Consider the following 230,686-nt stretch of genomic DNA (forward strand, 5'->3'; position numbering starts at 1 on the left):
CTACGGTTCCAAGAAGCCGCCCGCCGCCGCGACGACCGCCGTCGCACGGCTCGCCGCGTGGAAGCTCGGCCTGTACGGCGCGAACCCGAAGGGGAAGACGTATCTGAAGTCGGGCGGTGGCAACCGCTATCCGAAGGGTAAGAAGGTACGACTGAACGTGATCTCCGGCCACCGGGACGGCTTCGCCACGGAGTGCCCCGGACGGCAGCTCTACCGCAAACTCGGATCCACCCGCACAACAGCTGCCCGTCTCCAAGGTCGTTGACGGTCGCTGAGGGCCGAGGAGAGTTCGTACCACCCGTTTCACCGCCGTCGGGGGGCAGGCGCGAATGCCGCACGGCCACCGAAGGTGCCGCACAACGGTCTGCATACACTGGCCGGTCGCAAGACAGTTCGGGCCGGTCCCGGCAGGAAGCGGAGACAACAGGTGACAGAAGCGATCCTCCTGGTCGGCGGCAAGGGCACGAGACTGCGCCCCCTCACGGTCCACACCCCCAAGCCCATGGTCCGCGCGGCAGGCGTCCCCTTCCTCACCCACCAGCTGGCCAGAGCGAGAGCGGCGGGCGTCGACCACATCGTCCTCGCCACGAGCTACCTCGCGGAGGTCTTCGAGCCGCACTTCGGCGACGGCTCCTCCCTGGGGCTTCACCTCGAGTACGTCACCGAGGTGGAGCCCCTCGGCACGGGCGGCGCGATCCGCAACGTGGCCGACCGTCTGCACTCCGCCCCCGACGAGCCGGTCCTGGTCTTCAACGGCGACATCCTGACGGGCCTGGACATCAGGGCGCTGGTGCGCACGCACGAGACGACGGGCGCGGACGTCTCCCTGCATCTCACGAAGGTGACGGACCCGCGGGCCTACGGACTGGTCCCCACGGACGAGACGGGCAGGGTCCTGGCGTTCCTGGAGAAGCCCCAGACCCCGGAGGAGATCGTCACCGACCAGATCAACGCGGGGGCGTACGTCTTCCGCCGCTCGGTCATCGACACGATCCCGCGGGGCCGCCCGGTCTCGGTGGAACGCGAGACCTTCCCCGAACTCCTGTCGGCCGGAGCCCACCTCCAGGGCATGGTGGACTCGAGGTACTGGCTGGACCTCGGCACCCCCGCCGCCTTCGTCCGCGGCTCGGCCGACCTGGTCCTGGGCCGGGCCCCGTCCCCCGCGGTGCCCGGCCGCTGCGGCGACCGCCTGATACTTCCCACGGCCAGGGTCGCCCCGGACGCGAAACTGACCGACGGCACGGTGGTCGGCGAGGGCGCGTACATCGCGGAAGGCGCCAGGGTCTCCGGCTCGACGATCCTTCCGGGCGCGGTGGTGGAACCGGGTGCCGTCATCACCGACTCCCTGATCGGCACCAGGGCCCGCGTGGGCGAACGCTCCATCCTCACCGGCACGGTCATCGGCGACGGCGCGGTCATCGGCGCCGACAACGAACTGCGCGACGGCGCGCGCGTCTGGTGCGACGCGAAGATCCCGGCGGGAGCGGTCCGCTTCTCGTCGGACCGGTGAGGAGAGGTTCCCGCTCAGCCCGTCCGGCGTTCGAGGACACAGGGGGCGGAGCCCCCTGTGCGTGCGGCAGCCCCTGGGGACGGGACGGGTAGGGGCGGCGGGGGAGACAACCGCGACGGCAACCCCACCCGCCGCACCGTCACAACCGCCCGATATCCCCCCGAGTCATCCGCGGCGCCCGCCGCCCCGGAACCCGCCCACTCAACAAAATCAACCGAGCCGCGCGATGCCGCTGCCCCGCATACGGCTCCAGCAGCGACAACATCGCCGCATCATCCGCATCCCGATCCCCCGCCAGCGCGAACCCCACGATCCCCGGCAGATGCAGATCCCCCACGGTCACCGCATCCGCCGCCCCATGACTCCGCTGCACCACCTCCGCGGACGTCCACGGCCCCACCCCCGGCACGACCTCCAACCGAGCCTGCGCCGCCGCCGGAGACATCCCCACCGCCTCCTCCAGCCGCGCAGCCACCCGCACGGCCCGCAGGATCGTCGAGGCCCGCTTGTTGTCCACCCCGGCCCGATGCCACTCCCACGAAGGAATCAACGCCCAGGTCCGGGGCGACGGCATCACCCACAACCGCCCACCCGCCGCAGGCCCGGGCGCCGGCTCCCCGAACTTCCGCACCAGCAACCGCCACGCCCGATACGCCTCATCGGTCGTGACCTTCTGCTCCAGCACGGACGGAATCAGCGACTCCAGCACCAGCCCGGTCCGCGTCAGCCGCAGCGCCGGCCGCCGATGCCAGGAATGAGCCACCACGCGATGCCGGGGCACGAAGACCGAAGGATCGTCCGCGGCCCCGAGCAACTCCGGCAACCGCGAGAGCAGCCACTCCCCCCCGGGCCCCCACGCCTCGCCGCGCACCTCACCGCCGTACACGCACACCCGCAGGGTCCCGGGACCGACAGGCGTACGACTGGCCCGCCACACCGACCCGTCCGGAAGAGCCCGGAACGTGGGGTCCCCGGGCCCCCGCCTGAGCGCCCCGAGCACCAGCCCGAGATCGACGGGCCACCCCGGCGCCCACTTCCGCACCAGCGGAGCCTCGACCCGCGGCGTCTCCCGCCGCGCGGCGGGCACGACGACCTCCCCACCGCGCACGGTCGTACGCGTGGGCCGGGGAGCGAAGCGTCCTGCCACGAATGAAGTCCTGGGATAGGAGAGGAACCGGGACCTGGGGTACGAGAGGAACCGGAAGAAGCCCTACGAGACTAGGCGCAAGCCGAGGCCCACCACCGCACCTCGACGATACGGGCGCACATCACCGCACCTCGATGAAGCTCCCGGCATCCCGATCCGGCCGGGGCCGAGGCTCCTCCGCCGGATGCCCCACCGCGACGGCCCCCATCGGATCCCAGTCCTCCGGCAGCCCCAGCACCTCCCGGACCACATCGCGGCAGAACATGGTGGACGACACCCACGCCGACCCCAGCCGCTCGCCGGCCAGCGCGACGAGGAAGTTCTGCACCCCGGCCCCCGTGGCGACGACGAACATCTCCCGCTCGGCCGCGTCCCGCCGCCCATCGCCGTACGTGTGCGACCCGTCCATCACCAGACAGGGCACGACGAGATACGGCGCGTTCCGCAGCACGTCCCCGCGCCGCACCCGCTTGGCTATCGACTCCTCGGACTTCCCGTCCCGCCGCAGATCGGCGATCCAGGCGTCCCGCATGGCGTCCAGCAGCCCGGTCCGCGAGGCCTCGGACTCCAGCAGCACGAACCGCCACGGCGTCGTGTGGTGCGGTGCGGGCGCGGTGACGGCCGCGGCGACGGCCCGTCGTACGGCTCCGGGGTCGACGGGCTCGTCCGTGAAGGCCCGTACGGTACGGCGCTGGGTGACCGCCTCCCGGACGGCCTCCGAGGTTCCCAGCCGGAACATGTCGTCGCGCGCGTGACGCACCATGGCCCTCGCCCCCTCCCCGTGCTCCTCGGCCACGATGTGCGCCAGCCCGCGCACGACGGCGACGGGGAGACCGGCGGCCTTGCCCTTGACGAGATCACCGGCGGCGGCCAGTTCGTCGGCCGTCGCCACGACGGTCGCGCTGAGCGGATTGCCGTACGCGTCCGTGCCGCCCCGCAGATCGTCCAGCACCCGCACCCCGGCTGCCCCGATCGCGACATCGGTGAGCCCGGCGCGCCAGGGCCGTCCGAAGGTGTCGGTGACGACGATCCCGACGTCGACCCCGAGGGCGTCCCGCAGCCCGTCCCGGATCGCCCGCGCCGACGCGTCCGGGTCCTCGGGCAGCAACAGCACGGTCCCCGAAGGGGTGTTGGAGGCGTCGACCCCGGCGGCGGCCATCACGAGCCCCTGCCGGTTCTCGACGATCCTGAGCGCCCCGCGCCGCGCCACGACCCGTACGGTCTCGGCGTCGATCGCGGCCTCCCGGTCGCTCGCCTCGACGACCCGCCCCTCCGCCTTGGACACGATCTTCGAGGTGACGAGCAGCACGTCCCCGTCGACGAGCCCCGGCTCGGCGCCGGCGATCAGCTTGGCGAGGTCGTCCCCCCGCGCGACCTCGGGCATACCGGAGACGGCCCACACACGGAAACCGTCCCCCGCGATGTCCTTCACGGACTCGTGTCCGGACGACGTCGCCGTGCCATCTGCCGTTGTGTGTCCGAACGGGGCGGTGGCGCCATCTGCCCTTCCCTGTCCGGACGGGCTCGCTGTGCTGCCCGCCGTCCCGTGACTGGACCCGTCCGCTGTGCTGCCCGCCGTCCCGTGACCGGAGGAGTTCGCTGTGCTGCCCGCCGTCCCGTGACCGGACCCGTCCGCCGTGCTGCCCACCGGCCCACGACCGGACCCGGTCACCGCGCCCCCCGCATCCCGGGGCCTGCCGCTCGCGGCCGCGTCGTCGTTCACCGCGCAGCCGCCTGCGGCTTGCGCGTCACCCCGGCTCCCGGCCACCGCTCCCGATGCTTCCGCCGGGCCCCGTGCCTCGTCCGACACCTCGCCGCTCAAGCTCCGCGCACCTCCTCCGCCAGCTCCAGCGCCTCCTGGGCCATCCGCGCGGTCGCGTCCAGGTCGGTCATCATCAGCGGCACGGCCCGGCAGCGGATGCCGGCCGACTCGATCCGCTCGACCGCTCCGACGTCCACGGTGTCGACGAGCCAGCCGTCCAGCAGCCCCGAGCCGTAGTGCTCGGCGACCGCCGCGGCCGTGGACTCGACGCCGACCGCCGCCAGCACCTTGTCGGCCATGCCGCGCACGGGCGCGTCCCCGACGATGGGGGACAGGCCCACCACCGGCACCCCGGCTTCGGCGATCGCCTCGCGGATGCCGGGCACGGCAAGGATCGTGCCGACGGACACCACCGGGTTGGACGGCGGGAACAGCACCACGTCCGCCTCCGCGATCGCCTCCAGCACTCCCGGTGCCGGCTTGGTCTGCTCCGCGCCCACCGGCACGACCGCGTGGGCCGGGACGGACGCCCGCAGCCGCACCCAGTACTCCTGGAAGTGAACGGCCTTGCGCTCGCCGTCGACCTCCACGGCCACATGCGTCTCGACCCGGTCGTCGGTCATCGGGATCAGCCGCACCCCCGGCTTCCACCGGTCGCACAGTGCCTCGGTCACCGCGCTCAGCGGATACCCCGCACCGATCATCTGCGTCCGCACGATGTGCGTGGCGAAGTCCCGGTCGCCGAGCCCGAACCACTCGGGTCCGACGCCGTACGCCGCGAGTTCCTCCTTGAGGTGGAAGGTCTCGTCGGCCCGCCCCCAGCCCTGCTCCTCGTTGATACCGCCGCCGAGCGTGTACATCACCGTGTCGAGGTCCGGGCAGACCTTCAGCCCGAAGAGGTGGATGTCGTCCCCGGTGTTACCGATGACCGTGATGTCCGCGTCCTGCGCGGCCTGCTTCAGACCGCGCAGGAACCGGGCACCGCCGATGCCTCCTGCCAGAACCACAATGCGCATGGGAGCAAGTCTTACAGGCGGGTACGACAACGCGTCATGCGGTTACGACGTCCACCTCGTCGTGAGTCTCGCGGGCGGTGCACGCGGTGTGCATCGGCATCTCGGTCAGCCCCGGGTAGTAGACGTGCAGACTCACCGCCGGCTCCAGCGCGTCGTTGACGACTTCGTGCACGTACCCCGGCGCGAACACCCGCTGTGCCACCGCTCCCAGCGCGCGCGTTCCCCGTTCGGTGCGCTCGGTCAGCGTGCCCTCCAGGACGGTGAGGACCCCGGAGGAGCGGCCGTGGTCGTGCAGCCCGCTGCCCTGACCGGGGACCCAGGACAGCAGCCACACCTCGTAGCCGGGTCCGGTACGCAGCCGGTGGTACCAGCGGCTCGTCGCGTCGTACTGGACGAGGTGCGCCCACTGCGAGCGGTCGGCGGCGATGGAGCGTGCCAGGCCGACGAAGTCGGCGACGGTGGCCGGGTGCTCGCGAGGGGCCTGGAGGAGGTGCGGGACCTCGAGGAGGTCGCCGGCGATCTGGAGGTCGTTGTCGCTGTTCATGGGATGCGATGGGTCCTCGGCGAAGAGTGTGGGGGCTGGCTGGGTGTCGCGTACCGCCCGCCCGGGTCACGGGAAGACAGGAATGCCCGGGTGCGGGCGGGGAACAAGCAGCCGAGTCACGGTGGACTCAGGAGCAGCCGGAGCGCGTTGGGCTCAACAGCTGGAACAGCAACAACAGCTACAGCGAGCGCGGGCAGCACCGTGGGACCCGGCCGTGCGGGTCGAGGTGAGTGCCAAGTTCGCGAGCATGCCCACAAGGACAGCGGGTCACACGTTCACTGTCAACTCGACACCCCGGAAGTGGGACATGTTTCACCTCATCCGGTCCATCTCCCTGATGAAAGGTTTGTTCACACGCCTACCGGGACACATGGCGCACAACCGGGCGCACGGGCCGCGACGTCGCACGACTTCCACGGGTGCACACGGAACGAGTTCGAACTGATGGGCGTCCTTCCCCGTACAGGTCCGAAAGGGCCGGCACGGCTCGGCAGCCCTCTCGGGCCTCGTCTGCTTGTCAAGGTTTATGCCGATTTGAACACTTTCTGCAAGGCCTTGGTTCCGCAGAGTGAATAAGGGGCTCAATAGCAGATCTCGGCTTGACTCGCCCGGAGCAGCACACTTGTAATTTCACTCGTGTCGTTCAGCCGAAATCGGTAACGGCCGTCACACGGGGACGCGAAGACAGACGAGGGGCGCACATGACCGAGCTGGTGCAGCAACTGCTGGTCGACGACGCGGACGAGGAACTCGGCTGGCAGGAGCGCGCGCTGTGCGCCCAGACCGACCCCGAGTCCTTCTTTCCCGAGAAGGGCGGCTCCACCCGCGAGGCCAAGAAGGTCTGCCTCTCCTGCGAGGTCCGCTCCGAGTGCCTGGAATACGCCCTCGCCAACGACGAGCGCTTCGGCATCTGGGGCGGCCTGTCGGAACGCGAACGCCGCAGGCTGAAGAAGGCCGCCGTCTGAAGCGAGGTACGCATCGCCGCACTTTTCGTACGCGACCGAACGGCCCGTCGCACGGGGGTTATCCACAGGCGGCGGGCCGCCGTCTTGCCCAGCCGATAGTGTGGGCGCTCGTCCGAGACGCCTCGCCGCCCCCTCAGGGCACAGGCGCCCACCGCAGTCCACCGAACCGGGGCCCGTACCTCGATGTCCGTGCACAGCCACACGGCAGCCCAAGATCACGCTGCCACTCCTGAGTTCCCGCGTCATGTGGTGACCGCGGTGCTCGTCTCCCACGACGGCGCCCGCTGGCTGCCCGACGCGCTCGCCGGGCTGCTCGGCCAGGAGCGCCCCGTGCAGTTCGCCATGGCCGCCGACACCGGCAGCGCGGACGACTCCGCGCAGCTGGTCACCGACGCCCTCGGGGCAGACCGGGTCCTGCACCTCGCCCGGCGCACCGGCTTCGGCCAGGCCGTCGAGGAGGCCGCCCGCACCGCTCCCGTCCTGACCCCGGACGAGCTGCCGTACCTGAAGCGGCCCAGCGGCTGGGACCCGGTCACGCGCACGTGGCGCGACGACGCCTACGACCTGCCGGAGCTGCCGCACGGCGAGCCGGTCCAGTGGCTCTGGCTGCTGCACGACGACTGCGCCCCCGATCCCGACGCCCTGGCCCAGCTGCTGCGCGTCGTGGAGAACGAACTGGAGCTCGGCCGGGACGACGTCGCCGTCGTGGGCCCCAAGCTCCGCGGCTGGTACGACAAGCGGCAGCTGCTCGAGGTCGGCGTCTCCATCGCCCACTCCGGCCGCCGCTGGACGGGCCTGGACCGCCGCGAACAGGACCAGGGCCAGCACGACCACGTCCGGTCCGTGCTGTCCGTGTCCACCGCGGGCATGCTGATCCGCCGCGACCTCTTCGAGCAGCTCGGCGGCTTCGACCGGCGCCTGCCCCTCATGCGTGACGACGTCGACCTGTGCTGGCGCGCCCAGGCCGCCGGTCACCGCGTCCTCATCGCCCCCGAAGCCGTCGTACGTCATGCCGAGGCGGCCTCCCGGGAGCGCCGTGCCGTCGACTGCGCGGGCCGCACCACCGCGTCCCCGCACAAGGTCGACAAGGCCGGAGCCGTTTACACCCTGCTCGTCAACACGCGTACGGCCGCGCTGCCCTGGGTGCTCGTGCGCCTGGTCCTGGGCACCCTGCTGCGGACCGTCGCCTACCTCGTCGGCAAGGTGCCCGGACAGGCCCTCGACGAGATCCGCGGCCTCCTCGGCACCCTGCTGCGGCCCGAGCGGATCATCGCCGGGCGGAGCAAGCGGGGCACGCCGGTCGTCGACAAGGACGAGCTCAGGCAGCTGTTCCCGCCACCCGGCGCGACCGTCCGGGCCACCGTGGAACAGGTCGCGGGCAATTTCTTCGGCGGCTCAGACGCCGAGGCCTCCGCGGCCGGACGCCATGGCGGCGGCATCGAGTCCGGGCCCGGCGGCGACGACGCGGACTTCCTGGAGATCGAGCAGTTCGCCCGCCTCAAGCGCGTCGCCCGCAAGCCGGGACCGGTGCTCTTCCTGGCGCTGCTGCTCGTCGCCCTGGTCGCCTGCCGCAACCTTCTGGGCGGCGGCGCGCTCGCGGGCGGCGCCCTGCTGCCCGCCCCGGCGGGCGCGAGCGAGCTGTGGTCGCGCTACACGGACGCCTGGCACGCGGTGGGTGCCGGTGGCACCCCGTCCGCGCCGCCGTATCTGGCGGTCATCGCCGCGCTGTCCTCCGTACTGTTCGGCTCGACCGGTCTCGCACTGACGGTCCTGCTGGTCTGCTCGGTGCCGCTGGCCGGCTTCACGGCCTACTTCGCCTCCCGCCCGCTCGTCGAGTCCCGCCTCCTGCGCGCATGGGCGGCCGTCGTCTACGCCTTCCTGCCCGCCGCCACCGGCGCCCTCGCCGGCGGCCGCGTCGGCACCGCCGTCCTCGCCGTCCTGCTGCCGCTCATCGCGCGCGCGGGCGTCGTGGCCGGCGGCCTGACGAACACCACGGGTACGCGCGGCAGTTGGCGCGCCACCTGGGCGTTCGCGCTCCTGCTCACGATCACCACCGCGTTCACGCCGATCATCTGGCCGATCGCGCTGATCCTCGGCATCGGCCTGCTGGTCGTGCGCCGCACCGACATCACCGCCTACGGCCTGCGCTTCCTGGCCCAGTTCGGCACCCCCCTGCTGGTCCTCGCCCCCTGGTCGCTGACGCTGCTCCCGTTCGGCTTCTTCGACCAGGCGGGCCTCGAGTACGGCTCCTCGGCCGCCTCCGCCCTCGACCTGCTCGGCGCGAGCCCCGGCGGCCCCGGCACGGTCGACGGGCTGATGCTCATCGGCGTGGTGCTGGCAGCCCTGGCCGCCCTGCTGCGCACCAACCGGCAGTTCGGCATCTGGACGGCCTGGGCGGTGGCCCTGGTGGGCCTCGTCTTCGCGGTCCTGTCCAACGACTCGACCTGGGCGGGCCCCGCCACCCTCGTCTACGGCCTCGCCCTGCTGGCCGCCGCCGTGATGGGCGCCGACGGGGCACGCGCACGCGTGGCCGAGCAGAGCTTCGGCTGGCGCCAGCCGGTCGCCGCCCTGATCGCCTTCGCCTCCGCCGCGGGCCCGCTGCTCGTCGCCGCGGGCTGGATGATCGGCGGCGCCGACGGACCGCTGGAGCGCCGCGACCCCGTCCAGGTGCCCGCGTTCGTCGCCGAGGAGAGCGGCACCCGCGACCAGGCCCGCACCCTCGTCCTCGACAGCGACTCCGCGGCGCACGTCGGCTACATGCTGGTGCGCGGCTCCGGCGCCCGCCTCGGCGACGCCGAACTCGCCGCGGCCGACGGCGAGAACGACAAGCTGGACAAGGTCGTAGCCAACCTCGTCGCCGGCTCCGGCGCCGACCAGGCGAACCAGCTCGGCGGCTTCGCCGTGCGCTACGTCCTCGTCCACAAGGGCGCGCCCCGCGAGGTCACGCGCGTGCTGGACGCCACGCCCGGCCTGACCCGGCTCAGCCAGCAGGACGGCAGCGGACTGTGGCGGGTCGACCAGGAGGTCGCGCGCGCCACCATCGTCGCCAAGTCCGGATCCGGTACCGCGCAGCCGGTGGCCGCGGGCCCCGTGGACATCCACACCACGGTCCCGTCCGGCGCCGACGGCAGGGTCCTGCGCCTCGCCGACACGGCCGACGAGGGCTGGACCGCCACCCTGGACGGCAGGCCGCTGACCCGCACCACCGTCGACGGCTGGGCCCAGGGCTTCGAACTGCCCGCCTCCGGCGGCGAGCTGGACGTCACCTTCGACGATCCGTTCACCCACACCCTGTGGCTGTGGATCCAGGGCTTCCTCGCCGTCGTCCTCGTGGTCATGGCCCTGCCCGGCCGCCGCCGCGACGTCGACGACGACCTCCCCGAGGAGCCGTCGATCCCCGCCCAGGCCGTGGCGGGCGAGGGCCGTCGCGCCCGTCGCCTGCGCGCCCAGGCCGAGGAGGCCGCGCGCCCGGACGACGTCCCCCCTCCTCCGCAGGAGGCCCCCGCCGCGGTCCCGCAGCAGCAGTCCTACGGCGACTGGGACGCCCAGACCTACGCGAACGCCGAGTACGGCACCTACGGCGGCGAGCAGTACCAGGGCACCGCCCAGCAGTACCCGGCGGGCGGCTACGACCAGCAGCCGTATCAGGCGGACCCCTACCAGGGCGGCCAGTACGACCCGTACGCCTACGGCGGCCAGAACCAGCAGGCGTCGTACGACCAGACGTACGGCGGCCAGTACGAGCAGCAGTACGACCAGGGCTACGACCCCGCGTACGACCCGGCGCAGCAGCACCCGGACGACACCGGCAGTGAGCGCCCCGACGGGAGTCAGCAGTGAACCGCACCACCGTGTCCCTCATCGCCGGCGCCGCCGCGCTCGCCGCCGTCACCGGGTTCGCCACGCTCAGCTCACCGCAGGCCGCCGGCACCGCCAGGACGGCCGCAGAGCTGCCCGTGGAGCGCACCAGCCTGCTGTGCCCGGCGCCCAGCACCTCCGACATCGCGGAGACGTCGTACACGTCCTTCACGCCCGTCACCAAGGACGCGGAAAGCGGCGGCAAGGCCGAACTCCAGGCGGCCGCCGAGGAGTCGGACGGCAAGAGCGCGGGCAAGAAGGCCGGCAAGCCGGTCCTCGAACCCGAGGAGCCCGGCAAGCCCGCCACCGGGGAGACCTCCGGCGGTGACGCGCGGGCCCTCGTCGGCACCGCCGAGGGGAAGTTCGCGCCCGGCTGGACCGTCCAGGAGACCACGAAGGTCGCCGCGGGCTCCGGACGCGGGCTGCAGGGCGTCAACTGCTCCGCGCCCGACACCGAGTTCTGGTTCCCGGGCGCGAGCACGGCCGCCGACCGCACCGACTACGTCCATCTGACCAACCCCGACGACTCCGCCGCCGTCGTCGACATCGAGCTCTACGGCAAGGACGGCGCCCTGGACTCCACGCTGGGGGAGGGCATCACCGTCGCGCCGCACTCCAGCGACCCGATCCTGCTGTCCACGCTCACCGAGGAGAAGCAGGAGAACCTCACCGTCCATGTGAACGTCCGCAGCGGGCGCGTGGGCGCGGCCGTGCAGGCGCTGGACGACAAGCTCGGCGGCGACTGGCTGGCCGCGTCGGCGGACCCGTCCGGCAGCCTGGTGCTGCCCGGTATCCCGAAGGACGCCACCGCCGTGCGCCTGGTCGCCTTCACGCCCGGTGACTCCGACGCCGACCTGAAGGTGCAGCTCGCGTCCCCCTCCGGCCTGATCACCCCCGCCGGGAACGAGACGCTGCACGTGAAGGGCGGCATGACCGCCTCCGCCGACCTCGGAGACGTCACACGCGGAGAGGCCGGTTCGCTGGTCCTGACCCCCACCGACGCATCCGTGCCGGTGGTCGCAGCCCTGCGGGTCGTCCGCGGCAAGGGCGACGACCAGGAGACGGCCTTCATCCCGGCCACGCGTCCGGTCGGCACGCGCGCGACGGTCGCCGACAACAGCGCCAAGGGCACCACGCTCTCGCTGACCGCCCCCACCCGGGCGGCCACCATCAAGGTCACGGCCTCGGCGGGCAGCAAGGGCGGTGAGGCCGTCTCGAAGACGTTCACCCTCAAGGCGGGCACCACCGAGAACGTGGAAGCCCCCACCCCGACCGGCCTCAAGGGCACGTACGCCCTCACGGTCGAGCATGTCTCAGGAGGCCCGGTCTACGGCGCCCGCACCTTGGCGGCCACCGCCGACGGAGTGCCGGGCTTCACCGTCCAGGCCCTCCCGGACGACCGGGGCATGGTGGCGGTGCCGGAGGCGGACCAGGACCTGTCGGTACTGCAGAAGTAGCCCGGGGTGATCCGCGGGCGGTTCAGTCCTCGCCGTACCGCGGATCCACCGTCTCCGGAGTGAGCCCCAGCAGCTCGGCCACCTGCTCCACGACGATCTCGTGCACCAGCGCCGCCCGCTCGTCGCGCCCCTTGGTGCGGATCTCCACCGGCCGCCGGTAGACGACCACGCGCGCGGGGCGTCCCTCACGCGCCGGAATCGTCCCGCCGAGCGGCACCGCCTCGTCGTTCCAGGACTGTCCGTCCAGCCGAGGCACCTCCAGGACCAGGAAGTCGATGTCGGCGAGCTGTGGCCAGCGCCGCTCCAGGCGCTCCACGGAGTCCTGCACCAGGTCCGCGAACGCCTCTGCTCGACTCGCGGCGAGAGGTACCTGCGGCGGGGCGATCGGGCCGCGCATGCCTCGGCCGTGGCGATCACGGCGTCGGGGCCCGGGGCCGGTGGCGCGGGGCGGTACGGGGTTGTCCATCACTGGTGAAGGGTAATCCTCGCCGCACCCCCGCGCCCGCCGCCCACGCGGTACCCCGGACGCGTCCGAAACGACGTACGGCCTGCTCGTACGGCATGTCGGCAGTTGACCATTCCAGCCAAGGTTGGGCTCGATTCCGTATCTCTCCGAGACCGTCGATATCAAGGCAATTGACATGGCTTGTGCCAACTGGTGATCGGTTTCAGGTGTGTTCGGCCCCTCGAAAGCGGGTGTCCGTGCAGGTCATCGCGGTGTGACGAGAGTGCCGTGTGGGGCGTTTCACAGCACGACACGGTGGGGTGACCTGGGGGAGAGTCGTCGCGGCCCGTTCAAGAGTGCGGTACCGTCCAACCTCGTGAGCCCTGTACGTCGCTGTTCGCGCACCGCTTGCGGCCGTCCCGCCGTCGCGACGCTGACGTACGTCTACGCCGACTCGACCGCGGTCCTCGGCCCGCTCGCCACCTACGCCGAACCCCACTGCTACGACCTGTGCGCCGAGCACTCCGAGCGCCTCACCGCCCCGCGCGGCTGGGAGGTCGTCAGGCTCCTCGACGCCTCGGCCCCGGCCCGGCCCAGTGGGGACGACCTGGAAGCGCTTGCCAACGCCGTGCGCGAAGCGGCCCGTCCGCAGGAGCGCGCCGCCGGAGCCGGCGGCGGAGCTCGCGCGGCCGACCCGATGGAGGTCGCGCGCCGCGGCCATCTGCGGGTCCTGCGCTCTCCCGACAACTGACCCGTCGTCTGGGCGTGTTCGGCGCGCATCCCGCTCGGTGACGCACACCCATTGACGTGAACTTGGCGCGGACACGACCATTCCGTAAGTCGAAGTGAGAAATCGCTTTCCGCATGACGGAATCGGGGAGGCGCCCGTGTACGTCCAGGAACTCGAACCCGTCGCCGACTCGCTCGGGCTGTCCGCCCTCGTCGCGGCCCTGCCCCTGGTGATCGTCCTCGTCCTGCTCGGCGGCGTCCGCATGAAAGCGCACCTGGCCGGCCTCACCGGCCTCCTGGCGGCCGCGCTGGTCGCCTGGCTCGCCTACGGCATGCCGCTGGGCCAGACCGTATCCAGCGCCGCACAGGGCGCCGCCTTCGGGCTCTTCCCCATCCTGTGGATCGTCGTCAACGCCCTGTGGGTGTACCGGATGACCGTCCGCACGCGGCACTTCGACATCCTGCGCCGCTCCTTCGGAAGGCTGTCCGACGACCCACGCATCCAGGCCCTCGTCGTCGCCTTCTGCTTCGGCGCGCTTCTGGAAGCCCTCGCCGGGTTCGGCGCACCGGTCGCGATCTGCTCGGTCATGCTCGTCGCCCTCGGCTTCGACCCGGTGCGCGCGGCGGTTGTCGCGCTGGTCGCCAACACCGCCCCGGTGGCCTTCGGCGCGATGGGCACACCGGTCGTGACACTCGCGCAGGTCACCGGGCTGCCGTTGCACGACGTGGCGTCCGTGGTGGGCCGTCAGACGCCTTTGCTGGCCCTCGTGGTGCCCCTGGTGCTGGTCTTCCTGGTCGACGGCAAACGGGGCCTGCGCGAGACCTGGGTGCCCGCACTGGTCTGCGGACTCGCCTTCGCCGTCGCCCAGTTCGCGGCCTCCAACTACGTCTCCGCGCAACTCGCCGACATCGGGGCCGCCTTGGCCGGCGCGGGTGCCCTGGTCGCCGTACCGCACGCGCGCGTACCGGCCGACGAGTCCGTACGCGCGTCCGTGCTGACCGGCGCGCGCAGCGAGGACCTCGACGAGACGGACCCGCGCGGTCAAGTCCTGCGCGCCTACGCCCCGTACGCGCTGATCGTCGTGATCTTCTCCGTCGCGCAGATCCCGGCCGTCAAGGACTGGTCGGCGAAGGTGACCCGGACGTACGACTGGCCCTTCCTCAACGTCGTGAATCCGGACGGGGATCCGGTCGGCGGCAACGTCTTCACCTGGCCGATCGTCTCCACCGGCGGCACCCTCGTGCTGCTCGCGGGGATCCTGACGGCCCTCGTGCTGGGCGTGCACGCGCGCGTGGCGGTCCGCGAATGGGCTGCGACCGTCCATGAGTTGCGGTTCGCGATCCTGACCGTGACGTCCGTGCTGGCGCTCGCGTATGTCATGAACCTCTCCGGACAGGCCGCCACCATCGGCCACTTCGTGGCGGCGGCGGGCGCCGGACTGGCCTTCCTGTCGCCGGTCCTGGGCTGGTTCGGAGTGGCCGTCTCCGGTTCGGACACCTCGGCCAACGCGCTGTTCGGGGCGTTGCAGGTGACCGCCGCGCGGGAGTCCGGGCTCTCCCCGGAGCTGCTGGCCGCCGCCAACAGCTCGGGCGGGGTGCTCGGCAAGATGATCTCGCCACAGAACCTCACCATCGCCTGCGCGGCCGTCGGGCTCGCGGGACGTGAGGGGGACCTGCTGCGCAAGGTGCTGCCCTGGAGCCTCGGACTGCTCCTGGTGATGTGCCTGATCGTGGTCGGGCAGAGCTCACCGGTGCTGGGCTGGATGCTGCCCTGACCTCGTCGAGGCCGTCTGACCTCAGGTAACGGCTCGGAGTCCCCTCAGCTTCCGCACCACCCACTGTCAGTGGCTACGGGTAGTTTGTGGTGACCGACAGGACTTTCAGAAGGGTTGGCCGTGGCTGATCTGTCACAGCTCGTGAAGGCGTACGACGTGCGCGGAGTCGTTCCCGACCAGTGGGACGAGACGCTGGCCGAGCTTTTCGGTGCCGCCTTCGTCCAGGTGACCGGGGCGAGCGCGATCGTGACCGGCCACGACATGCGGCCCACGTCCCCGGGTCTGTCGCGGGCCTTCGCGCGCGGAGCGGCCGCCCGCGGCGTGGACGTCACCGAGATCGGCCTGTGCTCGACCGACCAGCTGTACTACGCCTCCGGCGCACTGAACCTGCCGGGCGCGATGTTCACGGCCTCCCACAACCCCGCCCAGTACAACGGCATCAAGATGTCCCGGGCGGGCGCGGCCCCGGTCGGCCAGGACACCGGCCTCGCCGAGATCCGCGAACTGGTCGAGCGGTGGAGCGAGGCGGGCGCCCCGGAAGCGGCCGCGGAGACCGGCACGATCACGCAGCGGGACACCCTGGACGACTACGCGGCCCACCTGCGCTCCCTCGTCGACCTGACCTCCATCCGCCCCCTGAAGGTCGTCGTGGACGCGGGCAACGGCATGGGCGGCCACACCGTCCCGACGGTGTTCGCGGGCCTGCCCCTGGACGTCGTCCCGATGTACTTCGAACTGGACGGCACGTTCCCGAACCACGAGGCCAACCCCCTCGACCCGGCGAACATCGTCGACCTCCGGAAGCGGGTCCGCGAGGAGGGGGCCGACCTCGGCATAGCCTTCGACGGCGACGCCGACCGCTGCTTCGTCGTCGACGAGCGCGGAAACCCGGTCTCCCCGTCCGCCATCACCGCCCTGGTCGCCTCCCGTGAGCTCGCCAGGCACGGCGGCAAGGGCACGGTCATCCACAACCTGATCACGTCCTGGTCGGTTCCGGAGGTCGTCAAGGAGAACGGCGGCACACCGGTACGCACGCGCGTGGGCCACTCCTTCATCAAGGCCGAGATGGCGAGGACCGGCGCGATCTTCGGCGGCGAGCACTCGGCGCACTACTACTTCAAGGACTTCTGGAACGCGGACACGGGCATGCTGGCGGCCCTCCACGTCCTCGCCGCCCTGGGCGGCCAGGAAGGCACGCTCTCGTCCCTGGTGGCCCAGTACGACCGCTACGTCGGCTCCGGCGAGATCAACTCCACGGTCGCCGACCAGACGGACCGCCTGGCCGCGATCAAGGCGGCCTACGAGGGTCGGGAGGGCGTACAACTCGACGAACTCGACGGCCTCACGGTCACCACCCCCGACTGGTGGTTCAACGTCCGCCCGTCCAACACGGAACCCCTCCTGCGCCTCAACGCGGAGGCGAGGGACGAGGCGACGACGGCGAAGGTACGCGACGAGGTACTGGCGATCATCAGAGCCTGACAGGACGTCGGCTGCTGCGGGTGCAGGGGGCTGAGGCCCTTGGGCGGGGTCGAAGGGGCGGCAGCCCCTGGGGACGGGACGGGTACGGGCGGCGGGGAGGCGAAAACCGCGACGCCAACCCCCACCCGCCGACCTCGCCCCAACCCCGGCGCCCCCCTCTCCCCGGCGGTACCCTGACCAGGCACATCCGCACATGCAGCCGTACCGCCCCCGAAGGGAACCCCCATGCCGCTCGAAGCCGGCCTCCTGGAGATCCTCGCCTGCCCGGCCTGTCACGCCCCCCTCAAGGAGCAGGACACCGAGCTGATCTGCACCGGCCAGGACTGCGGCCTGGCGTACCCGGTCCGCGACGGCATCCCCGTGCTCCTCGTCGACGAGGCCCGCCGCCCCGCGTGAGCGCCCCCGCTCCCGCGATGGGCGAGACAGCGCCCCAACTGCCGTAAGAGCGACAACGACTCAGCGACCACCGGTGTCCCGGACCCGCGCGACCGACGACCCCGGCGAAGAGACAACCCGGCGTCCCCGGAGACCCGGCGATCGGAGGCTGCCGCCCCATGCTCGACGAATCGCTGCTAGACACCCCCGAGGCCCTCTCGGAGGCCGACCGCCGAGGCCTGCTCCGCGGCGCCGCAGAGGCCGGCGCCCGCGTCCGCACGGCAGCCCGGCACGCCGCCGAGGCGGGGGTGAACGACCTCAAGCCCGACGGCCGCCCCCGTGCCGTCCTCATCGCTGGGCCCGGCGCCGCCGCCACCTGCGCCGCCGACCTTCTCGGCACACTCGCCGGCGCCGGCAGCCCCGTCACCCGCCTCGCCCCCACCGGAGTCGCCCCCGCCGCGGGCGCCCTGCGCTGGGAACTCCCCGGCTGGGCGGGCTCGGTCGACCTGCTTCTGATCGCCACACCCGACGGCACCGAACCGGGCCTGTCCCTGCTCGCCGACCAGGCCTACCGCCGCGGCTGCACGGTCGTCGCAGTGGCGCCCGGCCGTACCCCGCTCAGCGAGGCGGTCGAGGGCGCCCACGGCCTGTTCGTGCCCATGGCCACGGCCCCGTACGAGCAGGCCACACCCCTCACCGCATCTGCCCCCGGCGTCCTGTGGGCCCTGCTCACACCTCTCCTCGCGATCCTCGACCGCACCGGCCTGCTCACCGCCCCTCCCGACACGCTCGAGAAGATCGCCGACCGCCTCGACCACATCGCCGAGCGCTGCGGCCCCGCCATCGCGACCTACAGCAACCCGGCCAAGACCCTCGCCGCCGAACTCTTCGACGCGCTCCCGGTGATCTGGACCGAGGGCACCTCCGTAGGGCCCGCGGGCCGCCGTTTCGCCGCCGCCCTGGCCGAGCTCTCCGGCCGCCCCGCCGTGGTCTCCGAACTGCCCGAGGCCCTCGCCGCGCACAGCACGCTGCTCGCCGGGCCGCTGGCCGCCAGCGCCGACCCGGACGACTTCTTCCGCGACCGTGTCGAGGAGGCTCCCGCGCTGCACGCGCGCGTGGTGCTCCTTCGCGACCGTCCGATCGGCGGTCTCAGCGCCGCTCCGGCCGCCCGTGACCTGGCCCTCAACCACGACACGCCGATCAGCGAGCTGGAACCGGAGTCCGGCGGCGAGATCGAGACCCTCGCGGAACTGATCGCCGTCACGGATTTCGCCGCCGTTTACCTGGCGCTCGCCTCGGGGGCCTGACGTTGCCCAGGACGCCCTGATCGCCGTACGTACAGAAAGAGCCTGATGGACCGCCTCGACAACACCATCCGCCCCTACGCCTGGGGTTCCACCACCGCCATCCCCGAACTCCTCGGCGTCCGGCCGACCGGTGAACCACAGGCGGAGATGTGGATGGGCGCCCACCCGGGAGCCCCCTCACGCACCGGCCGGGGCACGCTCGTCGAGGTCATCGCCGCGGATCCGGCGAAGGAGCTCGGCGCCGAGGCCGTCGCCAAGTTCGGCCCCCGGCTGCCCTTCCTGCTCAAGATCCTCGCCGCGGGAGCCCCGCTCTCCCTCCAGGTGCACCCCGACCTCGCCCAGGCGAAAGAGGGGTACGACGACGAGGAGCGCCGCGGCATCCCCGTGGACGCGGGCCACCGCAACTACAAGGACGCCAACCACAAACCCGAACTGATCTGCGCGCTCACCGAGTTCGACGGCCTGTGCGGCTTCCGCGAGCCCGTGCGCGCGGCCGAACTGCTCGACGCGCTCGGCGTCGACTCCCTCAAGCCGTACGTCGACCTCCTGCACGCCCGCCCCGAGGAGGCGGCCCTGCGGGAGGTCCTGACGGCCGTCCTGACCGCGGACCGCGCGGAGATGGCCCACACGGTCACCGAGGCCGCGGCCGCCTGCGCCCGCCTCGGCGGCGATCACGCCCCGTACGCCGACATCGCCCACCACTACCCGGGTGACCCGGGCGTCATCGCCGCGATGCTCCTCAACCACGTCCGACTCCAGCCCGGCGAGGCCCTGTTCCTCGGCGCAGGCATCCCGCACGCCTACCTGAGCGGCCTCGGCGTCGAGATCATGGCCAACTCCGACAATGTCCTGCGCTGCGGCCTGACCCCCAAGCACGTCGACGTCCCCGAACTCCTGCGCATCGTCCGCTTCGAGGCCGCCGACCCGGGCGTCCTGCGCCCCGAGGCGTCCCCCGACGACGAGGAGGTCTACGAGACCCCCATCGACGAGTTCCGGCTCTCCCGCTATGTCCTTCCCGAAGGCGGCGCCACCCACGAGCTGACCCGTCCGACCCCGCAGATCCTGCTCTGCACGGCAGGTTCCGTGCGAGCCGGGGAACACGAACTGAGCCCCGGCCAGTCGGTGTTCGTACCGGCGGGCGAGAAGGCCGAGGTGTCCGGCACGGGCACGGTCTTCCGGGCGACGGTGATCGTGTGACCGTGACGTGTGATCGTATGACCGGGCCTGTGGACGGCTGAGACGACCGTGCCGGGCAAGGCTGCAAGAATGGCCCACCGGCAAAGGACGGGCAAAGGCCTGGACGGGCGTAGAGGCACTTGAGGCGAAGGGACAACGCGAGCAGATGAGCGCGTCAGGCGGAACCAGGGCGATCGTGGCGGCACTCGGCGCCAACCTCGCGATCGCGGCATCGAAGTTCGCGGCGTTCGCGTTCAGCGGCTCCTCGTCGATGCTCGCCGAGGGCGTGCACTCCCTCGCCGACTCCGGAAACCAGTTCCTGCTGCTGGTCGGCGGCAAGAAGGCCCAGCGCGAGGCCACCCCGCAACACCCCTTCGGGTACGGCCGCGAGCGCTACATCTACGCCTTCCTGGTCTCCATCGTCCTCTTCTCGGTCGGCGGCATGTTCGCCGTCTACGAGGGCTACGAGAAGATCAAGCACCCGCACGAGATCGAGCACTGGTACTGGCCGGTGGGCGTCCTCGTCTTCGCGATCATCGCCGAAGGCTTCTCCTTCCGGACGGCCATCAAGGAGTCCAACCCGCTGCGCGGCAACCTCTCCTGGAAGGAGTTCGTGCGTCGCGCCAAGGCACCCGAGCTCCCGGTCGTCCTCCTGGAGGACTTCGGCGCGCTCGTCGGCCTGGTCCTCGCCCTCGGAGGCGTCGGCCTGGCCCTGCTCACCGGCGACGGCGTCTGGGACGGCATCGGCACCCTCTGCATCGGCATCCTGCTCATCCTGATCGCCCTCGTCCTGGCGGCGGAGACCAAGTCCCTGCTGCTCGGCGAGGCCGCAGGCATCGAGGCGGTCCATAAGATCGAGGCAGCGATCGTCGACGGCCACACCGTCACCGGCATCATCCACATGCGCACGCTCCACCTGGGTCCCGAGGAACTGCTCATCGCCGCCAAGATCGCTGTCCAGCACGACGACACGGCCGCCGAGGTCGCCTCCGCGATCAACGCCGCCGAGTCCCGCATCCGCGAGGCCGTCCCGATCGCCCGCGTCATCTACCTCGAGCCGGACATCTACAGCGAGACCGAGGCCGCCAAGGGCGCCGACCGGGAGGCGACCCCCGGGGGACCGGCACAGCAGCCGGCGCCCGGCCACTGAGGTTCTGCCGCGGCACGGCTTTTGCGCTGTACGACGACGCGGCCCGCCGACCTTCTCGGCGGGCCCCGTCGGTTCTCGGTGCTCCGGCAACTACCGGACCTCGCTCAGCACCTCCAGCACCGCCGCCCCGTCCGGCGCCGCGATGAGCCGCTCCCGGAACCCGGGGTCCATCAGCTTGCGCGACAGCAGCGCCAGGATCCGCAGGTGTTCATCCCCCGCGGCCGCCTCCGGCACGGAGATCATGAAGACCAGCCTGGCCTTCGTACCGTCCAGCGAACCCCACTCGACGCCCTCGGCGGACCGCGCGAACCCGACGACGGGCGAGGTCACCGCATCCGTCTTGGCATGCGGAATCGCGATCTCCTCCCCGAGCCCGGTGGTCCCCTGCTCCTCCCGCCGCAAGGCGGTGGCGACCAGTTCGTCCAGGTCCGCCACCTTGCCGGTCCGGGCGAGCAACTCGGCCATCTCCCGGATGGCTGCCTCCTTGTCATGGGCGTCGAGGGCGACCTTCACGGTCTGCTCGGTGAGATAGCCGGAGAGGACGCCGGTATTGGTGTCGGCACCGGCACTCGGCGTCCCGGTCGGTGCCGCCTCCGCGGCGGGCACGCTCGACGAGGCCACGATCCGCTGCGCCACCACGGCACCGGCGGCTCCACCGGCCGCCGCACCGGCACCCACCCCGACCAGCGCGGGCTCGAGCGGCCCGGCCACGCCCAGTCCGGCCACCGGCGCCGCACCCTTGCGCCTCCGCTCGCTGACGTCGACCAACGTGACCGTCGTCAGCGCGGTGACCGCGGTGCCGATCAGCACGGCCACGAAGAACATCGGCACCCCGGTCACCGCGCCCAACACCGCCACGATCGGCCCGCCGTGCGGTACGGCGTCCTCGACCCCGGCGACACCGGCGATCGCGCCGGCCACCGCGCCGCCGAGCATATTGGCCGGAATCACCTGTGCGGGCCGCGCCGCGGCGAACGGGATCGCACCTTCGGAGATGCCGAAGCAGCCCATGAACAGCGCGGCCAGACCGGTCTCCCGTTCCTGCTCGGTGTAGAGGCGCCTCCGTATCAAGGTCGCCAGTCCCTGCCCGAGCGGCATGACCGGGATCGCGGCCGCGCACATGCCCATGACCGTCTGGTTGCCGGTCGCGATCAGCCCCGTGCCGAACAGGAAGGCCGTCTTGTTGACCGGCCCGCCCATGTCGAACGCGATCATGAGCCCCAGAATCGCGCCCAGCAGGATCGCGCTCGTGCCCGTCATTCCGCTGAGCCAGTCGGTGAGGTGCTGGAACACCCAGGAGATCGGCTTCCCGATGACGTAGATGAAGAACAACCCCAGCGCCGTGGTCGCCACGATGGGGATCACGATGATCGGCATGATCGGCTGCACGAACTTCGGGACCTTGACCTTCTTGATCCACAGCACCAGATACCCGGCGAGGAACCCGGTCACGATCGCCCCTATGAACCCGGCGCCCGCCTTCGAGTCGTACAGCTCACCCGTGTTCGCGATCCAGCCACCGATCATGCCCGGCACGAGGGCGGGCCGGTCCCCGATGGCGTACGCGATGTATCCGGACAGGATCGGCACCATCAGCTTGAAACCGATGACGCCGATGTTGTTGATGTCCATCCAGAAGGAGTCCTTCGGGATGACCAAGCCGCCGGACGGGTCGGTGTGCCCGCCGAGCGAGAGCGAGATCGCGATCAGCAGCCCGCCGACCACCACGAATGGGATCATGTAACTGACCCCGTTCATCAGCGCCTTGTACGCGACGCTCCGCTCCTTGCCGCCGCCCGATGCCGATGCTGCCGGGGCGGCGCCCGCCGTGTGCACCGGCGCGGAGCGCACCCGTTCGATCAACTGCTCGGGGTGGTGGATCCCTTCCGCCACCCCCACGGTCAGAACGCGCTTGCCCACGAAACGGCTCAGGTCCACGTCCTTGTCCGCGGCGATGATGACACCGTCCGCGTGGCTGACATCGTTGTCATCCAGGACATTTTCAGCCCCGATCGAGCCCTGGGTCTCCACCTTCATGTCGATGTCACGGCTCGCGGCAGCCTGCGCGAGCTTCTCCGCGGCCATATATGTGTGGGCGATGCCGGTCGGGCACGCGGTCACCGCGAGCAGCTTCAACCGCTGCTGCTCGCTGCCGCCGCCCGTGGGGGGAGGTCCGGCCGGACTGGTCACGTCGATCTCCTCACGCCTTTGTCACGCGGAAACGCCGTCCCGGACGCCCCGCAAGATCGATGAGATCTGCCGATCTCTTCGCATCCTCCTTCACCTGCCCAGACCACCCAAGAAGCAAAAGTGCCCGGATGACCTGGTCTGTTGTCGCCTGTTCAGCAGTTCTCAGGTCCGTTGTCACGGCAGTCACAGCACCCCGTCAGCACGACGGACGGCACCTCGCCGACGTCCCGGACGGCCGCCCGTGATCGGCCTGATGTAGGCGGAGGCGGACTGGGGTGCCCCGGCCGACCGGTGTAGCTTGGGACGGAGCCAGACGTCGCTGCTGATGGCGGTCGGGCGGTTCGCACGCGGACCGGCCGAGGGAGAGAGGGCCTCCGACGGACTGCGCTGCGCGCACCGGGCATGCCTGTGTCCTCTTCGGGCACCCCTGTGTCCGCCGCCGCGCAGACCAGCAGTACTACCGCGCCCCAACCCCGAGGAGCAGCTCGTAATGACGACTGTCGACAACCGACAGGACTTCAAAGTCGCCGACCTCTCCCTGGCCGAGTTCGGCCGCAAGGAGATCACCCTCGCCGAGCACGAGATGCCCGGCCTGATGTCGATCCGCAAGGAGTACGCCGAGACGCAGCCGCTGGCCGGCGCCCGCGTCACCGGCTCCCTGCACATGACCGTGCAGACCGCCGTCCTCATCGAGACCCTCGTCGCCCTGGGCGCCGAGGTCCGCTGGGCGTCCTGCAACATCTTCTCCACCCAGGACCACGCGGCCGCCGCCATCGCCGTCGGCCCGAACGGCACCGTGGACAACCCCCAGGGTGTCCCGGTCTTCGCCTGGAAGGGCGAGACCCTGGAGGAGTACTGGTGGTGCACGGAGCAGGCGCTGACCTGGCCGAACACCCCCACCGGCGGCCCGAACATGATCCTGGACGACGGCGGTGACGCCACCCTCCTCGTCCACAAGGGCGTCGAGTACGAGAAGGCCGGCAAGGTTCCCTCCGTCGACACCGCCGAGTCCGACGAGCACCGCTGCGTCCTCGAACTCCTGCACCGCACCATCACGGACGGCTCGCAGAAGTGGACCCAGCTGGCCTCGGAGATCCGCGGGGTGACCGAGGAGACCACGACCGGCGTCCACCGCCTGTACGAGATGCAGCGCGACGGTGTCCTGCTGTTCCCGGCGATCAATGTGAACGACGCGGTCACCAAGTCGAAGTTCGACAACAAGTACGGCTGCCGCCACTCCCTGATCGACGGCATCAACCGCGCCACCGACGTCCTCATCGGCGGCAAGACCGCGGTCGTCCTGGGCTACGGCGACGTGGGCAAGGGCTGCGCGGAGTCCCTGCGCGGCCAGGGCGCCCGCGTCATCGTCACCGAGATCGACCCGATCTGCGCGCTGCAGGCGGCGATGGACGGCTACCAGGTCACGACGCTGGACGAGGTCGTCGACAAGGCCGACATCTTTGTCACCACGACGGGCAACAAGGACATCATCATGGCCTCGGACATGGCCAGGATGAAGCACCAGGCGATCGTCGGCAACATCGGTCACTTCGACAACGAGATCGACATGGCCGGCCTCGCCAAGATCCCCGGCATCGTCAAGGACGAGGTCAAGCCGCAGGTCCACACCTGGAAGTTCCCCGACGGCAAGGTGCTCATCGTGCTGTCCGAGGGCCGTCTGCTGAATCTGGGCAACGCCACCGGCCACCCGTCGTTCGTGATGTCCAACTCCTTCGCGGACCAGACCCTGGCCCAGATCGAGCTGTTCACCAAGCAGTCGGAGTACCCGACCGACGTCTATGTGCTGCCCAAGCACCTCGACGAGAAGGTCGCCCGCCTCCACCTGGACGCGCTCGGCGTGAAGCTGACCCAGCTGCGCCCGGAGCAGGCCGCGTACATCGGCGTCGAGGTCGAGGGCCCGTACAAGTCGGACCACTACCGCTACTGAGCCGTACGGCACAGCAGCAGACCCTCCGAGGCAGGCCCCCGCACCCCCGTGTCGGGGGCCTGCCCCTTTGGCCTTGTGACCCTCGCCGTGTGACCGTCAGGCCGGAACAGCCCGTCAGAACCCAGGACCCCCATGCCCCGCGGCCGTTATTCGCTCCACGATCCGCACGATCACACCCCCCTCGCAGACGAACACTTTCAGTGCGCCCCCGGCCCGTCCGGCTGGCGCTACGTCTCCCAACTGACCACCCCCGCAGGCGATCACAGCGGCTCGGTCGACCTCACCCTCGACGAACTCGGCCGCCCCATCCGCCTCGAACTGCACGCCGCGAGCTGGCAGGTGCGCGGTGCCGCGCTCGACGGCGTCACCTGGGTCCGTACAGACCCCACCGGGGCCCACGCCACGGAAGGCAATGTCGCCGCCCATGCCTTCACCGGCACATCCCCCGCGTTCCTCGTCGCCACCACCCGTCTCCTGCGCCTCACCCCCTCCTCATCAGCAACCCGCGTACGCCTCGTGGCCTTCACGGACCCCGTCCTCGCCCCGCGCACCGTGGACCAGTCCTGGACCTTGCTGAAAAGAGAAACACACGCCACTGACAACGGCCCGCTGAACGTGGAGGAATACCAGGTCACAGCCCTGGACACGGGCGAACAGCACACCGTGCACATCGCCGGCGACGTGGTCCTCGCGGCCCCCGGGATCGAGCTGGAGGACCTCGAATCACCGCCGTCGACGTTCCCCGCACCACCGCCGGACTGAAGCGGCCTCGGACTTCAGCGGGTGCCCGCTCCCGCACCTGACATCAGCCGCGCCCGGCAACCCGCGGGATCAAGCCGGCGGAACGAACCCCGACGCGGGCCCGCTCTCCGGCGGCACGGCGGGCCGGGGCCCCTCGGAGGACTTCTCGGACGAGACCCCATCCACTGGAACACCAGGACGCGCCACCTCCGGAGCCGCCTCGACGCCGTACGAGAAGGGCGGCCGAGGAGACAACGGAGCAGCGGACTGCGCCCCCGGATACGGGTAATCGCCCTGCACTCCGACCGCAGGACCGGACGGCCTCGACGCCGCAGACAGCCCGGCCTCCGTAGTGCCGCCGCCGTAGGCCCGCCGGGCCTCGCGGGCTTGCCGTTCCTGCACCACCGCCGCCAGATACGCGCCCGGCGGCACATCCTGCGGCGCGGGAGTTCCCGTATGCGCCGCCAGATCGGACGCCAGCCGCTCCGCCATGGCCCAGCCGATCTGCGGGTCGAGTTGGTGCATCCGGGTCAGGTACTGACGGATGGCAAGCCACAGGCCATCGGGAACCGCCGACAGATCGAGCCCGGAGAACCGACCGGCCAGCCAGGGCGGAGGCGGTGGCACGAATCCACTGGGCCCCACCGGAATCCGCTCCCGCACAACCAGCGTCCCCGCGAACACGTCACCGAGCCGACGCCCCCTCGCCGACACGAGCGAGGCGATACAGGCCACGACACCGAACGTCATGAGAATCTCGATCACACCGATCGCACCCCGCACCAGCGCATGCCGGAAGCGGATGGGCCCGCCGTCGTCCCGGACCACGCGAAGCCCCACGGCTAGCTTCCCCAGCGATCGCCCATGGCTGAGCGTCTCGACTGCGATCGGGCCGCCCACCAGTACGAGCAGGAACACGGCGATTGAGAGCGCCACCTGGGCCGCGTCGTCCAAAGAAGCAGAAGCGGCCACCAGCGCGACGGTCACGGCGATGTACACGACCACGGCCACGATCAGATCGATCAGCACGGCCAACGCCCTGCTGGGCAGCCTCGCAGGACGCAGCTCAAGAGCCACCGCCTCGCCCGTCACGAGCTCACTCACGCCTGCTGTCCTTCCCCTGATCCGACTGGTCAACGGCCAGTCTGCCAAGCTGAGGGCGCATCGCGTCGCAGTACGACAAGCTGACCCTCATGACGGACCGCCGACGATCAGCCGAGGAGTGGGCAAACCGATGGACCTCGACGTCTTCGTCACCGCTCACCGAGCCGAATGGGACCGCCTCGACGTCCTGCTCCGGCGCCAGCGCCGCCTCAACGGCGCAGAAGCGGACGAACTCGTCGCCCTCTACCAGCGCACCGCCACCCACCTCTCGCTGATCCAGTCCAGCGCCCCCGACCCGCAGCTCACCGGTCGGCTCAGTCAACTCGTGGCACGCGCGCGTAGTGCCGTCACAGGAACTCGCCGCGCTTCCTGGCGCGATGTCACCCGCTTCCTCGCCTACGGCTTCCCCGCCGCCGTCTACCGATCGCGGCACTGGTGGGTGCCCACCGCGCTGCTGTCCACCGTCGTGGCAGCCCTCCTGGGCTGGTGGATCGGCACCCACCCCGAGGTGCAGTCCTCCATCGCGGCCCCCAGTGAACTGCGCGAGCTCACCCGCCCCGGCGGCCAGTACGAGACGTACTACTCGAGCCATCCCGCGGCATCCTTCGCCGCCCAGGTCTGGACGAACAACGCCCAGGCGGCCGCCTTGTGCCTGGTCCTGGGGATCTTTCTGGGCCTCCCGGTCCTCTGGATCCTGTTCCAGAACATGCTCAACCTCGGCGTCGGCATGGGTCTGATGTCGTCGGTCGGCCGTCTCGACACGTTCCTCGGCCTCGTGCTCCCGCACGGCCTCCTCGAACTCACGGCGGTCTTCGTCGCGGCCGGTACAGGCCTGCGTCTCGGCTGGACCCTGATCGATCCCGGCCCTCGCTCCCGACGCACGGCACTGGCGGAGGAGGGCCGAGCCGCCGTGGGCATGGCGATAGGCCTCGCGCTGGTCCTGTTCGTCTCCGGCGCGATAGAAGGCTTCGTCACCCCCTCGGGCCTGCCCACCTGGGCCCGCATAACCATCGGGGTCGTCGCCGAGTCGGCCTTCCTCGCCTACGTCTTCGTCCTGGGCGGACGAGCGGCGCGCGCGGGTGACACAGGCGACGTCGAGGCTGCCGAACGCAGCGCCACTGTCCCCACCGCCGCCTGATGTGCAGCAGACCCTGCTGAGCTGCTACTGTCTCCTTCGCCCCACAGGAGCCGTTGACACGGAGCATGCGGGGAGGTAGATTCGAACAGTTGCCTGGAGCCGGGTTCATCCCGCTCGGTAGCAGTGAGTGTCTGTCTGCTTCTGGAAATCTCGATTTCAGAGAAGCCCCTTCCCGATGAAATCGGAAACAGATGGCCGGTTAGTCCGGTCTGAAAGTTCTGATAACGTTGGGAACGCCGGAAAGGGAATCGCGAGAGCGGGAACCTGGAAAGCACCGAGGAAATCGGAACCGGAAACGGTCTGATAGAGTCGGAAACGCAAGACCGAAGGGAAAAAGCCCGGAGGAAAGCCCGAGAGGGTGAGTACAAAGGAAGCGTCCGTTCCTTGAGAACTCAACAGCGTGCCAAAAATCAACGCCAGATATGTTGATACCCCGTCTCCAGCATCTGCTGGGGCGAGGTTCCTTTGAAGAAAACACAGCGAGGACGCTGTGAGCGACCGCCTTATTCCGGTGGTCGCTCCGCTCTCGTGATGTGTGCACCCGATTACGGGTAAACATTCACGGAGAGTTTGATCCTGGCTCAGGACGAACGCTGGCGGCGTGCTTAACACATGCAAGTCGAACGATGAACCACTTCGGTGGGGATTAGTGGCGAACGGGTGAGTAACACGTGGGCAATCTGCCCTTCACTCTGGGACAAGCCCTGGAAACGGGGTCTAATACCGGATACCACTACCGCAGGCATCTGTGGTGGTTGAAAGCTCCGGCGGTGAAGGATGAGCCCGCGGCCTATCAGCTTGTTGGTGAGGTAATGGCTCACCAAGGCGACGACGGGTAGCCGGCCTGAGAGGGCGACCGGCCACACTGGGACTGAGACACGGCCCAGACTCCTACGGGAGGCAGCAGTGGGGAATATTGCACAATGGGCGAAAGCCTGATGCAGCGACGCCGCGTGAGGGATGACGGCCTTCGGGTTGTAAACCTCTTTCAGCAGGGAAGAAGCGAAAGTGACGGTACCTGCAGAAGAAGCGCCGGCTAACTACGTGCCAGCAGCCGCGGTAATACGTAGGGCGCAAGCGTTGTCCGGAATTATTGGGCGTAAAGAGCTCGTAGGCGGCTTGTCACGTCGGGTGTGAAAGCCCGGGGCTTAACCCCGGGTCTGCATTCGATACGGGCTAGCTAGAGTGTGGTAGGGGAGATCGGAATTCCTGGTGTAGCGGTGAAATGCGCAGATATCAGGAGGAACACCGGTGGCGAAGGCGGATCTCTGGGCCATTACTGACGCTGAGGAGCGAAAGCGTGGGGAGCGAACAGGATTAGATACCCTGGTAGTCCACGCCGTAAACGGTGGGAACTAGGTGTTGGCGACATTCCACGTCGTCGGTGCCGCAGCTAACGCATTAAGTTCCCCGCCTGGGGAGTACGGCCGCAAGGCTAAAACTCAAAGGAATTGACGGGGGCCCGCACAAGCAGCGGAGCATGTGGCTTAATTCGACGCAACGCGAAGAACCTTACCAAGGCTTGACATACGCCGGAAAGCATCAGAGATGGTGCCCCCCTTGTGGTCGGTGTACAGGTGGTGCATGGCTGTCGTCAGCTCGTGTCGTGAGATGTTGGGTTAAGTCCCGCAACGAGCGCAACCCTTGTTCTGTGTTGCCAGCATGCCCTTCGGGGTGATGGGGACTCACAGGAGACCGCCGGGGTCAACTCGGAGGAAGGTGGGGACGACGTCAAGTCATCATGCCCCTTATGTCTTGGGCTGCACACGTGCTACAATGGCAGGTACAATGAGCTGCGATACCGTGAGGTGGAGCGAATCTCAAAAAGCCTGTCTCAGTTCGGATTGGGGTCTGCAACTCGACCCCATGAAGTCGGAGTTGCTAGTAATCGCAGATCAGCATTGCTGCGGTGAATACGTTCCCGGGCCTTGTACACACCGCCCGTCACGTCACGAAAGTCGGTAACACCCGAAGCCGGTGGCCCAACCCCTTGTGGGAGGGAGCTGTCGAAGGTGGGACTGGCGATTGGGACGAAGTCGTAACAAGGTAGCCGTACCGGAAGGTGCGGCTGGATCACCTCCTTTCTAAGGAGCATCTAGGCCGCCGGGCTTGCCCGGTGGTCCAGGGCCATTACGTCGGCACACGTTCGACGGTGGTTGCTCATGGGTGGAACGTTGATTATTCGGCACTTTCAGTCATCTCGGGCTGCCAGTACTGCTCTTCGGAGCGTGGAAAGCTGATCATGAGTGGCGAGGGTGTCGGGCACGCTGTTGGGTGTCTGAGGGAATGAACCCCCTCGATGCCGGCCCCAGTGAACTCGCCTGTGAGGGCGGGGTGATGGGTGGCTGGTCGTTGTTTGAGAACTGCACAGTGGACGCGAGCATCTGTGGCCAAGTTTTTAAGGGCGCACGGTGGATGCCTTGGCACCAGGAACCGATGAAGGACGTGGGAGGCCACGATAGTCCCCGGGGAGTCGTCAACCAGGCTTTGATCCGGGGGTTTCCGAATGGGGAAACCCGGCAGTCGTCATGGGCTGTCACCCATACCTGAACACATAGGGTATGTGGAGGGAACGCGGGGAAGTGAAACATCTCAGTACCCGCAGGAAGAGAAAACAACCGTGATTCCGGGAGTAGTGGCGAGCGAAACCGGATGAGGCCAAACCGTATGCGTGTGAGACCCGGCAGGGGTTGCGCATTCGGGGTTGTGGGATCTCTCTTCTGTCGTCTGCCGGCGACAGGACGAGTCAGAAACCGTTGATGTAGGCGAAGGACATGCGAAAGGTCCGGCGTAGAGGGTAAGACCCCCGTAGTCGAAACATCAGCGGCTCGTTTGAGAGACACCCAAGTAGCACGGGGCCCGAGAAATCCCGTGTGAATCTGGCGGGACCACCCGCTAAGCCTAAATATTCCCTGGTGACCGATAGCGGATAGTACCGTGAGGGAATGGTGAAAAGTACCGCGGGAGCGGAGTGAAATAGTACCTGAAACCGTGTGCCTACAAGCCGTGGGAGCGTCGGGCAAGCACTTGTGCTTGCCTCGTGACTGCGTGCCTTTTGAAGAATGAGCCTGCGAGTTTGCGGTGTGTTGCGAGGTTAACCCGGGTGGGGTAGCCGTAGCGAAAGCGAGTCCTAATAGGGCGTTTGAGTAGCACGCTCAAGACCCGAAGCGGAGTGATCTAGCCATGGGCAGGTTGAAGCGGAGGTAAGACTTCGTGGAGGACCGAACCCACCAGGGTTGAAAACCTGGGGGATGACCTGTGGTTAGGGGTGAAAGGCCAATCAAACTCCGTGATAGCTGGTTCTCCCCGAAATGCATTTAGGTGCAGCGTCGTGTGTTTCTTGCCGGAGGTAGAGCACTGGATAGGCGATGGGCCCTACCGGGTTACTGACCTTAGCCAAACTCCGAATGCCGGTAAGTGAGAGCACGGCAGTGAGACTGTGGGGGATAAGCTCCATGGTCGAGAGGGAAACAGCCCAGAGCATCGACTAAGGCCCCTAAGCGTACGCTAAGTGGGAAAGGATGTGGAGTCGCAGAGACAACCAGGAGGTTGGCTTAGAAGCAGCCACCCTTGAAAGAGTGCGTAATAGCTCACTGGTCTAGTGATTCCGCGCCGACAATGTAGCGGGGCTCAAGCGTACCGCCGAAGTCGTGTCATTGCGATATATACCCCCAACGGGGATCGTGATGGGTAGGGGAGCGTCGTGTGCCGGGTGAAGCCGCGCCGGAAGGCAGTGGTGGACGGTTCACGAGTGAGAATGCAGGCATGAGTAGCGATACACACGTGGGAAACGTGTGCGCCGATTGACTAAGGGTTCCTGGGTCAAGCTGATCTGCCCAGGGTAAGTCGGGACCTAAGGCGAGGCCGACAGGCGTAGTCGATGGATAACCGGTTGATATTCCGGTACCCGCTGTGAAGCGTCAAACACCGAACCTATTGATGCTAAGGCCGTGAAGCCGTTCCGGACCCTTCGGGGAATGGAAAGTGGTGGAGCCGCCGAACCAAGGTGGTAGTAGGTGAGTGATGGGGTGACGCAGGAAGGTAGTCCAGCCCGGGCGGTGGTTGTCCCGGGGTAAGGGTGTAGGACGTCAGGTAGGTAAATCCGCCTGGCAATAGTCTGAGACCTGATGCCGAGCCGATTGTGGTGAAGTGGATGATCCTATGCTGTCGAGAAAAGCCTCTAGCGAGTTTCATGGCGGCCCGTACCCTAAACCGACTCAGGTGGTCAGGTAGAGAATACCGAGGCGTTCGGGTGAACTATGGTTAAGGAACTCGGCAAAATGCCCCCGTAACTTCGGGAGAAGGGGGCCATCACTGGTGAGAGGACTTGCTCCTCGAGCTGGGGGTGGCCGCAGAGACCAGCGAGAAGCGACTGTTTACTAAAAACACAGGTCCGTGCGAAGCCGTAAGGCGATGTATACGGACTGACGCCTGCCCGGTGCTGGAACGTTAAGGGGACCGGTTAGTCACATTTCGGTGTGGCGAAGCTGAGAACTTAAGCGCCAGTAAACGGCGGTGGTAACTATAACCATCCTAAGGTAGCGAAATTCCTTGTCGGGTAAGTTCCGACCTGCACGAATGGCGTAACGACTTCTCGACTGTCTCAACCATAGGCCCGGTGAAATTGCACTACGAGTAAAGATGCTCGTTTCGCGCAGCAGGACGGAAAGACCCCGGGACCTTTACTACAGTTTGATATTGGTGTTCGGTTCGGCTTGTGTAGGATAGCTGGGAGACTGTGAAGCTTGGACGCCAGTTCAGGTGGAGTCGTCGTTGAAATACCAGTCTGGTCGTGCTGGATGTCTAACCTGGGTCCGTGATCCGGATCAGGGACAGTGTCTGATGGGTAGTTTAACTGGGGCGGTTGCCTCCTAAAGAGTAACGGAGGCGCCCAAAGGTTCCCTCAGCCTGGTTGGCAATCAGGTGTTGAGTGTAAGTGCACAAGGGAGCTTGACTGTGAGACCGACGGGTCGAGCAGGGACGAAAGTCGGGACTAGTGATCCGGCGGTGGCTTGTGGAAGCGCCGTCGCTCAACGGATAAAAGGTACCCCGGGGATAACAGGCTGATCTTCCCCAAGAGTCCATATCGACGGGATGGTTTGGCACCTCGATGTCGGCTCGTCGCATCCTGGGGCTGGAGTCGGTCCCAAGGGTTGGGCTGTTCGCCCATTAAAGCGGTACGCGAGCTGGGTTTAGAACGTCGTGAGACAGTTCGGTCCCTATCCGCTGCGCGCGCAGGAATATTGAGAAGGGCTGTCCCTAGTACGAGAGGACCGGGACGGACGAACCTCTGGTGTGCCAGTTGTTCTGCCAAGGGCATGGCTGGTTGGCTACGTTCGGGAGGGATAACCGCTGAAAGCATCTAAGCGGGAAGCCTGCTTCGAGATGAGTATTCCCACCCCCTTGAGGGGTTAAGGCTCCCAGTAGACGACTGGGTTGATAGGCCGGATCTGGAAGCCCAGTAATGGGTGGAGGTGACCGGTACTAATAGGCCGAGGGCTTGTCCATATTTGCTCGCGTCCACTGTGTTAGTTCTGAGGCAACGACCGTGTCGTTTTTCCGGTCTAACTTCATAGTGTTTCGGTGGTCATAGCGTGAGGGAAACGCCCGGTTACATTCCGAACCCGGAAGCTAAGCCTTACAGCGCCGATGGTACTGCAGGGGGGACCCTGTGGGAGAGTAGGACACCGCCGAACTCCTTTTAGATGGAGAGGCCCACACCTTATGGTGTGGGCCTTTCTGCATTTAAGGTTCGGTTTCCTCAAAAAAGGGGGGCGCTTCGCGCCCCCCCTTTTTTCGTTTACAGGCGCCCTGCCGCCTTCAATGCCAGATAGGCATCGGCCAGCGCTGGAGCCAGATCGTCCGGTGTCGCGTCGACGACAGTCACTCCGTGGCGGCGGAGTTGTTCCGCCGTGCGATGGCGCTCCATCCGCGCCTGGGCAGCCGCTGCGGCCTCATAGACCGCATCGGTGTTTCCGCGGGCCGTCGCCATGCGGGCGATATGAGGATCCGCCACTGAGGCCAGAAGGACCGCGTGCCGTTGGGTGAGTTGAGGAAGGACGGGCAGCAGGCCCTCCTCGATCGGTGCGGCGTCGAGGCTGGTGAGCAGCACGATCAGGGAGCGGCGAGGAGCCGTACGCAGGGCTGTGGCTGTGAGGCCCCGAGCGTTCGTCTCGACTAGTTCGGGTTCAAGGGGGGCCATCGCGTTGACCAGGGAGGAGAGCAGGTCCTTGGCCGTTCGGCCTTGGACCAGGGCGCGTACTCGGCGGTCGTATGCGAGGAGATCCACGCGATCGCCGGCGCGGGAGGCAAGGGCGGCCAAGAGCAGAGCCGCGTCCATGGAGGCGTCAAGACGGGGTGCGTCGCCCACGCGGCCTGCCGATGTGCGGCCGGTGTCGAGGACCACGAGGATGTGGCGGTCGCGTTCGGGGCGCCAGGTGCGTACGGCGACGGACGTCTGTCGGGCGGTGGCTCGCCAGTCGATGGAACGGGTGTCGTCACCCGGGACGTACTCGCGCAGGCTGTCGAATTCCGTGCCCTCACCGCGGGTGAGAACGCTGGTGCGGCCGTCGAGTTCGCGCAGGCGGGCGAGCTTTGATGGGAGGTGCTTGCGGCTGGTGAACGGGGGCAGGACGCGGACCGTCCACGGGGCCTTGTGGGTGCCCTGGCGGGAGAAGAGGCGGAGGGGGCCGTAGGAGCGAATCGTCACTCGGTCGGCATGGCGGTCGCCTCGGCGGGTGGGGCGCAGGCGAGTGGTGAGGCGTCGGCGTTCGCCCGCTGGGACGGTCAGTTGGTGGCGGGAGGCTTCCACTTCGGTGCCGGGCTGCCAGCTGCTGGGGGGCCAGGCGTCGCGCACGTGGGCTCGGAGGGGGCGGCCGGACGGGTTGGTGACCGTGAGGGTGACGTCGGCGGCCTCGCCCAGGCGGACGGAGGTATCGCCGGAGCGAGCCAGGCCGAGCCGTCGTACGGGTGCCGCCAAGGCGAAGTCGCAGGCGCAGGCCACCGCCAGGGGGGCGTTGACGGCGAGGATGCCGGTCCAGCTGGGTTCCCAGATGCCGACAGGGAGAGAACCCAGGGCGGCGAGGAGTGCGGCGCGTCCGGTGAGGGCCATCAGCGGGGGACCGGGACGTGGGCCAGGATCGCGTTGATGACGGAGTCGGCCGTCACGCCCTCCATCTCGGCCTCCGGGCGCAGTTGTACGCGGTGACGAAGGGTGGGGAGGGCCAGGGCCTTCACGTCGTCGGGGATCACGTAGTCGCGGCCGGTCAGCCACGCCCATGCGCGCGAGGTGGCCAGGAGGGCCGTGGCGCCGCGCGGGGACACGCCCAGGGTGAGGGAAGGGGACTCGCGTGTGGCGCGGCAGATGTCGACGACATAGGCGGTGATCTCGGGGGAGATCGTGGTCTTGGCGACTGCGGCGCGTGCGGCTTCGAGGTCGGCGGGGCCTGCCACGGGGCGTACGCCGGCGGCGCGCAGGTCGCGGGGGTTGAATCCCTCGGCGTGGCGGGTGAGGACGTCGATCTCGTCCTGGCGGGAGGGGAGCGGGATCGTCAGTTTGAGGAGGAAACGGTCCAGCTGGGCTTCGGGAAGGGGGTAAGTGCCCTCGTATTCGACCGGGTTCTGGGTCGCGGCGACCAGGAACGGGTCGGGGAGGAGGCGCGGGGTGCCGTCGACAGTCACCTGGCGTTCCTCCATGGCCTCCAGGAGGGACGACTGGGTCTTGGGTGGGGTGCGGTTGATCTCGTCCGCGAGGAGGAGGTTGGTGAAGACCGGGCCGGCCTGGAAGGAGAACTCGGCGGAGCGGGTGTCATAGACCAGGGAGCCCGTCACATCGCTCGGCATCAGGTCGGGGGTGAACTGGACGCGCTTGGTGTCGAGTTCGAGTGCGGATGCGAGGGCGCGGACGAGCAACGTTTTGGCGACCCCAGGGACTCCTTCCAGTAGTACGTGTCCGCGGCAGAGGAGGGCGACGACGAGACCGGTCACGGCGGGGTCCTGGCCGACCACGGCTTTGGCGATCTCGGCGCGCAGGGCTTCCAGGGAGGCCCTGGCGGAGCCCGGGTCCCCGGTGGTCCCGGCGTTGTCAGTGGTCGGGTCCATCATGAACGGCGTACCTCTCTTTCGAGGGCGTCGAGTTGGTCGGCTAGGGAGATGAGGGCTGCGTCGTCGCCGGGCGGCGGGCCGAAGAGGAGGGACTGCAGGGACTGTCCGTCTCCGTCTCTGTGGAGATGGGCGGACAGGGCGGGGAGCAGTGCTTCGGGCGCGTGCGCCTGGGTGACGGGGACGCCTACGAGGGGGGCGAGGCGGGTGCGGGTGGTGGAGCGAAGAGCGGTGGCCGCGCGGTCGCGGGCGTTGGCTTTGCGGTAGAGGCGGGCGCGGCCTTCGACGGTTTCGGAGGCGCGGATCGCCACGGGGAGTTTCTCGGGCACGAGCGGGCCCAGTCGGCGTGCCCTCCACAGGGCGGCGAGTGCTGCCGCGAAGAAGAGCTGCAGTGTGCCCCACAGCCAGCCCGAGGGGAGCAGGTCGAGGAAGTCCTTTTCCTCGTCCGGGCCGGTGGCCGAGGGGTCGGAGAGCGAGGGGAGGTACCAGACCAGATGGGGGCGGGAGCCGAGGAGTTGGAGGGCGAGCGAGGCGTTGCCCTGCTCGTCGAGGGTGTCGTTGTAGAGGATGTCGGGGGCGCCGAGCACGACGGTGTCGCCGTCTCCGGAGGCCGCCGGGACGCGCACCAGGGTGGGCAGGCGCTCGCTGGGGTAGCACTCGTCGTAGCCGGGCTGTGTGACGGTGTAGCGGATGCCGCCGGTGTCGGCGGTGCCCGCGCGCTGGGCCGCCGGCAGGGCGCAGTGGGGGGAGAGCGTCGAGTCGAGGCTGGTGGCGGGGTCCGCGACGACGCCGGGGGCCAGCCGTTCCACGGACCAGCTGCCGGGGGCGACGAGGAGGGTGCGGCCGTCGGAGTCGGCGGTCGCGGAGCGCAGTTGGCTCTGCTGACGATGCGTCAGGAGGTCGGGTACGGCGATCAGGAGCGTGGTGTCGGGGCCGGCAGCGGCGCGGGCTTCGTCGAGGGTGGTGACCACTCGGGTGTCGATGCCTCGGTCGGCGAGGAGTTCGGCGACGGCGCGGCTGCCGTAGGGGTCGGCGGAGCGCGGGTCGAGGCCGCCGTGGCGTTCGGTGGAGCGGATCGCCGCGATCGCCACGGCCGCGACGAGGAGAAGAACGAGGGCGAGCACGATGCCTCGCGCGCGGGTCCACACCTGGCGGGCGGTGGGCGAGGCCGAGGTGGACGGGAGCGTGGCCTCGGTGGTCATTCGGCGGCTCCCTGGCGGGCGTTGTGGGCCGCGCTGTGGCTGCTCGCGCCGGCCGCGAGCACCGGCTTGGTGCGTTCCAGGTCGCGGTCGAGTTCGGCGATGCGGTGGTACGACTGCTCGGTCGCGGCCCGGCCGCCGTACGTGACGTCGTCGAAGTCCCGGGCCGCGGAACGCAGCCGGTCCGTGTGGGAGGGCAGGGCGCGGCCTGCTTCCGCGGCGGCCTCGTCCGCGGTGCGGCCGGGGCGGATGTCGAGGAGGGCGCGTTCCTCCAGGGAGCGGACGATGGCGCGCATGCGTTCTTGGACGGCCTGGTTCCAGTGGCCCTGCGCGGCGTGTGCCTCGGCGGCCGCGCGATGGTCGGTGGCGCTGCGTGGGCGGTCGTCGAACAGGGCGGCGGAGGAGGCCGGCCCGCGGCGCGGAGTGCCCAGGCGCCACCACAGCGCGCCGACGATCAGGAGGATGGCGGCGATGACGACGACGAGGCCGAGTGATCCCCCTGGTGTCGCGGACGAGGCGGCGTTGAACAGCTTGTCGACCCAGTCCCAGAACGCGTTGAGGGCGCGCTGGAACCAGCTGGGGTCGTTCTCGTGGTACATGCGCTTGGACAGCTCGCGACGGGCCGCCTCTCGCGCGGGGTCGCGCGGGGTCGTCAGTGGCGGTTCGTCGGCGGACCGTGCCAGTGACAGCACGGATGTATCGCCGGCGCGCAGCATGGTGAGCACTCCCCCCGGCAGGTTCACCGCATCAGCTCCCGGGAGTGGGGCCGGTGCCGTAGCCCTGGACGCCGGCTGCCCGGGCCAGTTCGAGGTCGAGGCCCTCGCGGCGGATGCGCTGGTCGATGTAGAGGAGCACGGTGACGCCCGCCGTGATCGGGAAGGTGATCATCGAGCCGATCACCGAGCCGATGCCGCTGATGATGAGGAACGTCCAGCCGAGGTCGCCGGTGCCGTTGACGAACCCGCCGACACCCTCGCCGCTGAGCGCCGCGGCGAGGAAGGTGAAGGGGATGACGACGATCGCCGCGACGATGTTGGCGATGATCCCGGCCAGCAGCTGAATGCCGAGGACCCGCCACCAGGAACCGCGGACCAGCTTCGTGGAGCGGCTCATCGACTTCACGATGCTCTGCTTCTCCAGCATCAGCGCGGGCGAGGCCAGGGAGAAGCGGATCATCAGCCACAGCGCGACGACGCCGGCGCCGAGGACGCCCAGGACGACGAGGGCGATGCCGCCGCCGTTGGAGCCCGCGGCCGCCACGAGGATGCCGGGCAGCGCCCCGACGGCAAGCACACCGAAGGTGATGAGCAGCAGGAGGAAGATCAGGCCGAACAGCCTGGGTACCTGCGGGCGGGCGTCGCGCCAGGCCTCACCGGTGGTGACCGGCCTGCCGAGTACGGCCCGGCTGGTGACCGCTGTCAGCAGGGCGGTCGCGGCGACCGTGCCGATCAGGGAGATCAGGAAGACGATGGTGCTGCCGAGCATGGTCTCGCCCAGGGCGCGGGTCAGCTCGTCGACGCTGGCGCTGGGGTCGTTGAGGGCCTCGGTCCCTGCGCTGTCGTTCAGGACGAAGCCCTGGAGCAGGATGACGAGGACCTCGGTCACGACCGCGACGGTCAGCGAGATACCGAGGACCGTGCGCCAGTAGGTGCGCATGGTGGAGACCGCGCCGTCGAGGATCTCGCCCACGCCGAGCGGGCGCAGGGGGATCACGCCGGGCTTGGCTGCGGGCGGGGGGCCGCCCCAGCCGCCGTAGCCGCCGCCCCAGCCCGGGGGGGGAACGTAGCCTCCGGGCGGGCCGGCGGGGGGCTGGGATCCCCAGCCCGGGCCGGGCGGCGGGGGTGGGGGCGTCTGACCGGGAGCGGCGGGGCCTGTGGGGGCGGACCACTGACCGGGGGGCGGCTGTTCCTGGGACCACTTCGAGTCGGCGTCCTGCGGGCTGTCCTGCGGCTCTTTCGCGGGGTTCGCCGTCTCGGGCCGGTCGGCGGGCTCGGCGGGATCGGACGTGCCGGGCTTGTGTCCGTCGGGCGGGGCGGATCCGGGCGAGGCCCAGCCCGGAGTGTCGTTCATCGTCGCTCCTTCACGGTGCCCGTCCGCGGTCGCGGCGGCAGGTTGGCAGCCATCGTGCCATGGGGTGGTCGGCGAAGGACCAGCCGCGGTATGGGCTGCGCACCTTCAATACTCCGGCGCACAAGGGGCAGACTGACGACATGGCTGATCAGTACGCGCAATCCGGCGAGGACAGCAAGCCCACCGAGATTCCGGCAATCCGCTGGGAGGAGCCACCCGAAGGCCCCGTCCTGGTGCTTCTTGACCAGACGAGGCTGCCGGCCGAGGAGGTCGAACTGGTCTGTACGGACGCGTCCGCGCTGGTGGAGGCGATCCGTTCGCTCGCCGTGCGCGGGGCGCCGTTGCTTGGCATCGCGGGGGCGTACGGGGTCGCGCTCGCCGCCGCGCGCGGGTTCGACGTGGACGAGGCGGCGGCTGTGCTGGCGGGCGCGCGTCCGACCGCGGTGAATCTCGCCGTCGGGGTGCGCAGAGCCGAGGCCGCGTACCGGGCCGAGCTCGCCAAGAGCGGTGACCAGGAGCTGGCCGCCGGGGCTGCGCTGGCGGCGGCGCGCAGGCTGCACCGGGAGGACGCGGCGGCCAGTGCCGCGATGGCCGAGCGTGGGCTGGCACTGCTGGACGAACTGCTGCCGGGCGGCGGGCACCGGATCCTGACGCACTGCAACACCGGTTCGCTGGTGTCGGGCGGCGAGGGGACGGCGTTCGCGGTGGCGCTCGCGGCTCACCGGGCGGGGCGGCTGCGGCGGCTGTGGGTGGACGAGACGCGTCCGCTGCTCCAGGGTGCCCGGCTGACGGCCTACGAGGCGGCGCGCAGCGGGATGGCGTACACCTTGCTGACCGACAACGCGGCCGGCTCGCTGTTCGCGGCCGGGGAGGTCGACGCGGTGCTGATCGGGGCCGACCGGATCGCCGCCGACGGGTCGGTGGCGAACAAGGTGGGGAGCTATCCGCTCGCGGTGCTCGCGCGCTACCACCATGTGCCGTTCATCGTGGTGGCGCCGGTGACCACGGTCGATCCGGACACGCCGGACGGGGCGTCGATCGAGGTGGAGCAGCGGGCCGGGCACGAGGTGACCGAGATCGCGGCGCCCCAGGTCCCGGTGGTGGGAGTCGAGGCGGGCGGTGGGATTCCGGTGGCGCCGCTGGGGACCCAGGCCTACAACCCCGCCTTCGACGTGACGCCGCCCGAGCTGGTGACGGCGATCGTCACGGAGGAGGGCGTGGTGTCTCCGGTGACGGCCGAGGCGCTCGCTGAGTTGTGTGCAACGTCCCGGGAGGTGACGATCAGCTGATCCGGATGTGGTGGCCACGTATTCCGCCTGAATCCACGGCGGACCCTCGCCGGGGCGGCCGAGGCAGACAGTGACGGTCCAGTACGACTAAGGTCACTGGTCGGTGAGCTGTCTCACCACTGCCTTCACCACTGTTATGAGAATGGGATGATGTCTTTATGAAGGGACGAGTCCTTGTCGTCGACGACGACACCGCACTTGCCGAGATGCTGGGCATTGTGCTGCGTGGTGAAGGTTTTGAGCCGTCTTTCGTAGCCGACGGTGACAAGGCGCTGGCCGCGTTCCGTGAGGCCAAGCCGGATCTGGTGCTGCTGGATCTGATGCTGCCCGGGCGGGACGGTATCGAGGTGTGCCGCCTGATCAGGGCGGAGTCCGGGGTGCCGATCGTGATGCTCACGGCGAAGAGCGACACCGTCGATGTGGTCGTGGGCCTGGAGTCCGGTGCCGACGACTACATCGTGAAGCCGTTCAAGCCGAAGGAGCTCGTGGCCCGGATCCGGGCGCGGCTTCGGAGGTCGGAGGAGCCGGCTCCCGAGCAGCTCGCCATCGGTGACCTGGTCATCGACGTGGCCGGGCACTCCGTGAAGCGGGAGGGGCAGTCGATCGCGTTGACGCCGCTGGAGTTCGATCTGCTGGTCGCACTCGCGCGCAAGCCGTGGCAGGTGTTCACGCGTGAGGTGCTCCTCGAGCAGGTGTGGGGCTACCGGCACGCCGCCGACACCCGGCTCGTCAATGTCCATGTGCAGCGGCTGCGCTCCAAGGTCGAGAAGGACCCGGAGCGGCCGGAGATCGTGGTGACCGTCCGTGGTGTGGGGTACAAGGCAGGGCCCAGCTGACATGTCCGGAGACAGTGCTGCTTCGTCGCCCGGACGGACCGGGGCGGCTGCGGGGCAGCCTGTCGGGCGGAAGTCGGCGGGTTCCCGCTGGGGACGTTTCGTCGAGGGCGGGCTGCTTCAGGGCGGAGTCCAGGGCAGCCCGGTCCTCAGGCTCTTCATGCGCTGGGTGCGTCGGCCGCTGCTGCCCGTGATGCGGCTGTGGCGGCGCAACATCCAGCTCAAGGTCGTCGCCACGACCCTGCTGATGTCGCTCGGTGTGGTGCTTCTGCTGGGCTTCGTCGTCATCGGACAGGTGCGCAACGGGCTCCTCGACGCCAAGGTCAAGGCGTCGCAGAGCCAGGCCACCGGTGGGTTCGCGGTGGCCAAGCAGAAGGCGGACGAGGCCGGTGCCGGGACCGACGAGGCGGCCCCGGCGGAGGGTCAGTCCGACCAGTTCGTCATCGAGTGGATGAGCAACCTTGTCTATTCGCTCTCCAGCGGCGGTCAGGGCGCCTTCGACGTGGTGACCCTGCCCGTGGGCGGCGACAGCGGGAGCGGGCGCGGACCGCGTGCCTCGGGCGACGTCGACCCGACGGCCAGCGTCCCCGAGGCTCTGCGCGAGAAGATCGACGAGAGCACCACGGCCGCCCAGAGCTACACCCGCATCGTCTACGACCCCTACCAGGATCCCCAGCCGGCCCTGGTCATCGGCAAGCAGGTCAACGACCCCAACGGCGACCCGTACCAGCTGTACTACCTCTTCCCGCTCACGCAGGAGGAGAAGTCGCTCAGCCTGGTCAAGGGCACCCTGGCGACCGCCGGGCTCTTCGTCGTCGTACTCCTCGGCGCGATCGCCTGGCTGGTGGTGCGGCAGGTCGTCACGCCGGTGCGGATGGCCGCCGGGATCGCGGAGCGGCTGTCCGCCGGGCGGCTCCAGGAACGCATGAAGGTCACCGGTGAGGACGACATCGCGCGGCTCGGTGAGGCCTTCAACAAGATGGCGCAGAACCTTCAGCTGAAGATCCAGCAGCTGGAGGACCTGTCGCGGATGCAGCGGCGGTTCGTGTCGGACGTGTCGCACGAGCTGCGGACGCCGCTGACGACCGTACGGATGGCCGCCGATGTCATCCATGACGCGCGCGAGGACTTCGATCCGATGACCGCGCGGTCGGCCGAGCTGCTCGCCGACCAGCTGGACCGCTTCGAGACGCTGCTCGCGGACCTGCTGGAGATCAGCCGCTTCGATGCGGGCGCGGCGGCGCTGGAGGCGGAGCCGATAGACCTCCGGGAGGTCGTACGGCGAGTGGTCGGCGGGGCCGCGCCTCTTGCCGAGCGCAAGGGCACCACGGTCCGGATCGTGGGCGACCAGCAGCCCGTCGTCGCCGAGGCCGACGCCCGGCGCGTGGAGCGGGTGCTGCGCAATCTCGTCGTCAACGCCGTTGAGCACGGTGAGGGCAAGGACGTCGTGGTCAAGCTGGCTTCGGCGGGCGGGGCGGTCGCGATCGCGGTGCGCGACTACGGCGTCGGGCTCAAGCCCGGTGAGGCCACGCGCGTGTTCAGCCGTTTCTGGCGGGCCGACCCGGCACGCGCGCGTACCACCGGCGGTACGGGACTGGGGCTGTCCATCGCCCTGGAGGACGCGCGGCTGCACGGCGGCTGGCTGCAGGCGTGGGGCGAGCCGGGTGGCGGTTCGCAGTTCCGGCTGACGTTGCCGAGGACGGCCGACGAGCCGCTGCGGGGCTCGCCGATACCCCTGGAGCCCAAGGACTCGCGCCGCAATCGTGGACTCAATGACGCCGGTCTGCCGCGTGGGGGCGGCGACAAGGCGGCGACCGTACCGGTTCAGCCGACGGGTGACCAGGTGACCTCGCGGGACCCGATAGCGCCCAGGTCGTCCTCTGTGGCACCCACGGCGGATCCGACGGCGCTGCCCGGCAACGGCGCGCGCGTGGTGCCCCGGCCAACGTCCGGTGCGCCACGGCCGGACAGCACTTCCGTCGGGGACAGGCCCGGCGGTGAGACCGTGAGCCGCCCGGACGCCGGGTCGCAGGAGTCGTACGAACAGCAGGGGGAGGCATTCCGTGGACGCTGACCGCGAGGGGGGCGGCCGGCGCACGCCGAGGCGGGCTATGGCGTACGTCGCCTGTGGCGTCGTACTGCTGGCGGGATGTGCCTCCATGCCGGACAGCGGGGATCTGCGCGGGGTCGACGCCACCCCGCGGCAGGACACCCAGGTGCGGGTCTACGCGATGCCGCCGCAGGAGGACGCCGAGCCCCTGGACATCGTGCAGGGCTTTCTGGAGGCGCTGACCAGCGACGATCCGGACTACGAGACGGCCCGCAAGTACCTGACCCGGAACGCGGCGAAGCAGTGGCAGCCGGGGCTGTCCACCACGGTGCTCGACGACGGGCCCGGGGCCGACGTCGTGCCTCCCGTGGGCCGGGAGCAGGGCGAGGACACGGCGTTCACGCTGACCGGCACCAAGGTGGCCGTGGTGGACGCGCAGCAGTCGTACGCACCGGCCTCCGGCGAGTACCGGGAGACCGTGCACCTCGTGCACGACAAGAAGAGCAAGCAGTGGCGGATCGACAGCCCTCCGCCGGGTGTCGTCATGGGGAAGTCGGACTTCCAGCGCAACTACGTGTCCGTCAACAAGTACTACTTCGCCTCGAACACGCGGGCGGCGACGGCTCCGCAGACCGTGGCGGTCGCCGATCCCGTGTATGTGCGCGAACGCGTTGACCCCATGACGCAGTTGGTGCGATCCCTGCTCAGCGGGCCGACGAGCTGGCTCGACCCCGTTGTCAGGACGCGCTTTCCGACGGGTACCGCGCTGAAGAACGGCGTCTCCTCGCTGACTCCCGACGACCAGAACATGTTGACGGTGCCGCTCAATGCCAAGGCCGGGCACGTCGGTGCTGACCAGTGCGAAGCGATGGGGACCCAGCTGCTGTTCACCCTGCAGAACCTCACCCCCGCGGTGGACGCGGTGGAACTGCAGGCGGGCGGCAAGCAGTTGTGTTCCGTGAAGGAGAACGAGGCCAACGGCGCCGCCACGCGCGGTTCGGTCGAGAATCCCGCGTACCTGTACTTCGTGGACGGCAGGCACCGGCTGGTGCGGATTTCGGCCGAAGCGGACGCCGGCGGTACGAAGGCCGAGCCGGTGCCGGTGCCCGGAGCGCTGGGCGACGGCGACAAGGACCTGCGGTCGGTGGCCGTCTCGCGTGACGAGCACACGGCGGCCGGGGTCGGCATCGACGGCAAGGCGCTGTACGTCGGGTCGCTGGTGTCGGGCGGGTCACTCGGGGAGCCGGTGCTGGTCAGCAGCGGCAAGACGGCCGAGGACCGGCTGACCACGCCGAGCTGGGACGCCGAGGGCGATCTGTGGGTGGCCGACCGGAACCCCGCCGATCCGCGGCTGCTGCTGTTCAAGGAGGGCGCGGGCAAGCCGCTGGAGGTGGCGACTCCCGGGCTGGACGGGCGTATCAGGGACCTGCGGGTGGCCGCCGACGGGGTGCGGATCGCGCTTGTCGTGGAGAAGGGCGGCAAGCAGTCTCTGTTCGTCGGGCGGATCGAGCGGGAGGGCAGGACCGGGGACCCGCAGAGCGTCTCGGTGCGGGAGCTGCGCTCCACGACACCGGATCTGGAGGAGGTCACGACCATGTCCTGGGCCGGCGACAGCAGGCTCGTGGTGGTCGGACGTGAGCAGGGTGGTGTGCAGCAGACGCGGTACGTCCAGGTCGACGGCTCCACTCCGGAGGGGCCGCCGCCGGCCGCGCTCACGGGTGTGAAGGAGATCGCCGCGTCCGAGGACGACGAGATGCCGCTGGTGGCCTACTCGGAGGACGGGATCGTACGGCTGCCCTCCGGGGCGCAGTGGCAGAAGGTGGACGCGGACGGGACGGCGCCGGTCTATCCGGGGTGAGGTGACGGGACCGCGCTGTCGGTGGCGGCCGCTTTTGCCGGGGTGAGGCCCTGGTGGGGGTGGCCGCTTTTGTTCTGGGGCGAGTGGGGATTGGCGGTTGGTCGGGCGAGTTGGATTCGCTGGGTGGGACGGGCCGGATTCGTTGTACGGACTCGTGTGTACGAGGGATTGATTCGCGGGCGGTGTTCGGCCGACCGATGGGCTGTAGGGGAGGCCGGAGAATGCGGTGGGAACGATTGTTCGGGTCGTTCGTGCCGGAGGCGGGGTTTTCCACAGGTAGTTATCCACAGGGGTGGCCGGTCGGCTTCGGCGTTGGCACAGTGGTGGGCATGCGGGGGTGGTGGCAGGACCTGACCGATCTGGTGCTGCCGGCCGAGTGCGGAGGCTGTGGGAGGCCGCGCACGGTGCTCTGTCCGGAGTGCCGTGCCGCCCTGGACGGGGCCGCACCGAGCCGGGTGCGACCAGTGCCGGAGCCGTCCGGATTGCCGGTCGTGCACGCGGCGGCTCGGTATGCGGACTCGGTACGGGCGGTGTTGCTGGCCCACAAGGAGCGGGGAGCGCTGGGCCTCGCTGGGCCGCTCGGTACGGCTCTGGCGGGGGCGGTGTGGGCGGCGGTGCGGGAGGCATGTGCGCCGGGAGGTGGGGGATCTGCGTCGGGGTGGCCTCGGGGGTCCTGGGAGGGGGGCTACGGGGCTTTGGCTGGGCTCGGTGGAGAGGCGGGGAGCGCGTCATGCGGCCCCGTGACGGTGGGCCTTGATGGGGGCCGGGCCGGTGTGCCGGTGCTGCTCGTTCCTGTGCCGTCCGCGCGGCGGGCGGTTCGGGCTCGGGGGCATGATCCGGCGCGGCGGATCGCGCTCGCGGCGGCGGGGGAGCTGCGCCGGGCGGGGATGACGGCGCGGGTGGTGGCAGTACTGCGGCAGCGGCGGCGGGTGGCCGACCAGTCGGGGCTCAACTCGCGGCAGCGGCTGGACAATCTCGCGGGCGCGCTGACGGTGGCACCCGGCGGCGGACGTCTGCTGGCCGAAGGGCTGGTCGTGCTGGTCGACGACCTGATGACGACAGGCGCGTCCCTCACCGAGGCGGCACGGGCCGTCCGGGAAACGCGGACTCGGGAGAACCCCGGGCCGCATCGTGAACGGATGAGGGCCGGACACCGTGATCAACGACAACAGGGGAGGGGGTGTCGGCCGCTGGAGACGGACGCATGGCCTGGTGACCGGCAGCTGGGGACAGCAGGACAGCGTGTCCAAGGGCACCGGGGAACGGACGAATGGCGCGGGCGACAGCGGCAGGACGGTGGACGCGTGGCGGCCGGATGCGACGGCGAAGAATCGGGCTTCGTGTACACCGCTGCAACTCGGGAAAGCATGGGGGAACGGTTGGTCACAGTGGCGGAGGAGGACACGGACCGGGAGCGCTGCTCGGTGACAGCGGCGGGCGTCGGTGGCGTCCATGACGTGATCTGCGCAGCCGTGGTCGCGGCGTCACCGGATTCCTTCGAAATAAACCGGAACTGACTGCGTAGTTGCATCGTTGCAGGTTACGAGAGGATCAATTCACCTGAACGGAGGTACGCGGCAGTAGAGGGTGACGACATCCGTCCGGGCGAGATATGTTCGGTTGTGAGAGAAAGGCGCAGGCCACGCCTCGCAAATCCGAATGCCGTGCCCGCGGGATTTCCACCATCACCCGCGACGGTGGAATGGAGATCTTGCCCGCGGGGGAGGAGGTGGAAGTCACCGAGTCCGAGGTTCCGGGGCTCACCGGAGCCTGGTGCAAAAGGGAGACGCTCCGCATCGAGGCGGAGCGATCCGGGAACGGAGTTCTGCGTGGACATCGTCGTCAAGGGCCGCAAGACCGAGGTGCCCGAGCGGTTCCGCAAGCACGTGGCCGAGAAGCTGAAGCTGGAGAAGATCCAGAAGCTCGATGGCAAGGTGATCAGCCTCGACGTCGAGGTGTCCAAGGAGCCGAACCCCCGACAGGCCGACCGTTGTGACCGAGTGGAGATCACGCTTCGCTCCCGCGGTCCGGTGATCCGGGCGGAAGCGGCAGCCAGCGACCCGTACGCGGCACTCGACCTGGCGGCGGAGAAGCTGGACGCGCGGCTGCGCAAGGAGCACGACAAGCGCCACACACGCAGGGGCGCACGGCGACTCACGGCTGCCGAGGTCGCCGACCACGTTCCGGGCGCGGCGACGCTCAACGGCAACGGGCAGGCCGTTCACGAGGAAGAGTCGGACGGTGTGCCCACCAAGAAGATCGGCTCGCTGGAGATCAAGGGTGATGGCCCCCTCGTGGTCCGCGAGAAGACCCACGTCGCCTCCCCGATGACCCTCGACCAGGCTCTCTACGAGATGGAACTGGTCGGGCACGACTTCTATCTGTTCGTCGACTCCGAGACCAAGGAACCGAGTGTCGTCTACCGGCGGCACGCCTACGACTACGGCGTCATCCACCTGAGCACGGACCCGATGGTCGCCCGGGCGCACTCTCCCGCGGCGGCCGGAGACACGACGGGTGGCTGACCCTCCCGGATGACAGCTGAACCGGTGCCCCTGGAGCGCTTGTGCGCCCCCAGGGGCACCCGCGTGCGACCATTTCGCGTCCCGCTCTGTCATCTCACTGTCGTCCGGGCATGAAATCATGGCCACACCGGCCCAACCGGTGGGTCGTTGCCTTGGGTTGGCGATGGCACAGGACCAGCCACAGCCTTCAGGGGGAGGAACGATGGCGGACAGCTTCGGACCGCTGCACGGCGAGAACGCCGGCGACGGGGTCGTCAGCATGGGCACGGACGCGGGCTCTCCACGCAAGGAGCCGATCCGGGTTCTCGTCGTGGACGACCATGCACTCTTCCGGCGCGGACTGGAGATCGTGCTCGCGGCCGAGGAGGACATCCAGGTCGTGGGGGAGGCGGGCGACGGCGCGGAGGCCGTCGACAAGGCCGCCGACCTGCTGCCGGACATCGTTCTGATGGACGTGCGGATGCCCAAGCGGGGCGGGATCGAGGCCTGCACCTCCATCAAGGAAGTGGCACCCAGCGCCAAGATCATCATGCTGACGATCAGCGACGAGGAAGCCGATCTCTACGACGCGATCAAGGCCGGCGCGACCGGATATCTCCTCAAGGAGATCTCCACGGACGAGGTGGCGACCGCCATTCGCGCGGTGGCCGACGGACAGTCACAGATCAGCCCCTCCATGGCGTCGAAGCTGCTCACCGAGTTCAAGTCGATGATCCAGCGGACGGACGAGCGACGTCTCGTGCCCGCCCCGCGGCTCACCGACCGTGAGCTGGAGGTCCTCAAGCTCGTCGCCACCGGGATGAACAACCGCGACATCGCGAAGGAGTTGTTCATCTCCGAGAACACCGTGAAGAACCATGTGCGCAACATCCTGGAGAAGCTGCAGCTGCACTCCAGGATGGAGGCGGTGGTCTACGCGATGCGGGAGAAGATCCTCGAGATCCGCTGATTCGGCTTCCGGTCAGCGCAGGGCCGTCGCCAGCGCTCCGGTGACTTCCTTGGCGAGGGGCTCGCGCAGGTCCGGCGGGTCCACCCGCTCGACCCGAATGTCCGTGCCGTCCACCCAGCTCGCCGCCTCGACCAGGGCCTGGGCCACCGCCGGGACCGCCTTCGGGCCGTCCAGGGTGACCTGCCTGGCCACCAGCGTGCTCCCCTCCCGGGCCGGGTCCACGCGGCCCACGAGACGGCCACCGGCCAGCACCGGCATGGCGAAATAGCCGTAGATCCGCTTGGGCTTGGGGACGTAGGCCTCCAGCCGGTGGGTGAAGCCGAAGATCCGCTCCGTGCGCGCGCGTTCCCAGATCAGGGAGTCGAACGGGGACAGCAGGGTGGTGCGATGGCGGCCGCGCGGGGGTGTCTCAAGGGCTGCGGGGTCGGCCCAGGCAGGCTTCCCCCAGCCCTCGACCGTGACCGGCACCAGGCCGGAGTCGGCGATCACCGCGTCGACCTGTTCGCCCTTGAGGCGGTGGTAGTCGGCGATGTCCGCGCGGGTGCCGACCCCCAGGGACTGGCCGGCGAGTCGGACCAGGCGGCGAAGGCACTCGGCGTCGTCCAGCTCGTCGTGGAGCAGGTCGGCGGGGACGGCGCGCTCGGCGAGGTCGTACACACGCTTCCAGCCACGGCGCTCCACGCAGACCACCTCGCCGTACATCAGGGCGCGCTCGACGGCGACCTTGGTGCCCGACCAGTCCCACCACTCGCTGGTCTTCTTCGCGCCGCCCAACTCCGTGGCGGTGAGGGGGCCTTCGGTGCGGAGTTGCTTGATGACCTGGTCGTAGGTGCCGTCCGGCAGCTGGTGGTTCCAGTGCGGGCGGCTGCGGTAGGCGCGGCGGCGGAAGGCGAAGTGGGGCCATTCCTCGATGGGCAGGATGCACGCCGCGTGCGACCAGTACTCAAAAGCGTGCCTGTCAGTCCAGTAGGCGCTCTCCACCTTCTTGCGGCCCACCGCGCCGAGACGGGCGTACGGGATCAGCTCGTGGGAGCGGGCGAGTACCGAGATGGTGTCGAGTTGGACCGCCCCGAGGTGACGGAGGACGCCGCGGACTCCGGCCCGGCGATCGGGGGTGCCGAGGAACCCCTGGGCGCGCAGCACGATGCGGCGGGCCTCGTCGGCGGTGAGGTCGGTGGCGGGAGGCGGGGTCGTCATGGGTCCGAACGATAGGGCCCGGCACTGACAGTGCGAGGTGACCTGCGGATCTACCGAGGGGCGGGAAGATACTGCGCCGTCGACGGCAGGCCCAGGTCCGAGGGCAGCAACGCGCCCACCCAGCAGTCCCGGCGTACGCCCTGGTGGACGAGCGAGGAGCGCAGTACGCCCTCGATGGTGAAGCCGGCGCGCTCCGCCACCGCGTGCGAGGCGTGGTTGCCGACCTCCGCCCGCCATTCGACGCGGTCGATCGACCACTCGCCGAAGGCCCAGCGGACGGCGGCCTCGACGGCCTCGGTGACGTAGCCGTTGCCGCGCTGTTCCTTGGTGCTCCAGTAACCGATCTCGGCCGTGCCCGCGGAGCGTTTGGTGAGGCTGAGCATGCCCACCAGCTCCTCTCCTTCGGGAAGGAAGAGGCCCCAGGTGAACATCGTGTCGTTCGCCCAGCCTTCCGGGACCAGCTGCTCCGTGAACCCCTGGGCGTGCTCGCGCAGGTACGGCGAGGGGATTGTCGTCCAGCGCAGGATGTCGGGGTCCTGCACGGCCGCGAGGACGGTCTCGGTGTCCCGCGGGGTGGGCGTGCGCAGCAGGAGACGGGCCGTGGTCAGGGTGACGGGTTCCATCAGCTGATTCTGCTCAGGTGTTCGGTGAAGACGCCACCGATTTCGCTGTGAGTGAGCGAGCGATCACAATTCGCGCAATTCGTGGGCGGGGCGCGGCACCATCGGTGTTCCCCGTCCGTTGTTCCCTTTGAAACAGATTTGAAGGAGCTGACAGTCGGCGTACCCGGCAGGCCTCCCGGCGTGGCGGGGTCCTCGCATACGATGGCCGTTGCTCAGTAAGTCAAATGGAAACCGACCGTCCCAGGCCCGACCGGCAAGGAGACCAACCCCCGTGTCCGTCCTCTCGAAGATCATGCGTGCAGGCGAAGGCAAGATCCTGCGCAAGCTGCACCGCATCGCGGACCAGGTCAACTCCATCGAAGAGGACTTCGTCGACCTCTCCGACGCCGAGCTGCGGGCCCTCACCGATGAGTACAAGCAGCGGTACGCCGACGGTGAGAGTCTGGACGACCTGCTGCCCGAGGCGTTCGCCACCGTGCGCGAGGGTGCCAAGCGCGCGCTCGGCCAGCGTCACTACGACGTGCAGATCATGGGCGGCGCCGCCCTCCACCTCGGCTATGTGGCCGAGATGAAGACCGGTGAGGGCAAGACCCTCGTCGGCACCCTGCCCGCGTATCTGAACGCGCTGTCCGGCAAGGGCGTGCACCTGATCACGGTCAACGACTACCTGGCCGAGCGCGACTCCGAGATGATGGGCCGCGTCCACAAGTTCCTCGGCCTGAGCGTCGGTTGCATCCTCGCCAACATGACGCCGGCCCAGCGCCGCGAGCAGTACGCGTGCGACATCACCTACGGCACGAACAACGAGTTCGGCTTCGACTACCTGCGCGACAACATGGCGTGGTCCCAGGACGAACTCGTCCAGCGCGGCCACAACTTCGCCATCGTCGACGAGGTCGACTCCATCCTCGTCGACGAGGCCCGTACGCCGCTGATCATCTCCGGTCCGGCCGACCAGGCCACCAAGTGGTACGGCGACTTCGCCAAGCTGGTCACCCGCCTGAAGAAGGGCGAGGCCGGAAACCCGCTCAAGGGCATCGAGGAGACCGGCGACTACGAGGTCGACGAGAAGAAGCGCACGGTCGCCATCCACGAGTCCGGTGTCAGCAAGGTCGAGGACTGGCTGGGCATCGACAACCTCTACGAGTCGGTCAACACCCCTCTGGTGGGCTACCTGAACAACGCCATCAAGGCGAAGGAGCTCTTCAAGAAGGACAAGGACTACGTCGTCATGGACGGCGAAGTCATGATCGTCGACGAGCACACCGGCCGTATCCTCGCCGGCCGCCGCTACAACGAGGGCATGCACCAGGCCATCGAGGCGAAGGAAGGGGTGGACATCAAGGACGAGAACCAGACCCTTGCCACGATCACCCTCCAGAACTTCTTCCGCCTCTACAAGCGCCACGACCACAACGACAAGGAACAGCCGGGCCTCTGCGGCATGACCGGTACGGCGATGACCGAGGCCGCCGAGTTCCACCAGATCTACAAACTCGGCGTCGTCCCGATCCCGACCAACCGGCCCATGGTCCGCAAGGACCAGTCGGACCTGATCTACCGCACCGAGGTCGCGAAGTTCGAGGCGGTCGTCGACGACATCGTCGAGAAGCACGAGAAGGGCCAGCCGATCCTCGTCGGTACGACGTCGGTCGAGAAGTCCGAGTACCTCTCCCAGCAGCTCAGCAAGCGCGGCGTCCAGCACGAAGTGCTGAACGCCAAGCAGCACGACCGTGAGGCGACGATCGTCGCCCAGGCCGGCCGCAAGGGCGCCGTCACCGTCGCCACCAACATGGCCGGCCGTGGTACCGACATCAAGCTCGGCGGCAACCCCGAGGACCTCGCCGAGGCGGAGCTGCGCCAGCGCGGCCTCGACCCCGAGGAGCACATCGAGGAGTGGGCCGCGGCCCTGCCCGCCGCCCTGGAGAAGGCTGAGCGGGCGGTCAAGGCGGAGTTCGAGGAGGTCAAGGAGCTCGGCGGGCTCTACGTCCTCGGTACCGAGCGGCACGAGTCGCGTCGTATCGACAACCAGCTGCGCGGTCGTTCCGGCCGGCAGGGCGACCCCGGCGAGTCCCGCTTCTACCTCTCCCTGGGCGACGACCTGATGCGCCTGTTCAAGGCCCAGATGGTCGAGCGCGTGATGTCGATGGCGAACGTTCCGGACGACGTTCCGATCGAGAACAAGATGGTCACGCGCGCGATCGCGTCCGCGCAGTCGCAGGTCGAGCAGCAGAACTTCGAGACCCGTAAGAACGTCCTGAAGTACGACGAGGTCCTCAACCGCCAGCGCGAGGTCATCTACGGCGAGCGGCGCCGCGTCCTGGAGGGCGAGGACCTGCAGGAGCAGGTCGTGCACTTCATGGACGACACGATCGACGCGTACATCGCGGCGGAGACCGCCGAGGGCTTCGCCGAGGACTGGGACCTTGACCGGCTGTGGGGCGCGTTCAAGCAGCTCTACCCGGTGAAGATCACCGTCGAGGAGCTGGAGGAGGCGGCGGGCGACCGCGCGGGCCTGACCGCCGAGTACATCTCCGAGTCGATCAAGGACGACATCCACGAGCAGTACGAGGCGCGTGAGACGCAGCTCGGCTCCGAGATCATGCGTGAGCTGGAGCGCCGGGTCGTGCTGTCGGTCCTGGACCGCAAGTGGCGCGAGCACCTCTACGAGATGGACTACCTCCAGGAGGGCATCGGCCTGCGCGCGATGGCGCAGAAGGACCCGCTGGTCGAGTACCAGCGCGAGGGCTTCGACATGTTCACCGCCATGATGGAGGGCATCAAGGAGGAGTCCGTCGGCTACCTGTTCAACCTGGAGGTCCAGGTCGAGCAGCAGGTCGAGGAGGTCCCGGTCGAGGACGAGAAGCCGTCCCTCGCCAAGCAGGACGCGGTTCCGGCGCAGGCCGGCTCGCGTCCCGAGATCCGCGCGAAGGGGCTCGACGCCCCGCAGCGCAGGGACCTGCACTTCTCCGCGCCGACCGTGGACGGCGAGGGCGGTGTCATCGAGGGCGAGTTCGCCGACGACGACGAGCCCGTGCGCTCCGAGGCGGACGGCCTCACGCGCGCGGAGCGTCGCAAGCAGTCCCGTGGTCGGGGGCGGCGCAAGAAGTAGGGCCTACGGTGCGACGGGCGCCGTAGCGGAGCGATGTGACGGTGCCGTTGGCGCCGTGGCACAGGAAGGGCCGGTCACCTCGGGGTGGCCGGCCCTTCGGCGTGTGACGGACCAGCGGGCTTCTCCGCGCCTGTCAGTCGTCGTCCGGACGGGGAGCCCGGGAGCCGCCCAGTTCGACCGCCGTGCAGCGCCAGCGGAGGTCCTGGCCCTGTTCCAGGCGGAAGGCCATGGCACGCAGCTGGTCGCCGGCCCCGATCCGGGCGAAGGCCTCCACGGCGCCCTGTCGGGGGACGTAGTAGCCGATGTCCCGGACGACGGGGCGGGCGCCGCGGGTGCGCAGGGGGCCGCGTTCGGCGAGCCGGGCCAGTTCGTCGTAGGCGCGGCCTGCGGTGTGCCGGAGCATCGAGTGGACGGGGCGCTGGCCGCTCAGGACGGCGAGGAGGAGATCTGCGAAGAGGTCGGTGGGGCGGGGCTGGGGGACCGGCGGGCGGCGCGGGGTCCGGGACGGGACGACGGGGGCGGTCGCGGGGGTGGTGGTGCGTCCGTCGGCGAGTGCTGCTGCGACGCGGGCGGTGGGTGCAGAGCCGGCCGTGGGGCTCGTGTGGGTGATGGTGCCGGCTGTCCTGGGGTCTGCCGTGGTGCTGCGCCTCGGAGTTCCGGTGGTCGTCGTGTCGTGCGGACCCGGGATGCTGTGCGGGCGGGTGTCCGTGGGACGTGTACGGGTGCGGGGGCCGCTGCCGGGGGAGCCCGGTGGGCGGCCGTCGCCCGGGGCCGTGCGCGGGGCACTGCCGTCCGGTGTGCGGGGTGGCGTGCCGCCCGGGCGGCGGGAGTCGCGGCGAGCCGGCGGGCGGGTGCCGGGGTGGTGCTGAGCCCTGGTCATGACCTTGTTCATGGGATCCCCGTTCTGCGGGCCCGGAAAGTACCGGGCGGTAACTTCGTTGAGGATCTTGTACGGGGCCGTGGACCACGGCGGCAAGGAAGCGACGGGCCGCGTCGGGGCGCCGGAATGTTCACCTATCAGGGTGGTCGGAGAGGTCGGAACCCCGTGACCCCGGGGACGGGGCGGGTGAATTCCGGGCCCGGGGTGGACGCCCGCCGAGGTGTGGGCAGGGACTCGAAAGGGGACGCCCGCACGTATCCTGAAGGCCTTCGCGGAGCCCTTCCGATCACGTTCTCCGACCACGAAAGCGGCCAGCCATGCGCGTCTACGTCCCCCTGACCCTCTCCGGTCTCGCCGAGGCGTACAAGACGGGGGAGCTGGGGGCCGGACCGCTCCTCGCCTACGCCGTCACACCCGCCCTGCGCGAGTGGTACCTCTCCGACGACATCGAGGAGCTGGAGTACGCGGCGTTGAACCGGGCCGCGCTGGCCTCGCTGCGGCTGCTCGCGGCGGACGCCGGGGCCGCGCGGCGCCGGGTCGTGGTGGCCGTCGACGTGGCCGACGGGGCGGCGGTCGCCGATCCCGACCGGGCGCTGGATCCCTCGGCGCTCGGTGAGGTGCGGGTGGCCGGCACCGTGAGGCTGGCCAAGGCGGCCGCGGTGCACGTGGACTCGGACGACGCGGAGGAGGACGTCACCGCCGCCGCGGACGCGCTGGAGGCGGCCGACGCCGGGGACGACGACGCGCAGTTCGTCGTGGACGGGGCCGAGGACCACGAGCTGCTGTGGTACGCGACGCAGGAGATCCCGATTCTGGTGGGGCTGGGCGGCTGAGCCCACGATCCGTCCTGCCGGGTCGCCGCTTTACCCTCTTTGACCTGCCGGTCTCTTGATTGTCAGTGGGGGCGGGTACGTTTTTGGCATGGGGAAGCTGACAGGGGCGCACATCGTCTGGGACTGGAACGGCACGCTGTTCCACGACAACGACGCGATCATCGGGGCGACGAACGCGGCGTTCGGCGAGCTCGGGCTCGCGCCGATCACGATGGAGCAGTACCGGGCGATGTACTGCGTGCCGGTGCCGAAGTTCTACGAGCGGCTGCTCGGCCGGCTGCCCACCGACGCGGAGTGGGAGGTCATGGACGAGACCTTCCATCGGTACTACGCCGAGCATCGGGTGGGGTGCGGGCTCACCGACGGGGTGGTGGAGCTGCTCGTGGGATGGCGGTCGGCCGGGCACAGCCAGTCGATCCTCAGCATGTACGGGCATGACGACCTGCTGCCGCTGGTGCGGGGGTTCGGGATCGAGGCGCACTTCCTGCGGGTGGACGGGCGGACCGGGCCGTCCGGGGGGAGCAAGGCGGAGCACATGGAGCGGCATCTCACCGCACTGGTGGGGGTCGAGGCGGCCCGGACCGTGGTGATCGGGGACGCCGCGGACGACGCGGTGGCGGCGATGCGGGTGGGGGCCCGGGCCGTGCTCTACACCGGGGGGTCGCACAGTCGGGCCAGTCTCGAGGTGGCGGGGGTCCCGGTGGTGGACACCCTGGCGGAGGCGGTTGCGGAGGCCGAGCGCATAGCGGCGTGACCGCTTCTGCCGGTGCCGCGACGGCGGCGGTATGGAGGTACCCCGACGGCGACGCCTCCGGTGCCGTCGACCACCATCTCGCTTCCTGGAGAGCGGCGCCGGCGGACTGCATGTCGGGTTCCGGAGCCGGACAGGCTGTGACGCGTCGGCCGCACAGACCGTCGATCGCGGCGGTGAGCAGCGGGCCGTGACAGATCTGGGCGACCGGCTTGTCCCCGTCGAAGGACGGCTTGCGTACTTGACCGGCGTCGACCTCGGCGAAGACCAGATCGGCGGGCCAGGTGCAGCCGGGCTTCTCTGCGTAGGTGTCGAAGCCGGGTTCGGACCTCCTGTGACGCTGCTGCGTCGCCGGTGACGATGAAGTCATGGCTCGGATGCGACGTGGGCACTGTGCAGAGTGTCAAAGTTCCACCCCCGGTTTTGTACACATACGGCTCATGACGACCCCCCTGTAAGGAGCGATAGCCTTGGTGGCGTGATCAGCGCGATAGTTCGCGGGGGCGCTGTGGCCCCCGCCCTGCGCCCGGTACGCACGGAACACCTCCGTGGCCGGGCGGCGGTCGCTGATCCTCGCGGGCGGGACGGGGCCGTTGGGGCCCTCATGACGCCGAGTACACCCTCGTCACCGGCGCGGCAGAGATCAGCGTCACACCTGGCGGGCGTGTCGAGAATGGCTGATATACCCCCGCTCATCTCACCTTGCGGCATAGCGTCGGAGCAGACCGGAGACCCCGGGCCGTGGCGTCGAGCCGCAGGGGAAGAGACCGTACTTCCTTCTACGTCACGCAACGGCGCGCGACAGGAGTCAGAGGACAATGCAGACCAAGCTGGACGAAGCCAAGGCCGAGCTGCTCGAGAGGGCCGCACGGGTAGCTGAGAACAGCCCGGCCGGGGGGCACCTACCGACTGGGACGACGGACGAGGACACCCCCCGCACCCCGGACACCCCGGACAGCGAGACCGTCCTCGCGTTCCTCCAGCGCTACTACCTGCACACGGCCCCCGAAGACGTCACCGGTCGCGACCCGGTCGACATCTACGGAGCCGCTCTCTCCCACTTCCGGCTGGGCGAGACGCGCCCGCAGGGCACGGCCAACGTGCGGGTGCACACGCCCACGGTGGAGGAGAACGGATGGACGTGCACCCACACGGTCGTCGAGGTCGTCACCGACGACATGCCCTTCCTCGTCGACTCCGTCACCAATGAGCTGACCCGGCAGGGGCGCGGCATCCATGTCGTCATCCACCCCCAGGTCGTCGTCCGCCGTGACCTCACCGGCAAGCTGATCGAGGTCCTCACCGTCCCGCTCGCCGGTGATCTGCCGCACGACGCGCACACCGAGTCCTGGATCCACGTCGAGATCGACCGCGAGACCGACCGCAGCGACCTGAAGCAGATCACCGCCGATCTGCTGCGTGTCCTGTCCGACGTCCGGGAGGCCGTCGAGGACTGGGAGAAGATGCGGGACGCGGCCCTGCGCATGGCCGACGAACTGCCCGCCGAGCCCGTCGCCACCGATCTGCGTGACATGGAGATCGACGAGGCCCGCGAGCTGCTGCGCTGGCTGGCCGCCAACCACTTCACCTTCCTCGGCTACCGGGAGTACCAGCTCAGGCCGGACGACTCCCTCGCGGCAGTCCCCGGCACCGGTCTCGGCATCCTGCGCTCCGACCCGCAGCACGCCGGTGAGGAGGGCCACCCGGTCAGCCCGTCCTTCGAGCGGCTGCCCGCCGACGCCCGCGCGAAGGCCCGCGAGCACAAGCTGCTCGTGCTGACCAAGGCCAACAGCCGGGCGACGGTGCACAGGCCGTCGTATCTCGACTACATCGGTGTCAAGAAGTTCGACGCGGACGGCAATGTCGTCGGCGAGCGGCGTTTCCTCGGACTGTTCTCCTCCGCCGCCTACACCGAATCGGTGCGCCGGGTTCCGGTCATTCGGCGCAAGGTGGACGAGGTGCTCGAAAGGGCCGGATTCTCGCCCAACAGCCACGACGGCCGCGACCTGCTCCAGATCCTGGAGACCTACCCGCGCGACGAGCTCTTCCAGACCCCCGCCGACGAGCTGGAGTCCATCGCCACCTCCGTCCTGTACCTCCAGGAGCGGCGGCGGCTGCGCCTCTACCTGCGCCAGGACGAGTACGGCCGCTACTACTCGGCCCTCGTCTACCTGCCCCGCGACCGCTACACCACCGGCGTCCGCCTCAGGATCATCGACATCCTGAAGGAGGAACTCGGCGGCATCAGCGTCGACTTCACCGCCTGGAACACCGAGTCGATCCTGTCCCGGCTGCACTTCGTGGTCCGCGTTCCGCAGGGCACCGAGCTGCCACAGCTCAGCGAGAGCGACAAGGAGCGCATCGAGGCCCGCCTGGTCGAGGCCGCCCGCTCCTGGGCCGACGGCTGGATCGAGGCGCTCAACGCCGAACTCGGCGAGGAGCGCGCCGCCGAGCTGTCGCGCCGCTACGGCAACGCCTTCCCGGAGGGCTACAAGGCCGACCACACCCCGCGCTCCGCGGTCGCCGACCTTGTCCACCTCGAACGGCTCGGCGCGGAGAACGACTTCGCGCTCAGCCTCTACGAGCCGGTGGGCGCCGCCCCCGAGGAGCGCCGCTTCAAGATCTACCGCAAGGGCGACGCCATCTCCCTGTCCGCCGTGCTGCCGGTCCTCAGCCGGCTCGGCGTCGAGGTGACGGACGAGCGGCCCTACGAACTGCGCTGCTCGGACCGCAGTAACGCCTGGATCTACGACTTCGGCCTGCGCATGCCCAAGTCGCAGAACGGCGGCGGCGACTACCTCGGTGACGACGGCCGCGAGCGCTTCCAGGAGGCCTTCGCCGCCACCTGGACCGGCAAGGCGGAGAACGACGGCTTCAACGCCCTGGTGCTGAGCGCCGGCCTGGGATGGCGCCAGGCGATGGTGCTGCGGGCGTACGCCAAGTACCTGCGCCAGGCGGGCTCGACGTTCAGCCAGGACTACATGGAGGACACCCTCCGCCACAACGTTCACACCACCCGGCTGCTCGTCTCCCTGTTCGAGGCACGGATGTCACCGGACCGCCAGCGCGCGGGCCACGAACTCGTGGACGCCCTCCTGGAGGAGCTCGACGCGGCCCTCGACCAGGTGGCTTCGCTGGACGAGGACAGGATTCTGCGCTCCTTCCTGACCGTCATCAAGGCGACGCTGCGCACCAACTTCTTCCAGGAGGCCGCGGGCGGCAAGCCGCACGACTACGTCTCCATGAAGTTCGACCCGCAGGCCATGCCCGACCTCCCGGCCCCACGCCCGGCGTTCGAGATCTGGGTCTACTCGCCGCGCGTCGAAGGCGTGCACCTGCGCTTCGGCAAGGTCGCGCGCGGCGGCCTGCGCTGGTCCGACCGGCGTGAGGACTTCCGCACCGAGATCCTCGGCCTGGTCAAGGCGCAGATGGTGAAGAACACCGTCATCGTGCCGGTCGGCGCCAAGGGCGGCTTCGTCGCCAAGCAGCTGCCCGACCCGGCCGCCGACCGAGACGCGTGGCTGGCCGAGGGCATCGCCAGCTACAAGACGTTCATCTCGGCCCTGCTCGACATCACCGACAACATGGTGGCCGGTGAAGTCGTCCCGCCCGCCGACGTCGTACGGCACGACGAGGACGACACCTACCTGGTCGTCGCCGCCGACAAGGGCACCGCGACCTTCTCGGACATCGCCAACGGGGTGGCCGAGCAGTACAACTTCTGGCTCGGCGACGCCTTCGCCTCCGGCGGCTCGGCCGGCTACGACCACAAGGGCATGGGCATCACCGCCCGCGGTGCCTGGGAGTCCGTCAAGCGGCACTTCCGCGAACTGGCCCTCGACACCCAGTCCGAGGACTTCACCGTCGTCGGTATCGGCGACATGTCCGGTGACGTGTTCGGCAACGGCATGCTGCTCTCCGAGCACATCCGCCTGGTCGCCGCCTTCGACCACCGGCACATCTTCATCGACCCGAAGCCCGACGCGGCCACCTCCTACGCCGAGCGCCGCCGTGTCTTCGAGCTCCCGCGCTCCAGCTGGGCCGACTACAACACAGAGCTGATCTCGGCGGGCGGCGGCATCTTCCCCCGTACCGCCAAGGCCATCCAGGTCAACGCCCACATCCGCGAGGCCCTCGGCATCGAGGACAAGGTCACCAAGATGACCCCGGCCGACCTGATGAAGGCGATCCTCAAGGCGCCGGTGGACCTGCTGTGGAACGGCGGCATCGGCACCTACGTGAAGGCCTCCACCGAGACCCACGCGGACGTCGGCGACAAGGCCAACGACCCGATCCGCGTCGACGGCGCCGACCTGCGGGTGCGGGTCGTCGGCGAGGGCGGAAACCTGGGCCTGACCCAGCTCGGCCGGATCGAGTTCGCGCTGCACGGCGGGAAGATCAACACCGACGCCATCGACAACAGCGCCGGTGTGGACACCTCCGACCACGAGGTGAACATCAAGATCCTCCTCAACGGCCTGGTCACCGAGGGCGACATGACGGTCAAGCAGCGCAACAAGCTGCTCGCCGAGATGACCGACGAGGTCGGCCACCTGGTCCTGCGCAACAACTACGCGCAGAACACCGCCATCGCCAACGCGCTCGCCCAGTCCAAGGACATGCTCCACGCCCAGCAGCGCTTCATGCGCCACCTGGTGCGCGAGGGCCACCTCGACCGGGCCCTGGAGTTCCTGCCCACCGACCGCCAGATCCGCGAACGCCTCGGCGCCGCACAGGGCCTGACGAGCCCGGAGACGGCCGTCCTGCTGGCGTACACGAAGATCACGGTTGCCGAGGAGCTGCTGCACACCTCGCTGCCGGACGACCCCTATCTGCACGGCCTGCTGCACACGTACTTCCCGGCCGCGCTGCGCGAGAAGTTCCCCGATCACATCGACAACCACCCGCTGCACCGCGAGATCACCACGACCGTCCTGGTCAACGACACGGTCAACACCGGCGGTACGACCTATCTGCACCGCCTGCGCGAGGAGACCGGCGCGTCGCTCGAGGAGATCGTCCGGGCGCAGACCGTGGCCCGCGCCATCTTCCGCTCCGGCGTGGTGTGGGACGGGGTCGAGTCCCTCGACAACCAGGTCGAGGCCGCCGTACTGACCCGGATCCGGCTGCACTCGCGCCGACTGGTCGAGCGCGGCACGCGCTGGCTGCTCAACAACCGGCCGCAGCCGCTCCAGCTCACCGAGACCGTCGAGTTCTTCGGCGACCGCGTCGAACAGGTGTGGTCGCAGCTGCCGAAGCTGCTGCGGGGCGCCGACCTGGAGTGGTACCAGAAGATCTACGACGAGCTGAGCGGCGCCGGCGTCCCGGACGAACTCGCCACGCGCGTGGCCGGGTTCTCCTCCGCCTTCCCGACGCTGGACATCGTCTCGGTGGCCGACCGCATGGGCCGCGACCCGATGGACGTCGCCGACGTGTACTACGACCTCGCCGACCGCCTCCACATCACCCAGCTCATGGACCGCATCATCGAGTTGCCCCGCGCCGACCGCTGGCAGTCCATGGCCCGCGCCTCCATCCGTGAGGACCTCTACGCGGCCCACTCGGCGCTGACCGCGGACGTCCTGGCCGTCGGCAACGGCACCTCGACCCCCGAGCAGCGCTTCAAGGCCTGGGAGGAGAAGAACGCCCCGATCCTGAGCCGGGCGCGCACCACCCTGGACGAGATCCAGGGCTCGGACGCGTTCGACCTGGCCAACCTGTCGGTGGCGATGCGCACCATGCGGACGCTGCTGCGGCAGCATTCATGAGTGAGCGGCAGCATTCATAGGTGAGACGACGACGAGGGCGCCCGGGACGGTGAAGTCCCGGGCGCCCTCGTCGTCGTGGAGCGAAAGCCGGAGGTCAGGCCGGGTCAGGCCGCGACCTTCGCCTTCGCCTTGTCCGGGCCGCCGGTGAAGTCCTCGTAGGCCGCCAGGACCTCGTCGGTCGGGCCGTCCATGCGTAGTTCGCCGCGCTCCAGCCAGAGCACCCGGTCGCAGGTGTCGCGGATCGACTTGTTGCTGTGGCTGACCAGGAACACCGTGCCGGCGGTCTGGCGCAGCTCGCGGATGCGGGCCTCGGAGCGCTTCTGGAAGGAGCGGTCACCGGTGGCGAGGGCCTCGTCGATGAGCAGGACGTCGTGGTCCTTGGCGGCCGCGATGGAGAAACGCAGGCGGGCCGCCATGCCGGAGGAGTAGGTGCGCATCGGCAGGGTGATGAAGTCGCCCTTCTCGTTGATCCCCGAGAAGTCGACGATCTCCTGGTAGCGGTCCCTGACCTGCTCGCGGGTCATGCCCATCGCGAGCCCGCCGAGGTAGACGTTGCGCTCGCCAGTGAGGTCGTTCATCAAGGCCGCGTTGACGCCGAGGAGGGAGGGCTGGCCGTCGGTGTAGATACGGCCGTTCTCCACCGGGAGCAGACCCGCGACCGCCTTGAGCAGGGTCGACTTGCCGGAGCCGTTGGTGCCGATCAGTCCGACCGCCTCGCCCTTGTAGGCGACGAACGACACGTTCTTGACGGCGTGCACCTTGCGTACGCCCGCTGCCTTCTCGGCCTGTCCCCGGCGCATCATGCGGTTGAGGGCGGCGGTGGCGGAACCCCTGCCCGCGCCGGTGCCGTTGACGCGGTAGACGATGTCCACGCCGTCGACGACGACGGTGGGGATCTTGTCGTTCTCGATGTCAGCCACGGCCGTACGTCTCCTCAGCCTTCCAGAAGTAGATGAAGCCACCGACGCCGGCGACCAGCGCCCAGCCCACCGCGAGCGCCCACACGTGGTGCGGCAGCTGGCTCGCGTGGAAGCTGTCGATCAGGGAGTAGCGCATCAGGTCGATGTAGACGGCGGCCGGGTTGGCCTGGAGGACGGGGACCACCCAGGACGGCCAGTCGTGGTGACCCTTGGCCAGCTTGTCGATGCTCCACATCACGCCGGAGACGTACATCCAGGTGCGCAGGACGAACGGCATCAGCTGCGCGATGTCCGGGGTCTTGGCGCCCATCCGCGCCATGATCATCGAGACGCCCGCGTTGAACGTGGACTGGAGGACCAGTGCGGGGATCGCCAGCAGCCAGGACGCGGCGAGGGGCACACCGAAGCAGAGCAGGATGACGACCAGGGCGGCCATCGAGAAGAGCAGCTGCTGGAGCTGCTGGAGGGCGAACGAGATCGGCAGCGCGGCCCGCGGGAAGTGCAGGGCGCGCACGAGGCCGAGGTTGCCGGAGATCGCGCGGGTGCCCGCCATGATCGAGCTCTGCGTGAACGTCCAGATGAACACGCCCGTGACCAGGAACGGGACGTAGTCCGGCACGTTCCTCTTGGTGCCCAGCAGCACGCCGAAGATGAAGTAGTACACCGCCGCGTTCAGCAGCGGGGTCATGACCTGCCAGACCTGGCCCAGCTTCGCCTGGCTGTACTGCGCGGTGAGCTTGGCGGTCGAGAACGCGGTGATGAAGTGGCGCCGCGCCCACAGCTGGCGGACGTACTCCGGCAGCGAGGGACGGGCGCCGCTGACCGCGAGGCCGTGCCGCGCGGCCAGGGCCGTGAGGTCGTCGTCGGTCGGGGGCGCTGTCGGGGGCGGTGTGTCGAGGACCTGGCTCACATCCGCTGCTTTCACTCGGGGGGTGGGGGTGGTGCGCGTGCGGCCGGCGCGCCCGTCATCCGACGTTTCCTTACGTGACTCTTCACGTTCTCTTACGTCGGGACGGGACCGTATCGTCGCAACGTGAGAGTAGGACGAGTGAGCGTCGGAACGCAACCGTTTCGTCGTGACGGATGACGATGGAACGTAACCGTATCGTCGTAACGGGTCCGCGTCGGGACGGGACCGTTTCGTCGCTACGCCCTATGCTGGTCCGCATGACGACCAACGCCGACGCGCCGCCGACCCGTCCGCGCCGCCGTGCCCCGGCAGGAGCCGCCGTACTCCGTGAGGATGTGACGGAAGCCATTCGGGCGGCCGTCTTCGAGGAGCTCGCGGCCGCCGGATACGCACGGATGTCGATCGAGGGCATCGCGCGCCGCGCGGGCGTCGGCAAGACCGCGGTCTACCGCCGCTGGCGTTCCAAGCTGCACCTGGTCCTCGACGTCGTCTCGGAGATCGCGGTGATGGGCCTGCCGGTGCCGGACACGGGTTCGCTCGAGGACGACCTGCGGATGCTGTACGAGGTGACCTCCCGGGCGCTGCGCCACCCGGTGGCCTCGCAGATCATCCCGGACCTCCAGGCCGAGGCGGCCCGCAACCCCGAGATCGCCGAGGCCCTGCAGAACGCGTTGCAGAAGGGTCAGGAGGGCGTCGCCAGCAAGATCATCACGGCGGCGGAGCAGCGCGGGGAGCTCCGCACGGGCTTCAACGACGAGCTGGCCCTGGATCTGATCTCCGGCCCCCTGTACTGGCGCTCGGTGGTGATCCGCAGCCCGAAGCTGCCGAAGGGGTATCTCGCGGCACTGGCGCGGGCGACGACGGAGGCGCTGAAGGCGCTCTGAGCCTGCCCCGGCGACTGTGGCGGGTGTGCTGCGCCGCGCGCAGGGCGAGGAGTTCCGGGGCGAGCACCCGGATCCGGCCGTCGCCGTTCTCCGTGGGGCCGATGAGTCCGTCCCGCCTGAGCCGGGACAGCGCGCGGTTGACCGTGACGCGGGTGACTCCGAGCAGGTCGGCGAGTTCGCGCTGACCGCCGGGGAGGGGGACGTGGCCGTCGGTTCCGTCCCGACTGAGTCCGTCCAGCAGCCAGGCCGCGAGGCGGGCCTCGCAGGGGAGCGTGGCCGTGTCGGTGAGTCGTTCCTGTTGTGCGCGGGCCTGGTGGCGAGGAGTCGGAGGACGTGGGCGCGTACGGTCGCGGAGTCGTCGAGCAGGGTCGTGAAGCGGCCGCGGGGGACGGCCCGTGCGGCGCAGGGGGTGAGCGCGGTGAAGGTGGCCGTGTGGCCGGCTCCGTCGAGCAGCGCGACCTTGTCGAGGGCGCAGGGGCCGGCCCATGTTCCGAACCGTATGACGCGTCCGGCGGCGGTCGTGGCGGACGCGGATGCGGTGCCGTCGAGCAGGACGAGCAGGTGGTCGGCGGGGGCGCCTTGGCTGCGCAGGGTCTCGCCGGGGGCGTGGTGGCGGGGGACCGAGGTCTCCCACAGGCGGCGCAGGTCGTCTTCGGGCAGTGTGGCGAACAGCGGGACGCCCTGCAGTCGCCGCCAGTCGGGTGCGGACATGACAGCTCCCCTCCTCGCTGTATCGGCTGATACAGACCTGTGCGGCGGGCTGAGCCCAACGTCGGTCGCGTCGGACTGCTGCCCTGGAAAGGGGACCTTGTGCTTGTCGTGGAACTCGCCTTCACGCCCGCGCCCGAACGCCTTGCCGCTCGACCCGCTCACCGCGCGGCGCTCGGCCGTCTGCATGCCGAGGGGAAGTTGTTCGCCGCGGGGCCGTGGGAGGACGACCACGGGGCGATGCTGCTGTTCGCGGTGGGGCGGGCGGAACTGGAGGAGATTCTGGCGGCGGACCCGTACTACCGGCTCACGCCAGGAGTCGAGGTCCGCGCGATTCGTGAGTGGGCGCCGATAGTGGGTGTCTGAGAGGGGCACGGCGGAGCCGCGTGGCGGATCAGCCCTGTGCTCCCGCCGGCGCTTCTGTCACCCGGTGAGGCGACGAGTGAGGTTCGCCAGGTCGGACGTCCTCAGCACCCGGTCGGCGAAGCCCGGCAGTGGTACGTGCAGGGGTGCTGTCCAGCGCTCCGGGACGGCCGCGAGGCCGTACACCGCTCCGGCCAGGCCGCCCGTCACCGCTGCCACCGTGTCCGTGTCGCCGCCCAGGTCGATCGCGGCGCGTACGGCCGTCTCGTACGAGGTCGTCGTGCGCAGGGCCCAGACCGCGGAGCCCAGACAGGGCCATACGGCGCCGTTGAACTCCGTGGCCTGGTCGGGGTGCCAGTCGATGGCCAGGACGGTGGCGTAGCGCGGGCGGTGCTCCGGGTGGACCGTGCCGAGGGTGGCCTCCACGGCGTCCAGCGGGTCGTCACCGGCGAGGGCCACCCGTATCAGCTCGTGGAAGACGGCCGTGCCCTCCCAGGCCGCCCGGTCGCCGTGGGTGAGGGCGGCGAGCCGGCGGGCGGCGTCCATGGTGGCCTCGCGGCCGTGCCGAGCGAAGTGCACGGCGGACGGGGCCGCTCGCATCAGCGCTCCGTTCCCTGCGGCTCGCTGGTTCACCTGGAAGTGGAGTGCGGCGGCGGTGTCCCAAGGGTCGCCGCTGCTCAGCACGGCCTCGGTCTGGAGGCCGATGTCCTTCGGCTCCGCCGCCGCCCACCGCTGGAACCGCCGGAAGACGTCGGGGAGTTCGAGCCCGTCGCACTCCACCAGGGACTCGGCGACCAGGACCGCCATCTGCGTGTCGTCGGTCGCCTCGCCAGGGTCCCAGCCGCCGCCTCCGCACATCTCGCCGCCGTGCCCCGGCTCCGGAAAACGGTCCGAGAAGGCACCCTCCGGACCGAACTCGAAGGGGGCGCCCAGCGCGTCCCCCACGGCAGAACCGATGACGGCGCCCAGGGCGCGCTCCGCGCGAACGACCATCCGCGCAGGTTAGCCCGGACCTGAGCCGCATGCGGGCCCGCACGGGCAAGTCCTCGTACGACCCCCGGTGCGGCGCCCGACCGCTACGGTCGGTGCCGCGGTTCCGGGAGGGCGGGTTTCCGGGTCTACTCGATGACGAGCTCGACCTCGATGTTGCCGCGGGTGGCGTTGGAGTAGGGGCAGACCTGGTGGGCCTGCTCGACGAGCTTGCGGCCGGTCTCCGCGTCCACGGAGTCGGGCAGCTCGACACGGAGGGCGACCTTGAGGCCGAAGCCCTCGCCCTGCTTGCCTATGCCGACCTCGGCGGTGACGGCGGCGTCGCTGACGTCCACCTTGGCCTGACGGCCGACGAGACCGAGGGCGCTGCCGAAACAGGCGGCGTAACCGGCGGCGAACAGCTGCTCCGGGTTGGTGCCCTGTCCGTTGCCGCCCAGCTCCACCGGCGGGGCCAGCGCGACGTCGATCTTGCCGTCGTTCGTGTAGGCCCGGCCGTCGCGGCCGTGGGTGGCGGTGGCGACAGCGGTGTAGAGCGCGTCCATGAAAGACCATCCCTCTCGAAGGCTTGTTCCGGCGGCTCATCCGCGGCCGCCTCACGGTGGCAAGTAGAGCACACAATTTAGTTGTGCACAACTAAATGGCTCGCAAGAGCTATCCTGGAGACATGACCACGCCACCGACCGCCACCGACTGGCTCCGCCTCGACCAGCAGATCTGCTTCTCCCTGAACGCGGCCTCGCGCGCCTTCGGCAGCGTCTACCGCGTGATCCTCAAGGATCTGGGGATCACCTACCCGCAGTACCTGGTGATGCTGGTGCTGTGGGAGCACGGCGACCTGCCCGTCAAGAAGCTCGGCGAGCACCTGCGGCTCGACTCGGGCACCCTGTCCCCGCTCCTCAAACGACTGGAGGCGGCCGGCCTGGTGCGGCGCGAGCGCAGTGCCCGCGACGAGCGCTCGGTGGAGGTGCGGCTCACCGACGAGGGCGTCGCCCTGCGCGAGCGCGCGGTGCAGGTGCCGCGCCGGATCGTCTCGGCGACCAGCTTCGACGTGGACGAGATCCGCGACCTGCGGGCCCGCCTGGACCAGCTCACCTCGGCCCTGGACGCGGCGGTGCACGCCGAGCTGCCCGACGAGGACTGACACTTGATCGCGGTCACCGCAGTGGCACCCGTCGGCCCCGACCGCCTGGTTCACTGATACGCGGACGTGGGTCAACCGAAGAGGGGACGGCCGTACATGACCTGGCTGATCACCGGCGGCGCCGGCTACATCGGGGCGCATGTCGTGAGGGCGATGACCGAGGCGGGCGAGCAGGCGGTCGTGTACGACGACCTGTCCACCGGCATCGCCGAGCGCGTGCAGGCCGACGTGCCGCTGGTGGTGGGGTCCACGCTGGACGCCGAGCGGGTCGCGCACACCCTGGCGGACCACGAGGTCACCGGCGTGGTCCACCTCGCGGCGAAGAAGCAGGTCGGCGAGTCGGTGGATCTGCCGCTGCACTACTACCGGGAGAACGTCGAGGGCCTGCGCGTCCTCCTGGAGGCGGTGACGGCGGCGGGGGTCCCCTCCTTCGTCTTCTCGTCCTCCGCGGCGGTGTACGGCATGCCGGACGTCCCGCTGGTGACGGAGGAGACCCCGTGCGCGCCGATGTCCCCGTACGGCGAGACCAAGCTGGCCGGTGAGTGGCTGGTGCGCGCGACGGGCCGCGCGACCGGCCTCTCCACGGCCTGCCTCCGCTACTTCAACGTGGCGGGAGCGGCGAGCCCCGAGCTGGCCGACACGGGCGTCTTCAACATCGTCCCGATGGTCTTCGAGAAGCTCACTGCCCACGCGGCCCCGCGCATCTTCGGCGACGACTACGACACCCCCGACGGCACCTGCGTCCGCGACTACATCCACGTCGCCGACCTGGCCGAGGCCCATGTGGCCGCGGCCCGCGTCCTGCAGGGTTCCCCCCGCCGCGACCTCACCGTCAACATCGGCCGCGGCGAAGGCGTCTCCGTCCGCGAGATGATCGACCACATCAATGCCCTCACCGGCTGCGACCGCCCCCCGACGGTCACTCCCCGCCGCCCCGGAGACCCGGCCCGAGTCGTCGCCTCGGCCGATCTGGCAGCCACAGAACTCGGCTGGAAGGCCAAACACGACGTCCAGGACATGATCACGTCGGCCTGGGAGGGATGGGTACGGCTGCATCCGGAAGCGGCCCGGGGCTAGGCCCTGTCGTCACGTTCCCGCCCGCCGCGCGACGCCTGGCGCGCGCTCTCCGCGTTGCCGAACCGCCGACGTGGCTCCGGCGCCTTGCGAGCGCATGCTCGAAACCAAGCTCGCGCGGGAGGGGCCCCATCGCCGCCGCGTTGCCCGCGCTCCGGGCCGACGACGGGAATGTGACGACTGGGCCCAGGGGCGGGCGCTCAGGAGCGCGTGCCGGTCGCCGGCCCGGAGCGGCGGAGCCGGCGTCCCGGTCGTCCCACCGGGCGCCAGGTGGACGGACGGGTCGGTGTGGGATGGGAGGGGCTGGACGGCATGGGGACCCCTTCTAGTGGGTCTCGGTGACGGGCGTGCCCGTCGCGGGAAGGGGCACGGTGGCCAACGGGAAGCGGTCGAGTGCCGCCGCCGCCGACGGCACCGGGTGGCGCTCGGCGAGCGGGATCACCGGGGGCAACTCGGTCTCGCCCAGGACGACATGGCGTACGACCCGCTCGGCGGCGCGGCCGTCGTCGTACGGGCAGAAGCGCGCTCGGAATGCCGAGCGCAGCTGGGTGGAGCGGGAGCCGCGCCAGTGGCCGGTGGCGAAGATGTCGGTCAGTTCGTCCTCGCTGCGCGCGACCGCGCCCGGCGCGAAGGACCGCACGTCGAAGTAGGTGCCTCGGGCCGCCTCGTACGCCTCGTGGTCGTCGGCGTGGATCACGATCGGGCGGTCCAGGTTGGCGTAGTCGAACAGAAGGGACGAGTAGTCGGTCACCAGGGCGTCCGAGGCCAGACACAGGGACTCGACGCTCGGGTGGTCGCTGACGTCGATGACCCGGCCGGTGGCGGGGGAGACGAGCGGGCCGCCGTGGCGGTGGTGGGCGCGGGCCAGCACGATGAAGCGGGGGCCCAGACGGCGCAGGAGGCGGTCCAGGTCGAGGGTGGTGCGCTGGGTGCGGCGGTAGTCGCGGTGGGTCGGCGCGTAAAGGATCGCGACCGACCCCGCCGGAATGCCGAGGGACTCGCGCAGCCGCCGTACGTCCTCCGAAGTCGCCCGCTGGAACACGTCGTTGCGGGGATAGCCGTAGGGAAGCATGGTGTAGCCGCCGGGGAAGACGCGTTCCCAGGTCAGGGTGGTGTGGCGGTTGGGGGACAGGAGGTGGTCCCACTGGTCGACTCCGCTCAGCATCTCGCCGAAGTCCAAGTCCCCTGCCGCTGCCGGGCGTTCCTGAAGATCCAGGCCCATGTGCTTGAGGGGAGTGCCGTGTTGGGTCTGGACGAGGACCTGGCCGGGGCGCTTGACCAGACGGCGGTCGAAGTCGGTGTTGTTCACCAGGTACTTGGAGCGGGCGAGCGCCGTCCAGTAGGCGGCCGTGCCCGGGCGCAGCCTGAGCGTCGCGGTCGGGATCGTGTGGTGGTGCTCGGGACGGGCGATCCACGCGGTGCGGATGTGCGGGGCGAAGGTGCGGAACGCCTCCTCCAGCGCGCCCGGGTTGCAGCCGTGGCCGCGACCCCCGTACGCGGCGAAGACGGCCCGGTCCTCGCGCAGGGGCAGGCGCAGTTGGACGCGGTAGTGGAGCCGGAGGGCCGCCGCGCGCAGGGCCCGGGCGAGGCGGACGACCGGCCTGGTGGCCCGCTGCCTGAGCCGCCGGGCCAGTTCCACGACCCGGTAGGTGCGGTACAGGCCCCGCTGGATCACTTTGTGGCGCAGCCAGGAGCGCACCGGGACCGGGTGACCCGGGGTGCGGTGGGCGCGGTAGCGGTCGCGGGCCCGCCGCAGGAACTCGGCGCGGCTGCCGGGCGGGAGACGGTCCCGCCCGGCGAACACCGCCCAGAGGTCGTCCACCATGTGGCGGAACAACACCGGCCGCCACCGCGCGAGTTCGGGGCACGCGTCGACGTGGGCGAAGACCCTGTCGTACTGGTCGAAGATGTCGAGGTGGCCGGCCGTGCCGAGGGCCCGGCTCCTTCGGTGCTGCCGGTGGTGGACGCAGACCCGGTCCAGGGTGGCGATCGACTCGGCGGTCATCAGGACCGGGTAGGTCCAGGGCGGGTCCGCGTGGTGGCCGGGCGGGAAGGCGAAGCCCCCGCTGTCGACGAATTCCCTGCGGTACGCCTTGTTCCAGGCCACCGTCGGTGCCCGCAGCAGCCCCGGGCGGTCCTCCAGGAGGAAGGGGGCGGGGCCCTGCTCGGTGAGCTGCCCCCTGAAGGCGTTGTGGACGATCTCGCCCGACCAGGGGGCGAGCGCGTGGTCGTAGAGCAGGACGTCCGGTTCGCCGGTCTCCTTCAGCCGGTCGGCGATCGCCCGCAGCGCGTGCGGGGTGAGGGTGTCGTCGCCGTCCAGGAAGACCAGGTAGTCGCCTGTCGCCTCCGAGATCCCCGCGTTGCGGGCGGGACCGAGCCCCTTGTTCCGTGCCAGGTGGACCGTCCGGAGGCGTGGATCGCGGGCCGCGAACTCGTCGGCGATCTCGCCGCACGCGTCGGGCGAGCGGTCGTCGACCACGATCAGTTCCAGATCCTCGTACGACTGTGACAGCACCGATTCCAGGCATGCGGGCAGGTACGCCTGAACCTTGTACGCGGGGACGATGACACTGAACCTGGGCACGGCACATCCATGGGTCGGCGCGGCAGTTCTGCCCGGGAACGCCCCACGGAGGAGCTTGGTTACGGTCCGTACGGCATTCGGGCGAACGCGAAGGGGCGGACCGGTATCGGCCCGCCCCTTCAAGTCGGCTGTCGTACGGGCTACTTGACCGCGCCCGCCATCACGCCGGACACGAACTGCCGCTGGAACGCGAAGAACACGAGCAGCGGGATCACCATGGAGATGAACGCGCCCGGTGCCAGGACGTCGACGTTGTCGGCGAAGGCGCGCATCTGGGTCTGCAGGGCGACCGTGATCGGCTGGCTGTCGGCGTCCGTGAACACCAGGGCGATCAGCATGTCGTTCCACACCCACAGGAACTGGAAGATGCCCAGGCTGGCGATCGCGGGCGCGCCGAGCGGCAGCACCACCCTGGCGAACAGGCGCAGTTCACCCGCGCCGTCGAGCCTTGCCGCCTCCAGGAGTTCGCGGGGGATCTCCGCGAAGAAGTTCCGCAGCAGGAACACCGCGAAGGGCAGACCGAAGCCGGTGTGGAAGAGGATCACCCCGAAGATGTTGCCGAACAGGCCCAGCTTGCCGAAGAGTTCGGCGATCGGGATCAGCGCCACCTGCACCGGCACCACCAGCAGACCGACCACGCCCATGAACCACCAGTCGCGGCCGGGGAATTCCATCCACGCGAACGCGTAGCCCGCGAGCGCGCCGATGACGATCACCAGGACCGTCGCCGGGACCGTGATCAGCACGGTGTTGACGATGGAGCCGGTGATGTCGCTGTTGTGGAGCAGCTTGTCGTAGCTGTCGAAGGTCATCTGGGACGGCTCGGTGAAGACCTTCCACCAGCCGGTCGCGGCGAGGTCCTGCGGGCTGCGCAGCGAGGAGATCAGCAGCCCGATCGTCGGCACCAGCCAGAACAGGGCGACGAGGACGAGGACGACGCTGATCAGGCCGCCGCTGACGCGTTCGACGAGCCGTGAGCCGAGCGACTGCTTCGCCTTCACCCCGTCGGCCGGTGCCGTCTCGGGAAGCCTTTCGGCCGAAGTGGTCATCGCCGTACCTCCCGCCTGAGCCGACGAATGTTGAACCACATCACCGGGATCACCAGCAGCAGCAGGAACACCGAGATGGCGCTCGCGATGCCCGGCTGGTCCTCGGCGAAGCCCTTGCGGTACAGCTCCAGCGCGAGGACGTTCGCGTCGTCCTGCGAGGAGCCCGGGGCGATGATGAAGACCAGGTCGAAGATCTTCAGGACGTTGATCATCAGGGTCACGGTGACGACCGCGAGAACGGGCGCGAGGAGGGGGACCGTGACCCTTCGGAACACCTGCCACTCGCTCGCGCCGTCGACGCGGGCCGCCTCCAGGAGTTCGCGGGGGATGCCCGCGAGCCCGGCAGCGATCAGCACCATCGCGAAACCGGCCCACATCCAGATGTACGACCCGATGATCGCCGGCGTCACCAGCGACGGGCCGAGCCAGTCGAGCCCGTTGTAGGCCTCCTTGAAGTTGCTCGCCGGAAGCCGCAGTTGGGCCCCGTCGGCCTTCTCCGAGAAGGAGAACGTGCCGTCGTCCCCGGCCTTCGCCGTCTCGACGACCTTGCCGTCCTTGACCGCCTCGATCTTCATGCCGGGGTAGCCGACTTCACTCGGGTCGACCCCGCCCAGCGTGCCGACGCCCTTGCCGCGGGTGAAGTCCTGCCAGGTCGTGCCGGTGATCCGGCCCGGGTCCGCCTGCGGCGCCACGGCCTTCTTCGCGTCGCCGGGCATCTGGTCCGGGGCGACGCCCACCAGGGGCAGGGTGACCGTCCCGCCGGTGTGGACCGTCGACTTGGTGATGAACCCGCCCCCCTGAGCCACCAGCGGCGACTCACGGCCCGGGTGCGCCTTCGGGAACGCCGAGGACTGACTGAACGTGTCGTGCACGCCCACCCACACCGCGTTCGCGAAACCCTTGTCCGGGTCCTGGTCGTAGACGAGCCGGAAGATGATGCCCGCCGCCAGCATCGAGATCGCCATCGGCATGAAGACGACCAGCTTGAACGCCGTTCCCCAGCGCACCCGTTCGGTCAGCACCGCGAAGATCAGACCGAGCGCGGTGGCGATCGTCGGCGCGAACACCACCCAGATGATGTTGTTCTTCAGGGCCGTACGGATGCCGTCGTCGGTGAACAGGGCCTTGTAGTTGTCGAATCCCGCGAAACCGTCGCCGGACTGGTTGTAGAAGCTGCGGACGAGCGAATACCCGATCGGGTAGACCACGAGCGCGCCCAGCAGCACGAGAGCGGGCAGCAGGAACAGCGCTGCCACGGTCCTTCGCGTGCCGGTCACGCTCTTGCGCGACTTGGGGGAGGCAGGGGCCGGAGGGACCCCTGCCTCGGTGGCCGATGTCATCGCGTCAGTTCCCGTACGCGGCCGCCGCGTCGGCCTCCAGCTTGGCCTGAGTGCCCGCGATGTTCTTCGGGTTCGTCAGGAAGTCCTGGAGCGCCTTCCACTCGCCCTTGCCGGGGGTGCCGCCGAAGGCCTGCGGGGCCTGGTCGGACATGTCGAAGCGGAAGTCGTCGCCGGAGTCGATCAGCGCCTTGGCGATCTTCTGCTGCACCGGGTTCGGATACACCGAGATGTCCACGCTCTTGTTCGGCGAGAGATAGCCGCCCAGCTTGGCCTGGATCGTCGCCGCGTCGGGCGAGGCCAGGAAGGTCGCCAGCGCCTGCGCCGCCTTGGAGTCCTTCAGGATCACGGCCGCGTCGCCGCCGGAGACCACGGGGGCGGTGTCGCCGACCTTCGGGAACGGGAACACCTTCGCGTCCGTGCCGACCTTCGCCTTGGCCGTCTGGATGTTGACCTGCGCGAAGTCGCCCTCGTAGACCATCGCCGCCTTGGGCTGGTCGCCGCCGGTGAAGGTCTGCGTCACCGAGGCCGGGAAGTCCGTCTGCAGCGCGCCCTTCGCGCCGCCCGCGACATAGTCCTTCTTGCCCCACACCTGGGCCAGCGTGGTCAGCGCGTCCTTCACGGACGGGTCCGTCCACTTGATCTCGTGCTTGGCCAGCTGGTCGTACTTCTCCGGGCCCGCCTGGGAGAGATAGATGTTCTCGAACCAGTCCGTCAGGGTCCAGCCCTCGGCGCCGCCGACGGAGAACGGGGTCACACCCGAGTCGTAGACCGTCTGGGCGGTGGTGAGCAGTTCGTCCCAGGTCTTCGGCTCGGTGGCGCCCGCGTTCTCGAAGACCTTGGCGTTGTACCAGATCAGGGACTTGTTGGCGGCCTTGTAGTAGACGCCGTACTGAGTACCGCCGATCTTGCCGATGTCCTGCCAGCCCTGCGAGTAGTTCTTGGCGAGCTCGGCCTTGGCCTCCGCGCCGAGCGGCTTCGCCCACTTCTTGTCCACGGCCTGCTTGATCGCGCCCGGCTGCGGAAGCATCGCGATGTCCGGCGGCTGGCCGCCCGCGACCTTCGAACCCAGGAAGTTGACGATCGGGTCCTGGGCGGGCACGAAGGTCACCTTGGCGCCGGTGCGCTTCTCGAACTCCGCCAGGACCTTCTTGAAGTTGGCCTGCTCGTCGCCGCTCCAGACGGCGGCGACCTGGAGGCTCTGGCCGTTCAGCTTGGGCAGGGTGACGCTGGTACCCGTCTCCTTGCCACCCGTCGCGCCCGTGTCACTGCTCTTGTCGTCGTCTCCGCCGCATGCGGTGAGCGACAGGGCGAGGGCTGCCGCGAGGGCGGCGGCCGCCGTTTTCGCGGAAGCCCTACTGGCCGACCTGGGCTTCCGGTTGGTGCTGCTCGTGCTGCGCATCACGACCCCGTTCTTCGTTCCTCGTCGAACGTTCGAGGGCTGTCCCGTGCGAACTGGTCTACGCCGGGGGGAACGAGGTCGGCAAGTGGGCGTCCACTGTCAACCGGAAGATCGTGATGCCGTCGTGACCAGTGCCGGTGCGTCGGGGCACGCGTCGCTCGGGGGCGCTGCCCCCGGATCCCTTCACGACTAGAGCAGCGACGGGACCTCTGCTGCTGCGACTTCCCTCGCTGCCCGTTCCAATGCACTGGCCAGCAGGGCCAGATCCGTCGGGCCGTTGCCAAGTTCCCGGACCGGGCGGCGCGTTGGGGGGTCGCCCATGCGTTCCCATTCCAGGGGGACGACCGTGGGGCGGAGGGTTGCCGTGCGGGGGATGCGGCCGGTGACCCGGCCGGCCTGGAAGGCCGTGACCCGGCCGTCGGACCAGGTGAGTCGGCCGCGGCCGGGAGCCGGTTCGTCCGGCCCGGTGGCCGGGGCGTCCAGGGTGACGCGGAGGGTGGCCCGGCGGGCCGCTTCCGACTCCGCCGTACGGCCGCCCGGGCCGGTCGCGGCCACCAGGTGGACGCCCAGGCGCTCGCCCTCGCGGGACACCGCCTCCAGCGCGCGTATGACGGAGCCGGCGGCCGGCCTGCCGGGGGAGCCCAGGGGCGGGGAGACCAGAGCGTCCAGGTCGTCCACGATCACGACCAGCCGGGGGAGCGGGGGTGCCGTCTCCGTCCGGCGGCGGGCCGCCGCCGGACGCAGCCGGATCGTGGAGCTGGGCGGGGAGTCCAGGTCACCGGCGGCCGGGTCGCCCGTCGTGCCCCGCGCGGGTGCCGTGCGCTGGGCGACCATACGGCCCGACAGCTCCCTGCCGGTGTGCCACTCCGCGAAGTCGGAGCGGCCGAGCAGCTCCGCTCGCCGCTTCAGCTCGGCGCTCAGGGACTGGGCGAACTCCCGCATGCGGACCGGGTCGTTGGCGGCGAGGTGGGTGGTCACATGCGGCACGTCCGTGCACACATGCAGGCCCTCGGCGGGCGTACCCCCGGCGCTCACGCTGTCCCGGCCGTCCATCAGGACGATGCTCAGGCGGTCGGGGCGCTCGGCCGCGGCCAGCGAGGCGACGACCGCCCGCAGCAGTTCCGTACGGCCGCTGCCCGCGGGGCCCTCGATCAGCAGGTGCGGGCCCTCGGCCACGAGGTCGGAGCAGACCGGGCCGCGCGGTCCGGCCCCCAGCACCGCCCACGCCCGGCCGCCGAGCGACTCCGGGTCGTCGGCCGCGTCCGCCCAGCGTGTCATCAGCGACGGCGGGGTGGCCCGGGCCAGCCCCAACTCGTCCAGCAGCCGCGCCGCTTGGGGCAACGGCGAGGACACGCGCGCGTGCCCCCCACCGGCGGCGCCGTCCGTACGCAACGGCGCCAGTGCGCGCGCGAACCGCTCGGCCCAGGCCGCGGAGACGGCGTCCACGGCGGCGACGGTGCCGTGGCCGACGGGAGCGGGCGCGGGGTCGGCGGTGAGGTGGAGAGTGTCGGCGTCGGCGCCGGAGCCCGTGCGAGCGCCGGTGCGCGTGCCGGTGGGGTGGGCCTTGGTGCCGGTGGCCGGGCGTCCGGGCTCGGGGCGGTTGTCGGCAGGGGCCGCGCCGGTGCCGCCGGCCTCGGTGCCCGACTGCGCGGGAACCCCCGCCCGCGCCACCCGCATCAGCCGCAGTGCCGTCGCCACGTCCCCGCTGAGCAGGCCGACCGCGCCGCACTCGCGGAACGTCGGGGCCACCGCGCACGCCGCCTCGTACGTGTCCGTCACCGGGGACGCCGGGGAGGCCGGGGCCGTCTCGGCCAGGCACACGACGTGGATGCCGGCCCGGGGGCCCTCCGCCGCCAGCCGCGCCACCGCCTTGCGCAGGTCCGCGCCCCCGGGGTCGCCGTCCACCACGACCACGGTGTACGGGCCCGGGAAACCGCCGCTCGTCTCGTCCTCCACGTCGTCCCGGGCCCAGGAGGGCCGTCGGGCGGTGGTGCGGAGCCGGTCCTGCGGGACGCCGGAGCGGGCGGCCGGGATCGTCCTGCGGTCCGGTGCGGCCTCCGCGTCGGACAGGTGGTCGTCCAGGCGCCGCAGAAGTTCGTCGGTGCGGGCCGCTGCCTGCTCGCGGTCATGGGCGAGCAGGAGGCGGCAGTCCTGGCCGTGACCCGGGCGGACATGGGGGAGCCAGCCGAGCCAGGACCACTCGGCGGTGCGCTCCCGCGCGGGCCGGGAGCGGTCCGCGCTGATCAGGACGATCTCCAGGGTCTCGGGCGCGTGCAGGGCGGCGAGCTGGGCCACCACCGCGCGGGCCAGCCCGGCGAGGCGCGCGCGCGGACCGGCGAGGCCCAGTGCACCGGCCTCGCGCAGATCCGCGGTGACCGGAACGGCCGGCAGCAGCCCCGAGCCGTCGGGCGCCGCACGGTCGGCGGTGCCGAGCCGCACGGTGAGCGCCTCCGGATGCCCGGGCCCGCGCTCCCACAGACGCGCGCCGGGACCCAGCGCCGTCAGCAGCAGGGCCGCCGGGTCCGGCCAGGCCTCGGGCGCCTGGGGCGCGGTGGCCGACGGAACCGCGCTCACGGGCGCGGTCTCCTCGTCGTACGCCTCGTCCGGCCGGGGCGTCTCCTGCTCGCTCCGCCCGCCGGCCAGGCGGCGGGCCCACGCGGACAGCCCACCACGGCGCCGCACGCCTTGCGGTACGTCGGTTCCGCGCAGGGGGGTGCCCTTGCGGCGGCCGGTCGCGGGGGCGTCGGGTTCCGACGGCAGGTCCTGACGGGTCGCGGGTGGCGGGGGGACGGCGGTGGTGCGCGTCACTTCGAAGGAGTCGATCCCGGACCGGCCGCCGTGGGTGTCCCCGCCGGGGTCCCTGCCCCGGAGGCCGTCGTCGATGTCCGGACGTCCGACGTCGGTTCCGTCCCGGCGCTCGATCCGGGGCGCACCGCCCTGCTCCGGCACGACGACCGGCGGTTCTGCGGGGCCGTGGCCCTGCGCTCCCGTGCCCTCGGGGCCTCCGCTCGAGGCGCCCCAGCCCGCGGAGCCGTAGGTGTGGTGGGTCCGGTCGGTGGGCGACCGGGGGGAGGTGTCGCTACTGCCACGGCCTTCACGCGTGCGTGCCGAGTCCTCGGCCGGCCGCGCGTCCGAGGACGGCGCCGACCTGCCGGACGCGGCGCCTGCCGACACCCTGCCACGCGCGCGTGGCGAGCGCTCGGCCTGCCCGGAGGCCGAGCCGGAGGCACCTCTGCCGTCCTCGCGGGCTCCTGCCGCTGCGCGCCCCTGGACCGCATCCGACGGGTACCCGGCTGTGCCGGACTCCGCAGGGGTCTCCGAGCCCCGGCGCGCCCCGGTAACGCCCGGCTCCTGACCACCGCTGCCTGCCACGAGCCCGGCCTCGCCGGACGTCACCCGCACATGGCCCTCGCCGTCAGGTTCCGTCCCGAGCCGTCGCCCCGCGCTCGGTGACAGCCGGAGCACCGACTCACCGATCCTCAGTAGTGCCCCCGGAGTGAACCGGACCGGGCGCGTGCCCACGCGGGTGCCGTCCAGGCTCGTGCCGTTCGTGGAGTCGAGGTCGGCCACCGAGACGCGGCCGTCGGCGGCGACCGTGACCGCGCAGTGCAGGCGGGAGACGTCGGGGTCGTCCAGAGGGACGTCGGCGTCGGCGGAGCGGCCGATGTGGATCTGGCCGCCGTGCAGCAGATGGACGCCGCCGGCGTCGGGGCCGGCGACCACGTGGAGCTGGGTGGGGGCGTCGTCGAGCTCGGGGTGGGGCTCGGGGGCCGCGGGAGCGCCCAGGGACAGCACGGCGCCGTCGATCAGCGGTGGCTCGCCCAGGGTGGCTCGCTGGGTGTCGAGCCGCTCCCCGTCCGCGTACAGCACGACCGGACCGCCCCCACGCTCGGCTTCGCCCGCGCGGGAGGTGCTCCCGTCCGCCGGGATCGCCGAGGCGAGTGCCGTCGCCACCGCGGCCAGCGCTGTGCCGACGGGAGCCGTGACCAGCACGTCGCAGCTCGCGGCGCGGCCCCGGGCCCGGTCGGGCGGGCCCAGCGGGTCTACGACGGTCAGCCGGATCTGCATCGCCGTCAGCGGTCCCTTCTGCGCGGACGAGTTCGCGGACAAGCACGCGCCCAAGTTCGTCGGCCTTGACGGTAGGCATCCTCGCACCTGCCACTGACAACACGCCCGCCGCCCGAGGGCAAGTGATCTTGATTGGTCAGCTCTGCCCCCAAAAGTGCCTGACCAGTGCAGCGCCGACGATCACTTGAGATCGGTCACGTCCAACGTCCGGCAACCAGCGGACCCCGCCGGAGCGTCTTTCCTTCGAACGCGCTTGGGAACGCTTACGTAGTGCCTTTGAGAAGCGGCACTACAGTGGGTCGGAACGACAGCAAGCAGCAGGGAGTGCATGACGTGCGGCCGGTAGGCAGCAAGTACTTCCTCGAGGAGCCGCTCGGACGCGGTGCCACGGGGACCGTGTGGCGAGCCCGCCAGCGGGAGACCGCGGGCGCCGAGGCCGCCGTGCCGGGACAGCCCGGCGAGACCGTCGCGATCAAGGTCCTCAAGGAGGAGCTCGCGAGCGACCCGGACATCGTGATGCGGTTTCTGCGCGAGCGCTCCGTCCTGATGCGGCTGACCCACCCGAACATCGTGCGGGTGCGTGACCTGGTCGTCGAAGGCGATCTGCTCGCCCTGGTCATGGACCTCGTCGAGGGCCCCGACCTGCACCGCTATCTGCGCGAGAACGGCCCCTTCAGCCCCGTCGGGGCCGCCTTGATCACCGCCCAGATCGCCGACGCCCTCGCCGCCAGCCACGCCGACGGGGTGGTCCACCGCGACCTCAAGCCCGCCAACGTGCTGCTGCGGCAGTACGGCGGCCAGATGCACCCCCTCCTGACCGACTTCGGTATCGCGCGTCTCGCGGACTCCCCGGGCCTGACCCGGACGCAGGAATTCGTCGGCACGCCCGCGTACATCGCTCCCGAGTCCGCCGAGGGCCGCCCGCAGACCTCCGCGGTCGACATCTACGGCGCAGGCATCCTGCTGTACGAGCTGGTCACCGGCCGTCCGCCGTTCTCCGGCGGCTCCGCCCTGGAAGTCCTGCACCAGCACCTGAGCGCCGAACCGCGCCGTCCCTCCACGGTCCCCGACCCGCTGTGGACGGTCATAGAGCGCTGCCTGAGCAAGAACCCGGCCCGGCGTCCCAGCGCCGAGAACCTCGCGCGCGGGCTCCGGGTCGTCGCCGAGGGCATCGGCGTGCACGCGAACTCCGCGCAGATCGCCGCCGCGGACAACGTCGGCGCGCTGCTGCTGCCCGACCCGGCCCCGGCGGCTGTCCCGGACGCGCCCGGCGCCGCCGACCCGACGCAGGTGCTGCAACACGGCGCGGGCGTCCAGGGCGCCTTCGACCCGAACGCCGCGACCAGCTTCCTGCCGCACACCGGCCCCGGGAACCCCGTCGGCGCCGCCGACCCCACCGCCGTACTCCCCAACCGTGGCGCGGCCGATCCGACCGCCGTCATGCCGCCGGTACCGCCCGGCCGTCCGGGGCAGGGGCAGTACGGGCAGCAGGGACAGCAGGGGCAGCAGCCCGGCGGACCCGAGGAGCCGCACCCCTGGCAGAACCAGCTGCGCGCGGCCCGGGACCGCAACGAACAGACGCAGGTCCAGTACCTCGACCCCAACGAGGACCCGCTGCGCCGCCGCCCGCAGCGGCAGGTCGCCAGGCCGGAGCAACAGCAGCCGCAGCGACAGCAGCGGCCCCCGCAGCGGCCGCCGCAGGACGGCGGTTACGGCCGTCGGCAGCAGCCCCAGCCCCAGCAGTACGCCCCGCAGCAGCAGCCGCAGCGGTACGCGCCCCCGCCGCAGCCCGAGCGCCCCGCGCGCGAACCCCGGCAGCCGCGGCAGCGCAGCGCCAACCCGATGAAGATCCCGGGTCTGGGCTGCCTCAAGGGCTGTCTGTTCACGATCGTCATCCTGTTCGTCGCGAGCTGGCTGATCTGGGAGCTGAGCCCGCTCCAGGACTGGATCGGCACCGGCAAGAGCTACTGGCAGCAGCTCGGCGACATGATCGACACGGTGAGCGGGTGGATCAGCGATCTGGGCAGTAAGTCCTCAGGTCAGTAGCGACTCAGGGGATTTGTCGACATCCAGCGGGTGATTTCCGTCTCCGCGGTGAAGGTTGGCTCTTCCGGCGCGTAGTTTTGGCGACAACACGCGTCTGTAGGAGCAGCCTTGGCACGGAAGATCGGCAGCCGGTACACCGCCAACCAGATCCTGGGGCGGGGCAGCGCCGGCACAGTGTGGCTGGGCGAGGGGCCCGAGGGGCCCGTCGCCGTCAAGCTGCTGCGCGAGGATCTCGCGTCCGACCAGGAGCTCGTGGGCCGCTTCGTCCAGGAGCGCACGGCCCTGCTCGGCCTGGAGCACCCCCACGTGGTCTCCGTACGCGACCTCGTGGTCGACGGCAACGACCTCGCGCTCGTCATGGACCTGGTCCGGGGGACGGATCTGCGCACCCGGCTCGACCGGGAGAAGCGGCTCGCGCCCGAGGCGGCGGTGGCGATCGTGGCCGATGTCGCGGACGGGCTGGCCGCGGCGCACGCCAAGGGGGTCGTGCACCGGGACGTGAAGCCGGAGAACATCCTGCTGGACATGCAGGGGCCGCTGGGCCCCGGAGGCTCGCATCCCGCTCTGCTGACCGATTTCGGTGTGGCGAAGCTGATCGACTCGCCGCGGCGGACCCGGGCCACGAAGATCATCGGGACGCCGGACTATCTGGCGCCGGAGATCGTCGAGGGGCTGCCGCCGCGGGCGTCCGTGGACATCTACGCCCTCGCGACCGTCCTGTACGAGCTGCTGGCCGGGTTCACGCCGTTCGGGGGCGGGCATCCGGGGGCGGTGCTGCGCCGGCATGTCACGGAGACGGTGGTTCCGCTTCCGGGTATCCCCGACGAGCTGTGGCAGCTGATCGTGCAGTGCCTGGCCAAGGCGCCGGCCTCTCGGCTGCGGGCGTCCGAGCTCGGGGTGCGACTGCGGGAGCTGTTGCCGTTGCTGGTCGGGATGCCGCCGTTGGACGTGGACGAGCCGGACGCGGAGGAAGAGGAGGAGCCGGACGGGGAGGCGCCGACGGCGGCTTCCGACGGCGACGCGGCGTCCTCCGGGCGGCCGGAGCGGCGGGGAGCCGTGCCGTTGGTGCCGGGCGCGAAGCCCGCCGACTCCAACCGGGACACGCACACGTCGATGCGGGTGCCGGCGCCCGATGAGCTGGCCGGGGGCGCGCGGGGGACCGCCCGGGTGCCTCGGGCCGCGGGTGCGCCCCGTCCGGGTTCGGCCCGGCATCGGGCGACCACGCGGCGGCGTCGGCTGGCCGTGGGGGCCGCTGCGGTGGTGCTCGTGGCCGCGGCGGGCGTCGGGGTGTGGGCCGCCACCTCGGGGGACGACGCGGGGGCGTCACCGCAGGACACGAAGAACTCGGCGCCCGCCTCACCATGAGGGAGCCGGGGCGGCGGCCCCCGGTGACGGTGGTGGTCGGGCGAGGCCGGTTGCCACAGCCGTTAGGCTGGAGGGCGTGGCAGTCGTCGATGTATCCGAAGAGCTCAAGTCCCTCTCCTCGACCATGGAGTCGATCGAGGCCGTTCTGGACCTCGACAAGCTGAGGGCAGACATCGCCGTGCTCGAGGAGCAGGCGGCCGCGCCGTCCCTGTGGGACAACCCGGACGAGGCGCAGAAGATCACCAGCAAGCTGTCCCACCTCCAGGCCGAGGTCAGGAAGGCCGACGCGCTGCGCAGCCGGATCGACGATCTCTCCGTGCTGTTCGAGATGGCCGAGGAGGAGGACGACCCGGACACCCTCGCCGAGGCCGAGGCGGAGCTGACCTCCGTCAAGAAGGCGCTCGACGAGATGGAGGTCCGTACGCTGCTCAGCGGCGAGTACGACTCCCGCGAGGCGCTGGTCAACATCCGCGCCGAGGCCGGTGGCGTCGACGCCGCCGACTTCGCCGAGAAGCTCCAGCGGATGTACCTGCGGTGGGCGGAGCAGCACGGCTACAAGACCGAGATCTACGAGACGTCGTACGCCGAAGAGGCCGGCATCAAGTCGACCACCTTCGCCGTGCAGATCCCGTACGCCTACGGCACCCTCTCCGTGGAGCAGGGCACCCATCGCCTCGTGCGCATCTCGCCCTTCGACAACCAGGGGCGCCGCCAGACCTCCTTCGCGGGCGTCGAGATCCTCCCCGTGGTCGAGCAGACCGACCACATCGAGATCGACGAGTCCGAGCTGCGGGTGGACGTCTACCGCTCCTCCGGGCCCGGCGGCCAGGGCGTGAACACCACCGACTCCGCGGTGCGCCTCACCCACCTCCCGACCGGCATCGTCGTCTCCTGCCAGAACGAACGCTCGCAGATCCAGAACAAGGCGAGTGCGATGAACGTCCTCCAGGCCAAGCTGCTCGAGCGGCGCCGCCAGGAGGAGCAGGCCGCGATGGACGCCCTCAAGGGCGACGGCGGCAACTCCTGGGGCAACCAGATGCGTTCGTACGTCCTGCACCCCTACCAGATGGTCAAGGACCTGCGCACCGACTTCGAGGTCGGCAATCCCGAGGCTGTGTTCAACGGCGAGATCGACGGCTTCCTGGAGGCCGGGATTCGCTGGCGCAAGCAGCAGGAGAAGTAACTTTGTCGACTTGGTAATCCCTCCGCAACTGCCGCCCACCGGGCGGCAGTTTGCTTTATGTCTGGGTTTTACATCACACTCACAGACCGCTTTCCCCGGCATAGGGCGCTTACCAGGACATCGCACACTCAACGGCCTTGACGTTGCTTTGAAAAATGGGAAGGGTAAAGCGTGGCATGCGTATCTCTGGGGCGCATGTGAACCGGGGGACTCAAGTACAGCTACCTTCTCCCGTCGATCACGGCCCCGAGCGCCGCCTCATTGACGATGAGCTACTGGGGGTAGCAACCACATGACGAAGAAGACGCGGATCCGGATCGCGCGCATAGCCGCTGGTGCCGTGATCGCGGCCGGCGCCTCGCTGACCGCTGCCGGTGCCGCTTCCGCGCTGGAGATCGGTGTGAGCGTGGACGAGAGCGGGGTCGGCGTGAACGTCGACACCGGCCTCGGCGACGGCGAGCCGGGCGACCCGACCGACCCGGGCATCCCGACCGAGCCCAACGACCCGACCGACCCGGGTACTCCGACCGACCCCGGCATCCCGACCGACCCGGAGACTCCGCCGGTCACCCAGGAGCCGACGGACCCGGAGGAGCCCACTCAGGAGCCGACCGAGCCCACCGAGGACCCGACCGACCCGGGCAACGGGAACGGCAATGGCAACGGGAATGGGAACGGCAACGGCAACGGAAACGGCAACGCCGGGGGCGGCAACAGCAACACCGACCCCGACGGCGGTTCCGGCACCTCCACCCAGGAGGAGGGCTCCTCGGCCCTCACCGAGACCGGCACGGACACCACGTCCGACACGGCGGCCCAGGGCACGGGTGGCGCGCAGCTCGCCGAGACCGGTGCCGGTCAGACCGCCTTCCTGCTGGTCGGTGCCGCCACGATGATCGCCGGTGGCATCGGCTTCCGCATCCTGCCGCGGCTGGCGGGCGGTCGCGGTGGCGCTGCCGCCTGAAGGTGACTCTCGATAGTCACGCGCTCGCCTGACGTGTGCGTGCGCTACGACGAAGGGCCCGGAGCGGGTGTCGCTCCGGGCCCTTCGTCGATCTGCCTATGTCTTCGGGGTGCCCGCCTACGCGGTCTGGTGCGCCAGCAGAGCCACCGCCGCGATCAGCACCGCGAGCAGGGCGATCAGGGCCATAGGGTTCAGGCCCGCGAAGAGGTTCTCCTGCTGCAGCCGCTCGCGGTTGGCGCGGCACACGGGGCACCGGCCCTCATTCACGGGCGCCGCGCAGTTTGCGCACACCAGGCGGTCGTACGTCATGCGCGTCACCCTTCTTGCCGTCGCTTCCATACAGGACAACGCTCCCGGGTAGCAGAACGTTCCCTTCCCTACTGTGCCAGGTTCCACCGAGGGGCGCCTGCGCGCTGCCGAAGGGGAGGTTTCCAGGTCGGCACAAAACCGCCCATCCCCTACGCGACCCGAACCGGCGCCTGCGCTCCCGCACCCGGTTCGCGTATGGTCACGCTCATCTACCCCCGGCCTACCGTGGTGCATCCGTGATCCGATTCGACAACGTATCCAAGGTCTACCCCAAGCAGACCCGCCCCGCACTCAGGGATGTCTCCCTCGAAGTGGAGAAGGGCGAGTTCGTGTTCCTCGTCGGGTCCTCCGGCTCCGGAAAGTCCACCTTCCTGCGGCTGGTTCTCCGCGAGGAGCGGACCAGTCAGGGCCAGGTGCACGTCCTGGGCAAGGACCTCGCGCGCCTCTCCAACTGGAAGGTGCCGCAGATGCGCCGCCAGCTGGGGACGGTCTTCCAGGACTTCCGGCTCCTGCCGAACAAGACGGTGGCGGAGAACGTCGCCTTCGCGCAGGAGGTCATCGGCAAGTCCCGTGGCGAGATCCGCAAGTCCGTGCCGCAGGTGCTCGACCTCGTCGGGCTCGGCGGCAAGGAGGACCGGATGCCCGGCGAGCTGTCCGGCGGTGAGCAGCAGCGTGTGGCCATCGCGCGGGCCTTCGTCAACCGGCCCAAGCTGCTGATCGCCGACGAGCCCACCGGCAACCTCGACCCGCAGACCTCCGTCGGCATCATGAAGCTGCTCGACCGGATCAACCGGACGGGCACGACCGTGCTGATGGCGACCCACGACCAGAACATCGTGGACCAGATGCGCAAGCGCGTCATCGAGCTGGAGAAGGGCCGTCTCGTCCGCGACCAGGCACGCGGCGTCTACGGCTACCAGCACTGACCGCCGTTCGAAGAGTCCCCGGAAAGGCCTGAAGAAGACGCCATGCGCGCCCAGTTCGTACTCTCCGAGATCGGTGTCGGTCTCCGTCGCAACCTCACGATGACGTTCGCCGTCATCGTCTCCGTCGCCCTGTCGCTCGCCCTGTTCGGCGGGTCGCTCCTGATGAGCGACCAGGTCGGCGCCATGAAGGGCTACTGGTACGACAAGGTCAACGTCTCGATCTTCCTCTGCAACAAGAGCGACGCCGAGTCGGACCCCAACTGCGCCAAGGGTGCGGTGACCGACGACCAGAAGAAGGACATCCTCTCCGACCTGAAGAAGATGTCGGTCGTCGAAACGGTCGCCCACGAGTCCCAGGACGAGGCGTACAAGCACTACAAGGAGCAGTTCGGCGACTCCCCGCTGGCTGCCTCCCTCACGCCGGACCAGATGCAGGAGTCGTACCGGATCAAGCTGAAGGACCCGGAGAAGTACCAGGTCATCGCGACCGCGTTCAACGGGCGCGACGGCGTGCAGTCCGTGCAGGACCAGAAGGGCATTCTGGACAACCTCTTCACGATGCTGAACCTGATGAACCGGGCCGCACTGGGTGTCATGGCGCTCATGCTGATCGTCGCCCTGCTGCTGATCGTCAACACGGTGCGTGTCTCGGCGTTCAGCCGTCGGCGGGAGACCGGGATCATGCGGCTCGTGGGCGCCTCGGGCTTCTACATCCAGGCGCCGTTCATCATGGAGGCCGCCGTCGCCGGCGCGATCGGCGGTGGGCTCGCCTGTGTCTTCCTGGTCGTCGGCCGGTACTTCACCATCGACCACGGCATGGCCCTGTCCTCCAAGCTCAACCTGATCAACTTCGTGGGCTGGGACGCCGTACTGACGAAGCTGCCGCTGATCCTCGCGGCGAGTGTGCTGATGCCCGCGTTGGCCGCGTTCTTCGCGCTGCGCAAGTACCTGAAGGTGTGACGCATGCCAAGAGGGCCGTACGGTCAACCGGCCGTGCGGCCCTCTTGCGTTGTCCTAGACTCACCGGCATGTCAGGCCGAGACCTGTTCTGTCAGCCCCGCCGCATCCGCCGCGGGGCGGCCCTGACATTGGTGTTCGCGAGCGTGCTGGTGGCCGGCGCGGCGACCGGTTCCTTTACCGAGACCGACCGCGGCGACCGGAAGTCCTCGTCGGACGCGGCCCGTTCGGCCGCTCCCGCGGGTCACCACGAGGACGTGGCGGAGGCGGCCGAGGAGGCCGTGGCCGACGGCACGTCCCCCATGGAGGCCGCCGAGCGTGCCGTCAGCCGCAGCGGTGACCGCTGGGGGGCCGTCTACTCCCGGGGCGAGTACGAGGAGTTCGAGGAAGCCCTCGACGGCCAGTACACCGGCGTCGGGCTGTGGGCGCGGCGCGAGCGGGACGGCCGTATCGAAGTGACCAGGGTGAGCTCGGACTCGCCCGCGGCGTCCGCCGGGATCCGCAAGGGCGACCAACTGCGCAGCGTCGACGGGGAGAAGGTCGACGGGCATCCGGTCACCGAGGTGGTCTCCCTGCTGCGCGGCGACGCCACGGACGCGGCCGCCGGTACGACGGTCCGGCTGGGCCTCGAGCGCGGCACGCGCGCGTGGACGAAGACCGTCCGGCGTGCCCGTCTGTCCACGGACTCGGTCACCGTTCGAGAACTCGCCGGCGGGATCACCGTCATCAAGATCGACTCGTTCACGAAGGGCGTCGGAGGCCAGGTCCGGGACGCCGTGCGGGAGGCCCCGGCCGACGGGGGGATCGTTCTCGACCTGCGCGGGAACTCCGGTGGGCTGGTCACCGAGGCCGTGACCACGGCGTCCGTCTTCCTCGACGGGGGGCTGGTCGCGACGTACGACGTCGACGGATCGCAGCAGGCGCTGCACGCGGAGCCCGGCGGGGACACGACCCGGGCGCTGGTCGCTCTTGTCGACGGCGGGACGATGAGTGCGGCGGAGCTTCTCACCGGGGCGCTCCAGGACCGGGGGCGGGCCGTGGTCGTGGGGTCCCGCACCTTCGGCAAGGGGTCGGTGCAGATGCCCAGCCGGCTGCCGGACGGGGCCGTGGCCGAGCTGACCGTGGGCCACTACAGGACTCCGTCGGGGCGGGGCGTCGACGGGCGGGGGATCACGCCTGACCTTGAGGCGGACGATCGGGCTCTTCAGCAGGCCGAGACCGTTCTCGGGGGACTGGGAGACGCGGACTGAGGAGGCGGCTCTTGGTGGGCCGAGCTGACGCCCGCTGATAAGGACTGGTCTTCGCCCCCCTCACTAGTGCGAAAATGGGCAGCACTATGAGCAAGGGAATGTACGTACCGAAGGAGTCCCAGCCGAAGCAGGGTGGCGGGGGCGGCAAGGCCCAGGACGGGGAGAAGGGCGGCAAGCGCAAGATCGTCGCCCAGAACAAGAAGGCCCGGCACGACTACGCGATCATCGACACCTTCGAGGCCGGGCTGGTCCTCATGGGGACCGAGGTCAAGTCGTTGCGCGAGGGCCGAACCTCGCTGACCGACGGCTTCGTCCAGATCGACGGGGGCGAGGCGTGGCTGCACAACGCCCACATCCCGGAGTATCACCAGGGCAGCTGGACCAATCACTCCGCGCGCCGCAAGCGCAAGCTGCTGCTGCACCGCGAGGAGATCGACAAGCTGGAGTCGAAGGCCCAGGAGACGGGCCACACGATCGTGCCCCTCGCCCTGTACTTCAGGGACGGCCGGGCGAAGGCCGAGATCGCGCTCGCGCGAGGCAAGAAGGAGTACGACAAGCGGCAGACCCTGCGCGAGAAGCAGGACCGGCGGGAGTCGGACCGGGCGATCGCGGCGGCGAAGCGGAAGCAACGGGCCCAGGCCCAGTAGGAATAGGCTGGCACCGTCGTGCGTTGGTCACGTACGATGGGTCCTGCACCTCACCGAGGGTGCGCGCTCCTCTTCGGAGCATTGAAAAAACAACATGGGGATGATCGGTTTCGACAGCGGCTGTTGAAGCAGGGGAAGCGTGTCGAGGAAGCGGCAATGATCTCGTTAACCATATGTCGCAACCAATAATCGCCAATTCCAAGAGCGATTCCCGCGCCTTCGCCCTCGCTGCCTAATAAGCAGTGAGTGAAGGCCCTAACGGGTGTCAGCCCGGGAGTGTTCCCGACCCGGACCCTGGCATAATCTAGGGGACTAAACCATCGAGCCCGGTCACGGGGTTCGATGGGAAATCAAACAGTGACTGGGCCCGTCGGCGACTTGTTCGCGTGATCGCCGGGGCCGAGAAAATCGCAGCGAACTGCACACGGAGAAGCCCTGATTCTGCACCGTTGGACGCGGGTTCGATTCCCGCCATCTCCACTCGCCTCTTTCGAGAGGCAACCCCATGTTTCTCATTGAACACAGTGCGAAGGCCCCGCTGCTTCACGGCAGCGGGGCCTTCGCCATGTCCTGTCCTGGACTGTCCGGACCGCCCCAGGCTTCACATGTTTCCCACATGTGACCCGGAAAACTCTTGTCCTGCACCCGACATGTATGTCTAAGGTAAGCGCCGCGCCGGACGGAGCCGACCACTCCGCCGCAGGGCGCGTACACCGGCGACCGGGGGAACACCGTCGCCACGGGGAGGACAACCACCATGCCGAGATATCGGCTCTTCACGCATGCCCGCCCGCGATCCGGGCTCCTGACACCTGTGCTGACGTCCGTCGTCGCCGTGGCCCTGATCGGCTCAGTGGCCGTACAGCCCGACCTGATCAGCCGGTACGCGGCCGACGACATGGCTTCCGTGGCCGACACCTCGGACAGCGGCGACAGCTACGACGGCTTCGACGCCAAGGCCGCCGAGCAGCTCCGCCAGGACCAGTGTCTGCTGGGCGAGACCCTGCGCATGGGCGGCCAGGCCATGTTCGGCGTCGCGCAGGACGGGCTGAACCAGACACCGGACAAGCTGCACACCGCGGCCAACCGGCAGTACTGGGAGACCACTCCGTTGTCGACGGCGTTCCGGCAGGACAGGGACGCCGCCAACGAAGAGGGTTCCGCCCTCTACGACCACATCCGGGACTTCCAGATCTCCGGCCTGCCCCAGCCGGGCGGCTTCACGTCGAAGGTCGACTTCGAGTGGCCGCCCGGCATCAGCGGTGACGACCGCCCCAACTTCTTCCAGCAGACCGGCATCTCCAAGTGGATCTGGGAACAGTTCTGGAAGTCCGAGGGCGACTTCTACCGTGACCTGACCCCGAAGGCCGACGAGGCCACCGTCAAGGCGGTCAAGGACCTGGGTGACCCGCTGTACGGCGGCGACCTCGACCCGACGCTGCCCAACTGGAACCAGAGGTACGAGGAACACCAGGCCTACGACCACCTGGTGAACTGGTCCACGGAGCCGACGGCCGCCGACAACGCCCGGCTCTTCCTGTCGTACGGCGGCTTCCCGCGCACCGCGCCCGACCCGGGCAGCGTCGAGTACCGCATCGCCGTGGAGGACCTGAAGACCCGGTTCGCGTCCTGCGCCTGGCGCACCCCCGTCGACCCGAACAAGGTGCTCGGCAAGGAGGTCGCCGCCGCGTCCGCCGAGTGGCAGCAGGAGATCGCCGCGCAGGCCTCCCCGCGCAACCAGCTCCTGACCGCCAACAAGACCGCCACCAAGGCCCTCGCCACCGGCTCCAAGGCGCTCGGCGAACTGCTCGGGCTCTCCTGGCGCGCCGACCACCTGGTCCGCTGGCAGGACTACTGGTCGGCCGGAGGCCCCGGCTGGATCGGCACCAGTCCCTTCGTCGTGCACGCCCACGGGGCCACCGACAAGTGCCTGGACGTGGCGGGCGGCAAGAAGGACAACGGCACGCCCGTGCAGATCTACACCTGCAACGGCAGCGCCGGGCAGAAGTGGCAGATCGACGGCGACCGTCTGGTCAACCCCAACTCGGGCAAGTGCCTGACCGTCAAGGGCGGCGCGAGCGCCAACGGCACGGCTGTGCAGATCTCCACCTGCGGGACCGGAGCCTCGCAGAAGTGGCAGTACGGCACCCACGGCACCTCGCGGCTGTACAACCCGGGCACCGGCAACTGTCTCGACCTCGCGGACTACACCAACAGCCGCGACGGCCGGATGTGGGACTGCACCGGCAAGGCCCCGCAGCAGTTCGACGTCGTCCCGTCCGGACACCAGGGCGCCGACGACGACCTCGACTACCCGACCAAGGCCCAGTTCGACAAGGCGGCCAAGGGTGTCACGGACGCCCAGGCCGCGGCGAAGAAGCAGGTCGACCTGCTCAAGGCCCAGGCCACGGCGGCGAAGACGGCCGCCACCACGTCGGACACCGCGCTGACGGCGGCGTACGGCATCGCCGACAAGGCGGGTGCGCCGCGTGGCCGTGGCCTGCTCGTCGGGCAGCAGAAGGCCCAGGTCACCAAGGCCTCGTCCGCCGCGCTGGACGCCCTGGCCAAGGCCGGTGACACCGCCTACGCGGCCACCCGTGCCGCCGCCGGGGACAGCGCCACCGTCGCCGCCCGCGCGCTGACGCAGGCCGCGCAGTCCAAGGCCGCCTTCCGTACCGCGGCCGCGAACGAGGCCAGGGCCCAGGCGAAGGCCGCCGCCGACGCCGCCGCCGTACAGGCGCAGACCGCCAAGGCCGCCCGGGACCTCGCCAAGGCGAAGCTCGCCGAGACGCAGAAGGCCGAGGCCGACGCGAAGGCGGCCGCCGCCGACGCCCACGCCAAGCGACTCGCGGCAGAAGCCGAGGCGGCGACGGCGAAGGCGGAGAAGGAGACCGCCGCCGCCAAGCAGGCCGAGGCCGCCCAGCACAAGCAGAACGCGCAGGGGTACGCGCAGACCGCCCAGGAGGCCAAGGGTCGGGCGGAGAACGCCGAGTCCACGGCCCGCGCCAAGCGGCAGGACGCCGAGGCCGCCCGGGACCGGGCCAAGGGCAAGAGCGATGACGCGTGGGACGCGGAGAGCAAGGCGAACGCCGCCCGCGCCAAGGCCGACGCCAAGGACGCGTACGCCGAGGCCCATGAGTCGGACTCCGACGCCAAGGACTCCCGGGCCGCCGCCGACGAGGCGGACAAGGCCGCCGGTGACGCGGAGTCGGCCGCGAGCTCGGCCCGCTCCGAGGCGGACGCGGCGACTCAGGCCGCGGCCGACGCGGACGCCGCCGCCACGCGCGCGGAGGCGGCCGCGAAGCGGGCCCGTTCCGACGCCGACGCGGCCCAGGCCGCCAAGCTGCGGGCGGACGCGGCCGTCCGTACGGCGACCAGCGCCGCCGCCGACGCCATCAAGGCGTCCGAGGCCTCGGCCTCCGCCGCCCGTACGGCCGTGAAGCTGGCCGACGAGGCGGAGAAGCACGCCGCCGACGCCATGAAGCAGGCCGACGCGGCGAAGGCCGAGGCCGCCAAGGCGGTCGCGGGCGCGGCCGACGCGGCCGGGCACGCCTACACCACCGCGCAGGCGGCGGAGGACGCCGGCAACGCGGCACAGCAGGTCGCCGCGCCGGCGAACGACGCGATCCAGCTGGGAGCGCCGTACGTCACCACCGACTCGGCAGCCGGCCTGGCCGTGCTGTCCGGCCAGTCGTCGAAGACGATCGCCGAGCAGCAGCAGGCGGTCGCCGAGGCACACGCGGCCAACGCCCAGAAGAACGCGGCGCAGGCGGCGAGTCTCGCGGCAGCGGCGACCGGTGACGCCAAGGCGGCGTACACGCTGGCCGCGGAGGCCGCCGGGTTCGCGGCGGACGCTCGCAAGTCGGCGAAGGAGGCGCTGGGTTACGCCGCCGAGGCGGCCCAGTACGCGGCGGACGCGCAGGCCTCACTGGCCCGCGCGAAGGAGTACGACCGCCAGGCCACCGAGGACGCGGCCGCCGCCGACCAGGCGGCCGACCGTGCCGAGAGCTACGCGGTCGACGCCCGATCCTCCGCCGACCAGGCGGCCCTGGACGCGGAGGCCGCCCGCACGGCGGCCGCCGAGGCCGAACAGTCCGCGAAGGACGCCCGCGCGGCGGCCGACCGCGCCGACGCCGAGGCGACGGCGGCGGAGCAGGCGGCGAAGGACGCGCAGAAGTACGCGGAGTCGGCGCAGCAGGCGGCCGACCAGGCCGCGCGCAACGACGCCAACAGCCAGGTGCAGGCGGGTGCCGGCACCGGCCTCGGCGGGGTGTTCTCCGTCATCGACGACATCAAGCAGCGGGGGGACCCGCAGCGTCTGCCGGACGACTGCTCGCGCCTCCCCTGCGACCTGGTGTACGAGGTGCACTTCGACGCGACCGTCAGCTACTACCTGTGCCTGAACCCGGAGGTGCCGGCCACGGAGTCCGGCTGCCCCGCCGGGGACACGCAGTTCCTGAAGACGAAGACGTTCACGGACCTGAGCAAGAAGGTCAAGATCTCCTCGTGGGAGGCGACCAAGGACCTGTGGAAGGGCCTCTTCGACTCGATCATCGGTGACTTCGTCGGCTGCTACCACAAGATCACCACGGCCGACGACGGCGGCAGCTACGGCGACTGCGCCTGGGCCGCCACCTGGCTACCGCTGGGAGGCCCCATCGCGAAGGTCACCGAGGCGATCCGTGCGGTGGACGCCGCGATGCGCACCGGCATCGGGGTCTCCGACGCCCTGAAGGCGCTGCGGGCTCTGGACGTGGATGCCCGCGCGCTGTCAGCGATCGAGCGCAGCGCACGGGTGTACGAGGAGGCGCGCACCGCCTGCATCCGCAACAGCTTCCCCGGCGACACCCAGGTGGTCCTCGCCGACGGCAGCCGCAGGGACATCCGTGACGTGCGGTTCGGCGACCGGCTCCTGGCCACCGACCCCGACACCGGAAGCACCCGGGGCGAGCCGGTCACCCAGACCTTCTCGCACCCCTCCGCCGACCTGCTGGACATCACACTGGCGTCCGGCGGCAGCCTGACGAGCACCTCGGGGCACAAGTTCTTCGTCATCGGCCGCGGCTGGACCCTCGCGTCCGACCTGCGTCCCGGCGACAGCCTGCGCACCCCCGGCGGAAGCCTGCGCACGGTGGCCACGGTGCTCGACCGCGACGCCTCGGCACCGCAGACCGTGTACGACCTGACCGTGGCAGGACTGCACACGTTCTACGCGGTGGCGGGCAGCACCCCGGTCCTGGTGCACAACTGCAGCGACCTCATCCTGGACGAGGCCAGCTTCCCCCGCCAGGCGCACACCCTCAAGGACCACGTGCGCCCCAATCAGGCGGACGCGGAGGCCATCGCGCACCGCAAGACGGTCGAAAACGGCTATGACACGCCCAACAGCGTGTTCATCGACCAGCAGACCGCGCAGCAGGTCGTCGACTACGCCCTTGCCAACAACGCGAACAAGATCCGCAAGTGGATGGCGGAGAACAAGACGAACGAGCTGCCATTGTCGGGTACTTTCGGGCGGAACAACTCCCTCGGCACGATCTACTACGACAACGGCCGAGCCGCTCCCAAGCCCACGGGCAACGGCTACTTCATCAAGCTCGTGCGGGCGCCTCGGGTGGAGGGCGAGGCGAAACACCCGCTGGGCTACTACGTGCAGACCTGCTATCCGAAGTAAGGAGGTGCCCGCTGTGCAGCGCTTCACCGAGTTCGACTTCGGTGTCCCGTGGGTGATGAGCTTCTTCCACCAGGACTGGTCCTACGAGGCGGACACCCCCGCCGAACTCGTCGCGCGGCGCCTGCTGGACGGGGCCGGTGAGTACGCCCTGGCGGTGCGCCGCGACGCCCGGACGCTCCTCGACGGCCTTCCGTCGCAGACGCTGGAGGTGTTGTGGACGGCCGGTTCGCAGTACGGCCCGAGCTTCCGGCAGACCACGGGAGCCGAGTGGACGCGGACCGTCATCGACGTGTGTGACACCTGGCTGTCCGCGCGGGCGGAGGTGCCGCCGCTCACCGGAGCCGACACGGAGGACGGCCTCACCCACCGGGGCGCGGTCGTCGCCGAGATCGAGCGGATGGGGTTCCTGACCGCCGAGGTGCGCCGGGCGCTGGTCGACTGCGCTCACGGGTGCACCCCGGACCTGGCGTTGCGGGTACTGCTGAGGGTGGTGGAGTACACCCCTGGCGCGTCGTTGTCCGAGGAGCAGTACAAGAGGCTGGAAGGCATCGGATCGGCCCTGCACTACGGTGAGTTCGTGGTGCAGAACGTCGAGTTCCTGGTCTCCGACGACTAGAGCACGGTCCGAGGGCCCTGCCGTCCACACCCCGTGGAAGGCAGGGCCCTCACGTGTGGATGCGGAACACCGGATGATCCGCCGGGTTCGGCAGTGCGTCCAGGACTCCCGCGACCGTGGGCATGCCGTTGTAGCGCTCGCGGTAGGCGGCGAGCAGGGGTGGGCGGTCCGCCTCCGGGACCTCCTCCACAGTGATGTCCTCCGCGCGGCCCCGGTTGGTCAGCCGGCCCTCGGAGGTCGCGCGCAGATTCAGTGCCCAGTCGCTCAGACCGCGGTAGGAGACCAGGTAACGCTCGCCCTCGTGCTTCAGGACGGCCACCGGGAACGTGCGCTCGCGGCCGGAGCGGCGGCCTTTGACGGTGAGGCGGGAGATCATCGACCGCTGGAACAACGGGACCAGCCGATTGGCTATGTGGCGCTGCATCCAGGGCGGCTTCAGATAGACGCGGGCGGTCATGGTTCCCACGATAGGGTGACCCCGAGATTCTGGTAACCGTCGTGGAAGCGAACCCCCGCATGACCTCGATGCGCACCCCACAGCATCTGCTCGTCCGTGCGCAGGGCGACGACTCACCGCTGTATCTCGCGGACGGGGAGGGCGCCGACGACCTCTCCCGGTTCACCCGCTCCCTGCCGCTCGACGACCTCGGCCTCGGGTTGACCGATGCCCTGGCTGACCGGCTGACGTCCTGGTCGCGGGCCCGTCCCGGCGGAGGGTCCGAGTCCCGCCCGACCCTGCGCAGGCATGCCGAGCAGGGGCTGGAGGTCGCCCAGGCGCTGGCCCGGTGCCTCGGGCCGCAGTGGGTGGTGCGGTACTGGGACGACGCGTACGCCACCGACAAGTTCGTCTGCTGGGGGTGCAGGCGACTGCACTGGTCCCTCGACGAGCACGACACGCCTCCGTATCCGCTCCGCATCACCGTCGAGGGCGAGTACAAGTGGCACTCGCTCCGCGCTGAGGGGTTCGGGGACTTCGCTCCCGACGACCCCGCCGCCGGGCTGGACCTGTCCGACGAGCTGGTCGCGGACCTGTACAGGTGGGCGGCAGACTTCGACGCCGGCATGGAGCAGTACCTGAACGACCGCGACGACGCGAAGGACGACGCGAGGCGCGGGGAACTGGACCTGCGGGGCCGTGACCTGGCCGAGCGCGTGGCCCGTGAAGCGGGGCCGGCCAGGACCGTCACCTACGGCGGACTCGCCTAGGGCCCAGGGGAAGCCCGTCCTCCGCCCACGCGTCAGGCAACCGTCCGCCGCCCCGTGCTCGCCCGCTCCGTCATCCGCGGCGGCAGCAGGGTCGACTCCGGTACGGCCGTCCCGTCCAGCTTCTTCATCAGGAGCTCGACCGCTCGCGCGCCCACCTCCGCCGACGGCAGCGCCACCGAGGTGATCGGGACGCGGACCGACTCGGCCAGTTCGTCGGGGCAGATCGCGGTGACCGACAGGTCGGCCGGGACGCGTAGGCCCAACTGCTCGAAGGCGTCGACCAAGGGGTGCAACAGGGGTTCGTTGTGGACGACCACTCCCGTCAACGCAGGTTGATCGCGCAGGAGTTGTTCGGCCACCGCGCGGGCGGCACCCGGCTCGCAGGGGCGCACCGTCGACGACATCCCGCAGCGGTCGGCGGCGGACGTGAAGCCCTGGACCACGCTCTGCGCGAAGGCGGTCCCCCGGACGTAGACCTCCGGCGGGGAGCCGACGAGGGCCACCACCCGGTGGCCCAGCCGCGCCAGATGCTCCACGCACGCCTCGCCCGCTGCCCTGAAGTCGAGGTCGATGCAGGTCAACCCCTCCGAGGAGGCGGGGAACCCGATCAGTACCGACGGCAGGTCCAGTGCGCGCAGCAACGACAGCCGGGGATCGTCCAGTTGGACGTCCATCACGATCAGCGCGTCCACCAGCGCCGTGTCCGCGACCCGCGCCAGTCCGTCCTCGCCCTCCTCCTGGGTCAGCAGCAGCACATCGTGGTCGTACCGCCGGGCCGTCGTCACCACCGACACCGCGAACTGCATCACGGTCGGGACGTGGATCCCGGTCCTCAAGGGCACGACCAGCGCCAGCACGTTCGACCGGCGGCCGGCCAGGGCGCGGGCGCCCGCGTGCGGGCGGTAGCCCAGCTCGCGGATGGCGTCCTCGACCCGCTGCCGGGTCTCCTCGGAGATCGGGCGCTTGCCGCTGAGGGCGTAGGAGACGGTGCTGGGGGAGACCCCGGCCCGCCGCGCCACATCGGTGATCTTCGCCATCAGCCCAGCTCCAGGGAGAGGAACCCGGTCCCGGCCCGCGCCCGCGCCTCGCGCCCGCCCGCGGCCAGCCCCCAGGGCGCCGACGGGTCACCGCAGGACGCCCGCAGCGTGTCCCCTTCGCGTACGACGGTGAAGGCGACCTCGCCGACCCGCACCGTGACCTGCTCGCCCCGCCCGAGGCCGTACGCCCGCAGGGTCACCCCGTCGGCGTGGTCGTAGTCGGGTCGGTCGTCCACCGCGCCCACCGGGAGCACCGCGCCCGGCCTGACCAGCAGCGGCACACTCAGGAAGTCGTGCTTCTCGCGTACCCAGCGCGGCCCGGTGACCGTCTCGCCGGTCACGAAGTGGGTCCACGTGCCCTCGGGGACGTAGTAGGAGACCTCGCCCCCGTCGTTGAACACCGGCGCCACCATCAGGTCGGGGCCGAGCATGTACTGCCGCTCCAGGTGCGCGCACCCGGGATCGTCCGGGAACTCCAGGACCATCGCCCGCATCACCGGCACGCCCTCGGCGTGGGCGGTGCGCGCGGCCTCGTAGAGATACGGCATGAGCGTCAGCTTGAGGCGGGTGAAGTGCCGCAGGACGTCCACGGATTCCTCGTCGAACAGCCACGGCACGCGGTAGGAGGAACTGCCGTGCAGGCGGCTGTGGGAGGAGAGAAGGCCGAAGGCCAGCCAACGCTTGAACAGCGCCGGTGTCGGGGTGCCCTCGAAGCCGCCGATGTCGTGGCTCCAGAAGCCGAAGCCGGACAGGCCCAGCGACAGCCCCCCGCGCAGCGACTCGGCCATCGACTCATAGGTCGCCTCGCAGTCGCCGCCCCAGTGCACCGGGAACTGCTGGCTGCCCGCGGTCGCCGAGCGGGCGAAGACCACCGCCTCCTGTTCGCCGCGGTGCTTGCGCAGCACGTCGAAGACGGTCTGGTTGTAGAGGTAGCTGTAGTAGTTGTGCATCCGCTCCGGGTCGGAGCCGTCGGACCACTCCACGTCCAGCGGCACCCGCTCGCCGAAGTCGGTCTTGAAGCAGTCGACGCCCTGGGCGAGGAGCGCCTCCAGCTTGGCGGCGTACCAGTCGCGGGCGGCCGGACTCGTGAAGTCGACCAGGGCCATGCCGGGCTGCCACAGGTCCCACTGCCACACACTGCCGTCCGGGCGCCTGAGGAGATGGCCGAGCGCCTTGCCCTCCGCGAACAGGGGCGATCTCTGGGCGATGTACGGATTGATCCATGCGGAGACCCTGAGGCCCCGGGCGTGCAGTCGCGCGAGCATGCCCTCCGGGTCGGGGAAGACCCGCGGGTCCCACTGGAAGTCGCACCAGTTGAACTCGCGCATCCAGAAGCAGTCGAAGTGGAAGACGGAGAGGGGGAGTTCACGCTCCCGCATGCCCTCGATGAAGGACGTCACGGTCTCCTCGTCGTACGACGTCGTGAAGGACGTCGACAGCCACAGACCGAAGGACCAGGCGGGCGGGAGGGCCGGGCGGCCGGTGAGGGCCGTGTACTTGCGGATGATCTCCTTCGGACTCGGGCCGTAGATGACGTAGTACGTCAACTCCTGTGTCTCGGCGCTGAACTGCACCCGTGAGACCGCCTCCGAGCCCACCTCGAAGGAGACCTTGCCCGGGTGGTCGACGAAGACGCCGTAGCCCGCGTCCGTGAGGTAGAACGGGACGTTCTTGTAGGCCTGTTCGGTGGCCGTGCCGCCGTCGGCGTTCCAGATGTCGACGACCTGGCCGTTCTTCACCAGCGGCCCGAAGCGTTCACCGAGGCCGTACACCGAGGTGCCCACGCCGAGGCCCAGCTGCTCGCGCAGGTAGTGGGCGCCCGACGCGTCGCGCATGATGCCCATGCCCTTGGGGCCGCTGCCGGTCAGCAGCCGGCCGCCCGCGAGGAAGTCGACCTGCCAGGTGCCCGTGCGGGCGACCCGGACCGACAGCGTGCCGGAGGTGAGGGTGGCGTGCTCCTCGTCGTACTCCGTGTGAGCCGTGAAGTCCTCCGTACGGACCTCGAACGCGGGGCCCTGCGGCTGCTCGCCCTCGAAGTGGGTGAAGGTGACGCCGATGACGTCGGGTATCGGGGCATGGGCGCTGATCGTCACGACCGGTCCCTTCAACAGGTCGCCGCGGCGGCGGATGGGCTGGGTCGGCGCGAGGATGTCCAGCCGGCCGTCCGATGCGGCGACCTCGTGGACCTGGGCCGGGTGCGCCGCGGTGACGCCCTCACGCAGCAGCCAGTAGCCGTCGGTGAACTTCATCTGTGGGGGGTCCTTACTTCACGGCACCCACGGCGATACCGCGGGTGAGGGTTCGCTGGAAGACGAGGAAGAACACGATCGCGGGCAGGACGCCGAGCAGGGCGGCCGCGTTGGTCATCGTGGCGTCCATCAGACGCTGGCCCTGGAGGACGCCGAGGGCCACCGACACCGTCTGGTTGTCGTTGGAGATCAGCATGACCAGGGGGAGCAGGAACTCGTTCCAGGTCCAGATGAAGAAGAAGACGAGCAGTACACCGAGGGTGGGGCGGCTGACGGGGACGACGATCCGCCACAGGACCTGCCACCGGTTCGCGCCGTCGATGCGGGCCGCCTCCAGGATCTCGCGCGGGAACTGGCCGAGGACCGCGGAGAGCAGATACGTGCCGAAGGCCGCCTGGATCACCGTGAACACGATGATCACGCTCAACCTCGTGTCGTAGAGGCCCACTTCCTTGCTCAGGTAGTAGACCGGGTAGACCAGCGCCTCCTGCGGCAGCATGTTCGCGAGGACGAAGAAGGCGAGCACCCAGGTCCGGCCCTTGACGCGGCCGATGCCGATCGCGTAGGCGTTCAGAACGGACAGGATCACGGCCAGTACCGCCACCGAGCCGCTGATCAGGACCGAGTTGACCAGCTTCCGACCGAAGTCGACGCGTTCCCAGAAATCCTTGATGCCCGTCGTGTACAGGCCGTCGGGAAGGCTCAGGGGGCCGTTCTGGGCGTATTCCGTGGGGGACTTGAAGGCGTTGACCGTGACGATCAGGAACGGCACGATCATGAACAGGGCCGCGACGCACAGGGCGATCAGGACCGGGTAGCGGCGCAGCGCGGTGGTCATGAGTCGGTCCTCTCCTGGAGCCTCAGACCGATCAGGGAGAGCGCCAGGATGACCACCGTCAGCACGGTGGAGATCGCGGCGCCGTAGCCGACCTGCGTCTTCTCGAAGAACGTGGTGAAGGAGAAGTAGGAGGGCACGTCGGTGGCGCCGCCGGGCCCGCCCTTCGTGAGCACGTACACCGCGCCGAACACCTTGAGCGCGGCGATCGAGCACCAGGTGAGGACGACGTAGATCTCCGGCCGGATCTGGGGCAGCGTGATGTGCCAGAAGCGGCGCCACCAGCCGGCGCCGTCCAGTTCGGCCGCCTCGTACAACTGGGGGTCGACGCGCTGCAGGCCCGCCATGAAGACGACCAGCGGGAAGCCCAGTTGGACCCAGACCATGACGCCCATGACGCTGTAGAGCGCAAGGTCGGGATCGCCCAGCCAGTCCTGCTGCCAGGAGCCGAGGCCGATCGCCTTCAGGAGCGCGTTGAGCGAGCCGTTGTCCGGGGCGAGGATCCAGCTCCAGACGATGCCGGCGACCGCGATCGGCAGCACCTGGGGAAGGTAGAAGCAGGCGCGGAGAACGGCGGCTGTTCTGGACCCGAAGTGCTTGCCGACGTAGTCGAACAGGGCGGCGGCGAGGACCAGTCCGAGGGCCGTGGGGATCGCCGCCATCGCCACGACCATGGACAGGCTGTGCCGGAAGGACGCCCAGAACTCGGAATCGTCCATCAGCTCGCGGTAGTTGGCGAGCCCCGACCACTCGGGGGAGCCCACGCCCTGCCAGTCCGTGAAGCTCACGTACGTGTTCATCACGAACGGCAGGACGATGACCGCGAGGAAGGCGAGGGCGCCCGGGAGGAGGAAGAGGGCGTAGGAGTCGCGGGGGCGGCGCGGGGGCCGTACGGCAGCGCCCTTGCCGGCCGCCCGCGCACTCCGTTCGACGGTCACCGTCATTGCTTCGGCGCGCCCTTGTCGTAGGCCTCCTGGAGATCGCTGAGGTAGCCGTCGGGCTTCTCGCTGCCCGTGATCAGCTTCTGGGTCCCGGAGACGAGGACGTCGTAGAAGCCGGGGACCGGCCAGTCGGGGTAGAAGGCCAGGCCGTCGTTCCTGGAGAGGGTGTTGAAGTCGTCGATCAGGGTCTTCGACTGGGGGTCGGTGATGGCGGAGGCGTCGGCCGCGACCGGGACGCCCCCGGAGTTGCCGAGCAGGTTCTGGATCTTCTTCGACATGGTGATGTCGATGAAGTCGTAGGCGAGGTCCTTGTTCTTCGAACCCTTCGGTACGACCCAGAGGTTGCCGCCGGAGCCGAGAGTGAGCTTCGAGTCGGGCCACCGGAAGGTGCCCCAGTCGAACTTGTTGTCCGTCTTGAAGCGGCCGTACCACCAACTGCCGGAGAACAGGATCGGCGCCTTGCCGGAGGTGAAGGAGACACCGGCGGCCTCTTCGTTCTGGCCGCTGGAGGACTTGCTGAAGTATCCCTTCTTCACCCAGTCGGTGAAGGTCTGGGCGCCGTACGTCCAGGCCGCGTCGTGGAAGTCCGTCTTGCCCTTGTAGAGCTGGTAGGCGTCGACCCACGAGCGGTCGGCCTTCGACAGCGCCAGTTGGTAGAGGTACTGCTGGGCCGGGTAGGCGGCGCCGCCGTTGGCGAGGGGGGTGACCTTGTTCTCGACGAACGTGTCCATCGCGGCGGTCAGTTCGTCGAGCGTCTTCGGCTCGGCGATGCCGTACTTCTTGAAGAGGTCCTTGTTGTAGTAGACCAGCGTGTACTCGGCGTAGTTGGGAACGCCGTACCACTTGCCGGAGCCCATCACGCCGTTGGTGTCGTAGAGGCTCGTCGTGCGCACGCTCGGGCTGAGCTTCTTGTCCCAGCCGCGCTTGGTCGCCTCTTCCGTGAGGTCGGTGAGCAGACCTTGCTTCGAGAGCAGGCCGGCGGTCGCGTTGCCCTTGTTGTACTCCATGAGGTCGGGGGCGTCCGAGGAGTTGAGGACCATCGGAGCGGTCTTCTGGATCTGGTCGAAGCTCTTCTCCTCGAACTCCACCTTCACACCGGGGTGCGTGGCCTCGAACTCCTTGATCGCCTCCTTCCAGGCGATGCCCATCGCGCTGCTCGGACCCTCGTAGTGCCAGAGCCTGAGTGTCTTGCCGTCGGAGGACCCGCTGTCCGAGTCCCCGCAGGAGGTCACCAGCAGCGATCCGGTCAGGATCACCGCCGCCGCCACCACGCGCCGTCGTGCCGTCAACATCCCGTACCTCCGGGGAGTCGGATGGTGCTTCGGGCCGGGCGCCACGCAGGGGTCGTCGATTCGACTCCATTCGACGACGCCTGTCGAAGCGCTTCGACGAAGGAACGTATGTGGCGCCTTTGAAGGTCGTCAATGGGTTATGCAGGATCGGGTGAAGCGATTCGACGATCGGGTCGGGGGGAGGGTGGCGCGTCAGGGTGGGGTTGGTTGTGGCGGTGGGGTTGGAGTGGTGGGTCGGGGCGGGGGTGTTCGGCTGTCCGGCCGACGGGGGTGCGGCGGTGGGGGTGGTCGGGGTGCTGTGGCGGGCCGTGGACGAGAGGTGTCGCCTGTTCGGCCGTCGGGGCGTGCGGGCGTGTGTGGCCGGGCCGACGCGAGGGCGGTCATCGTCGGGGCTGTGGTGGTCGGGGTGCCGTAGCCCGCTGTCGGCGAGCCGTGTTGGACTGCCTGGCCGTCGGGGGTGCTGTGGTGGTGGGGGTGCCCTAGCGAGTTGTGGGCGAGAGGTGGTCGACTGTCCGGCTGTCGACGTTGTTGCTGTGGGCGGGCGATATGAAGGTGTTCGTCAGGGCCGTGGCAGCTGTAGTCGGTCGTGGGGGAGACGTGCTCGGTCGTCCGGCCGACGTGAGGGCGGTTGTCAGGGTCGTCGCGGCTGTGGTGGTGGGGTTGTTGTAGTGGGTTGTGGGTGAGGCGTGTTCGGTCGTCCGGCCGAGGTGAGGGCGGTTGTCAGGGTCGTCGCGGCTGTGGTGGTGGGGTTGTTGTAGTGGGCTGTGGGTGACGCGTGCTCGGTCGTCCGGCCGACGTGAGCGCGGTTGTCAGGGCCGCGGCCGCCGCCGTGATCGGGACTCCGTAGCCCGCCGTCGGTGAGAGGTGCTCCACCGTCCAGCCGCCCGCCGCGCTGCCGCAGGCGATTCCGCCGAACAGGCCGGTCACCGCGAGGGTCATGCCTTCGTTGAGGCGGCCGGGCGGGGTGCGGCGCTGGATCAGGGTCATCCCGGTGACCATCGTCGGGGCGGTCGCCATCCCGGCGATCAGCAGCGCGGCCGCCAGGGCGAGCAGGGAGCCCGTGAGGGAGGCGGCCAGCAGGGGGAGAGTCAGCAGGGTCGTCATGGCGGCGATGCACCACACGTACCGGTCCTCGGCGGAACCGGTCCGTCGTGTCGCCCCGTAGGCCAGCCCCGCCGCGCACGACCCGGCCGCCTGGAGCGCGAGCACCACCCCGGCCGCCGAGCGGTGTCCCTGGGCGTCGGCGAAGGCGATGGTGACGACCTCCATGGAGCCGAAGACGGCACCCATGGCAAGGCAGACGGCGAGCAGGGGTGGGATGCCGGGCGCGCGGAAGGGCGCCTGCGAAAGGCCACGCTTCCGCACCGGCGGTTCCGTCGAGCGCTGCGCGGCGAACACCAGCACACCCGTCACCAGCAGCACCACCCCGGCCAGCGTGCCCGCCTCCGGGAAGAACGCCGTGCACAGGAAGGCCGCGAGAACCGGGCCCAGCATGTAGCACGCCTCGTCGACGGCCTGCTCGAAGGAGTTCGCGACATGGAGGGACTTCTCGTCGCCCGCGAGGAGGTGGGCCCAACGGGCACGGGACATGCCGCCGAGGTTGGGCGTGGTGGCGGTGGCGGCGTACGACACGAAGAGCGTCCACGCCGGCGCGCCGAGGCGGACGCACAGCAGCAGCGCGAGCGAACCCAGTGCGGCGAGTGCCGTGGCCGGTACGGCGATCTTGGCCTGTCCGTGTCGGTCGACGAGCCGCGCGGTCCACGGGGCGACCACCGCCGTCGCCGCGAGGCCCGCCGCAGTGACGGCGCCGGCGAGGGCGTACGACCCACGCGTCCCGGCGATCATGACGACCGAGCTGACGCTGAACATGCCCATGGGCAGGCGGGCGAGAAGGTTCCCGATGGTGAAGGCGCGGGCTCCGGGGGTGGCGAGAAGGCGGCGATAGGCACTTGGCTCGCGCGGGGCATGCGGGATTCGCGGGCCTCGCGGGCCTCGTGGGCTGAAGTCGACGATGACGAGGGCGTCGGCGGTCGTGGTGAACATCGGTCGGTCCGGTCGCGGCATGCGTCTACCGTCGCGTGGCGGCGATCAAGAGGTCCAACACCTTCTCCTCACCGATTCACGCACCAGTGTTGTAAGTTCGCCCGATGTCCGCGCCCAGCCCGAGCCCCGGCCCCCGCTCCCACCACCTCGACCCGCGTCTCCTGCGCGCCTTCCTGGCCGTCGCCGACGAGCTCCACTTCACGCGCGCGGCGGCCCGGCTCTACGTCGCCCAACAGGCGCTCAGCCGTGATGTGCGGCGGCTGGAGCGGGAGTTGGGTGCAGAGCTGTTCGTGCGCACGACCCGGCAGGTGACACTGACCGGCGACGGCGAGCGGCTGGTGCCGTACGCCCGCCGGGCCCTGGACGCCCAGGACGAGCTGCTCGCCGCCTTCGCGCAGGCCCGTCCGCTGCTCGTGGACCTGAACTTCCCCGACCAGGCAACCGCCCGTGCTGTGCTGCTGCGGGCCCGGGAACTCGCCCCCGACCAGGAGCTGATGGCCCGCTACGAGAGCGGGCTGACCGGCGCCGCGGGCGAGCTGCTGGCCGGTCGCCTCGACGTGTCCTTCGGCCGGTTCACCGGTCTCGACCCGGCGCTGAGGGCGGGCCTGGACCACCAGCCCGTGCGCCTCGAGCCCATGGCCGTCGTCCTGCCCGAGGATCACCCGCTGGTCTCCCTGGAACGGGTGCCGCTCGCCGCCCTGGAGGGCGAGACCGTGTACGCGGGGGCCGGAAATCCGCGTACTCCGGAATGGACCGATCTCGCTCGTCGGCTGTTCGAAGGACGGGGCATCGACATCGCTCCGCCGGCCCCGCTCGCGGTCGGCGACGAGGAGTTCCAGCGGATCATGGCGAAGACTCGGAACCCGATTCTCGCGGTCGTGGATTTTCCGGCCATGCCTGCCACCGTGCTGCGTCCGCTGGTCGACCCGGTACCTCTGTCGCCCGTGTCGCTGGTGTGGCGCAGGGGTCTGGCGCATCCCGCGTTCGACGCCCTTCGGCGTGCCGCAATCGAACTTTCCGTCGAACTTGACTGGCTTCGTCGGCCCGCCGATGGATGGATTCCAGCCACCGATGAGCTCGATATGAACATCCACAAATGACACGTGGCAAACACACTTCCTTCGTCTGCGCTACATTCGTGACCTGAGCACGGTGTGGTAAAGGGGGCGCTTGGACCAGGTGGGGGCCTGGTTCAGCCGACGTGTGCTCAAGGTCGACAGCGCGCCCAGAACAGCCCGTGGGGGGAAGTGCGTGCGCGTGAAGAACCTAAAAAAGTGGCGAGAAGACGCCCAACCGGAATGGCCCGAGGCTGCATCAGGCACCCAGGACATACTGACAGCTGGGGGCACCACCCAGACGTTTTCGGAAACCGGCGAAACCGGCACAACCGGAGCCCTGGCCGACGACGGGAAGCGGGACTTCCCCGGAGCCCCGAGAGCGGACCGCGGCCGGGGTGCCCCGGAGCCGGCCGGCCGCAGAGCCGTCGTACGCGATCCGTGGGACGAGTCCGGCAGCGGTGCCGGTCACGCACACGATCCGCACGAGGTGACCGTCCAGCTCGACGGGGTCGACGGGGTCGGCGGGAACGGCGACGAGCGCATCGAGGGCCGTCCCGGAGGTGAGGGCGGGTCCGAGAGCTCCGACGGCCCGGTCTTCGTCGACGAGTCGGGCCGGCGCAGCCGCCGCTTCCGTCGTATCGGCATCGCCGTGGGCCTGGCCTGTGCGGTCTACGCCGTCGTCATCGTCGTCACCCTGCTGTCCGGCAACTCCAACGCGCCCTGGCTCCCCATGACGGGCCCGAAGGACGACGCCCCGGCCGGCAAGGTCGACACCAGCCCGATGCCGGCGGACTCCGCCCTGCCCTCCGCCACCACGGGGGTGATCCCGGGGACCACCCCGACGGTCAGCGGCGGGGTGACACCGGTTCCTGGGGCCAGTGGCACCGCGCCCGGCGCCACCGTGAGCCCGGGCAAGCCGGGGACGTCCGCCGATCCGTCGGCCACCGCGACCCAGCCCGGCGGCAACCCGTCGGCCAGCGCCGATCCCTCGACGCAGCCGACCCAGTCGATCACCCCGCCGCCCAGTCCCTCGGTCACCCCGCCCGTCACCACCAGCCCCGACCCCTCGGTCGCCCCGACCGAGACCACGGGCGGCGGCAGCGCCGGCCCCGGCACGGTGGCCGACGGCCCGCCCTCGCCCGCACCCGTCGCGTCGGAGACCTCCGGTACGCCGGTTCCGGTGCCGTCCGGCGGCCCGCTGTCGTCCCCGTCCCCGGAGCGCCTTCTGTGATGCCGCGCCAGCTCCGGCACGGTGGCCGACGGCCCGCCCTCGCCCGCACCCGTCGCGTCGGAGACCTCCGGTACGCCGGTTCCGGTGCCGTCCGGCGGCCCGCTGTCGTCCCCGTCCCCGGAGCGCCTTCTGTGATGCCGCGCCAGCTCCGGCACGGTGGCCGACGGCCCGCCCTCGCCCGCACCCGTCGCGTCGGAGACCTCCGGTACGCCGGTTCCGGTGCCGTCCGGCGGTCCGCTGTCGTCCCCGTCCCCGGAGCGCCTTCTGTGATGCCGCGCCAGCTCCGGCACGGTGGCCGACGGCCCGCCCTCGCCCGCACCCGTCGCGTCGGAGACCTCCCGTGCGCCGGTTCCGGTGCCGTCCGGCGATCCGCTGTCGTCCCCGTCCCCGGAGCGCCTTCTGTGATGGCGTCCCGTATCCGCCGCGCGGGGGCCTTTGTCGGCTCAGTCGCCTACGTGCCCGTCGCGTCGGAGACCTCCGGCACCTCGGCTCCCGCGTCGTCCGACGCCCCGCTCTCTTCCCCGTCCCCGGAGTACATCCCCTGATGGCATCCCGAACCCGCCGCCCGGGGGCCGCACCAGGAGCCCCCGACGGCTCCAGGCGCCGTCGCCTGCCCATGCGCCTGCTGCTGCCCGTGCTCGTCCTCGTCGCCCTGATGGCGATGCTGATGCTGCGCGGCTACGTCCACAGCGAGATCCTCGCCGACCACCGCATCCGGTCCGAGGCTTCCACCGACAAGGTGCCCGAGAAGATCCTCGACGGCGGCCCGGTGATCGACACCCGCAGCGGCCGCGCCACCAGCCTGAAGATGCCGGACCGTCGACTCGTCCTCACCTTCGACGACGGCCCCGACCCGACCTGGACCCCCAAGGTCCTGGACGTCCTCAAGAAGCACCACGCACACGCGGTCTTCTTCGTCACCGGCACCATGGCCTCCCGCTATCCGGACCTGGTCAAGCGCATCGTCAGCGAGGGCCACGAGGTCGGGCTGCACACCTTCAACCACCCCGACCTGTCCTTCCAGTCCCAGAAGCGCATCGACTGGGAGCTGTCCCAGAACCAGCTCGCCCTCGCCGGCGCGGCAGGTATCCGCACCTCGCTCTTTCGGCCGCCGTACTCCTCCTTCGCCGACGCCATGGACGACAAGTCCTGGCCGGTCACCCAGTACATCGGCACCCGCGGCTACATCACCGTCGTCAACAACACCGACAGCGAGGACTGGCAGAAGCCCGGCGTACGCCAGATCATCCGCAACGCCACGCCGAAGAACGGCAAGGGCGCGATCGTGCTGATGCACGACTCCGGCGGCGACCGCCACCAGACGGTCCAGGCGCTCGACCTATTCCTGCCCGACATGCAGGACAAGGGCTACAAGTTCGACAACCTCACCGAGGCACTCGACGCGCCCACCGCGCACACCGCCGTCACCGGCCCCGAGCTGTGGAAGGGCAAGGCGTGGATCTTCCTGGTCCAGGCCTCCGAGCACATCACCGACGTGCTCGTCGTCGGTCTCTCGATCATCGGCTCCCTGGTCATCGGCCGCTTCGTCCTCATGCTCCTGCTCTCGGGCATCCACGCCCGCCGGGTGCGCCGCAAGGACTTCCGCTGGGGAGAGCCGGTCACCCAGCCGGTGTCGGTGCTGGTCCCGGCGTACAACGAGGCCAAGTGCATCGAGAGCACCGTCCGTTCACTCATGGCGAGCGAGCACCCCATCGAGGTGCTCGTCATCGACGACGGTTCGAGCGACGGCACCGCCCGGATCGTCGAGGCGATGGGCCTGCCGAACGTCCGGGTCGTACGCCAGCTGAACGCGGGCAAGCCCGCGGCGCTGAACCGCGGTCTGGCGAACGCCCGTCACGACATCATCGTGATGATGGACGGCGACACCGTCTTCGAACCGTCCACGGTCCGCGAGCTCGTGCAGCCCTTCGGCGACCCGCGCGTGGGAGCCGTGGCCGGCAACGCCAAGGTCGGCAACCGGGACTCCCTGATCGGCGCCTGGCAGCACATCGAGTACGTGATGGGCTTCAACCTCGACCGCCGGATGTACGACGTCCTGCGCTGCATGCCGACGATTCCCGGCGCCGTCGGGGCCTTCCGCCGCTCCGCTCTGGAACGCGTCGGCGGCATGAGCGACGACACGCTCGCCGAGGACACCGACATCACGATGGCCATGCACCGGGACGGCTGGCGCGTGGTGTACGCGGAGAAGGCGCGCGCCTGGACGGAGGCACCGGAATCGGTGCAACAGCTCTGGTCCCAGCGCTACCGGTGGTCGTACGGCACCATGCAGGCGATCTGGAAGCACCGCAAGGCACTGGTGGAACGGGGTCCGTCGGGCCGCTTCGGCCGCGTCGGCCTGCCCCTGGTCTCCCTGTTCATGGTGGTGGCCCCGCTGCTGGCCCCCCTGATCGACGTATTCCTTCTCTACGGCGTCGTGTTCGGCCCGACCGAGAAGACGATCGTGGCCTGGCTGGGCGTCCTCATGATCCAACTGGTCTGCGCCGCCTACGCGTTCCGGCTGGACCGAGAACGCATGACACACCTGATCTCGCTGCCGTTGCAGCAGATCCTCTACCGCCAGCTCATGTACGTCGTGCTGCTCCAGTCCTGGATCACGGCTCTCACCGGAGGCCGCCTGCGCTGGCAGAAGCTGCGCCGCACGGGAGTCGTCGAGGCACCGGGCGGACCGGTGGCGAGGCAGCGGACGCGCAGTGAGAGTGACGAGCGGAGGCCGGTCGCATGACGCAGGAGTACACGGCGGGGCGGCGGGGGGTGGTCGCTGCGCCCAAGGCCCCCGGCCGGGACCGCTATCTGGACCTTCTCCGCTCCCTGGCGCTGGTCCGCGTGGTCCTCTACCACCTGTTCGGCTGGGCGTGGTTGACCGTGCTGTTCCCGTCGATGGGCGTGATGTTCGCGCTCGCGGGGTCACTGATGGCGCGCTCGCTGAACAGGCCGACGCTGAGCGTGATCAGGGGCAGGATCCGCAGACTCCTGCCTCCGCTCTGGGCGTTCAGCGCGGTGGTGCTGCCGCTGATGTTCCTGGGCGGCTGGAAGCTCTCGGAGGACCCGGACCACAGCGGCACCTGGGGCCTGCTGGAGCTGGTCAACTACGTCATCCCGATCGGGGCGCCGCCGTACCCCTGGGAGGTCGGCTTCCCGAAGGACCTGCTGGAAAGTACGTGGGCGGATCAGGCGGTGGGCCCGCTGTGGTACCTCCGCGCGTATCTGTGGTTCGTGTTGGCCTCCCCGCTGCTGCTGTGGGCGTTCCGCAAGGTGCCGTGGGCGACACTGCTGGCACCGTTGGCCCTGACGGCCGTGGTGGGCACGGGACTGGTGACGATCCCCGGCGAACTGGGCAACGCGGTCACCGACTTCGCGGTCTACGGCAGCTGCTGGGTCCTCGGTTTCGCGCACCACGAGGGCGTGCTGGCGAAGGTCCCGCGCTACCTCGCCGTCTCCGGTTCGGTCCTGGTGATGGCCTTCGCCCTGTGGTGGGCGTCCGGCCATCTGGGCCCCGAGGGCTGGGACCTGAACGACATCCCGCTGGCCCAGGCGGCCTGGTCCTTCGGTTTCGTGGTGATCCTGCTCCAGTACTCGCCGTCCTGGCAGGAGCTGCCGGGCCGGCTGGCCCGCTGGGACAAACTGGTGACCCTCTCCAACAACCGGGCCGTCACCATCTACCTCTGGCACAACCTGCTGATCATGGCCACGGTCCCGATCATCGACCTGGCCTACCGCCTCCCCTTCATGCAGAGCGACCGCGCGGTCGAGGCGCTCGACGCGACGGACATGCTCTGGATGTTCTTCCTGGTCTGGCCGCTGATCGGGCTCGCGATCCTGGCGTTCGGGTGGATCGAGGACTTGGCGGCGAAGCGCAGGCCGAGGCTGTGGCCGAACGGTTCACGACGGGGTCGGGTCGGGCCCGCGGAGACCGTCCGACAAGGGTCCTGACGACTCCGGGCTCCGCCCCCGGTGCGGGGAGCGGAGCCCGGCGATGTCATCCGATGGAGAGCCGCTTCGGCCAGTAGGTGTTCGGGTTGATGACCTGCGTGCCGGAGCCCGACACGCGGTGTCGGTTCCGCCTGAGGAGTTCGCGGCGGAAGCCAGGGAGTTGAGGCTGGTCCCTCCTTCGCTCGCGGCGATGCCCTTGCGGAGCCGCTGACATCCATGACGTTGCCCGGCGTGAGAAGGACAGCCGGAGTCAGTGTGAGCAATCGGCACTGCAACAAGTACATGGATGCCGCCGCTCCGCCCAGATCGCAGCGCGCTGCCATCTCCAAGAAGTTCTACGACCGCAAAACGCGGCGAGGGCAAGGGATACGAGCAGGCCGTCGTCGCTCTCGCCAGGCGCCGCCTCAACTGGCGCTCATACGGCACCATCGGACCTTCGAACTCAACCCACCCCGAGGCGATTCCGCAGCTTCCGCAGCGGACTGACCGCTACGAACGACGACGTGCGAAGAGGATCGCTCCTGGAGCACTGCTCTCGGGATCGAGCAGCATCTCGGTCTCGACCGTGAACCCGGACTCGCGCAGCCAGGCGCTCACCTGGGCGGGGCGGCGGCGGTGGATGTAGACCTTCATCGGGTGGCCACCGTAGCCCTGCGTCTTCAGCCGCGACCCGTCGCCCACGTGAAAGCCGATCAGCAGTGGTGCGCCGGGGCGCAGTGCCCGGCTGAGGGCATCGAGGACCTTGGGGACCTCGCTGTCGGGGACGTGAATCAACGACCAGAACGCGAGTGCACCGGCGATCGACTCGTCAGCAAGGTTGAGATCCGTCATCGAGCCCACCTCGAACCGGAGGGCAGGGTGATCGTTTCGAGCCACGTCGACCATTCCCGGGGCGAGGTCGATGCCGAAGGCGTCGACGCCCAGGCTGTGCAGATGGGCTGTGACGTGTCCCGGTCCGCATCCCAGGTCCGCCACCGGCCCGCCACCTGCCTCAGCGACCGCGTCGGCGAACAGGCCCAGCGCCGCCTGGAGGTACGGCAAGCCGCCCAGGGCCTCGCGCAGTTGCTCCGCGTAGCTCACCGCGACCGTGTCGTAAGAGGAGCGGGTGTCCGCCAACCAGCCGTCAGGGTTCATGCTCCGACACAGTAATCCCGCAATCTGACGACTGAGCGGGAGGCCGACTGACGCTGCGAGGGGTGAATTACCTGGCGTTCCAGATGGACCACGATGCGTGTACGACGGACCGTGACAGTCGACCTGGACTAGTGCTGTAACCGATCATGTGGTCATGCCTCTGAGAGAGACCCTTGCCCGAGTCGATGCGGACCTGACCGCCGGCCGGGTTCCTGTCGCGCGCCAGCGTTTGCGCGGTCTCGTCTCGTCCTTTCCATACGACCTGACGCTCCGTCGGCGTCTGGCTGAGGTGTACCGGCTCTATGGCGACTCCGCCGAGGCCGGACGTTGGATGTACCTCGAAGAGGACCGCAATGCCGACGAGACCGCCGCCTTCGAGGCGCGGTACGGGTCCCCCCGGTGGCGCATGAAGGCTCTCGCCTGGTGTGGCCCCGAGGCGATGGCTGCCACCTCCTTCGCGGAGCGGCAACTGGTCGCGGTGCGGACCGCCTGCGCCGAGGAACTGGGGCACTCCGTCGACTGGGACGACCCCGCCGCCTACCGGGACGGTCTCGAGGAGAAGTACGAGGAAGCGCCCTCCGGACCGTGGACGGTCGGCGGTGTGCTGGCGGGCGTCGGCTGCCTGGTTGGGGTTCTTGCGTTCCTCGCAATCTGGGTGAATGGAGTTGTTGCCCTCTTTGACTGACCCAGGTCACCAGGGCCGGTGAGGAGCGCCGCTCAGGGTTCGGTGGGACCGTCGAGAACTAGCCCCGGTCATTGGGTCGAGCCCTCGCTGTTTCGGCAGCGTCGGCGTTGTCCGGAGCCAAGATCGCCGTCGGCCGCACCACCGTGATCGCGGCGGCTACCGGCGCACCTGCCTCGTCATCCGGCACCGCCGCGAGCGCGGGCAGAGCGAACTGCCAGGATGGAAGGAAGAACAGAACACATCCCACCGCCAGGTCCGCCCTCCGCGACCGCCGCTTGGAGGGCAACGGCGTCCATCACGTGATGAGCGGAATCGCCCGCGTGCACATCCTCACACTCAGGCTGATGGGCGAGCAGCGCGGGCGGTAGCCGATCACGGCCCCGATGACTCGTAGATCTTTACGGGACAGTCTTAAGGGCTTGCAGATCATCAACATGGCGTCTTGATCTTGCTGTTGGGGTCGTTGGTCAGGGTGATGACCTGGGCATGGAGGGGTGCGAGGGCTGCGGGTGGAGTGGTCGCCGGGGGGACGCTGATGCCGTGGGCATCGAACAGTCTCCTGATCTTTAGCAGGGTGCGGTGCATCGCGGTCCGGCTGCTGTCGAACAGCACGGCGAGGGGTTCCGCGGCCAGGGCGACCCGGAGGTGAAGGACGGCTGCCAGGACCTGGTCGGGGAAGGTGAGCCGGGGCGGGCGGCCGCGCTTGACGTCGCCGTCGAGGGCCAAAGTGTCGGTGAGATCGCTCAGTTGCTGCCGGGACATGCCGGTCAGGGCGGGGTCGGACAGGAGAGCGTGGTCCCACGCCGGGGCCGGCCTCTGCGGAGCCCGGGGTGCTGGGATGGCTGGGCAGGGCCGGGGGTGCAGGGCATAGTTCCAGTCGCCGTGGAAGGCGTGTCGGGTCAGCGGCAGGGCAGCCATCTCCGCGTCGCCGATCTGGACTCCGGTGGGGTAGAGGTTGGTGTCCAGCTCGGCCATGACGCGCAGTCCGGTACGAGTGGTGGTCGCGGCGATGGACTGGACGATGACTTCGTGGCTGGTCAGCGGGCGGCCGCGCCAGTTCATGGTGATGTGCGAGAAGAGCCGGTGCTCGATCTTGTTCCACTTCGATGTGCCCGGCGGCAGGTGGCACACGGTGATCGTCAATCCTGTTTCGGCCGCGAGCCGGGCGAGTTCGAGCTTCCAGGCCCGGGTGCGGTAGCCGTTCGAGCCGCCCGCGTCGGCGGTGATGAGCAGTCGAGTCGCCTGCGGGTAGGCGGCCCGGCCCTGGCCGGACCACCAGCGGCGGATCGATTCCACCGCGAACGCGGCGGTGTCGTGATCGGTGCCCACGTTGACCCAGCCGGTGTTCGCCGTCAGATCGTAGATCCCATAGGGGACGGCCTTGCCGAGCTGGGGGTCTGCGAAGTCATGGACGTTCACCGGTTCCGGCTCACCCGTCGGCCGCCACTGGCGGCCGTTGTTCTTGAAGTCGCCCACGAGTTCCTTCTTCTTGGTGTCCACGCTGATCACCGGCTGGCCGGCGTCCCGGTGATCGCGGGCCTGCTCGTTGAGATAGCGGAACTGCGCGTCCCGGTCGGGATGTTGGCTGCCCTCGATGGTCTTGGCGTTGGCCTGCAGACTGAAGCCTTCCTCCCGCAGCAGGTCCGCGACGGTGTCCGCACTGACTTTGTGCCCGGTCCGGGCAAGCTCCCGCGCGAGTGTGCGGGTCGACTTCACCGTCCACCGCAGAGGCGACATCGGATCACCGCGCTCGTCCGGCTCGACCAGCGACAGCAGGTCCGGCCGCAGCCCCGGATCGAGATCTGCGACCCTCTTACGGCCCCCGCCCGGCCGCCGCACCCGCCCCAGCGGCTCGTCGCCGGCCTCCAGCTCGAACACGCCCTTGCGGACCGTGGTCTCACTCACCGAGGCCGCCCGCGCGACGGCCCGAACACCACCGTGTCCCAGAACACGGGCCTCCGCGGCCATCAGCAGCCGTCGCTGCCGCTCATCCAGATGCGGGAACAACACCGCGAACTTCGTGGTGAGTTGGGTACGGACCTCGTCCGGGATGCGCATACCACGTCAACGAGCCATGGGACGGGAAGCAACACCTTGATGATCTGCAAGCCCTAAGGATCAAAGACGCGTATCAGACTCCCAGGCTTGGCTGCCCTGCTGGGGGCCGGTGGGGGCGTCTGTCTGCTGCCGCATGGAAAATGAAGAGACGCCAGACGGAGGGCTCGAAGGCGAGTTGAGGGCCTTCTGCGATCTTTGAGTCGCGGATGTGGATGAAGGCCGGGGTCGCGGCTATCTCAAGGCAGTTCGAGCCGTCGCCGCTGTACGTGGACTTCTGCCAGTGGATGGGCTGCACAGGTGGGTTCCTCACAGATCCTGGATGAGGTGGTGGATGAAGTCGCGTGACTCGGTGGACGGGAGCGCGCAGGATTCCATGCCGTCCAGCACGGCCCGGTACTTGCTCAACTGCGCCTCCGCGTCGAGGAACTCGCATGCTCCGTGGTGCGAGTCCAGCTGGACGGTGTCGAGTTGCGGTACGGGTCCCTCGACGTAGTCGAAGGACTGGCCCGTGGTGGGGAAGTGGGCCGCCCCGAACGGGATCACGCGCAGGTCGACGTGCGGCAGTTCGCTGATGTCGGCCAGGTGCTTGAGCTGGCCGCGGGCCACGACGGGGCCGCCGAAGCCCATGCGGAGCGCCGCCTCGTGAACGATCGCCGTGTACCGGGGCGGGTCCTGCCTGTGCAGCACGCCTTGCCGTTTGAGGCGGTGGGTGAGGCGGTGCTCGATCTCGTACTGCCGCATGGGTGGCACCACTGCCTGGAAGAGGGCCCGGGCGTGGTCCGTGGTCTGGAGCAGTGCTGGGATGTGGAACATGAGGGCCACACGTAATGCGGCGGCGTGGTGCTCCAACTCCGCCAGGTCGACCAGGGCCACCGGAACGTGGTCGCGGTACTCCTCCCACCAGCCGCGTGTGCGCCGGCCTGTCATCGCCGCGAGCGCCTCGATGAGCTGTTCGTCGAAGCAGTCGTAGGCGTGGGCCATGGAGCGCACACGCTCGGCGCTAATCGGTGTGCGGCCCGTCTCGATCATGCTGACGCGCGCCTGGTTGACGCCCAGCTGTTCGGCGGCGCCGGTCGCGGTGAGCCCGGTTCGCTCGCGGAGTTTGCGCAGCTCTGCGCCCAGCCTCCGCTGCCTGAGCGTGGGGCTGTTGGTGGGCGGCACAGCGTCTCCTTCCAGACCGCGTCGCGGCGTCTCGGTCCCTCACACGAGTGAAGAGTGGATGCTTCCCATGGTTTTAGTTAGATGCATCTAACCATCTGCTCTACGGTGGTCACGTACCGCCCAACTCCCCCCGCCCATAAGCCGGAAGCGCACCCACCCAGGCACAGCCACCGCCCGGCGCGGTCGTTGAGCGAGAAGTCGTCGAAGCCCCGTTTCCCTTCAGCCGGAGGTATCCGATGGTCACCGTAGCCCTGCCCGACACGTGGGTGTACGCCCTTCGCCTGCCACATGACCCCAGAGCCGCACGTGTCGCACGTACGACCGTGCGGGCCGCGCTGAAGGGGCACGGCATGGCCCATGTCCTCGACCCCGTGGAGCTGTTGACGTCCGAACTTGTCACCAACGCCTACCTGCACACCAAGGGACCCGCCTCGTTGAGGTTGACCGCCCTCGGCGAGGGGCGGCTGCGGGTCGGGGTTTGGGACAGCCACTCCTACATTCCGGCGCCCTTCGCCAAACCGCCCGGTGACCGAGTTCCGCCCGGCTCGGTGGGTGCTGTCGGTGGGCGCGGGTTGTTCCTCGTCCAGGAGTTCGCCGATGCGTGGGGTGGCTGGTCGCTCGGGGACGGGCTTCTCGACCGGGGTGCGGGGAAGCTGCTGTGGTTCGAGGTGGGCCGGGGCGACCGGTTCGGTGAGAAGCGTTGAGCAGTCCGGCCGCGGCTGTCGTACGAGCCCGGCATACTGCTGTTGTGGCCGAGTACGCAGACGGAAGCAGGAGTGCGCCTTCCCGCTGGGGTTACGGGACGGAGCGGCTGCCGGTGACGCTCGACGAGCTGGCCGGGCCCAAGACCGGATCCGTCGCGCTTCCCCTGGAGCTCGCGTGGTCCGGGCTGCGGGTCTTCGATCTCGGTGACGTGAAGCTGCTGCTGGGCCTGTACCGGATCGTCCTGAACAACGGATCGACGGACGATTTCGTGCGCTACCTCGATCAAGGGCACCTTGTCCGCCACTGGTCGATCCTGCGCAAGATGCTGGGGCGTGGCGTGCGCGATACGTGGGAGGAAGCCTTTCCCGAGCTCCGCCGCTCCGGCTCGGTATGAAGCTGCCCCCGCTGCATCGCCGACTGCTGGCGGACGCCTTGGATGCCGGTGCGGATTACGAGCTCGCCCTCGCCGGCGGCTATGCCGTACAGGCTCATGGCCTGGTCGCTCGTCCCAGTCAGGATCTGGACTTCGCTACTCGGCACCTTGCGTCGATGACCGACATCGTCCCGCGCCTTGCGGATGGCCTGCGGGGGAAGGGCTGGGCGGTCGCGGTTGTCGATGTCAGGCCGCTCAAGGCACGGCTCCTCGTCACGGATCCGGAGAGCCGGGAGGCTTGTGAAGTAGACCTTCTCAAAGAGGCCTTGGCTCGTCAGCCGGTACTCATGGACGTCGGCCCCGTGGTCGATCTCGAGGACCTGGTGGTCATGAAGGTACGCGCCCTCGGCGATCGCGGTCTTCCGCGTGACGTGATCGACGTCCACGCGGCCTGCCGGTACTACTCCGTGATCGAGCTGGAGGCGCTGGGCGCGCGGGACGAGGGCGACTTCGACCTCGTCGAGCTGCGCGACCGGCTGGAGAGCGTCGTATGGGTGAGTGACGAGGAGTTCGCGGCCTATGGGCTCAGCCTCGATGACATCGCTGAGCTGCGACGATGGGCCCTGGAGTGGGAGTCCGACCTCGGGCTGCGGATCCTCGAGGACTACGACGATCCGGAGGACGACCCCGAGGACGCCGACGGCTGAAGCGGTGGCCGGTCCTCACACCACGGCCTTCCGACGCGCGGAGCTCTTCGTAACACAAAGCCCCCACGACCTCTCATCCCGCCCCCCGCCGGGGTGAGAGCAAAGTTCCCTTCCGGTCACCCGGTGCCACAGGCAGGAAACGCGTCCTCCCTACCTTCGGGACTTATCACCGCTCAGCACCCCCGAAAAGCACCACCGAGCCCCGTCGCACCGTGGAGGCGTCATGACAGCCCCTAGTACAGCCCCCGCACCCCCGAGCAGGGGCAGCCGCTGGATCCAGCAGTGGGATCCCGAGGACGAGACCTTCTGGAAGGAGACCGGCGAGAAGGTCGCCAAGCGGAACCTGCTCTTCTCCGTTCTCTCCGAGCACATCGGGTTCTCGATCTGGACCCTGTGGTCGGTGCTCGTGCTCTTCATGGGCCCGGAGTACGGCCTCACCCCGGCCGACAAGTTCATGCTGACCTCCATGGTCACCCTGGTCGGAGCCGTCGTCCGGGTGCCCTACACCTTCGCCGTGGCGATCTTCGGCGGGCGGAACTGGACGATCATCTCGGCCAGCCTGCTCCTCATCCCGAGCATCGCCGCGTTCGCCGTGATGAAGCCGGGGACCTCGTTCAACACCTTCCTGGTGGTCGGTCTGCTGGCCGGTATCGGCGGCGGCAACTTCGCCTCCTCCATGACTAACATCAACGCCTTCTTCCCGCTGAAGAAGAAGGGTTGGGCGCTCGGTCTGAACGCCGGCGGCGGAAACATCGGTGTGGCCGCGATCCAGCTGGTGGCCCTGGCCGTCATCGGCGCCAACGCAGGCCCGCGCGTGCTGCTCGGGATCTACATCCCGCTCATCGCTGTAGCCGCAGTCCTCGCCGCCCTCTTCATGGACAACATCGCGTCCGTGAAGAACGACACCGGTGCTGCCAAGGACGCCGCGCGGGACGGCCACACCTGGATCATGTCCTTCCTCTACATCGGCACGTTCGGCTCGTTCATCGGCTACAGCTTCGCCTTCGGGCAGGTGCTGACGAACCAGTTCGGCCGTACGCCGCTGCAGGCCACGTACCTCACCTTCATCGGACCGCTGCTCGGCTCCCTGATCCGGCCCGTGGGCGGCTGGCTCGCCGACAAGTACGGCGGCGCGAAGATCACCCTCTGGAACTACGTCGCCATGGGTGCCGCCACCGCCGTCCTGGTCGTCGCCAGCATGCAGAAGTCGCTGCCCCTGTTCGTCGTCGCCTTCGTCGTGCTGTTCTCGCTCACCGGCATCGGCAACGGATCGACGTTCAAGATGATCCCCGGCATCTTCCAGACGAAGGCCGTCGCCAAGGGGCTCGAAGGGGAGGAGGCCGTACTGTACGGCCGTCGCCTCTCCGGCGCCTCCATGGGGCTCATCGGCGCGGCGGGAGCACTCGGCGGCGTCGGCATCAACCTCGCCTTCCGTCAGTCCTTCCTCTCCTACGGCTCCGGTACCGGAGCGTTCGTCGCCTTCCTGGTCTACTACGCCGTCTGCTTCGCGGTCACCTGGGCCGTATACCTTCGCCGCACGGCCGCCCAGGGCCAGGCTGCGACCGCCTCTGAGGCGAAGCCGCAGCTCAGCTACGCCGAGGTGTGACGTAACACTGGCGACATAAAGCGGAACCGAGCCTGTCACGAGCCGTTGACAGGCTCGGTCGGCATGTAGGTCAGACGACAGACTGCGGGACGACAGCGATGTACGACGAACAGCAGGCAGCAGAGCAACACGGCCCCCTCGCGGGGTTCACCGTGGGAGTCACGGCCGCGCGCCGAGCAGACGAACTCGGTGCGCTGCTCCAGCGCCGTGGGGCCGCCGTACTGCACGCGCCGGCCCTGCGGATCGTGCCTCTCTCCGACGACAGTGAACTGCTGGCGGCGACGAAGGATCTGATCGACCAGGCGCCCGATGTCGTGATCGCCACGACCGCCATCGGTTTCCGGGGGTGGGTCGAGGCCGCCGACGGATGGGGGCTCGGTGAGGCGCTCCTCGACCGGCTGCGCGAGGTGGAACTGCTCGCGCGCGGGCCGAAGGTCAAGGGGTCCATCCGGGCCGCCGGGCTGACGGAGGACTGGTCGCCGTCGTCCGAGTCCATGGCCGAGGTACTGGACCGGCTGCTGGAGGAGGGTGTCGAGGGACGCCGGGTCGCCATTCAGCTGCACGGGGAGCCGTTGCCCGGGTTCGTGGAGGCTTTGCGGGCCGCGGGCGCGGAGGTCGTGGGGGTGCCGGTGTACCGGTGGATGCCTCCGGAGGACATCGGGCCGATGGACCGGCTGCTGGACGCGGCCGTCTCGCGGGGGCTGGACGCGGTGACCTTCACGAGCGCGCCCGCCGCGGCTTCCCTTCTCTCCCGGGCCGAGGACCGGAGTCTGCTTCCGGAGCTGCTCGCCGCTCTCCACCACGATGTGCTGCCGGCGTGTGTCGGGCCGGTGACCGCGTTGCCGTTGCAGGCGCGGGGGGTGGACACGGTGTCGCCCGAGCGCTTCCGGCTCGGGCCGCTCGTGCAGTTGCTGTGCCAGGAGCTTCCCGGGCGGGCCCGGTCGTTGCCCATCGCCGGCCACCGGGTGGAGATCCGGGGGCACGCGGTGCTGGTCGACGGGGTGCTGCGGCCGGTGCCGCCGGCGGGGATGTCCCTGCTGCGGGCGCTGTCCCGGCGGCCCGGCTGGGTGGTCTCGCGCGCGGAGCTGCTGCGGGCGCTGCCGGGTGCCGGGCGGGACGAGCACGCGGTGGAGACGGCGATGGCCCGTCTCCGTACGGCCCTGGGGGCGCCGAAGCTGATCCAGACGGTGGTGAAGCGGGGATACCGGCTGGCACTGGACCCGGCCGCCGACACCAAGTACGCGGACGTCTAGCCGGCGCCTCGGCCGGCACCGTTCGCCCGGTCACGGCGTCCGGCACGGCCTCTCGTCGCACCGGCCGAAAGCCCCGGTTCATCCGGTACGAGGACTTCCCGCCGGCACTCCCGGGCTTCGGCCGGGGCCCCCGGAGCACGCGCCGGACGCCGCTCCTCAGCGGGCAGACGTTGCCTGCCGAGGCACTGGTCGACCCTCGCGGCACGGCTGCCCGTGGCCTTCACCAGAAGGCCCAGCGCCACCGTCAGCAGCACCGCCCGCACCACGTTCCAGGCCACCCAGGGATCTTCGAACTCCTCGCGCAGCGCGCCGGGGTCGCCGCCCCGCGCGAGGTCGTCGTTGAGGGGGACGTTGAAGACGACGGTGACCAGGAACGCCAGGGCGGAGGCCGCCAGGGCCGCCCACACCCACCACCGGTGGCGGCTGCCCCGGGCCTGCCAGGCCGCCGCCGCCGTGAGGGCCGGTGCGCCCAGGAAGCTCAGGAAGAACACCGGGTTCTGGATGACCTCGTTGATGTCGCGCATCACGCTGACGTAGACCCGGTCGTCGCTGCGCGCCAGGCCCGGCATGACGGCGCACGCGAAGACGTAGAAGGCCCCGGCGATCAGGCCCGTGGCGACCGTGGCCGCGCCCAGGACGAATCGGCCGCTCCTGCTGCTCTGTGTCATGTCTCCAGTCAAGGACCCCGCCCGGCGCGCCGACATGGCCGAGACGCGCCGCCGCATACGTGCGCGTCCAGGCACCGCTCCCGGTACGAGGGGTTACGGCGGCGAGAGCGGGAGGGCACTGTAAGAGGGAGCCCCGGAACAGCCGCGAAGCACCTCACCGACCCCTTACGACCGGGGCACCCTAGGCGGTGACAGGCACATGGCACTGGGTATGGCCACGGTCGCGTACGAGCTGCGGTTCGACGCCGGACGGATCAGCCTCGACCTCCTCGCGACCACCCACCCCGAGGAACGCCTCGACTCGACGGAGGTGCTGTGCGCCTGGATCGTCGGTTCGGGGCTGGTGCCGGACGGGACCGACCTGACGCACGCGGACCCCTCCTGGCTCGTCGGCTTCCGGGAACTGCGCGGCCGGATCGGGCAGTTGGTGCGAGGTGCGCCCGGACCCGGCTACGACCTCGCGCTCGCCCACGTCAACGACGTCGCCCGTGCCGCACCTCCGGCCCCGCGCGCGGTGCGGGACGAGGACGGCGCGCTGGTGCGTGAGTTGGACGGTCCGCCCGGCTGTGCGGCACTGCTCGGGGCCATCGCCAGGGACGCCGTAGGGCTGCTGACGGACCCGGTCGCACGGGCGGCGATCAGAGAGTGCGAAGGGGACAACTGCCCCATCGTCTATCTGGATACATCACGGGGACGAAGGAGGCGCTGGTGCTCCAGTGAGGTCTGTGGGAACCGCGAAAGAGTGGCCCGGCATCGGAGGCGGGCCGCTCTCTCGCGCAGCTGACTGTTCGTTATGTCCCTTCTGTGGAGGGTCAGTCGACGTGATTTCGATTACATTTCGTTTACTCACTCAACCTCACGGGCCGTAGTCGTGATCTTGCCTGTGTGGTGGAAATGTAAAGATCGCGCGGCGGGAATGTGCGCGCATGTCCTGTCTCGTCACGTCACTCAGAAGAAAACTGTCGTCGCACTTTGAACACCCAACCCCTCCCGTCCGTACCCGTAGTCGAGCGACCGACTGGGGGAACCCCCGGACATCGGAGGTGGGCGTGCGCAAGGATTCCGTCGTGGCCAATGAACGTGGATCGAGGGCCCGACATCGCATGTCCCAGCCCTCGGAACCTGATGAGGAGCTGATGCGTGCCCTGTACAGGGAGCACGCCGGGCCTCTCCTTGCGTATGTCCTTCGGTTGGTTGCGGGAGACCGCCAGAGAGCCGAGGACGTGGTGCAGGAGACGCTCATCCGTGCCTGGAAGAACGCCGGACAGCTCAATCGAGCGACCGGATCGGTACGCCCCTGGCTGGTGACGGTCGCCCGGCGCATCGTCATCGACGGCCACCGCAGTCGGCAGGCCCGGCCGCAGGAGGTCGATCCGTCGCCGCTGGAGGTCATCCCCGCGGAGGACGAGATCGACAAGGCGCTGTGGTTGATGACGCTGTCGGATGCGTTGGACGACCTGACCCCCGCCCACCGGGAGGTACTCGTCGAGACGTATTTCAAGGGGCGTACCGTCAACGAGGCGGCCGAGACCCTGGGCATTCCCAGCGGAACCGTCCGCTCTCGGGTGTTCTACGCCCTGCGGTCGATGAAGCTCGCACTGGAGGAGCGGGGGGTGACGGCGTGATGAGTGTGTACGGGGGTAACCAGGGATTCGGCACAGGTGGTTCGGGTATGTCAGGTTCCATGATGGGATCTCCGGTGCCGAACGAGCACGAGACCGTCGGCGCCTACGCCCTCGGGATCCTCGACGACGCCGAGGCAACCGCTTTCGAGGCCCACCTCGCCACCTGCGAATGGTGCGCCCAGCAGCTCGACGAGCTCGCCGGCATGGAGCCGATGCTCGCCGCCCTCGCGGACCTGCCGGGCTCCGGCACCCCCGCGATCGGTGAGTCGCTCTCCGCCAAGCCCAGCCCGCGGATCGTGAACAAACTGGTGGACGAGGTCGCGGAACGCCGTGCGCAGAAGCGGCGCCGCAGCTTCTACATGGTCGCGGCCGCGGCCGCGCTGATCATCGGCGGTCCGTTCGCCGCGATGGCGGCGGGCGGCGGCGACTCGGGCGGCGGGGCCAAGCAGAACCAGGTCCTCGCGGCCACCCCGAAGGAACTCTTCGATTCCATGAGCGACAAGGTGTCCGCGACCGACTCCTCCACCGGGGTCAGCGCCACCGTCGCCATGCAGGAGAAGAACTGGGGCACCTCGCTCGGTCTGGAGCTCAAGGGTGTCAAGGGAGAGATCAAGTGCTCCCTGATCGCCGTCACCGACAACGGTGAGCGCTGGACGGCCTCCACCTGGTCCGTCGGCAAGTGGGGCTACGGCATCCCGAACGGCAAGACCCCGGAGTCCAAGAAGCCTCTCTACATCGGCGGCGCGGTCGCACCGGCTCAGAACGCGATCGACCACTTCGAGGTCGTCACCTCCGACGGCAAGAAGCTCGTCCAGGTCGACGCGTAACTTCCCGCCGGGGCCCCCTTCGCGTACGGTTGACGGCTGCCCAGCACGTCAGAAGGGGGCCCGGTGGCCGCTCAGGCTCAACAATCCGCGGTCGGCTCGGTTCAGGACTCGATTCGGGACCACGAGATCGGCGTCGAACAGGAACATCTGGACCGGGTCTACCGGCGCCTGGAGGAGAAGATCCACGAGGCGGAGTTCCTGATGAACGACGCGGCCAAGCGCGGCCAGGTCGGCACACCGGGCGCTCTCGCCGAGCGGGACGCCCAGGTTTTCCGGGCCGGCGTGCACCTCAACCGGCTCAACAACGAGTTCGAGGACTTCCTCTTCGGCCGGATCGACCTGCTCCTCGGCAGGGACGGCAAGAAGGGGCCCGACGGTGCCTACACCGCCGTGGAGCCCGCCGAAGGCGCTGTCCGGGAGGACGACACCGCGGACATCGCGGAGACCCTGCACATCGGCCGGATCGGAGTCCTGGACTCCGAGTACGCGCCGCTGGTCATCGACTGGCGGGCGCCGGCCGCCGCCCCCTTCTACAGGTCCACTCCAGTGGATCCCGGGCGTGTCGTACGACGCCGGGTGATCCGCTCCAAGGGCCGCAAGGTCCTCGGTGTCGAGGACGACCTGATGCGCCCCGAGCTCAAGGCCTTCCTCGACGGCCACGAGCTGCCCGTCATCGGCGACGGCGCCCTGATGGCCGCGCTGGGACAGGCCCGCAGCCACACCATGCGGGACATCGTCGCCTCCATCCAGGCCGAGCAGGACCTGGTCATCCGTGCCCCCGCCGCGTCCGTGACCTACGTCGAGGGCGGCCCCGGCACCGGCAAGACCGCCGTGGCCCTGCACCGGGCCGCGTATCTGCTCTACCAGGACCGGCGCCGCTACGCGGGCGGCATCCTCATCGTCTCGCCCACCCCGCTGCTCGTGGCGTACACCGAGGGCGTCCTGCCGTCCCTCGGCGAGGAGGGCCAGGTCGCCATCCGCGCGATCGGCTCCCTGGTCGACGGCGTCGAGGCAACCCTGTACGACTCCCCGGCCGTGGCCCGCGCCAAGGGGTCGTACCGGATGCTGAAGGTGCTGCGGAAGGCGGCGCGGGGGGCGCTGGAGCTGGGGAGCGGCAGCGAGGGGAGTGGTTCCGGGCAGCTCGCCTTCGGCGAGGAGGACACCTCCACCGCATCGTCCTCCGCACCCCCCAACCGCCTCCGCGTCGTCGCCTTCGGGCGCCGGCTCGAACTGGAGGGGGACGAGCTGGAAAACGTCCGCCGGAACGCCCTCAGCGGCACGGCGCCCGTCAACCTGCTGCGACCCCGGGCCCGCAAGCTGCTCCTGGACGCCCTGTGGGCGCGGTCCGGGGCGGGCACCCGGCACACCGATCCCGAACTGGCGGCCGAGCTGCGGTCGTCGTTCGACGAGGACATCACCTCCGAGGACGGCTTCATCGAGTTCCTCGACGCCTGGTGGCCGGAACTCACCCCGAAGGCCGTCCTCGCCGCCATGGCCGACGAGCGGCGCCTCGGCCGCTGGGCCCGCCGCATCCTCAACCCCGGCGAGGTCCGCAGGGTCGCCCGCTCCCTCAGACGCGACGGCCTCTCCGTGCACGACATCGCCATGCTCGACGAGCTCCAGGCCGTCCTCGGCACCCCGGCCCGCCCGAAGAAGAGGCGCGAACTGGACCCGCTCGACCACCTCACCGGCCTGGAGGAGCTGATGCCGGTCCGCGAGGAGTCGCAGCGCGAGCGGGCCGAGCGGCTCGCCCAGGAACGCGTCGAGTACGCCCACGTCATCGTCGACGAGGCCCAGGACCTCACGCCGATGCAGTGGCGCATGGTCGGCCGCCGCGGCCGGCACGCCACCTGGACGGTCGTGGGAGACCCGGCGCAGTCCTCCTGGTCCGACCCCGACGAGGCCGCCGAGGCCCGCGACGAGGCCCTCGGCACGCGTCCTCGCCGCCGCTTCCAGCTCACCGTGAACTACCGCAACCCCTCCGAGATCGCCGACCTCGCGGCCAAGGTGCTGGCCCTCGCCATGCCCGGCTCGACCGCCCCTTCGGCCGTACGGTCCACCGGCGTACAACCGCGTTTCGTGACAACGAACAACGGACGCGGCGCGCTCGCACGGAAGTCGCTGGGAGAGACCGCCCGAGAGGAGGCGGCCCGCCTCCTCGACCTCGTCGACGGGACGGTGGGCGTCGTCGTCGCCATGAACCGCCGGGAGGAAGCCGCCCGCTGGCTCACCGGTCTCGGCGACCGGGTGGTGGCGCTCGGCAGCCTGGAGGCCAAGGGCCTGGAGTACGACGCGACGGTCGTCGTCTCCCCGGCCGAGATCGCCGACGAGTCGCCGGCCGGACTGCGGGTGCTCTACGTCGCCCTCACCCGGGCCACCCAGCAGCTGACGGTCGTCTCGGCGGAGCGCGACCAGCCGGACCGGGACGGAGTGCCCGATCTGCTGAGAGATTGAACTCTCGGTACGGGAATGGTCTTTCGGGATCCGTTTGTTAGCCTGGACGTGACACCGGCCCGATCCAAGCCCCCGGGCCCAACCTTCGTCGCTACGAGCGACCACTTGCCGCGAGGCGAGCATGGCGGGTCGGTGTCATTGACCTGAGAGAGGCCCACGTCCATGTGACGTGGGCCTCTCTCGTCATGAACAAAAAGTCCGCAATCCAGTGTGGCTAACGCCTACTCATCAGTAGGTGCGACCATCGGACGGCATCAGCGTCACAGGTGAAAGCAGAGGAAGTCGGCCATGGCAACGGCGCCCAGCGTCTCCTACTCGATTACGGTCCGGCTGGAGGTGCCCGCAGGTGGTACCGCGGTCTCCCAGATCACCACGGCCGTAGAGTCCCACGGAGGCTCGGTGACCGGCCTCGACGTGACCGCCTCAGGCCACGAGAAGCTCCGGATGGACGTCACCATCGCCGCGAGCTCCACGGCCCACGCCGACGAGATCGTCCAGCAGCTGCGCGGCATCGAGGGCGTCACACTCGGCAAGGTCTCCGACCGTACGTTCCTGATGCACCTCGGCGGCAAGATCGAGATGCAGTCCAAGCACCCCATCCGCAACCGTGACGATCTCTCGATGATCTACACGCCGGGTGTGGCGCGTGTCTGCATGGCGATCGCCGAGAACCCCGAGGACGCCCGACGCCTCACCATCAAGCGCAACTCCGTTGCGGTCGTGACGGACGGCTCGGCCGTGCTGGGTCTGGGCAACATCGGCCCCAAGGCCGCCCTCCCGGTCATGGAGGGCAAGGCGGCCCTCTTCAAGCGGTTCGCCGGCATCGACGCCTGGCCGCTGTGCCTCGACACCCAGGACACCGACGCGATCGTCGAGATCGTCAAGGCGATCGCCCCCGGGTTCGCCGGCATCAACCTCGAGGACATCTCCGCGCCGCGCTGCTTCGAGATCGAGGCCCGGCTGCGCGAGGCCCTCGACATCCCCGTCTTCCACGACGACCAGCACGGCACCGCGATCGTCGTCCTCGCCGCCCTGACGAACGCACTTCGCGTCACCGGCAAGGCAATTGAGAACATCCGGGTCGTCATGTCCGGTGCCGGCGCGGCCGGTACGGCCATCCTCAAGCTGCTGATCGCGGCGGGCGTGAAGAACGCCGTCGTCGCCGACATCCACGGCGTCGTGCACGCCGGCCGTGAGGACCTCGTCGACGCCGCTCCGGGCTCGGCGCTGCGCTGGATCGCCGACAACACCAATCCCGAGGGCCTCACCGGGACGTTGAAGGAGGCCGTGCGCGGCGCGGACGTCTTCATCGGCGTCTCCGCCCCGAACGTCCTGGACGGCGCCGATGTCGCCGCCATGGCCGAGGGTGCGATTGTGTTCGCGCTCGCGAACCCCGACCCCGAGGTCGACCCGGCGGTCGCCCGTCAGACGGCGGCCGTCGTGGCCACCGGCCGCTCCGACTTCCCGAACCAGATCAACAACGTGCTGGTCTTCCCGGGTGTCTTCCGCGGTCTGCTGGACGCCCAGTCCCGCACGGTCAACACGGAGATGATGCTCGCGGCCGCGAAGGCCCTCGCGGACGTCGTCACCGAGGACGAGCTGAACCCGAACTACATCATCCCGAGCGTCTTCAACGACAAGGTCGCGGGCGCGGTCGCGGGTGCGGTGCGGGACGCGGCGAAGGCCGCCGGGGCGACGGCGTAGGGCCTGCGTCTACAGTGAGCGTCGGCTGTTCGGCTGTGAGGATTGCCACGGCGGTCCTCCGGCCCGGCGCGTCGCGGAACCGGGCGCTTCACGGCACCCTCTAGGGTGGCGCCACGCCCAGGCCTCTGTTCGTGTGACCCCCTAGGGTGTTCATACGAGTCCTACGGGTGCCGGATTGGCTTTCCCGCAGCAGGTAGGGGCAGGATGCGTCCCTGGGCGCGAGCGCATCGGCTTCGCTGTGCCTCGTGTGCGGCCCCGCCGCGTGGCACACCCCAACGGCAAGAAGAACACGGGAGTAACAACATGAACCGCAGTGAGCTGGTGGCCGCGCTGGCCGACCGCGCCGAGGTGACCCGCAAGGACGCCGACGCCGTTCTGGCCGCGTTCGCCGAGACCGTCGGCGAGATCGTCGCCAAGGGTGACGAGAAGGTCACCATCCCCGGCTTCCTGACCTTCGAGCGCACCCACCGTGCCGCTCGTACCGCGCGCAACCCGCAGACCGGTGACCCCATCCAGATCCCGGCCGGCTACAGCGTCAAGGTTTCGGCGGGCTCCAAGCTCAAGGAAGCCGCCAAGGGCAAGTAGGTCCGACGGTGCGTCTCGGGACGACGTACACGTCTCAGTAACGCCAATGGGGCGGCCACCCGGAACCGGGTGGCCGCCCCATTGGCGTAACAGAAGAGGGATCAGCCGAGCGCCTTGCCCGGCAGCTCCACCTTCGCGCCCAGTTCCACGAGCTTCTCCATGAAGTTCTCGTAGCCGCGGTTGATGAGGTCGATGCCGTGGACCCGGGACGTGCCCTGGGCCGCCAGCGCCGCGATCAGGTACGAGAAGCCGCCGCGGAGGTCGGGGATGACCAGATCGGCGCCCTGGAGCCTGGTGGGGCCGGAGACGACCGCCGAGTGCAGGAAGTTGCGCTGACCGAAGCGGCAGTTCGAGCCGCCCAGGCACTCGCGGTACAGCTGGATGTGAGCACCCATCTGGTTCAGCGCGGAGGTGAAGCCCAGGCGGGACTCGTAGACCGTCTCGTGGATGATCGACAGGCCCGTGGCCTGGGTGAGCGCGACCACCAGAGGCTGCTGCCAGTCCGTCTGGAAGCCCGGGTGCACATCGGTCTCGAGCGCGATGGACTTCAACTGGCCGCCGGGGTGCCAGAAGCGGATGCCCTCGTCGTCGATCTCGAAGGCACCGCCCACCTTCCGGTAGGTGTTCAGGAACGTCATCATCGAGCGCTGCTGGGCGCCCTTGACGTAGATGTTGCCCTCGGTCGCCAGCGCGGCGGACGCCCAGGAGGCGGCCTCCAGGCGGTCCGGCAGAGCGCGGTGGTTGTAGCCGCCGAGCCGGTCCACACCCGTGACGCGGATGGTCCGGTCGGTGTCCATCGCGATGATGGCGCCCATCTTCTGCAGGACGCAGATCAGGTCCTCGATCTCCGGTTCCACCGCGGCGTTCGAGAGCTCGGTGACACCTTCGGCGAGGACGGCCGTCAGCAGGACCTGCTCGGTCGCGCCGACGGACGGGTACGGCAGCTGGATCTTCGTACCCCGAAGCCGCCGCGGCGCCTCCAGGAACTGCCCGTCCGCGCGCTTCTCGATCGTCGCGCCGAACTGCCGCAGCACCTCGAAGTGGAAGTCGATGGGCCGGCCGCCGATGTCGCAGCCGCCGAGGCCGGGGATGAAGGCGTGGCCGAGGCGGTGCAGCAGTGGACCGCACAGCAGGATCGGGATGCGGCTGGAACCGGCGTGGGCATCGATGTCAGCGACGTTCGCGCTCTCGACGTGCGTCGGGTCCATCACCAGCTCGCCCGGTTCCTCACCCGGACGGACCGTCACCCCGTGCAGTTGCAGCAGTCCGCGTACGACCCGCACGTCACGGATGTCCGGAACGTTGCGCAGTCGACTCGGCTCGCTGCCCAGCAGGGCGGCGACCATGGCCTTCGGTACGAGGTTCTTCGCACCGCGGACCCGGATCTCGCCCTCCAGCGGGGTGCCGCCGTGGACAATCAGTACGTCGTCAGAGCCGTTGACGGTCATGTATCTCGCGTTCCGATGAGTCGGGCAGGGGGCAGAAGGGAAAGGGTAATCGCCGCCCACCCCCCTTCTGTAAGCCCAAGTGCCGCCCAGACACGTCATAGCTGTGTCACAACACGAACGGTTCCCTGTCGGGCACATGCGGTCACGGGCTCACGTTGTGCGCGTGGGGCGCATCGGTGCGCTCTGAGCTGCATCCACTGCCGTAGAGGCATTGCCTCCCCACGCGGAGGGAAGATGCGGGATCATGTCTGGCATGACCGAGGTGTCCTCGCTCACAGGGCGGTTGCTCGTGGCAACGCCCGCCCTGGCGGACCCGAACTTCGACCGTGCGGTGGTGCTCCTTCTCGACCACGACGAGGAGGGCTCCCTCGGTGTCGTCCTCAACCGTCCCACCCCGGTGGACGTCGGTGACATCCTGGAGGGCTGGGCCGACCTCGCCGGTGAACCCGGTGTCGTCTTCCAGGGCGGCCCGGTCTCCCTGGACTCGGCCCTGGGGGTCGCCGTCATCCCCGGCGGCGGGGCCATCGACGGTGCCCCGCTGGGCTGGCGCAGAGTGCACGGCGCGATCGGACTGGTCGACCTGGAGGCCCCGCCGGAACTGCTCGCCTCGGCCCTCGGCAGTCTGCGCATCTTCGCCGGTTACGCCGGCTGGGGCCCCGGCCAGCTGGAGGACGAGCTGGTGGAGGGCGCCTGGTACGTCGTCGAGTCGGAACCGGGGGACGTCTCCTCCCCGTCCCCCGAGAGACTCTGGCGCGAGGTCCTGCGCCGCCAGCGCAGCGAGCTGGCGATGGTGGCCACGTACGCGGACGACCCTTCGCTCAACTGATCGCGCATGGTGGATCACTCGTGCGAGTGCCCGGAGCGGGGCTCGCGCGGGCATCGCGGCCGGGAGGGAGACCGGTCGTATTCCACCTGCACCGGCTGCCGGCGACATTCGCGCCCGCGCCTACGAGTTGTGGCGCCGCGAGGCTCCACCGGCGGCCGCCTCCTCATCGCCCCGCCGACGGGCTGGGGCCGGGCGCGAACGCGGCGTCACCACCCGTGCCGCTCGTTGTACAAGCCAGGGATCCATAGTTCCCGCCGGTTGATTACTCTTGGCCGTATGAGCACTCTCGAGCCCGAGCGCGGGACTGGTACGGGGACCCTCGTAGAGCCGACGCCGCAGGTGTCCCATGGCGACGGCGACCACGAGCGCTTCGCCCATTACGTCCAGAAGGACAAGATCATGGCGAGCGCCCTCGACGGGACCCCCGTCGTGGCGCTGTGCGGCAAGGTGTGGGTGCCCGGCCGCGATCCCAAGAAGTACCCCGTGTGCCCCATGTGCAAGGAGATCTACGAGTCCATGGGCTCCGGGGACGACGACAAGGGCGGCGACAAGTAGGCCCGCTGCCCGGCTGAGCTTCGCGAGGCCCCTGAGGCGCGTTCCGCGCGCCTCAGGGGCCTCTTGCGTGTCACGAATTGGTTGAGACCTCTTGTGGGCGTGTTCATGCAAGCCATAGCCTCCGTTGCGTTGAGCGAAACCGTCATTGCATATGTTGCAACGCACGTCCGGAGGATCACTCCATGAAGCTCTCCCCCCGCTTGCCCGCCCTGCTTCTGACGGCCCTGGTCGTCACGGCCTGCGCCCCCCAGGCCTCCTCCAACTCCTCCTCCGACAAGGACGAGAAGACCGGCACCCTGCGCGTCTGGCTCTTCCAGGAAGTCGGCAACCAGCCCAAGAAGAAGGTCGTCGACACCGCCGTCGCCGCCTTCGAGAAGGCCCACGAGGGCACCAAGGTCGCCGTCGAGTACATCCCGATCGAGACCCGCGCCCAGCGCGTCAAGGCCGCCTTCAACGACCCGTCCTCCGCGCCCGACGTGATGGAGTACGGCAACACCGACACCGCCGGCTATGTGAAGGACGGCGGACTCCTGGACGTCACCAAGGAGTTCGGCGCCTGGAACGAGGCCAAGGACACCGACCCCACCGCGAAGACGTCGGTCACCGTGGACGGCAAGGTGTACGGCTCGCCCTTCTACGTCGGCGTCCGCGCGCTGTACTACCGGACCGACGTCTTCAAGAAACTCGGTCTGCAAGCACCCAGGACGATGGCCGAGTTGGCCGAGACCGCCCGCAAGATCCGTGCCGCCGAGCCCGAGTTGTACGGCCTGGTCGTCGGCGGCGCCTACACGTACGGCGCGATGCCCTTCATCTGGGCCAACGGCGGTGAACTCGCGACCGGCAAGGGCGGCTCGTACGCCTCCGCGATCTCCGGCGCGGCCGCCCAGAAGGGCATCAAGGAGTACACCTCGCTCTTCACCGACGACAACTGCCCCGCCGCGAAGTGCGCCGGCATGGGCGGCAACGACACGATCACCGCCTTCGCGGCGGGCAAGGCCGGAATGGCGATCGGGGGCGACTTCAGCCATACGGCGGTGGAGGCCGGGAAGGTCAAGGGCAAGTACGCCGTGGTGCCGCTGCCGGGGGTCTCCGCGGGGTCGATCGCTCCCGCGTTCGCCGGTGGCAACAACATCGGGGTGCTGAAGAGCACGTCCCACCGGACGCTGGCGGTCCAGCTGATGGAGCAGCTCACGTCGAAGAAGACGCAGGCGTCGATGTTCGACGCGATGGGGTTCCTGCCGACGTTCGCGGACGTCCGGCAGCAGGTCGCGGCCGAGCAGCCGTATGTGAAGCCGTTCGCGCAGACCCTCGCGGCCGGGACGAAGTTCGTGCCCGCGTCGCCCGCGTGGTCGCAGATCGACTCCTCACTGGTGCTGCCGACGATGTTCCAGGAGGTCATCAGCGGCAAGAAGAGCGTGGCGGCGGCCTCCGGGGAAGCGGCGAAGAAGATGAACGACGCGTTCGGAACCGTCGGGTGACCTCGGCGACCCACCGCGCCACCCGGGCGCCCTGGCTCTATCTCGCCCCCGCCCTGGTCGTCCTCGGCGGACTGCTCGTCTACCCCATCTACCAGCTCGGCCTGATCTCCCTCTTCCGGTACACCCAGGCTCAGGTCAGCGGCGGGGAACCGACCACCTTCCAGGGGTTCGGGAACTACTCGGCGCTGTTCTCCGACCCGGAGTTCTGGCAGGTGCTGCTGGCCACCGTGCTGTTCGCGGCGGGCTGTGTCGCCTCGACGCTCGCCGTCGGGTGCGCGCTGGCGGTGCTCCTCACGCGCGTGCGTGCCGTGCCGCGGCTGGCGTTGATGCTGGCCGCGCTCGGAGCGTGGGCGACACCGGCCGTGACCGGTTCGACGGTCTGGCTGTTCCTCTTCGACCCCGACTTCGGCCCGGTGAACCGGATTCTGGGGCTCGGCGACCACTCCTGGACGTACGGGCGGCTCAGCGCCTTCTTCCTCGTCCTGCTCGAAGTCGTCTGGTGCTCCTTCCCGTTCGTGATGGTCACGGTCTACGCCGGGATCCGCGCCGTACCGGCCGAGGTGCTGGAGGCCGCCGCGCTGGACGGTGCCTCGCAGTGGCGGATCTGGCGGTCGGTGCTCGCGCCGATGCTGCGGCCGATCCTGACCGTCGTCACGATCCAGTCGGTCATCTGGGACTTCAAGGTCTTCACCCAGATCTACGTCATGACGAACGGCGGCGGTATCGCGGGCCAGAACCTCGTCCTGAACGTCTACGCCTACCAGCAGGCGTTCGCCTCCTCGCAGTACAGCCTCGGCTCGGCGATCGGAGTCGTGATGCTGCTGATCCTGCTCGCCGTGACGCTCGGGTACCTGAGGCTGCTCCACCGCCAGGGGGAGGAACTGTGAACCTTCTACGGCGTCCCTGGCGGCTGGCCGCGGAGGCCTCGGCGTTCCTCATCGCCCTGGTGGTCGCCTTCCCCCTCTACTGGATGGTGCTCAGCGCCTTCAAACCGGCCGGAGAGATCGAGTCGTCCGAGCCCCGGCCCTGGACCCTCGCGCCCTCGCTGGATTCCTTCCGGCGGGTGTTCGGACAGCAGGATTTCGGTCGGTATTTCGTCAACAGCCTTGTTGTCGCGTGCAGTGTCGTGATCGTCTCGGCGTTGATCGCGTTTCTCGCGGCGACCGCCGTGACACGATTCCGCTTCCGCTTCCGGACCACCTTGCTGATCATGTTTCTGGTGGCCCAGATGGTGCCCGTGGAGGCCCTCACCATCCCCTTGTTCTTCCAGATGCGGGACTTCGGTCTGCTGAACACGCTGGGCTCGCTGATCCTGCCCCACATCGCCTTCTCGCTGCCCTTCGCGATCTGGATGCTGAGGGGGTTCGTGAAGGCCGTACCGGAGGCTTTGGAGGAGGCCGCGTACATCGACGGGGCCAGCCGTGCGCGATTCCTGTGGCAGATTCTCTTCCCCCTCGTCCTCCCCGGCCTGGTGGCCACGAGCGTGTTCTCCTTCATCTCGGCCTGGAACGATTTCCTCTTCGCCAAGTCGTTCATCATCAGCGACACTTCGCAGTCCACCCTGCCGATGGCCCTGCTGGTCTTCTACAAGCCGGACGAGCCGGACTGGGGCGGGGTCATGGCCGCGTCGACGGTGATGACGATTCCGGTGCTGGTGTTCTTCGTACTCGTACAGCGACGTCTGGTCTCGGGGCTGGGCGGAGCGGTTAAGGACTGACGTGACTTCACTGATTCCGGCGCCGTCGAGCGTCGGCGCCCCCGGCGGGCGGCCGTTCGTCCTCGACGAGGACACCGAGATCGAGGCCGGCCGGGGCGCCGCAGGCGTGGCCCGCTGGCTGCGCACCACGGTCGGCGCGGCGACGGGCCTGCCGCTGGAGCCGTACGCCTCCGGCACAAGCCGCATCCTGCTGCGGATCGCGCCGTCCCTCGCCGACGAACTCGGCAGCCCCGAGGCGTACCGCCTCACCGTGGACGAGCACACCGTCGTCATCGACGGGGCCGGCCGGGAGGGCTTGTTCTACGGCGCCCAGACCTTCCGTCAGCTGCTCGGCCCCGCCGCCTTCCGTCGCGCCCCCGTCACCTCCGGGCGCGCCTGGGAGGTCCCCCCGGTCACCATCGGCGACGCCCCCCGATTCCGCTGGCGCGGCCTCATGCTCGACGTGGCCCGGCACTTCATGCCCAAGGACGGGGTCCTGCGCTACCTCGACCTGATGGCCGCGCACAAACTCAACGTCTTCCACTTCCACTTGACGGACGACCAGGGCTGGCGGATCGAGATCAAGAGGTACCCCCGGCTCACCGAGGTGGGCTCATGGCGGGCGCGTACCAAATTCGGCCACGGGGCCTCACCGCTGTGGGAGGAGAAGCCGCACGGTGGCTTCTACACCCAGGACGACATCCGGGAGATCGTCGCCTACGCCGCCGAACGGCATATCACCGTCGTCCCCGAAATCGACGTACCCGGACACTCGCAGGCCGCCATCACCGCGTACCCGGAACTCGGCAACACCGACGTCATCGACACGACCTCCCTCACGGTCTGGGACAGCTGGGGCATCTCTCTGAACGTACTCGCCCCCACTGACAACACCCTGCGCTTCTACGAGGGCGTGTTCGAGGAACTGCTGGAGCTGTTCCCCTCCGAGTTCATTCACATCGGCGGCGACGAATGCGCCAAGGAGCAGTGGCGGGAGTCGCCCCTCGTCCAGGCCCGTATCGAAGAACTCGCCCTCGAGGACGAGGACGCGTTGCAGTCCTGGTTCATCGGACACTTCGACAAGTGGCTCTCCGCGCGCGGGCGCAGGCTCATCGGCTGGGACGAGATCCTGGAGGGCGGGCTGGCCGAAGGCGCGGCGGTCTCGTCCTGGCGCGGCTACGCGGCCGGCATCGCGGCCGCCCGCGCGGGCCACGACGTCGTCATGTGCCCCGAGCAGCAGGTGTACCTGGACTACCGGCAGGACGCGGGCGCGGACGAGCCGGTCCCCATCGCCTACGTCCGCACCCTGGAGGACGTCTATCGGTTCGAGCCCGTTCCACCGGAGTTGACGCCCGAGGAGGCCGCGCACGTCCTCGGCGCGCAGGCCAACGTGTGGACCGAGGTGATGGAGGACCAGGGGCGCGTCGACTACCAGACCTTCCCCCGGCTGGCGGCCTTCGCCGAAGTGGCCTGGAGTCCTCTGCCCGCCCCCGCGGAGCGGGACTTCGCCGACTTCGAACGGCGGATGGCAGCCCACTACGAGCTGCTCGACGCCCTGGGGGTCGGCTACCGGCCGCCCACGGGGCCGCTGCCGTGGCAGAAGCGGCCCGGTGTGCTCGGCCGGCCGATCGAGGGAGCGCCTCCGAACAGGTAAGGGAAAAAGAGCCCTAAGGGTCACCGAAGAGTGTCAATCGGTATGTGCAGGTGATCCCGTGCGAAAACGGACCATCTCCCTGATGGGGCGGGCGAATGCCGCCGAACGCCTCCTAGCGGACCCCTGTCTTCGCGTGTTGCGAAGATGTGCCAGAGTTGCCACGTCCGCCCTGTCAGCACGTACCGTACGGCAGCAACAGGGCAGGACCAGGTGGGGCAGCGGGAAGGGGCAGCCGGTTTGACCACGCACACACCGCAGGCGGCGCAGGCCGTCACGCTGCCCACGACGCTGGACGAGGCCGTGGCGGCCCTCACCGCCATGCCCGCCGCCGTGCCCGTCGCCGGCGGCACCGACCTGATGGCCGCCGTCAACTCCGGACAGCTCAGGCCGGCCGCTCTCGTCGGCCTCGGCCGCATCAGCGAGATCCGCGGCTGGCAGTACCAGGACGGCCACGCGCTCCTCGGCGCCGGACTCACGCACGCGCGCATGGGCCGCCCCGACTTCGCCGCCCTCATCCCCGCGCTCGCGGCCGCCGCCCGCGCCGCCGGTCCGCCGCAGATCCGCAACGCGGGCACCCTGGGCGGCAACATCGCCTCGGCGGCTCCGACCGGCGACGCGCTGCCCGTCCTCGCCGCCCTCGAAGCCACGTTGATCATCGCGGGCCCGGACGGAGCCCGTCGGGAGATGCCGGTCTCGCACCTGCTGGCCGGCATGGAGATGCTGCGCGCGGGCGAGCTCATCGGCTACGTGCGCGTGCCGCTGCTGCACGCCCCGCAGGTCTTCCTCAAGGTCACCGGCCGCACCGGCCCGGGCCGCGCGATGGCCTCCGTCGCGCTGGTCCTCGACCCGGCCCGGCGCGGGGTCAGGTGCGCCGTCGGTGCCATAGCGCCGATGCCGCTGCGGCCCCTGGACGCCGAGCAGTGGGTCGCCCGGCTCATCGACTGGGACAACAACCGCGCGATCGTCCCGGAGGCCCTGGAGGCCTTCGGCGAGTACGTGTCCGCGGCCTGCATCCCCGACCCGGCACCGGCCGCGGACGGCTCCGTGCCGCAGCATCCGCCCGCAGTACTGCACCTGCGGCGCACTGTCGCCGCGCTGGCCCGACGAGCACTGGGGAGGGCACTTTCGTGACCGACGACCAGCACGGAGAGGGCACGCCCCGGGCCGCCGGCCGCTGGGACCCGCTGCCCCAGGGTGACTACGACGACGGCGCGACCGCCTTCGTGAAGCTCCCCGAGGGAGGCATCGACGCCCTCCTGGCCTCCGCCGACAGCCCGCTCGCCGCGCCCGGTCACGGCTATGTGCCGCCGCAGATAACGGCCACGCCGGGCGACGGGACCGACCCGGCGGCCCCGGCCGGCTGGGCCGTGCCGGCCGAGGGCGCGCAGTGGCCCGACCCGAGCACCCTGCCGCAGGGCCAGACCGGGCAGTTCACGTACAACCCCGCGACCACCCAGCAGTGGAACGTCGAGGACACCGCGGCCGCGCCCGCGCCGGGTCACGACGTCACCGGACAGTGGTCGATCCCCGTCGCCGGCGGCGACCTCCCGGACGAATCGGGCGAGTTCACCACGTCGTCCCTGGTCGAGCAGTGGGGCGGCACCCCTCCGGCGACCCTGCCGGGCGGCGCGGCCGCGCCCTGGGCGACGCAGCCGGCCCAGCCATGGGGGGACCAGCCCCAGGACGGCCCGGGAGCGGGACCCGAGCACGGTGGCGGCTTCGACAACGGTCACGGTGGGGCGGTGGGCGACGGCCACCCCGGTCCGCTGGGCGACAGCCACGCGCACGTGCCCGCCGGTGACGGACCGGCTGGTGACGGGCACGCCGTCACGGCGGACGACCCGCACCTGCCGTCCGCCGCGCACCCCGGAAGTCACGCGGTCGCCGACGCGCCGCGGCGGTCCGAGCCGGACGAGACGTCCCACGAGGCGGCACCCGACTCCGCACAGTCGCACGCCGACAGCAACGGCCATGGCATCGGTCTCGCCGAGCCCTACGGGGACAGCCCCTCCGCAACCGCCTCACAGCCCTCTCCCGGCCCCGGTGAGGCATCGGCGCCCCCAAGAGTCTCCGAGGGCGCCGAAGAGGCCGTGGAAGCCGCTGACGGCCCCGCCGAGCCCGGCGCGGAGCACGCCCCGGCCGACGGCGGCGACGAACCGGGTCCGGAGGCCGCGGAGGAGCACGCGAGCGACTCCGACGAGAACCCCGGCGACCAGGCCCCCGCGCTCCCCGGCGAGGAACACCCCCTCGCCTCCTACGTCCTGCGCGTCAACGGCGTCGACCGCCCCGTCACCGACGCCTGGATCGGCGAGTCGCTGCTCTACGTGCTGCGCGAGCGGCTCGGGCTCGCCGGCGCCAAGGACGGCTGCTCGCAGGGCGAGTGCGGGGCGTGCAACGTCCAGGTCGACGGGCGGCTCGTCGCCTCCTGCCTGGTGCCCGCGGTGACCGCCGCCGGCAGCGAGGTCCGTACCGTCGAGGGCCTCGCCGAGGACGGCCGGCCCTCCGACGTGCAGCGGGCGCTCGCCCGGTGCGGCGCCGTGCAGTGCGGCTTCTGCGTGCCGGGCATGGCGATGACCGTGCACGACCTGCTGGAGGGCAACCCCGCGCCCACCGAGCTGGAGACCCGCCAGGCGCTGTGCGGCAACCTCTGCCGCTGCTCCGGCTACCGGGGTGTCGTCGACGCCGTCAAGGATGTCGTCGCCGAGCGTGAGGCACACGCGACGGGCGACGGTGAGACGGACGGCGACGAGGCACGTATCCCGCATCAGGCGGGCCCCGGAGGCGGAAGCGTCCACCCGTCGGCGTTCGACTCCCCGGGGTTCCCGGGCACCGCCGGACCGCATGAGCAGGCACACGGACAGGGACAGGACGGAGGCCAGGCGTGAGCAACGAAGCCGCCACCGCGACCACCGCCGCGGAGGCAGCACCCGCCCCCGAGCCGATTCCGCACGGCATCGGCGTCTCTCTGCCGCCCGCCGACGCCCGCGCGAAGACCGAGGGCACCTTCCCGTACGCGGCCGACCTGTGGGCCGAGGGCCTGCTGTGGGCGGCCGTCCTGCGCTCGCCCCACGCGCACGCGCGCATCGTGTCCATCGACACCTCCCACGCGCGTGAGATGCCCGGAGTCCGTGCGGTCGTCACGCACGAGGACGTGCCCGGCAGCCCGGTGCACGGCCGCGGCAGGGCCGACCGTCCGGTCTTCGCCTCCGAGGTCGTACGCCATCACGGCGAGCCCATCGCCGCCGTCGCCGCCGACCACCCCGACACCGCGCGCATGGCCGCGGCCGCCGTCATCGTCGAGTACGAGGTCCTCGAGCCGGTCACGGACCCGGAGCAGGCCTTCGAGGCCGAGCCCCTGCACCCCGACGGCAACCTGGTCCGGCACATCCCGCTCCAGCACGGCGACCCCTCCGCGACCGGCGAGATCGTCGTCGAGGGCCAGTACCGCATCGGCCGCCAGGACCCCGCCCCCATCGGCGCCGAGGCCGGCCTCGCCGTGCCCCGTCCCGACGGCGGCGTCGAGCTCTACCTGGCCTCCACCGACCCGCACGCGGACCGCGACACGGCCGCCGCCTGCTACGGACTCGAGCCCGAGCGCGTCAAGGTCGTCGTCACCGGCGTCCCCGGCGCCACCGCCGACCGCGAGGACCAGGGCTTCCAGCTCCCGCTCGGCCTCCTCGCGCTCAAGACCGGCTGCCCGGTCAAGCTGACGGCCACGCGCGAGGAGTCCTTCCTCGGCCATGTGCACCGTCATCCCACCCTGCTGAGATACCGCCACCACGCCGACGCCGAGGGCAAGCTGGTCAAGGTCGAGGCGCAGATCCTGCTCGACGCGGGCGCCTACGCCGACACCTCCTCGGAGGCCCTGGCCGCCGCCGTGGGCTTCGCCTGCGGGCCGTACGTCGTCCCGAACGCCTTCATCGAGGGCTGGGCCGTCCGCACCAACAACCCGCCCTCCGGCCATGTCCGCGGGGAGGGCGCGATGCAGGTGTGCGCCGCCTACGAGGCGCAGATGGACAAGCTGGCCAAGAAGCTGGGCGTCGACCCGGCCGAACTGCGTCTGCGCAACGCCCTCGCCACCGGCGACATACTCCCGACCGGCCAGACGGTCACCTGCCCCGCGCCGGTCGCCGAACTGCTCCAGGCCGTACGCGACTTCCCGCTGCCCGCCCTCCCCAAGGACACCCCCGAGGACGAGTGGCTGCTGCCCGGCGGCCCCGAGGGCGCGGGCGAACCGGGCGCGATCCGCAGGGGTGTCGGCTACGGCCTCGGCATGGTGCACATGCTCGGCGCGGAGGGCGCGGACGAGGTCTCCACGGCGACCGTACGGGTCCAGGACGGCGTCGCCACGGTGCTCTGCGCGGCCGTCGAGACCGGCCAGGGGTTCACCACCCTGGCCCGCCAGATCGTCCAGGAGACGCTCGGGATCGACGAGGTCCATGTGGCCCCCGTCGACACCGACCAGCCCCCCGCCGGGCCGGGCTGCCGCGGCCGGCACACCTGGGTCTCGGGCGGCGCGGTCGAGCGCGCGGCCAAGATGGTCCGCACCCAGCTGCTCCAGCCCCTGGCCCACAAGTTCGGCATGTCCACCGAACTGCTCCAGATCACCGACGGCAAGATCACCTCGTACGACGGAGTCCTGTCGACGACCGTCACCGAGGCCATGGACGGCAAGGAACTGTGGGCCACCGCCCAGTGCCGGCCGCACCCGACGGAACCCCTCAACGAGGCCGGCCAGGGCGACGCCTTCGTCGGCATGGCGTTCTGCGCGATCCGCGCGGTGGTCGACGTCGACATCGAACTCGGCTCCGTCCGTGTGGTCGAGCTCGCGCTCGCCCAGGACGTCGGCCGGATCCTCAACCCCGCCCAGCTGGAGGCCCGTATCGAAGCGGGCGTCACCCAGGGAGTCGGGATAGCGCTCACGGAGAACCTGCGCAGCGCGCGCGGGCTGATCCGCCACCCGGACCTCACCGGGTACGCCCTGCCGACGGCCCTGGACGCGCCGGAGATCCGGATCGTCAAGCTGGTCGAGGAACGGGACGTGGTCGCCCCGTTCGGGGCGAAGGCGGCCAGCGCGGTGCCGGTGGTCACGTCCCCGGCGGCCGTCGCGTCGGCCGTACGGGCCGCGACGGGCCGTCCCGTGAACCGGCTCCCGATACGCCCGCAGGCCGCGGTCGTGACCGACCGATGAGTTCCTCCGGCCAGGAGCCCCGCGAGTACGAACCGCCGCCCGGCCTGGGCAAGCTGGCGCTGTGGATCCTGCTGTTCGTGGTGGCGGCCATCGTGGTCGTGGTGGGCGGCGTGTACTTCGCGTGATGCGCGGCGTCGTGCTGGTCACCGGTGATGGGGGCACCTCCCGCGCCCTTTAGGCGGCGGGGGAGGCGGCCGGTAAATCCACGGTGGCGCAGGCGCTGGCCGAGCGGTTGCCGAGGGCGGCGCATGTCCGCGGGGACGTGTTCCGGCGGATGATCGTGTCGGGGCGGGCGGAGTACCGGCCCGGCGCCTCCGGAGAGGCTTCGGCTCAACTCCGTCTGCGGTACCGGTTGTCGGCCGCGACGGCGGACGCGTACGCCGAGTCCGGGTTCACGGCCGTCGTACGGGACGTGGTGCTGGGAGAGGACCTGACGGCGTACGTCGGGCTGGTCCGGAGCCGGCCGCTGTACGTCGTCGTCCTGGCACCGGATCCCGGGACGGTGGCCGCCCGGGAGGCCGGCCGGGCGAAGACGGGCTACGACGGCGAGGCCTGGACGATCCCCGCGCTGGACGAGGCGCTGCGGACGTCGACTCCGCGGATCGGCCTGTGGCTGGACACCTCCGCACTGACCCCTGCGCAGACGGTGGAGGCGATTCTCGCGGGGCGGGAACGTGCGAGGGTGCTCTGACGTCTCCTTGATACGGGGGCGTTGTCAGTGGTGGCGCGTAGTGTTTCGAGCAGTGGGGGACGAGCGCAGGCCCGACGGGTTCGCCGTGCCGTGCCCGGCCAGGGGACTGCGTACGAAGCACACGGGGGAGCCATGAGCACGACCGATGCCGCCGTAGCGGCGATCAGACTGACCGAGGACGAACTGCATCCGTACATCTCGCATGTGTCGACCCGCCGCTGGCTCAGCGGCCCCGGACTGCCCGGCGAAAGCGACCTGTTCACCTTCGAGGAGCTGCGCCGCGAGGGCCTGCGGACGGTCGCGGACGCGACGGCCGACCCGGGCGGGCGGCTCAGCCAGGAGTTGTGCGACCAGCTGGTGATCGGCGGGCTGACGGATCTGCAGGGCAGGGAGCGGGAGTCGGTCCTGCTCGACGGCGTCACGGGCGAGGTCTCGACGACGGCGTTCTTCCACGCCCGCCCGGACCTGATGGACCGCACCCCGCTGGCCCCCTCTCTGCCCACCCTGGTCCGCTTCGCGACGGCGACGGACGAACTGACCGAGGTGCGCGGCCAGTTCGCGGCGTACGCCGGCCGCTTCGGTCCCACGGCCGTGGAGGACGCGACGCGTCAGCTGCTGACGGTGTTCGAGGAGGGCACGGGCGGCGAGGTGCCGACGTTCTGGAAGATCGCGGCCCTGATCCGCCCCCTGGCCCTGGTGGCGGGTCCGGGCACGGCGTCCGGCCTGGCCCTGGACCTCCCGCCGCGCCTGCTGGACCAGGAGTTCGGCCGCAGCCACGTCGTCCGCTTCGAGGACATCGACTTCCCGTCCACGCTCACGCACGCCCCGACCCGCCGCTTCCTGGCGGAGACGGGCCTGCCCGAGGACGGCGTCCTCTTCCACACCGACCCGGACGCCCCGCTGCCGACCCTCGCCGAGCACCGGGCCGAGCAGCTGGTCGCCCTCCCGCCCCGCGCCGAACACCTGATCGTCCTCGGCCACCTGATCGAGGACAACACCCTCGTGGTCGACGGCGAGACGGGCGCGGTCCTGAACTGGAGCGAGCGGGAAGCGACCCTCCACCCCCTCAACACGGACATCTCCACCCTCGCCTTCACCCTCTGGCTCCTGCACCGGGAGCGCCAGATAGACGAGTCGCTCGCCCACGAGCTGACGAACACGCTGTACGTCCAGGTCGCCAAGACGATGGTCCGCGCCCTGTCCACCATCGACCCGACGGGCACGACGACGGACGCCGACTGGCACTACTGGACGGAGCTGTTCCAGGACGAGGTGGGCGGCGTGCTCTGACCGACCGCGCGGCGCAGGGTCGCCGAGAGGTGATGCTGCAAGGGCTGCCCGACCGCCGCGAGGTCATGGACGAACGTGAACGTGTCGGCGTCGCCGTCGCCCAGGGTGTAGCGGCGACGGGTGGCGGTCACGTCCTTGGCGGTGGGGGTGAGAGCGACGGAGTGCGTGGAGAGATCGACCGCGCCCTCTCCCGCATGCCCGACCAGGATCTCGGTGATGCCGGTGGGCTGGGTGACCAGTGCCTCCACCCGGCCGTCCGCCTGAAGCCGCCACCACCCGCTCTCCCGGGCCGCGGGCCGCAACGGCGCCCCGTCCCCGTCGAGCAGCCAGGCCCGCGCCTCGTACCGGAGAAAGGGACGCCCGTCGTGTCGGAAGCTGACCTCCTGCGCGTAAGCGAAGTCGCCGTCGAGCGTCGGATACCCACCTCGGCCCCGCCCCCGCCACGCCCCCAGAAACCCGAGCACGGGCTCGAGCAGCGGATGCGGCCCAGGCGCGTCATCCGCCCCCAGGGCATCGGGAAAGGGAGGCTCCGCCACACTCTCGACCACGCCCGCACTCCTCACTCACGACCACTACCGCCCGCAAGCCTAGAACGCGGCACAGCGGAAGGGGCGGCATCCAGTACGGGATGCCGCCCCTTCACCACACCAGAGGCCGTGGCGGGAATCGAACCCGCGTAACTCGCTTTGCAGGTTTGTCCGGGCTGGTCAGGGCGCGATCTGAACGGGTTCGGCGATGTTCAGACCCGTACGGATGCTGGGCCCGAAGGGGCTCGGTGTACGGGTCCGAACGGCCGTGTACGGCGACGAACGAGACGGAAAGTGAGACGGACGAACGGGACTCCGAACCGTGAACACGGCCTGGACCTCTGGGCCGGCGGAGGATGTGAGAGCTGCCCTCGCTAGGGCTGCCCCCAACACGCCTTCCAACTGTCCGTGCGGCCGAACGGGGGCGTCTGTGGGAGTTCGCGCGGCAGGTCAGAGGGTGTGTGTACGGTCGCGGCCGTCGGCGCACTAGACAAAGACCACGACTAAGGAGGGGCAGGTCGAGTTACTGAGATCAGGCGCGAGAGTCGGCGCCGACGAACTTTGTCCCTGGTGGTCGCCCAGCGAACGCGAACCCGTGGCCCACAACTGCGTGAGGTCGATCCGCAGGCGCCCGTAAAGGGCGCCTAGCGGGCTGTCGTACCCGCTCCCGTCACAGTGCTCGTGGTCGCCAGCCGCGTCACCTCGTGCGACCTTGCTGTTGCCGCAGGTTAGATACAGCTCCGGCATGGCATGCCTCCGCGTTCGACTTGCCGAGAAGAGCCCCACGACGGCGGCAACTTGCGGCACAGTTACTCACATGAGATGGCGCGGCAAACGGGTTTGGCTCTCACTCCTCGGACCTCTCTTCTTCGTTACTTTCTTCACCGCAGGGCCGGGATTGCTGAAGGAAGTCGTGACGAGCCCTCCCTCTTGGCTAACCCCATTGGTGGCAGCACTCGGTGGCAGTGTGCTACTCATAGCCACACCGCTCCTTCAATCTCGTGTCGATGTCATAAGACGGAAAGACCAGCAACTGGACGAACAGGACAGTACGCGTGAGGCCGTACTCCAACGGCTGGTGGGGGAGAGATCTGATTTCCCACTCGTCAGTGACGTCAACGATCGCGCTGTGCTAGGGATTCATCCAGCCATTCCACTCCCCGCAGGCTCAGGCAGCTCGCTCTCTTCCGAACTGCCTAGCTATATATCGCGTGACGTTGACGCAGACCTTCATACAGCGCTCCGCGCGAAACGAGCAACAGGCGGGTTCATCGTCCTGGTCGGGCGTGCTGCTTCCGGAAAGACCAGATGTGCGTACGAGTCAGTTAAGGCAGTCCTGCCGGATTGGCGGCTCTGTATGCCCAGTGGGTTCGAGTCGCTCAAAACGCTGATCGAAGCTTCCGTTGATTTGGATCAGACGGTCATCTGGTTGGACGAAGTGCAGAAATTTATAGGACCAGGGAAACTGGAATCTGAGTTCATGCGCCGACTGCTGTTCAATAGAAGCGAGCCTGTGATCATAATGGGGACGATTTGGCCCAATAATTACTCAAGGCTGCGCTCTCGATTGACTGACGAAAACTATGAAGATCCGAATCGAGACGCCCGCGAAATACTTGACTTGGCCACACGTTTCGAGATCGCAGAATTTAGTGCAGACGAGCGTGAGCGGGCCGAACGTGTCGCAGATATTGATCCGCGTATACGTGAGGCCATGTCAAATGAATCAGAAGCGAGTCTAACTGAGATCCTTTCCGCCACACCGGAACTCGTACACCGTTGGCAATATGGAGACAATGACCTTGGGCGGCTGGTGATTACGGCCGCGATTATGGCCCGGGTGTGTGGCTGCGGAGAACCAATTCCTGCACAACAGCTTCAGGAAGTCACGCAGGTTCTGATGAGTGGCCGTCAGCGAGCACATGCATCTGAGGGTTGGTTTGAGGAGGCCGTGACCTGGGCGTGCGAACCCACACGGGGAGCCATCTCAGCGCTGGCTCCGTACGCGGAAACCGTTGGCTCGTTCGACGGATATACGGTTAGTGATGTCCTTGCTCAGCATGCAATCGAATCCAGCGAGGTCAAGGAGAGGGTATCCGATAAGATTTGGGATATTCTAATTTCTACCGCAGCTCCGGCTGCATGCCTGTCGATCCTCATGGAATCCATCAAGGCTGGAAATATGAGTGCGGCGGCAAAGGCGGCTGATCGATGTGCGGAAATTAATTTGACGCCTGCCATATGGGTCTGGGCCACGACACTTGAGCGTGCCGGGCAAGAAGAGAAAGCTCTTGAATGGTGGATGCGCGCGGCGCAGGATGACGGATCGATCCCAGGTAGCGCACTGCTTTCTGCCACTTCAGTCGGATTGTTGTTGTTTAAAATGCAACGGCTTGAGGAGGCGGATTTCTGGCTTCGGGACGCAGCCGAGCGAGGAAATTCCAACGCCATGGGCGGGTACGGCATGTCATTGCTTCAGCAAGGAAAGACCGAAGAGGGCATACGCTGGAGTCGTCTAAGTGCGGAGGCGGGGAACCTTCTGTCGGCCGGTAATCTTGGGCGAACGCTGGCGTCGCTAGACCGTACCGAAGAGGCTGAGTATTGGCTGCGTAAGGCAGCAGAAGAGGACATACTGGATTCTCAGGCGGACTTGGGTTTCTTGTTGGGCCGTACCCCAGACAAGCGGGCGGAAGCTCTAATCTGGCTGCGTAGAGCAGCCGATTCGGAGAATATAAGGGCAATGGTCGCGCTGGGCCTTTTGTTGGGCGAGGACGGTAACAAGGAGGGACGAATCTGGTTGCAGCGAGCGGCAGAGCAAGGGGATGTAACCGGGATTGTTGGCCTTGGTGTCATGGCAGTCGAAGATGGGGATGCGCATTCAGCGGAAATGTGGTTTCGGGAGGCTGCTGAAAAAGGCCATCCGGTAGCCATCGCGGAGTTGGTGAAAATCCTTCACTCATCTGGCAGAGCAGAGGAGGCCGAACGTTGGGGGCAGCAAGTCACCGATTCTGACAGGCCAGGTACCATTCAGCCCGTGATCGAGGGTCGCGCTGTAGGTGAGATCCCGCCGCCAATGCCTGTGGAAGAGCCTGGAACCTCATAGTGGGGTTGCGCGCCTCGCGCGGCAGCTCGGGCAGTGTCTGCTACGAGCGTTGGCCGGCTAGGCGTCCCAGGCAGATTCGAGCAGGTGACGGCCGTCATGAGCGCGCACGTGAGGCGCGGTCGCGGCAACACGCTTTCCAACTGTCCGCATGACCGTACGGGGGCGTGCGTGGAGGTTCACGCGGCAGGTCAGACGGGGTGCGTGTACGGCGGTGAACGGTGGTGTACGTCAGCGCACCGGACAAAGACCAGGACAACGAACGGCTCAGGGGCTAGCCCTCAGCGGAGGCGCGGGGGGCAAGGCTGACGAGCCCCGCCCCGGTATTGAGTCCCCATAGAGAAGCCCTGCGTGACTCGACGTCAACCCACCCCTTGACCAGGGTCTCGCCGAGAAGTAGCCACCTAGGCCCTTCTACATGGCAGAGACGCAGCGACACCAAGAGCGGGTGAGCGATGTTCAGACCAGGAGACCTCTGCTGGCACAGGGACACAGGCATACGGGATACCGGCCTGGTGGTCTACGTGGACACCCGAGCCGGCGACGGTTACGCGTACACGGTCCTGTGGAGCGACCTGAGCACCGACACTCACCACCAGGACCAGCTAGGGCCGTTCACCGCACCACGGACCGCACAGGGGCTCTGACCCGAAAGGCCAAACCCCGCAGGTAGACCTACCGTGGAGCCATGACGGAACAGCGAGAGTTCACCGATGCAGAGCGGGACGCCTACAGGTCACCGTGCCCCGAGTGCGGCCGTCCCCGAGAGGTCGAGTGGGTCACCGCCGCCACGTTCGGGGAGACAGTGCACCTGGTGTCGTTCGAGACATGCCGCAACCCCAAGTGCCCTGAGAGCCCTGAGTACGAGCCCAACGGCTGAGCCCCAACAGGAAAGGCCATACGGGGCCCTGAGCCGCCCTCAGCCGCCTCCTGGTCCAACTCCACGTTGCTCCCCCGAGAGCCGCCCTGAAGCCCCCTCAGGGCTCTGCGCCGTGCCCACAGCCCCGAACCGCTGAGATGGCGGGCCTGTGACCAATGGCTATCTGCCGCGTAATGGCTAACCACGCATGGCATAGCAAAGAGCCCCGCCTACTTGTCATCCCCGACAGTGTGGCTCTCCATGATCTCTCCGACCTCATCCGCGATATACCAAACGTCGCTAGGGATCAGTGGGCTACGAACTACACGCCCGTTGGACAGCAGTACACGGAGCCTCATACGCATACCCTTCTCTGGCATAGCGCTTCGAGGGACGCTGTATCGGTAGGTGGTTCCGTCCAGCGCGGGAACTATGGGTGGCTCGTACGAAGGGAACCCACGTTCAAAGCGTTTGGGTCTGGTGCAGCTTTGGGTGACAGGTTCGGTCACGCGGCCTGGAGAGCCGGTGTGGTCATGACGCTCTCGAATTCGACGGGGGTCAGCCGGCCGAGCGAGGCTTGTCTGCGGCGCCGGTGGTAGGTCCTCTCGATCCAGGTCACGATCGCAATCCGCAGTTCCTCGCGGGTGGCCCACGATCGACGGTCGAGGACGTTCTTCTGCAGCAGGCTGAAGAAGGACTCCATGGCCGCGTTGTCGCCTGCCGCCCCGACCCTCCCTATCGAACCGACGATCCGGTGACGATCGAGCGCCCGGACGAACTTCCGTGACCGGAACTGCGACCCGCGATCGCTGTGCAGAATGCACCCGTCGACGTGTCCACGCCGGGCGACAGCGTTGTTGAGGGCTGTGACGGCCAGGCGGGACTTCATCCGCGTGTCCATCGAGTAGCCGACGATCCTTTTGCTGAAGACATCCTTGATCGCACAGAGATACAACTTGCCTTCGCCGGTGGCGTGTTCGGTGATGTCGGCGAGCCACAGCCGGTTCGGGCCAACCGCGGTGAAGTCACGGCGGACCAGGTCGTCGTGCACCGGCGGGCCGGCCTTCTTGGCCTTGCCGCGCTTCTTGCCGAACACGCTCCACCAGCGGTTGTCCCGGCAGATTCGCCACGCGGTCCGGTCCGCCATCACGGCCCCGGCACCGCGCGCTTCGTCTGCCAGGAAGCGGTAGCCGAACTCCGGGTCGTCACGGTGCGCGTCGAACAGCGCGTTCGCGCGGTACGCCTCCTCCAGCATGGCATCGGTCACCGGCTGGTCCAGCCAGCGGTAGTAGGGCTGCCTGGCGAGCTTCAGCACCCGGCACGCAACCGTGACGGGCACCCCGTCCCCGGCCAGCTCCTTCACGAGCGGGTAGATCCTTTTCCCGGCAGATGCGCCTGTGACAGATAGGCCGCGGCCCGCCGCAGAACCTCGTTCTCCTGCTCCAGCAGCTTGATCCGCCGACGAGCTTCCCGAAGCTCTGCGCTCTCCTGGCCGGTCGTTCCGGGCTTGGTTCCGTCGTCGATGTCCGCGCGACGCATCCACTTCCACAACGTCATCGGATGGACTCCGAAGTCGGTGGCCACCTGCTCGACCGTCACACCCGGACCGCGGTTCCTCGCGACCCGCACAACGTCCTGGCGGAACTCCTCCGGATAAGGCTTGGGCACAGCGACATCCTTCCCACCCGCCCCACAGGGCAAGCCAGTTCAGATGTCACCCGATCGTGCGGCAGACCCTTTGCCGTGAATGACATACGCCTTCCTCTTTCGCTTGGTGTAGGTCCATAGCTCAATGCGCTCAACCGATACGGGGGTTGTGCCGTCGTTGAGGAACCTCAAGATGAACACGTGTTGTTCGGTAACAACGCCTGTCTCAGATACGGCTAGACCAGTACGCCATAGCCGCACCTTAACCTTGGGCCGTACTCGTCTGTACGTGCGGTATGAGGTGATCATGTTTAGTGAGGCGACAGCAGCACCGCCGATAGCGATACCTCGGGCCCACCAGTCAGCAGCCATAGCTAGTCCCCTGTCTCCCGCTGTTCTACCGATAGGTCATCGGGAATGGACTGGTTCAACGCATCTTTCGCGGATGCGACGGCTCCTCGAACCCTTTTATGCGCGTGATGAACTGTCAGTAGAAGAACTGGCCGACTATTCACCTCGCGACCATTGGCGAGAGTGATCCGAAAGGTCAACAGTCCCAGACCTCTCGACGTTGTCATTCCGACAACCTGTTTCTCTGTCATGTCTGGCAATGAGTCGAAGACGATCCAGCGAGCCCCGCCATATGCCTCAATGCGCCTTTGATCTTCCCCTTCTAGCCAAACAACTTCCGATGGCAAATATATCCACGGATTCCACGCGAAAAATCGACTGAGAAGCATTCGCCCTGGGTAGGTCAGTGCGGCTATGAGTAGGGGAGGGCTCCAGGCTACAACCTCTGCCTTTTCCACCCCAATGGCTGCCGCTCCAGTATTGACAACGTGTACATGCCATGCCGCTCTCCATTCAGTGGGGTCATCGGGAAGATGAATTATTGGCTCATGGCGTGCACCTAGTTTGACCTTGACCTTCAGCCGTGGCCCACCTCTTCTAAAGGTGGCTAGGGACGTCAACCAGTTGGACAGAGTGAACGCGGCGCTCGCCGAAGAGATGATGATCGCGAGGATGGGTAGCGACATGTGCCGATGATGCCCACAACAGGACACTCCCGACACCGATTTGAGCAACTTCAGCGCTTGGCCGGCTGACTCCCCCAACTAGCCCCGAGATAAAGCCTGGTGTCCCTCTCCGGGCATGCAGAAGCCCGAGCCTTGAACGGGCTCTCAGGCAGTCGGCTCGGGCTTCTCCGGGTTGGCCTTCACGTAGGCATCCCGGATCTCCTGAGCGATCCGGCCACGGTCGCTCACCTTGTGCCCCACAGACAGAGCCCACTCCCGAACCTCGGCCAGCCAATTGGCCCGAGCGGACGATGTGCCCGAGCTGGAGGCTGCGGCCGGACGCGCCGCAGAGGAGACCACTCGCTCACGGGACTTCTCAGTGAACGGCTTGAGGGCGGTCACCAGCTTCTTGAGGGAAGCCGCGCCCGCTTTCTGTTTGCGCCGCTCAGGAAGGGAGGAATCCCGGCTTCTCCCTGCCCAGGTCTTGCAGGTGATTCAGGTAGTCCTGTGCAGCCGGTTCGGTGCTGTAGCGCTGCCTCATGACGGCCGCGAGTTCTCGACTGGTCATGATCAGGGAGGGGACAGACTGACGCTCACCCTGTAGGGCGCGCTCGCCGTGGATGAGGGCTTGTTCGAGGTCGCCCTCTCGCGCTGCGGTGACCCCCAGGGTTACCCGCGCTTCGGCGTTCCGCATGGGCGACCGCTCCGTGCCATCGAAGTCCGTCCCTGCACGCAGGACCTCTTGCGCGAGTGTTCGCGCAAGCTTGTCCTCCCCAACCAGCCGGTAGCAGTCCATCGCGTAGAAGTCGAACTTGCCGGGGTCAACGACAAAGTGGTTGTCCAGGTTCTCGGGATACGGCATTCCCTCCAGCAGTCGGCGCCCCTTGTCGAGAGCCACCTCAACCTGCCGACGGTCCCCGAGCCGTGCCCATGCTTTGGCTTCCTGGCCGGCGAGCTGCACAGCGACGCTGTGGTGGGCTGCGGTCTCTGCCCCGGCCTGCGCTGCCGCGATGACCCCGCGGTAGTCGCCGGTCGTGAGGGCGAACCACGCTCGCATCTCGTGTGCCCACCCCGCCACTTCGGGGTGGTCGGACTCGGTCGCGAGCGAGAGAGCGGCACGGCGCGTCGACTCCGCGGCGTGGCGGTCCCCCGTGTCGTACTCGACACAGCCGACCAGCAAAGCGAGCCAACCCGACAGCGCGAGCACCTCGCGATGCTGGGCAAGGGTGAGGCTCTTCGTGTGCAGGTCAACCACGCGGCGAAGCCACTGGCGCCCCTCGACGAGGAGCTGAGCACTCGGCATGAATGGGTACTCAGAGCAGAGACGGTCCGTGGTGATTCGGAGAGCATCGAGCGTCGCACTGTCGACGTCGGACCGGTTCAGGCGACTCACGATTTCCAGAGTCTCCATGCCGCTCGCTGCCAAGATCTCCTTGTCTCCGTCCCGGCGAGACGGCGCAGGGAAGAGGGCGTGCGTGACCGTGCCGAACACGGCCGCGATGATCGGTTGATAGAAGTCGTTCGGTGCCTGGCCGGACTCCCAGCGCTTCCACTGGCGAATCATGCTGTCCTCTGCCGGCAGCTCCGTGGGTGCGTGCGCACGCAGCGCCCTGACCGCGTCACGCTGTGACCAGTCGCGTGCCTGTCGTTCGGCAGCGATGCGTCGCGCCCATGCGGGCCTGTCGTCAGTCATGCGCCCTCCTCCGAGTGCCTACTCCGAGTCTCGCGCGCGGACCGGGGGGACAGGGAAGGGGACAGAGGGGTGTCACTGGACATGTCCCCCCTCTTTTCTGCCGTCCCCCTGTTGTCACTTACATCACACACTCCGTTACTCCCATGCTGGTTGCAGATCAAGCGCCACCCGGTGCGGAGCGGCTTTCCAGCGCTTCGAGCCGTTCGGTCAACGCCTGGAGTTGGGAGCGGATTTCCTTGATGTCATCACGTACATCGCCACTAGGGGCAGACCCGTCGCTGACGAAGTTGCCCAGGTTCCCCGCCGACACGATCAACCCCTCGGCTCTGAGCGCGGCTAGCCCGTTCTGGATCGTCTGGCTAGCGAACCCGAAGCGGTCCATCAGGTCTCGCTGAGACGGGAGCTTCTCCCCTGGCTTCATCTTCTTGATGTCGTCGCGGAGCGCGTCTGCGACCTGCACCGCCTTCGGTTTGGGCCCTCCTGTGACAGTCATGCCTTGAGCGTACCCACCACAGCGAACTAGTGCGCAGCACCCCGCAAGGGTTGTGCACCACAGCAGACTAGTGCAAGCTAGTCAGCAGGTCGCCCCGACCTAAAGGGGGAAACCGTTTGACCTGCAAAAAGAGCGCCCGGAGGAAAGCCCGAGGGGGTGAGTACGAAGGCAGCGTTCGTTCCTTGAGAACTCAACAGCGTGCTATGAGATCGGCGGGGATTGACCCCGTCCCCGTGACGGCCGGGTGAGGTCCGTCGGCCCCGGTATCCAGCCGTGAGGGCGCAGGACCGAATCCTGCCCGGGGTCACTTGGCCCGCCGATACGTGCGGCGTTGGCCCGGCCGGCGCGGGGTGGCATCTTCTCCTCGCACCCTCGCCCCGTGGTATGTGGCTGGGCACGGCCGTGCCGTGGCCGGTCGCCCTGGTCGTCGGACTCGGCAAACGGAAAGACCTTCCGAGAGAGCGACCACAATCGACGTCAAGAACAGATGTAAATCTGTGACGACAGTCGCCGGGAAGGAAACGGCGAGCATCAGATAGGCTGACGTGACAGCGAATGGTCAAAGTGGAAATAGTTAATTCTGAAACTGGAGTAACAAGCTAGGGCGGCCCCTTGCGAGACCACCCTTTCGCGACTATCTAATCATTCTCCACGGGCACCCCGGCCGACCCATCGGCATCGCTCGGCCCGTCTCCATCCACCTTCCAGATCAGACCATCCACTTGCCTCGCGATGTCAGTCCGCACCGCGTCGACCATGTGCTGATACCGGGCGGCCATGGCGGTTGTCGACCATCCCATAAGGCCCATCACGGCGCGCTCGGGTACCCCGAGGATGAGCAGCACGGTGGCAGCAGTGTGGCGTGCGTCGTGCAAACGCGCGTCACGAACCTTCGCCTCTGCCAGAAGTGCCTTCCACTCAGACCAGTCCCGGCGATGGGACGGGCTACGGCCGTACTCATCCGGGAAGACCAGGCCGTTCTCCTCCCAGCGTTTCCCGGCCGCCTCCCTCTCCGCTTCCTGCGCCTTGAGGTGTGCACGGAGTAGGTCAACGAGCTGTTCGGGGAGACCGACCGCGCGGCGGCCGGCGCGCGACTTGGTAACGGTCAACTCCGGGTTGGTCCGTCGCTTCTGCGGGCAGTACCCCGCGGCCTTGCGTCCGCAGGGCTCGGCGCACCCGTGGGCGTATTGCGGCCGGTGGCGGCTACGGCGGACTACGAGGAATCCATCGTCAAGGTCCACGTCCACCCACTGCAAGCCCAGCACCTCCCCTTGACGCAGACCGAGCGCGAGGGCGACGGCCCACCGTGCGGAGTTGCGGTGCCGGTCAGCGGCCTTCAACAGCCGCTGTACCTCTTGGACGGTGTAGGGCTCTACCTCGTGATCCCCCGTCTTCGGCGCTTTGGCCAACAGCACCGGGTTCTTGCCGAGATGCCCCCGCCGTACAGCCTCGTTGAGCGCAGTGCGAAAGGTCCGGTGCACCTGGTGAGCGGTCGCGGGCTTGCTGCCGTTGGCCTGCATCTTGGCGTAGAACACCTCGATGTGCTCGGGCTTCAGCCTGTCGAGACGGTGAGCGCCCAAGCCGGGAATGAGGTGCTTCCGGACGGCCACGCCGTACCCGACCATCGTGTTGTCGTTGACGGCGAGGGGCGCGACGTTCTCAATCCAGTGGGTCAGCCAAGCCTTGACCGTCCATGCCTTACCGGGCTTCCGCACGGTCTTGGCGTCTCGCTGCTTCTCCAACTCGGCTACGGCGGCCGTCACTTCGGCGCGGGTCTTGCGTTCGACGTGACGGCGGTCCGGCGTGCCGTCGTCGCGGACGCCGACGGTGACGCGGCCGTGCCATTTGCCGTCCTTTCCGAAGTAGATCGAGCTTCGGCCGTTCGGCTGTCGCGTGCGCTTCTTCTTGTCCTCTGCCACAGGCAGGCTCCTGTTTCTTGCGTGTCGGGATGGAGACCGGGGCGGCGGGCTGTCCTGTCCGGGAGTGCCGCCGCCCCGGGCGTCGTCAAGCGGCGCGTTGGGTGGTGCGGAGACGGGTCGCGTAGGCGACCGGCGCGTCGACCGGGACCCTGCGGAGTCCACCGACCATGACGGACTCCAGTTCTCCGGTGCGGATGAGCCCATAGCACGTGGTCCGGCCGATGCGGAGTCGGCGGGCGGCCTCTTTGACGGTGAGGAAAACGAGGGTCGGGTCGTCGTCGGCGGGGATGTCGGGGGTGTCGTGTTCGTCCACGGCTCACTCCTGTGAGGCTGGTTCAGGAACAGGTGCCGCCGCACAAACCGCAAAATCCGCAGAAAACCCGGGAAGGGAGGCTGACCTGCGGTTATGCGGTGTGCGGGCAGGGACGGACGGTGCCCCGCAAAAATCCGCGATATTCCGCAAAAATCAGGGGCGCCCAGTGACCGGCCCCTTCGGGTGGGGCGGTGCTCGGTTTTTTGCGGAATATCGCGGGATTGTGCGGCGGGCTCCCGGCCGGGATGAGCCAGGGGTCCCGCCGCAGGTCAGCGGGGTGTCCGGGGGTTATTGCGGATTTTGCGGTTTGTGCGGGAGGGGTTGGGGCGAGGCCGGGTCACCGGCCGCCGTGGCGCAGGGCGGGGTGGGCCTGTAGGCGGGGTGCCGGGGGACGTCCGCGCTTGCCGGTGCGCTCGGGCTGGTAGGACCGCAGGTATCCGTGGTCTTCCAGGAGCGCGAGGGCGGGTTCGAGGTCGGCGATGGTGGGGACCTCGCTGCGGGACAGGACGCTGAAGACGTCCCGTCGGCTGACGTCCTCCCACTGGTTGTCCCTCAGCGCGTCCAGCACGCTGCGGGCGCGGGACAGGACCAGATCGGCGCCCATGGCGTCGAAGACGGCGAGGGCGTGGGCGGTGTAGTACTCCCCCAGCTCGATTGCCGCGTTCATGGTGGCCTCGGTGACCGGGTGGGCGTAGCCGTTGCCGCCGTGTTCGGCGAGGTGCAACAACGCGGCCATGCGGGCGATCGCTCCGACGAGTTTCCCGGCCCAGTCGTTGATGTGGCCCAGTGTCCCGCCGCGTTCCTTGAGCCGCGGTTCGACTCGTTGCTGATACACGATCAGGGCCGCGTCCGCCTCGGGGGTGAGTTGGATGACGGCCGGGTCGGTCCAGTCCGCGAGCGACAGGGTGAGGTCGATGACCCTCGCGGCGTAGGTGGCGGCGGTCTGCTCGGGGACCGGGTCGGTGATGACCTTCCGCTCGCCGACCGTCGACACCGGCAGCGAGTACAGGAAGCGGCCCAACAGTCCGCGCCCCTTCCCGCCCTTGATCTTCCCCATGTCGACGAGCACATCGGGTTGAACGGCCAGTCCCATGGTCAGAGCGGGAGCGTCCACGTACTCACGGCGGGTCTGCCGGTTCACCCGCAGGCGGCCCCCGGCATGGCCTTTGAGGAAGACCTCCATGTTGGGACTGCCCGAGTAGCGACCGGCGATGATGTCGAAGATTCCGCCCTCATCGCTCATCACCGACAGCCGGCCGCCCTGTTCCGCGATCAGCGAGGTGACCGTCTCGGGTGTGCAGTCGTCGGCGAGCAGGAGGGGTTCGGCCGGCACGGTGAGCGTGTCGGCGGTCTGCGCGAGTCCGATGGCGGTCTTCACCATCTCGTCGCGCTTGTCGCCGTCGGCGGACGCGGCCTTGGTGGTGGCCTTGTCCGCCGCCTCCTTGGCCAGCCTCGCCGTCAGCTCCGCCTCGACGATGACCGGCTTCATCGCCGCCTTGAGCTGCTTCTCCGCCTCATACAGCGGGTCGGTCAGCAGGGAGAAGACAGCGGACTTGCGGTTGCCGGGTGGAAGCGCCACCACGGTGTAGAGGTTGGTGGGCTCGCGCCAGTTGCCGCGCACATGAACCACCGACCGGCCACCGGCCGCCGTGGCGAGCACGGCGAGGGCGACCGACCCTCCGAGGTCCACCGGTGTCTGCGTCTCCTCGGCGACGGCCGTCACGAACTCCCCCAACCAGGCAGGGAAGACGTGAGCGGGGAACGGCGGACGTTCGCGGCGGCCGGTGAGGGGAATGGGGTCCTCCCACACGTCCGGTGCCGTGTCGTCCTCGCCGGGCGGGTCTTGCAGGGTGGGCAGTCCGGCCCATAGGTCGGAGCTGTCCACAGGCTGTGGAGTCATGAGACGGCCCTCCCTTCGGTGGTGGTGTGGGGGCAGATGCCGGCGATGACGCGGGCGGTCAGCCGGGCGACGGCGGCACGGCCCCGGGCGCGTTCGTGCTGCCCGCAGGCACAGAGCCAGTCCGCGACGGGGACGCCCTCGCACTGGATCTGAAGACCCGGAGTGATGCCGGTGACGGTGACCGTCTGCGGGTCCAGGCCAACGGCAGAAAGGACGCCCTTGCGGGCGGCGACCTTCGGCAGGCCCACCATCAGCCGTGGCGGGCCATGTACGGCGCCCTGAGGGCCTTTCGTGGCGGTTCGGGATGCTTTGTTCATGCCGCGCGCTCCCCGGCCGCCTCAAGGCCGTTGGTGACCGCGCGGCGCGCGTAGCCCTCAGGGACACCGACGGATACGGCGGCGGTCACGATCTCCTCGCCGATCGCCGCGAGGCCGCATGGTCCGGGGCAGTCAGTGTGTTGGGCGGCGAGGAACCGGGCGACGCCGAACGCCTGGGAGCCTGCGCCGGATTCGGTGCGGGCCCTCACGAGTGCGAGGCCGCGTTCCAGACCGGTGCGGACGTAGCGCTCGGTGTGGCGGCACCCGGTGGCCACCTGCCGCGACCACGGGGCGAGGGTGCGAGGAGAAGATGCCACCCCGCGCCGGCCGGGGGTGGTCTCTTCCTTCACGACCAGGGCGCGGACGGTGGACGGTAGGGCCACCATGCGACCGGCGCCGGGTCCGAGCCAACGTGCGTACTGAGTCAGGGACTTGATGTCGACGCCCGGCCGGACCGCGTTCGCGGACGGCATGGCGCCCTGGTAGAGCCAGTGCTCGCCGCGCGTGGTCGGCACGGTCCGGGTGGCGGGCAGGGTTGCGCGGGCCCATGCGACGGCCGTCGCGTTGTCGAGGTCGACGACGGTCAGTCCGGCCCCTCCGGGGTGGTAGGCGATGGCCACCGCCGCCCGCCACGCCCGCACCCATGCAGGCGAGGTGAGGACGTGCGGGTCGGTGGTCGCAGCCCCCCACGCGTGGCACGGCGCGGGGCACCGGCAGGGTCCCGCCGCCTTCATGTTGGGCCGGCCACCGCACGTGTTCCCCCTGCACGTCCGGCAGTTGCCGAATGGGACCTTGCCCGCTCGCAGGGGCAGGATCGGGAGGCCGGCCGCCGCGAGGGCGAGGGCAACCCGCAGGACTTCAGGTGTCGCGTTCATGCCGCCGCCCCCAGTGTCGCCGTGGCGGCGAGGTGGGCGCGGCCGATGAACTCGGTGTAGGCGGGCGGGATCGCCTCCGTCAGTTCCTCGCGCACGTCGGTCCACGTGATGCCCATGGCGGCCTGGAGTTCCGCCACGGACGGCTTGCCGCCGCCGTTGCCGTACGCGGCCACATAGGGGCCGTCGTAGAAGCGGCCGTGCCGGTAGCCGCGCACGCGGCCCCGGTGCGGGGCGTGCGCCGGCTGCACGGTGGTCCAGCCACCCAACTCGAAGTTGCGGTGACGGATGACCCCGAGACCGAACATCTCACCGCACAGCGTCAGGTCCTTGCGGATCTTCGCGCGGCCGTTGGGCTGTTCCATCACGTACGGCAGACCGGTTGCGTCAAGGAGGTCGCGGACGGGGGCGACCAGGTCGACGTGCGTGCGGCCCCATCCCTGGGAGGCGTTGGTGCCCACGGTCAGCGCGCATCCGTGCTGGCACGGCGGGGAGGCGTGGACGAACGCGTACCGGTGGATCTCACCGGAGGCGATCAGGGCGGCGAGGTAGGTCAGAGCGTCGCCGTGGTGGTAGGGGAAGGGGTAGTTGGGGCGGTCGGCGATGTCACAGCCGTCCACCGCGAACCCGGCCCGGTGGTAGCCGATGGCGGCACCGCCAGCGCACGAGAACAAATCCAGCAGGCGCGGCCGGGGCACGCGCCCCGATCGGGTGGCAGGGTCCGAAGGGCCCTCGCCGAATGTGCGCGGTTGGGTCATGCTGTAGGTCTCCTGTTCTGCTACGTCGGGATTTGGAGACCGTGGGCGGCGGGCTGTCCTTGTCCGGGAGTGACCGCCGCCCACGGGCGTAGCTACTGGTCGTTGGTGAGTGAGCGGGCGTACTGCTGGCGGACGTAGGCGCGCGGATCGCAGATCACGCCCGGCTGGTCCATGTCGAGCAGGTGCAGCGCCGCCGCGAGAGCCGTCTCGCCGTCGTCGTCGTGGAAGCCGTCGCTCTCACCCAGGAGTGCAATGCGGTCCAGCAGAGCGGCCTTGCGCAGGTAGAACTCCCGACCCAGCTCGGTGAAGCACACGGCTTCAGCCAGGAAGCGTGCCGTCCAGCCGATCTCACTGTTGATGCTCGGGGCGGTCGCGTACGCCTGTTCCGGGGTGGGCCAGTCCTGCGGGGCGGGGCGGTGGTCGGCGGACGGGGGATGGCTTGCCACCCTCGCCTACGAACGCCGCCTCGCCGCGCAGGGCGACCACAGCCGCATCGTTACCGGCGTCGGCTGGTTCTTCGGTCTGATCGCGGCCGGTGTCCTGGTCGCCCACGCGCTGACCGCCGAACAGTCGGCCGGCGCATGGCTGGCCGTGGCGTGGCTGCCGGTCGCAGCGAAAGCGCTGTGGCTGGTCCACGGGCTGTGGGAGCGCACCGCGCTGACCCCGGTGGCGTTGGACGCGATCCGGGGCATTCAGCAGGAAGCGCGGGATGAGGCGGCCGTGGCGCGTGCCCGACTGCGGGCGGACGCCGCGACCGAGGAGACCCGGCTGACGGCCGTGACGGGGGCCGGTGCCCGCGTCGCACGCGTGCAGGCCAGGACCGCAAAAACCCTCGCGCGGGCGTGGTCGACGCTGGAGGAGACGCGGCAGGGCGAGGACACCGGCAGGGCGCTGACCAGCGTGACGAGCCGCGTCACACCCGGCGTCACGCCGGTCTGGGAGCTCCCGGTGTGGGGTCCCACCGAACCGGTCACCGCGCTCTCTTTGGAGTCGGGTCCCGTGCTCACCGATGCGGCGCTTGACGCGCTGGTCGACGGGATCACGCACAGCGAGACCCCGGCTCTGTCGTATCGCGAGATGGCTGCCCGGTTTCGCCAGGCTGGTCATTCCGCCTCTGAGGTCCGGTTGCGGGCCGCGTGGAAGCGCGTGGCGTGACCGTGCGGTTCTGGGACCCGGACGGCATCAAGTTCGGTATCCCCACCTACCCGTGGCGCCTGGCGCCGGACGGCTTGGCCACCCGCCGCCAACTCCGCCTCCGTGGACTGCGCCCGGGCGGTCAGGACATCGCAGCGCAGATCCTGCGCCCGCGTCGCCGTCGCGGGCCGTTGACCGCGTACCTGTACCGCATCGACCTCGCCCTGCCGGTGCGGCCGATGACCCCGGCGCGGTGGGCAGCCCTCGACAAGGCCAATGCCGCCCGCCGCCGCTGCCCCGAGTGCCACCAAGACGCCGGATACGTCATCCCGCCCACGCTCGGAGCCTGCGTGACCTGCGCCTATCCCGAGGAACAGCGCGTGGCTTAAAAACGAGGTGGAACAGTTTGTTCCACCCTTCGGCGCAAATCACCCCCATATTTGACGGGTCCGGCCGTCCGCCTCCTACAGCAAGCCGGCCGGACCCTTTCGACTCCCGAAGGAGCACGTACATCGTGACGGAGAATCCCACCTTCCCGCCCCCCGACGCCCCGGAGAGCACCGACGAACGGACGGCTGAGGTACTGCCGTTCCCGCTGAAGAAGACCGACCCCACCGCCCCGACCGACTCGCCCGCCCCGACCGACGCGGGTGTGGTGAAGCCGGGGGAGTGGGAGGCCGAACTCCCCGACACCGACGACCCGGAGGCCGAAGGGCTGACCGACGGGGCGCCGGTGGACCCGCCGCGCGAGGTCTACCCGCCTTCGGTCGCGGAGTGGATGGAGGCCAAGGACAAGGCACGCCTGCCGGTCCTTCCCGAGTGGGTCAAACTGCCGGACCAGCGAACGGCCGTGCGCAAGTGGGCCGTTCGGCACTACTCGGCTGTGATCGGCTACCACGCCGTTCGCCTGCCCTGCATCTACACCCCGAAGATCCTGTGGTACTCGCCGCGCGGGGCGTGGCGCTGGTCCACGGCGATCGGCCGGTGGGTGTTCGATGCCGAAGGCAAGGGCCTGCGCCTGGCGTCGGTGGCGAACGAGGACGCGGCGGAGTACCTGAAGCTGTCGCGGCAACGCAACGACCGCGTCCGCCTGCGGGGCATCGTCGCCGCGATCGCCTCCCTGATCGGCCTCGCCGCCGCCCTGACCCTGTACGTCATGGCCCCGTCCTGGCTCTTGCTGCTGGCCATGGCCGCGCTGACCACCACGCTCGGGGCGGTCGGGGCGCCGGCAGACCGGCCGCTGATCGACATGGCCAAGGTGACGTTCCGCAAGCGGCGGCTGTCCTCCGACATCGTCATCCGCGCCCACGAGGCGTCCGGGCTGACCACCAAGGATCAGACGATCGCCTTCCCGCGGCCGATCGGCCGGGACGGAGACGGCTGGCGCGTGGTGGTGGATCTGCCGTACGGCAAGACGTTCGAGGACGCGGTGAAGGCTCACGCCCGGCTCGCCTCCGGTATGGACATCGCCCCCACTCAACTCTTCCTCGACAAGGACGAGACGAGCGGGCGGCGGGTGTCGTACTGGATCGCCGACCGTGACCCGCTCGCCGTGCCGTCGGGCAAGTCCCCGCTGCTGGGGGCAACCAGGGTGGACTTCTGGAAGCCCTTCCCGTGGGGCGTGGACGAGCGGGGCAACCCGGTCATGGCGACCATGCTGTGGCTGTCCCTGCTGGTCGGCGCCGTGCCGCGTCAGGGCAAGACGTTCTCTGCCCGCACGATCGCGCTCGCCGCCGCGCTGGACCCGTACGTCAGGTTGTACGTGTTCGACGGCAAGGCATCGCCGGACTGGCGCAAGTTCGCGCTGGTCGCGCACCGCATCGGGTTCGGCATCGTGCCCAAGAACGGGTTCGACCCGGTTCAGCACCTGCTGACCTCGCTGCGCGAGCTGAAGGCGGACGTCGAGGACCGCTACCACCGGCTCTCCGAACTGCCGCTGCATGTCTGCCCGGAGGGCAAGCTCACCCCGGAGATCAGCCGGGACAAGAAGCTGAACATGCCGCTCACGCTGTTCGTGGTGGACGAGGTGCAGGAGTACCTGACCCACCCCGAGCACGGCAAGGAGATCCTGTCCCTGATGGTCTACCTCGCCCGGGTCGCGCCGGCCGTGGGTGTCTCGGTGATGACGTCGACGCAGAAGCCGGACGACAAGGCGTGCCCCTCCGAGCTGCGTGACCAGCACCAGGCCCGGTTCGCGCTGCGGGTCGGCGCCTACCAGGTCTCCGACGTCATCCTCGGTGCCGGGTCCTACAGCGAGGGCTTGGACGCGTCCAAGCTGCTCAAGTCCCACAAGGGCGTCGGTCTGCTCAAGGGCATGTCGGACGACTCCGGGATCGTGCGCACCTACCTCGCCGACGGCCGCGACGCGGAACGCATCCTCACCCGTGCCGCCGCGCTGCGGGAGGCGGAGGGCACGCTGTCCGGCGACGCGGTCGGCGAGGCCCCGGCGCCGGAGGTGTCCGCGACGGTCCTGGACGACGTCGCACAGGTGCTGGGCAAGGGCGAGGCCAAGGTGTGGTCCGAGACAATCGTCGACCGCCTCGCCGACCTGCGCCCCGACGTCTACGGCCCGTGGGCGGAGCTGGAGGCCAAGCCCAAGGCGGAAGCGCTCACCGCCGCGCTCAAGCCGTTCGGCATCGGCACCATGCAGATCAGCCGGCGCATCGACGGCGAACAGGTCAACAAGCGCGGCATCAAGCGCGAGGACATCGCCGCCGCGATTACGCAGCGCAACGAAAAGCGGGACGCCGGATAGGTCTCACAGCCTGCTACCGGTAGCGGCATGCGTCGCTACCGGTAGCAACCCTGCTAGCGACCAAAACCGCCCCTGATCAGGCCGCTAGCAGATAGCGGCCCACCTGCGGAAACCCCCGAAAACCTGCCTGAGAGGCCAGTGATGAGCCTTCCCCTCCTTGCTTTCGCCTGCCTACTCGCCATCACGCTCGGTTACGGCGTCAAGTGCTGGCTGAGCCCGTTCGGCGACTGCCGCAAGTGCCACGGCATGGGCCACGACTTCAAGACCGACCGCAAGGGCCGCACCAAGCGCGGCCGTGACTGCCGACGCTGCGACGCGACCGGCAAGCGCATACGCGTCGGCCGCTGGATCTACAACCGCGCCGCGCGCACCTACCGCGCCGGCACCCGCTGAACGACCGGTCGAAGGAGCCCCGCCATGCGCAAGACCCTCGCGGCCGTCGCCGCGACCATCACCGCCGTCCTGGCCCTGACCGCGTGCAGCCCCGACTACGCCCCCGGCCCGTCCGGGACCGTCACCGACCGCAGTGCCACCTACCGCAAGGCCGACGGCTGGCACTACCAGCTCACCGTCACCCCCACCGACGGCCGCCGCCAGGACTTCCGCGTCACCCGCGACGAATACCGGCACTGCTTCCGCGGCTCCGCCTATCCCACCTGCACCCACCGCTGACCCCCGGAGGACTGATGGTCGTCACCATCCCGCTCGTGCTGCTCCTCGCCGCCGCGCTCGCCGCGTTGCTGCGCTTCCGCGCGCTCGGCGCCGGGGCGGCCGTCGTCGCCGCGCTGTTCGGCTTCTACCTCGCCGCCACCGACGCGAGCGACACCGTCAACCAGCTCGTCACCGCCGTCACCGGCGCCCTCGCCGACATCGGCCGCTAGAAGGGAGAGCAGGAGATGAACGAACCCACCACGCCCCACGACTGGCACCGGCCGGCCGTGCGGGACGCGGCGGCCGTGGAGGTTCACCACCCCACGCCCCTCGCACCGATACCGCACGCCGCGCCGCTCGTGCCTGTGCAGCCGGGCACCATCCCGGCCGTGACGAGCATCGTGCTGCCCGACGGCCGGGTCGTCACCGGCTACACCCTCGAACCCGCCAAGCCCGAACAGGTCGCGACCAAGCCGGCCGTCTCCAGGGCGGCGGTGAACATCGCCCTCGGGGGCATGGGCTTCGCGACCGTGTGCGGCGGACTCGTGCTGCTGACCACCTTCATTGCCGCGCTCGCCGCGCTCATTCACCAGCTCATCATCCTCGCCGCCGTCATCTTCGGCGGCTGGGTCGCCGTGCAGGTCTTCAGCGCGAGCGGCCGTGGCGGCGGGACGACGGTCAACATCCGCAAGGCCGTCATCAAGCGGAACAAGTTCTACGGCTGACAGGAGCCTTCGTGTTCGAGATCCGCGCCATCTGCGACCCCGACGACACCGACCGCGTCACCACCGCGCTCACGACCGCGTTCATGGCGGGTGACGTGCGCACGTACCCGACCCGGGACGGCAAGCGCACCCGCCTCTACCTCACCGCCGACCACCGCCCCGCCCCGCAGGACTGGCCCACCCCGGAACAGGCGTACGCGACCGCCCCGAGCATCAACAGTGAGATCGGCTGGACGGCACGCTTCCTGGCTGAAGCCGTGTGCTTCACCGAGCTGGGTCGGGAGTTCTACCTGCGCAAGGCCGCTCTGCTGGACCGCATTGCACTCCTGGGTGAGAGCGACGGCTTCCACGACGACGACGGCGAGACGGCTCTCGCGGCGGCGCTGCACCTGCTCGACATGGACCAGCCGGGCGTGATCTGCGATCCGCGCGCCTACGTCCGCCAGCAGTACGCCCGCTCACTCACCAACGACCAGTAGCTACGCCCGTGGGCGGCGGTCACTCCCGGACAAGGACAGCCCGCCGCCCACGGTCTCCAAATCCCGACGTAGCAGAACAGGAGACCTACAGCATGACCCAACCGCGCACATTCGGCGAGGGCCCTTCGGACCCTGCCACCCGATCGGGGCGCGTGCCCCGGCCGCGCCTGCTGGATTTGTTCTCGTGCGCTGGCGGTGCCGCCATCGGCTACCACCGGGCCGGGTTCGCGGTGGACGGCTGTGACATCGCCGACCGCCCCAACTACCCCTTCCCCTACCACCACGGCGACGCTCTGACCTACCTCGCCGCCCTGATCGCCTCCGGTGAGATCCACCGGTACGCGTTCGTCCACGCCTCCCCGCCGTGCCAGCACGGATGCGCGCTGACCGTGGGCACCAACGCCTCCCAGGGATGGGGCCGCACGCACGTCGACCTGGTCGCCCCCGTCCGCGACCTCCTTGACGCAACCGGTCTGCCGTACGTGATGGAACAGCCCAACGGCCGCGCGAAGATCCGCAAGGACCTGACGCTGTGCGGTGAGATGTTCGGTCTCGGGGTCATCCGTCACCGCAACTTCGAGTTGGGTGGCTGGACCACCGTGCAGCCGGCGCACGCCCCGCACCGGGGCCGCGTGCGCGGCTACCGGCACGGCCGCTTCTACGACGGCCCCTATGTGGCCGCGTACGGCAACGGCGGCGGCAAGCCGTCCGTGGCGGAACTCCAGGCCGCCATGGGCATCACGTGGACCGACGTGCGCGAGGAACTGACGGAGGCGATCCCGCCCGCCTACACCGAGTTCATCGGCCGCGCCCACCTCGCCGCCACGGCGACACTGGGGGCGGCGGCATGAACGCGACACCTGAAGTCCTGCGGGTTGCCCTCGCCCTCGCGGCGGCCGGCCTCCCGATCCTGCCCCTGCGAGCGGGCAAGGTCCCATTCGGCAACTGCCGGACGTGCAGGGGGAACACGTGCGGTGGCCGGCCCAACATGAAGGCGGCGGGACCCTGCCGGTGCCCCGCGCCGTGCCACGCGTGGGGGGCTGCGACCACCGACCCGCACGTCCTCACCTCGCCTGCATGGGTGCGGGCGTGGCGGGCGGCGGTGGCCATCGCCTACCACCCCGGAGGGGCCGGACTGACCGTCGTCGACCTCGACAACGCGACGGCCGTCGCATGGGCCCGCGCAACCCTGCCCGCCACCCGGACCGTGCCGACCACGCGCGGCGAGCACTGGCTCTACCAGGGCGCCATGCCGTCCGCGAACGCGGTCCGGCCGGGCGTCGACATCAAGTCCCTGACTCAGTACGCACGTTGGCTCGGACCCGGCGCCGGTCGCATGGTGGCCCTACCGTCCACCGTCCGCGCCCTGGTCGTGAAGGAAGAGACCACCCCCGGCCGGCGCGGGGTGGCATCTTCTCCTCGCACCCTCGCCCCGTGGTCGCGGCAGGTGGCCACCGGGTGCCGCCACACCGAGCGCTACGTCCGCACCGGTCTGGAACGCGGCCTCGCACTCGTGAGGGCCCGCACCGAATCCGGCGCAGGCTCCCAGGCGTTCGGCGTCGCCCGGTTCCTCGCCGCCCAACACACTGACTGCCCCGGACCATGCGGCCTCGCGGCGATCGGCGAGGAGATCGTGACCGCCGCCGTATCCGTCGGTGTCCCTGAGGGCTACGCGCGCCGCGCGGTCACCAACGGCCTTGAGGCGGCCGGGGAGCGCGCGGCATGAACAAAGCATCCCGAACCGCCACGAAAGGCCCTCAGGGCGCCGTACATGGCCCGCCACGGCTGATGGTGGGCCTGCCGAAGGTCGCCGCCCGCAAGGGCGTCCTTTCTGCCGTTGGCCTGGACCCGCAGACGGTCACCGTCACCGGCATCACTCCGGGTCTTCAGATCCAGTGCGAGGGCGTCCCCGTCGCGGACTGGCTCTGTGCCTGCGGGCAGCACGAACGCGCCCGGGGCCGTGCCGCCGTCGCCCGGCTGACCGCCCGCGTCATCGCCGGCATCTGCCCCCACACCACCACCGAAGGGAGGGCCGTCTCATGACTCCACAGCCTGTGGACAGCTCCGACCTATGGGCCGGACTGCCCACCCTGCAAGACCCGCCCGGCGAGGACGACACGGCACCGGACGTGTGGGAGGACCCCATTCCCCTCACCGGCCGCCGCGAACGTCCGCCGTTCCCCGCTCACGTCTTCCCTGCCTGGTTGGGGGAGTTCGTGACGGCCGTCGCCGAGGAGACGCAGACACCGGTGGACCTCGGAGGGTCGGTCGCCCTCGCCGTGCTCGCCACGGCGGCCGGTGGCCGGTCGGTGGTTCATGTGCGCGGCAACTGGCGCGAGCCCACCAACCTCTACACCGTGGTGGCGCTTCCACCCGGCAACCGCAAGTCCGCTGTCTTCTCCCTGCTGACCGACCCGCTGTATGAGGCGGAGAAGCAGCTCAAGGCGGCGATGAAGCCGGTCATCGTCGAGGCGGAGCTGACGGCGAGGCTGGCCAAGGAGGCGGCGGACAAGGCCACCACCAAGGCCGCGTCCGCCGACGGCGACAAGCGCGACGAGATGGTGAAGACCGCCATCGGACTCGCGCAGACCGCCGACACGCTCACCGTGCCGGCCGAACCCCTCCTGCTCGCCGACGACTGCACACCCGAGACGGTCACCTCGCTGATCGCGGAACAGGGCGGCCGGCTGTCGGTGATGAGCGATGAGGGCGGAATCTTCGACATCATCGCCGGTCGCTACTCGGGCAGTCCCAACATGGAGGTCTTCCTCAAAGGCCATGCCGGGGGCCGCCTGCGGGTGAACCGGCAGACCCGCCGTGAGTACGTGGACGCTCCCGCTCTGACCATGGGACTGGCCGTTCAACCCGATGTGCTCGTCGACATGGGGAAGATCAAGGGCGGGAAGGGGCGCGGACTGTTGGGCCGCTTCCTGTACTCGCTGCCGGTGTCGACGGTCGGCGAGCGGAAGGTCATCACCGACCCGGTCCCCGAGCAGACCGCCGCCACCTACGCCGCGAGGGTCATCGACCTCACCCTGTCGCTCGCGGACTGGACCGACCCGGCCGTCATCCAACTCACCCCCGAGGCGGACGCGGCCCTGATCGTGTATCAGCAACGAGTCGAACCGCGGCTCAAGGAACGCGGCGGGACACTGGGCCACATCAACGACTGGGCCGGGAAACTCGTCGGAGCGATCGCCCGCATGGCCGCGTTGTTGCACCTCGCCGAACACGGCGGCAACGGCTACGCCCACCCGGTCACCGAGGCCACCATGAACGCGGCAATCGAGCTGGGGGAGTACTACACCGCCCACGCCCTCGCCGTCTTCGACGCCATGGGCGCCGATCTGGTCCTGTCCCGCGCCCGCAGCGTGCTGGACGCGCTGAGGGACAACCAGTGGGAGGACGTCAGCCGACGGGACGTCTTCAGCGTCCTGTCCCGCAGCGAGGTCCCCACCATCGCCGACCTCGAACCCGCCCTCGCGCTCCTGGAAGACCACGGATACCTGCGGTCCTACCAGCCCGAGCGCACCGGCAAGCGCGGACGTCCCCCGGCACCCCGCCTACAGGCCCACCCCGCCCTGCGCCACGGCGGCCGGTGACCCGGCCTCGCCCCAACCCCTCCCGCACAAACCGCAAAATCCGCAATAACCCCCGGACACCCCGCTGACCTGCGGCGGGACCCCTGGCTCATCCCGGCCGGGAGCCCGCCGCACAATCCCGCGATATTCCGCAAAAAACCGAGCACCGCCCCACCCGAAGGGGCCGGTCACTGGGCGCCCCTGATTTTTGCGGAATATCGCGGATTTTTGCGGGGCACCGTCCGTCCCTGCCCGCACACCGCATAACCGCAGGTCAGCCTCCCTTCCCGGGTTTTCTGCGGATTTTGCGGTTTGTGCGGCGGCACCTGTTCCTGAACCAGCCTCACAGGAGTGAGCCGTGGACGAACACGACACCCCCGACATCCCCGCCGACGACGACCCGACCCTCGTTTTCCTCACCGTCAAAGAGGCCGCCCGCCGACTCCGCATCGGCCGGACCACGTGCTATGGGCTCATCCGCACCGGAGAACTGGAGTCCGTCATGGTCGGTGGACTCCGCAGGGTCCCGGTCGACGCGCCGGTCGCCTACGCGACCCGTCTCCGCACCACCCAACGCGCCGCTTGACGACGCCCGGGGCGGCGGCACTCCCGGACAGGACAGCCCGCCGCCCCGGTCTCCATCCCGACACGCAAGAAACAGGAGCCTGCCTGTGGCAGAGGACAAGAAGAAGCGCACGCGACAGCCGAACGGCCGAAGCTCGATCTACTTCGGAAAGGACGGCAAATGGCACGGCCGCGTCACCGTCGGCGTCCGCGACGACGGCACGCCGGACCGCCGTCACGTCGAACGCAAGACCCGCGCCGAAGTGACGGCCGCCGTAGCCGAGTTGGAGAAGCAGCGAGACGCCAAGACCGTGCGGAAGCCCGGTAAGGCATGGACGGTCAAGGCTTGGCTGACCCACTGGATTGAGAACGTCGCGCCCCTCGCCGTCAACGACAACACGATGGTCGGGTACGGCGTGGCCGTCCGGAAGCACCTCATTCCCGGCTTGGGCGCTCACCGTCTCGACAGGCTGAAGCCCGAGCACATCGAGGTGTTCTACGCCAAGATGCAGGCCAACGGCAGCAAGCCCGCGACCGCTCACCAGGTGCACCGGACCTTTCGCACTGCGCTCAACGAGGCTGTACGGCGGGGGCATCTCGGCAAGAACCCGGTGCTGTTGGCCAAAGCGCCGAAGACGGGGGATCACGAGGTAGAGCCCTACACCGTCCAAGAGGTACAGCGGCTGTTGAAGGCCGCTGACCGGCACCGCAACTCCGCACGGTGGGCCGTCGCCCTCGCGCTCGGTCTGCGTCAAGGGGAGGTGCTGGGCTTGCAGTGGGTGGACGTGGACCTTGACGATGGATTCCTCGTAGTCCGCCGTAGCCGCCACCGGCCGCAATACGCCCACGGGTGCGCCGAGCCCTGCGGACGCAAGGCCGCGGGGTACTGCCCGCAGAAGCGACGGACCAACCCGGAGTTGACCGTTACCAAGTCGCGCGCCGGCCGCCGCGCGGTCGGTCTCCCCGAACAGCTCGTTGACCTACTCCGTGCACACCTCAAGGCGCAGGAAGCGGAGAGGGAGGCGGCCGGGAAACGCTGGGAGGAGAACGGCCTGGTCTTCCCGGATGAGTACGGCCGTAGCCCGTCCCATCGCCGGGACTGGTCTGAGTGGAAGGCACTTCTGGCAGAGGCGAAGGTTCGTGACGCGCGTTTGCACGACGCACGCCACACTGCTGCCACCGTGCTGCTCATCCTCGGGGTACCCGAGCGCGCCGTGATGGGCCTTATGGGATGGTCGACAACCGCCATGGCCGCCCGGTATCAGCACATGGTCGACGCGGTGCGGACTGACATCGCGAGGCAAGTGGATGGTCTGATCTGGAAGGTGGATGGAGACGGGCCGAGCGATGCCGATGGGTCGGCCGGGGTGCCCGTGGAGAATGATTAGATAGTCGCGAAAGGGTGGTCTCGCAAGGGGCCGCCCTAGCTTGTTACTCCAGTTTCAGAATTAACTATTTCCACTTTGACCATTCGCTGTCACGTCAGCCTATCTGATGCTCGCCGTTTCCTTCCCGGCGACTGTCGTCACAGATTTACATCTGTTCTTGACGTCGATTGTGGTCGCTCTCTCGGAAGGTCTTTCCGTTTGTTGAAATCACCTCTATCATTCACTGATGGACAGGAGTCTGCTGCTGAACCTTGTGGCTCTTTTCATCTCGATCTGCGCGGTAGCCATTTCCGTGATCTTCGGGATGCGACAGCTGGCGATTGCGCGGCATGCTAACTATATACCTGCCCTTCTTGACCTCTTGAGTGAGTTCAGAAAAGTAGAGTTCCATGAGAAGTATAATTTTGTTTGCGTCAGGCTACGGGAGGAGCATTCTCCGGAACTTGGGCTGAGTGGGTTGCCAATAGAGGTGAAGGAAATTGTCTACAGTGTCTTATATTTCTTTCAGACCATTGCGAAACTTTATGCGCTAGAGGTCCTTAGTGAGGAGGTTGTAATGGGCATGGTGCGAGGTCGGGTGGTAATGATGTGGCGCGCCATTGAGCCTTATGTGATTAAGGAGCGCGAATCGCCTTTGGTGGATGATCATCTGCTTTCCGTGCTGGAAAGTTTCGCCGCAGATGCCGAGCGCTTTACGGGTCCGTAGGGAGCTGGCCTGTTGCGGGTCCGGCGAGCTGGTGGGCGAAGGGGGCGACTAGCAGCTGCTGAGAGCTGAGAGCTGAGAGCGACGGGTGAGCTGCTGGGTCGGAATGAGACGGAAACTGAGACGGGCCACCGAAAGGGCGGCACCCCCTTGTGGGTGCCGCCCTTTCGTTTTGCCTGGTCAAGCACTTGAGGCCGTGGCGGGAATCGAACCCGCGTAACTCGCTTTGCAGGCGAGTCCCTGAACCACTCGGGCACACGGCCGGGTCGGTGGAGCGAGGTGCTCCTGCCGAACTCGGTGGAATGACCGTATGGCGAGGGTGAGGGGAGACTCAAGGGATTCCTGGGTGCTGCAACGGGACTGCCATGCGCCGTTCATGAACGGGCCTCGGCCCCCGGTGGTCGTACGACCAAGGTCGCAGGTTCACGTGGAGCTTTTGACAGGGGTCAAAGGGGGCTGTGGACCTTACTCTGGCGGGCATGGCAGTCCTGGAACCGCGTGACACCGATGTCGCCGACGACCCTGAGGTCCTGTCCGTCAACGAGGTGGAGGAGGGGGTGCTGGGGCGTTCGTACCGGGCGCTGAGTATCGGCATCGTGTCCGTCGTGCTGCTCATCGCGTTCGAGGCCACCGCTGTCGGGACCGCGATGCCGGTTGCCGCGCGGGAGTTGGACGGGGTCGCGCTCTACGCGTTCGCGTTCTCCGGGTACTTCACCACCAGCCTGTTCGGGATGGTGCTGGCCGGGCAGTGGGCGGATCGGCGGGGGCCCCTCGGGGCGTTGGCCGGCGGGATCGCCGGCTTCGGTGCCGGGTTGTTGCTGTCCGGGACGGCCGGCGCGATGTGGCAGTTCATTCTCGGACGGGCCGTGCAGGGGTTCGGGGGCGGTCTGGTCATCGTGGCGCTGTATGTCGTCGTCGGGCGGGCCTACCCGGAGCGGCTGCGGCCCGCGATCATGGCGGCGTTCGCGGCAGGCTGGGTCGTGCCCTCGATCGTGGGGCCGCTCGCGGCCGGGGCCGTGACCGAGCACCTCGGGTGGCGGTGGGTGTTCGTCGGGATTCCGGTCCTGGTGGTCTTTCCGCTGGTGTTCGCCCTGCCGCAGATTCGGCGGCGGGCGTCCGGGCCGGTCGACGACGACCATGGAGAGGCCGCCTTCGACCGTCGCCGCATCCGGCTCGCCCTCGGGATCTCCCTCGGCGCCGGGCTCCTCCAGTACGCCGCCCAGGATCTGCGTCCCCTCTCCCTGCTCCCCGGCCTCGCGGGCGTCGCGCTGCTCGTGCCGGCCGTGCTCGGGCTGCTTCCGCGCGGGACGTACCGGGCGGCACGCGGGCTGCCCTCCGTCGTGCTGTTGCGCGGGGTCGCCGCGGGGTCCTTCGTCGCCGCCGAGTCCTTCGTGCCGTTGATGCTGGTCACCCAGCGGGGGCTGTCGCCGACGCTGGCCGGGTTCTCGCTCGCGGCGGGCGGCGGTACGTGGGCGCTGGGGTCGTGGGTGCAGTCGCGGGCGCGGGTGGAGCCGTACCGGGAACGGCTGATGACCGGGGGGATGGTTCTGGTCGCGGCCGCGATCGCCGCCGCGCCGAGTGTGCTGATCCACTCCGTGCCCGTCTGGACCGTCGCCGTCGCCTGGGGTTTCGGCTGCTTCGGGATGGGGCTGGTGATCTCCTCGACCAGTGTGCTTCTGCTGCATCTCTCCGCCCCCGACGAGGCCGGCACCAACTCCGCCTCCCTCCAGATCTCCGACGGCCTCTCCAACGCCGTCCTGCTGGCGGCGGGGGGTGCGGCCTTCGCGGCGCTGGGCGGCGGCACGGTGAGCCATACGGCGACGGAGGCATCCGGCTCCCATCCGGCCGCGTTCGCCGTGGTGTTCCTGCCGATGGCGGGGGTGGCGTTGGTGGGGGCGTGGGTGACGACCCGACTGCACGCCACAACGCGACCTGGCTCTCCCCGCACATGAACGGTCACCCGCTGGACGCGAACGTCGACGTCGACGAGGCTGAGCAGTTCGTGCTGGACGGGTCGACTGTGACCTCGGTCCCACCCACGGCCGCCCCGGCCCCGTCCGCGCGTTGACGGCATCGGCCCGCCGGTAAGGTGACCCGGTCGTCATACACAGCCGAAGACACCGCCGAGCCGCCCGCCCGTCGCCCACCACCCCGCTTGACGCGCTTCGCGCGGCACCTCCCATTCGACCCGACGGAGACCGTGACTACCACCGCCGCCTCCTCCCACCACCTTTCCCCCGCCTTTCCCGGCCGGGCCCCCTGGGGTACCGCCAGCAAGCTGCGCGCCTGGCAGCAAGGGGCGTTGGACAAGTACGTCCAGGAGCAGCCGCGTGACTTCCTGGCCGTCGCGACCCCGGGCGCGGGCAAGACGACGTTCGCCCTCACCCTCGCCTCCTGGCTGCTGCACCACCATGTCGTGCAGCAGGTGACGGTCGTCGCGCCGACCGAGCATCTGAAGAAGCAGTGGGCCGAGGCGGCGGCGCGGATAGGGATCAAGCTCGATCCCGAGTACAGCGCCGGACCGCTCGGCAAGGACTACCACGGCGTCGCCGTCACCTATGCGGGGGTGGGCGTACGGCCCATGCTCCATCGCAACCGGGTCGAGCAGCGCAAGACCCTCGTCATCCTCGACGAGATCCACCACGCCGGTGACTCCAAGTCGTGGGGCGAGGCGTGCCTGGAGGCCTTCGAGCCCGCCACCCGCCGGCTCGCGCTCACCGGTACGCCCTTCCGGTCCGACACCAACCCCATTCCCTTCGTGGCGTACGAGGAGGGAAACGACGGCATCCGACGGTCGGCCGCCGACTACACCTACGGGTACGGGAACGCGCTGGCCGACCATGTCGTGCGGCCCGTCATCTTCCTCTCCTACAGCGGCAACATGCGCTGGCGGACCAAGGCGGGCGACGAGATCGCCGCCCGGCTCGGCGAACCCATGACCAAGGATGCGATCAGCCAGGCCTGGCGTACGGCCCTGGATCCGCGCGGTGAGTGGATGCCGAGCGTCCTGCGCGCCGCCGACCAGCGGCTGACCGAGGTCAGGAAGGGCATCCCGGACGCCGGAGCCCTCGTCATCGCCTCCGACCAGGACTCCGCGCGCGCGTACGCCAAGCTGATCCGCGAGATCACGGGCAACAAGGCGACCCTCGTGCTGTCCGACGACGCCGGCGCGTCCAAGCGGATCGACGACTTCAGTGCCAGCAACGACCGGTGGATGGTCGCCGTCCGCATGGTGTCCGAGGGCGTCGACGTGCCCCGGCTGGCCGTGGGCGTCTACGCCACCACCATCTCCACGCCGCTCTTCTTCGCCCAGGCCGTCGGCCGTTTCGTACGGTCCCGGCGGCGCGGTGAGACCGCCTCCGTCTTCCTGCCGACCGTCCCCGACCTCCTGACCTTCGCCAACGAGATGGAGGTGGAACGGGACCACGCCCTCGACAAGCCGAAGAAGGAGGGCGAGGAGGACCCCTACGCCGAGTCCGAGAAGGAGATGGAGGAGGCGAACAAGGAGGAGGACGAGGACACCGGCGAGCAGGAACAGTTCGCCTTCGAGGCGCTGGAGTCCGAGGCCGTCTTCGACCGCGTCCTCTACGACGGTGCCGAGTTCGGTATGCAGGCGCACCCGGGGAGCGAGGAGGAGCAGGACTACCTCGGGATTCCCGGGCTCCTGGAGCCGGACCAGGTGCAGCTGCTGCTCCAGAAGCGGCAGGCCCGGCAGATCGCGCACAGCCGCAAGAAGCCGGACACCGAGGCGGATCTCCTCGAGCTGCCCGCCGAGCGGCGGCCCGTCGTCTCGCACAAGGAGATGATGGAGCTGCGCAAGCAGCTCAACACGATGGTGAGTGCCTACGTCCACCAGAGCGGCAAGCCGCACGGGGTGATCCACACCGAGCTGCGCCGGGTGTGCGGGGGGCCACCGAGTGCCGAGGCCACGGCCGGGCAGCTGCGACAGCGGATCGCCAAGGTGCAGGAGTGGGCCACCCGGATGAGGTGACGCGGGGGCGCCTGCCGCCTCGCGTCGCGGGACCGTACGTATCCGGACAAACGGAGTGGTCCGTACCGACTGCTGCCCGGATTCTGGACGGAGGCTTCCGCTGAGCGAACCCGCTTCGCTACTGTCCCGCTACGCACACGCCCCGTGGCAGCGCCGCCGCGGAGCGCAGCCGTGAAGCGACGCGGTCCGGAAACAGACCGGGCCGCCGTCCGATCGGCGGCCTCTGAAGCGCGTCACCGACGGGACTCGGTGACGCACCGCCGTGAGGGGCCCGCCGACCTCACCACTTGGAGGAGTGGGCGTCGTGACCGCGGAGACCTCTCAGACGCTTGACCGGGGACTGCGTGTCCTCAAGCTCCTGGCCGACACGGACCACGGGCTCACCGTCACCGAGCTTTCCAACAAACTGGGTGTGAACCGGACCGTGGTGTACCGGTTGCTGGCCACGCTGGAGCAGCACGCCCTCGTCCGGCGTGATCTGGGCGGGCGTGCCCGGGTGGGGCTGGGGGTACTGCGGCTCGGACGGCAGGTGCACCCGCTGGTACGGGAGGCCGCACTGCCCGCGCTGCGCTCGCTCGCGGAGGACATCGGGGCGACGGCACACCTGACCTTGGTGGACGGAACCGATGCGCTGGCCGTGGCCGTCGTGGAGCCCACGTGGACGGACTATCACGTGGCGTATCGGGCGGGGTTCCGGCATCCGCTGGACCGCGGGGCCGCGGGGCGGGCGATTCTCGCCGCTCGGCAGCAGGGGTTCGGGGAGCCGGGGTACATGCTGACGCACGGCGAGCTGGAGGCCGGGGCCAGTGGGGCGGCCGCTCCCTTGCTCGGGGTCACCGGGGTCGAGGGCAGTGTGGGGGTCGTGATGCTGGCCGACGCGGTGCCGGAGCGGGTGGGACCGCGGGTGGTGGACGCGGCGCGGGAGGTCGCGGAGGCGTTGCGCTGAGCGGTGTGGCTTCGCCGTCGGCCGGGGGTCCGGTGGGGGCGGTTCGCGCCCGCGCGGCGGTGGCCGCAGATCGATACAGCCCTGCGCTCCTGGGGCCGTAGGTGGCGGACGCGGCGCGGGAGGTCGCGGAGGCGTTGCGCTGAGCGGTGTGGCTTCGCCATCGGCCGCGGGTCCGGTGGGGACGGTTCGCGCCCGCGCGGCGGTGGCCGCAGATCGATACAGCCCTGCGCCCCTGGGTGGGTGCGGTCGCCGCCGGCCGACAGGTCCACGTGTGGAAACCGGCGGCCGCGGCGGGCCGACATGCCCACGTGTTGAACCGGCAGCCGCCGCCCCCCGGCATGCCCACCTGCTCAACCGGCAGCCGTCGCCGGCCCCAGCCCCGCCAGCACTCTCAACTGCAGCCACAGGACGAGGCGTTCGTCGGGATCGTCCAGGTCGATTCCGACCTGCTTCCGTACCTGCTTCAGTCGGTAGCGGCACGTGTTCGGGTGCACGGCCAGCAGCCTTGCCGCCTCCGTCATGTCGCACCCCGTGTCGAACCAGCAGAGCAGCGTGCGGGCGTAGTCCGTCCCGTGCTCGGAGTCGTACGACAGCACCCGACGCCAGGATCCCGCGGTCAACTCCCGCTTTTCACCGAGTACGTCGGCGAGCCGCAGCAGCGTCACCCGCGGCCGCACCTCGTCGATCGTCGCCACCGGCAGCGAGGGCCCGAGCACCCGCAGCACGAGATCGGCGTCCGCCCGTGACCCGGCCACCTCCCCGAGCCCCGCCACCACCTCACCCAGCCCCGCACGCACCGGCACCCTCAGCGACTGCCCCGCCCGCGCGACGATGTCCTCCGCCAGCCGCCGGTGGCGAGCCCCGGGCGCCGGCAACAGGGCGTACACCACGCCGTCGAGCAGCACACACGCATGCCGCCCGTACCGCGCCGCGCACTGCAGCCGTACGACGTCCAGCAGCCGTGGCCCGGTCTGCCCGGCGTCCGGAAGGCCGACCGCGTCCAGGACGAAGGCGGCCACCCGTACCGGGCCCTCGACTCCCAGCCCCACGGAGGACGTTGCCGCGTCCGCCGTCCCCTCCAGCACCCGCCGCAGCAGATCGCTGTTCTGGTGCCGGGCCAGCTCCTGTGCCGCCCGCGCCCGCAGGAGCAGCAGTGCCGCCGTCGACGCCCCCTGGACGAGCGTCCCCTCCGCGTCCGCCGCGAGCGTGCCGTCGTCGACGACCCACACCGAGCCGAGGGTCTCCCCGCCGGCCCGGACGGCGACCGCGAGGCGCGGCAGGGCGCTGTCCCGCAGCGCGGGCAGCCGCAGCGGGCCGTCGGCCGCGAACAGCATCCGGTACTGCTCGGTGTTCTCCACGTCTGCCGGTACCCGCAGGCCCAGGATGCCCTGGCGGCGGTCCTCGTCGACCGGCTGGCCGGGGACCGTGGAGTAGGCGAGGATCCGCTGCCGGGGATCCTCCACGGCCGTCGCCCCGCCGGTCGCCGCCGCGATGGCGTCGGCGAGCGCGAAGAGGTCGCCGTGGCCGCCCGTGGCCGGGACCGGCCGCGCGCCGATCGCCGAGGCCAGCAGCAGGTGTGCCTGGTGCCAGGCCGTGTCCTCGGCGACGGACAGCAGTGCCACGCCGTACGTCTGCGCCTCGGCCGTCGGCCCGTCCGGACCGCGCACCACCAGGCCGGTCATCCCGGCTTCCGCGGCCGCCCTCACCAGCGGTCCGGCCGCGGCCGCTCGTACCCCGACCGCCAGCAGCAGCGCGCCCGGCACCTGGGGGAGCGGCGCGTGGGCGTCGTGGAGGAGCACCTCCGTGACCGGGACGGCGAGTCCGGCGGGTGCGGTGTGCAGGCGTACGGACGTCCTTCCGATGGCGTCCAGGAGGTCCCCGAGCGTGCAGGCGTCCATGGGTGCCCCCAGATGGTTTGGCCGATCCGCAAAGAAACGTACGTACACATTGTGGGACCGCACAACCCGGGGCGGCCGCCCGGGCCGGAGACTCGACACATGACCGGAGTGAGCATCCGTACCGTCCACGACGTCGCCGGCCTCGATGCCGTCAGCGCGTACTTCGGCGAGGTGTGGCGGACCCCGCGCACGAGCGCGCCCTATCCGGCCGAAGTGCTGCACAGCCTGGTCCACGCCGGCGGCGCGGTGCACGCGGCCCACGACGGTGAGCGCCTCGCCGGGGCCTGTGTCGCCGTGTTCGGGCCGCCGCGCTCGCGGGAGGTGTACTCCCTGGTCGCTGCCGCTGAACCCGGGCTCGGCCAGCTGGTGAAGCGGGCGCAGCGGGACTGGGCACTCGGCCTGGGCGCCCGCACCATGCGCTGGACCTTCGACCCGCTGGTCGCCCGCAACGCCCGCTTCAACCTGGCCAAGCTGGGCGCGGTGGGCACCGAGTACGTCGTCGACTTCTACGGCCCCATGAGGGACGGCGTGAACAACGGCGACGAGAGCGACCGGCTGACGGTGACATGGGATCTGGTGGCGCCGGGACAGCCGTACGACCCGGGGGAGCGCGAGGCCGCACCCGCCACCCGCCGTGCCCCCGACGGAGCAACCCTCGCCCGCCGCGACCTCGCCGACCTGCACGTCTGGTGCCGGGTCCCGGACGACGTCGTCAAGCTGCGGGCCGCCGACCCGGCGCTCGCGCTGCGCTGGCGGCGGGCCGTGCGCGAGGTGTTCACGGAGGCCTTCGGGCAGGGGTTCCGGGCGACCGGGATGTCCCGCGACGGCTGGTACACGCTCACCCGCGAGAACGACGAGGAAGGCACCGTATGAAACTCGAACGCGTCGAGGTCGTCCATGTGGCGATCCCGCTCGTCAGCCCCTTCCGCACCTCCTTCGGCACGATGACGACGAAGGACACCTTCCTGCTGCACGTCGTCACGGACACCGCCGAGGGCTGGTCGGAGTTCGCCGCCGACCCGCAGCCGCGGTACTGCTCGGAGTTCGTGGCGGGCGCGGAGCTCGTGCTGCGGGACTTCCTGGTGCCGAGGGTGGCGGCGCTGCCCACGCTCACGGCAGCGCTGGTGGGGCCCGCCGTCAGCGGGATCAAGGGGCACGAGCTGGCGAAGGCGGCCCTGGAGACGGCCGTCCTCGACGCGGAGCTGCGGTCGTACGGCATGCCGCTGGCGGTGTATCTCGGCGCAGTGCGCGAGCGGGTGCCCGCGGGGGTGTCGGTGGGGATCAAGGACTCCGTTCCGGAGCTGCTGGACGACGTCGAGCGGTATCTCGCCGAGGGCTACGTCCGGATCAAGCTGAAGATCGAACCGGGCTGGGACGTCGAACCGGTACGGGCCGTGCGCGAGCGCTTCGGCGCCGCACTGCCCCTCCAGGTCGACGCCAACACGGCGTACACCCTCGCGGACGCGGAACACCTGCGGCGGCTCGACGAGTTCGGGCTGCTGCTGATCGAGGAGCCCCTGGACGAGAACAACCTGTACGGCCACGCGCGCCTCCAGAGCCGTATCGCCACCCCCGTCTGCCTCGACGAGTCCCTGCACAACGCCCGGGACACCGCTTCCGCGATCGCGATGGACGCGTGCCGGGTCGTGAACATCAAGCCCGCGCGCGTGGGCGGCTATCTGGAGGCCCGCCGCATCCACGACGTGGCCCGCGCGCACGGCGTGCCGGTGTGGTGCGGCGGCATGCTGGAGACGGGAATCGGCCGCGCCCCGAACCTCGCCCTGGCCGCCCTGCCCGGCTTCACGCTCCCCGGCGACACCTCGGCCTCGGCCCGCTACTTCGCGGAGGACATCACCGAGCCGTTCGTCCTGGTGGACGGCCACCTGCCGGTTCCTCGGACGCCCGGCATCGGCGTCGAACCGCTGCCCGACGTCCTACGGCGCTTCACGCGCGCGAGGCGGGACCTGTACGGGGGCTGACCGGCTCGTGGCCGGAAGTGACCGCCGCGTTAGATTGATCCCGTGCTCTCTCGCCTCACGCGCCCCCAGGCCGTCGCCGTCTGCGCCCTGCCCGTCGTGGCACTGGTCGCCACGGCCCTCTTCGCGCCGCTGCCGTTCGCACTGGCGCAGCCCGGGATGACGGCGAACGTCCTCGGCGAGAACAAGGGCGCGGAGGTGATCACGATCTCCGGGGCGAAGACGCGTACGACGAGCGGGCAGCTGCGGATGACGACCATCGAGGCGACCGGGCCCGACACCCATGTCGCGCTCGGTGACCTCTTCGACAGCTGGTTCCGCACCGACCGGGCGGTCATGCCCCACGACGCGGTCTACCCGAGCGGGCAGAGCGTCGAGGAGATCGAGAAGCACAACACCGCGCAGATGAAGGAGTCCCAGGACGCGGCGACCGAGGCGGCGCTGAACTACCTGAAGCTCCGCGACGACAAGGTCAAGGTCACGCTGAAGCTCGCGGACGTCGGCGGCCCGAGCGCGGGGCTGCTGTTCACCCTGGGGATCATCGACAAGCTGAACGGTGACGGCGTCGGGGGCGACCTCACGGGCGGCCGCACCATTGCCGGGACGGGAACGATCGACGCGGACGGGACGGTCGGCGCGGTGGGCGGCGTGGCGCTGAAGACGCAGGCCGCGAAGCGGGACGGGGCGACGGTGTTCCTGGTCCCCGAGGAGGAGTGCTCCGACGCGAAGGCGGAGCTGCCGAAGGGGCTGCGGCTGATCCCGGTGACGTCCCTGAAGGGGGCGGTGAGTGCGCTGACCGCACTGGAGTCGGGTAAGGGGTCCGTCCCCGCCTGCTAGTGCGCGAGGGCCGGCCTGGGCGAGGCCAGCCGGAGGCCGACCTCCACCAGGGTCCAGCCGAGCCGGGTCCTGATGGCGTACGGCCGCTTGGCCTGCGCGGCCAGGCGGTGGGCGTCGGCCTCGGCGCGGAGGTCGGCGGCGCGGAGGTGGTGCAGGGCGAGGTGGGTCTCGGAGTGCATGGCGGGGCCCTTTCAGTCCGTCTCGGTCGGGAACAGGTGCGTGTGGATGCGTACTTGCTCCGAGCCGGGGTCCTCGTCGGTGACCCGGCCGCGGTAGTCGTTGATCAGGGCGTGCATCTTGGTCACGAGCTCGGCGCCCAGTTCGGGGGTGAGCTGGAGCGTCGCGTCGCTCATGTCGGTGGAGCGGATCCAGTCCTGGGACCAGCGCTCGCGGGTGTGGAGCCAGTGGGACAACTCGCGAGCGTGGGTCGCGGCCACCTCGTGCAGGAAGATCTCGGCCATCCCGCGGAGTTCCGGGCCCGCCCCCTCGAACTCGGTGGTGTCGAAGGTCAGTCCCTCGTCCACGGCCTTCCACCACCGCTCCCGCCCCTTGCCGTGCTCCGGGGCATCCGCGATGAAGCCGTACTCGGCGAGCTGTCGCAGGTGGTAGCTGGTGGCTCCGCTGGACTCGCCCAGCCGCTCGGCGAGCATCGACGCGGTGGCGGGACCGCGCCGGCGCAGGGCGTTGAGCAGTTCCATCCGCAGGGGATGGGCCAGCCCGCGCAGTGAACGGGCGTCGAGTTTCCGTACGTTGGGCTCTTCCGGCATGCGTACAAAGATAGCTTTGCAAAGAGCCCTTTGCAACAGGTTCTTTGTAACCGCGTCCTTGCGACGGCCTGCCCCTACTTCACGAAGCCCTGTGCCTTCATCCAGTCCAGCGCCACCTGATGCGGATCCTCCCCGGCGACATCAACCTTCGCGTTCAACTCCCGCGCCACCGTGTTGTCCAGCCTCTTCGTGACCGGGTTCAGGACCTCGGCGATGGCCGGCCACCTCTTCAGGGCCTTGGAGTTGATCACGGGAGCCGCGTTGTAGTTGGGGAAGAACGTCCGGTCGTCCCGCATCACCACCAGGTTCATGGACGTGATGCGCCCGTCGGTGGTGAAGACCTCCCCGTACCGGCAACTGCCCTTCGCCACCTGGGTGTAGATGATCCCGGTATCCATCTGGGTGATGTTCTTCGCCGGGATGCTCATCCCGTACGCCTTCTCCATGCCCGGCAGCCCGTCCGCGCGGTTGGCGAACTCGCCCTCCACGCACAGCGTCACCGCACCGGAGTCCTTCTTCGCCAGCGCGGCCACGTCGGAGAGCGTCCTCGTGCCGTACTTTTTGAAGCCGGCCTGGTTCATGGCGAGGGCGTAGGTGTTGTTCAGGGGTGCCTTCGGCAGCCACGTCAGCCCGTTCCCCAGGTCGGCCCTCCGTACCGCCACCCACTGCTTCTGCGGATCGGCGATCGGTTCACCGTTGCCCTGGTACGTGATCCACGCGGTGCCCGTGTACTCGTACATCCCGTCCGCGTCCCCGGACTTGACCGCCTCCCGCGCCCCGACCGACCCCTGGATCCCCGTGCGGTCGAGCACATCCGCCCCGGCCGCCTGGAACGCGATCCCCATGATCGCGCCGAGGATCAGCTGCTCGGTGAACTCCTTCGACGTGACCGTCAGAACCGCCCCTTTGAGCGGCTCACCCCGCCCGATCGAACCCGGCTTCACGTCGTCGACCATGGGCGAGCCACTGGTCAGCCCGCAGCCGGACAGCAGAACCAGGACCCCGGCCAGCGTCAGGCATGTCCGCCTCATGTGTCGGTCTCCGGCCTCTGGGGTCGGGGCAGTGGCCGGTGGTCCGGCATCGAGCTCGGCCTCACGTCTGTGGGTGTGGGGGAGTTGCGGGTCGGTGTGCGGGAGGGGGGCGGGGTCAGGGTTCCGGCCGGCGTCAGGCATGTCCGCCTCATGCGTCGGTCTCCGGGCCCTGGGGTCGGGGTAGCGGTTCGGCCGGTGGGGTGGTCCGGTGGGCCGGCATCGAGCTGGGGTTGACGTCGTCGGCCATCGGGGAGCCGCCCGCAGCCGGACAGCAGAACCAGGACCCCGGCCAGCGTCAGGCATGTCCGCCTCATGTGTCGGTCTCCGGCCTCTGGGGTCGGGGTAGCGGTTCGGCCGGTGGGGTGGTCCGGTGGGCCGGCATCGAGCTGGGGTTGACGTCGTCGGCCATCGGGGAGCCGCCCGCAGCCGGACAGCAGAACCAGGACCCCGGCCAGCGTCAGGCATGTCCGCCTCATGTGTCGGTCTCCGGCCTCTGGGGGCGGGGCAGTGGTTCGGTTGGTGAGGTGGGCCGGAGTTGCTGGTCGGTGTGCGGGAGGAGGGCAGGACCAGGGCCCCGGCCGGCGTCGGACGCCGTCTCGCCGGCATCGAGCCGGGCTGTGGGGGAGCGCCCGCCCACGTCAAGGGCCCCGGCCGTCGGCAGGCAGGTTCGTCTCACGTCCCTGCCTCCAGCCCCCGTGGCCTGAGCAGCAGTTCGGCCAAGGAGGCCAGCCAGTCGACCAGCAGGGCCAGGGTCACCGTGAGGATCGAGCCGAGCATCAGCACGGGCATCCGCTGGTTGGTGATGCCGGTCGTGATCAGGACGCCCAGCCCGCCGCCCCCGCCGAAGGTCGCGAGGGTCGCCGTACCGACGTTGAGGACCAGGGCCGTGCGGACGCCCGCGAGGATCAGCGGGACGGCCAGCGGGAGTTCGACGCGTGACAGCACCCCCATGGGCGACATCCCGATGCCCCGTGCCGCCTCCAGCAGGGTCGGGTCGTTCGCCTTCAGGCCCGCGATCGTGTTCGACAGGACCGGCAGGACGGCGTAGGCGACCATGCCGATCAGGGCCGCCTTCATGCCCGTGCCCAGCCAGATCACCAGCAGGGCCAGCAGACCGATCGCCGGGGTCGCCTGGCCCATGTTGGCGAGCGCCATGGCCACCGGGCTCGCCTTCCGGAAGGTTCTGCGGGTCAGCACGATCCCCAGCGGGATCGCGATGATCAGCACGAAGAACGTCGAGATCACCGTCAGCTCCACCTGCTGCCACAGGGCCTTGGACACCTGCCCGTTCGACAGCGCGTTCTCGGAGATCGGGTCCAGGTCGGCCTGCGCGAACCACAGCCAGGTCGCGAGCAGGACGGCGATCAGGAACGCGGGCAGAAAGGTCAGCTTCTGCCAGGTCACCCGCCTGGTGGGCGGCAACGGCGGGGGAGGGGCCTCGGTCTCCTCCGGTTCGACCGTCACTTCCGGTTCCACGGCCTCCTCCGCCTCGACCGTCTCCGGCATCTCCAACTCGGGGCTCGTCACGCTCCCTCCTGCTCGGCGTGCGTCTGGGTGGCCCGGATCTCCTCCAGCGCGTGCTGGTGCTCCCTCGCCTCCAGCCGGTCGGCCTCCAGAAGATCGTGCACGGAGTTCATGAGCGTCTCCATGTCGACGACACCCGTGTACTCACCGCGCCGCCCGGTCACCGCGACCCGTCCCGCGTTGTCGGTCAGCACGGCCTCCAGCGCGTCCCGCAGCGTCGCGTCCTTGGTCACCGTGTCGCTCACCAGCGTCCCGGCCCGGGCCAGCGACCCCTGGGCGCGCATCATGTCGCCGCGCCGGAGCCACTTGTACGGCCGTCCGCGCCTGTCGAGCAGCAGGATCTCGTTCGTGCCGCTGCCCCGGAGCTTGTTGAAGATCTCCTGGAGGGGGTCGTCGACGGTCACCGTCGGATACTCGGTGATCTCCACCTCCCGTACGCGGGTGAGGTTCAGCCGCTTCAGCGCTGCCCCGGCTCCGACGAAACCGGACACGAAATCGTCCGCCGGGTTGGTCAGGATGGCCTCGGGGGTGTCGAACTGGGCGATGTGGGACCGTTCGCGCAGCACGGCGATCCGGTCACCGAGCTTGATCGCCTCGTCGAAGTCATGGGTCACGAAGACGATCGTCTTGTGCAGCTCGTGCTGGAGCCTGATCAGCTCGTCCTGGAGATGGTCGCGGGTGATCGGGTCGACCGCACCGAACGGCTCGTCCATCAGCAGGACGGGAGGATCGGCCGCCAACGCCCTCGCCACCCCCACCCGCTGCTGCTGGCCGCCGGAGAGCCCGCGTGGATAGCGGCCCTGGAACTCCCCGGGGTCGAGCCCGACGAGGTCGAGCAGCTCCTCCACGCGGTCCTTGATCCGGCCCTTTCCCCAGCCGATCATCTTCGGCACGAGCGCGATGTTCTGCGCGACCGTCATGTGCGGGAAGAGCCCGGCCGACTGGATCGCATAGCCCACCTTGCGGCGCAGCTTGACCGGATCGATGCCGGTCACGTCCTCACCGTTGATCCGGATGCGTCCACCGGTCGGCTCGATCAACCTGTTGATCATCTTGAGTGTCGTCGACTTGCCGCATCCGGACGGACCGACGAAGACGACGAGCTCGCCGGCCTTGATCTCCATGGTGACGTTGTCGACGGCGGGCCGCGGAGTGCCGGGATACCTCTTGGTCAGGTTCTCCAGCTCGATGGACGCACCTGAGGTGCCGGACGTCTCAGGCACGGATCCCCCTCGGAATGGTCAGCCGTCCGATGAGGACGTACGCGGCATCGAACAGCAGGGCGAGGACGATGATCCCGAGCGTGCCGGCGAGCACCTGGTTGAGCGCGTTCTTGCTGCCCAGAGAGGCGATGCCGCGGAAGATCTCGTTGCCCAGGCCGGGTCCGGAGGCGTAGGCGGCGATCGCGGCGATGCCCATCAGCATCTGGGTCGAGACCCGGATCCCGGTCAGGACCGGCGGCCAGGCGAGCGGCAGCTCGACCCGCACCAGCCGCATCACCCGGGACATCCCGATGCCCCTGGCCGCGTCCACCAGCGAGGGATCGACCCCGCGCAGCCCGACGATCGCGTTGCGCACGATCGGCAGCAGCCCGTAGAGCGTCAGGGCGATCACCGTGGGCGGTACGCCCAGGCCCACGGCCGGGATGAGCAGACCGATCATGGCGAGCGAGGGGATGGTCAGAAACATCGAGGTGGCCGTGGTGGCGAGGTTGCCGCCCCACTCGCTCCGATAGGTGACGACCCCGATCAGCACCCCGAGCACCGTCGCCACGACCATGCACTGGAAGACGACGCTCGCGTGCTGGTAGGCGTCCGTGAGCAGCTGCTGGTGGCGGTTGCCGAGGTACTCCCAGAAGCTCACACGGCTCACCCCACGGTCGCGGTCAGGTCCTCGCCGAGTCCTCCGCCGCCTGCTCCACCAGCGGGATGATCCGCAGCGGAACCGGGTTCTCCATGACGATCGCGGTGGCGGCCCGGACGATCCCATCGAAACCGACAACCCGGTCGATCACACGTTGGAGATCGGCGTTGGACCGGGCCACGAGGCGGCACAGCATGTCCCCGCTGCCGGTGGTGGTGTGCAGCTCCAGGACCTCCGGAACGGTGGCCAAATGCGCCCGTACGTCGGCCCCTTGCCCCTGCCGGATCTGGAGCGTGGCGAACGCGGTCACCGGGTAGCCGAGCGCCGCCGGATCGACCTGCGGACCGAATCCCCGGATGACTCCGTTCGACTGAAGCCGGTCGAGCCGCGCCTGCACGGTGCCCCGGGCCACCCCCAGCCGCCGGGACATCTCCAGCACCCCGATCCGCGGCTCGCGCGCGAGGAGCACGATGATCCGCCCGTCCAGCTCGTCGATCCCCACCCAGGCCTCCCGGACCAGTGGTCATCCTGTACAGAAAGGCCGCCCGAGCGGCCGTATCACTGAACATATTGCCCAGTGAATACGCGAACTATTGCGCACCTTGCCGACCGGAGCCAGGCTTCGCACATGACGCAGACCACACACCACACTCCCGACACCGCCCGGCAGGCCGACCCCTTCCCGGTCAAGGGAATGGACGCGGTCGTCTTCGCCGTCGGCAACGCCAAGCAGGCCGCGCACTACTACTCGACCGCCTTCGGCATGCGGCTCGTGGCCTACTCCGGACCGGAGAACGGCAGCCGCGAGACCGCCTCGTACGTGCTGGAGAACGGCTCCGCCCGTTTCGTGTTCACCTCGGTCATCAAGCCCGCCACCCCCTGGGGCCACTTCCTCGCCCAGCACGTGGCCGAGCACGGCGACGGCGTGATCGACCTCGCCATCGAGGTCCCGGACGCCCGCCGCGCCTACACCTACGCCCTCGAGCACGGCGCCCGCTCGGTCGCCGAGCCGTACGAGCTGAAGGACGAGCACGGCACGGTCGTCCTCGCCGCGATCGCCACCTACGGCGAGACCCGCCACACCCTGGTCGAGCGCACGGGCTACGACGGCCCCTACCTCCCGGGCTTCGCCGCGGCCGCCCCGATCGTCGAACCGCCCGCCCACCGCACCTTCCAGGCCGTCGACCACTGCGTCGGCAACGTCGAACTCGGCCGGATGAACGAGTGGGTCGGCTTCTACAACAAGGTCATGGGCTTCACGAACATGAAGGAGTTCGTGGGCGACGACATCGCCACCGAGTACAGCGCGCTGATGTCGAAGGTCGTGGCCGACGGCACGCTCAAGGTGAAGTTCCCGATCAACGAGCCCGCCATCGCCAAGAAGAAGTCCCAGATCGACGAGTACCTGGAGTTCTACGGCGGCGCGGGCGTCCAGCACATCGCGCTGAACACCAACGACATCGTGCAGACCGTGCGGACCATGCGCGCGGCGGGAGTCCAGTTCCTCGACACCCCCGACTCCTACTACGACACCCTCGGCGAGTGGGTCGGTGACACCCGGGTACCGGTCGACACGCTCAGGGAGTTGAAGATCCTCGCCGACCGCGACGAGGACGGCTATCTGCTGCAGATCTTCACCAAGCCGGTCCAGGACAAGCCGACCGTGTTCTTCGAACTCATCGAGCGGCACGGCTCGATGGGCTTCGGAAAGGGCAACTTCAAGGCCCTGTTCGAGGCCATCGAGCGAGAGCAGGAGAAGCGGGGCAACCTCTGACCCGAGCCCCTTTCCGCGTCACGCTCGTAGGCTGGCCCCATGGCCAGGATCAATGACGTGGGCGGCACCCAGGGCTTCGGCGCGATCGACACCACCGACGACACCGAGCCCTTCCACGCGGACTGGGAGGCGCGGGTGGTCGGGCTCTACAACACCCTGCGCGCACAAGGGATCTTCAACACGAACGAGTTCCGGGACACGATCGAGTCCATGGCGCCGGCGGACTATCTGGCGACCTCGTACTACGAACGCTGGTTCCTGGCGATCTGTTCGCTGCTGGAGCGCAAGGGCGTGATCGAGCCGGGTGAGCTCGATGACTGACGCGCCCCCCGACCGCTTCCCGCCCGGCACCCGGGTCCGCACCTTTCGCCACGACCCGCCGCACCACACCCGCCTGCCCCGCTACGCGCGCGGCAAGCGGGGCGTGGTGGTCGAGCCGGAGGGCCCCGACGAACTGCCCGACATCAGCGCGCAGGGCCGCGGCGACGCACCCGTCGAGCAGATCTACGCCGTCCGCTTCGCGGCCCGTGACCTCTGGGGCGAGGGTGACCACCACGTCGTACTGGACCTGTGGGAGAGCTATCTGGAGGAGGATCACGATGACGAGCGGTGACCATCACACCGACGCGACGACCGCCCGGCGGGTACGGCGCCTGGAGACCCTCCTCGAGGAGAAGGGGCTGATCACCGGCGAGCGGCTGGACGAGGCGATCGACGCGTTCCTCGCGGAGTCCTCGCCGGCGAACGGAGCACGGGTCGTGGCGCGCGCCTGGACCGACGACGCCTACCGGGCCCGGCTGCTCGCGGACGGCACGGCGGCGGTGCAGGAGCTCGGCCACATGGAGGGCTCGTACCAGCGCCTGAGGGTCGTGGAGAACACCGAGTCCGTCCACAACGTCATCGTCTGCACCCTGTGCTCCTGCTACCCGCTCCGCCTCCTGGGCCCCTCTCCCAGCTGGTACAAGTCCGAGGCCTACCGCTCCCGCGTGGTCCGCGAACCCCGTGCCGTCCTACGGGAGTTCGGCCTCACCCTGCCCGACTCCGTGGACATCGTGGTGTGGGACTCCAGCGCGGAGACCCGCTACATGGTCCTGCCGCGCAGGCCCCAGGCCACGGAAGGGCTGGACGAGGAGGAACTGGCGGCGCTGGTGACGAGGAACGCCCTCATCGGTACGGCCGCGGTGTGACCGCTTTCGCGTCCCCCACCGGCAGTCCCTGGTCCGGCACGTCTCCCAGTGCCGCCAACGCCTCCCGCGCCGCCCGCACCCGCGAGGGCGAGAAGTAGGGGTTGATCCGCAGGGCCTCCTGGAGATGCCGGCGCGCGGGGGCGGGCTGTTCCAGGTCCCGCTCGATCATGCCCAGGTGATAGGCGTACAGCGCGCTGCGCACCCCGCCCCCGTGCGCCTTGTCCGTCGCGATCCGGGCGTATCGCAGGGCCTCCCGGTCCTCGCCCGCCCGGTGCAGCGCCCACCCCAGCGCGTCCGCCACCGCGATCCCCGGCTGCCGTCGCCACTCGGCCCTGAGCCGCCGTACGGCGGAAGCCGGGTCACCGTGGTCCGCCTCGAACTGCCCGAGAACCAGCTCCTCGTCCGCTCCGGACGCAGAAGCGCTCCGCACCCTCGCCAGCAGCAGGTCGTACTGCACCCGGGCCGCCTGCCCGAGCCCCAGCGACTCGTACAACTCGCCCAGCTCCAGGGCGTATTGCGGCAGCGGCTGCTTCGCGAGGGCGATCCGGTAGGCGTTCAGGGCCTCCGTCGTGCGGCCCAGCGCCGCGAGGGCCCGCCCCTGCCCGGCCTGCGCGGCCCACTGGTCGGGGTCGATACGGACCGTCTCCTGGAAGTGCCGCAGCGCGTCCTCGCGGTCGCCGCGCTCCCAGGCGAGCTGCCCGGCCCGCTCCAGATACTCGGCCCGCTCGGCCGCCGCCCGCGCCCCCGCCGCCGCGTCGGCCAGCTGGACCGCCGCGTCCTCGCGCCAGCCCCGGTCCCGGTACACGGCCGCCGCACTCGCCCGCACCGCGGGCCCCGACCGCAGCTCCATCAGCCGCTCCAGCGCACCGTGAGCCGCCTTGTAGTCCCCGAGACCCGTGTAGGCGTCGATCAGCGCCGGATACGTCGTCCACCGCTTCGGCTCCAGGTTCCGCGCCGCCTCACCCCAGGTCAGCGCGGTCCGGAAGTCCCGGCGCGCGTTCGCGAGGACGGCCAGACCGCCGAGGGCCGCCGCGTTCCTGCGTACCTGCAAGGACGTCCGCAGCGAGCCGTCGGCCTTCGCGTAGAACGCCGTGTCCGCCGTCCGCCGCGCCTGCTCGACGTATGCCGTCCCGAGCACCGCCCACGACTCGGCGTCCTCGGGATGCCTGCGCAGATGGCTCTCCCGCTCGTCGATCAACGCCGCCAGATCGGGCAGCGCGGCCGGCACCCCGGCGGCGACCGCCGACAGCGCCTGGGCACCCGGAGCCGGGGCGGGCGAGCGGGTCGCCGGCCGCTCCGGGGGCAGCAGCATCAGCGCCGTACCGAGCACCGCGCAGCCCGCGACCGCGGCCAGCACCGCACGCCCGTGCAGCCGGGCCCGTCGGTTCTCCGTGGCTTGGTTCTCCATGGCGCTCACTGTGCGTCAATACGACGACCACACCCCGGCGCTCGGCAGTCGGCGCTGGTGGGGTTCACACCGATGGCCCCCGGTGCGACGCTGTGATCATGAGCCGTATCGAAGCCCCCCGCGACGAGGTCACCGGCAACCTCGTCGACCGTCTGCTGAGCGGTCTGCCCGCCGAGGCCGTCCTCGCCGACCCGGACGTCACGGTCTCCTACGCCAACGACATGGCGAGCTTCTGCCCGGCCGGCACCCCCGCCGTGGTCGTCCTGCCGCGCACGGTCGAGCAGGTCCAGCACGTCATGCGCATCGCCACCGAACTGCGCGTCCCGGTCGTCCCCCAGGGCGCCCGCACGGGTCTGTCGGGCGCGGCCAACGCCTCCGACGACTGCATCGTGCTGTCCCTGACGAAGATGGACCGGATCCTGGAGATCAACCCGGTCGACCGCATCGCCGTCGTCGAACCCGGCGTCGTCAACGCGACCCTCTCCCGCGCGGTGAACGACCTCGGCCTCTACTACCCGCCGGACCCCTCCAGCTGGGAGATGTGCACGATCGGCGGCAACATCGGCACCGCGTCCGGCGGGCTGTGCTGTGTGAAGTACGGGGTGACGGCGGAGTACGTCCTCGGACTGGACGTCGTCCTCGCCGACGGGCGGCTCATGTCCACGGGCCGCCGTACCGCCAAGGGGGTCGCCGGATACGACCTGACCCGCCTCTTCGTCGGCTCCGAGGGCTCGCTCGGCATCGTCGTGCGGGCGACCCTGGCCCTCAGGCCGAAGCCGCCCGAGCAGCTGGTGCTGGCCGCCGAGTTCGCCTCCGGGGCCGCCGCCTGCGACGCGGTGTGCCGGATCATGGAGGGCGGGCACGTGCCGTCCCTCCTCGAACTGATGGACCGTACGACGGTCAAGGCCGTCAACGACCTGGCGCACATGGGACTCCCGGAGACCACCGAGGCCCTCCTCCTCGCGGCCTTCGACACCACGGACCCGGCGGCCGACCTCGCGGCGGTCGGCGCGCTGTGCGAGGCGGCGGGCGCCTCGCAGGTCGTCCCGGCGGAGGACGCGGCCGAGTCGGAGCTACTGCTCCAGGCCCGCAGGCTCTCCCTCACCGCCCTCGAAGCCGTCAAGGGCACCACGATGATCGACGACGTGTGCGTGCCCCGCTCCCGGCTCGCCGAGCTGCTCGAAGGGACCGAGCGGATCGCTGAGAAACACCAGCTCACCATCGGTGTCGTCGCCCACGCGGGCGACGGCAACACCCACCCCACGGTCTGCTTCGACGCGGCCGACCCCGACGAGTCCCGGCGCGCCCGCGAGTCCTTCGACGAGATCATGGCCCTCGGCCTGGAACTCGGCGGCACGATCACCGGGGAGCACGGGGTGGGCGTACTGAAGAAGGAGTGGCTGGCGCGGGAGATCGGCCCGGTGGGGGTGGAGATGCAGCGGGCGGTCAAGGGGGTCTTCGACCCGCTGGGGATCCTGAACCCGGGCAAGCTGTTCTGATCCGGTTCCTGCCAGGGGATCACTCTCCGTCCGCCGACTCGTCGCCCGGCCAGGGGTCGCCCAGCCACAGGTCGTCGGCCGGGGTCGGGGCCAGCAGTTCGGCGAGGCCGTCGTCGATACCGAGCTGCTCCGCCTCGGAGCCCGGGGGGACCACCCTCAGCGTGCGCTCCAGCCAGGACGAGACCTGCGCGGCCGGAGCCTCCAGAAGGGCGTCGCCGTCGGGGGAGCTCAGCGCCATCAGGACCACACCGCGCCCCGCGACCTTGGTCGGCCACACCCGCACGTCCCCGTGCCCGCACGGGCGGAACACCCCCTCGACGAGGAGCTCGCGGGCGAAGGTCCAGTGGACGGGGTGGTCCGAACCGACGTGGAAGGTGACGTGGACGGCGAAGGGATCGTCGCTGCGGTAGCCCAGCCGGGCCGGGACCGGGATGCCGCGCTCGGGCGACAGGATGAGTGTGAGCTCCAGTTCGCGCTCTACCACCGTGCGGTGCATGGCGTTCGTTCCTCTCTCGGCTCTCGTCCGGGTCCTGCGGTGGGCCCGTACGAGTGGAGAGGGGGGAGGGGACGGGATCATTACGCGGGTTCGGCGAACTTTTTTCCGGCCGTGTCGCGGTGGACGTCCCGGCCGGTATCACGGCCGGTGTCGGGTCGTGCTCAAAAGGAGTGGGTCCGGTGGGACTGGCGGTGGGTCTTGCGCCGGTCTGATAGATGTGGAGCCCCCTCTATTGACCCCCGAGCAGATACGGGACGACGGACATGAGCGCCCCAACCCCGGCACCCGGTGACGACAGGCCCCGCGAGGGCTATTACCCGGACCCGTCCATTCCTGGATATGTCCGTTACTGGAACGGTTCCTCGTGGGTGCCGGGCACCAGCCGTCCCGCCCCTGCGGCCGGCGAACCGCTCGCGCCACCCGCGGGCGGCGGCCCCGCATCCGCTCAGGTGGAGGAGACGGGCCCGCACTTCTTCGACGAGGACCCGGCCGAGGAAGCCCCGCACCCCGACACCCAGCACGGCAACCGCCCCGAACCCGCGTCCGCGTGGGGCGCCGACCGGGCCCACCAGGGCGGCTTCGGCGGCGAACAGGACCGCCGGGTGTCGTGGGGGTCCCCGCAGGACCCCGCGCAGGCTCAGCAGGGTGCCCAGCAGGTGCCGCCGCAGGGAGGTCAGCCCCAGGGGGCCGCACACGGCGGTCAGCAGGGCGGGACAGGCGGACCTCAGGGTGCTCGGCACGGTGGTGTACCGCAGCAGGGTGGTCCGCGGGGCGCCGACCCGAGGGTGGCCGGTGCCGGCGGGCCCGCCGACGGTGCCTCCCCGGGCCGGCCGGACGGGCACGCCGCCCGCACCGACGGCACCGCGACGATTCCGCCCGTCGAGCCGGACGAGGACGGCGGCACGCGTGTCTTCCGCCGGCCCACGGCCGGGTCAGGGGGAGCGGGAGCCGCCCAGCAGTCCGACGACGGGACCATGAAGTTCCGCGCGCTCTCCCCGCGCACGGCGCAGCAGGGCGGGGGCCCCGGGGCGCAGAACGGAAGCACACAGGGGCCCGCGTACTCGGGCCCCACGGCCCAGGGCGCCCAGCCCGCCGCAGCCGACAGCGGCGTCGCCCCCACCGGCCCTCAGGGCCCCGGCTTCGGCGCCGGCAAGGCGGCCGCCGAGCGTGCCGCGGCGACCGGTGCCGCAGGCCCTCAGGGTCCCGCCTCCGCCGCTGCCGCCCCTCTCTCCGGCCCGCAGCAGTCCACCCCCGCCTCCGGCCCGCAGACGGCCCCTCCGGGCGTCCCCCAGCAGAACCCGCAGCAGCCTCCCACCGCCACTCCCATGAGCCCGGGCCCCGGTGGCGGTCAGCCCTCCTGGGCCCAGCAGGTGCACCGCCTGGCCGGGCCCGACGAGGAGCAGCCCGCCCCCTGGAAGCCGCCGGTCGAGGACATCTTCCAGGCGGCCGCCCGCCGCCAGGCCGCCGCCAGGCCCGCCGGCCTCGGCAAGCGCCTGGCCGCGCGCCTCCTCGACACCCTCGTCGTCGGCGCCGTGACCGCCGTCGCCGCCGTCCCTCTCGGCACCAAGGCGGCCGACCACATCAACGAGAAGGTCGACGCGGCCAAGCTGTCCGGCGAGACCGTGACGGTCTGGCTGCTGGACGGCACCACGTCGGTGTACCTCGGCATCGTGGTCGCCGTGCTCCTCGTCGCCGGTGCCCTGTACGAGGCGCTGCCCACCGCCAAGTGGGGCCGCACCCTCGGCAAGAAGCTGCTCGGCCTGGAGGTGCGGGACATCGAGGGCCACGAGCCCCCGTCCTTCGCCGGTGCCCTGCGCCGCTGGCTGGTCTACAGCGTGCCGGGGCTGCTCGGTATCGGCCTCGTGGGCGTCGCGTGGTGCCTGTTCGACCGGCCGTGGCGCCAGTGCTGGCACGACAAGGCGGCGCATACGTTCGTGGCGGGCTGAGCCGGTCCCGCGAACGGCGTACAGGATTCGGTACTCCGGACGGCCGCCCGCCGGATGCGGAGTCGGGGGGTTCGCGGTCGACTCGGGCCATGAGCAGTGAACCGCCTCCCGGCTCCGGACAGCAGCCGCCGGATGACGACCCGTTCAGGAAGCAGCCCCCGCCCGCCGAGGGCTCGGGATCGCCGTACGGCACGCCGCCGCCGTACGGCGGGAGTCCCCAGGGCGGCGGTGACCCGTACGGCGGTGGTCCCGCCGACCCGCTGGCCGGCATGCCACCACTGGCACCCAGCGGCCGGCGCACGCTCGCCCGGATCATCGACATGATCATGGTGGCTGTCGTCGTCTGGCTGATCACCTGGGGCGTCGGGGTCAGCGAGTTCGACGTGAACAGCGACAACATGCAGTACGGCAAGTCACTCGCCCAGTCGGCGCTCGCCGCGGTGCTCTACATCGGCTACGACACGATCATGATCACCCGGTCCGGGCAGACGCTCGGCAAGAAGTGGCTCGGCATGCGGGTGGCGAACCTCGACAACGGCTCCACGCCCTCCACGCAGACCACGCTGATCCGCTCGGCGGTGCTGTGGATCCCGTTCGCGTTCTGCTGCGCCTGTATCTGGACCGCCATCGCGGGCGGCTGGAGCTACTTCGACAAGCCCTACAAGCAGGGCCTGCACGACAAGGCGGCGAAGACGGTGGTGGTCAGCACCACCTGACCCGGGCGGCCCCGGACGTCATCCCGGGAGCGCGTTGGGCCGAGCGGCCGGGACCGTGACGGGGCGGGACCCCGGCAGGGCCTGGGCCGCCGAGCTGCCGGCGAGCCGATGGCGATGGCGGCGGGCGCCGCGTCTCGTCCCGGCGAACCCGGGGGCGACTCGGCGCGCCGGTGCCGGGACGGTGACGGCGGGACCTGAGTCGTGTCTTCGGGGCCGGCAGGGCCTGGGCCGCCGAGCTGCCGGCGAGCCGATGGCGATGGCGGCGGGCGCCGCGTCTCGTCCCGGCGAACCCGGGGGCGACTCGGCGCGCCGGTGCCGGGACGGTGACGGCGGGACCTGAGCCGTGTCTTCGGGGCCGGCAGGGCCCGGACCGCCGAGCAGCCGCCGAGCCGATGGCGAATGCGGCGGGCGCCGCGTCTCGTCCCGGCGAACCCGGGGGCGATCCGGCGCGCCCGGCTCGGCGGACGCGGTGTTCAGGCGGCGGTCTTGGAGCTCGTGGCCACGGCAGGTACGGGTTCTTCCGCCGGGTGCTCGGCGGGCCTGCTCACCGCGACGACGCGGGACTTGGGCTGTGGCACCGTCATGGCGACCAGCAGGCCGAGGGCGAGCGCGGCGACGGCGATGATCGCGGTCCCCACGGCCGAACTCGTCTGTGACAGCAGCAGCATGGCGAGCGTCGAGAAGATGACGGTGATCGAACCGTAGGCGATCTGTGCGGCAGTCGGACGCGGCATGTCAATCGTGTCCTCGGAATTGGGGGTCCACGGGGGGCGTCGGCCTGGCATTCCGCCGACACCCGGGCGTTCCGCCAATCGACTCTAATCGCCTGTGTGCCCGAGTGGAACGAACAGTAAGCGTGACCTAACCAACAGTGCCGGAGCACAGGGGGCGCACGGAGTCATGACGTCCATCAAGTGGACGGCTGTGCGCGCCTGTCGTGTTGCGGCCACGTGTCCGCAATACGAACACCGGCTCCCAATAATGCAATTGACGGGTCCAAGTCAAGATCTGTCTTTTCTCCCCAACCTTTAGTCAAATACGGCTCACTTGCCTTGATAGGGGAGGGGCACAAGTGACTGACAGATCCTGGACGTTCAGGACGGCGGCGACGATCGTCGCCCTCGCGGCCGCCTCGGCCACGTTCTCGACGTTCGCCGTGGCACAGGCCGCGGACACCACGTCGACCAAGGCCTCCGCGGTCGACCGGAACGACCCGCAGCCGGCGAAGGCCAGGGAGCACGACTTCGACGGCCCGCTGACCAAGACCAAGGAGGCGCAGCGCCAGGAGGCGCTCGACCAGGTCATCTCCGGGAACGCCACGGTGAAGAACCGCAACGGCTCCCAGGTGGTCGAGCTCAAGAGCCGCAAGGGCGACAGCAAGTACGTCGAACTCGGCCGTGAGAAGACCGACAAGATCTTCACCATCCTGGTGGAGTTCGGCGACCAGGTCGACCCCCGCTACGGCGGCACGGTCGGCCCGCTGCACAACCGGATCGCCAAGCCGGACCGCAAGCAGAACAACAGCACGGCCTGGCAGGCGGACTACAACCAGGCGCACTTCCAGGACCTCTACTTCGGCACCGGCAAGAAGAGCGAGTCGCTGAAGAAGTACTACGAGAAGCAGTCCTCGGGCCGCTACTCGGTCGAGGGCGAAGTGACCGACTGGGTCAAGGTCCCGTACAACGAGGCCCGTTACGGCTCCAACAAGGCCTCCACCGGCGCCTGGTACGCGGTCCAGGACGGCGTCAACGCCTGGGTCGCCCAGCGCGAGGCCGCCGGGGACACCGCCGCCGAGATCGCCGCGGAACTGGCCGAGTTCGACCAGTGGGACCGCTACGACTTCGATGGCGACGGCAACTTCAACGAGCCCGACGGCTACATCGACCACTTCCAGATCGTGCACGCCGGCGAGGACGAGTCCGCGGGCGGCGGCGCCCAGGGCGAGGACGCGATCTGGGCGCACCGCTGGTACGCCTTCGGCACCGACGCCGGCTCCACCGGCCCGGACACCAACAAGCTCGGCGGCACCCAGATCGGCGACACCGGCATCTGGGTCGGCGACTACACCATCCAGCCGGAGAACGGCGGCCTGGGCGTCTTCGCCCACGAGTACGGCCACGACCTCGGCCTGCCCGACGAGTACGACACCTCCGGCGGCGGCGAGAACTCCACCGGCTTCTGGACGCTGATGTCCTCCGGCTCCTGGCTCGGCACCGGCAAGGACTCCATCGGCGACCTGCCCGGCGACATGAACGCCTGGGACAAGCTCCAACTGGGCTGGCTCGACTACGACGTGGCCAACGCGGGCAAGAGGTCCACCCACAAGCTGGGCGTCGCGGAGTACAACACCAAGAACGCGCAGGCGCTCGTGGTCCAGCTGCCGAAGAAGACGGTCACCACCCCAGTGGTCACCCCGGCGCAGGGCGCGACCCAGTGGTGGAGCGGCAGCGGCAACGACCTGCGCAACACCCTGACCCGCCCGCTCGACCTGACCGGCAAGTCCTCGGCGGCGCTGACCCTCGACGCCTGGTGGGACACGGAGAAGGACTACGACTACGTCTACGCCGAGGTCTCCACCGACGGCGGCGCCAACTGGACGCCGGTCGACGGCACTCTGGCCGACGGCACCGCCATCCCGCGTGACGGCAGCGGCAAGCCCGCCCTCACCGGCACGGTCGACGCCCACCAGAAGCTGACCTTCCCGCTGGACGCCTACGCGGGCAAGAACATCCAGCTGCGCTTCCGCTACCAGACCGACGGCGGAGTCGCCCAGAAGGGCTTCACGGCCGACGAGATCACGGTGACCGCCGACGGCGCGACCCTGTTCTCCGACAACGCCGAGACGGCGGACGCCGCCTGGACCGCGAACGGCTTCTCGCGCATCGGCGGCTCGATCACGGACGAGTACGCGCAGTACTACCTCGCCGAGAACCGCCAATACGTGTCGTACGACAAGGTGTTGAAGGTCGGCCCGTACAACTACGGCTTCTCGAAGACCCGTCCGGACTGGGTGGAGCACTACGCCTACCAGAACGGCCTGTTGATCTGGAAGTGGGACACCTCCCAGGCGGACGACAACACCAGCCAGCACCCCGGCGAGGGACTGATCCTTCCGGTCGACTCCCACCCGACCGCGCTGAAGTGGTCCGACGGCACGCTGATGCGCAACCGCATCCAGGCCTACGACTCCACGTTCAGCTGGTACCCGACGGACTCGATCACGCTGCACAACGCCGACGTCCCGACGAAGATCAAGTCCAAGCCGGGCGTCCCGGTCTTCGACGACGGCACGTCGAGCTACTACGACACGTCGAACCCGCTCGCCGGTGTCAACATCACTGACACCGACACCCGGATCAAGATCGTCAAGGAGCCGCTGAACGGCTCGACGATCACGCTCCAGGTCGGGCCTTCGGCCAAGAAGAAGTAAAACCGCAGGTCAGAAGCGTATCGGCGGCAACCCCTGGCGGGTTGCCGCCGATCGTGTTTAGGTGCGTCCTGTGGCTTCCTTATTGACACCGACACTCACGGGGGTGTGACCGCATGGCCGCAGGAGGTTTCTGCAAGCTGCCGAACGGCAGGGTGGTGGTGGCGCTGAACCTGCCCCGCCCGCCCGCCGACGGCTACGGCAGCGTGCGGGTCCTGGTCCACGCCCAGAACCGGGCGCGCGCCCTGACCAGGCTGCGCAATCTGGGTCTGCGCGCGGTGTACCTGCGCGGCAACGGCGCGCCCCCGACCCCGGACGAGATCACGGCCGTACTGCACCACCCGGACGGGCTGATATGGCGTACCGCCCCTGACAACGCTGTCGTGGGCGGGCCCGAGCTGGCCCAGGAGCTGTGGCATCCGATCAGGTCACTGCTGAGGAGGCCGACGGCACCGGCCTGAGCGCCCGTGCCCGGGGCCTGATCCGCCGGACCGGCCCTAGACGACAGGCTTCCCGGAGAGCTCCACGCCCGCCTCGCGCATCTCCTCGATCGCCCGCTCGGTCGTCGTCTCGGCGACCCCGGCGGTGAGGTCGAGGAGGACCTGCGTGCGGAAGCCCGCCCGGGCCGCGTCCAGCGCGGTGGCCCGTACGCAGTGGTCCGTGGCGATCCCGACCACGTCGACCTCGGAGACCTCGCGCGCCCGCAGCCAGTCGGCCAGCGTCACGCCGTTCTCGTCGGCCCCCTCGAACCCGCTGTACGCCGCCGCGTACGCCCCCTTGTCGAAGACCGCGTCGATCGCCCCGGAGGCGACGGCCGGCGCGAAGTTCGGGTGGAACCCCACCCCCTCGGTCCCGGCGACGCAGTGTGCGGGCCAGGAGTGCACGAAGTCGGGGTTGTCCGCGAAGTGGCCGCCGGGTGCGATGTGGTGGTCGCGGGTGGCCACCACATGCTGGTAGCCGGAGCCCGCCGCCTGCCCGATCAGCTCGGTGACGGCGGCGGCCACATCGGCACCGCCGGCCACCGCGAGACTGCCTCCCTCGCAGAAGTCGTTCTGCACGTCAACGACGATCAAGGCGCGGCGCATGTGGGTGTCCTTCGCTGGGTGAACTTACGAGCCTAGAGACTTCGGCGGCACTGCGGGAGGGCGCACCCGCATTAGCTACCCGAGCGCCCCTGGACGTACTCCGTCGGAAGAACCGGTTCTCCGCGCGAGAGCTGGGTCGCCGACAGCGGCAGGTTGGCCCGGGCAGCGGCATGCCGGTCCCGTACGACGTCCAGCGCCTCCCGCGCGACGACCTCGCCGCCCTTGACCAGCTCCACCAGCAGCTGCCGGTCCGCGAGCGCGGGCGGAACCGCCCCCGTGCCCACCACCTCGGCCTCCGCGACACCCTCCGCGTCCAGCCGCCGCGCCGCCCACTTGCGCCCGCCGACCGAGGTCTTGCCCCCGGTCGACTTCTTCGCCACCGGCACCAGCGGCGCCTTCGGGTCCGCGGACTCGGCACGCGCGACCAGTTTGTAGACCATCGAGCAGGTGGGGTGCCCGGACCCGGTCACCAGCTGGGTGCCCACGCCGTACGCGTCCACCGGGGCCACGGCCAGCGAGGCGATGGCGTACTCGTCCAGGTCGGAGGTGACGATGATCCGGGTGTTCTTCGCGCCCAGCTCGTCCAGCTGCTGGCGCACCCGGTGCGCGACGAGGAGCAGGTCGCCGGAGTCGATGCGCACGGCCCCCAGCTCGGGCCCGGCGACCTCCACGGCCGTACGGACGGCCTCGGTGACGTCGTACGTGTCGACGAGCAGGGTGGTGCCCCGCCCCAGCGAGTCCACCTGGGCCTGGAAGGCGTCCCGCTCCTGGTCGTGCAGCAGGGTGAAGGCGTGGGCGGAGGTGCCCACCGTGGGGATGCCGTAGCGGAAGCCGGCCGCGAGGTCGGAGGTGGTGGCGAAGCCGCCGACGTAGGCGGCCCGGGAGGCGGCCACGGCGGACAGCTCGTGGGTGCGGCGGGCACCCATCTCGATCAGCGGCCGGTCGCCCGCGGCCGAGGACATCCGGGAGGCGGCCGCGGCTATCGCGGAGTCGTGGTTGAGGATCGACAGGATCACGGTCTCCAGGAGTACGCACTCGGCGAAGGAGCCCTCCACCCGCATGATCGGCGAGCCCGGGAAGTACACCTCGCCCTCCGGGTAGCCCCAGATGTCACCGCCGAAGCGATAGGAGGCGAGCCACTCCAGGGTCTCCCCGTCCACGATGTCCCGCTCCCGCAGGAAGCCGAGGACGTCCGCGTCGAAGCGGAAGTTCTCCACCGCGTCCAGCACCCGGCCGGTGCCGGCGACGACGCCGTAGCGCCGCCCCTCCGGCAGCCGCCGGGTGAAGACCTCGAAGACGCTGCGCCGCTCGGCGGTACCCGCCTTCAGCGCGGCCTGCAGCATCGTCAGCTCGTACTGGTCCGTGAAGAGCGCCGTCGAGGGAACATCCACCGGCAGCCCAAGGTCCGCTGTGTTCATGACGAGGATGGTACCCCCATTCGCGTCAGTGTGACGATTTGTGCGGTGCGTGGCAGCATGGGCCGTGTGACGTCACCCGCTCCCGTAGAGATCGAACGCACCGAGTCGGCGGAAGAGGTCTTCGCCGTCCCCGAGCCGGACGTCCCCTGGGTCACGATCGTCCACAACGACCCGGTCAACCTCATGAGCTACGTGACCTACGTCTTCCAGTCGTACTTCGGCTACTCGAAGGACAAGGCCACGAAGCTGATGATGGACGTCCACCACAAGGGCCGGGCGGTCGTCTCCAGCGGATCCCGCGAGGAGATGGAGCGCGATGTGCAGGCCATGCACGGCTACGGTCTGTGGGCCACGCTCCAGCAGGACCGGAAATGACCCGACCCCGCCCGCAGGACCGGAAGTAGCGATAACGCCTGATGCCAGGAACCTTCGAACCGCTCCCCGGCGGCGGCGCGGCCGTCGCCCTCGACGACGTCGAGATCTCCATCATCCGGTCGCTGGCCGTCCAGCTCCTGGAACTCATCGGCCCGGGCCCCGCCGAGGACGCCCCCGACGACCCCCTCGCCGAGCTCTTCGCGGACGGCCCCAGCGAGCCGCCGTCCGACCCGGTGCTCAAGCGGCTGTTCCCGGACGCCTACAGCGACCCCGAGGGCACTCCCCAGGCCGAGGAGGCCGAGGAGCAGCGGGCGTACTCCTCGGAGTTCCGCCGCTACACCGAGAACGACCTGCGGACCGGCAAGCGCGAGAACGCCCTCGCGGTGGTCCGCTCCCTGGACGCGCTGAACTCCGCGGGCGAGGGCGGGGCGGTCCTCAAGCTGTCGACCGGTGAGTCCCAGCAGTGGCTCGGCGCCCTCAACGACCTGCGGCTCGCGATCGGCTCCCGCCTCGACATCACCGACGAGGAGGACACCGACCTCCTCTACCGGCTCCCGGACGAGGACCCCCGTAAGCCGATGGTGATGGCGTATCTGTGGCTGGGCGGTCTCCAGGAGACCCTCGTGACCACCCTTATGCCATGAGATGTGACGGTTTCGTGCCCGCTTTTGAGGGTGATGTGTTCGCTCAGAGGACGCTCAAATCCGGATAACGATCACGTCACCGCGCTGACGGCTTTCGCGTGTTCCGGGCGCCGTTTGTCCGCTTCTTCCTGTGACCTGTGCCATATGTCGCACAGGTGATCAACGTTGCGGCCGTGATAAATCTTCACGACCGCCCGGCGAACACCACCCGTATGTTCCGCCGGGTGCGCCACCGAGCCGGCAACCGCCGGCCAGGCACCACTCCATCAATCCGGGGGGATCGAGATCCGGTCCGCGGCCGACGAAGGCCCGGGTCGGTATGGAGAAAGGCGCACCACAGACATGACCTCCGCTCAGGTCGACACAGGCACGGGCCCAGGCTCGGAGAAGACCTCCGAAGAGGGGTACGAGCGCGGACTCGGCAGCCGCCAGGTCCAGATGATCGCGATCGGCGGCGCCATCGGCGTCGGCCTCTTCCTCAACGCCGGGGCGAACATCGCCAAGGCCGGTCCGAGCCTCATCCTGATGTACGCCGTCGCCGGCGTGATCATCTTCTTCATCATGCGGGCACTCGGCGAGCTGCTGCTCTACCGCCCGGTCTCCGGTTCCTTCGCGGAGTACTCCCGCGAATTCCTCGGCCCGTTCTTCGGCTACTTCACCGGCTGGACGTACTGGCTGCTGTGGGTCGTCACCGGTATGGCGGAACTCACCGCCGCCGCGATCTACGTCAACTACTGGTTCCCGGCCATCCCCCAGTGGACGACGGCCCTGGTCTTCCTGGTCGTCCTGTTCGTGGCGAACCTGATCTCGGTGAAGCTGTTCGGCGAGATCGAGTTCTGGTTCTCGATGATCAAGGTCACCGCCCTCATCGGCATGATCGTGATCGGCCTCGGTGTCCTCACCTTCGGCTTCAGCGCGGCCGGCGACACCGCCGCGGTCTCCAACCTCTGGGCCGTCGACGGCTTCTTCCCCAAGGGCATCGGCTCGTCCCTGATGACCCTGCAGGGCGTGATGTTCGCCTACCTCGCCGTCGAACTGGTCGGCGTGACCGCCGGTGAGTCCGAGAACCCCGAGAAGACCCTCCCCAAGGCGATCAACACCCTGCCCTGGCGCATCGGTCTCTTCTACGTCGGTGCCCTCACCGTCATCCTGTGCGTGGTGAAGTGGACCGAGTTCGCCGCCGGCGTCAGCCCCTTCGTCAAGGCCTTCGCCGTGATCGGCATCCCGGCGGGCGCCGGCATCGTGAACTTCGTCGTCCTCACCGCGGCGCTGTCCTCCTGCAACTCCGGCATGTACTCCACGGGCCGCATGCTGCGCACCCTGGCCGACAGCGGCGAGGCGCCGCAGGCCTTCAACAAGCTCTCGGTGACGCGGACACCGGCGCTGGCCATCACGGTCTCCGTGCTCTTCATGGGCATCGGCGTGGTGCTGAACTACGTCGTGCCGGAGAAGGCCTTCGGCTATGTCGTCTCGGTCGCGACCGCGGCGGGCATCTGGACGTGGCTGATGATCCTGGTCAGCCACGTGCGCTACCGCCGCGAGGTCGTGGCAGGCCGACTGCCCGCCTCCTCCTTCCCGGCGCCGGGCGGCTCGGTCGGCAGCTGGATCGCCATCGTGTTCCTGCTCTTCGTGACCTGCCTGATCGCGTACGACGCCGACTCCCGCGTCTGCCTGTACGTGATGGCCGGATGGGCCGCCGCGCTGGGAATCGGCTGGGCCGTCCTGAAGACCCGGAACCCGGAGATCACGGACCGGCGCGAGCCGGAGTTCGAGAAGACGGCGGGCTAGGAAGTCCGCACCCGTCCGGCATGTGGGCCGCTCCGTACCGATCCTCGGTACGGAGCGGCCCTCTGCTTATCCTTTCCGACATGCTGACCATCACCCAGGCCCTCGTCGACCGGATCGTCGCGCACGCACGCAAGGACCACCCCGACGAGGCGTGCGGCGTCGTCGCGGGGCCGGCCGGATCGGACCGGCCCGAGCGGTTCATCCCGATGCTGAACGCGGCCATGTCGCCCACGTTCTACGAGTTCGACTCCGGCGACCTGCTCAAGCTCTACCGCGAGATGGACGACCGCGACGAGGAGCCGGTGGTCATCTACCACTCCCACACCGCGACCGAGGCCTACCCGTCCCGCACGGACATCTCCTACGCCAACGAACCCGGCGCCCACTACGTGCTGGTCTCGACGGCGGACACCGACGGTCTCGGCGACTTCCAGTTCCGCTCCTACCGGATCGTCGACGGCGAGGTCACCGAGGAGGACGTGGAGATCGTCGCGGCGTACCAGGAGGCCTGAGCTGCCCTATCTCAACCTGCGGCCCTAATTCGTCCACATGATGGGATCACACTCCGGGACCCGGACCGGGAATCGATACGATGACCCCATGGTTTCTTACGACGTGAGCGAGAAGACGCCGGGCAGCCTGCTCGTGGCGCGGCTGCACGTCGACCTGTGCAGGCTCGCCAGCGCCATCTGTTGACGCTGCCTCTGCCGCCGTACGGCCGTGGGCCGCGGCGCTCCACGCACCACCTGCTGTACCAGCGCTGCCGCGCGCCCACCGACCCGCCACCATCCGACAGGAGCCCTGAGCCATGGCCATCGAGGTCCGCATCCCGACCATCCTCCGCACCTACACCGACGGCCAGAAGGCGGTGGAGGGCAACGGGAACACCCTCGCCGAGCTCTTCGCCGACCTCGAGACCCGGCATGCGGGCGTCCAGGCCCGCATCGTGGACGGCGGGGAACTGCGCCGCTTCGTCAACGTCTACCTGAACGACGAGGACGTCCGCTTCCTCGACGGCATCAACACCAAGCTCACCGACGGCGACAACGTCACGATCCTGCCGGCCGTGGCCGGCGGCATGGCCTGATCGTCGATGCGTTACGACTCCCCGCTGGCCGCGGTGGGCAACACCCCTCTGGTGCGCCTGCCGCGGCTCTCGCCGTCCGCCGACGTACGCATCTGGGCCAAGCTCGAGGACCGCAACCCGACCGGCTCGGTCAAGGACCGCCCCGCCCTGCACATGATCGAGCAGGCGGAGAAGGACGGCCGCCTCACGCCCGGCTGCACCATCCTCGAGCCCACCTCCGGCAACACCGGCATCTCCCTCGCGATGGCCGCCAAGCTCAAGGGCTACCGGATCGTGTGCGTGATGCCCGAGAACACCTCGCAGGAGCGCCGGGACCTGCTCGCCATGTGGGGCGCCGAGATCATCTCGTCCCCCGCCGCGGGCGGCTCCAACACCGCCGTACGGGTCGCCAAGGAGCTGTCCGCCGAGCACCCCGACTGGGTGATGCTCTATCAGTACGGCAACCCCGACAACGCGGGCGCCCACTACGCGACCACCGGCCCGGAGATCCTCGCCGACCTCCCCTCGGTCACCCACTTCGTCGCGGGCCTCGGCACCACCGGCACCCTGATGGGCGTCGGCCGCTACCTCCGCGAGCACCGGCCGGACGTGAAGATCGTCGCCGCCGAACCGCGCTACGACGACCTGGTGTACGGGCTCAGGAACCTGGACGAGGGCTTCGTACCGGAGCTGTACGACGCGTCGGTGCTGACGACCCGCTTCTCCGTCGGCTCCGCCGACGCGGTCACCCGCACCCGCGAGCTCCTCCAGCAGGAGGGCATCTTCGCGGGCGTCTCCACGGGCGCCGCCCTGCACGCGGCGATCGGCGTCGGCAACAAGGCCGTGAAGGCCGGCGAGAGCGCGGACATCGTCTTCGTCGTGGCCGACGGCGGCTGGAAGTACCTCTCGACGGGCGTCTACACGGCGGCCACGACGGAGGAAGCGATCGAGACGCTGCAGGGTCAGCTCTGGGCGTGACGTTCTACGTCGCCAGGTGACGGACCTGGTCCCACAGGACCGGGTCCACCACCCCCACCTTCCGCCGGAAGTCCCCCACCGGCACCGCACGCAGCTCGTCGGTCTCCAGGAAACTCGCGCGCCCCTGCGCGTCCCCGACGGCACCCGGCGGCAGCGGGATCACCCCGGACCGCTCGTCGTGGTACTTGCTGGTGATCTTCGCGACGGTCGCCCGCCTCCCGTGCACCGCGAGCACCAGACAGGGCCGGTCCTTGCCTCCGGGCCCGTCCTCGTACGGCACGTTCGCCCACCAGATCTCCGCGGGCCGCGGCCGGACCACAGTTCGCCCGGACGGCCGACTCACCCGGTCCGCGCGCCCCTTCGGCCGACGGCCCCGGCCCCAGCCGTCCACGAGCGTGGCGACCAGCGCGAGCAGTATCACCGCCGCGAGCGCGAGCCACCAGGACGTGTCCATGAGGACGACGTTACCGGCGCGCGATCAGGCCTGCGCGCCCTCTGCGCAAGCCGTAAGCGCGGTCACACTCCCCACGCGCCCTCGGTCCAGCCGAACCGGTGACACCACAGGTGAGTTCGCCCACAACAGCCCTTGGCGGAGGAGCGACCGGAGGTTTTGCGCCTTACGCTCGACGGACCGCACGACCCCCGTCTCCATCCCAGAAAAGTTCCCGCCAGCGGAGGTTTCTGTTTTATGAAGCTCACCGTCGTCGGCTGCTCGGGGTCGTTCCCGTCCGCGGAATCGGCCTGCTCGAGCTACCTCGTCGAGGCCGACGGCTTCCGGCTGCTTCTCGACATGGGCAACGGTGCCCTTGGCGAGCTGCAGCGCCACTGCGGTCTCTACGACCTCGACGCGATCTTCCTCAGCCATCTGCACGCCGACCACTGCATCGACATGTGCGCGTACTTCGTCGCGCGCTACTACCGCCACGACGGCGGCCGCTGCGACCCCATCCCGGTCTACGGCCCCGAGGGCACCGAACACCGCCTCACCACGGCCTACGCCGACACCCCCACCGCCTCCTCCATGAGCGAGGTCTTCGACTTCCACACGGTCAAGCCGTCCACCTTCGACATCGGCCCGTTCACGGTCCACACGGAGCGAGTGGCGCACCCGGTGGAGGCGTACGGCATCCGCGTCGAGCACGGCGGGAAGTCCCTGACGTACTCCGGCGACACGGGTATCAGCCCCGCCCTGACCGAACTCGCCCGCGACACCGACCTGTTCCTGTGCGAGGCGGCCTTCACGCACGGCAAGGAGAACATCCCCGACCTGCACCTCAACGGCCGCGAGGCGGGTGAGACGGCGACCCGCGCAGGAGCCCGCCGCCTGGTCCTCACCCACATCCCCCCGTGGACCGACCCGCAGGTCAACCTCGCCGACGCACGCACGGTCTTCGACGGCCCGGTGGAACTGGCGACGCCGAGACTGACGTACGACATCTGAACCCGCACAAGCCCGAAGGCTCCCGGAACCAGTGGTGTTCCGGGAGCCTTCGGGCTGCGGGAGAGCCTTACTTCGCCTCCGCCTTCTGCAGTTCCGCGAGTTCCTCGTCGGACTCGCGACCCGGCGTCGGGAGGTTGAACCTGATGATCGCGAAGCGGAAGACGGCGTAGTAGACCACCCCGAAGCACAGGCCCACCAGGACCAGGCCCCACGGATTGGTCGCGATGCCGAGGTTCAGGCCGAAGTCGATCGCGCCGGCAGAGAAACCGAAGCCGTCCTTCATGCCGAGCGACCAGGTCAGCGCCATGGAGACGCCGGTGAGGACCGCGTGGATGGCGTACAGGACCGGCGCGATGAACATGAACGTGAACTCGATCGGCTCGGTCACGCCCGTGAAGAACGAGGTCAGCGCGATCGAGAACATCATGCCGCCGACGACCTTGCGGCGCTCGGGGCGGGCGCAGTGCACGATCGCCAGGCACGCGGCCGGGAGGCCGAACATCATGATCGGGAAGAAGCCGGTCATGAACTGGCCGGCGGTCGGGTCACCGGCCAGGAAGCGTCCGATGTCACCGCTCTTGCCGTGGTAGTCGCCCGCCTGGAACCACGGGAACGAGTTCAGCAGGTGGTGCATGCCGATCGGGATCAGGGCGCGGTTGGCGACACCGAAGATGCCGGCGCCGATGGCGCCCGAACCGACCAGCCACTCACCGAAGTTGTGCAGACCCGTGCCGAGGACCGGCCAGATGTAGCCGAACACGATGCCGATGAGCAGGCCCGCGAAGGCCGACAGGATCGGCACCAGGCGGCGGCCGCCGAAGAAGCCCGCCCAGTCCGGCAGCTTGGTGCGATAGAAGCGCTGGTAGAGCAGCGCGACCACGAGGCCCATCACCACACCGCCGAGGACCTTGGCGTCGACCGGCGCGTCGACCATGACGACCTTGCCGTCGACGGCCGTGGCCACCTTCGGCAGGTTCTTGTCCGTGAACGTGGCCAGCACGTTCTTGAAGACCAGATAGCCGACGACCGCGGCGAGCGCCGTCGAGCCGTCCGACTTCTTGGCGAAACCGATCGCGATGCCCACGGCGAACAGCAGCGCCATGTTGTCGAGGATCGCGTTGCCGCCCGCCGCCATGAACCCCGCTATCTTCGTGAGGAAGGTCGGGAAGGACGGGCGTCCGAGCATGTCGGTGTTGCCCAGGCGCACCAGAAGGGCGGCGGCGGGCAGGACGGCCACCGGCAGCATCAGGCTGCGGCCGATGCGCTGCAGTACCGCCATCACACCGGCGCCCTTCTTCTTCTCGGCCGCGGGAGCGGCGCTGGCCGTGGTCATGACTTCCTCCTGGGGGTCCCCCCGGACGAGGGCCGGGGGAGGGCGGGGCGCCGCCCGGGGAAAAGGGAGAGGGACGGCAGCATCTGGTCTAAACCACTCAGTGGTGTAGACCTGTTGTACACGATGAGGGCGTTATAAGGAACCCGTCAATTCCGCAACCGGAGGACTCCCTCCTCGCCGCCGCTCCTGGGTTGGCTACCACCCGCCAGGTGGTGTAGACCAGTTACGGACGATTGGGTAGCTGTGACGTCATCTTCGGTACGTACGGCGCAATCGCTCGCGAAACTGGGCCCACCGTGCGTGAGGAGACCGACATGGCCACCAAGGCAGAGAAGATCGTCGCCGGACTCGGCGGCATCGACAACATCGAAGAGATCGAAGGCTGCATCACCCGCCTCCGCACCGAGGTCATCGACCCCGGCAAGGTCGACGACGCCGCCCTCAAGGCCGCCGGCGCCCACGGCGTCGTCAAGATGGGCACCGCCATCCAGGTCGTCATCGGCACCGACGCCGACCCCATCGCCGCGGAGATCGAAGACATGATGTGAGGCCGGAGACCGTCCCGGCCCAAGGGCCCCTCCCGTCACGGGAGGGGCCCCTTCCGCATCCCCGTCTCCCGCTAGGCTCAACGCCATGTCTCGAATCGACGGCCGCACCCCCGAACAACTCCGCCCGATCACCATCGAACGCGGCTGGAGCAAGCACGCCGAGGGCTCCGTCCTCGTCTCCTTCGGCGACACGAAGGTCTTCTGCACCGCCACCGTCAGCGAAGGCGTCCCCCGCTGGCGCAAGGGCAGCGGCGAAGGCTGGGTCACCGCCGAGTACTCCATGCTGCCCCGCGCCACCAACACCCGCGGCGACCGCGAATCCGTCCGCGGCAAGATCGGCGGCCGTACGCACGAGATCAGCCGTCTCATCGGCCGCTCCCTGCGCGCGGTCATCGACTACAAGGCACTCGGCGAGAACACCATCGTCCTCGACTGCGACGTCCTCCAGGCCGACGGCGGCACCCGCACCGCGGCCATCACCGGTGCCTACGTCGCTCTGGCCGACGCCGTCGCCTGGGCCCAGGGCAAGAAGCTGGTCAAGGCCGGCCGCCGGCCGCTGACGGGAACCGTGAGCGCGGTCTCCGTCGGCATCGTCGGCGGAGTCCCCCTCCTCGACCTCTGCTACGAGGAGGACGTGCGCGCCGACACCGACATGAACGTCGTCTGCACAGGCGACGGCCGCTTCGTCGAGGTCCAGGGCACCGCCGAGGCCGAGCCCTTCGCCCGCGACGAGCTCAACTCCCTCCTCGACCTCGCCGTGTCGGGCTGCTCGGAACTCGCTGTCCTGCAGAGCAAGGCGCTTGATACGGTCCTCGAAAGGTAAAGGGACCGCCAAGAACGGTGGCCGGCGCGCGCAACCCGACCGGCCGCCCCGGCGTCTTCGGGAGTACGGGCGCCCGCTGTGCACAACGGGCGCCCGGCCAGTCGACGGGGGCCTCCTGAGGCCTGCCACAGGGAGGGAACAGATCCATGGCCGCGAGCCGACGCCGCCGTAGTCGCCATATCACCATCGCCGCCGCGGTGGCCGCCGTAGGACTCACGGTCGGCCTCACCACCGGCTGCGACGCCGTCAGCAAGGCACTGGACTGCGTCCAGACCGCCGAGGCGGTCGCCGACAGCGTCACCGACCTCCAGCAGGCCGTGGAGAACGCGTCGAACGACCCGACCCAGATCGACGAGGCCCTCACCTCCATCGACCAGAACCTCGACGAGATCGGCGACAAGACCGACAACACCGACGTCAACAAGGCGGTCGACAACCTCGGCGAGGCTGTCACCAACGTCCGTACGGCGGTCAAGAACGGCGACGAGACGCCGGACCTGAGCCCCATCACCGACGCGGCCGGCGAACTGACGAAGGTCTGCACGCCGTAAGAACCAGGGCGCCGGGCCCGGAATACTGGTGGGTATGACGCGCCTGATCCTCGCCACCCGCAACGCCGGCAAAATCACCGAACTCCACGCGATCCTCGCCGACGCAGGTCTGCCCTTCGACCTCGTCGGCGCGGACGCGTACCCCGAGATCCCCGACGTCAGGGAAACCGGCATCACCTTCGCGGAGAACGCACTCCTGAAGGCCCACGCCCTCGCCCGGGCCACGGGCTTGCCGGCGATCGCCGACGACTCCGGCCTGTGCGTGGACGTCCTGAACGGCGCCCCGGGAATCTTCTCGGCCCGCTGGTCGGGCACCCACGGAGACGACGGCGCGAACCTGAAACTGCTCCTGTCCCAACTGTCGGACATCGCCGACGAACACCGCGGCGCGCACTTCGCCTGCGCGGCGGCGTTGGCGCTGCCGGACGGCACGGAGAGGGTGGTCGAGGGCCAGCTGCGGGGCGTCCTCCGCCACACCCCCGTGGGCACGAACGGCTTCGGCTACGACCCGATCCTCCAGCCGGACGGCGAGACCCGAACCTGCGCCGAGCTCTCGGCGGAGGAGAAGAACGCGATCAGCCATCGGGGGAAGGCGTTTCGGGCGCTGGTGCCGGTGGTGGGGGAGCTGTTGGGCTAGGTGCGCACGGAAACGGCCTGCGCATCGATCATTCGATTCGCAGGCCGTTTGTGTGCGGCGGAAGGGATTCGAACCCTCAAGCCCGATCAAGGGCCACAGATCCTAAGTCTGCTGTGTCGCCATTGCACCACCGCCGCTAGCCGTCTGCCATCGTACCGGGAGCCGCTCGGCGCCTGTTGCCTCCCCTGCACCAGGTGCTGGTGATCGCGTGGCAGTTGGGGCAGAGCAACCGCAGATTCTCGACCCGGTCGTCGCTCCAGTCCCCGTTGATGTGGTCGATCTCCAGGGTCATGGGCTTGCCGAGCCACTCGGGGCCGACGCCGCAGTCCGCACACTCTTCGGGGACGCCTACTTCGCACAGAGCACGGCGTAGCAGGTAGGTCCTGGTTCGGCGCTTGCCGTCGTGTTTTACCAGGATCTCCTCCGGGTGCTTGAGGATGTCCGGGCGCGTCTTGCCTCGTTGATGGGCCTGCCCCAAGAAGTGCGTAGTTGTGAGGCCCTCCTCGGCGATCCACTGACGTAACAGCGCGCGCTGCCTGCCGTTGTCCGGGCGGTCTAGGCGGCGCAGCGTCTCCGCGATGGATTTAGATCTGGTGATTGCGGCGCGCAAGTCGTCGGGGGTGGGGCGGCGCTGCCTGCCGTAGGGGCTGAAGTGTGAGATGTCGATGCCGAAGTGCGCGAACCGTCGGATGAGGTAGCGGCGGAGTGTGGTGTACGGCTGGGTACCGAAGAAGGCGATGACCTCTTCGATGTCGGAGCACCGTGCTGCGGCTTCGGCCAGCCGCTCCCGGGTGTACTGCAGGCCGCTGCTCATGAAGCGCGTACCTTGCCGCGCCCGCGGTAATTGTCCGTTGTCGAGTGGCAGTTGGGGCACAGAAGCCGCAGGTTCTCGACGCGATTGTCCCGCCAGTTGCCGTTGATGTGGTCTACCTCGAGGGGCAGCGGATACCCCCGCCAGACTGCTTCGACATGACACAGGGCGCACCGCTGGGGTACGCCCACGCTCGTCATCGCCCGCCTGAGGCGATCGCTATGGATGCGCCGGGCGTTGTCTGCGGGCTGCTCGATGAGCAGTTCGCCCGGCGTTCGGCGACGCAACGCGTCCCCCCGCTGGATTGGCACCTGGAAGTGCGAGGTGTCGATGTTGTACGCCTTGATCCGGCGGCTGATGTGCGTGTGCTGCCCGCCGACGACCTCAACCCCGAGACGGCGCAGCACTTCGCACATGTTTGTCGATGCCGAAACCGCCGCCTGAAGGATCTCCTCAGTCCATCGCACCCCCTCACGATCGAAGTGCGAGACATCCACCCCCAGCTTTTTCATTCGTTCGAAGATGTACCGCCGCGTCGAACTCTGCGGATCCACCCCCAGCCTCTCCAGCGCCTCCGACAACGTACGAGCACCCCGAGCCGCCTCCTCCAGCCGATCCCTCGGATACGCACTGGTTCCCATCGTTCCCCTCCGATCTCGGCCACGCGCTCGTGGCTCGCACGGAGTAACGAACCGCTAATCGGACAGTCACGCCCGAAACGTAAAGCGGCTCGCACCGGGCATTCCGGTGCGAGCCGCTCGGCAGGGGACGTGGAGGCTCAGATACCCAGGTCCTTGATGATCTTCGCCACGTGGCCCGTCGCCCGGACGTTGTACAGGGCCTGTTCGACCTTGCCCTCCTCGTCCACCATGATCGTGGAGCGGATGACACCCATGTAGGTCTTGCCGTAGTTCTTCTTCTCGCCGTACGCCGCGTAGGCCTCGGTCACGGCCTTCTCCGGGTCGGCCAGCAGCGTGACCTTCAAGGATTCCTTCTCGCGGAACTTCGCCAGCTTCTCCGGGGAGTCCGGGGAGATGCCGATGACGTCGTACCCCGCGCCGGCCAGCACCTCCAGGTTGTCGGTGAAGTCGCAGGCCTGCTTCGTGCAGCCCGGGGTCAGGGCGGCCGGGTAGAAGTAGACGATGACCTTGCGGCCCTTGTGGGCGGACAGGGACACGTCGTTGCCGTCGGCGTCGGGCAGGGTGAAGGCGGGGGCCACGTCCCCGGGCTGGAGTCGCTCGCTCATTGGGTCAGCGTAACCGGGGGTCCTGACCGTGCGGTCGCGGTCGGAACTGACAGACTGTCCAGGACACGTAGCAGCGACCCCGGAGGCCCCACCGTGGCGGACACGTCGGACATCAGAACCCCGGCGCAGATCGAGGCGGACATCAAGCGCCGCCGCGAGTTGCTGGCCGATACGCTCGACGAGATCGGGGTGCGGGTGCACCCGAAGACGATCGTCGGCGACGCCAAGGCCAAAGTCGTCTCCAACATCGACCACACGCTCGGGCGGGCGTACGTCTCCGTCAACAAGGCCGTCACGGACGTGAAGGCCCAGTTCGTGGACGAGGAGGGCGCGCCCCGGCTGGAGCGCGTCGTGCCCGTCGCCCTCGTCGCCGTGGGACTCGTGGGGCTGCTCGCCCTGGGAACCCGGCGCCGCAAGGGCTGACCCGGCCGCGTCCACGGGCGCCGAAGACAGGTAGGTTCAGTGGCGTGAGCGCGAAGAGAAACGACACCCCGCACGACAAGCTGCCCATCCGGATGCTGCACGACCGCGTACTCGTGCGGCAGGAGAACGGTGAGGGCGAGCGGCGGTCGGGCGGCGGCATCCTCATTCCCGCCACCGCGGCCGTCGGACGCCGGCTGGCCTGGGCCGAGGTGGTCGCCGTGGGGCAGAACGTACGGACCGTGGAGCCCGGTGACCGGGTGCTGTACGACCCCGAGGACCGCGCCGAGGTCGAGGTGCGCGGGACCGGTTACGTCCTCATGCGTGAGCGGGACCTGCATGCCGTGGCGGCCGACCGGTTCGAGGGCTCCGAGGACTCGACGGGCCTGTACTTGTAGATCGACGCCAGAGGGGCCGGTGACAGCAGTCACCGGCCCCTCTCGCCGTGTCACGGGGCGGTCAGTCCCATCTGGACGTGCTCACCAGGCCCGCGCCCTCCGTCGTCGCCCCGCCGCTCGGGGTGTCTCCGGTGGTTCCCCCGGTCGTGTCACCCGTCGTGCCGCCGCCGGTCGTGGTGCCGCCGTTCGTGGTGCCCCCGGTCGTCCCGCCGGTCGTCGTGCCGCCGTCGGTCGTGCCGCCGCCGTCGGTCGTGCCCCCGGTCGTGCCGCCCGTCGTGGTGTCGCCGCCGGTCGTGGTCGTGCCGCCGTTGTCCTGGCCCTGGGTCTGGCCCTGGGTCTGGCCCGGGCTCTCCTCGCCGCCGGTGGTGTCCCCGGTGGTGCCGCCGTTGTCCTGGCCGCCCGTGGTCGGGTCGACCGGGGCCTGGCTGCTCGGGGCCTGGACCTCGGCGCCCGGCTGGAGATCGAGGTCGAAGTCGGTGACCTGCTTCCCCTTGAGGGCGGCCTTGGTGTACTGCGCCCAGATCTGGGCGGGCGGCCCGCCGCCGTTGACGCGCTCCAGGCCCATCGCGCCGTACAGCGACTTGTGGGCGGCGGTCACGGGGTCCTGGCCCATGACGGAGACGACCGTGGCGAGTTCGGGGGTGTAGCCGGCGAACCAGGCCGCGGTGTCCTCCTCGGCGGTGCCGGTCTTGCCGGCGGCGGGGCGGTCGGCGGCCTGGGCGGCGGTGGCGGTGCCGTTCTCGACGACGCTCTGCAGGATCGAGGTGGTGGTGTCGGCGGCCTGGCGGCTGACGGCCTGGCTGGTGCGCTGCTGGGGCAGCTCGACGGTGTCCGCGCCGTCCTTGGTGATCTTGTCGATCATCGTGTACGTGCCGTGCCGGCCGTGGTTGGCGAGGGTGGCGTAGGCCTCCGCCATGTCGAGGACGCTCGCGGTGTTCACGCCGAGCGCGATGGACGGGGAGGCCGTCAGGTCCGGGGTGTCGGAGGGGATGCCCAGGTCGATCGCGGTCTGCTTGACCTTGTCGGAGCCGACGTCGACGGCCATCTGTGCGTACACCGAGTTGACGGACTTGTCGGTGGCCGCGCGGACGGTGATCTCGCCGTAGGAGCCCTGGTCCTCGTTCTCGGGGGCGTAGGTGCCGCCGTTCCACCCCACGACCGGGCGTTTGTTGGTGCCGTCGTAGTAGGTGTTGGGGGTGATGGTCTGGCCGCCCTGCGTCTCGGAGTCGTTCTGGACGGCCGCGGCGAACACGATGGGCTTGAAGATGGAGCCGACCTGGAAGTCGCCTCGGGTCGCGCCGTTCGTGTACTGCTTGACGTAGTCGATGCCGCCGTACATCGCGACGACCTTGCCGGTCTTCGGGTCGACGGAGGCGCCGCCCGCGCGGACGTAGTTGTCGACCTTGTTGTTCTTCTTGTCGAGCTTCTTCATCACCTGGTCGTTGACGGCCTTCACGAAGGCGTTCTGCTTGCTCTTGTCCAGGGTGGTGGTGATGCGGTAGCCGCCGGCCTCCAGCTGCTCCGCGGTGACGATCTTGTTGGTGGTGAGGTAGTCCTTGATCGCCTGCACGATGTAGCCGCGCTGCCCGGACAGGCCGGTGGAGACGGTCTGCTCCTTGGGCATCGGGAACGTCAGGCCGGTGCGCTCGGACTGGGCCAGCCAGCCCTTCTTGACCATGCCGTCCAGGACGTAGTTCCAGCGGGCCTCGGCTGCCGCCTTGTTCTCGGGGTGCGCGACGACGTCGTACTCGCTCGGCGCGTTGACCAGCGCGGCGAGGTAGGCGGCGTGGGCCGGGTCGAGGTCGACGGCGTCCTTGCCGTAGTAGGCCTGGGCGGCGGACTGGATGCCGTAGGCGTTGCGGCCGAAGTAGCTGGTGTTGAGGTAGCCCTCGAGGATCTGGTCCTTGGACTGGGTGCGGTCCAGCTTGATCGAGATGAAGAACTCCCTGGCCTTGCGGGTGACGGTCTGTTCCTGGGCCAGGTAGTAGTTCTTCACGTACTGCTGGGTGATCGTCGAGCCGGACTGCTTGCCCTTGCCGGTGGCGGTGTTCCAGCCGGCGCGGAGCATGGCCTTGGGGTCGATCGCGGACTCGGTGTAGAAGTCGCGGTCCTCGGCGGCCAGTACGGCGTGCTGGGCGTCCTTGGAGATCTGCGGGAGGGAGACGTTCTCGCGGTTGACCTCGCCGTCGCGGGCGAGTTGGCTGCCGTCGGCGTAGAGGTAGACGTTGGACTGCTTGGTGGCGAGGGCGTTGGCCGGCGGGATCTTGACCATGGAGTAGCCGAGGAAGAACAGGCCGGCCAGGACGATCAGGCCGAGGACGAAGGTGCCCAGCACCATGCGCCACGTCGGGATCAGCCGTCGCCAGCCCGTACGCCGGGGGCGCTTGGCCTTCTTCTTCCCGGGCTCGTCAGCCGCTTGTGGGTCTGTCGGTGCCCAGCCCTCGGTCGGCTGCTGCGGCTGGTCGCTCATCTCGTGCACGGACTCCTGTTTCGCCTCGTACGTTCCCGTACGCCCTCGTACGCCTTCTGCGTCCCCTCTTGAAGACTCTCGCACCGTGCGTTCCGTTCCCGGATATGGCGCGCGTCTCCCCGGGGAAAATGGGTGGCCCGCCTCGTCACCTGCGCACTAGGCTCCTGCGCTTTGGTGCCGGCGGGCGGAGGAGGGCTGTGGATGTGGGTTCCTGGCGGTTGTACGCGGCCGTCGCGGTGGGGGGATTCAGACGGTACGCGACATATCGCGCGGCCACGCTCGCGGGGGTGTTCACCAACACCGTCTTCGGTGTGATCCTCGTCTACACCTATCTCGCGCTGTGGGACGAGAAGCCCCATCTCGGGGGCTACGACCAGGCACAGGCGGTCACCTACGTATGGCTGGGGCAGTGCCTGTACTCGACGCTGGCCATCCAGGGCGGCGGTGCCGAGAAGGACGTGATCGAGCGGATCCGCACGGGGGAGATCGCGGTCGATCTGTACCGGCCGGCCGACCTCCAGCTGTGGTGGCTGGCGAGCGACTTGGGCCGCTCGCTGTTCCAGCTGCTGGGACGGGGCGTGATCCCCTTCGTCTTCGGCGCGCTGTTCTTCCCGATGGCGCTGCCCACGGACGTCACCTCGTGGGCGGCCCTGTTCGTGGCGCTGCTGCTCGCGATGGTCGTCAGTTTCGGGATCCGCTATCTGGCGGCCCTGAGCGTGTTCTGGCTGATGGACGGCATGGGCATCATGCAGGGCGTGATGATCACGGGCGTCTTCTGCTCGGGCATCGTGTTCCCGCTCAACGCCTTCCCGGGGGTGCTGGGCGACATCGTGCGGGCGCTGCCGTGGGCGGCGCAGCTCCAGATGCCGGCGGACGTGCTGATGGGGGAGGCCGATCCGCTCGGGGCGTACGCCTTCCAGGCGACGTGGGCGGTGGTGCTGCTGGCGGCCGGCCGGCTGCTGCAGTCGGCGGCGACGCGGCGGGTGGTGGTGCAGGGTGGCTGAGTTGTCCCGCCTGGGTGAGGGTGTGCGGGCCTACTGGTTGATCGCGGGCATGTGGGTCCGCTCGTCCATGACCTACCGCACGTCCTTCGTCGTCACCATGTTCGGCAATCTGCTGATGACCGGCCTGGACTTCGTCGGGATTCTGCTGATGTTCTCGCAGGTGGACTCGCTGGGCGGCTGGGGCCTGCCCGAGATCGCCTTCCTCTACGGCCTCTCGGTGACCGCTTTCGGGATCGCCGACCTGGTGCTCGGCTCGATGGATGTGCTGGGCGCCCGGATCCGGGACGGCTCCTTCGACATCCTGCTGGTGCGGCCGGCACCGGTGCTCGCCCAGATCGGCGCGGACCGTTTCGCGGTGCGCCGCCTGGGCCGGATCACCCAGGGCACCGTGGTGCTGGTCTGGGCGCTGGCGTCGGTCGACGTCGACTGGAGTGCGGCGAAGGTGCTGCTGGTGCCGGTGATGGTGGTCAGCGGTGCGGCGATCTTCTGCGCGGTGTTCGTGGCGGGCGCGGCCTTCCAGATCTTCGCGCAGGACGCCTCCGAGGTGCAGAACGCGTTCACGTACGGCGGTACGACGCTGCTTCAGTATCCGCCGACGGTGTTCGGGAAGGACTTCGTGCGCGGGGTGACGTTCATGCTGCCCCTCGCCTTCGTCAACTGGGTGCCGGCCTCTTATGTGTTGGACCGGCCGTATCCGCTGGATCTGCCGCAGTGGGCGGCCTTCGCGTCGCCACTGGTGGCGGTGGCGTGCGCTGTGCCGGCCGGGCTCGCGTGGCGGGCGGGCCTCGGTTCGTATCGGAGTACGGGGAGTTAGGGATGGTCCAGGTGGTGGACGTGGCGGTGGACGCCTTCATCGAACTCGACCGCGTCGAGAAGGTCTTCGACGTGCGCAAGAAGACGGGTTTCCTGAAACGGGAGCGGCGCCAGGTGCGGGCGGTCGACTCGATCTCCTTCACCGTGGCGCGTGGCGAGATGGTCGGGTACATCGGCCCGAACGGTGCCGGAAAGTCGACGACGATCAAGATGCTGACGGGCATCCTGACGCCGAGCGGTGGTCGCCTGCGGGTGGCGGGGATCGACCCGTCCCGGGAGAGGACGAGGCTCGCGCACCGCATCGGCGTGGTCTTCGGCCAGCGCACGACCCTGTGGTGGGACCTTCCGCTGATCGACTCGTACAAGCTGATGCACCGCATGTACCGCATCCCGGACGCCCGTTACCGTGAGAACCTCGACCGCTGTGTCGAACTCCTCGAACTGGCCGACCTGTTGGACGTTCCGGTACGTCAACTCTCCCTGGGGCAGCGGATGCGGGGTGACATCGCGGCGGCCCTGCTGCACGATCCCGAGGTGCTGTACCTGGACGAGCCGACCATCGGACTCGATGTCATCTCCAAGGCCAAGGTGCGTGGATTCCTGCGGGAGTTGAACACCGAGCGCGGCACGACGGTCCTGCTGACCACGCACGACCTCCAGGACATCGAGCAGCTCTGCTCGCGTGTGATGGTCATCGACCACGGGCGCCTGATGTACGACGGTCCCCTCACCGGTCTCCACGAGGTGGGCGAGAGCGAACGCACCCTCGTGGTGGACCTGGAGCGGGAGTTGCCGCCGATCGAGGCGGCGCCCGCGCGCGTGGTGAAGGTGGAGGGGCCGCGGCAGTGGCTGGCGTTCCCGGCGTCCGAGTCGGCGGCGGCCCTGGTGGCGCGGGTCGCGGCGGAGTATCCGATGGTGGATCTGTCGGTGCGGGAGCCGGACATCGAGGCGGTGATCGCGAAGATGTACGCGGGAGAAGCGGAGAAAGCGGTGTCGTAGCCGTGGGGAGGGGTTGCTCGTAGGCTGATGCGTATGACCGACGCTGTGTCTTCCGGGGGGACACCCCCCAGGCCCCCCGGCCCGGAACTCCGGGCTGCCGACGCCGATCGTGAGCGAGTCGCCGAGGTCCTGCGGGACGCCCTCGCGGAGGGGCGGCTCGACATGGAGGAGTTCGAGGAACGGCTGGACGCGACGTACAAGGCGCGGACGTACGGCGAGCTCGCGCCGATCACCCGGGATCTTCCGGTCGGCCAGGTGGCCGCTCCCAAGGTCGACATGCTGAAGCGGCCCGAGCCGGACGGGAGTTGGGCGTCCCGGATCGTCGGCGGTGAGGGCTCGTCCGCGTGGGCCGTCGCTGTGATGTCCGGGTTCCAGCGCAAGGGGCGGTGGACCGTGCCCCGGCGGTTCAACTGCTTCGCCTTCTGGGGCGGTGGTGAGCTCGATCTGCGGGAGGCGAACTTCGCCGACGGTGAGGTCGAGATCAACTGTGTCGCGATCATGGGCGGGGTGCAGGTGATCGTGCCGCCGGGGGTCGAGGTCGTGGTGAGGGGGATCGGGATCATGGGCGGGTTCGACCACCGTGAGCAGGGTGTCCCGGGGGAGCCGGGGGCGCCTCGGGTGGTCGTGACCGGGTTCGCTTTCTGGGGCGGGGTCGGAGTCGAACGGAAGGTGACGAGGGCCGAGCGGCAGCGGCTCCGTGAGGATCGGCGGCAGCGGCGGCTGGATCGCCGGGAGGCGGTCCGGGAGCTCCGACGGGGTGAGGACTGAGCGGTCGGTGGGCGGGTGCGTTGTGGCTGGTCGCAGCTACAGCCGTGCCGCCGTCGACCCCTTCAGGTAGTCCAGATCGAAGGTGTCCGCCATCCGCTCGTACCCCTTGTCGTCGGGGTGGAGCCGGTCCCCCGAGTCGTACATCGCGCGGAGCGCACGGGGGTTGTACGGATCCCTCAGCGCCTTGTCGAAGTCGACCACCGCGTCGTAGACCCTGCCCGAACGGATCTCCGCGTTGATCGTCTGGCGGACGACCTCGCGGGACTCGGTCCAGGTGGTGCGCCTGCCGACGGGCATGAGGGTCGCGCCGACGACCTTGATGCCGCGGGCGTGGGCCTGGCGGACCAGGTCGCGCAGGCCGGTGAGGATCTTCTGGGGGTCGGCGGTGCCCGGGGTGCGGAGGAGGTCGTTGATGCCGAGGTCGATGACCACGATCTTGACGTTGGGGCGGTCGAGCACGTCCCGCCGGAAGCGGCGGATGCCCGCCTGGTTCTCCAGGGGACGGCCACGGGCGTCCGAGAGGACCCGGTTGCCGCCGATCCCCGCGTTGACGACGCTGTAGCGGGGCAGATCCTGCCCGGCCACGAGCGCGGTGCGCAGGCGCCGGTTCAGGTAGTCCGGCCAGCGGGCGTTCGCGTTGGCGGTGGAGTTCTTGCCGTCGGTCAGCGAGTCGCCGAAGGCGACCACCGTGCCGTCGGCCTCGCCGCTGAGCACGTCCAGCGCGGTGAGATACCGCCAACGGTCGACCTGCTCGGTGTACGCCGTCCCGGTCTCGTCCTCGGTGAGGTCGCCCTCGCCGGCGTACGACGTCTGCCGTGCCGTCGGGTGGTAGGTGACCGGCCCGGACAGGCTGGGGGAGTAGGTGGTGACCAGGACGTCGCTGCCCGCCGGGACGGCCAGGGCGACGGCGTCGCTGAGTACCTGTCCGCCCGCCGCGATGACGACCGTGGTGTTGCCGGCGAACGTGAGCGGCCGCATGGTTCCCGGGCGCGCGGCGGCGGTCTCCGTGCCGGCGGCGAGGGCGAGCGAGGCATGCGTGATGGTCAGCGCGGTCCGGCCGTAGAGATTGGACAGCGTGACGCGGGCACTCGTACCGCCGACGGCGGCGTGGACGACGTTGCGGACGGAGCGGCCGGTCATGCCTTCGGCCTGGGTGCCGGGCTCGGCGCCGACCGGGGAGGCGGACCAGGTGCCGACCCAGACTCCGGCGGAGGCGGGTGCGGCGGAGGGGCGTGCGGGCCGGGAGCCGGACAGTGAGGTGCGGTCCCTGGTGCCGGTGTCGGCCGCCACTCCGACGTAGATGGCGGTGGACATGGCCACGACCACGGCGATGATCGCGGCAAGCAGGGCGTAACCATGACGCCGAGTCATGTGGTGCTGTTCTCCTAGGGCGATGGGAGCCCGGGGCTCCGATCTGATCACCTCATGATGAGGCATGAACCTGAGAGCACGTGACGAGGCCCCTCCGGTTCGCTCGTCCGGAATGACGCCGGGAACTCTTGTTCCGTTCCGGGAGTCGCTCAGGAAGGGACAATGTGTGAGGGATCACCGAACGGGTGGAGCGGATGGAACGCACGAAACCGCAGGAAACGGGACCATCTGACGTGGAGCAGCATGCCCGGCCGGACGGGGCCGTGAACCGTGCCGTCCCCGCTTCGGCCGTACGTGCGATGAACACCTTCAGCGAAGCGGATCTGGAGAAGCAGCGCGGGGTGCGGCGCATGAAGCTCACCGCCGCCGGACTGCTGCTCTTCGTGGCGGTGGTGTACGTGCTGGCCACGTGGGCGCACAACTCCGGGGCCGGTCCCTGGGCCGGCTATGTCGCCGCGGCCGCCGAGGCAGGCATGGTGGGCGCGCTCGCCGACTGGTTCGCGGTCACCGCCCTCTTCCGCCACCCGCTCGGCCTGCCCATCCCGCACACCGCGATCATCCCGACCAAGAAGGACCAGTTGGGGGTGTCGCTGGGCGAGTTCGTCGGCGAGAACTTCCTCTCGGAGGATGTCGTACGACAGCGGCTGCGTGCCGTGGGGATCGGCAGCCGGCTGGGGGCGTGGCTGGCCGAGCCCGAGCACGCCGACCGGGTCACGGCGGAGCTGTCGGCCGCGCTCAGGGGTGCCTTGACCGTCCTGCGGGACTCCGACGTCCAGGCCGTGGTCGGGGAGGCGATCACCCGGCGGGCCGACGCCCAGGAGATCGCGCCCGGCATCGGGAAGATGCTGGAGAAGGTCGTCGTCGACGGGGGGCACCGGCGGGTCGTCGACCTGGTGGTGGCCCGGGCCCACGACTGGCTCGTGCTGCACGACGAGCAGGTCATGGGCGCGGTGCAGGGGGGCGCGCCCGGCTGGACCCCGCGTTTCGTCGACAAGAAGGTCGGCGAGCGGGTCTACAAGGAGTTGCTGCGCTTCGTGACCGAGATGCGGGACATGCCGTCCCATCCGGCACGGGGCGCGCTGGACCGGTTCCTGACGGACTTCGCCTCCGATCTCCAGTCCGACACGGACACACGCGCGCGGGTCGAGCGGCTCAAGGGCGAGGTGCTGGGGCGCGGCGAGGTCCAGGACCTGATCGCGTCCGCCTGGACCGCCGTACGGTCGATGATCGTTGCCGCCGCCGAGGACGAGCGCAGTGAGCTGCGGCTGCGGGTGCGGGCGTCGCTGCTGTCGCTGGGGGCGCGGATGGCCGTCGACCCGAAGGTGCAGTCGAAGGTCGACGGGTGGGTGGAGGGGGCCGCGGTGTACGTGGTCACCACCTACCGGCGGGAGATCACCTCCCTGATCACGGACACGGTGGCCGGCTGGGACGCCGAGCACACGACGCGGAAGATCGAGGCGCACATCGGCCGTGACCTTCAGTTCATCCGGATCAACGGCACGGTGGTGGGGTCGCTCGCGGGGTTGTTGATCTATACGGTGTCGCGGGCGCTGGGGGCGTAGGCGGCCTGGTCGAGGGCACCCGGGTGGCGTTCGCTCGAGGATCGCTCGAGGGTCGCTCGATGGGGAGGGAGCCTTTCCGTGACCACAGCCCAGGCCGATACCGGCCGTACCGTGACGACGAACATCCCCGCCAGACTCGACCGGCTTCCCTGGTCGCGCTGGCACTGGACGATCGTCATCGGACTCGGCACCGTGTGGATCCTCGACGGCCTGGAGGTCACGGTCGTCGGCAACATCGCGAGTCGGCTCTCGGAGCCGGGGAGCGGCCTGTCCATCTCCTCCGGGCAGATCACCGGGATCGCGGCGGCCCTGTACGTGGCGGGCGCGTGCGTGGGGGCGCTGTTCTGGGGGCGGCTGACGGACAAGTGGGGCCGCAAGAAGCTGTTCATGATCACGCTGGCGGTGTATCTGGCGGCCACGGCGCTGACGGCGGTGTCCTTCGAGTCGTGGTGGTTCTTCGCGTTCCGTTTCCTGACCGGGTTCGGGATCGGCGGGGAGTACGCGGCGATCAACTCCGCGATCGACGAGCTGATTCCGGCGCAGTACCGGGGCCGGGTCGACCTGATGATCAACGGGAGTTTCTGGCTGGGAGCGGTGGGCGGCTCGCTGCTGTCGATCGTCGCGCTGAACACGGACATCTTCGCGAAGGACGTGGGGTGGCGGCTGACGTTCGCGCTGGGAGCGGTGCTGGCGTTCGTGATCCTTCTCGTACGGCGGCATGTGCCGGAGAGTCCGCGGTGGTTGCTGATCCATGGGCGGGACGAGGAGGCGGAGCGGATCGTCACCTCGATCGAGGAGCGGGTGGAGGCGGAGAGGGGCGGCGAGCCCTTGCCGCGGCCCGAGGGTGAGATCACGATCCATCAGCGGCGGAGTGTGACGTTCGTGGAGATCGCGCGGACGGTGTTCTCGGACTACCGTCGCCGGTCCGTGCTGGGGTTCTCACTCTTCATAGGCCAGGCCTTCCTCTACAACGCGATCACGTTCGGGTTCGGGGCGATCCTCACGACGTTCTTCGACGTGCCGACGGGGGACACCGGGTACTACTTCGCGGTCATCGCGATCGGTAACTTCTGTGGGCCGCTGTTGCTGGGGAAGCTGTTCGACACGGTGGGGCGGCGGGTGATGATCTCGTCGACGTATCTGCTGTCGGGGCTGCTGCTGTTCGGGACGGCGTGGCTGTTCGACCAGGGGTCGCTGAGCGCGGGCACGCTGACGGCGTGCTGGTGTGCGGTGCTGTTCTTCGCGTCGGCGGGGGCGTCGAGCGCCTACCTCACGGTGTCCGAGGTGTTCCCGATGGAGACGCGGGCCATGTCGATCGCGTTCTTCTACGCGCTGGGTACGGCGGCGGGCGGCATCAGCGGACCGCTGCTGTTCGCCGACCTGACGAGCACGGGCAAGGTCGGCGACACGGTGCTGGCCTTCCAGATCGGCGCGGGTCTGATGTGCGCGGCGGGTCTGGTGGCGGCGTTCCTCGCGGTGCGGGCGGAGCGGCGGTCGCTGGAGGACATCGCGAAGCCGCTGACGGCGTCGGCGTGAGCCTCCGGCGGTTGGACGGGTGGCTGCGGGCCGGTGGGGGCGAGCGTTGTGCGCAGTTCCCCGCGCCCCTGAGTGCCTGCGGCGGCCTGTTGCGGCTTCGGTGGGGGCTTGTGTAGCGCGTGCGGTTCGGTGGGTGGGTCGGGGCCGGGGGGGGGGGTATCCGTCCTCGGTCCGGCGGTTGCCGTTGCTGTGAGATGTGCCCGGTAACGGACGCCGGCCGCTGCGGGCGGACACCCCCCACCCCGTCCCCTGCACGCCGTACGCGGCCAACGGCCCGTGGGGGCGCGCGGTGCGGCGAACGGTCCGTCGTGGCGCATGAGGGAGGGGTCGGTCCGTCGTGGTGCGCGAGGTGGGCATCGGGCCGTCTCGGCGCCGGTGACGGCAACTCCCCAGGGGCGCGGGGAACTGCGCGACCAGCCACGACGTACCCGCAGCCGCCCGACAACCCGACCCGGCACCCCTACTCGGCCCCCTCACGCCGCACCCGATCCCGCCGCCGCAGCAAAAGCAGTCCCCCCGCCACCGCGGTGATCCCCGCGGCCGCCGACCACCCGGCGATGTCGTTGGAACCGGTGGCCGCAAGGTCCGGGCCTGCGGCCGTGGACGCCGAACCCCCCGTCTGGGGTCGCGCGCCGGAGTCCGGAGAGGCGCTCGCACTGGTCGCCGGAACAGGAGAAGCCCCCGTAGCCGAAGCCCGGTCCCGCGTGAACGCCAGCGTGCCGAAGCCCAGTTGGTCGTAGCCCCCGCTGTTGGGGCCGTAGTCCCCGCCCCCACCCTCCGGCGCGGACCTCGCCGCGATCCGGGTGACGTACGACGCCGAAAGCCCCCGCCGCTTCGTGTAGTGGTTGGCGATCATCGCCCAGATGGGGCGGGTCATCGCGGGGTCGACGCCGGCCGCCGCGGACGCCGTCTCCCTCCCGGACCACCCCCCGATCGCCCCCTTCGCGCGAGTGTTCGCGGTGTAGGAGACCTCCCCTCCCAAGCCCCACTTCGCCACATACTGGGCGCCCTTGAGGAACCGGCTGTCGTCGTAGCCGTACAGGTCGTACCCCTGGTTCCACGCCATCTCGCAGAACGTGCCCATCAGGCCGACCCCGAGGAGCGCGTGCCCCTGGTCCCGGCCCGCCTCCAGCCACTCGGCGAGGCCGTCGTCGTACACGACGGGGATGGCGTTCCTGACGGAACCGAGACCCTCGCCGTGCTTGAAGTAGTCGACGGCGCGGGCGACTTGGGGGGCGTCGTCGCAGAAGATGCCGGTGGCCAGGACACAGGCCATGGCGCACAGGTCCCAGTTCGTCCAGTAGTTGGTGATGACGGCACCGTTGTGGCGGACCAGGAAGTCGTCGCTGAGCGGGGCGAAGACCTTGGTGAGCATCTCCTGGAAGCGGGAGAGGTCGAAGTCCGGGTGGTCCCGGACGAGTTCGGCGGCGTTGGCGAACTGGTAGCCGTACAGCCCGGCGGCGAGGAATCGGTCCGCGCTGCCTTCAAGCGAAGTCAGCTTCGCCGACCAGGCGTTGAGGATCGCCACGGCCGTGTCGGCGTACGCGCTGTCGCCGCTGACGTGGTGGCGGAGGCCGTTCTGGTACGCGGCGTGGATGTCGTTGTAGAGCGTCGCGTAGTTCTGCGGGCTGCCCGCGCCCCGGTACACCGTCGCCTGCGGGTTGGGCGTCCAGCCGCTCTGCGCATGGCGGTTGGCGGTCAGCTTGGCGAAACCGGCCGTGTAGGGCGCGGCGCCCGCCTTCACCTTCGCGGCCATGCGGGCGAGGTCGGCCTGCGTGTGCAGCAGACCCGGGTGCGCGAAGGCGGAGTCGGCGGCGGTGGCGGGCAGGGCCGTCGCGGCGGTCACCGCGACACCCGCGGCTCCCGCCGCCTTGAGCAAGCTGCGACGGCTGATCTGTGAAGTCACGAACGTCATTCCTCGCGTGCCGGTGGCTGGGGACGGTCAGGAGACGCGAGGGTGGGGGAGGCGATAACAGAAAGACGCCGACGACAGCCCCGGCGCCGATGACGCCAAAGGAGCCGTGCCCATGAGCATCCGCAGGGTCATGCCCGACATCCATGTCGCGTCCGGTGAGGCCCTGACGGCCAACCGTGCCTTCTACGGCCTGCTCGGCTTCGAGGAGGTCATGGACATGGGATGGGTCGTCACACTGGCGTCGCCCGCCAACCCGACCGCCCAGATCAGCTTCCTCACCGAGGAGCGCACCGCCCCCGTCGTCCCCGACCTGAGCGTGGAGGTCGAGGACGTCGACGCCGTGTACACGCAGGTCGTGGCGTCGGGCGCCGAGGTCGTACGGGAGCTGCGGGACGAGGAGTGGGGCGTACGACGCTTCTTCGTCCGGGACCCGAACGGCCGGGTGGTCAATGTGCTGACCCACAAGGCCGGGGGAGGTCACTGACCCCTCAGGCGTTGCGGTCCGCCACCGCCCACGACGCCAGGGCCACCGCTCCCGCCACTCGAACATCGCCGGCCACGCGCCCACCTTCTTGGCCAGTGGGTGGGACCCGGCGAAGGCGGCGACATACGCGGCCGTCAGCGCCCCGGCGGCCTTCCCGCCGGCCCGCTCCCGCCACTGCTGGGCCGCCGCGGCCCCGGCGACGGCCGGCACCACCCCGCCCAGCTGCCGCTTCTGACCGAACCGGACCGGACGAGAGGCGCCACTGACCGAACCCGACCGGACGTGAAGGATGATCCGCGGTCACTGGTTGTGCCCTGCGTCGAAGCGGGCCGTGGCCAGGACGGAGCCGTCCGCGGCCAGCAGCCGGGCACCGGACACCGTGGCCGGGTCGACACGCGTGGGGGCCCCCCAGTAACCCCGGCCGGCGTCGTCGAGGGAGAACTCTCCGAGGTGGACCGATGTGCCGTCCGTACGCTCCAGTCGGCATCCGACCTTTCCGGCCTCCGGGTATCCGTCGCGCGAGCCCGCGGCCTCGGACGCGTCTCCGGCCCGGGAGTCGGATCCGGAACCGTCCCGGCCGAGGTGGACCGACATGTAGACCCAGCCCGGATGTCCGGTATAGGCGAAGATCCGGCCCACCGGGCGGTGGCCGGGGGCCAGCAGAGACGCCGCGAGCAGGCCGTGCGCCGAGCCGGGGGGCTGCGAACTCCGCGAGGGGGGAGCCGACGCTCCCTCGATGGCCGTACCGACGGCCCAGCCACCGAAGCCGAACCCGAGGGCGGTCGCGACGGCGGCCGCGACCGCCACGCCGGCCCGTGGTCGCCACCGGCGCGCCGGCCGGTTCAGGCCCAGCCTGTCCGTCACCCGTGTCTCGAAGCCGGCGGGCGGCTCGCTGCCCGGCAGGAGAGAGAGCAGTCCGTCTCCGACGAACGTCAAGTGCTCCACGCGCTCCCGGCAGGCGGGGCAGCGGTCCAGGTGGGCGATGGCCTCGGCGCGCTCCTGACCGGGGAGGACACCCAGTGCCAGCTCGTCGGCGACGGCCCTCAGCCACTCGCAGTCCCTGTCAGTCATGATCGGCTCGCTCGGGTTCCAGAACCGTCCGCAGTTTCCCCATCGCCGTCCTGATCCGTGTCTTCGCCGTGCCCAGGGGGATCCCTTCGAACTCGGAGATCTGCCGTGCGGTCATCCCGTAGATCCCGGCCATGACCACGGCCCGCGCCTGCTGGCGCGGAAGGCCCGCCACCGCGGCCCGTATCCGGGAGGCCGCCTCGTCGGCCAGCGCCCACTGTTCCGGCGTCCGGGTCACGATGCCGAGCAGAGCGTCGAGATCCTCGGGGGAGACAGGGGTCGCCTTGCGCGCGCGGACGGCGTCGATCGCCAGGTTGTGCGTGATGGTCCCCAGCCAGGTCTTCACCGATCCACGCCGGGAGTCGTAGACCTGCGCATGACGCCAAGCCCTTTCGAAGGTCTGCTGGGCGATGTCCTCGGCGAGCTGGGGGTCGTCGACGACAGCGACGGCGATACCGAAGACCATGCGCTGGAACCGGCGGACGAAAGCGAGGGCGGTCTCCGGGGCGCCGGTCGCCATTCCCGCCAGCAGTGCCTCGTCCGAGAGCCGCCCGAGTGGTAGGCCCAATCTCCGCATACCAGTGGATACGGCGAACCTCGCCGAACGGATTCCCCCGGTTCGCGCGATCACATAACTATTCTCCCGCTTGCTCACTCTTGTCGGAAATCCCTCGGCGCGATCCGTCCGTATCTCTGGGCAGGAACGATTTCTCACGGAGGGCCGAGACATGGCGACGACGCTCATGACGTTCGTACGCAGGAACGTCGGGCCCGGGATGGCCGCCGGAGCACTGGCGGCCATCCTCGTGGCGTGCGGAGGCGGAAACGGCAGCGGTGGCGGCTCGTCATCGTCAGCCCCGGAACAGAGTGGCAAGCAGGGAACCACCCAGGTGGACGTGAAACTGGTCGACTACAAGATGGAGCTGTCCCAGAAGACGGTGAAGGCGGGGACCTACACGTTCGCCGTCAAGAACGACGGCCATCACGACCACGCCATGGAGATCGAGGTCTCGGGAACGGAACACAAGACGCGGACGCTGGCACCCGGAGAGTCGGCGAACCTCACCGTCTCGCTGAAGGACGGCAAGTACCAGGTCTACTGCCCTGTCGACGGCCACAAGGACCTGGGCATGAAGACCGAACTCACCGTGGGCGGCACCGCCTCAACGGGCAGCGGCACCCATACGACCGACGGTAATGGCTACTGAACGGCTACGACCGCTCACCCCTTGGAATCGATCATCCAGGGGCCTCGTCCTTGCGTGCCCCGGCTCGTAGCCGCAGCTCCGCCACATAGGCGGAGGCGACGGCGCAGCCGATGGCGGTGAGGGCGGAGCCCACGGCGACGGGATTGACGTACCCGGGGATCGCGTCGGCCGGGTAGCTGCCGCCGCCCTTCATCTCGCAGTCGAAGGAGAGGGGGAAGTAGCGCACCGAGTAGTCGATGACATGGACGACCTGCTCGTTCCCACGGCACGGCGGTATCGGCGCGGAGCCCGTGCCACCGTCCTCCGCCTCGAGGAACGCGCCGGCGAGATGCAGCAGCCCCCAGGTGTACACGAGGAGCGCGACGAGCCCCGCCAGTGTGGCGAACCCGCGCAGACGACGAGCCACCGACGACATCCCGGCCCCCTGACGACTCGTTTCCGGGTCCGCAGAGTCCAGCAGCACGCAAGGCGAACGGCTGTGGCGGAGCCCACAGTTCCGGCAACAGGGCTGTCACAGACGGGACGGGGAAAACGGCTGGCGCGCGGCACGCGGGTCGGGCGAGTCTTCCCTCACGTACGCGACCCAGGCGAGGGGGAGGGAAGTTGAAGCGCCGCACCACGCGCCGCACCACGCACCTCACCGTCGGCGACGGCACCCGCATCGCCTACCGCGACCGCCCCGGCCTCAGTCCCGGCCCCGGCCCCGAACCATCCGTGCTGCTCCTGCACGGCCTCGCGGGCCATCTGGGCGAATGGGACGACCTGGCAGGGCGGTTGGAGTCGTCCGGGCGCCGCGTGGTGTCGTACGACGCCCGTGGCCACGGTGAGAGCACCCGCCGCCCGGCGTCGGTGACCCGCGCCGCCCACGTCGAGGACGCCGCGACCCTGCTGCGGGAACTGGATCTCGCCCCCGCGATCCTCGTCGGCCAGTCCCTGGGCGGCCACACGGCGATGCTGCTCGCGGCGGACCACCCCGGACTGGTCCACTCCCTGGTCCTGGTCGAGGCGGGCCCGGCGGGCCGGAGCCCGGAGCTGCCCGGCGAGATCGCGGGCTGGCTGGACGGCTGGCCCCTTCCCTTCGCGTCCCTGGAGCAGGCGACGGCCTTCCTCGGCCACGAGGCATGGGCGCGAGGGCTCGAGGAGTACGCGGACGGCCTTCGTCCGCGCTTCGACCGTGACACGCTGGTCCGGACGATGACGGAACTGGCCACCGACGGCTACTGGCCGCAGTGGTCGCGGATCCGCTGCCCCACGCTCCTCGTGCGCGGCGCGTCCGGCACGATGAAGTCCGCGGAGGCGGCCGAGATGCTGACCCGTCGCCCGGACACCCGTACGGCCGTCGTCCCGGGCGCCGCCCACGACGTACACCTGGACCAGCCGGAACCGCTCCACCGGGAGATCGAGAAGTTCCTGGCCGACGAGTCGCCGAGGAGAAGCCCGTGACGTACGTCTTCCTGGAGACCGAAAGGCTGCGGCTGCGGGCGTTCACCGAGGCCGACGAAGACCATCTCGTCGCCCTGGACGGCGACCCCGAGGTGATGCGCTTCCTCACCGGCGGCGCGCCCACGCCCCCCGAGACGATCCGCACCCGCACCCTGCCCCGCCTCCTCCACGACCACCCCGGCCTCGGCACCCGCGGCTACTGGGCGGCCGAGGAGAAGTCCACCGGCACCTTCCTCGGCTGGTTCGAGTTCCGCCCCCTCGACGACGAGTGCCCGGCCGTCGTCGAACTGGGCTACCGACTCAACAAGGCGGCCTGGGGCCGGGGTTACGCCACCGAGGGCTCCCGCGCCCTCGTCGACA

General features: G+C 69.6%; 198 protein-coding genes, 2 tRNA genes, 3 rRNA genes, 1 other RNA gene and 7 pseudogenes (2 of these 211 running past the window's edge). 131 read left to right on the top strand and 80 right to left on the bottom strand.

Translation table 11 applies throughout. The annotated features are described in order from the left end of the window. Together OG841_RS27690 and OG841_RS27695 are read left to right on the top strand one after the other, a co-directional pair. Window positions 1–265, top strand: the 3' end of a protein-coding gene (locus OG841_RS27690; protein ID WP_371567006.1) for a peptidoglycan recognition protein family protein. Its footprint begins 1,208 nt before the window's first position; only the last 265 of its 1,473 coding nucleotides appear in the window; its start codon lies off the left edge, out of view; it ends in the stop codon at window positions 263–265. Window positions 266–427: 162 nt separating this feature from the next. Continuing rightward, entirely contained in the window at window positions 428–1,510 is a 1,083-nt protein-coding gene (locus OG841_RS27695; RefSeq protein WP_371567007.1) for a sugar phosphate nucleotidyltransferase, read from the top strand. A 139-nt stretch (window positions 1,511–1,649) separates the two neighbouring features. Here the strand turns inward: OG841_RS27695 and OG841_RS27700 are convergent, their stop codons facing one another. The 4 genes from OG841_RS27700 to OG841_RS27715 all read right to left on the bottom strand — a co-directional run bounded on the left by OG841_RS27700 (window position 1,650) and on the right by OG841_RS27715 (window position 5,979). Continuing rightward, on the bottom strand, window positions 1,650–2,657 hold the full coding sequence (locus OG841_RS27700; protein ID WP_371567008.1) for a DNA-3-methyladenine glycosylase family protein: 1,008 nt from the start codon (window positions 2,655–2,657) through the stop codon (window positions 1,650–1,652). 121 nt (window positions 2,658–2,778) lie between these two features. Then, complete coding sequence (locus OG841_RS27705; RefSeq protein WP_371567009.1) at window positions 2,779–4,089, bottom strand: coenzyme F420-0:L-glutamate ligase; 1,311 nt, start codon at window positions 4,087–4,089, stop codon at window positions 2,779–2,781. A gap of 386 nt (window positions 4,090–4,475) precedes the next feature. Then, complete coding sequence (gene cofD, locus OG841_RS27710) at window positions 4,476–5,435, bottom strand: 2-phospho-L-lactate transferase (RefSeq protein ID WP_371567011.1); 960 nt, start codon at window positions 5,433–5,435, stop codon at window positions 4,476–4,478. Between the two features lie 34 nt (window positions 5,436–5,469). After that, complete coding sequence (locus OG841_RS27715; RefSeq protein ID WP_371567013.1) at window positions 5,470–5,979, bottom strand: cysteine dioxygenase; 510 nt, start codon at window positions 5,977–5,979, stop codon at window positions 5,470–5,472. 701 nt (window positions 5,980–6,680) lie between these two features. Between OG841_RS27715 and OG841_RS27720 the strand changes: the two genes are divergently transcribed. From OG841_RS27720 to OG841_RS27730, 3 genes are all read left to right on the top strand, one after another. Further along, entirely contained in the window at window positions 6,681–6,944 is a 264-nt protein-coding gene (locus tag OG841_RS27720; protein ID WP_003990679.1) for a WhiB family transcriptional regulator, read from the top strand. A 183-nt stretch (window positions 6,945–7,127) separates the two neighbouring features. Beyond that, complete coding sequence (locus OG841_RS27725) at window positions 7,128–10,784, top strand: glycosyltransferase family 2 protein (RefSeq protein WP_371567014.1); 3,657 nt, start codon at window positions 7,128–7,130, stop codon at window positions 10,782–10,784. Further along, window positions 10,781–12,259 carry a DUF5719 family protein gene (locus OG841_RS27730; protein ID WP_328639019.1) on the top strand — a complete coding sequence of 493 codons (1,479 nt, stop codon included), beginning with the start codon at window positions 10,781–10,783 and terminating at the stop codon, window positions 12,257–12,259. The genes OG841_RS27725 and OG841_RS27730 overlap by 4 nt, the downstream gene beginning before the upstream one ends. A 22-nt stretch (window positions 12,260–12,281) precedes the next feature. On the opposite strand, the gene OG841_RS27735 is transcribed toward OG841_RS27730, so the two are convergent. Beyond that, on the bottom strand, window positions 12,282–12,725 hold the full coding sequence (locus OG841_RS27735; RefSeq protein WP_088245448.1) for a metallopeptidase family protein: 444 nt from the start codon (window positions 12,723–12,725) through the stop codon (window positions 12,282–12,284). A 304-nt stretch (window positions 12,726–13,029) separates the two neighbouring features. Between OG841_RS27735 and OG841_RS27740 the strand changes: the two genes are divergently transcribed. From OG841_RS27740 to OG841_RS27770, 7 genes are all read left to right on the top strand, one after another. Then, the gene (locus tag OG841_RS27740; protein WP_328643554.1) at window positions 13,030–13,455 is read left to right on the top strand and encodes a DUF3499 domain-containing protein; all 426 of its coding nucleotides are present in this window, start codon (window positions 13,030–13,032) and stop codon (window positions 13,453–13,455) included. A gap of 136 nt (window positions 13,456–13,591) precedes the next feature. Next, the gene (locus OG841_RS27745; RefSeq protein ID WP_365118628.1) at window positions 13,592–15,208 is read left to right on the top strand and encodes an L-lactate permease; all 1,617 of its coding nucleotides are present in this window, start codon (window positions 13,592–13,594) and stop codon (window positions 15,206–15,208) included. A 114-nt stretch (window positions 15,209–15,322) separates the two neighbouring features. Continuing rightward, on the top strand, window positions 15,323–16,690 hold the full coding sequence (locus OG841_RS27750) for a phosphomannomutase/phosphoglucomutase (protein WP_328639017.1): 1,368 nt from the start codon (window positions 15,323–15,325) through the stop codon (window positions 16,688–16,690). Between the two features lie 225 nt (window positions 16,691–16,915). Continuing rightward, the gene (locus OG841_RS27755; protein WP_007382472.1) at window positions 16,916–17,086 is read left to right on the top strand and encodes a Trm112 family protein; all 171 of its coding nucleotides are present in this window, start codon (window positions 16,916–16,918) and stop codon (window positions 17,084–17,086) included. A gap of 158 nt (window positions 17,087–17,244) precedes the next feature. Next, a complete protein-coding gene (locus tag OG841_RS27760) occupies window positions 17,245–18,372 on the top strand; it encodes an SIS domain-containing protein (protein ID WP_371567015.1) in 1,128 nt (375 codons plus the stop codon). A gap of 45 nt (window positions 18,373–18,417) precedes the next feature. After that, entirely contained in the window at window positions 18,418–19,569 is a 1,152-nt protein-coding gene (gene manA, locus OG841_RS27765) for a mannose-6-phosphate isomerase, class I (RefSeq protein ID WP_371567016.1), read from the top strand. 145 nt (window positions 19,570–19,714) lie between these two features. Further along, window positions 19,715–20,698, top strand: coding sequence for a cation diffusion facilitator family transporter (locus OG841_RS27770; protein ID WP_371567017.1), 984 nt, complete (start codon window positions 19,715–19,717; stop codon window positions 20,696–20,698). 90 nt (window positions 20,699–20,788) lie between these two features. Here the strand turns inward: OG841_RS27770 and OG841_RS27775 are convergent, their stop codons facing one another. Beyond that, complete coding sequence (locus OG841_RS27775; protein WP_371567018.1) at window positions 20,789–22,888, bottom strand: fructose-specific PTS transporter subunit EIIC; 2,100 nt, start codon at window positions 22,886–22,888, stop codon at window positions 20,789–20,791. A 490-nt stretch (window positions 22,889–23,378) separates the two neighbouring features. Here OG841_RS27775 and ahcY point away from each other — a divergent pair, with 490 nt between their 5' ends. Together ahcY and OG841_RS27785 are read left to right on the top strand one after the other, a co-directional pair. Further along, entirely contained in the window at window positions 23,379–24,836 is a 1,458-nt protein-coding gene (gene ahcY, locus OG841_RS27780) for an adenosylhomocysteinase (protein WP_328639012.1), read from the top strand. Window positions 24,837–24,968: 132 nt separating this feature from the next. After that, window positions 24,969–25,598: a hypothetical protein gene (locus OG841_RS27785; RefSeq protein ID WP_328639011.1), complete on the top strand. Its 630-nt coding sequence runs from the start codon at window positions 24,969–24,971 to the stop codon at window positions 25,596–25,598. Window positions 25,599–25,667: 69 nt separating this feature from the next. On the opposite strand, the gene OG841_RS27790 is transcribed toward OG841_RS27785, so the two are convergent. Further along, entirely contained in the window at window positions 25,668–26,681 is a 1,014-nt protein-coding gene (locus OG841_RS27790; RefSeq protein WP_371567019.1) for an RDD family protein, read from the bottom strand. A 130-nt stretch (window positions 26,682–26,811) separates the two neighbouring features. Between OG841_RS27790 and OG841_RS27795 the strand changes: the two genes are divergently transcribed. From OG841_RS27795 to rrf, 4 genes are all read left to right on the top strand, one after another. Beyond that, a complete protein-coding gene (locus OG841_RS27795) occupies window positions 26,812–27,819 on the top strand; it encodes a stage II sporulation protein M (protein ID WP_328639009.1) in 1,008 nt (335 codons plus the stop codon). 558 nt (window positions 27,820–28,377) lie between these two features. Next, window positions 28,378–29,903 (top strand): 16S ribosomal RNA (locus tag OG841_RS27800). 304 nt (window positions 29,904–30,207) lie between these two features. Beyond that, window positions 30,208–33,327 (top strand): 23S ribosomal RNA (locus OG841_RS27805). A 71-nt stretch (window positions 33,328–33,398) separates the two neighbouring features. Then, window positions 33,399–33,515, top strand: a 5S ribosomal RNA gene (gene rrf, locus OG841_RS27810). Together the 16S, 23S and 5S rRNA genes form the textbook arrangement of a ribosomal RNA operon. A gap of 104 nt (window positions 33,516–33,619) precedes the next feature. On the opposite strand, the gene OG841_RS27815 is transcribed toward rrf, so the two are convergent. From OG841_RS27815 to OG841_RS27835, 5 genes are read right to left on the bottom strand one after another with little or no spacing between them, the layout of a single operon-like run. Beyond that, a complete protein-coding gene (locus tag OG841_RS27815; RefSeq protein ID WP_371567020.1) occupies window positions 33,620–34,930 on the bottom strand; it encodes a DUF58 domain-containing protein in 1,311 nt (436 codons plus the stop codon). Further along, the gene (locus OG841_RS27820) at window positions 34,930–35,919 is read right to left on the bottom strand and encodes an AAA family ATPase (protein WP_328639007.1); all 990 of its coding nucleotides are present in this window, start codon (window positions 35,917–35,919) and stop codon (window positions 34,930–34,932) included. Before OG841_RS27820 ends, OG841_RS27815 begins: the two co-directional genes overlap by 1 nt. Then, window positions 35,919–37,121 carry a DUF4350 domain-containing protein gene (locus tag OG841_RS27825; RefSeq protein ID WP_371567021.1) on the bottom strand — a complete coding sequence of 401 codons (1,203 nt, stop codon included), beginning with the start codon at window positions 37,119–37,121 and terminating at the stop codon, window positions 35,919–35,921. The genes OG841_RS27820 and OG841_RS27825 overlap by 1 nt, the downstream gene beginning before the upstream one ends. After that, window positions 37,118–37,834 (bottom strand): DUF4129 domain-containing protein, encoded by a 717-nt coding sequence (locus OG841_RS27830; protein ID WP_328643553.1) that lies wholly within the window; start codon window positions 37,832–37,834, stop codon window positions 37,118–37,120. The genes OG841_RS27825 and OG841_RS27830 overlap by 4 nt, the downstream gene beginning before the upstream one ends. A 31-nt stretch (window positions 37,835–37,865) precedes the next feature. Beyond that, on the bottom strand, window positions 37,866–39,188 hold the full coding sequence (locus OG841_RS27835) for a glycerophosphoryl diester phosphodiesterase membrane domain-containing protein (protein ID WP_328639005.1): 1,323 nt from the start codon (window positions 39,186–39,188) through the stop codon (window positions 37,866–37,868). Between the two features lie 140 nt (window positions 39,189–39,328). Between OG841_RS27835 and mtnA the strand changes: the two genes are divergently transcribed. From mtnA to OG841_RS27870, 7 genes are all read left to right on the top strand, one after another. Continuing rightward, window positions 39,329–40,477, top strand: coding sequence for an S-methyl-5-thioribose-1-phosphate isomerase (gene mtnA / locus OG841_RS27840; RefSeq protein ID WP_328639004.1), 1,149 nt, complete (start codon window positions 39,329–39,331; stop codon window positions 40,475–40,477). 158 nt (window positions 40,478–40,635) lie between these two features. Next, the gene (mtrA, locus tag OG841_RS27845; protein WP_005486885.1) at window positions 40,636–41,313 is read left to right on the top strand and encodes a two-component system response regulator MtrA; all 678 of its coding nucleotides are present in this window, start codon (window positions 40,636–40,638) and stop codon (window positions 41,311–41,313) included. A 1-nt stretch (window position 41,314) separates the two neighbouring features. Then, window positions 41,315–43,384 carry an MtrAB system histidine kinase MtrB gene (gene mtrB / locus OG841_RS27850; RefSeq protein ID WP_328639003.1) on the top strand — a complete coding sequence of 690 codons (2,070 nt, stop codon included), beginning with the start codon at window positions 41,315–41,317 and terminating at the stop codon, window positions 43,382–43,384. Continuing rightward, on the top strand, window positions 43,374–45,218 hold the full coding sequence (locus OG841_RS27855; RefSeq protein WP_328639002.1) for an LpqB family beta-propeller domain-containing protein: 1,845 nt from the start codon (window positions 43,374–43,376) through the stop codon (window positions 45,216–45,218). The genes mtrB and OG841_RS27855 overlap by 11 nt, the downstream gene beginning before the upstream one ends. Window positions 45,219–45,547: 329 nt before the next feature. Next, entirely contained in the window at window positions 45,548–46,735 is a 1,188-nt protein-coding gene (locus OG841_RS27860; protein WP_328639001.1) for a ComF family protein, read from the top strand. Window positions 46,736–47,047: 312 nt separating this feature from the next. After that, entirely contained in the window at window positions 47,048–47,743 is a 696-nt protein-coding gene (hpf, locus tag OG841_RS27865; protein WP_328639000.1) for a ribosome hibernation-promoting factor, HPF/YfiA family, read from the top strand. A 202-nt stretch (window positions 47,744–47,945) separates the two neighbouring features. Then, window positions 47,946–48,692: a response regulator transcription factor gene (locus OG841_RS27870; RefSeq protein WP_328638999.1), complete on the top strand. Its 747-nt coding sequence runs from the start codon at window positions 47,946–47,948 to the stop codon at window positions 48,690–48,692. A 12-nt stretch (window positions 48,693–48,704) separates the two neighbouring features. Here the strand turns inward: OG841_RS27870 and OG841_RS27875 are convergent, their stop codons facing one another. Both OG841_RS27875 and OG841_RS27880 read right to left on the bottom strand, forming a co-directional pair. Continuing rightward, complete coding sequence (locus OG841_RS27875) at window positions 48,705–49,889, bottom strand: winged helix-turn-helix domain-containing protein (RefSeq protein ID WP_371567022.1); 1,185 nt, start codon at window positions 49,887–49,889, stop codon at window positions 48,705–48,707. A 50-nt stretch (window positions 49,890–49,939) separates the two neighbouring features. After that, window positions 49,940–50,512, bottom strand: a complete 573-nt coding sequence (locus OG841_RS27880; RefSeq protein WP_328638997.1) for a GNAT family N-acetyltransferase — start codon at window positions 50,510–50,512, stop codon at window positions 49,940–49,942. A 271-nt stretch (window positions 50,513–50,783) separates the two neighbouring features. Here OG841_RS27880 and secA point away from each other — a divergent pair, with 271 nt between their 5' ends. Then, window positions 50,784–53,624 carry a preprotein translocase subunit SecA gene (gene secA, locus OG841_RS27885; RefSeq protein ID WP_328638996.1) on the top strand — a complete coding sequence of 947 codons (2,841 nt, stop codon included), beginning with the start codon at window positions 50,784–50,786 and terminating at the stop codon, window positions 53,622–53,624. A gap of 133 nt (window positions 53,625–53,757) precedes the next feature. Here the strand turns inward: secA and OG841_RS27890 are convergent, their stop codons facing one another. Continuing rightward, entirely contained in the window at window positions 53,758–54,516 is a 759-nt protein-coding gene (locus OG841_RS27890) for an Rv3235 family protein (protein WP_328638995.1), read from the bottom strand. Window positions 54,517–54,821: 305 nt separating this feature from the next. On the opposite strand from OG841_RS27890, the gene OG841_RS27895 reads away from it, so the two are divergent. Together OG841_RS27895 and OG841_RS27900 are read left to right on the top strand one after the other, a co-directional pair. Next, window positions 54,822–55,337 carry a DUF6912 family protein gene (locus OG841_RS27895; RefSeq protein WP_328638994.1) on the top strand — a complete coding sequence of 172 codons (516 nt, stop codon included), beginning with the start codon at window positions 54,822–54,824 and terminating at the stop codon, window positions 55,335–55,337. Window positions 55,338–55,425: 88 nt separating this feature from the next. Further along, a complete protein-coding gene (locus tag OG841_RS27900) occupies window positions 55,426–56,091 on the top strand; it encodes an HAD family hydrolase (protein WP_328638993.1) in 666 nt (221 codons plus the stop codon). A 59-nt stretch (window positions 56,092–56,150) separates the two neighbouring features. On the opposite strand, the pseudogene OG841_RS27905 reads toward OG841_RS27900, so the two are convergent. Then, a pseudogene (locus OG841_RS27905) lies at window positions 56,151–56,413 on the bottom strand (DJ-1/PfpI family protein); the annotation flags it as partial. A gap of 493 nt (window positions 56,414–56,906) precedes the next feature. On the opposite strand from OG841_RS27905, the gene OG841_RS27910 reads away from it, so the two are divergent. Next, window positions 56,907–61,856 (top strand): NAD-glutamate dehydrogenase, encoded by a 4,950-nt coding sequence (locus tag OG841_RS27910; RefSeq protein WP_365120001.1) that lies wholly within the window; start codon window positions 56,907–56,909, stop codon window positions 61,854–61,856. A 104-nt stretch (window positions 61,857–61,960) separates the two neighbouring features. Here the strand turns inward: OG841_RS27910 and OG841_RS27915 are convergent, their stop codons facing one another. Both OG841_RS27915 and OG841_RS27920 read right to left on the bottom strand, forming a co-directional pair. Next, window positions 61,961–62,776 (bottom strand): ABC transporter ATP-binding protein, encoded by an 816-nt coding sequence (locus OG841_RS27915; protein ID WP_328638991.1) that lies wholly within the window; start codon window positions 62,774–62,776, stop codon window positions 61,961–61,963. Next, the gene (locus OG841_RS27920; protein WP_328638990.1) at window positions 62,769–63,686 is read right to left on the bottom strand and encodes an ABC transporter permease; all 918 of its coding nucleotides are present in this window, start codon (window positions 63,684–63,686) and stop codon (window positions 62,769–62,771) included. Before OG841_RS27920 ends, OG841_RS27915 begins: the two co-directional genes overlap by 8 nt. Before the next feature lie 245 nt (window positions 63,687–63,931). Here OG841_RS27920 and OG841_RS27925 point away from each other — a divergent pair, with 245 nt between their 5' ends. Further along, entirely contained in the window at window positions 63,932–64,570 is a 639-nt protein-coding gene (locus OG841_RS27925; RefSeq protein ID WP_328638989.1) for a TetR/AcrR family transcriptional regulator, read from the top strand. A 103-nt stretch (window positions 64,571–64,673) separates the two neighbouring features. On the opposite strand, the pseudogene OG841_RS27930 reads toward OG841_RS27925, so the two are convergent. Beyond that, window positions 64,674–65,057, bottom strand: a pseudogene (locus tag OG841_RS27930) (Crp/Fnr family transcriptional regulator); the annotation flags it as partial. Then, window positions 64,985–65,467 (bottom strand): annotated as a pseudogene (locus OG841_RS27935) (cyclic nucleotide-binding domain-containing protein); the annotation flags it as partial. The pseudogenes OG841_RS27935 and OG841_RS27930, both read right to left, overlap by 73 nt. On the opposite strand from OG841_RS27935, the gene OG841_RS27940 reads away from it, so the two are divergent. Further along, the gene (locus tag OG841_RS27940) at window positions 65,381–65,644 is read left to right on the top strand and encodes a YciI family protein (protein WP_328638988.1); all 264 of its coding nucleotides are present in this window, start codon (window positions 65,381–65,383) and stop codon (window positions 65,642–65,644) included. The pseudogene OG841_RS27935 and the gene OG841_RS27940 overlap by 87 nt on opposite strands. A gap of 57 nt (window positions 65,645–65,701) precedes the next feature. Here the strand turns inward: OG841_RS27940 and OG841_RS27945 are convergent, their stop codons facing one another. Further along, complete coding sequence (locus OG841_RS27945) at window positions 65,702–66,634, bottom strand: ADP-ribosylglycohydrolase family protein (RefSeq protein WP_371567023.1); 933 nt, start codon at window positions 66,632–66,634, stop codon at window positions 65,702–65,704. Window positions 66,635–66,759: 125 nt separating this feature from the next. Then, window positions 66,760–67,173 (bottom strand): organic hydroperoxide resistance protein, encoded by a 414-nt coding sequence (locus OG841_RS27950; RefSeq protein ID WP_306980504.1) that lies wholly within the window; start codon window positions 67,171–67,173, stop codon window positions 66,760–66,762. 122 nt (window positions 67,174–67,295) lie between these two features. Between OG841_RS27950 and OG841_RS27955 the strand changes: the two genes are divergently transcribed. Both OG841_RS27955 and galE read left to right on the top strand, forming a co-directional pair. Continuing rightward, the gene (locus tag OG841_RS27955) at window positions 67,296–67,772 is read left to right on the top strand and encodes a MarR family winged helix-turn-helix transcriptional regulator (RefSeq protein ID WP_365120003.1); all 477 of its coding nucleotides are present in this window, start codon (window positions 67,296–67,298) and stop codon (window positions 67,770–67,772) included. 96 nt (window positions 67,773–67,868) lie between these two features. Continuing rightward, the gene (gene galE, locus OG841_RS27960; protein ID WP_328638985.1) at window positions 67,869–68,849 is read left to right on the top strand and encodes a UDP-glucose 4-epimerase GalE; all 981 of its coding nucleotides are present in this window, start codon (window positions 67,869–67,871) and stop codon (window positions 68,847–68,849) included. Window positions 68,850–69,171: 322 nt separating this feature from the next. On the opposite strand, the gene OG841_RS27965 is transcribed toward galE, so the two are convergent. The 5 genes from OG841_RS27965 to OG841_RS27985 form a co-directional block, all read right to left on the bottom strand. Beyond that, entirely contained in the window at window positions 69,172–71,430 is a 2,259-nt protein-coding gene (locus OG841_RS27965) for a bifunctional glycosyltransferase/CDP-glycerol:glycerophosphate glycerophosphotransferase (RefSeq protein ID WP_371567024.1), read from the bottom strand. A 140-nt stretch (window positions 71,431–71,570) separates the two neighbouring features. Further along, complete coding sequence (locus OG841_RS27970) at window positions 71,571–72,479, bottom strand: carbohydrate ABC transporter permease (RefSeq protein WP_328638983.1); 909 nt, start codon at window positions 72,477–72,479, stop codon at window positions 71,571–71,573. Then, the gene (locus OG841_RS27975) at window positions 72,476–73,819 is read right to left on the bottom strand and encodes a carbohydrate ABC transporter permease (RefSeq protein ID WP_328638982.1); all 1,344 of its coding nucleotides are present in this window, start codon (window positions 73,817–73,819) and stop codon (window positions 72,476–72,478) included. Before OG841_RS27975 ends, OG841_RS27970 begins: the two co-directional genes overlap by 4 nt. A gap of 4 nt (window positions 73,820–73,823) precedes the next feature. Next, entirely contained in the window at window positions 73,824–75,218 is a 1,395-nt protein-coding gene (locus OG841_RS27980) for an ABC transporter substrate-binding protein (RefSeq protein WP_328638981.1), read from the bottom strand. Window positions 75,219–75,407: 189 nt separating this feature from the next. Continuing rightward, the gene (locus tag OG841_RS27985; RefSeq protein WP_371570848.1) at window positions 75,408–79,286 is read right to left on the bottom strand and encodes an FHA domain-containing protein; all 3,879 of its coding nucleotides are present in this window, start codon (window positions 79,284–79,286) and stop codon (window positions 75,408–75,410) included. A gap of 333 nt (window positions 79,287–79,619) precedes the next feature. On the opposite strand from OG841_RS27985, the gene OG841_RS27990 reads away from it, so the two are divergent. The 4 genes from OG841_RS27990 (at window position 79,620) to OG841_RS28005 (ending at window position 84,844) form a co-directional block, all read left to right on the top strand. After that, on the top strand, window positions 79,620–81,332 hold the full coding sequence (locus tag OG841_RS27990) for a serine/threonine-protein kinase (protein WP_328643551.1): 1,713 nt from the start codon (window positions 79,620–79,622) through the stop codon (window positions 81,330–81,332). A gap of 108 nt (window positions 81,333–81,440) precedes the next feature. Further along, complete coding sequence (locus OG841_RS27995; RefSeq protein WP_328638980.1) at window positions 81,441–82,697, top strand: serine/threonine-protein kinase; 1,257 nt, start codon at window positions 81,441–81,443, stop codon at window positions 82,695–82,697. A 76-nt stretch (window positions 82,698–82,773) separates the two neighbouring features. Further along, the gene (gene prfB, locus OG841_RS28000) at window positions 82,774–83,880 is read left to right on the top strand and encodes a peptide chain release factor 2 (RefSeq protein WP_057610795.1); all 1,107 of its coding nucleotides are present in this window, start codon (window positions 82,774–82,776) and stop codon (window positions 83,878–83,880) included. Between the two features lie 292 nt (window positions 83,881–84,172). Next, window positions 84,173–84,844: a hypothetical protein gene (locus OG841_RS28005; RefSeq protein ID WP_328638979.1), complete on the top strand. Its 672-nt coding sequence runs from the start codon at window positions 84,173–84,175 to the stop codon at window positions 84,842–84,844. Window positions 84,845–84,961: 117 nt separating this feature from the next. Here the strand turns inward: OG841_RS28005 and OG841_RS28010 are convergent, their stop codons facing one another. Next, window positions 84,962–85,153: a hypothetical protein gene (locus OG841_RS28010; RefSeq protein ID WP_328638978.1), complete on the bottom strand. Its 192-nt coding sequence runs from the start codon at window positions 85,151–85,153 to the stop codon at window positions 84,962–84,964. Between the two features lie 236 nt (window positions 85,154–85,389). On the opposite strand from OG841_RS28010, the gene ftsE reads away from it, so the two are divergent. From ftsE to OG841_RS28045, 7 genes are all read left to right on the top strand, one after another. Further along, complete coding sequence (gene ftsE, locus OG841_RS28015) at window positions 85,390–86,079, top strand: cell division ATP-binding protein FtsE (protein WP_007382424.1); 690 nt, start codon at window positions 85,390–85,392, stop codon at window positions 86,077–86,079. 42 nt (window positions 86,080–86,121) lie between these two features. Beyond that, a complete protein-coding gene (ftsX, locus tag OG841_RS28020) occupies window positions 86,122–87,039 on the top strand; it encodes a permease-like cell division protein FtsX (protein WP_057610799.1) in 918 nt (305 codons plus the stop codon). Window positions 87,040–87,107: 68 nt separating this feature from the next. Further along, the gene (locus tag OG841_RS28025; RefSeq protein WP_371567025.1) at window positions 87,108–88,286 is read left to right on the top strand and encodes a S41 family peptidase; all 1,179 of its coding nucleotides are present in this window, start codon (window positions 87,108–87,110) and stop codon (window positions 88,284–88,286) included. 98 nt (window positions 88,287–88,384) lie between these two features. Further along, the gene (gene smpB / locus OG841_RS28030; RefSeq protein WP_057610801.1) at window positions 88,385–88,933 is read left to right on the top strand and encodes an SsrA-binding protein SmpB; all 549 of its coding nucleotides are present in this window, start codon (window positions 88,385–88,387) and stop codon (window positions 88,931–88,933) included. Between the two features lie 96 nt (window positions 88,934–89,029). Then, window positions 89,030–89,416: a transfer-messenger RNA gene (ssrA, locus tag OG841_RS28035) on the top strand. Window positions 89,417–89,690: 274 nt separating this feature from the next. Beyond that, window positions 89,691–94,607, top strand: a complete 4,917-nt coding sequence (locus OG841_RS28040; protein ID WP_371567026.1) for a ricin-type beta-trefoil lectin domain protein — start codon at window positions 89,691–89,693, stop codon at window positions 94,605–94,607. A gap of 13 nt (window positions 94,608–94,620) precedes the next feature. After that, on the top strand, window positions 94,621–95,223 hold the full coding sequence (locus OG841_RS28045; protein ID WP_365120012.1) for a hypothetical protein: 603 nt from the start codon (window positions 94,621–94,623) through the stop codon (window positions 95,221–95,223). Between the two features lie 49 nt (window positions 95,224–95,272). Here the strand turns inward: OG841_RS28045 and OG841_RS28050 are convergent, their stop codons facing one another. Then, window positions 95,273–95,680 (bottom strand): nitroreductase family deazaflavin-dependent oxidoreductase, encoded by a 408-nt coding sequence (locus tag OG841_RS28050; RefSeq protein WP_365120014.1) that lies wholly within the window; start codon window positions 95,678–95,680, stop codon window positions 95,273–95,275. Between the two features lie 41 nt (window positions 95,681–95,721). Here OG841_RS28050 and OG841_RS28055 point away from each other — a divergent pair, with 41 nt between their 5' ends. Next, window positions 95,722–96,429, top strand: a complete 708-nt coding sequence (locus OG841_RS28055) for a hypothetical protein (RefSeq protein WP_328638972.1) — start codon at window positions 95,722–95,724, stop codon at window positions 96,427–96,429. A gap of 32 nt (window positions 96,430–96,461) precedes the next feature. Here the strand turns inward: OG841_RS28055 and OG841_RS28060 are convergent, their stop codons facing one another. The 6 genes from OG841_RS28060 to OG841_RS28085 form a co-directional block, all read right to left on the bottom strand. Further along, window positions 96,462–97,466 (bottom strand): LacI family DNA-binding transcriptional regulator, encoded by a 1,005-nt coding sequence (locus tag OG841_RS28060; protein WP_371567027.1) that lies wholly within the window; start codon window positions 97,464–97,466, stop codon window positions 96,462–96,464. Beyond that, complete coding sequence (gene yicI / locus OG841_RS28065) at window positions 97,466–99,715, bottom strand: alpha-xylosidase (RefSeq protein WP_371567028.1); 2,250 nt, start codon at window positions 99,713–99,715, stop codon at window positions 97,466–97,468. The genes OG841_RS28060 and yicI overlap by 1 nt, the downstream gene beginning before the upstream one ends. A 13-nt stretch (window positions 99,716–99,728) precedes the next feature. Continuing rightward, window positions 99,729–100,553 carry a carbohydrate ABC transporter permease gene (locus OG841_RS28070; RefSeq protein WP_328638969.1) on the bottom strand — a complete coding sequence of 275 codons (825 nt, stop codon included), beginning with the start codon at window positions 100,551–100,553 and terminating at the stop codon, window positions 99,729–99,731. Further along, complete coding sequence (locus OG841_RS28075) at window positions 100,550–101,494, bottom strand: carbohydrate ABC transporter permease (protein ID WP_328638968.1); 945 nt, start codon at window positions 101,492–101,494, stop codon at window positions 100,550–100,552. Before OG841_RS28075 ends, OG841_RS28070 begins: the two co-directional genes overlap by 4 nt. Next, window positions 101,491–102,783 (bottom strand): ABC transporter substrate-binding protein, encoded by a 1,293-nt coding sequence (locus OG841_RS28080; protein ID WP_365120022.1) that lies wholly within the window; start codon window positions 102,781–102,783, stop codon window positions 101,491–101,493. The genes OG841_RS28075 and OG841_RS28080 overlap by 4 nt, the downstream gene beginning before the upstream one ends. A gap of 720 nt (window positions 102,784–103,503) precedes the next feature. Then, a complete protein-coding gene (locus tag OG841_RS28085; protein ID WP_365120023.1) occupies window positions 103,504–104,847 on the bottom strand; it encodes an MFS transporter in 1,344 nt (447 codons plus the stop codon). An 83-nt stretch (window positions 104,848–104,930) separates the two neighbouring features. Here OG841_RS28085 and OG841_RS28090 point away from each other — a divergent pair, with 83 nt between their 5' ends. The 4 genes from OG841_RS28090 (at window position 104,931) to OG841_RS28105 (ending at window position 111,069) form a co-directional block, all read left to right on the top strand. Then, window positions 104,931–105,926 carry a LysR family transcriptional regulator gene (locus OG841_RS28090; RefSeq protein WP_365120025.1) on the top strand — a complete coding sequence of 332 codons (996 nt, stop codon included), beginning with the start codon at window positions 104,931–104,933 and terminating at the stop codon, window positions 105,924–105,926. 445 nt (window positions 105,927–106,371) lie between these two features. Continuing rightward, window positions 106,372–107,115: a hypothetical protein gene (locus tag OG841_RS28095; protein WP_365120028.1), complete on the top strand. Its 744-nt coding sequence runs from the start codon at window positions 106,372–106,374 to the stop codon at window positions 107,113–107,115. A 544-nt stretch (window positions 107,116–107,659) separates the two neighbouring features. Further along, window positions 107,660–109,861, top strand: coding sequence for a glycosyltransferase (locus OG841_RS28100; RefSeq protein ID WP_328638963.1), 2,202 nt, complete (start codon window positions 107,660–107,662; stop codon window positions 109,859–109,861). Beyond that, the gene (locus tag OG841_RS28105) at window positions 109,858–111,069 is read left to right on the top strand and encodes an acyltransferase family protein (RefSeq protein WP_365120031.1); all 1,212 of its coding nucleotides are present in this window, start codon (window positions 109,858–109,860) and stop codon (window positions 111,067–111,069) included. The genes OG841_RS28100 and OG841_RS28105 overlap by 4 nt, the downstream gene beginning before the upstream one ends. A gap of 489 nt (window positions 111,070–111,558) precedes the next feature. Here the strand turns inward: OG841_RS28105 and OG841_RS28110 are convergent, their stop codons facing one another. Further along, window positions 111,559–112,203: a class I SAM-dependent DNA methyltransferase gene (locus OG841_RS28110; protein ID WP_328638956.1), complete on the bottom strand. Its 645-nt coding sequence runs from the start codon at window positions 112,201–112,203 to the stop codon at window positions 111,559–111,561. Window positions 112,204–112,357: 154 nt separating this feature from the next. On the opposite strand from OG841_RS28110, the gene OG841_RS28115 reads away from it, so the two are divergent. Together OG841_RS28115 and OG841_RS28120 are read left to right on the top strand one after the other, a co-directional pair. After that, window positions 112,358–112,888 carry a DUF6584 family protein gene (locus tag OG841_RS28115; RefSeq protein WP_328638955.1) on the top strand — a complete coding sequence of 177 codons (531 nt, stop codon included), beginning with the start codon at window positions 112,358–112,360 and terminating at the stop codon, window positions 112,886–112,888. A gap of 110 nt (window positions 112,889–112,998) precedes the next feature. Next, a pseudogene (locus OG841_RS28120) lies at window positions 112,999–113,256 on the top strand (IS5/IS1182 family transposase); the annotation flags it as partial. A 61-nt stretch (window positions 113,257–113,317) separates the two neighbouring features. Here OG841_RS28120 and OG841_RS28125 read toward each other — a convergent pair. The 3 genes from OG841_RS28125 to OG841_RS28135 all read right to left on the bottom strand — a co-directional run bounded on the left by OG841_RS28125 (window position 113,318) and on the right by OG841_RS28135 (window position 116,107). Further along, window positions 113,318–114,946, bottom strand: a complete 1,629-nt coding sequence (locus tag OG841_RS28125) for an ISAzo13 family transposase (RefSeq protein WP_371567029.1) — start codon at window positions 114,944–114,946, stop codon at window positions 113,318–113,320. Window positions 114,947–115,019: 73 nt separating this feature from the next. Beyond that, complete coding sequence (locus tag OG841_RS28130; RefSeq protein WP_365120033.1) at window positions 115,020–115,256, bottom strand: DUF397 domain-containing protein; 237 nt, start codon at window positions 115,254–115,256, stop codon at window positions 115,020–115,022. Beyond that, on the bottom strand, window positions 115,253–116,107 hold the full coding sequence (locus OG841_RS28135) for a helix-turn-helix domain-containing protein (RefSeq protein ID WP_328638953.1): 855 nt from the start codon (window positions 116,105–116,107) through the stop codon (window positions 115,253–115,255). Before OG841_RS28135 ends, OG841_RS28130 begins: the two co-directional genes overlap by 4 nt. 236 nt (window positions 116,108–116,343) lie before the next feature. Here OG841_RS28135 and OG841_RS28140 point away from each other — a divergent pair, with 236 nt between their 5' ends. The 5 genes from OG841_RS28140 to OG841_RS28160 all read left to right on the top strand — a co-directional run bounded on the left by OG841_RS28140 (window position 116,344) and on the right by OG841_RS28160 (window position 120,751). Continuing rightward, entirely contained in the window at window positions 116,344–116,811 is a 468-nt protein-coding gene (locus tag OG841_RS28140; protein WP_328638952.1) for an ATP-binding protein, read from the top strand. Between the two features lie 113 nt (window positions 116,812–116,924). Then, entirely contained in the window at window positions 116,925–117,206 is a 282-nt protein-coding gene (locus OG841_RS28145) for a hypothetical protein (RefSeq protein ID WP_328638951.1), read from the top strand. Further along, on the top strand, window positions 117,203–117,892 hold the full coding sequence (locus OG841_RS28150; RefSeq protein ID WP_328638950.1) for a nucleotidyl transferase AbiEii/AbiGii toxin family protein: 690 nt from the start codon (window positions 117,203–117,205) through the stop codon (window positions 117,890–117,892). The genes OG841_RS28145 and OG841_RS28150 overlap by 4 nt, the downstream gene beginning before the upstream one ends. A gap of 223 nt (window positions 117,893–118,115) precedes the next feature. Next, window positions 118,116–119,498, top strand: a complete 1,383-nt coding sequence (locus OG841_RS28155; RefSeq protein WP_328638949.1) for an MFS transporter — start codon at window positions 118,116–118,118, stop codon at window positions 119,496–119,498. Between the two features lie 98 nt (window positions 119,499–119,596). Then, window positions 119,597–120,751 (top strand): uroporphyrinogen-III synthase, encoded by a 1,155-nt coding sequence (locus tag OG841_RS28160; RefSeq protein ID WP_328638948.1) that lies wholly within the window; start codon window positions 119,597–119,599, stop codon window positions 120,749–120,751. A gap of 203 nt (window positions 120,752–120,954) precedes the next feature. Here OG841_RS28160 and OG841_RS28165 read toward each other — a convergent pair. Beyond that, window positions 120,955–121,419, bottom strand: a pseudogene (locus tag OG841_RS28165) (anthrone oxygenase family protein); the annotation flags it as partial. Between the two features lie 199 nt (window positions 121,420–121,618). Between OG841_RS28165 and OG841_RS28170 the strand changes: the two are divergent. From OG841_RS28170 to OG841_RS28195, 6 genes are all read left to right on the top strand, one after another. Then, window positions 121,619–122,203: a CGNR zinc finger domain-containing protein gene (locus OG841_RS28170; protein WP_328638947.1), complete on the top strand. Its 585-nt coding sequence runs from the start codon at window positions 121,619–121,621 to the stop codon at window positions 122,201–122,203. 319 nt (window positions 122,204–122,522) lie between these two features. Further along, entirely contained in the window at window positions 122,523–123,044 is a 522-nt protein-coding gene (locus OG841_RS28175) for a sigma-70 family RNA polymerase sigma factor (protein ID WP_010039908.1), read from the top strand. A 59-nt stretch (window positions 123,045–123,103) separates the two neighbouring features. Next, window positions 123,104–123,871 carry an anti-sigma factor family protein gene (locus OG841_RS28180; RefSeq protein ID WP_365120046.1) on the top strand — a complete coding sequence of 256 codons (768 nt, stop codon included), beginning with the start codon at window positions 123,104–123,106 and terminating at the stop codon, window positions 123,869–123,871. A gap of 63 nt (window positions 123,872–123,934) precedes the next feature. Beyond that, window positions 123,935–126,325: a HelD family protein gene (locus OG841_RS28185; protein ID WP_371567030.1), complete on the top strand. Its 2,391-nt coding sequence runs from the start codon at window positions 123,935–123,937 to the stop codon at window positions 126,323–126,325. Window positions 126,326–126,613: 288 nt separating this feature from the next. Further along, on the top strand, window positions 126,614–128,029 hold the full coding sequence (locus OG841_RS28190) for an NAD-dependent malic enzyme (protein WP_328638944.1): 1,416 nt from the start codon (window positions 126,614–126,616) through the stop codon (window positions 128,027–128,029). Window positions 128,030–128,332: 303 nt separating this feature from the next. Then, window positions 128,333–128,614 (top strand): HU family DNA-binding protein, encoded by a 282-nt coding sequence (locus OG841_RS28195; protein WP_007382399.1) that lies wholly within the window; start codon window positions 128,333–128,335, stop codon window positions 128,612–128,614. A 101-nt stretch (window positions 128,615–128,715) separates the two neighbouring features. Here OG841_RS28195 and murA read toward each other — a convergent pair whose 3' ends face one another. Then, the gene (murA, locus tag OG841_RS28200; protein WP_328638943.1) at window positions 128,716–130,062 is read right to left on the bottom strand and encodes a UDP-N-acetylglucosamine 1-carboxyvinyltransferase; all 1,347 of its coding nucleotides are present in this window, start codon (window positions 130,060–130,062) and stop codon (window positions 128,716–128,718) included. 253 nt (window positions 130,063–130,315) lie between these two features. On the opposite strand from murA, the gene OG841_RS28205 reads away from it, so the two are divergent. The 12 genes and pseudogenes from OG841_RS28205 to OG841_RS28260 all read left to right on the top strand — a co-directional run bounded on the left by OG841_RS28205 (window position 130,316) and on the right by OG841_RS28260 (window position 143,443). Further along, window positions 130,316–130,888 carry a YqgE/AlgH family protein gene (locus OG841_RS28205; RefSeq protein WP_266564009.1) on the top strand — a complete coding sequence of 191 codons (573 nt, stop codon included), beginning with the start codon at window positions 130,316–130,318 and terminating at the stop codon, window positions 130,886–130,888. Between the two features lie 276 nt (window positions 130,889–131,164). Further along, the gene (locus tag OG841_RS28210; protein ID WP_057610823.1) at window positions 131,165–131,443 is read left to right on the top strand and encodes a DUF3039 domain-containing protein; all 279 of its coding nucleotides are present in this window, start codon (window positions 131,165–131,167) and stop codon (window positions 131,441–131,443) included. A 182-nt stretch (window positions 131,444–131,625) separates the two neighbouring features. After that, window positions 131,626–132,921, top strand: a complete 1,296-nt coding sequence (locus tag OG841_RS28215) for an extracellular solute-binding protein (protein WP_371567031.1) — start codon at window positions 131,626–131,628, stop codon at window positions 132,919–132,921. Next, window positions 132,918–133,808, top strand: coding sequence for a carbohydrate ABC transporter permease (locus tag OG841_RS28220; RefSeq protein WP_328638941.1), 891 nt, complete (start codon window positions 132,918–132,920; stop codon window positions 133,806–133,808). The genes OG841_RS28215 and OG841_RS28220 overlap by 4 nt, the downstream gene beginning before the upstream one ends. Next, entirely contained in the window at window positions 133,805–134,638 is an 834-nt protein-coding gene (locus OG841_RS28225) for a carbohydrate ABC transporter permease (protein WP_328638940.1), read from the top strand. The genes OG841_RS28220 and OG841_RS28225 overlap by 4 nt, the downstream gene beginning before the upstream one ends. 1 nt (window position 134,639) lies before the next feature. Beyond that, window positions 134,640–136,271, top strand: a complete 1,632-nt coding sequence (locus OG841_RS28230; RefSeq protein WP_328638939.1) for a beta-N-acetylhexosaminidase — start codon at window positions 134,640–134,642, stop codon at window positions 136,269–136,271. A gap of 237 nt (window positions 136,272–136,508) precedes the next feature. Continuing rightward, on the top strand, window positions 136,509–137,402 hold the full coding sequence (locus OG841_RS28235; RefSeq protein ID WP_057610828.1) for an FAD binding domain-containing protein: 894 nt from the start codon (window positions 136,509–136,511) through the stop codon (window positions 137,400–137,402). Next, window positions 137,399–139,156 carry a 2Fe-2S iron-sulfur cluster-binding protein gene (locus OG841_RS28240; protein WP_371567032.1) on the top strand — a complete coding sequence of 586 codons (1,758 nt, stop codon included), beginning with the start codon at window positions 137,399–137,401 and terminating at the stop codon, window positions 139,154–139,156. Before OG841_RS28235 ends, OG841_RS28240 begins: the two co-directional genes overlap by 4 nt. Then, window positions 139,153–141,462: a xanthine dehydrogenase family protein molybdopterin-binding subunit gene (locus OG841_RS28245; protein ID WP_365120058.1), complete on the top strand. Its 2,310-nt coding sequence runs from the start codon at window positions 139,153–139,155 to the stop codon at window positions 141,460–141,462. Before OG841_RS28240 ends, OG841_RS28245 begins: the two co-directional genes overlap by 4 nt. Further along, entirely contained in the window at window positions 141,459–141,587 is a 129-nt protein-coding gene (locus OG841_RS28250) for a hypothetical protein (protein ID WP_328638936.1), read from the top strand. Before OG841_RS28245 ends, OG841_RS28250 begins: the two co-directional genes overlap by 4 nt. A gap of 65 nt (window positions 141,588–141,652) precedes the next feature. Continuing rightward, window positions 141,653–142,153 (top strand): annotated as a pseudogene (locus OG841_RS28255) (AAA family ATPase); the annotation flags it as partial. Between the two features lie 132 nt (window positions 142,154–142,285). Next, a complete protein-coding gene (locus tag OG841_RS28260; protein WP_328638935.1) occupies window positions 142,286–143,443 on the top strand; it encodes an SUKH-4 family immunity protein in 1,158 nt (385 codons plus the stop codon). Here OG841_RS28260 and OG841_RS28265 read toward each other — a convergent pair. Next, window positions 143,398–143,991, bottom strand: a complete 594-nt coding sequence (locus OG841_RS28265) for an FABP family protein (protein WP_328638934.1) — start codon at window positions 143,989–143,991, stop codon at window positions 143,398–143,400. The two genes, OG841_RS28260 and OG841_RS28265, sit on opposite strands and share 46 nt — an antisense overlap. A gap of 1,336 nt (window positions 143,992–145,327) precedes the next feature. Here OG841_RS28265 and OG841_RS28270 point away from each other — a divergent pair. The 3 genes from OG841_RS28270 to OG841_RS28280 all read left to right on the top strand — a co-directional run bounded on the left by OG841_RS28270 (window position 145,328) and on the right by OG841_RS28280 (window position 147,950). Continuing rightward, complete coding sequence (locus tag OG841_RS28270) at window positions 145,328–147,073, top strand: tetratricopeptide repeat protein (protein WP_371567033.1); 1,746 nt, start codon at window positions 145,328–145,330, stop codon at window positions 147,071–147,073. Window positions 147,074–147,594: 521 nt separating this feature from the next. Continuing rightward, window positions 147,595–147,717 carry a hypothetical protein gene (locus OG841_RS28275; RefSeq protein WP_371567034.1) on the top strand — a complete coding sequence of 41 codons (123 nt, stop codon included), beginning with the start codon at window positions 147,595–147,597 and terminating at the stop codon, window positions 147,715–147,717. Window positions 147,718–147,758: 41 nt separating this feature from the next. Next, window positions 147,759–147,950, top strand: coding sequence for a hypothetical protein (locus OG841_RS28280; RefSeq protein ID WP_371567035.1), 192 nt, complete (start codon window positions 147,759–147,761; stop codon window positions 147,948–147,950). A 484-nt stretch (window positions 147,951–148,434) separates the two neighbouring features. Here the strand turns inward: OG841_RS28280 and OG841_RS28285 are convergent. The 11 genes from OG841_RS28285 to OG841_RS28335 all read right to left on the bottom strand — a co-directional run bounded on the left by OG841_RS28285 (window position 148,435) and on the right by OG841_RS28335 (window position 159,171). After that, window positions 148,435–149,597, bottom strand: a protein-coding gene (locus tag OG841_RS28285; RefSeq protein WP_328637499.1) for an IS3 family transposase whose coding sequence is annotated in 2 segments (ribosomal slippage) — window positions 148,435–149,310 and window positions 149,313–149,597 — 1,161 coding nt in all. Because the reading frame shifts where the segments join, the coding sequence is not laid out codon by codon here. A gap of 1,160 nt (window positions 149,598–150,757) precedes the next feature. Continuing rightward, window positions 150,758–150,994 (bottom strand): Lsr2 family DNA-binding protein, encoded by a 237-nt coding sequence (locus OG841_RS28290; RefSeq protein ID WP_442759702.1) that lies wholly within the window; start codon window positions 150,992–150,994, stop codon window positions 150,758–150,760. Window positions 150,995–151,037: 43 nt separating this feature from the next. Next, window positions 151,038–152,285 (bottom strand): XRE family transcriptional regulator, encoded by a 1,248-nt coding sequence (locus OG841_RS28295; RefSeq protein ID WP_371567036.1) that lies wholly within the window; start codon window positions 152,283–152,285, stop codon window positions 151,038–151,040. Between the two features lie 157 nt (window positions 152,286–152,442). Beyond that, the gene (locus tag OG841_RS28300) at window positions 152,443–152,778 is read right to left on the bottom strand and encodes a winged helix-turn-helix domain-containing protein (RefSeq protein ID WP_371567037.1); all 336 of its coding nucleotides are present in this window, start codon (window positions 152,776–152,778) and stop codon (window positions 152,443–152,445) included. 638 nt (window positions 152,779–153,416) lie between these two features. Beyond that, complete coding sequence (locus OG841_RS28305) at window positions 153,417–154,697, bottom strand: tyrosine-type recombinase/integrase (protein WP_371567038.1); 1,281 nt, start codon at window positions 154,695–154,697, stop codon at window positions 153,417–153,419. A gap of 85 nt (window positions 154,698–154,782) precedes the next feature. Then, entirely contained in the window at window positions 154,783–155,010 is a 228-nt protein-coding gene (locus OG841_RS28310) for a helix-turn-helix domain-containing protein (protein ID WP_371567039.1), read from the bottom strand. 337 nt (window positions 155,011–155,347) lie between these two features. Next, window positions 155,348–156,910: a YfjI family protein gene (locus OG841_RS28315; protein WP_371567040.1), complete on the bottom strand. Its 1,563-nt coding sequence runs from the start codon at window positions 156,908–156,910 to the stop codon at window positions 155,348–155,350. Next, entirely contained in the window at window positions 156,907–157,227 is a 321-nt protein-coding gene (locus OG841_RS28320; RefSeq protein ID WP_371567041.1) for a hypothetical protein, read from the bottom strand. The genes OG841_RS28315 and OG841_RS28320 overlap by 4 nt, the downstream gene beginning before the upstream one ends. After that, window positions 157,224–158,102 carry a bifunctional DNA primase/polymerase gene (locus tag OG841_RS28325; protein WP_371567042.1) on the bottom strand — a complete coding sequence of 293 codons (879 nt, stop codon included), beginning with the start codon at window positions 158,100–158,102 and terminating at the stop codon, window positions 157,224–157,226. The genes OG841_RS28320 and OG841_RS28325 overlap by 4 nt, the downstream gene beginning before the upstream one ends. Then, window positions 158,099–158,857 carry a DNA methylase gene (locus OG841_RS28330; protein ID WP_371567043.1) on the bottom strand — a complete coding sequence of 253 codons (759 nt, stop codon included), beginning with the start codon at window positions 158,855–158,857 and terminating at the stop codon, window positions 158,099–158,101. The genes OG841_RS28325 and OG841_RS28330 overlap by 4 nt, the downstream gene beginning before the upstream one ends. Window positions 158,858–158,949: 92 nt before the next feature. Continuing rightward, the gene (locus OG841_RS28335; RefSeq protein ID WP_371567044.1) at window positions 158,950–159,171 is read right to left on the bottom strand and encodes a hypothetical protein; all 222 of its coding nucleotides are present in this window, start codon (window positions 159,169–159,171) and stop codon (window positions 158,950–158,952) included. A gap of 43 nt (window positions 159,172–159,214) precedes the next feature. Here OG841_RS28335 and OG841_RS28340 point away from each other — a divergent pair, with 43 nt between their 5' ends. The 15 genes from OG841_RS28340 (at window position 159,215) to OG841_RS28410 (ending at window position 170,840) form a co-directional block, all read left to right on the top strand. Beyond that, window positions 159,215–160,012 (top strand): protein spdB, encoded by a 798-nt coding sequence (locus OG841_RS28340; protein ID WP_371567045.1) that lies wholly within the window; start codon window positions 159,215–159,217, stop codon window positions 160,010–160,012. After that, window positions 160,009–160,380 (top strand): RRQRL motif-containing zinc-binding protein, encoded by a 372-nt coding sequence (locus OG841_RS28345; protein ID WP_371567046.1) that lies wholly within the window; start codon window positions 160,009–160,011, stop codon window positions 160,378–160,380. Before OG841_RS28340 ends, OG841_RS28345 begins: the two co-directional genes overlap by 4 nt. Window positions 160,381–160,505: 125 nt before the next feature. Further along, on the top strand, window positions 160,506–162,746 hold the full coding sequence (locus tag OG841_RS28350; RefSeq protein ID WP_371567047.1) for a cell division protein FtsK: 2,241 nt from the start codon (window positions 160,506–160,508) through the stop codon (window positions 162,744–162,746). Window positions 162,747–162,887: 141 nt separating this feature from the next. Then, window positions 162,888–163,139 carry a hypothetical protein gene (locus tag OG841_RS28355; RefSeq protein ID WP_371567048.1) on the top strand — a complete coding sequence of 84 codons (252 nt, stop codon included), beginning with the start codon at window positions 162,888–162,890 and terminating at the stop codon, window positions 163,137–163,139. Window positions 163,140–163,163: 24 nt separating this feature from the next. Then, the gene (locus OG841_RS28360) at window positions 163,164–163,418 is read left to right on the top strand and encodes a hypothetical protein (protein WP_371567049.1); all 255 of its coding nucleotides are present in this window, start codon (window positions 163,164–163,166) and stop codon (window positions 163,416–163,418) included. Between the two features lie 14 nt (window positions 163,419–163,432). Beyond that, complete coding sequence (locus OG841_RS28365) at window positions 163,433–163,627, top strand: hypothetical protein (protein WP_371567050.1); 195 nt, start codon at window positions 163,433–163,435, stop codon at window positions 163,625–163,627. Window positions 163,628–163,642: 15 nt separating this feature from the next. Continuing rightward, entirely contained in the window at window positions 163,643–164,122 is a 480-nt protein-coding gene (locus tag OG841_RS28370) for a hypothetical protein (protein WP_371567051.1), read from the top strand. Between the two features lie 11 nt (window positions 164,123–164,133). Continuing rightward, window positions 164,134–164,601 (top strand): hypothetical protein, encoded by a 468-nt coding sequence (locus OG841_RS28375; RefSeq protein WP_329442600.1) that lies wholly within the window; start codon window positions 164,134–164,136, stop codon window positions 164,599–164,601. 92 nt (window positions 164,602–164,693) lie between these two features. Next, window positions 164,694–165,452, top strand: coding sequence for a DNA methylase (locus OG841_RS28380; RefSeq protein WP_371567043.1), 759 nt, complete (start codon window positions 164,694–164,696; stop codon window positions 165,450–165,452). Further along, window positions 165,449–166,327, top strand: a complete 879-nt coding sequence (locus OG841_RS28385) for a bifunctional DNA primase/polymerase (protein ID WP_371567042.1) — start codon at window positions 165,449–165,451, stop codon at window positions 166,325–166,327. Before OG841_RS28380 ends, OG841_RS28385 begins: the two co-directional genes overlap by 4 nt. Next, window positions 166,324–166,644 carry a hypothetical protein gene (locus OG841_RS28390; RefSeq protein ID WP_371567041.1) on the top strand — a complete coding sequence of 107 codons (321 nt, stop codon included), beginning with the start codon at window positions 166,324–166,326 and terminating at the stop codon, window positions 166,642–166,644. The genes OG841_RS28385 and OG841_RS28390 overlap by 4 nt, the downstream gene beginning before the upstream one ends. Continuing rightward, a complete protein-coding gene (locus tag OG841_RS28395; protein WP_371567040.1) occupies window positions 166,641–168,203 on the top strand; it encodes a YfjI family protein in 1,563 nt (520 codons plus the stop codon). The genes OG841_RS28390 and OG841_RS28395 overlap by 4 nt, the downstream gene beginning before the upstream one ends. A 337-nt stretch (window positions 168,204–168,540) precedes the next feature. Continuing rightward, the gene (locus OG841_RS28400; protein ID WP_371567039.1) at window positions 168,541–168,768 is read left to right on the top strand and encodes a helix-turn-helix domain-containing protein; all 228 of its coding nucleotides are present in this window, start codon (window positions 168,541–168,543) and stop codon (window positions 168,766–168,768) included. An 85-nt stretch (window positions 168,769–168,853) separates the two neighbouring features. After that, window positions 168,854–170,134, top strand: a complete 1,281-nt coding sequence (locus tag OG841_RS28405) for a tyrosine-type recombinase/integrase (RefSeq protein WP_371567038.1) — start codon at window positions 168,854–168,856, stop codon at window positions 170,132–170,134. Window positions 170,135–170,360: 226 nt separating this feature from the next. Further along, window positions 170,361–170,840, top strand: coding sequence for a DUF4760 domain-containing protein (locus OG841_RS28410; RefSeq protein ID WP_371567052.1), 480 nt, complete (start codon window positions 170,361–170,363; stop codon window positions 170,838–170,840). Between the two features lie 188 nt (window positions 170,841–171,028). Here the strand turns inward: OG841_RS28410 and OG841_RS28415 are convergent. Next, a tRNA-Cys gene (locus tag OG841_RS28415) sits at window positions 171,029–171,100 on the bottom strand. A gap of 216 nt (window positions 171,101–171,316) precedes the next feature. On the opposite strand from OG841_RS28415, the gene OG841_RS28420 reads away from it, so the two are divergent. The 3 genes from OG841_RS28420 (at window position 171,317) to OG841_RS28430 (ending at window position 175,774) form a co-directional block, all read left to right on the top strand. Then, window positions 171,317–172,789 (top strand): MFS transporter, encoded by a 1,473-nt coding sequence (locus tag OG841_RS28420; protein WP_371567053.1) that lies wholly within the window; start codon window positions 171,317–171,319, stop codon window positions 172,787–172,789. A 248-nt stretch (window positions 172,790–173,037) separates the two neighbouring features. Beyond that, complete coding sequence (locus OG841_RS28425; RefSeq protein ID WP_328638932.1) at window positions 173,038–174,828, top strand: DEAD/DEAH box helicase; 1,791 nt, start codon at window positions 173,038–173,040, stop codon at window positions 174,826–174,828. 304 nt (window positions 174,829–175,132) lie between these two features. Further along, the gene (locus tag OG841_RS28430; RefSeq protein WP_266528436.1) at window positions 175,133–175,774 is read left to right on the top strand and encodes an IclR family transcriptional regulator; all 642 of its coding nucleotides are present in this window, start codon (window positions 175,133–175,135) and stop codon (window positions 175,772–175,774) included. Between the two features lie 350 nt (window positions 175,775–176,124). On the opposite strand, the gene OG841_RS28435 is transcribed toward OG841_RS28430, so the two are convergent. Further along, on the bottom strand, window positions 176,125–177,672 hold the full coding sequence (locus OG841_RS28435; RefSeq protein WP_328638931.1) for a PucR family transcriptional regulator: 1,548 nt from the start codon (window positions 177,670–177,672) through the stop codon (window positions 176,125–176,127). 99 nt (window positions 177,673–177,771) lie between these two features. On the opposite strand from OG841_RS28435, the gene OG841_RS28440 reads away from it, so the two are divergent. From OG841_RS28440 to OG841_RS28450, 3 genes are read left to right on the top strand one after another with little or no spacing between them, the layout of a single operon-like run. Continuing rightward, window positions 177,772–178,545, top strand: coding sequence for a chorismate synthase (locus tag OG841_RS28440; protein WP_328638930.1), 774 nt, complete (start codon window positions 177,772–177,774; stop codon window positions 178,543–178,545). Further along, entirely contained in the window at window positions 178,542–179,651 is a 1,110-nt protein-coding gene (menC, locus tag OG841_RS28445; protein WP_328638929.1) for an o-succinylbenzoate synthase, read from the top strand. Before OG841_RS28440 ends, menC begins: the two co-directional genes overlap by 4 nt. Window positions 179,652–179,693: 42 nt before the next feature. Then, complete coding sequence (locus tag OG841_RS28450) at window positions 179,694–180,485, top strand: S16 family serine protease (protein WP_328638928.1); 792 nt, start codon at window positions 179,694–179,696, stop codon at window positions 180,483–180,485. Here the strand turns inward: OG841_RS28450 and OG841_RS28455 are convergent. The 7 genes from OG841_RS28455 to OG841_RS28485 all read right to left on the bottom strand — a co-directional run bounded on the left by OG841_RS28455 (window position 180,482) and on the right by OG841_RS28485 (window position 186,172). Further along, window positions 180,482–180,664: a hypothetical protein gene (locus OG841_RS28455; protein WP_328638927.1), complete on the bottom strand. Its 183-nt coding sequence runs from the start codon at window positions 180,662–180,664 to the stop codon at window positions 180,482–180,484. The genes OG841_RS28450 and OG841_RS28455 overlap by 4 nt on opposite strands. Window positions 180,665–180,676: 12 nt before the next feature. Beyond that, window positions 180,677–181,252 carry an ArsR/SmtB family transcription factor gene (locus OG841_RS28460; protein ID WP_328638926.1) on the bottom strand — a complete coding sequence of 192 codons (576 nt, stop codon included), beginning with the start codon at window positions 181,250–181,252 and terminating at the stop codon, window positions 180,677–180,679. A 74-nt stretch (window positions 181,253–181,326) separates the two neighbouring features. Continuing rightward, entirely contained in the window at window positions 181,327–182,283 is a 957-nt protein-coding gene (locus tag OG841_RS28465) for a glycine betaine ABC transporter substrate-binding protein (RefSeq protein ID WP_328638925.1), read from the bottom strand. Between the two features lie 672 nt (window positions 182,284–182,955). Then, window positions 182,956–183,789, bottom strand: a complete 834-nt coding sequence (locus OG841_RS28470) for an ABC transporter permease (protein ID WP_328643550.1) — start codon at window positions 183,787–183,789, stop codon at window positions 182,956–182,958. Between the two features lie 17 nt (window positions 183,790–183,806). Beyond that, window positions 183,807–185,030: a betaine/proline/choline family ABC transporter ATP-binding protein gene (locus OG841_RS28475; protein ID WP_365120076.1), complete on the bottom strand. Its 1,224-nt coding sequence runs from the start codon at window positions 185,028–185,030 to the stop codon at window positions 183,807–183,809. Further along, window positions 185,023–185,670, bottom strand: coding sequence for an ABC transporter permease (locus OG841_RS28480; protein WP_328638923.1), 648 nt, complete (start codon window positions 185,668–185,670; stop codon window positions 185,023–185,025). The genes OG841_RS28475 and OG841_RS28480 overlap by 8 nt, the downstream gene beginning before the upstream one ends. Window positions 185,671–185,692: 22 nt before the next feature. Next, window positions 185,693–186,172, bottom strand: coding sequence for an Lrp/AsnC family transcriptional regulator (locus OG841_RS28485; protein WP_057610843.1), 480 nt, complete (start codon window positions 186,170–186,172; stop codon window positions 185,693–185,695). A gap of 126 nt (window positions 186,173–186,298) precedes the next feature. On the opposite strand from OG841_RS28485, the gene hppD reads away from it, so the two are divergent. From hppD to nthA, 4 genes are read left to right on the top strand one after another with little or no spacing between them, the layout of a single operon-like run. Continuing rightward, complete coding sequence (hppD, locus tag OG841_RS28490) at window positions 186,299–187,444, top strand: 4-hydroxyphenylpyruvate dioxygenase (protein ID WP_328638922.1); 1,146 nt, start codon at window positions 186,299–186,301, stop codon at window positions 187,442–187,444. A gap of 39 nt (window positions 187,445–187,483) precedes the next feature. After that, the gene (locus OG841_RS28495) at window positions 187,484–187,765 is read left to right on the top strand and encodes a hypothetical protein (RefSeq protein ID WP_328638921.1); all 282 of its coding nucleotides are present in this window, start codon (window positions 187,484–187,486) and stop codon (window positions 187,763–187,765) included. Further along, window positions 187,758–188,057: an SH3-like domain-containing protein gene (locus OG841_RS28500; protein ID WP_266564075.1), complete on the top strand. Its 300-nt coding sequence runs from the start codon at window positions 187,758–187,760 to the stop codon at window positions 188,055–188,057. Before OG841_RS28495 ends, OG841_RS28500 begins: the two co-directional genes overlap by 8 nt. Further along, window positions 188,044–188,631 (top strand): nitrile hydratase subunit alpha, encoded by a 588-nt coding sequence (gene nthA, locus OG841_RS28505; protein ID WP_365120081.1) that lies wholly within the window; start codon window positions 188,044–188,046, stop codon window positions 188,629–188,631. The genes OG841_RS28500 and nthA overlap by 14 nt, the downstream gene beginning before the upstream one ends. On the opposite strand, the gene OG841_RS28510 is transcribed toward nthA, so the two are convergent. Continuing rightward, window positions 188,609–190,039 (bottom strand): tetratricopeptide repeat protein, encoded by a 1,431-nt coding sequence (locus tag OG841_RS28510; protein ID WP_328638919.1) that lies wholly within the window; start codon window positions 190,037–190,039, stop codon window positions 188,609–188,611. The genes nthA and OG841_RS28510 overlap by 23 nt on opposite strands. A gap of 92 nt (window positions 190,040–190,131) precedes the next feature. On the opposite strand from OG841_RS28510, the gene OG841_RS28515 reads away from it, so the two are divergent. Further along, window positions 190,132–191,538, top strand: a complete 1,407-nt coding sequence (locus OG841_RS28515; protein ID WP_328638918.1) for an FAD-binding oxidoreductase — start codon at window positions 190,132–190,134, stop codon at window positions 191,536–191,538. 19 nt (window positions 191,539–191,557) lie between these two features. On the opposite strand, the gene OG841_RS28520 is transcribed toward OG841_RS28515, so the two are convergent. Further along, window positions 191,558–192,034, bottom strand: a complete 477-nt coding sequence (locus OG841_RS28520) for an SsgA family sporulation/cell division regulator (protein ID WP_328638917.1) — start codon at window positions 192,032–192,034, stop codon at window positions 191,558–191,560. Between the two features lie 263 nt (window positions 192,035–192,297). Here OG841_RS28520 and OG841_RS28525 point away from each other — a divergent pair, with 263 nt between their 5' ends. Together OG841_RS28525 and OG841_RS28530 are read left to right on the top strand one after the other, a co-directional pair. Next, the gene (locus tag OG841_RS28525; RefSeq protein WP_328638916.1) at window positions 192,298–193,980 is read left to right on the top strand and encodes an RDD family protein; all 1,683 of its coding nucleotides are present in this window, start codon (window positions 192,298–192,300) and stop codon (window positions 193,978–193,980) included. Between the two features lie 89 nt (window positions 193,981–194,069). Further along, window positions 194,070–194,696: an RDD family protein gene (locus OG841_RS28530; protein ID WP_371567054.1), complete on the top strand. Its 627-nt coding sequence runs from the start codon at window positions 194,070–194,072 to the stop codon at window positions 194,694–194,696. Between the two features lie 473 nt (window positions 194,697–195,169). On the opposite strand, the gene OG841_RS28535 is transcribed toward OG841_RS28530, so the two are convergent. Further along, complete coding sequence (locus OG841_RS28535; RefSeq protein WP_371567055.1) at window positions 195,170–195,430, bottom strand: hypothetical protein; 261 nt, start codon at window positions 195,428–195,430, stop codon at window positions 195,170–195,172. A 338-nt stretch (window positions 195,431–195,768) separates the two neighbouring features. On the opposite strand from OG841_RS28535, the gene OG841_RS28540 reads away from it, so the two are divergent. Together OG841_RS28540 and OG841_RS28545 are read left to right on the top strand one after the other, a co-directional pair. Then, window positions 195,769–198,126, top strand: coding sequence for an immune inhibitor A domain-containing protein (locus OG841_RS28540; RefSeq protein ID WP_371567056.1), 2,358 nt, complete (start codon window positions 195,769–195,771; stop codon window positions 198,124–198,126). 113 nt (window positions 198,127–198,239) lie between these two features. Further along, the gene (locus tag OG841_RS28545; RefSeq protein ID WP_328638912.1) at window positions 198,240–198,584 is read left to right on the top strand and encodes a hypothetical protein; all 345 of its coding nucleotides are present in this window, start codon (window positions 198,240–198,242) and stop codon (window positions 198,582–198,584) included. A gap of 36 nt (window positions 198,585–198,620) precedes the next feature. On the opposite strand, the gene OG841_RS28550 is transcribed toward OG841_RS28545, so the two are convergent. Together OG841_RS28550 and OG841_RS28555 are read right to left on the bottom strand one after the other, a co-directional pair. After that, complete coding sequence (locus tag OG841_RS28550) at window positions 198,621–199,208, bottom strand: isochorismatase family protein (protein ID WP_328638911.1); 588 nt, start codon at window positions 199,206–199,208, stop codon at window positions 198,621–198,623. A 71-nt stretch (window positions 199,209–199,279) separates the two neighbouring features. Then, window positions 199,280–200,626, bottom strand: coding sequence for a nicotinate phosphoribosyltransferase (locus tag OG841_RS28555; RefSeq protein WP_371567057.1), 1,347 nt, complete (start codon window positions 200,624–200,626; stop codon window positions 199,280–199,282). 57 nt (window positions 200,627–200,683) lie between these two features. Between OG841_RS28555 and clpS the strand changes: the two genes are divergently transcribed. From clpS to OG841_RS28590, 7 genes are all read left to right on the top strand, one after another. Continuing rightward, entirely contained in the window at window positions 200,684–201,001 is a 318-nt protein-coding gene (gene clpS, locus OG841_RS28560; RefSeq protein ID WP_069765280.1) for an ATP-dependent Clp protease adapter ClpS, read from the top strand. A 41-nt stretch (window positions 201,002–201,042) separates the two neighbouring features. After that, window positions 201,043–201,645, top strand: coding sequence for a DUF2017 domain-containing protein (locus tag OG841_RS28565; protein ID WP_069765279.1), 603 nt, complete (start codon window positions 201,043–201,045; stop codon window positions 201,643–201,645). Window positions 201,646–201,987: 342 nt separating this feature from the next. Next, the gene (locus OG841_RS28570) at window positions 201,988–203,433 is read left to right on the top strand and encodes an amino acid permease (RefSeq protein ID WP_371567058.1); all 1,446 of its coding nucleotides are present in this window, start codon (window positions 201,988–201,990) and stop codon (window positions 203,431–203,433) included. An 80-nt stretch (window positions 203,434–203,513) separates the two neighbouring features. Further along, window positions 203,514–203,945: a M67 family metallopeptidase gene (locus OG841_RS28575; protein ID WP_328638908.1), complete on the top strand. Its 432-nt coding sequence runs from the start codon at window positions 203,514–203,516 to the stop codon at window positions 203,943–203,945. An 88-nt stretch (window positions 203,946–204,033) separates the two neighbouring features. Continuing rightward, on the top strand, window positions 204,034–204,129 hold the full coding sequence (locus OG841_RS28580; protein WP_311717690.1) for a putative leader peptide: 96 nt from the start codon (window positions 204,034–204,036) through the stop codon (window positions 204,127–204,129). 112 nt (window positions 204,130–204,241) lie between these two features. Then, window positions 204,242–204,520: a MoaD/ThiS family protein gene (locus OG841_RS28585; RefSeq protein ID WP_007382355.1), complete on the top strand. Its 279-nt coding sequence runs from the start codon at window positions 204,242–204,244 to the stop codon at window positions 204,518–204,520. A gap of 6 nt (window positions 204,521–204,526) precedes the next feature. Then, a complete protein-coding gene (locus OG841_RS28590; RefSeq protein ID WP_037710629.1) occupies window positions 204,527–205,477 on the top strand; it encodes a PLP-dependent cysteine synthase family protein in 951 nt (316 codons plus the stop codon). Between the two features lie 4 nt (window positions 205,478–205,481). Here the strand turns inward: OG841_RS28590 and OG841_RS28595 are convergent, their stop codons facing one another. Beyond that, the gene (locus OG841_RS28595) at window positions 205,482–205,931 is read right to left on the bottom strand and encodes a type II toxin-antitoxin system PemK/MazF family toxin (protein ID WP_328638907.1); all 450 of its coding nucleotides are present in this window, start codon (window positions 205,929–205,931) and stop codon (window positions 205,482–205,484) included. 234 nt (window positions 205,932–206,165) lie between these two features. On the opposite strand from OG841_RS28595, the gene OG841_RS28600 reads away from it, so the two are divergent. Next, the gene (locus OG841_RS28600) at window positions 206,166–206,918 is read left to right on the top strand and encodes an MBL fold metallo-hydrolase (protein ID WP_328638906.1); all 753 of its coding nucleotides are present in this window, start codon (window positions 206,166–206,168) and stop codon (window positions 206,916–206,918) included. A 67-nt stretch (window positions 206,919–206,985) separates the two neighbouring features. On the opposite strand, the gene OG841_RS28605 is transcribed toward OG841_RS28600, so the two are convergent. Continuing rightward, entirely contained in the window at window positions 206,986–208,251 is a 1,266-nt protein-coding gene (locus tag OG841_RS28605; RefSeq protein ID WP_328638905.1) for a PTS transporter subunit EIIC, read from the bottom strand. Window positions 208,252–208,565: 314 nt separating this feature from the next. Here OG841_RS28605 and OG841_RS28610 point away from each other — a divergent pair, with 314 nt between their 5' ends. From OG841_RS28610 to rdgB, 4 genes are all read left to right on the top strand, one after another. Further along, a complete protein-coding gene (locus OG841_RS28610) occupies window positions 208,566–208,799 on the top strand; it encodes a PTS glucose/sucrose transporter subunit IIB (RefSeq protein ID WP_328638904.1) in 234 nt (77 codons plus the stop codon). A gap of 85 nt (window positions 208,800–208,884) precedes the next feature. Continuing rightward, the gene (rph, locus tag OG841_RS28615) at window positions 208,885–209,622 is read left to right on the top strand and encodes a ribonuclease PH (protein WP_371567059.1); all 738 of its coding nucleotides are present in this window, start codon (window positions 208,885–208,887) and stop codon (window positions 209,620–209,622) included. A 146-nt stretch (window positions 209,623–209,768) separates the two neighbouring features. Continuing rightward, window positions 209,769–210,173, top strand: coding sequence for a hypothetical protein (locus OG841_RS28620; protein WP_328638902.1), 405 nt, complete (start codon window positions 209,769–209,771; stop codon window positions 210,171–210,173). Window positions 210,174–210,207: 34 nt separating this feature from the next. Next, window positions 210,208–210,810 carry an RdgB/HAM1 family non-canonical purine NTP pyrophosphatase gene (gene rdgB / locus OG841_RS28625; protein ID WP_328638901.1) on the top strand — a complete coding sequence of 201 codons (603 nt, stop codon included), beginning with the start codon at window positions 210,208–210,210 and terminating at the stop codon, window positions 210,808–210,810. A 53-nt stretch (window positions 210,811–210,863) separates the two neighbouring features. Here rdgB and OG841_RS28630 read toward each other — a convergent pair. The 4 genes from OG841_RS28630 to bcp form a co-directional block, all read right to left on the bottom strand. Beyond that, window positions 210,864–210,947 (bottom strand) — tRNA-Leu (locus OG841_RS28630). Further along, entirely contained in the window at window positions 210,947–211,624 is a 678-nt protein-coding gene (locus tag OG841_RS28635; RefSeq protein WP_328638900.1) for an HNH endonuclease, read from the bottom strand. Before OG841_RS28635 ends, OG841_RS28630 begins: the two co-directional genes overlap by 1 nt. Next, a complete protein-coding gene (locus OG841_RS28640) occupies window positions 211,621–212,262 on the bottom strand; it encodes an HNH endonuclease signature motif containing protein (RefSeq protein WP_328638899.1) in 642 nt (213 codons plus the stop codon). The genes OG841_RS28635 and OG841_RS28640 overlap by 4 nt, the downstream gene beginning before the upstream one ends. Before the next feature lie 137 nt (window positions 212,263–212,399). Continuing rightward, window positions 212,400–212,867, bottom strand: a complete 468-nt coding sequence (gene bcp / locus OG841_RS28645) for a thioredoxin-dependent thiol peroxidase (RefSeq protein WP_371567060.1) — start codon at window positions 212,865–212,867, stop codon at window positions 212,400–212,402. Between the two features lie 93 nt (window positions 212,868–212,960). Here bcp and OG841_RS28650 point away from each other — a divergent pair, with 93 nt between their 5' ends. Together OG841_RS28650 and OG841_RS28655 are read left to right on the top strand one after the other, a co-directional pair. Next, a complete protein-coding gene (locus OG841_RS28650) occupies window positions 212,961–213,290 on the top strand; it encodes a DUF3618 domain-containing protein (protein ID WP_069765268.1) in 330 nt (109 codons plus the stop codon). Window positions 213,291–213,334: 44 nt separating this feature from the next. Then, window positions 213,335–213,685: a GroES family chaperonin gene (locus OG841_RS28655; RefSeq protein ID WP_123761009.1), complete on the top strand. Its 351-nt coding sequence runs from the start codon at window positions 213,335–213,337 to the stop codon at window positions 213,683–213,685. Window positions 213,686–213,746: 61 nt separating this feature from the next. Here OG841_RS28655 and OG841_RS28660 read toward each other — a convergent pair whose 3' ends face one another. Continuing rightward, the gene (locus tag OG841_RS28660) at window positions 213,747–216,155 is read right to left on the bottom strand and encodes a transglycosylase domain-containing protein (protein WP_371567061.1); all 2,409 of its coding nucleotides are present in this window, start codon (window positions 216,153–216,155) and stop codon (window positions 213,747–213,749) included. Window positions 216,156–216,358: 203 nt separating this feature from the next. Here OG841_RS28660 and OG841_RS28665 point away from each other — a divergent pair, with 203 nt between their 5' ends. From OG841_RS28665 to OG841_RS28680, 4 genes are read left to right on the top strand one after another with little or no spacing between them, the layout of a single operon-like run. Continuing rightward, on the top strand, window positions 216,359–217,159 hold the full coding sequence (locus tag OG841_RS28665; protein ID WP_328643549.1) for an ABC transporter permease: 801 nt from the start codon (window positions 216,359–216,361) through the stop codon (window positions 217,157–217,159). Continuing rightward, a complete protein-coding gene (locus OG841_RS28670; protein ID WP_371567062.1) occupies window positions 217,152–217,973 on the top strand; it encodes an ABC transporter permease in 822 nt (273 codons plus the stop codon). The genes OG841_RS28665 and OG841_RS28670 overlap by 8 nt, the downstream gene beginning before the upstream one ends. A gap of 2 nt (window positions 217,974–217,975) precedes the next feature. Beyond that, window positions 217,976–218,971, top strand: a complete 996-nt coding sequence (locus OG841_RS28675; RefSeq protein WP_328638895.1) for an ABC transporter ATP-binding protein — start codon at window positions 217,976–217,978, stop codon at window positions 218,969–218,971. 33 nt (window positions 218,972–219,004) lie between these two features. Then, window positions 219,005–219,739, top strand: a complete 735-nt coding sequence (locus tag OG841_RS28680; RefSeq protein ID WP_328638894.1) for a DUF1707 SHOCT-like domain-containing protein — start codon at window positions 219,005–219,007, stop codon at window positions 219,737–219,739. Window positions 219,740–219,775: 36 nt separating this feature from the next. Here the strand turns inward: OG841_RS28680 and OG841_RS28685 are convergent, their stop codons facing one another. Continuing rightward, window positions 219,776–221,110: an SGNH/GDSL hydrolase family protein gene (locus OG841_RS28685; RefSeq protein ID WP_371567063.1), complete on the bottom strand. Its 1,335-nt coding sequence runs from the start codon at window positions 221,108–221,110 to the stop codon at window positions 219,776–219,778. 194 nt (window positions 221,111–221,304) lie between these two features. On the opposite strand from OG841_RS28685, the gene OG841_RS28690 reads away from it, so the two are divergent. Then, window positions 221,305–222,672: a DUF445 domain-containing protein gene (locus tag OG841_RS28690; RefSeq protein WP_365120104.1), complete on the top strand. Its 1,368-nt coding sequence runs from the start codon at window positions 221,305–221,307 to the stop codon at window positions 222,670–222,672. Window positions 222,673–222,750: 78 nt separating this feature from the next. Then, on the top strand, window positions 222,751–224,208 hold the full coding sequence (locus OG841_RS28695) for an MFS transporter (RefSeq protein WP_328638891.1): 1,458 nt from the start codon (window positions 222,751–222,753) through the stop codon (window positions 224,206–224,208). A gap of 460 nt (window positions 224,209–224,668) precedes the next feature. Here the strand turns inward: OG841_RS28695 and OG841_RS28700 are convergent, their stop codons facing one another. After that, the gene (locus tag OG841_RS28700) at window positions 224,669–226,114 is read right to left on the bottom strand and encodes an alginate lyase family protein (protein WP_328638890.1); all 1,446 of its coding nucleotides are present in this window, start codon (window positions 226,112–226,114) and stop codon (window positions 224,669–224,671) included. Window positions 226,115–226,235: 121 nt separating this feature from the next. Here OG841_RS28700 and OG841_RS28705 point away from each other — a divergent pair, with 121 nt between their 5' ends. Next, complete coding sequence (locus tag OG841_RS28705) at window positions 226,236–226,607, top strand: VOC family protein (protein WP_328638889.1); 372 nt, start codon at window positions 226,236–226,238, stop codon at window positions 226,605–226,607. Between the two features lie 4 nt (window positions 226,608–226,611). On the opposite strand, the pseudogene OG841_RS28710 reads toward OG841_RS28705, so the two are convergent. The 3 genes and pseudogenes from OG841_RS28710 to OG841_RS28720 all read right to left on the bottom strand — a co-directional run bounded on the left by OG841_RS28710 (window position 226,612) and on the right by OG841_RS28720 (window position 228,252). After that, window positions 226,612–226,901, bottom strand: a pseudogene (locus OG841_RS28710) (hypothetical protein). Between the two features lie 6 nt (window positions 226,902–226,907). Continuing rightward, window positions 226,908–227,678 carry a zf-HC2 domain-containing protein gene (locus OG841_RS28715; protein ID WP_328638888.1) on the bottom strand — a complete coding sequence of 257 codons (771 nt, stop codon included), beginning with the start codon at window positions 227,676–227,678 and terminating at the stop codon, window positions 226,908–226,910. Continuing rightward, complete coding sequence (locus tag OG841_RS28720) at window positions 227,671–228,252, bottom strand: RNA polymerase sigma factor (protein ID WP_328638887.1); 582 nt, start codon at window positions 228,250–228,252, stop codon at window positions 227,671–227,673. Before OG841_RS28720 ends, OG841_RS28715 begins: the two co-directional genes overlap by 8 nt. Window positions 228,253–228,403: 151 nt before the next feature. On the opposite strand from OG841_RS28720, the gene OG841_RS28725 reads away from it, so the two are divergent. Continuing rightward, entirely contained in the window at window positions 228,404–228,883 is a 480-nt protein-coding gene (locus tag OG841_RS28725) for a cupredoxin domain-containing protein (protein ID WP_328638886.1), read from the top strand. A 31-nt stretch (window positions 228,884–228,914) separates the two neighbouring features. On the opposite strand, the gene OG841_RS28730 is transcribed toward OG841_RS28725, so the two are convergent. Then, on the bottom strand, window positions 228,915–229,298 hold the full coding sequence (locus tag OG841_RS28730) for a hypothetical protein (protein WP_328638885.1): 384 nt from the start codon (window positions 229,296–229,298) through the stop codon (window positions 228,915–228,917). 188 nt (window positions 229,299–229,486) lie between these two features. On the opposite strand from OG841_RS28730, the gene OG841_RS28735 reads away from it, so the two are divergent. Together OG841_RS28735 and OG841_RS28740 are read left to right on the top strand one after the other, a co-directional pair. Beyond that, a complete protein-coding gene (locus OG841_RS28735; RefSeq protein ID WP_328638884.1) occupies window positions 229,487–230,326 on the top strand; it encodes an alpha/beta fold hydrolase in 840 nt (279 codons plus the stop codon). Next, on the top strand, window positions 230,323–230,686 hold the 5' portion of the coding sequence (locus tag OG841_RS28740; RefSeq protein WP_328638883.1) for a GNAT family N-acetyltransferase. It continues 212 nt past the right edge of the window; the window shows 364 of its 576 coding nt (coding positions 1–364); the start codon lies at window positions 230,323–230,325; the stop codon falls past the right edge of the window. Before OG841_RS28735 ends, OG841_RS28740 begins: the two co-directional genes overlap by 4 nt.

The organism is Streptomyces canus, assembly GCF_041435015.1.
GTDB classification, from domain to species: domain Bacteria; phylum Actinomycetota; class Actinomycetes; order Streptomycetales; family Streptomycetaceae; genus Streptomyces; species Streptomyces canus_G.

Coding starts and splice junctions, on each gene's coding strand:
- OG841_RS28715 (WP_328638888.1), bottom strand. CDS start 227,678: ATGACTGACAGGGACTGCGAGTGGCTGAGGGCCGTCGCCGACGAGCTG.
- OG841_RS28580 (WP_311717690.1), top strand. CDS start 204,034: ATGGTTTCTTACGACGTGAGCGAGAAGACGCCGGGCAGCCTGCTCGTG.
- OG841_RS28550 (WP_328638911.1), bottom strand. CDS start 199,208: ATGCGCCGCGCCTTGATCGTCGTTGACGTGCAGAACGACTTCTGCGAG.
- clpS (WP_069765280.1), top strand. CDS start 200,684: ATGGGCCGTGTGACGTCACCCGCTCCCGTAGAGATCGAACGCACCGAG.
- OG841_RS27900 (WP_328638993.1), top strand. CDS start 55,426: ATGGGGAAGCTGACAGGGGCGCACATCGTCTGGGACTGGAACGGCACG.
- OG841_RS28410 (WP_371567052.1), top strand. CDS start 170,361: ATGGACAGGAGTCTGCTGCTGAACCTTGTGGCTCTTTTCATCTCGATC.
- OG841_RS28525 (WP_328638916.1), top strand. CDS start 192,298: ATGAGCGCCCCAACCCCGGCACCCGGTGACGACAGGCCCCGCGAGGGC.
- manA (WP_371567016.1), top strand. CDS start 18,418: ATGGACCGCCTCGACAACACCATCCGCCCCTACGCCTGGGGTTCCACC.
- OG841_RS28435 (WP_328638931.1), bottom strand. CDS start 177,672: ATGGACGCCTGCACGCTCGGGGACCTCCTGGACGCCATCGGAAGGACG.
- OG841_RS27955 (WP_365120003.1), top strand. CDS start 67,296: ATGACCACGCCACCGACCGCCACCGACTGGCTCCGCCTCGACCAGCAG.
- OG841_RS28100 (WP_328638963.1), top strand. CDS start 107,660: ATGGCATCCCGAACCCGCCGCCCGGGGGCCGCACCAGGAGCCCCCGAC.
- OG841_RS28620 (WP_328638902.1), top strand. CDS start 209,769: ATGGCCGCGAGCCGACGCCGCCGTAGTCGCCATATCACCATCGCCGCC.
- OG841_RS28500 (WP_266564075.1), top strand. CDS start 187,758: ATGACTGACGCGCCCCCCGACCGCTTCCCGCCCGGCACCCGGGTCCGC.
- OG841_RS28295 (WP_371567036.1), bottom strand. CDS start 152,285: ATGACTGACGACAGGCCCGCATGGGCGCGACGCATCGCTGCCGAACGA.
- OG841_RS27875 (WP_371567022.1), bottom strand. CDS start 49,889: ATGACGACCCCGCCTCCCGCCACCGACCTCACCGCCGACGAGGCCCGC.
- OG841_RS28530 (WP_371567054.1), top strand. CDS start 194,070: ATGAGCAGTGAACCGCCTCCCGGCTCCGGACAGCAGCCGCCGGATGAC.
- OG841_RS27975 (WP_328638982.1), bottom strand. CDS start 73,819: ATGACATCGGCCACCGAGGCAGGGGTCCCTCCGGCCCCTGCCTCCCCC.
- OG841_RS28110 (WP_328638956.1), bottom strand. CDS start 112,203: ATGAACCCTGACGGCTGGTTGGCGGACACCCGCTCCTCTTACGACACG.
- OG841_RS28105 (WP_365120031.1), top strand. CDS start 109,858: ATGACGCAGGAGTACACGGCGGGGCGGCGGGGGGTGGTCGCTGCGCCC.
- OG841_RS28640 (WP_328638899.1), bottom strand. CDS start 212,262: ATGGGAACCAGTGCGTATCCGAGGGATCGGCTGGAGGAGGCGGCTCGG.
- OG841_RS28395 (WP_371567040.1), top strand. CDS start 166,641: ATGACTCCACAGCCTGTGGACAGCTCCGACCTATGGGCCGGACTGCCC.
- OG841_RS27925 (WP_328638989.1), top strand. CDS start 63,932: ATGCTGGTCCGCATGACGACCAACGCCGACGCGCCGCCGACCCGTCCG.
- OG841_RS28320 (WP_371567041.1), bottom strand. CDS start 157,227: ATGAACAAAGCATCCCGAACCGCCACGAAAGGCCCTCAGGGCGCCGTA.
- OG841_RS27870 (WP_328638999.1), top strand. CDS start 47,946: ATGGCGGACAGCTTCGGACCGCTGCACGGCGAGAACGCCGGCGACGGG.
- OG841_RS27795 (WP_328639009.1), top strand. CDS start 26,812: ATGGACCTCGACGTCTTCGTCACCGCTCACCGAGCCGAATGGGACCGC.
- OG841_RS28680 (WP_328638894.1), top strand. CDS start 219,005: ATGACCGACGCTGTGTCTTCCGGGGGGACACCCCCCAGGCCCCCCGGC.
- yicI (WP_371567028.1), bottom strand. CDS start 99,715: ATGAAGTTCACCGACGGCTACTGGCTGCTGCGTGAGGGCGTCACCGCG.
- OG841_RS27820 (WP_328639007.1), bottom strand. CDS start 35,919: ATGGACCCGACCACTGACAACGCCGGGACCACCGGGGACCCGGGCTCC.
- OG841_RS27895 (WP_328638994.1), top strand. CDS start 54,822: ATGCGCGTCTACGTCCCCCTGACCCTCTCCGGTCTCGCCGAGGCGTAC.
- smpB (WP_057610801.1), top strand. CDS start 88,385: ATGTACGTACCGAAGGAGTCCCAGCCGAAGCAGGGTGGCGGGGGCGGC.
- OG841_RS27715 (WP_371567013.1), bottom strand. CDS start 5,979: ATGAACAGCGACAACGACCTCCAGATCGCCGGCGACCTCCTCGAGGTC.
- OG841_RS28675 (WP_328638895.1), top strand. CDS start 217,976: ATGGTCCAGGTGGTGGACGTGGCGGTGGACGCCTTCATCGAACTCGAC.
- OG841_RS28360 (WP_371567049.1), top strand. CDS start 163,164: ATGCGCAAGACCCTCGCGGCCGTCGCCGCGACCATCACCGCCGTCCTG.
- OG841_RS28690 (WP_365120104.1), top strand. CDS start 221,305: ATGGAACGCACGAAACCGCAGGAAACGGGACCATCTGACGTGGAGCAG.
- OG841_RS28025 (WP_371567025.1), top strand. CDS start 87,108: ATGTCAGGCCGAGACCTGTTCTGTCAGCCCCGCCGCATCCGCCGCGGG.
- OG841_RS27945 (WP_371567023.1), bottom strand. CDS start 66,634: ATGGTCGTTCGCGCGGAGCGCGCCCTGGGCGCCGTCATCGGTTCTGCC.
- OG841_RS28260 (WP_328638935.1), top strand. CDS start 142,286: ATGAGCACGACCGATGCCGCCGTAGCGGCGATCAGACTGACCGAGGAC.
- OG841_RS27880 (WP_328638997.1), bottom strand. CDS start 50,512: ATGGAACCCGTCACCCTGACCACGGCCCGTCTCCTGCTGCGCACGCCC.
- OG841_RS27760 (WP_371567015.1), top strand. CDS start 17,245: ATGCTCGACGAATCGCTGCTAGACACCCCCGAGGCCCTCTCGGAGGCC.
- OG841_RS28325 (WP_371567042.1), bottom strand. CDS start 158,102: ATGAACGCGACACCTGAAGTCCTGCGGGTTGCCCTCGCCCTCGCGGCG.
- OG841_RS28280 (WP_371567035.1), top strand. CDS start 147,759: ATGACGGAACAGCGAGAGTTCACCGATGCAGAGCGGGACGCCTACAGG.
- OG841_RS27910 (WP_365120001.1), top strand. CDS start 56,907: ATGCAGACCAAGCTGGACGAAGCCAAGGCCGAGCTGCTCGAGAGGGCC.
- galE (WP_328638985.1), top strand. CDS start 67,869: ATGACCTGGCTGATCACCGGCGGCGCCGGCTACATCGGGGCGCATGTC.
- OG841_RS28660 (WP_371567061.1), bottom strand. CDS start 216,155: ATGAGCGACCAGCCGCAGCAGCCGACCGAGGGCTGGGCACCGACAGAC.
- OG841_RS27970 (WP_328638983.1), bottom strand. CDS start 72,479: ATGACCACTTCGGCCGAAAGGCTTCCCGAGACGGCACCGGCCGACGGG.
- OG841_RS28215 (WP_371567031.1), top strand. CDS start 131,626: ATGAAGCTCTCCCCCCGCTTGCCCGCCCTGCTTCTGACGGCCCTGGTC.
- OG841_RS27720 (WP_003990679.1), top strand. CDS start 6,681: ATGACCGAGCTGGTGCAGCAACTGCTGGTCGACGACGCGGACGAGGAA.
- OG841_RS28545 (WP_328638912.1), top strand. CDS start 198,240: ATGGCCGCAGGAGGTTTCTGCAAGCTGCCGAACGGCAGGGTGGTGGTG.
- OG841_RS28460 (WP_328638926.1), bottom strand. CDS start 181,252: ATGCCGGAAGAGCCCAACGTACGGAAACTCGACGCCCGTTCACTGCGC.
- OG841_RS27835 (WP_328639005.1), bottom strand. CDS start 39,188: ATGAACGACACTCCGGGCTGGGCCTCGCCCGGATCCGCCCCGCCCGAC.
- OG841_RS28090 (WP_365120025.1), top strand. CDS start 104,931: ATGTCCGCGCCCAGCCCGAGCCCCGGCCCCCGCTCCCACCACCTCGAC.
- OG841_RS28140 (WP_328638952.1), top strand. CDS start 116,344: ATGGTCACCGTAGCCCTGCCCGACACGTGGGTGTACGCCCTTCGCCTG.
- OG841_RS28175 (WP_010039908.1), top strand. CDS start 122,523: ATGTCCCAGCCCTCGGAACCTGATGAGGAGCTGATGCGTGCCCTGTAC.
- OG841_RS28495 (WP_328638921.1), top strand. CDS start 187,484: ATGGCCAGGATCAATGACGTGGGCGGCACCCAGGGCTTCGGCGCGATC.
- rdgB (WP_328638901.1), top strand. CDS start 210,208: ATGACGCGCCTGATCCTCGCCACCCGCAACGCCGGCAAAATCACCGAA.
- OG841_RS28340 (WP_371567045.1), top strand. CDS start 159,215: ATGCTCGGGGCGGTCGCGTACGCCTGTTCCGGGGTGGGCCAGTCCTGC.
- OG841_RS28180 (WP_365120046.1), top strand. CDS start 123,104: ATGATGGGATCTCCGGTGCCGAACGAGCACGAGACCGTCGGCGCCTAC.
- OG841_RS28575 (WP_328638908.1), top strand. CDS start 203,514: ATGCTGACCATCACCCAGGCCCTCGTCGACCGGATCGTCGCGCACGCA.
- rph (WP_371567059.1), top strand. CDS start 208,885: ATGTCTCGAATCGACGGCCGCACCCCCGAACAACTCCGCCCGATCACC.
- OG841_RS28315 (WP_371567040.1), bottom strand. CDS start 156,910: ATGACTCCACAGCCTGTGGACAGCTCCGACCTATGGGCCGGACTGCCC.
- OG841_RS28705 (WP_328638889.1), top strand. CDS start 226,236: ATGAGCATCCGCAGGGTCATGCCCGACATCCATGTCGCGTCCGGTGAG.
- OG841_RS28050 (WP_365120014.1), bottom strand. CDS start 95,680: ATGACCGCCCGCGTCTATCTGAAGCCGCCCTGGATGCAGCGCCACATA.
- OG841_RS28440 (WP_328638930.1), top strand. CDS start 177,772: ATGACCGGAGTGAGCATCCGTACCGTCCACGACGTCGCCGGCCTCGAT.
- OG841_RS27815 (WP_371567020.1), bottom strand. CDS start 34,930: ATGGCCCTCACCGGACGCGCCGCACTCCTCGCCGCCCTGGGTTCTCTC.
- OG841_RS28195 (WP_007382399.1), top strand. CDS start 128,333: ATGAACCGCAGTGAGCTGGTGGCCGCGCTGGCCGACCGCGCCGAGGTG.
- OG841_RS28365 (WP_371567050.1), top strand. CDS start 163,433: ATGGTCGTCACCATCCCGCTCGTGCTGCTCCTCGCCGCCGCGCTCGCC.
- OG841_RS28635 (WP_328638900.1), bottom strand. CDS start 211,624: ATGAGCAGCGGCCTGCAGTACACCCGGGAGCGGCTGGCCGAAGCCGCA.
- hppD (WP_328638922.1), top strand. CDS start 186,299: ATGACGCAGACCACACACCACACTCCCGACACCGCCCGGCAGGCCGAC.
- OG841_RS27770 (WP_371567017.1), top strand. CDS start 19,715: ATGAGCGCGTCAGGCGGAACCAGGGCGATCGTGGCGGCACTCGGCGCC.
- mtnA (WP_328639004.1), top strand. CDS start 39,329: ATGGCTGATCAGTACGCGCAATCCGGCGAGGACAGCAAGCCCACCGAG.
- OG841_RS28605 (WP_328638905.1), bottom strand. CDS start 208,251: ATGACCACGGCCAGCGCCGCTCCCGCGGCCGAGAAGAAGAAGGGCGCC.
- OG841_RS27755 (WP_007382472.1), top strand. CDS start 16,916: ATGCCGCTCGAAGCCGGCCTCCTGGAGATCCTCGCCTGCCCGGCCTGT.
- OG841_RS27725 (WP_371567014.1), top strand. CDS start 7,128: ATGTCCGTGCACAGCCACACGGCAGCCCAAGATCACGCTGCCACTCCT.
- OG841_RS28720 (WP_328638887.1), bottom strand. CDS start 228,252: ATGCGGAGATTGGGCCTACCACTCGGGCGGCTCTCGGACGAGGCACTG.
- OG841_RS28555 (WP_371567057.1), bottom strand. CDS start 200,626: ATGAACACAGCGGACCTTGGGCTGCCGGTGGATGTTCCCTCGACGGCG.
- nthA (WP_365120081.1), top strand. CDS start 188,044: ATGACGAGCGGTGACCATCACACCGACGCGACGACCGCCCGGCGGGTA.
- OG841_RS28190 (WP_328638944.1), top strand. CDS start 126,614: ATGGCAACGGCGCCCAGCGTCTCCTACTCGATTACGGTCCGGCTGGAG.
- OG841_RS28455 (WP_328638927.1), bottom strand. CDS start 180,664: ATGCACTCCGAGACCCACCTCGCCCTGCACCACCTCCGCGCCGCCGAC.
- OG841_RS28520 (WP_328638917.1), bottom strand. CDS start 192,034: ATGCACCGCACGGTGGTAGAGCGCGAACTGGAGCTCACACTCATCCTG.
- OG841_RS28565 (WP_069765279.1), top strand. CDS start 201,043: ATGCCAGGAACCTTCGAACCGCTCCCCGGCGGCGGCGCGGCCGTCGCC.
- OG841_RS28080 (WP_365120022.1), bottom strand. CDS start 102,783: ATGTTGACGGCACGACGGCGCGTGGTGGCGGCGGCGGTGATCCTGACC.
- OG841_RS28060 (WP_371567027.1), bottom strand. CDS start 97,466: ATGGCGAAGATCACCGATGTGGCGCGGCGGGCCGGGGTCTCCCCCAGC.
- OG841_RS28150 (WP_328638950.1), top strand. CDS start 117,203: ATGAAGCTGCCCCCGCTGCATCGCCGACTGCTGGCGGACGCCTTGGAT.
- OG841_RS27735 (WP_088245448.1), bottom strand. CDS start 12,725: ATGGACAACCCCGTACCGCCCCGCGCCACCGGCCCCGGGCCCCGACGC.
- OG841_RS27890 (WP_328638995.1), bottom strand. CDS start 54,516: ATGAACAAGGTCATGACCAGGGCTCAGCACCACCCCGGCACCCGCCCG.
- bcp (WP_371567060.1), bottom strand. CDS start 212,867: ATGAGCGAGCGACTCCAGCCCGGGGACGTGGCCCCCGCCTTCACCCTG.
- OG841_RS27985 (WP_371570848.1), bottom strand. CDS start 79,286: ATGCAGATCCGGCTGACCGTCGTAGACCCGCTGGGCCCGCCCGACCGG.
- OG841_RS28010 (WP_328638978.1), bottom strand. CDS start 85,153: ATGACGTACGACCGCCTGGTGTGCGCAAACTGCGCGGCGCCCGTGAAT.
- OG841_RS27860 (WP_328639001.1), top strand. CDS start 45,548: ATGCGGGGGTGGTGGCAGGACCTGACCGATCTGGTGCTGCCGGCCGAG.
- OG841_RS28330 (WP_371567043.1), bottom strand. CDS start 158,857: ATGACCCAACCGCGCACATTCGGCGAGGGCCCTTCGGACCCTGCCACC.
- OG841_RS28210 (WP_057610823.1), top strand. CDS start 131,165: ATGAGCACTCTCGAGCCCGAGCGCGGGACTGGTACGGGGACCCTCGTA.
- OG841_RS28370 (WP_371567051.1), top strand. CDS start 163,643: ATGAACGAACCCACCACGCCCCACGACTGGCACCGGCCGGCCGTGCGG.
- OG841_RS28155 (WP_328638949.1), top strand. CDS start 118,116: ATGACAGCCCCTAGTACAGCCCCCGCACCCCCGAGCAGGGGCAGCCGC.
- mtrA (WP_005486885.1), top strand. CDS start 40,636: ATGAAGGGACGAGTCCTTGTCGTCGACGACGACACCGCACTTGCCGAG.
- OG841_RS28590 (WP_037710629.1), top strand. CDS start 204,527: ATGCGTTACGACTCCCCGCTGGCCGCGGTGGGCAACACCCCTCTGGTG.
- OG841_RS28205 (WP_266564009.1), top strand. CDS start 130,316: ATGACCGAGGTGTCCTCGCTCACAGGGCGGTTGCTCGTGGCAACGCCC.
- mtrB (WP_328639003.1), top strand. CDS start 41,315: ATGTCCGGAGACAGTGCTGCTTCGTCGCCCGGACGGACCGGGGCGGCT.
- OG841_RS28070 (WP_328638969.1), bottom strand. CDS start 100,553: ATGACCACCGCGCTGCGCCGCTACCCGGTCCTGATCGCCCTGTGCGTC.
- ahcY (WP_328639012.1), top strand. CDS start 23,379: ATGACGACTGTCGACAACCGACAGGACTTCAAAGTCGCCGACCTCTCC.
- murA (WP_328638943.1), bottom strand. CDS start 130,062: ATGACCGTCAACGGCTCTGACGACGTACTGATTGTCCACGGCGGCACC.
- OG841_RS27980 (WP_328638981.1), bottom strand. CDS start 75,218: ATGCGCAGCACGAGCAGCACCAACCGGAAGCCCAGGTCGGCCAGTAGG.
- cofD (WP_371567011.1), bottom strand. CDS start 5,435: ATGCGCATTGTGGTTCTGGCAGGAGGCATCGGCGGTGCCCGGTTCCTG.
- OG841_RS28125 (WP_371567029.1), bottom strand. CDS start 114,946: ATGCGCATCCCGGACGAGGTCCGTACCCAACTCACCACGAAGTTCGCG.
- OG841_RS28355 (WP_371567048.1), top strand. CDS start 162,888: ATGAGCCTTCCCCTCCTTGCTTTCGCCTGCCTACTCGCCATCACGCTC.
- OG841_RS28535 (WP_371567055.1), bottom strand. CDS start 195,430: ATGCCGCGTCCGACTGCCGCACAGATCGCCTACGGTTCGATCACCGTC.
- OG841_RS28470 (WP_328643550.1), bottom strand. CDS start 183,789: ATGCCGGAGACGGTCGAGGCGGAGGAGGCCGTGGAACCGGAAGTGACG.
- OG841_RS28300 (WP_371567037.1), bottom strand. CDS start 152,778: ATGACTGTCACAGGAGGGCCCAAACCGAAGGCGGTGCAGGTCGCAGAC.
- OG841_RS28610 (WP_328638904.1), top strand. CDS start 208,566: ATGGCCACCAAGGCAGAGAAGATCGTCGCCGGACTCGGCGGCATCGAC.
- OG841_RS28510 (WP_328638919.1), bottom strand. CDS start 190,039: ATGGAGAACCAAGCCACGGAGAACCGACGGGCCCGGCTGCACGGGCGT.
- OG841_RS28270 (WP_371567033.1), top strand. CDS start 145,328: ATGCCCAGTGGGTTCGAGTCGCTCAAAACGCTGATCGAAGCTTCCGTT.
- menC (WP_328638929.1), top strand. CDS start 178,542: ATGAAACTCGAACGCGTCGAGGTCGTCCATGTGGCGATCCCGCTCGTC.
- OG841_RS28595 (WP_328638907.1), bottom strand. CDS start 205,931: ATGGACACGTCCTGGTGGCTCGCGCTCGCGGCGGTGATACTGCTCGCG.
- OG841_RS28170 (WP_328638947.1), top strand. CDS start 121,619: ATGGCACTGGGTATGGCCACGGTCGCGTACGAGCTGCGGTTCGACGCC.
- OG841_RS28585 (WP_007382355.1), top strand. CDS start 204,242: ATGGCCATCGAGGTCCGCATCCCGACCATCCTCCGCACCTACACCGAC.
- OG841_RS28600 (WP_328638906.1), top strand. CDS start 206,166: ATGAAGCTCACCGTCGTCGGCTGCTCGGGGTCGTTCCCGTCCGCGGAA.
- OG841_RS28390 (WP_371567041.1), top strand. CDS start 166,324: ATGAACAAAGCATCCCGAACCGCCACGAAAGGCCCTCAGGGCGCCGTA.
- OG841_RS28385 (WP_371567042.1), top strand. CDS start 165,449: ATGAACGCGACACCTGAAGTCCTGCGGGTTGCCCTCGCCCTCGCGGCG.
- OG841_RS28250 (WP_328638936.1), top strand. CDS start 141,459: ATGAGTTCCTCCGGCCAGGAGCCCCGCGAGTACGAACCGCCGCCCGGC.
- OG841_RS27950 (WP_306980504.1), bottom strand. CDS start 67,173: ATGGACGCGCTCTACACCGCTGTCGCCACCGCCACCCACGGCCGCGAC.
- OG841_RS28075 (WP_328638968.1), bottom strand. CDS start 101,494: ATGACGGTGACCGTCGAACGGAGTGCGCGGGCGGCCGGCAAGGGCGCT.
- OG841_RS28160 (WP_328638948.1), top strand. CDS start 119,597: ATGTACGACGAACAGCAGGCAGCAGAGCAACACGGCCCCCTCGCGGGG.
- OG841_RS28420 (WP_371567053.1), top strand. CDS start 171,317: ATGGCAGTCCTGGAACCGCGTGACACCGATGTCGCCGACGACCCTGAG.
- OG841_RS27825 (WP_371567021.1), bottom strand. CDS start 37,121: ATGACCACCGAGGCCACGCTCCCGTCCACCTCGGCCTCGCCCACCGCC.
- OG841_RS27785 (WP_328639011.1), top strand. CDS start 24,969: ATGCCCCGCGGCCGTTATTCGCTCCACGATCCGCACGATCACACCCCC.
- OG841_RS28725 (WP_328638886.1), top strand. CDS start 228,404: ATGGCGACGACGCTCATGACGTTCGTACGCAGGAACGTCGGGCCCGGG.
- OG841_RS28730 (WP_328638885.1), bottom strand. CDS start 229,298: ATGTCGTCGGTGGCTCGTCGTCTGCGCGGGTTCGCCACACTGGCGGGG.
- OG841_RS27830 (WP_328643553.1), bottom strand. CDS start 37,834: ATGCTGCGCGCCGGCGATACATCCGTGCTGTCACTGGCACGGTCCGCC.
- OG841_RS28570 (WP_371567058.1), top strand. CDS start 201,988: ATGACCTCCGCTCAGGTCGACACAGGCACGGGCCCAGGCTCGGAGAAG.
- OG841_RS28685 (WP_371567063.1), bottom strand. CDS start 221,110: ATGACTCGGCGTCATGGTTACGCCCTGCTTGCCGCGATCATCGCCGTG.
- OG841_RS28380 (WP_371567043.1), top strand. CDS start 164,694: ATGACCCAACCGCGCACATTCGGCGAGGGCCCTTCGGACCCTGCCACC.
- OG841_RS28465 (WP_328638925.1), bottom strand. CDS start 182,283: ATGAGGCGGACATGCCTGACGCTGGCCGGGGTCCTGGTTCTGCTGTCC.
- OG841_RS28115 (WP_328638955.1), top strand. CDS start 112,358: ATGCCTCTGAGAGAGACCCTTGCCCGAGTCGATGCGGACCTGACCGCC.
- OG841_RS28005 (WP_328638979.1), top strand. CDS start 84,173: ATGACGAAGAAGACGCGGATCCGGATCGCGCGCATAGCCGCTGGTGCC.
- ftsX (WP_057610799.1), top strand. CDS start 86,122: ATGCGCGCCCAGTTCGTACTCTCCGAGATCGGTGTCGGTCTCCGTCGC.
- OG841_RS28040 (WP_371567026.1), top strand. CDS start 89,691: ATGCCGAGATATCGGCTCTTCACGCATGCCCGCCCGCGATCCGGGCTC.
- OG841_RS28085 (WP_365120023.1), bottom strand. CDS start 104,847: ATGCCGCGACCGGACCGACCGATGTTCACCACGACCGCCGACGCCCTC.